Origin of the sequence: Parvibaculum sp. (assembly GCF_039973015.1) — a bacterium.
Taxonomy (GTDB): domain Bacteria; phylum Pseudomonadota; class Alphaproteobacteria; order Parvibaculales; family Parvibaculaceae; genus Parvibaculum.
Genome location: NZ_JBDWLT010000012.1, coordinates 53,883 through 282,820, shown reverse-complemented (window position 1 = coordinate 282,820; position 228,938 = coordinate 53,883). Strand labels below are relative to the sequence as shown.

Here is a 228,938-nt window from a genome sequence, read left to right as displayed (position 1 = left end):
TCGGAAGAGGCCCGATCCGCGAGATCCGGGTGCTGCACCGAGTCATCCTGAAGATGCTGCAGCGTTTCACGGTTCTCGATGAGGATGTCCTCTTTCCATTTCTCGAGCTTGCGGCGGAAATACTCTTTCTGCCGCTTGTTCATGAACGGTTCGTCTTCTGACGGCATATAGCCTTTGGGCAAACGCACGGCCATTTAGGCAATCTCTCTGTGACACCGATGGTCCGTTTCCGGCATTTTTCTCCTCGGCCCCGCATGGTCGCGAACAAATGTCGGCAACGAAAGACCATCGGCAGTTCTATGAAATCAGTGGAGTTTTGAATTTGACATTTCAATGCGGGCTTTGCCGCTGACGAAACTCAAATGCCAAACTCGCTCCACTGGGCCCCGCCGAAGCGCGCGGAGTATAGGGAGGGCATTGACGATTCTCAACAGGCGAACCAGTGCCAGGCAGGTGAAATATCTGTGAAATCCGGCGAGGTAAAATCCGCCGCTCCGCCTGCGAAAACCGCGCCGAAGGGCCCGCTAGCCGTTGGTATAGGTGCCGAACTTCGCGAGCTCAACCTTCGCACGAAGCTCGATCTCGGCCAGAACCTGGCCGAGCCGCGGATCGTTGAAGCTGCTGCCCTGCCGCTCGACCACTGCAAGAAGGCGGGAAAGCTTGGATTTCGGCAGTTGTCCCATGAGAAGCGAGAGCTTGATGTCGTCCAGTATGTCGAGCATCTCCTCCCCCCGCCGGATCGCCTTGCGGCGCGGCGAGTGGAGCGCATCGTCGCTCACGGGTGTTTCCTGAAGGGCTAGTAGCGCGTCGACGGCGCCAAGAGAGGCCAGGCCCGAAAGCCCCGCCGTACCTCGCGCCCCGGATGCACTGCTGGGCGCAAAACCGCTGCCGCCGGAACTTGCCCTGGTGGCGCGCGCCGTTCCCGACTGGGAAGCCGATCTCGTCTGGCCGATCTTCATCTGGGTCGCCCCCGATCCCGATCCTGATGGTCTCTGGCGGGATATCCGCCTTCTTTCTCCAAAATGGACCGGAGGTCTTAAATCCGCGTTAAGCCTAATCACACGGGACACACACCAGCCCGGCAGGATTTGCCGGAAGGCGGCAGGAGCTTCCGCAAAGGCCCCTCCCGGCAGCCTCCGCCGGCCCGCCGCCTGAAAACAAAACCCAACGAAAACAATGACTTGAAAGAAACCCGCTCTCGCCAGCCTGATGGCATGGCTTTCGCTAGATAGCTGCCGTATCGCAAGCGATTGAACGGTCGATTCATGTTCCGGCTTACCGCCTTTCCTCTTCGCACTCTCCTCGCGCTCCTGCTCGGTGCTTGCCTCATGGCGCTTTCCGCGCCCGCTGCAAATGCCAGCTCGCGCATCAAGGATATCGTCGATGTCGAAGGCATCCGCGACAACATGCTGGTCGGCTACGGCCTCGTGGTCGGCCTCAACGGCACGGGCGACACGCTTCGCAACGCCCCCTTCACCCAGCAGAGCCTGACCGGCATGCTGGAACGCCTCGGCGTCAACACGCGCGGCACCAACATGAAGACGGCCAACGTCGCCGCCGTCATGGTTTCCGCCAATCTTCCCGCCTTTTCCACCCAGGGCAGCCGCATCGACGTAACGGTGAGCGCGCTGGGCGACGCGACCAACCTCCAGGGCGGCGTCCTCCTCGTCACCCCGCTCATGGGCGCGGATGGTCAGGTCTATGCCGTGGCGCAGGGCTCGCTCGCCACCGGCGGCTTCTCCGCCAAGGGCGAGGCCGCCTCCGTCGTGCGCGGCGTGCCCACGAATGGCCGCATCGCGAACGGCGCCATCGTCGAGCGCGAGATCGACTTTGCCCTCGGCGATCTTCGCACTCTCCGCCTTTCGCTCCGCAACCCGGACCTCACGACCGCCCAGCGCATCGCCACCGCCATCAACACCTATCTGGGTGCGCCGACAGCCCGCGCGGACAATTCCAGCATTGTCGAGATCGGCGTGCCCTCGTCCTATCGCGGCGGCGTCGTGGCGCTCCTCACCGACATCGAACAGCTCCGTGTGCAGCCCGATCTCATCGCCCGCGTCGTCATCGACGAGGCCTCGGGTGTCATCGTGATGGGCCAGGATGTACGCGTCAGCAAGGTCGCCATCGCGCAGGGCAATCTCACCATCTCCGTCAGCGAAACGCCGCAGGTCAGCCAGCCCTCACCCTTCTCCACCCAGGGCGACACGGTTGTCGTGCCGCGCACCGACGTGAACGTGGACGAGGAAGAAGGCAAACAGCTCGGCATCATCGACGGCAGTATCTCCCTGAAGGAACTCGTCGACGGCCTGAACACGCTGGGCGTCAGCCCCCGCGACATGATCACCATTCTTCAGGCGATCAAGTCCTCCGGCGCCCTCCAGGCAGATATCGAGGTGATGTGATGGACGCTCTCGCCGCCCTCCCCGCCTATATGCACCTCTCCCCGGCTCAGGCCGAAGCCCGCGCCACCGCGAAGGCGGCCGCCGCCGAGGGTGAGCGCGACCCGCGCGCCTGGGAAGCGGCGCAGCAGTTCGAAGCGCAGTTCGTCTCGACGCTCCTCCAGTCCATGTTCAAGGGTCTCGACAATGAGGACAATCCCTTTGGCGGCGGACAGGGCGAGAGCATGTTCCGCTCGCTTCTCGTCGATCAGTACGGCCAGCAGATGGCGAAGTCGGGCGGCGTCGGCCTTGCCGATGACGTCTATCGTGAAATGCTGAAAATGCAGGAGGTATCGCAGTGAGCACGCATCAGGCAGAAACCCGCCGCAGTCCCGCCGAAACCCTGGCCCCCGTCGCCCTCGTGGACCGGCTTCTCGCGCTCACTTCGGATCTGACCTCGGTCATCCGCAAGGAAACCGGACTTCTGCACGACCGGGCCCAGACGGAAATCGCCGCTCTCCAGCCGGAGAAAACCCGCCTCGCCAATGACTACGCAATGGATGTGCTGGCCGTGCGCGGCCACAGGAATCTTCTCGACCGCGCGCCCTCGGAGCGCGTCGCGCGCCTGAAATCGGCCATGTCCGAACTCGACAAGGCGCTTGCCCTCAACGGCGAAGCCCTCACCGCGGCGAAATCCGTCTCCGAAGGGCTCATCCGCATGGTCGCAAACGCCATGAGCGAGCGCACCGCGCCCTCGCTCGGCTATGGCCCCAATGCCGCAGCATCCGCCCGCCGTCCCGGATCTTCGGCAGGCACCGGCTCCCTCACCCTCGACTCCCGCGCCTGATTGCCCGCACGTTAACCGTGCGGTAACCAAGAAAGGCCGATTGATACGAACAACAGTTCGGGAACGGACCAATCCGGTCCGCGGGGGTAAATCGGATATGTCTGGCTTGAGCAAACGGCGCATTGCCGAAGACAGCGAAATCGAAAAGAAATTCGCGCAAGGCCAGCGGCTCCAGTCGCGCGACCGCTTTGCCGATGCCGAAGCACGCTACCGCAAGGTGCTCGCCGCCAATCCGGTCCACATCGGTGCTCTCACCGGCATCTGCCAGTGCCTGATCGCGCAGGAGCGCGCACCGGAAGCCCTCGAACTGCTTGATTGTGCGGCTGAAAACATCTCCGCCGATCCCGCATCCCTCTTCGATCTCGGCACGGCCTGTGCTCTGGTCGGCTATCGCCATCAGGCCCGTACGGTCTACAGGCGCGCCCTGGAACTCAATCCCGACCACACCTCCGTCCTCATCAATCTTGCGAATGTCGAAAACGATCTCGGCGAGACGCAGGAAGCCGTCGATCTGCTTTCGCGCGCCATTGAGGTCAATCCGAACGCTGCGCGCGCCTACAGCAATCTCGGCAAAATCCTGACAGGCACCAGCCTCGTCGAGGAAGCGCTCTCCTGCTACCTGCGCGCCATCGAGATCGACCCGCGCATATCGCAGAGCTGGACGAACCTTGCCGCGCTTTATGAAATCATGGGCCGCTTCGAGGATGCGCTGGAAGCTCTGCGCCGGAGCCTGACCCTCGATCCCGAATGCGATGCCGCGCGCTGGAATCTCGCCCGCACCCTGCTGACGCTCGGTCAGGTGGAAGCGGGCTGGGACATGTATGGCTTCGGCTTTGCCTGCCGCGAACGCAAGCCCTACCGCCCCTTCCCCGGCCTCATCTGGGAGGGCGAAGACCTCAAGGACAAGACCATCATGGTCTGGCGCGAACAGGGGCTGGGCGACGATCTCATCTTCTCGACCTGCTATGCGGACCTGATCGCGCGCGCAGGCCACGTCATCATAGAGACGGATGCCCGCCTCGTCTCGCTCTACCAGCGTACTTGGCCTGAAGCCACGGTGCGGGCCGAAACCCTCGCCTCGACCGGCCTCGGCAATTATGGCGAAGTCGATTTCGACCTCACCGCGCCCGCAGGCCTCGTCGCTGCGCAGCTCCGCCGCAGCCTCGACACCTTCCCCGATCATATTGCGGGTCTTCAGCCGGACCCCGAGCGCCTTGCCGCCTGCCGCGACTGGCTCGCCACCCTTGGCCCCGGCCCGAAGATCGGCATCGCCTGGACCTCCGCCAAGGTCAACGACCTTCGCGCGCCGAACTACACCGCACTGGCCGACTGGATACCGCTCTTCAAGGCGCAGAACGTCTCGGTCGTCAATCTTCAGTACACAAATGTGGATGAGGAGGCCGAAGCGCTTGCCCGCGAGCATGGCCTGACCCTTCACCGCATGCCGGACCTCGACCTGTTCGGCGACCTCGAAGGCGTCGCCGCACTGACCGCCTGCATGGATGCCGTCGTTGGCCCCTCGAGCTTTCCGCTCATGCTGGGTTCGGCGCTTGGCCGCCCCTGTTTCCACTACGGCCAGCCGCGCATCTGGACAAAGCTCGGCACCGGCGGACTGCCCTGGTTCCCCACCATGCGTTGCTACACGATCGACCGCTCGACCGACCGCGCCGCCCTTGCCACGCGCGTCACCGGCGATGTCACGAAGTTTCTCGCCGGCTAGGCCACCCGGCATCTACTCGGGCCCAAAGGGTAAAACCTGCCTTTCTTGCCCGGCAAAACTTTCCCTTGCTATGGAACTTCCTGCCAGCTCGCACCGGCACAAACAACCTAAGTCATTGAATTCAATACATTTTAAAACTGGCCCGGCATTTGCGAATACAGGGCCAGAAGCAATCGACGGATGCAGAGGAAGGCGAAGCCGCTCATGCACCCGGTTCGGCGGCGGAAGGGATGTCGGGTAGCCGGAGAAGGTTCCAGACAACCAAATCGCGAAACAGCCTTGGGTTGTTTACGTCGAATTAATGATTAACGCCGAGTGTAGTGCCCGTGCCGTCACGAGACGGTCGGGCCAAACCCTGGAGGGTAGAGACAATGGCTGATGTAGTCCTTTCCGGTGCAATCCGGTCGAACCTGCTCAGCATGCAGAACACAACGAAGCTCCTGGACGAAACGCAGCTGCGTCTCGCAACGGGCTTGAAGGTTCGCAGCGCGATCGACAGCCCCACCGCCTACTTCACGGCGCAGGGCCTCAATAACCGCGCTTCCGACCTGAACGGCCTGCTCGACTCGATGGGCCAGGGTGTGAAGACGCTTGAAGCCGCCGATCAGGGCATCAAGTCGATCCTCAAGCTCGTGGACAGCATGAAGGCAGTCGCGAACCAGGCGCTCGAAACCAAGATCAACCCCACCACCATCACGGGCAACCGCGCTGGTGATCCGTTGACCGGCGGTGTCACTCTCGCAGGCCTCGGCGCTCTCGCCACCGGCAATACGCTCACCATCACGGTTGGCGAAGTGACAGCCGAAGTCGATATCGGCGCCGCATCGGGTGAGGTCGCAACGGTTCAGGATATGATCGACTGGGTTGCTGCCACCTTCAATGGTGACGAACCGGTTGAAGCGATCATCGACGACGAAGGTCAGCTCGACTTCTCCGCCGCCAATGGTCGCGCGCTCTCCATCGAAGCCGACAATGCCGGTACGCCGGTCAGCCTTGCGGGCCTCCTTGGCAGCCACACCTCCGCGACCAACGGTGTGAACCGCGACAAGTTCGAGAGCGATTTCAATAATCTGCGCGAACAGATCGAACAGCTCGCCAGCGACGCCAGCTACAAGGGCGTGAACCTTCTGAAGGGCGATCTGCTCAGTGTCTTCTTCAACAATGAGCAGACCTCGAAACTCGACATCGAAGGCGTGGACCTCACGCCGGATGGCCTGCTCAACATCGGTGCGGTCGCCAACGAGTCCGGCGACCACGGCTTTGCCGCCGATTCCGATATCCAGATCTTCGTGGACACGCTCAACGCCGCCACCGGCGTGTTGCGCCAGCAGTCCTCGACCTTCGGCGCAAACCTGGGCGTGGTGCAGATCCGTCAGGACTTCACCTCCTCGCTCATCAACACGCTGGAGTCCGGTGCATCCGAACTGACGGTCGCCGATACGAACGAAGAAGGTGCAAAAATGCTCGCCCTGCAGACCCGCCAGCAGCTCGGCACCACTGCCCTGTCGCTCGCGAACCAGGCGGAACAGGGTGTGCTTCGTCTCTTCGGTTAACTCTGAATTCTCAAGCATTTCAAAGGGCGGGCCTTCGGGTCCGCCCTTTTTGCTTAACGGGGCACACGGACTTTTTTTCAAGAAAGTTCCGAAAAAATCGGCGGTTTTTACCACCTCTTAACGAGAGCGCCCTCATGCTCTCGTCATGGCTCAGGAAGAGCCGTGGCTATCGTTCCTAGGAAAGGACACTACAATGGGTGATATCGTCATCAACAGCGCCGTGCGTTCCAACCTGCAGACCCTGCAGGGCACCGCGAAGCTCATGGCTCAGACGCAGGGCCGTCTCGCGTCGGGCCTGAAAGTCTCCTCCGCCCTCGACAATCCGCAGTCCTACTTCACCGCCGCCGGCCTGAACTCCCGTGCGTCGGACCTGAGCGCCATTCAGGACTCGCTCAGCCTCGGCGTTAAGACGCTGAATGCGGCTGACGAAGGCATCAAGGCCATCCAGAAGCTCGTCGACCAGGCCAAGTCGGTCGCCAACCAGGCGCTCCAGGCGAAAGCCACCGCGACCACGCTCGACGCGACGGCTGAAGCAGCCGCGATCGCCGGTTCCGCCGGTGCCCGTACGGTCAGCTTCCAGATCGGCACCGCGACGGCCGTCGATGTTGTTTTCGACACGGCGACCTACGCCACGGCGGCTTCTTCGGCTGCTGCCATCGAAAGCGCGCTTGCTGACTACACGTCTGCGGGCGGCACGCTTGCCGGTCTTTCCGTCACGGTCGACGGCGGCGACATCTCGTTCGAGGTCGAGTCGGGTGAAGATCTCACGATCTCCGGTACGGCTGCTGCCACGGGCGCCGCGGGCTTCGGCATCGACGACGACTCCGACAACGGCGAAACGCTGACGGAAGCGCGTTCGACCTACGCGACCGACTACAACGGCCTGCGCACGCAGATCGACCAGCTCGCGACCGATGCCAGCTTCAACGGCATCAACCTGCTGAACGGCGACAGCCTGACGGTGAAGTTCAACGAGACCGGTTCGTCCAAGCTCGACATCACGGGCGTGACCTACAACGCTGAAGGTCTCGGCATCAACTCCACGGACTTCTCCGACATCGACGCGGACCTTGCCCTGCTCGACACCGCGACGTCGACGCTCCGCAAGCAGTCCTCGACCTTCGGCGCGAACCTCTCGGTCGTGCAGAACCGTCAGGATTTCACTGAAAACCTGATCAACGTTCTCGAAGGCGGTGCGGGCGACCTGACGCTGGCCGACACGAACGAGGAAGCGGCCAACCTGCTCGCTCTGCAGACCCGCCAGTCGCTCGCTCAGAGCTCGCTGTCTCTCGCCAACCAGGCGGAACAGAGCGTCCTCAACCTCATCCGCTAATGAGGTTCCGCCTCCGGGCGGACAGGACGAAGAAAACAGGCGGCGGGAACTTCGGCTCCCGCCGTTTCTTTATTCGCAAACCCCGCGGCGGCTCCCCCAAGGGGCCAAATCGCGCTAGACTGCCGCACCTTCCGCAGAGAATCGCCGTCAGGACGAACAAGCATGGCCCTCAAAGTCGAACTCAAGCCCGGCGAACGCTTCATTCTGGGCGACAGCGTCATCACCAATGACGATCAGCGCACGCGCCTCTTCATTGAAGGGGATTCGCCGATCCTTCGCGAAAAGGACATTCTGCGGACCGCCGATGCCGATACGCCCTGCAAGCGCGTCTATCTCATCGTGCAAATGATGTATCTCGCCGCCGACCCCCGTCCCCATCACGATCTCTACTTCCAGATCGTTAAGGATGTCATGCAGGCGGCGCCCTCCACCGCGCCCTATATCGATGCCATCAACAGTAAAATCTTAACTGGCGAAATATATAAAGCTCTCAAGGAAACTCGAAAATTGATCGAGTACGAACGAGGGCTGTTGGAGAATGTCAAAACCACATGACGCCTATGCCAGCGCATCGCGCATGGCGCCGAAGGATCCGCGCGAGTTCGAAGCGACAATCCTGACGCGGGCGGCAGGCCAGCTGCAGCGCATCCGCGACAACTGGGAAGCGGAAACGGCCTCCGCGCTTTATGACGCTCTTACCTACAACCGTCGCATCTGGACGGTCTTCGCCGCCTCCGCCGCGGAAAAGGAACATCCCCTCCCCCGCGAGATCAAACAGAACATCGCCAACCTCGCCGTCTTCATCTTCAAGCGGACGAGCGAGATCGAGGCGACCCGCGAGCCGGAGCCGAAACTCCTCGACACGCTCATCATGATCAATCGCGAGATCGCCGCCGGCCTCTACACGCGCGCCTGATCAGCGCGGCGGCATACGGATGGCCCCGTCGAGGCGCACCGTCTCCCCGTTGAAATAGCCGTTCCTGAGCATCGTCGTTGCAAGGTCCGCATATTCAGACGGATCGCCGAGCCGCGGCGGGAAAGGCACCGATGCCGCGAGATTGTCGAAGATCTGCGGCGCGCGGTCCTTCACGCCAAGCATGGGCGGTGTCGCCATGATCCCCGGCAGGATCGTGTTGATGCGGATGCCTTCGCGGGCGAGATCGCGCGCGATGGTGAGCGTCATGCCCTTGATCGCCGCTTTCGCCGCCGAATAGGCGACCTGGCCGACCTGCCCGTCTTCCGCCGCGACCGAACCTGTATTCACGATGGCGCCGCGCTCGCCGCCCTCCAGCGGATCGAGCGTCGCCATGCCCGCCGCGCTCTTCACGATGCAGCGAAACGTGCCCACCGTATTGAGCCCCAGCACATATTCGAAATCCGAAATCTTGAACGGCACGATCTCGCCCGTCTTCTTGTCGCGCGCGATCGTCTTGCCGCCGCGTCCCCCGCCCGCGCAATTCACAAGGCAGCGCTCCTGCCCGTTCTCCGCGCGCGCCTTGGCAAAGCCCGCATCGACGGAGGCCTCGTCCATCACATTCACCTCGCAATAAAGCGCGCCGAGCTCCTTCGCCACGCGCTCGCCATTCTCCTTGTTGAGGTCGAAGATCGCGACCTTCACGCCGAGCCCGCGCAGCATTGTCACCGTCGCCTTGCCGAGGCCCGATGCACCGCCGGTCACCACTGCCGATATGGAGCTGTCGAGTTTCATGAATGTGTCCCTCCCTGTTTTTATTGGCCGATAGCCTTTTTCCGGGCGCAGCATGGCCTGATTTTTCTGGCCCGCCAATCATGTCTCCCGCATGAGGGATTTGACGTCGGGGAGAGCTTGCGCGGCCCTCTCCCGCCCACTAGCTTTCCCGCATCGGCAGCGCCCGTTACTGTCATGGGGGAACGAAACATGTTGCAGCAGTTCGGCGATGAAATATGGATCGCTGACGGGCCCGGCATCGAAGCGATCATGGGTTTCCGTTATCCCCTGCGCATGGCCGTCATGCGCCTGGCCGATGGCAGCCTCTTTGTCTGGTCGCCGATCGAACTGACGGGCGCCTTGCATGCGCAGCTGGATGCGCTCGGTCCCGTTCGCCACATCGTCGCGCCGAACACGCTGCATCACCTCTACATTCCCGAATGGAAAAGCGCCTGGCCCGAGGCAAGACTTCACGCCGCACCCGGTCTCTCCGAAAAGCGCAAGGACATCGCCTTCGATGAAATCCTCGGCGATACACCTTCCACCGGCTGGGCGGGCGAAATCGATCAGGTTGTGATGAAAAATGCCATCGCGGATGAAGTCGTCTTCTTCCATGTGAAGAGCGGCACCGTTCTCTTCACCGATCTCATCCAGCATTTCGCCAAAGGCTGGTTCAAGGGCTGGCGCGCCCTCGTCGCGAAACTCGATCTGATGACGGGGCCGGAGCCCGCCGTCCCGCGCAAGTTCCGCCTCGCCTTCAGGGATCGCCTGGCCGCCCGTGCCGCACTTGCGCGTATCCTCGCATGGCCTGCGCAAAATGTGGTGATGGCGCATGGCACGCCCGTCACGGGGGAAGGCCGCGCCTTCCTCGGCCGGGCGTTTCGCTGGCTGAAGCCGTCCTAGATGAAGTTCACCAGCGAGAGCTGCGAAAGCATCGCCGTCACCTGGTAGCTCGCCTGCAACTGCGTCTCCAGCGTGGTCAGCTTCACGCCGACCTCGTAAGGGTCCGCGTTCTGGATATCGCCCAGAATCTCGTTCGCCGTCGCCATCGTGGCGTCGTGCCGGTTCTGCGTATTCTCCAGCGTCGCCGAGGCGAGGCCGAGATTGGTGACGATGCTTTCGACGGACTGCGTACCCTCGAAGTTCAGCACCTGCCCCGCCCGCGCCGTCAGCTCGCGATAGCTGTCACGCTGCTCGGCATCCTCCGCATCGTTATACTCCACCGCCGAGAGAAGCGCCGACATCTTCAGCGTATCGCGTATCGAATCCTGGTCCGCCCGCGCGCCATAGCTGAGTTGACGCCCGTCATCGATCTGCGCTGTGAAATCCTTGCCGGCATTCGGGCCGAGATCGCCGCTGTACCAGAACACGGTATCGTCCGCCGTCGCGTCCCGCAGGCCCGTCGCGCTGTCGAAGGGCGGCCCGTCCACGCGCTGCGGCACACCGCCCGCCTCATAATCGAAGAAGTTGTTAGCCGCTTCCACCGCGGAGGCCGCCTTCAGCGAAACATTCGCCTCGCGCTTGAGCGAGGTGTCGAGCGCCGCCTGGAAATTCGCGCTCGTTGTCGCGGCATCCCCGCCAATCGTGAACTCGCCTTCTTCCGGCGGGCTGTTCGTTGTCGCTGTCAGCGTCACCGTGGTCGAGGTGCCATCCGGCAGATCGAGCTCGAACGAGATCTTGCCGCCCGCTGCGGGCACATCCGTGAACTCGACATCGACGCCCGCGGGAGAGCCCGCCGGTCCCGTCACATTCGCATTGGTGAGCGTGGATTGCACATCCGCGATCTTGAAGCCGAAGACGCTCGGGTCCGCATCTTCCGCCAGCGTCACGGTCGTGCCTGCCGTGCCGAGCGTCAGCCGCCCGAGCCCGTCCGCCCCCAGATCGGCCTGCGCCCGTTCGTCGATGAACTGCTTGAGGCCCGCCTCGTCGCCGCTGCCATTCTGGATTTCGTCGGGCAGCGCCACCGGCCTTGTCTGCGTTTCCGTGCCGCCAAAGAGGTAGCGGTCTTCCACCTGCAGGTTCAGCAGGTTCACCATTTCGTCGAAGCTCATCGCCGCCTGCACCTGCGCGCCCGTCTGCGAGCCGTTCACCAGGTCGAAGCCGGAGGTCACCATGGAGGTCTTGGTCTCGCTCACGATATCGTTCACACGGCTGAGCGACGTCGACATCACCTCGATGCGCATCTGCGACTTTGCGATCGTGTTCGTATAGGTCGAAAGCTGGCCCAGCTGATGCGTCAGCGAGAGAACCGTGTTGCGGTTCGTGCCGAGCTTCGCATAGGAGTCCGTCTTCAGGCCCGTCGAGAGCTGCCGCTGCAGGTCATCGAACTGGGCGCGCATGTCGTTGATCGAGTTGCGCAGCGCAAGAGACTGGGAAAGCGTGGAAATCTGCATGATTTTTACCTGCCGATGCTCATGAGCACGGTGAAGAGTTCCTGAATGGTCGTCATGACCCGCGCATTCGCCGAATAGGCATTCTGCAACAGCAGCAGGTTCGACATTTCGTCATCGATATTGACGCCCGTCTCCGCGTCGAAACGGTCCTGCAACGAGGAGGTCACCACCTGCTGCGCTTCCGCGTCGCGTGCCGCATTCGCCGACTGGCTTGACTGGAACGAAACGATGCGGCGCGCGAATTCGTCGATGGAGCCGTTGAAGGGCGTCGAGCTGCCGCCAATGCCCGTCTCGGGAGCATAGGTCCGCGTATTCGTGGTCAGACGCGCCAGAAGATCGAGCGGCCGCGTCGTGTCGCCCATCGGCACATCCGTATCGTAGGCGACGAGCTTGGTATCGTCCGCGATCAGCTCCGCATTGACCTTGATGCGCGAGGCAAAGCCCGTCTTCTGCCCGGCGCCGTCGAGGCTGTTGGAAAAAACCGTGCCGTTCGAGCCGTCGGTGAAAAGCGGCAGGCCGGTGCCCCCGCCGCTCAGTGCCGAAGGCGTCACCGTCGCGCTCACCGCGTTGATGTCGCTGTTGCCCGCGGCGCCATCGTCAAGGAAACGGATCGTGCTGCCGGACGTGTTCGACACCGCGACGTCGCCCGGCAGCGCCGCCTGCAGGTCTGCAATGATGCCGGCCATGGGCTGATTGAAGTTGATGCCGACCACAGTGTCGCCGGTCGCCGCCGTCGCCGTGTCGGAGAGCGGCAGCACCGAAGGATCGTCCACCCGGACGATGGTGACATTCTGCTGAACCCCGCCCACCGTATAGGAAAGGCTGATCGTGTTGCCCGGCACCATTTCGGCGGTATCGATGTCATAGCCGGTCGCGGCGCCAACGGTGGCATCCGTGCTCTCAACCGTTTCTTCCGACAGGGCGAGCGCAAGCTGCGCCGCCAGTTCGTCGAGCTGCGCCTGCGCTTCAGGCAGGATTTCGTCGCGCATCTCGATATAGCCGGCCAGTGTGCCCGAGCGGATCGCGCCCGCGGCAATCAGGTCGATCGAGGTCGAACCCGACACGAGCCGGATCGTGCCGGCACCGCCATTCTCATAGGTCGAGGTCGGGTCCATCTGCGTGTGTTCGTCGAAGGTCAGTTCGACCGGCGTGCGGTCGAGCAGCAATTGCCCGCCCGACGTGAACACCGTCACCGTCCCGTCGTCGCGGTTCACGACCTTCACGTCCATGAGCGTCGACAATTCGTCGATGGCCATATCGCGCTGGTCCTGCAGGTCGCCAATGGAAAGGTTGCCCGCCTGCCGCGATGCGATCTGGTTGTTGACGTTCGCGATGGTCTTGAGCAGCGCATTCGCCTGCTCGACGCCCGCGGCAATGTTCCGCTCCGCTTCGAGCCGCATCTCCTGGATCGTATCGGAAGTGGTGTTGAGCTGCGTGGCGAGATTGTCCGCTTCGTTCAGGAAGGAGGCGCGCGAAGACTCCGATTCCGGGTTGTCGATCAATTCCTGCAGCATGGAGGAAAGCGACCCGATTGCGCCGGCGATGGAGCTGTTTGAATCCGGTGTGCCGAACCCGGCATCGATCCGGCCCAACATGCTCGACTTCACATTCAGAAAGGCCGAGCTTGCCGAAGACGTGCGAAGCTGCTGCTGCAGAAAGGCATCCACCTGCCGCTGCGCCGCCTCGCGGCGCACGCCGATGCCTTCGCCGCCCGCCAGCATATTCGTCTGCTGCTGTACTTTGCGCGTGTAACCCGGCGTACCGACATTGGCGATATTTCGCGACGTAACGTCCAGCCCGGCCTGGGCGACGTTCAATCCGCTCATTGCGGCGCCGAGTGCGGAGGAAAGGCTCATGTGAAAACCCGGTGACTGACTTGCCTGTTGCGGAGCCGCGGCGGGTAAACCCCGCCGCGGTTTGCACTATTAGCGCTTCATGTTCAGCGTTTCGGACATCAGTTCGTCGGCTGTCGTCACGATGCGTGTACCTGCCGTATAGGCCTGCTGCGTCACGATCAGTTTCGAGAACTCGTCCGCGATATCGACATTGGAGGCTTCCCGCGCCGAACCGATCACGCTGTCGCCCCCCGTCAGCATCGGCTCGCCGGATTCCTGCGTTGCCGCGAATGCCGTACCGTCGAGCTTCTGCAGCTTGTCCGCCGCATTGAACTTCGCCAGCGAGACTTCCGCGAGGTCGACCGTCTTGCCGTTCGAATAGGTACCGGTGATGCGTCCGTTCTCCGAAACCGCGATGCTCACAAGCTCGCCCGAGGGATAACCGTTCTGGTCGAGCGCCGTCGTTTTCACGGTGCCGTTGTCGTCCTCGAACTGCGTGATGTTGGAGGCGCCATGATCGAGAATGACATTGCCGAGAGCGATGCCGTTCACGTTCATGCCGGTGATGGTGGTCGAGTCCACGGCGGGCGAAAGCCGGCCCTGTCCGTCAAAGGCATAGTCCTGACCGACATTGACCCATTTCGCATCGGGGCCCGTCGCGCTGTCATCTGTCTTGTAGAACAGGTTCCAGGTGTCGCCGCCGCCATCGGCATTGTCCACCTTCGCCCAGCGGAACTGGACATTGGCGGGAGCGCCAAGCTCGTCATAGCCCGTCACCGCGCCGCCGGAGAGCGAATTGTCGAGGAAGATGTCCTCGTTATCCGCCGAGATCGTGCTCAGGTCGGCAAGCACCGGCGTGAAGCGGCCCGTCGTCAGGAGTTCGCTGTCCGCGATCTGCGGATCGGCGTTCACCGTCTGCGGCCAGAGCGGCAGGTTCGCCTTGTAGGTAATGGTCGAGGTCGTACGCGCCGCCAGGAAATCGCGGTCGATCTGGATGCGGCTCGGCGTATCGCCCACGGGGTTGCCCGTCGTCGGGTCGATTTCGAGCCCCTGCAGCGTGTAGCCCGCGCCATTCACGAGGTAGCCATACTTGTCCATCGAGAAGTCGCCGCGCCGCGTGTAGTAGTTCACGCCGTCGAAGACCGGGTTGCCGTCCACCGTCGCCACCTGCGACGACACGATGAAGAAGCCTTCACCGTTGATCGCCATATGTGTCGGCGTTTCGGAAGCATCGATGGAGCCCTGCACCGTATTGGTGAAGGCCGGCGCCGCCAGCACCGCGCCCGGCAGGTGATTCCGGCTGGTCGAGGCGGTCACGATGTCCTGAAAGCTCGTATCCGTGCGCTTGAAACCGACGGTCTGCGAGTTGGCGATATTGTCCGAGATGTGACCCAGCGCGCTCGACTGGGCACGAATGCCGGTAATCGCCGTGGTCATCGATCCAAAAAAGCTCATGGGCTCTCTCCATGGGGTCCGTCCGGCCGTGGTCGGCGGGACTTTGTCTGGTCCATTGGGAGCAAGCCTGATGCCAGCAATTTATCCTATGTTTTTCAATAACTTAACCTAATCACCCCCTGCCGTCCCCGGCATCCCCTGCCCCTTCCCCGGCAGAAATTGCCGCAAGGGCGGCCAATATGATCCTTAAGAGCCCGTTTAAATCGCACGGGGGCCCTGCCCGCAGGCGAACAGGCCTTTCCCTTGAACGGGGCGGGGCCAGCCTTTAGGTTCCTTCGCGTTCAGCAATTCGGTAACGGTCGCGAGCGCGTCGCTGGTGGCCGATTCCGGCATTTGCGTCCCGTTGCAACAAACTCTTGCGCAAATGCCGGAATCAAAGGACCACCAGCAAACCATATGAATCTAGTGAAGCGTTGAATTTGACATTTGATACGGCGCTCGCTGCAAACTGAGATCAAATGTCAAATTCGCTTCACTAGGGAAAGCCAGATCCATGAAGTTTGAGGGAACGAAAGATTACGTCGCCACCGAAGACCTGCGCGTCGCCGTGAATGCGGCGATCACGCTGCAGCGTCCCCTTCTCGTGAAGGGCGAGCCGGGCACCGGCAAGACGGTGCTGGCCGAGGAAGTCGCCAAGGCGATCGATGCAGAGCTCATCACCTGGAACATCAAGTCGACCACGAAGGCGCATCAGGGCCTTTATGAATACGACGCCGTGTCCCGCCTGCGCGACAGCCAGCTCGGCGACGAGCGCGTGAAGGACATCGGCAACTACATCTCCAAGGGCAAGCTCTGGGAAGCCTTCGAGCGTCCCAAGCGTCCGATCCTGCTCATCGACGAGATCGACAAGGCCGATATCGAGTTCCCGAACGACCTTCTGCAGGAACTCGACCGGATGGAGTTCTACGTCTACGAGACGAACGAGACCATCAAGGCCGAGCAGCGTCCCATCGTCATCATCACGTCGAACAACGAGAAGGAACTGCCGGACGCTTTTCTGCGCCGCTGTTTCTTCCACTACATCAAGTTCCCTGAAGAAGACACGATGCGCGCCATCATCGACGTCCACTTCCCGGGCCTGAAAGGCAAGCTCGTGCAGGAAGCGCTCTCGATCTTCTACGAGATCCGCGACGTGCCCGGCCTGAAGAAGAAGCCCTCCACCTCGGAACTTCTCGACTGGCTGAAGCTCCTTCTTTCGGAAGATATCTCCGCCGAGACGCTTCGCGAGAAGGATCCGACAAAACTCATCCCGCCGCTCCACGGCGCGCTCCTGAAGAACGAGCAGGACGTTCACCTCTTCGAACGCCTCGCCTTCCTCGCTCGCCGCGAGCGGAACTAGTTTCTATCTCTCCACCCTCCCCTCGGGGAGGGTCAAACGGCTGCAAGCCGTTTGGGGCGGGGGAGTGCCACAAACATCGAAGCCCGCGCCTCACCCGCGCGGGCTTTTTGTTGTCCGCCCCTTGGTGAAATTGACGCTTCACCCGCCCCCCGATTTGCGGCAACCTCTGTTCGGCTATTTCAATTGGGGGACTAAGCATGAGATCGATTGGTGTGGCGATGCTCATCGGCGTCGCGGCAATTCTCGCTGGCTGCGCGGACAGCGTATCCAAACCCGTCCCTGTGATGGCGCTTGCGCCGGAGCAGCAGTCGGCGCTCAGGATCGCGGAGGTGAAAGCCGAAGCGGCACCGGGTGTGGACATATCGCAATACGACCTGGACCGGATCGCACAAAAGCTGAAGAGCGAGCTGGAGTTGCGGGCCGCAGAAATGATGGCGGGGGACGAAGACCTCTCCTCCACGACCATGAAAGTCGTCTTCACGGAATACGATGCCGGCAACGCCTTCGCACGCGCCATGCTCGCGGGGCTCGGTCAGATCGAAATCGATGCCGACGTTTTCCTCATCGACAAGGATGGAAAGACGGTCGCGCAATATGAAGTGTCGAAGGATTTCGCCTTTGGTGGAATCTACGGCGCATCGACAAACATCCAGGACGTCGAAGTCGGCTTCATCAAGTCCGTTGTCGAAATCGTCAAGGAACGGAAGACCTGATATCCCCGTTCAAGTTTTATAAGGGAGCCCGCGCCTCACCCGCGCGGGCTTTTTCATGCCTCCGCAATCCCACAAAAAATCTTCCCACCCTCGCCTTTTTTCTTCACCTCCCCCTTGCGGGGGTGTGGAACATCCCGCGAAACGCGGGCGAAAAGGTCCTGTGGACCTTTTCGAGTTCCGAACGCCGAAGCGAAGCGCAGGCTGCGGATTGCGTTTCGCAATCCGGGTGGGGGTAATCCCCGCCAGGGACAACCTCATTCATTCCGTACACAGATTATACAAAACCGCTTTATGACGTTATGATGACGTTCGTGTGACAGTGGGAGTGCACTTATCCCGCAGACGCCGATTTCCTGAACCGGATCAATGGCTTGGCCGGAGCGAAGAAATCCCCTCCCCCCATCGTCACGATGCTCGTCTCCCCCGCCCCTGCGGCAACCCGCTAAGTCCCGGCATCTACAGGAAAATTCTGGATATCCCCGGTCCAGAAATGAACATCTCCACCCCTTCAAACCGGGCGCCATAGGCCCTAGACTGCGCCCAAACGCCATTCAGAATCCGGGAACGCCCATGTTCGTCCATTTCTTCCATGAACTGAAAAAAGCCAATGTTCCCGTAAGCTTACGTGAATACCTCACGCTGCTGGAAGCCTTGGACGCGGACGTCATCGACCGCAAGGTCGAAGATTTCTACTACCTCTCCCGGGCCTCGCTGGTGAAGGACGAGCGCAACCTCGACAAGTTCGACATCGTTTTTTCTCATGTTTTCAAGGGCTTGGAACAGATGGGCGAAGGCGACATCGCCCAGATCCCTGAAGAATGGCTCCGCGCACTCACCGAGAAGTTCCTGACCGAGGAAGAGAAAGCTGAAATCGAGGCCCTCGGCGGTTGGGAAAAGATCATGGAGGAGCTGCAAAAGCGCCTCGAGGAACAGAAGGAACGCCACGAGGGCGGTAACAAGTGGATCGGCACGGGCGGAACTTCTCCTTTCGGTGCAAATGGTTACAACCCCGAAGGCGTCCGCATCGGCCAGAAGGAAGGCCGCCACGGCAAGGCCGTGAAGGTCTGGGACAAACGCGAATACAAGAACCTCGACGACCAGATCGAGCTCGGCACCCGCAACATCAAGGTCGCGCTTCGCCGCCTGCGCCGTTTCGCGCGCGAAGGCGCACCGACGGAGCTCGATCTCGATGGCACCATCAAGTCGACGGCCCACCAGGGCTATCTCGACATCAAGATGGTCCCGGAGCGCCGGAACAAGATCAACGTATTGATTTTCTTCGATATTGGCGGCTCGATGGATAGCCATATCAAGCTCTGCGAGGAGCTTTTTTCCGCCGCGCGCACCGAGTTCAAGAACCTCGAATATTTCTACTTCCACAACTGCCTTTATGAAGGCGTCTGGAAGGATAACCGCCGCCGCCACACGGAAAAACTCAGCACCTGGGATGTGCTCCACAAGTATCCGTCTGATTACAAAGTGATTTTCGTCGGCGATGCCACCATGTCGCCCTACGAGATCACTTATGCGGGCGGCTCTGTCGAACATTGGAACGAGGAGCCCGGCGGCATCTGGCTCGAACGCGTCCGGCAGATCTATGAGAGCTGCATCTGGATCAACCCGATCCCTGAACGGCACTGGGAATACACCCCCTCTCTTCAGATCATCAAGCAGATCATGGGAGAGAACATGTTCCCGCTGACGCTCGAAGGGCTCGACCACGCGATGCGGGAACTGTCACGCTAGCGCGTTATATCCCGGTCGATCCGGCCGTCCACAAGATGAATGTTGCGTTCCGTCGCTTCGGCAAAGCCCGGTTCGTGGGTCACCGCAATCACGGTCCGTCCCTCATCGCGCACCAGCTTCGCGAAGATCTCCTGCACGATCTGGCTGTTCTTGCTGTCGAGATTCCCCGTTGGCTCATCGGCGAGGATAAGTGCCGGATCGTTGGCCAGTGCCCGGGCAATGGCAACGCGCTGGCGCTGTCCGCCTGAAAGCTGATCCGGCCGTTTCTTCGCCTGGTCCGCGATCTCCAGCTCTTCAAGCAATTGATGGCTGCGTTCCGCTATTTCCTTGTCGCCTGCCCTGTTGAGCCGCTGCATTGGCAACATCACGTTGCGCAGAACGGAGAACTCGGGAAGCAGGAAATGGAACTGGAAAACGAAACCGATCTTGCGAAGCCGGATCGCCGCCAGCCGGTCGGCACTAAATCCAGTCGTGTCTTCCCCGTCGATGAAAACGCGTCCTTCCGTCGGCACATCGAGAAGACCCAGCAAGTAGAGAAGCGAGGATTTCCCTGAACCCGAAGGCCCTGTCACACTGACGAATTCCCCCTTCCCCACCGTGATGTCGACATCCCGGACCAGCGTCACAGGAACGGCTTCCTGCAGAACACGCGTTACGCCGCGTGCTTCGATGAGCGCTTCACCGCCGCTCATGCCGCCCCCCGGATGATGTCCACGGGCCGCACTTGGGACGCCTTTCTCGCGGGATACCACGCCGCGCCGACAGCGGAGAGAACTGCGAAAAGCCCTCCCATACCGTACTGGAAAATACCGCGCTCGAGTGCGATGCCCTGCTTTTCCGTCATGCCGGGAATGGTGATCTGCACCGACGCAAGCATTTCGAGAAGGATGTAGCCAATGCACCATCCCATCGCCATGCCGAGAAGGCCGACCACGATTCCCTGAACCAGGAAGATCACCTGAACGTCGAAAGCGCGAAACCCCATCGACATCAGGATCGCGATATCCCGCCGTTTCTCCATCACGATGGTTGAGATGATGTTGAAGATACCAAAGGATGCGACAACCATGATGGCCCCGACAATCGAATAGGTAATGATGTTCCGGATCACGAAAAGACCCAGAAAATCGCGGTTCACTTCTTGCCAGGATTCCGAGCGATATTCCCACCGGCTTTCGATCCGCGCCGCCACGTCTTCTGCCTCGTCAGGGTCGCCCACCTTGATGCGGATACGGTTTGCAATGAAGGGTTTTTCGAGCAGCACCTGCGCATCCTTGATGAGCATGTAAACCTGCCCCTCGTCGAGCAACAGATTGCCGGTACGAAAGATACCGACAACCTTCATCCGCCTTACCAGCCCGGTCGGAGAGACCACCGTGGCGAGATCGTCCATCCTCAGTCCCAGTCGATCGGACATGCCTTGTCCGATCACGATGCCTTGTGACGAGGTTTTAAGCCTTATCAAGCTGCCCTCACGCATGTCTTCTTCGACGGTCGTGAGCAGCCGCTCCTTTTCAGGGTCGATGCCTGCAATGGAAGCGCCAACGTCTTTACTGGCATAGCGAATGATGGCCTGGCCCGTCAGGGCCGCCTCCGCGACAACTCCCGGTCGCTTGGACAGTTCATCGACAATTGCACCGTAATTCTTGATGCCGCGCAGATATTCACGAGGCTTGGTGTTCTCGAGACTCACCGCCGCATCGGGGTAAGCGATGTAAACGGGTTGCTTGGCGGCAGTTCGGAATTCATCTTTTATCGTGATATGCGGTGCGTTCTCCACAAGCTGTCGCACAAGATCCTTTTCCGAACCGGACATGACGGCAGAGGCGGCGATGAAAAATCCAACACCCAGCGCGACGCCAAGCATCGAGACGACGGTCTGTCGGCGCCGGTAGGTGAGTTGCGCTGCCGCGATGCTGAAGGCGACCCGCCAGAACATGGTTAGTCTCGCAGTTCTGCATTGCGAGGCATGCTCCGCGGGCGAACCTTGTCTCCCGCGATCAGTCCGGAAGGCGGAGAAACGATAACCACCGCATTTTCCGGCAGCCCGGACAAAACCTCAGCATTTTCTTCGCCAATCGAACCCAGTTCTGCGTCCGCTAGGCGCGCTTTTCCATCTTCGACGATCCAGAGCGACGCTCCCGACAACGCGGAAACCGGGATCAGCAAAGCATTGTCTTCCCGGCGAACAACGATGTTGATTTCCGTCGTCATACCGGAAATGAGAGGCGTGTCTTCCGGCAGTGTGAGGTAGACGCGGTACGTTCTGGCGATGGGGTCCCCATAAGGCGTGATCCGCGCCACATGGGCCTTCAGCACTTGCCCTGGAAAAGCATCGGCGCGGATCAGAGCATCCTGCCCTGGTTTGACCTTGACGATGTCCTCTTCATCGACCTCGCCGTCGATCTGCAGCGCCGATGGGTCGCCTACCATGAAGATGATCTGGCCAGGCTGCACCATGTCGCCAACCTTGACCTGGTTCTCCGAGCGCAGAAGCTCCCCGGAGACGGGCGCCGTGATGAAATGATCGTCGAGCCGCGCCTTCGCACCGCGATAGGCCGCGCGCGCTGCCGATTGAGCGCTCTCCGCCTGATCCAGTGCGGCTTGGCTGGCGTTGCCCGTTCGGCGAAGGCGCGCGGCACGGTCGAATTCAGCCTCTGCAAGTTTCAACCGGGCCGCAAGTTCCTGGACACGCGTGATGTCCTCGCTCGCTTCGATGACGGCAAGTATATCGCCCTGTTTTACGCTGTCGCCTTCATGCTTCAGAACCTCGGTAATGGAGCCGGCGATCTTCGTCCCCACACGGGCGTAGCGAACAGGCTCCACCGTTCCCGTAGCATAGACAGCCTCCACCGCCTTGCCCCGATAAGGCATCGTTGTGATGACTTCAGGCGGACGAAAATAGGAAAAATATATAAGGATAAGGGCGCCAATCGTTGCGAGGGCTGCACCACCTGCCCAGATTTTCTGTCTTTGCAAATCAGGTCTCCGCGCATGCCTCGGCTATCCAGGCAATCTTGCTTATAACAGAAGATAGGTGCTCACCGTCACCCGGGGATAAAAAGAGAGGCGGAAATCCACATGACTCAGGGAGGAAGTATGCAAAAGAAAGTGATTCGAGGCGTCGCCTTGCTGGACATGACCGTTACCCTGCCCTTTGCATTGCCCTTCATCGCAGAAATAATGATCTTGATAATTTCTGAGCTCGACCGCTGGTTGGGGTTTTACACCCCCTCCGGACAGTTCGATATCGGTCCTTTGGCCATGATGTTCGTGCACATTATGGGGGTGCTTGGTGTCATCTGGGCGCTCGCGCGCCTGCACATGGTCTCGCTCTATCTCGCTCGCATGGATGCCGTTGCCCGCCTGGCGGTCGCCGCCCTGATCGTCTCTGCCATTGCACAAGGTGCTACACCCGTGCTCTGGCTCTTCGTTTTGACGGAAATCGGGGGCAGCGCGGCACAGTTTTCAGTCCTCCGCAGAAAAGTGATATCCCCGCCTGTGGCGCATCAGTGAAAGTCACGGCTTCGAGGAACAAAACGAGCGGCTCGCAGGCGTCTCTGCTCTTCCTGGTTGTGCGTGGTATCGCGACCCGCGTGTTTCATGTCCTTGGCATACGTACCCACGGTTTCGCTGATATCTTCCGAGGATAGAAGGCCGAGTTCGCTGGTCCAGTCCTCCAGATCATCCGCCACGACATGAATCACGATGCCTTCTTTCTGAACACGGCCGCGCACGAAGAGAAGCCTTGAGGTAAGAACAATCCGGCGGCGCTTCTCATAAAGCTTCGGCCAGATGATGACGTTGGCAATACCAGTTTCATCTTCGAGTGTTGCGAAGATTACACCACTTGCCGTTCCGGGCCTCTGCCGTACCAGGACAAGTCCTGCAAGCGCTACCCGTTTGCCGGCCTCAACTTCCTTTAGTTGCGCATTAGGTACCACACCATTTGCAGCAAAGCGGTTACGAAGAAAAGAAACGGGATGTGCCTTGAGAGACAGCCGAAGCGTTGCATAGTCGAACACGACATGCTCACCGGGCGGCATGGCAGGTAAAGACACTTCTTCCTCCTGTTGCAATCCCTCTTCCCCTATCGCCGCAAAAAGCGGCAGGGCCGCAGGCGCTCTGCCTTTCTGTCCACCTGCATATCCTCCGAGACCACGCACAGCCCAAAGCGCCTCGCGGCGATCGAACCCTATGGAACGAAATGCATCTGCATCGGCAAGTCGTTCAATGATGCGGGGATAAAGTCCCGTTCTTAACCAGAAATGCCGAACGGAATCGAAACCATCCCTGCGCGCGCCCTCGACAATGCGTGCCGTCTCTGCTTGCACACCTTTCACCTGCCTCATACCGAGCCTGACCGCACATGCACCCGTCTCCGTCTTTTCCAGCGTACAGTCCCAATCGCTGTGGTTCACATCGACGGGCCGCACTTCCACGCCATGTTCGCGCGCATCTCGTACAAGCTGCGCCGGCGCGTAGAAGCCCATTGGTTGCGAATTGAGGATCGCTGCGCAGAAGACATCCGGATAATGGCACTTAAGCCAGGCAGACACATAAGCAAGCAGCGCAAAGGCTGCCGCATGACTTTCAGGAAATCCGTAATCGGCGAAGCCCTCGATCTGCTTGAAACAGCGCGCCGCGAAATCGGCCTCATACCCGTTTTCGACCATGCCGCTTATGAATTTCTCGCGATACACACCAATGGTGCCTGACTTGCGAAAAGTAGCCATGGCGCGCCTGAGCTGGTCGGACTCTCCCGGAGTGAACCCGGCCGCAACGATGGCGATTCTCATGGCTTGTTCCTGAAAAAGAGGTACGCCATAAGTTTTCCAGAGAACTTCGCGAAGCTCCTCCTTTGGATATTCGACGTGTTCTTCTCCATTCCGCCGCCGCAGATAGGGATGCACCATATCCCCCTGTATCGGTCCTGGTCGCACAATCGCGACCTCAACCACAAGGTCATAGAAGCTACGTGGTTTAAGACGCGGTAACATGGACATCTGCGCCCGGCTCTCAACTTGAAAGACGCCGACCGCATCCGCTTCGCAAAGCATGTCGTAGACCTTTTCGTCGCCATGCGGGACATCCGCCAACGTCATGTGGTGGCCGTAGTGTTTGTCGAGGAGGTCAAAAGCTCTGCGGATGCAGGTCAGCATGCCGAGAGCCAGCACATCGATTTTCAGAATACCAAGCGTATCCAGATCGTCCTTGTCCCATTCAACGAAGGTCCGCTCGTCCATCGCCGCATTCTGTATCGGCACGACCTCTTCGAGTGCCCCCTGCGTAATAACGAAACCACCGACATGTTGCGACAGGTGGCGGGGAAATCCGATGAGCTCGCTCGCAAGCTTGAGAGCGAGACGGAGCTGCAGATTCTGTGGATCGAGCCCGATTTCTTCTGCATTGTCCGCCGAAATACCCGTGCTGGACCAACCCCACGTCGAACGGGACAGGGCCGCAACGGCGTCCTCCGAGAGACCAAACACCTTACCAACATCCCGAATAGCGCTGCGGGAGCGGTAACTGATCACCGTCGCAGCAATACCCGCACGGTGCCGTCCGTATTTTTCATAGATGTACTGGATGACTTCTTCGCGGCGTTCATGTTCAAAGTCGACGTCGATATCCGGCGGTTCATTCCGATCGCGCGAAACGAACCGTTCGAACAGAAGGTCGATTTCCGAAGGATTGACCGACGTTATTCCAAGACAAAAACAGACCGTGGAGTTGGCCGCAGAGCCCCGACCTTGGCACAAAATTTTCTTCTCCCGCGCAAAACGGACAATGTCATGAACGGTAAGAAAGTAAGGCGCATAGCCCATCTCACCGACAAGCGCGAGTTCATGCTCGATGGTCTGCTGCAGTTTCTCATTCACCCCTGCGGGAAAATGCTTCTCCGCCCCTTCCCGTGTCAGCCGCGTTAACAATTCCTGCGGAGTCTCGTTCTCCGAAAAACTGTCGGATGGATATTCGTAGCGAAGTTCATCTAGGGAAAACGAGCAACGGCGTACGATTTCTTGCGTGGCGGCAAGCGTTTCAGGCCAATCTGCAAAAAGTCGCGACATCTCCGCGCCGCTCTTCACATGCCGTTCCGCATTGGCCGAGAGCCGAAACCCGGCTTCCTTCAGCGTACAGTGTTCGCGAATGCAAGCGACGACATCGTAAAGAGGTTTCCGGCCAGGCACGTGGTAGAAAACATCGTTCGTAGCGACGAGCGGTATTCTCATCTCTCGCGACAAACGTAAAAGCACAGCATGACGACGCCGGTCGTCACTGCGGTATAAGGGCGAGAAACCTATCCATACAGAACCGGGGAAAGATTCTGCGAGAGTTCCGAGAGTGCTTGTAAGGTTTGTATCTGGCACGGCAGGTGGCATGACAATGAAGCAATGCCCGTCACCGTGCGCAAGAACATCGCTCAACCCAAGATGACATTCCCCTTTCCGGGCGCGGCGATTACCCAGCGTGAGAAGCTTCGTCAATCGTCCATAGGCTTCGCGATCTTGCGGATAGGCAATGACCTCGACCCCATCCTGCAAGACGAGCCTTGAGCCAACGAGAAGCCTGATCCCTGCTTTCTTCGCCGCCGCGTGAGCACGCACGACACCAGCCAGCGTGTTGCGGTCGGCCACACCGATAGCGGAGAGACCGAGTGCCTCTGCCGCCATCACCAGCTCTTCTGCATGGGACGCACCGCGCAGAAAGCTGAAATTTGTCGCTATCGCAAGCTCCGCAAAATCGGCATTCATTCGAACACCCCATGCATGAACCAGCGTGGGGCTTCGTTGTCGCGGAAATAAAGGCCATCGCGAAAAAGCCAGAAACGGCGCCCCTCACTATCTTCTACGCGATAATAGTCCCTCGTTTGTTGCTTGTTTCCTCGCCACCACTCAGGCGCAATGCGCTCCGGCCCCTCAGTGCGGACAACCCGATGAGCGATCCGTCGCCAGCGGAAAATACGCGGCGGCCCTTCCGGCACTTCGGCAACGACATCGACCGGCTCAGGCATACGCAAAAGCCGCAAGGGACGTAGCATGGTGCCGCCCATCATGGAGGCGCGATGCTCCTGTGTGTGCATCTGCCAGCCCCGCATGGCTGGCGTAATGCCATTGAGCGCCGGAACATCGGCAACGGCCCCCTCGGGGACATGACTCGATCGCGGTTCCAGTCGCAGAATACGCTCTCGGCCCAGCCTGTTACTCACCCGGTCCAGAAAGCGCTCCAGATCATGAAGGTGCGCTTCATTTTCGTTAAAGCCACCCTGCATGGGGGATAGAGGTTCGACGACGACACAGATAAGCGCGATTGCCTCTATACCGCAGCCTGCGTCGAAATCGTCACCCGCCTGCGCCAGCTTCTCGCGAAAAAGCCGCGCGAGATGAGCAGCCTCATGGGAAGGCCTTCCCGTGCCAGCCTGAAACTGTGTCACCTCGCCATCGACGCGGAAGAGAAGAAGCTCAAGCCGCCTTGCGCCCTGTTGTTCACGCAGCAGCACCTTGCAGAGACCGTCTGCAACCCGAAGCACCGCCTCCTCGATATGAGCAATCTGTGTAAGCTCTTCAGGAAAAGAGAGGCTGGCCCGGTAAAGCACGTCAGGCCGGTCAGGCGAAATCGGTTCGCGTTCGAAACCAAGCGCTTCATCAAGGCGCCGCGAGACATCGGCACCGAACCTGGCAGCAATCGGTGCCCGCGGTTTGCCGTAAAGGTCGCCTGCCTGTTTGAGCCCGAGACGCATAAGCCCGCTTGTCGTGGGCTTGTCGAGCCGAAGCGCCGCTACAGGCAGATCGCGCAATGCATCCGCTTCCCCACCCGGGGCTATGATGGAGAACGCATGAGGGCCATACCTTACGACAGCCCAAGCTGCTCCCGGCGTCGAGGCAATGGCACAACGAATGGTCAGCGCCAATCCTTCAAAGCGGGACCGCACCTCCCGGAGCAGCGCATCTTCTCCGCCGAAAAGATGTGCACAGCCTGTTATGTCGAGAAAAATTCCATCCGGTTCTCCATCCCGGCCCACAGGATCCGCCGCCGTCCAAGGCGTATAACGAATGCACCAGCGAGCAATCCGCTGGAGCGCTTCGCGGTCTCCCTTACTGTCGGCCGGATGCACTTCCAGCGAAGGACAAAGCGCCCTGGCATCGGGCAGCGGCTGCCCCTGCTCAACCCCCGACGCTTTTGCACGGTTGTCGCAGGCCATAATTCGCAACCCGCCCGCCCCCGCCCTTGCAAGCGCACGTGGCCTTTCGAGCAATTCGGGATGGCGCCGCCCGAGATCGCGATAAAGCCGCTCAATGGGCCAGAAAGGCAGCCAAAGCGCAGCGATCCGTTTTTCCCCCTGCATTGGCTCACCACTAGAACAAAACAAGAACATTGTCTATCATGGTCTCAGGCGAGATAGCGAGTCCAATCCAGCCTTACTTTCCGTCCCGTCTTGTTCAAAACGGGAGTAACTATAACTACCTAGTAGTTGAGTGCTTCGCGCAATGAAGAGGGAAAGCATGTCGAAATACTTATCCGCAAAACGGCTGATCATTGGTTTTACGCTGGCCCTTCCGCTCGCCCTTGCGGCCTGTGCTGACCCTGCGGCTGAGCAGGCCAGGCTCGACGCGATTGATCATCAGAATTGCGTGGATCTCGGTTTCAAGCCGGGCACGGAAACCTATGGAAACTGCCGCCTCAAGATGAAGGAAATCCGGGCCAAGGAAGAGAGCAACAGATCTCCCAATGTTGGCTTTGGCGTCGGTATCGGCGTTGGTCTTTGACGTCAGGAGTGTGTGTCATGCGTATCGTGCAAACCTTTCTGGCCATTGCGGTCATCACTACGCTTGCTGCTTGCGTCAACCCGCAGGAACAAGCAGCGCGAACAGCCGCAGAGCGGCAAGCAGATGCAGCCGAATGCAAGGAAATCGGATTCACGGAAGGCACCGAAGCCTTTGCCGATTGCATGTTGAGATTGAAGGAAATCAGAGCTGAGAAAGAAAACACCGAGGCACTGAGACGTGCCCGAACGCCTTCGCCCTGGTGGGGCCCTTATCCCGGTTATCCCTATCGCTATTACCCGCCTTACTATCGGTAAGGCTCAGATCGTCTGCCGGAAAGGCATGATTGAAGGAGAGTGTTCGGTAACATGCTCTTGCTCGGCGAGGCTATTCTTTGAACGCAATACAACGCCAAAGGCACACATCGCCTTGTCCCACTCCACGATCCATGAACCGGGCTTCCCGCCCCGGGAACGAGTAAGTGCAACCTCCCAGCGCGGCGCACCGGGCAACATTTCCTTTTCGTCCACATAGAAAATGGTACCGCTCCGTGCCGAGGCAACACGCCATCGGGTGACGGCAACACTTGCGCCTTCCTTGGCGTGACCGGTGAACAGTAAAACCGGGGTGGCAGACTCTTCCGCCGCAAGCTGCAGGCGTCTCGTTACAGCCAGACTGAGGGCAGAGGATCGTCCATCAATCTCGCCAATTACGGCCGCAAAAGCCTGGCTACGTAAGGCCTCTTCCATTGTCCAGAGACAATCGGCGTCGCTTGGCGGCATTGCAAACACGAGGCTTTCCGGTCCCATTCCGAAAGCGGAAAGACCTGGCCCGTAAAGCCGCCCCATATCGAACGGCGGCCGCACGGTTTCGCACCAGAGAATGGGAAGCGATGAATTTCGGCTGGAACAAAGAGCAAGAGAAACAAGAAACCCTGTCGCGGCTCCTATATCCCGGTAAGCAGCCGCCGCGACTTCATGCAGCGCGCCCTGCCTTATTCCGCCATTCGGTAACAACCGGTCGATTTCAGGCGCCCCGAGCGAGAAGACAGACACACTCCCTCTCTCCCCCGGTTCATAGCCGGCAATACGCGCCTTCAGTCCAGCAATGAGGCGTTCTTTCTCGAGCGGTAACATAACAAATCCATATGTTCATGTTTTGTTCTAATTGCTGCAGGCAAACAGGTCAAGCCCGGCAATCGTTTATGACAGGCGTGCTTGAAATTCCTCACTGAAATTCGTGCGTGGAAAAGGCGTGTCCGGCACAGGTACCCCAAGAAAACGGCAAAGAGGCTCCCAACCTTCCGCCACGTCGAACACCAGCAAGCGGCCAGCAGGGATGCTGCGTTTTACTTCTGCTTCATGGCGAGCAAGCACATCGAGCACATGCGCTTGGTTTGTTACGCCGCTGAAGGTCTTGTCGCTGACAATGTGACGCGCCATCGTCAACACATCCCGCTGAGGCCCCTCCTCCGGCAGACCGCCTGCCATGGCGGGGAAAATCGTACCTGAAATGCTTTTGTACCATCGCTGCGGATCGCGGGTCGAAAGGATGACCTTCGCCTCGGGATAATGGGCCGCAAGCTCACGCCAGAAATGACAGCTCGGCCAATCGACACTCGCCTTGTACCCTGAAAGCAGGCTGTCCCAGTCAACGGCCTCACCCTTCGCCGCGGAAAGCCAGACCGGCGCCTGTCCGGGATTGGCGAATACTTCCATCATGTGATGACAGGGCGACAACCCGAGTTGCTCAAGCGCAAACTTGAGCGAGAGAGTTCCTGTACGCCCGAAGCCCGCACCAATAATCGACAGAGCCATGACGATTTTCGTGCGCGCCCTCAGGCTTGCGCAACGCCCCAATAATTGAAACCGGCAAAGCGAGGCGTGGACGGCAAATACATCGTCTGGAGGTCGGCGATACGAAACCCGCCCTCTTCAATCAATGACGGCATCTTGCGATTGAGATTGCAGCCGCCGAAGAGCACCTTCCATAGGGGGTTTATGCGATCCTGCCAGCGCGCTACATCGCTATCCGGCGCCGCGCCATGCTCACAGAATACAAGCCTTCCACCCGGCTTCAGAACACGCTTCATGCCTTCCAGAGCCTTCACAGGATCAGGGATCGTGCAAAGACTGAAGGTGCAAAGAACTGTGTCGACACTCTTGTCGTCAAGCGGGATCTGCTCACCGGGCAACCCGATAAACTCCACAGGAAAAGAAAGCTCCTGCGCACGCTCGCCCGCGAGCTTCCAGGATTCTTCGGACGGATCGAGACCAATGACGCGACTTACCTTCGTCGGATCGTAATAAGGAAGGTTGAGGCCGGTACCGATGCCAATCTCGAGAACCGTACCTTCCGCCATCGGTACGACCTTCTTGCGTTGATAACGGATTGGTTTGGTACCGCAGGCACAATTGATGATATGCGGAACGACAAGGCGTTCGTAGAAGCCCATAGACCACCCTCCCAGGCAAAGTTGCGCTAGTATGGCGTTCCTCTACCTCTAGCGCCACTCCGAAACGCCAAAACGCAGAAGCCGGTCTCCGTCGACAGGGCCGGTGGTCCGGCCTCGCCCCTTGAAGCCCAGCGCCGCCGCGCGAAGGAACTGCTTGTCCCGGAGGGCGGCCGCCTGCCGAACGGAAACGGAAAGCGCCTGCCAGACAAGCTCGGCATCGACCAGCCCCGCCGGCCCGGCGATGAAGTGGTCCCGCCATGCAAAAGCGAACAGCCTGTCTCTTGGTGACGCACCTTTGGAGACAGAGACAGCATCGGCAGAAGCATCGGCAACAGTCGCCGCCGCAAACCCTGCCATGGCAGCACTTTTCGATTGGACAGCTACGATATCCAGCGGGCCGGACGTCGGAAAGGCCGATTGGCTTCCCGCGATAGCCGCGCCGCCTTGGACACCCTCTCCTAACGCCGACACAAACTCTCCCAACAGCGGCGGCGCAACGCCACCCGCACCGCCCGCCACACCCGGCTCCTGATGGACAGCGATCACATCACCCAGCGAAACCACGATGGAGTCAACGCCGCCGCTTGCCTGCGCTGCATCGTACATGCCCTCAAGAATCACATCGCAAATGGCACCAGGCATAGCTGCAAGCGAAGGCGGAAATTCAATTTGAGGCAGGGCCTCGTGAAACCGGGCCGCCGTCTCCACGGCGATACGGCCCGCCCTTCCACGCGGCAGCACATTCTCCTGTCCGGTAGCGAGAAGCTCCGCATCCGCGAGCACCGGACGCGAAAGATCGCGCGCAACATCCATCGCGACATCGAGCGCCTCGCGCGCGCCACCTCCCGCAGCAGCAAAGGAGAGTTTACCGGGCCAGATTTCAAAACTTTTTTCGACGAGACAGGACGTCGCAAACATCGGAACACTTACTCCACGAGACGCACTTGCGCTTCCGTATGGAACACGGATTTTTGTCCAAAGCTTGTCTTGTAGAGAGACTTTATCTCGCTAATGGCGCGATCTGCATCCACCGCCTCAGTGTGAACGATAATCATCACTCGCGTTGCCTCTCGAAGCACCCCGGCATGTGGATTTTCCGGGTCGCGCCATTGCCCCTGCGCATCAAGAACGGTGAACCCTTCGGGGAACCGCGGCGTCACGATATCCGCCAGAAAGCCCGCCCATTGCTCTTCGCTGACCACCCCGCCATCCGGCAGGTCGAGCCCGAAATAGAGCGTCGTCTCGACAGCTTCCGTGGAGCCGGCGAAGACATTTGCGTTTTGAAGAAACGCAATGAAGATAACGGCAATGAATATGAAATGTCGCAAGACAAAGCCCCCCCTACTCCACCTAGTTGGCAGGTTGAAGGAAGGTTTGTCCAGCGATGAAGAAGATCAAGCGGCTTCGCGGATCGCAATATCGGCAAGGCGGACACGCAGCCCGTCAAGTTCCGGTGTCATGATAAGCTGGCAGGAAAGCCGCGACCACTCACCGCCGTAATTCTCGTCAAGCATGTCCAGTTCATCCTCGCGCGGCGCATGCAACTTCGACGCCCATTGCGGATCGACTTCGACCTGGCACGTCCCGCAGGCGCAGGCGCCACCGCACTCCGCCACGATGGGAAAACCATGGTCGCGGATGATTTCCATTACCCGCCAGCCTTCAACGGCCTCAAGCTCCCGCTCGCAACCCTTGTTATCGACCAGAATGATACGCATGAAACAGCCTCAATACTCTATGCGACGCCGAGCTTCTTCTGAAGGCTCGTCGAGGACGTCGTGTACTGGAAGGTGACCTTTGCATCCGGATAGGCATACCGAACCGCAGCTTGCGCCATCAGCGCCGCCTCGTGGAAGCCCGAAAGAATGAGCTTCAGCTTGCCCGGATAGGTATTGATATCGCCAATGGCGAAGATGCCCGGCTCGCTCGTCTGGAACTTCTCTGTATCGACCGGGACAAGGTTTTCATGAAGATTCAGGCCCCAGTTTGCAATCGGGCCGAGCTTCATGGTCAGACCGAAGAACGGCAGCAACGTATCGCATTCGATCTCGTATTCGTTGCCGTCATTGCCCTTCGCGGTCGCACCGGTAAGCTGACCGTTGTCGCCATGAAGTGCGGTGATCTGCCCCAGATGGAACTGCATCTTCTTCTCTTCGACCAGCGCATGCATCTTGTTGACACTGTCGGGCGCGGCGCGGAAACCGTCGCGGCGATGAATGAGCTGCATCGATTGTGCGATGGGCTGCAGGTTGATCGTCCAGTCGAGTGCGCTGTCGCCGCCGCCCGAGATCAGCACCTTCTTGTTGCGGAAATTTTCCATCCGCTTGACCGAGTAGAAGACGGACTTGCCTTCATAGGCCTCAATGCCGGGGATCGGCGGCTTCTTGGGCTGGAAGCTGCCGCCACCCGCCGCGATGACCACGACCTTCGCTTCGAAGACGAGGCCGCCGTCGGTTTTCAGGCGGAAGCGTCCGTCCTCAAGCCGCTCCAGTTCCTCGACCATTTCGTTGTAGTGATACTGCGGTCCGAAGGGCTCCGCCTGCTCCATCAACCGCTCGGTCAATTCATGTCCGCTGACAACGGGAAGAGCCGGAATGTCATAGATCGGCTTTTCCGGATAAAGCTCGGCGCACTGCCCGCCCGGCTTGTCCAGAATGTCGATGAGGTGGCATTTCATGTCCAGAAGGCCGAGCTCAAATACGGCGAAGAGCCCGCACGGTCCTGCACCGATGATCACTGCATCTGTCGAGATCGCTTCCTGAGTCATTCTCGGCCACCTGTCGTTCTTGCCCGCTCTCGGGGCTAAATTACCAGATAAAAAGTGTGATTATTTCTATTTCACAACCTTTCCGGCTTATATAGGTCCCGGATGCCGCAACGCCAAGCAAAAAATTGAATGTTTGACGGTGACAAAGCTGCGTCCATGCCTATCTTACGCAGCGCATGCGGAGGCGCAGCATGGCGTCGTGCCGCACCCCCTGAAGTCGCCGGAGAGTCCGAATGGTCAAATGCAACACGATGCCGGAAGTCCGGAACGAGATCGACAGGATCGACCGTGAACTCGTGAAGCTGCTGGCGGAACGGCAGAGCTATATCGAGCAGGCTGGCGTAATCAAGGGCAAGCGCTCGGCGGTGCGTGACGATGCGCGGATCGAGGACGTGGTGAGCAAGGTGCTCGCCGAGGCCGACAAGGCAGGCCTCGCGCGCTCGATCGCGGAACCGCTGTGGCGGCTCCTGATCGAAAAGTCGATCGAACATGAATTCGAGGTGTTCGACGAGAAGGAACGAACAGCCGCCAACAGCTGAGAAAGACGGCTCAGAACTGCTTTTCGGGAAGGTTCACAACGAGGCCGTCGAGTTCGTCCGTCACCTTGATCTGGCAGGACAGGCGCGAATTGTCGCGCACGTCGAAGGCGAAATCGAGCATGTCTTCTTCCATGCTTTCCGCCGGGCCAACTTTTTCTTTCCAGGCTTCCGCGACATAGACATGGCAGGTCGCGCAGGCGCAGGCGCCGCCGCAATCCGCATCGATGCCGGGAATGGAGTTCTTGATGGCGCCTTCCATCACCGTCATGCCGCTCTCGACATCGATGGTGTGTTCCGTGCCGTTGTGCTCGATATAAATGATCTTCGCCATCTTGCTTTTCTTGGTCGGAGGTTGGAAGGAGCCGGGCAAGGCCGGGGTCCGAAAAGGACCGGCACATACATGACGCAGGGCTCATTTCTTTTCAACCCCTCAATCGGGGGCCCAGGCAAAGGATGGCTTTTCGACGCAGCGTCAGCCCCGTTGTTCCTTCGTCACGTGCATCGCATAGTCTAAGGCACGACAAGGGACCGGGAGGCGCGAAAATGGCGGACAAGCTCAACATTCTCTTCATCACGGCGGACCAGTGGCGCGGCGAATGCCTCTCCGCGCTCGGCCACGAAATGGTAAAGACGCCGAACCTCGACGCGCTGGCGAAGGAAGGTGTGCTCTTCAAAAGGCACTATGCAAACGCTGTTCCCTGCGGCCCCTCGCGCGCCTCGCTGCACACCGGCATGTACCTCCAGAACCATCGCTCCGGCACCAATGGAACGCCGCTCGACGCGCGTCACACCAACTGGGCGAAGGAAGCAGCGAGGCTTGGCTACGACCCTGTTTTGTTTGGATATACGGACACGAGCCAGGACCCGCGTGAGGAAGATCCCGAGAGCCCCTGGCTCCGAACTTACGAAGGGCCCCTGCCCGGCATCCGCCCCGTCGCCATGATGGGCACCTGGCCGACACCCTGGACGGACTGGCTGAAGCGCGAAGGCTACGAAGTGCCCGACGACATACGCTACGCTTATGGGCATCGCGCGCCGGGCATGGAATATGAGGATGGCGGCGCGGTGCCGCGCCCCCTCGTTTATCCGAAGGAAGTGGACGACACGTCGTTTCTCACGAACCGGCTGATGGACTTCATCGCGGAAAGCGGCAAGCCCTTCATCGCACATCTCTCGCTCCTGCGGCCGCACCCGCCCTTCGTTGCGCCCGAACCCTTCAACGCGATGTATGACCCGGAAGCCGTGCCGGGCTTCAAACGCAAGGCAACACACGAAGCGGAAGGCGAGCAGCACCCCTGGCTCCGCCATCAGCTTTCGCGCAAGCTCTACCGCGCGCCGGAAAACGAAAAGAAGCTCCGCAGGCTGAAGGCCGTCTATTACGGGCTGATGTCGGAAGTGGACGAGGCGCTCGGACGTGTATTCGCCTTCCTGAAGGAAAGCGGCCGCTGGGACAACACGCTGATCGTCTTCACATCGGATCACGGCGAACAGATGGGCGACCATTGGTTGCTTGGAAAATGCGGCTATTTCGATGCGTCCTATCGCATCCCGCTCATCATTCGCGACCCGCGCGAAGAGGCGGACGCCGCACGCGGAACGCAGGTGGACCGCTTCACCGAGAATGTCGACATCATGCCGACCATGCTCGAACTCATCGGCGCGGAGATACCCGTGCAATGCGACGGCGCATCGCTCAGGCCTTTCCTCGAAGGGCACGAACCGGCGAGGTGGCGGCGCGAGGCGCATTGGGAATTCGACTTCCGCGACCCCGCGAATGACAGCGCAGAGAAGCGGCTGAACCTCACCATGCATCAATGCACGATGAACATCATCCGCGACGAGAAGTTCAAATATGTGCACTTCACGAAACTGCCGCCGCTCCTCTTCGACCTTGAAAAAGACCCGGACGAATTCACCAATGTCGCGACGGACCCCGCCTACCTGCCCGTGATGCTCGACTATGCGCAGCGGCTTCTCTCTTGGCGCATGAACCATGACGAGCAGACGCTGACCCATATCTCGATCACGGATGACGGGCCGGTGGTCCGCCCCTCTGCGCGCTATTGATCCGTTGACGGATGGTTTTTGGGGCCACCCTCGGAGACGTACCGGCCGGGGACAAACAGTGCCGTTCCCGGGGATAAGCGCGGGGCCTTGCGGGGATAAACCACCCGCGCACCGGGGATAAAAGCCAGGGCAACCGGGGACAAAGCGGGACTTTTCGCACCCCACTGTCACAATTCGGGGTTTTTCACCGGCTCCCAAACATATGATTTCATTGGAGGATTTCGAGGCCGGGGATAAGCCGGTTTTGACCGTCATCGTAACGTCATCGAACCGTTACAAATGGCGGCGATATCCCCGCTCCGCATTTTGCCGCGGCCTTTCGGGCCGCCTCCCCTTCGCAGCCGCATGACGGGGATATGTTGCGGTGCCATGAGCGCGGTCGAAGTTGTCCCCGGAAACGGGGAAAAGATTCTTTCCGAAAACTTGTCCCCGGATTTGACGCCGCCCCCTCACCCTTCCCACCACCGCTTCGCGGCGGCGGGCCCCTTCCCTCTCCCCTCCGGGGAGAGGGTGATCCGAGCGGCAGCGAGGATCGGGTGAGGGGACGACACTTCTTGTTATGTGGCCCTTGCCTCCCTCCTCTTTCTCCTGCACTGCTTTGACGTGACGTGAGGGAGGTCGCCGGTGGTGGCGGAAAGCGAAATCGATGCAGTCGTAATCGGTGCGGGCGCGGTGGGCCTCGCCTGTGCGCGGGAACTCGCGCGCGCGGGGCATGAGACGGTGGTGCTGGAGCGGCATGGCGCCATCGGCACGGAAATCTCGGCGCGGAACAGCGAGGTGATCCATGCCGGTATCTATTATCCGAAGGACAGCCTCAAGGCACGGCTCTGCATCGAGGGGCGCGAGATGCTCTACGGCTATCTCGAAAGCCACAAGCTGCCCTACCGGAAATGCGGCAAGCTGATCGTCGCGACGGAGGAAGCGCAGCTCGGCGAGCTTCAGGCGATTGCGACGCGCGCGAAGGCGAACGGCGTCGACGATATCCGCCAACTGACCAAGGCGGAAGTATGCGCGATGGAACCGGCGCTGCGCGCGGAGGCTGCAATCCTCTCGCCCTCGACCGGCATTCTGGATGCGCATTCTTATATGCTGAGCCTGCAAGGCGAGTTCGAGGATCGAGGTGGCATGATCGCCTTTCGCTCGACGGTGACGCGGGTGACGCGGGAGGGCGATGACTTCCTCGTTCATGTGGAAGGCGCGGAGCCAATGGCGCTTCGTACACGAACTATCATTAATGCGGGCGGGCTCCGGGCGCCCGCGCTCGCGGCGCGGATCGAGGGGCTCGACGCCGCGCATGTGCCGGTGCCGCATTTCGCCAAGGGTAATTATTTCTCGCTGACGGGCCGTGCGCCCTTCTCGCACCTCATCTATCCCGTGCCGGAAGCAGCGGGGCTCGGCGTTCACCTGACGCTCGACTTAGGGAACCAGGCGCGCTTCGGCCCGGACGTTGAATGGATCGAGGTGGCGGAAGGAAGCGAGCCGGACTATGCGGTGAAACCGGAACGCGGCGAGAGGTTCTATGCCGCCGTGCGCCGCTACTGGCCCGAACTGAAGGACGGTGCGTTGGCACCCGCCTATTCCGGCGTGCGGCCTAAAGTGAACGCGCCGGACGAAGCGGCGGCGGACTTCATGATTTCGGGACCGGGGGAGCACGGGGTGCCGGGCCTCGTCAACCTCTTCGGGATCGAAAGTCCGGGGCTCACCGCGTCGCTTGCGATTGCGGAGATGGTCGCTGGGATGGTGAGGGAGTAGAGGGAGGCGAAGACGCAAGAAAAGCTCACTTCTCCCGTTCGTCATGGCCCGGCTTGTCCGGGCCATCCACGTCTTTTCTGAAAGCGATGCAGTAAAGTCGTGGATGACCCGCATAAAGCGGGTCATGACGGTATTGGTTGGCAGGGCCCATGGGCCCCGGCTTCTCCCGGCCTTCGCCGCGACAGGCGCCGGGGTGACACTTTTATTTCTGGAAGGTCAGAGAGAAAAACCGCTCAAGCTTCGGTGAAGCTGTCGATGAAGGCGTTGACGGCGCAGGTCGCCTCGCGGATACGCGCCATGACGCCATCGCGCGCGGCGAGCGCGGTCTTCTCCGCCTCTTCCGCAAGTTCGGCAAGTGCCCAGGCGCCGAGACCGCGGGCAGAGCCCTTCAGGCTGTGGGCGGCGTTCTTCCACTCGGTTTCGTCGGCGGCGCTATCGAGGCGCGCGAGATAGAGATCGGCCTGCGTGCGGAAAAGACCAAGCAACTCGTTTTCCAGCGAGCGATTGCCAAGCGTGTATTTGGAGAGGTGAACGAGATCGATCGCGCGATTGCCGCCGCAGGGCATGCTGCTTGAGACAGGCTCGCTCTCCATCTGCTTTGCAAGGCCGGTGGGTTTCATACCGCGACTCCGTCACTGAACGATTCGATATGAAAACGTAACCGCGAAGGCCATACCGATTGGTTAAGCCCTCGCCCGTCCGTTTTCCGGGAAGGCGAAACGGACAATTCCCGTGCGGCCCGGCGCATTGAAGTTATGGTTAACAATCTGTAAGGTGAGATCACACGGGGTATGGAAGAACCTCATGAAACAGGCCCCCGCTACCCCGGATGAAGCCCCTTAATTTGCCCCCGGCATGCCCCCCTGTGCACGGGGGCTTTCTTTGCTTGCGCGACGCGCGCGCAAGTATGGTTGACGCCTCCCCGGGCATCCGACAACTTGGAAGACCGGCATTGATGCAGCGGCCGGGAAGGCCCGAGAGATGCCCGTGAAAAACCATGAAAAACCCATGAAAAACAACGATATGTCCCCTTCCGGGACACCAAGTGAAACCACGGACGGAACGGCCGCCGGGAAGCCGGACGCCGGCAGGAACCTGCCCGTGCGCGCGGCGAACGAAGACAGCGAGGCGGGGGGCGCGCTCTACCGGATGATCGCGCGCAAACCGGGCAAGGGCATTCCCGTGGCAGCGGCGCTGGCGAGCCTGACATGGGCGGGCGCGGTGGCGGCTTTTCTGTGGGGCCGCTATGGCGTGGACGGCATCGCGGCGCTTGGCGACTTCGAGACCGGTGTGATTGCGGCAACGGTGGCAGGCCCCCTCCTCCTTATATGGATGCTCGCCTGGACGATCTGGCGCGGACAGGAAATGAAACTCATGTCGGAGGCGCTCGCCCGCACGGCGATCCGCCTGTCCGACCCGGAAGATTTCGCGACCGGCCAGATCGCCACGATCTCCTCCGCCGTACGGCGCGAACTCGCCACGATGCGCGAGGGGCTCGACGCGGCGCTGAAACAGGCAGGCGAATTGCGGGAACTGGTGGAACGCGAGGTCGAGGAAATCGACCGGGGCTCGGGCCGCGCCGAATTCCGCACACGGACGATGGAAGAACTGCTCGCCCGCCACAAGGAGAGCCTTGAGGAAGTAAGCCGGACGCTCGGAACGGAAAGCGACACCATATCGCGCGCGATACGCGAACAGGTGGACGCCGTGCGCGGGATCGCCGGCAAGGCGGAGGGCGACCTTGACGCGGCGGGCAAGCGCATGGCCGAACAGGCCGAAACACTGTCGCGCACCAGCGAGGCCGCGCGCGCGGGCGCGGACCAGACGGCGGCGATGCTCGACCGGCAATCCTCGCGCCTCGAAGTCGTGGCAGAGACGGCACTCTCGAAGGCCGACGAGATCGGCAAGCGCTACGACATCCAGCGCGGGATCATTTCGGAAGCCGCCGGACGGCTGGAAGACGAACACAAGCGGCTCGAAGCCGTTTTCGAGGCGCATCGCGACGGCATGGACGCCGCCGACAAATCGCTCGCCCGCCACACGGCGGAAATCAGCCGTGCCGTCTCAAGCCTGAGCGCGGGCCTCGACACGATCTTCGAGGCGGCCTCAGCCCGCGCGGCGGCGCTGCGCGAAAATATTGCCGAGGAAATCCGGCGCGGCGCGGAAGAAGCCGCCGACGCATCGACCTCCGTCAGCCGCTCGGCAGGCGCGGCGACGCGCGCCATCGGCGCCACTGTGGACGAACTGAAGGCCGCATCGGGCGCGCTGTCGAACGACGTGACGCGGGCCGCGAGCGAAGCGATCTCCGCGACGGCGGCAAAACTCACCGGCGCCACCAGCACACTTTCAAACGACCTGATCCAGGCGACAGAGGCGATGAGCGAGAAAGTCGGCTCGAAGACGGAAGAACTGCGCGCGCTGGTCGAACGCTCGGCCGCCGATGGCGACGCCGCCGCCGACCGCTTCAACGCCGCAATGATCGGCCTTGGCGGCACGGCGCGCGAGGCAGGCCGCGCATTGCACGAAGCGACCGACGACCTTGCCGCGCGCATCTCTGAACTGCCCGAAGAAGCCGCCGAAAGCGCGGGCGCGCTGAAAAGCGTTCTCGAGGAACAGGTCTCGGCGCTGGCGGCGATTGCCGAAATCGTTGTGCGCCACGCCCGAACCCTCGACCGCTCCTCGCCGCAGCAACACCAGATGGCGCCGGAACGCACCTTCCCCGCCCATGTGGCGGCACTGCCGGAAATACAGCGCGCAGGCGGCGAACAGCGCCGCTGGGGCATGTCGGAACTGCTGGCCGCAGCGGAGCGGCGCGGCGAAGGACATGGCGCAGAGAGGCCGCAAGGCGGCGACCGCGACTTCCAGCGCGCCTCGCTTCACGTCATCGAGACCTTGCAGGCGCTGGCCATCGACCTTGACCGGGCGCTGGAACAAAGTCCGCCGCCGGACCTCTGGCAGCGCTATCAGGCCGGCGAGCGCAATGTCTTCACGCGCCGCCTCTACAATCTCGCGGGGCGCGAACTTTATGACCGCATCGCGCAGAAATATCGCAAGGAGAGCGAGTTCCGCTCCCATGTCGACCGCTTCCTCGCCAGCTTCGAGGAACTGCTCGGCGCGGCAACAACGCGCGACCGCGACAATATTCTGGTGGATACCTACCTCACCTCGGATACGGGCAAGGTCTATCTGATGCTCGGCCAGGCGACGGGAAAGCTGAGCTGAGAAGATCGGATCAGTTTCGGGCTCAATCCAATGTGTCATCCCGGCGAAAGCCGGGATGACACCTATATTTTTGTCGAGGCCCTTAACCCTATCTAGCTCCCCGCCCCTAGCTTCCCGCTTCTTGGGGCATGGCGGCGAGCGACTGTTCGAGCGTCCAGGCGGCAAGCGCGGCCAGCACCTCGTCGAGCGCGGCGTCATATCCTTCCACCACCGCATCCATACCGCTGCCCCCGGCGGCTTCCGCCGTGAAGACGCGCGAGGCGACGATGGAACGGTCGCGCATGCGCACGAGACGCACGAAAAGCGACACCTTCACTTTTGTTGCGCCCGCACCGAGCCCGGCCGAGGCATCGCGGTAAGCCCCGAAGGCGCGAATGTCGCCGGAGAGGGAGAAGTCCATGCGGGACGGCGCACCCGGCCCCGTAACGGCGGGAAAACGGCCTGTATTGCTGAGCGTCTCGACCGCGAGCGACGCGATCATGCGCGGGGCGCGATCTGCCCAGCGCGCGCCCGCATAATAGGCGATCTCGTTGGGCGAGGCTTTGTAGACGATGCGCGCGGTGTCGATGGCGGCGGGCGCGGAAAATTCCTCGACAACGAGTTGCGCATCGGCGCTGGCACCCGCCCCCGCCTCGACCTGCGGCGCGGTCAGCACATAAAGCGAGGGCGCAGGCCCGCTCGCCACATCAGCAAGCGCGCAGGCGCCGAGCGGAAGCATGGCAAAAGCGAGCAGCAGAAGACGCTTGTATCGGGTCATCGTTCCATTCCTCATTTCGCCTCGACCTCCGGCACATTCTTGCCGACGAAGAAGCGCGCCGGATCGTCTTCCGCGCGCGACGCGAGACGGTCGAGCGAGGAAACAAGCGAGCGCGTCTCGGCGACGAGCTGCGGCAATTGCGAGAGGCCCGCGCCGATGCCCGGCCCGCTCTGTTGCAGGATGGCGTCGAGTTCCTCCGCGACATCGCGGTAGGAGCGCGCCGCCTCGCGCGCATCGGCGATGAAGGCCTTGACGTCGTTCTTCATCAACCCGTCGGCGCTGCGGCTGATGCTGTTCAGGTGCTGTGAGGCTTCCGCGAGCTGGTCGATCGCGACGGTAACATCGCCGGAACTGTCGGCAAGCGCCTTCGACATGATCGCGAGATTGGATAGCGCCTCATTTATGGACTTCTGATTATCGGTCACGACCTTGTTGAGCTCCACCATCAGCTCATTGGCGCTTTGCAGGGTCTCGGGCCCCGCCTTGAGCAGATCCTGCAACGAGGATGGCGCGGCGCGAATGACCGGATAATCCTGCCCCGGCTTCGGACGAAGCGGACGCGACTCCGGGCTGCCGCCGGTCAACTGGATGAAGGCGACGCCGGTAAGGCCGGAAAGTTCGAGCTGCGCGACGGAATCTTCCTTCACCGGCGTGCGCGCATCGACCTCGATGATGGCGACGACCTTGTTCGGATTGTTTTCCTTCAGATAGAGGTCCGTCACCTTGCCGACCGGCAGGCCGTTATATTGCACCATACCCGACTCCGAGAGGCCCGACACCGAGCCGTCGAAGACGATCTTGTAATAGGCGAACTGCTTGTTGAGCTGCACCCCGCTCACCCAGAGCAGGAACAGGAAGACGCCCACGATCGCGGCAAGCGTGAAAGCGCCGATCAGGACGTTGTTGGATTTGATTTCCATGACCCTTATTTACCCGCAAGGGCCGCGCGTGCGCGGGGCCCGTGAAAATATTCGTGAATCCAGGGATGGCTGCTACGCAACATGTCGTCCATCGTCCCCACAAGGATAACATGCTTCTCGGCGAGAACCGCGATCCGGTCGCAGGTTGCGTGAAGCGTGTCGAGATCGTGCGTGACGAGGAAAACGGTGAGACCCAGCGTCTCCTTGAGATCGTTGATGAGTTCGTCGAAAGCGGCCGCGCCTATGGGATCGAGCCCGGCGGTAGGCTCGTCGAGGAAAAGGATCTCGGGATCGAGCGCCAGCGCGCGGGCAAGCCCGGCCCGCTTGCGCATGCCGCCGGAAAGCTCGGAGGGATAAAGCGAGGCGGCGGTGGCGCGCAGGCCCACCATCGCGATCTTTACCGCCGCAAGCTCGTCCATCAGTTCCGGCGAGAGGTCGAGATGCTCGCGGTAGGGAACCTGGATATTCTCCGCAACGGTGAGCGCGGAGAAAAGCGCACCGTCCTGGAAGAGCACGCCCCAGCGCTGCTCGTTGAGACGGCGCTCCTCTTCCGAGAGTTTCGAAAAATCGATTCCGAAAACGCGCACCCGCCCCGCATCGGGCCGCTTGAGACCGAGGATGGTGCGCAGCAGGACGGACTTGCCCGTGCCCGAACCGCCGACAATGCCGATCACCTCGCCGCGCTTGACCGTGAGATCGAGATTCTCGTGGATCACATTGTCGCCGAAGCGCGTATCGAGCCCCTCGACCTCGATGATCGGCTCGCCTTTCCTGCCCATGCTCATACGCCCACCGCCGTGAAGAACATGGCGAACATGGCATCGAGAATGATGACGAGGAAGATCGAACGCACGACGGAACTCGTTGTCATGGCGCCGACGGATTCCGCGCTGCCGGTGACGGCAAGACCCGCGCGGCACCCGACCAGCGCAATGACGGCAGCCATGAAAGGCGCCTTGATGAGACCGACGCCGAAGGTCCAGAAGTCGACGGCCTCCTGTACGCGGGAGATATAGACGCCGGGCGACATGTCGAGCATGAAGAAGACGACGAAGCCGCCGCCAAGCAGCCCCATGATATCGGCAATGAAGGTGAGCAGCGGCAATGTGACGGTGAGCGCGGCCACGCGCGGCAGCACCAGCATCTCGAGCGGATCGAGGCCGAGCGTACGCATCGCGTCGATCTCCTCGCGCATCTTCATCGAGCCGATCTCGGCAGTGAAGGCGCTGCCCGAACGGCCCGCGACGATGATGGCGGTGAGCAGAAGTCCCACCTCGCGCAGGAAGATGATGGCGATGAGATTGACCGTGAAGACTTCCGCACCGAAGGTCTTCAACTGCACCGCGCCCTGCTGCGCGACGACAGCGCCGATGAGGAAGGTCAGCAGGCAAACGAGCGGCAGCGCATCGAAGCCCGACTTCTCCATGTGATGAACGAAGGGGATCATGCGGAAGCGCCGCGGCCGCACCAGAGTGCGCCCGGCGATGACAATCACCGAACCGATGAAATCGAGCATGGCGCGCCCTTCGGCGGCCATCGCGCGCGTGGTCTCGCCGATCTTGCCGACAATCTGGAGGTAGAGCGGCGACGGCGGCAGATGGACGGGTTCCGGCTTGCCGCAAGCCTCGACCTTGTCGAGGAGAAGATGTTGCGCTTCCGAAACGCCTTCATAGGTAACGCCGAGCCCCTGCTCTTCGAACTCGGAGGCCGTGCGCGAGACGATGGCGGCGGCGGCCGTATCGAAGCGCGAAACGGCGGAGAGGTCGATCACGGCGCGCGCAGCATCGCCGGGCTTCGCCGAAAGACCGCGCAAAGCCCCGTCCACCTTGTTCAGATGGACGATGGACCAGTTTCCCGCCGCGACGAGGCGGAGAACCCGGTTTTCAATGTTTGTGCGGAATGTGGCTGGCTCATCGGCCTCTGCCTCTGCCCCGCGACTGCTCAATTCGGCCAAAATATCCCCGATTTCGGCATGGCACCTGCTTTCGCGCCACTCTGCCCGCCGATTAACGCGGCGGCAAGCGTGACCGCGCCAGTCTGTCGCATGCTATTCTTTTTACAGAGGTTTAGGTTAGGTCTTATCCGCACCCCGATAGAGGCTGTGCGGCATATAATTACCAAGGGAGGTTCCAGTGCGCGGCATTTTCACAGGCCTGGCGGCAACAGTTCTCGTCATGACGGTGGCCGGTGCGGCATTGGCCGACGAAGGCGGAGACGCCGCGAAGGGCAAGAAGGTATTTGCCCGCTGCAAGGCCTGCCACACGATCGACGAAGGCGGCGCGGATCGCATCGGCCCGAATCTCCACGGCGTGGTCGGCCGCACGGCAGGCACCAAGGAAGGCTTCAAGTTTTCCGACGCGATGATCCAGCATGGCAAGGACGGGCTGGTCTGGAACGACGAGACGTTGCACACCTATCTCGAAAAGCCCGCCGCGATGATTCCCGGCACGATGATGTCCTTTCCCGGCCTGAAGAAGGAAGCGGATCGCGATAACGTCATCGCCTATATCGAGAGCGAGTCCGGCGCCGAGTAACCCGGCACCGGCCTCTCCCCCTCTTTCGCGAATGCTCAGAGCATCTCCCCGCGCGCATGTTCCGCGCGAGCGGCGCCGATAGCCGTTTCGACATTCTTGACCTCTTCGGGCGGCGGTACGACGGCGGGGAACCCGAGCGCGCCGATCCACAGCTCCCGTGTCCAGCCGGCCGTGTGATAGAGGTGATGATCCTCGTCCTGCCCGACGGCGTCATAGGCTTCTTTCAGGATTTTGGCCGTATCGCCTGAACCATGTTCGGCGACATGGCCAATCAGCTCCCAGTTCAAGTGATCCTTGGTCTCGGCGAGCACGACGCATTCGCCCGCAACAAGCTGGGCGGCGTCCGCATCGCCCTCCTCGCGCGCCATCTGCATCGCCTTCACCAGCGAGTCCCCGATATGGGCGACGACCTTGCGGCCCGGCGTCCGGGCCTCGGGATCGAGGCCGAGTTTTGCGAACACATCCAGCAGCGTCTTGTGATGGGTCTTCGTCTCGTCGAGATAGCCCTGCCACTCTTCCTTGAGATCGCTGTTCCTCGCGCAGGAAATCGCAGTCTCATAGATTTCGATGCCGCCCGCTTCCGTTTCGAGCGCCTGATAGAGAAGTTCGTGAAGCTGCGCTTCGTCGTATTTGCTCTTCGCCATAATGTTTCACCTGATTGCGGATTTCGGGGTTTTCAGAACTCAGGAAGCAACGGACGCGCGCGCCTCGCGGCCGATATATTCGACGCTCCATCGGGGCGCGGGTTCACCGACGCCCTGCACGTAGATCCGTGACGGGTAACAATCGACATGGCCCTCCCAGACCGGGCCATTGGCCACAATCGGCATTTCGTAATCGGGGCCGACATAAATGAGGACGCCGGCGGTCGGGGGCGCGATCGTCACGCGGAGCAAGGCGGTGACAGCGCCGGCAGGCACAAGAGTTGAAAGGTCGACCTCGGTCGCCCTGGAGAGAAGTCCGGTCGGCATGCTTGTTTCCGTTCTCTTTTGGCCCGCGCACACACCGCGGACATCACGCGCGCCCCCCAGCCTTTTTCTCTCGCTTCCAGTCGAGCCTTAACGGGCAACAGCACCCCGCGGTTCCGGGGACGAAACGGAAATTTTTTGAAAAAGGCGAGGGAATGCGCGCCCTGACGGCGCATGGAACGGAAGCTGCAAGTTACTTCAATGAGTTCCATCTCTTGTTCCGAAACGGGACAAAAGAAGGATAACAGGTCAATATGGAGCAACTCCGCGCACACAAGAGTTCGACGCGGGATGAGTAGCGAAACATGAATCCGACGCCTGCATTCCGCAGACTTTCAGCGATCCTTCCCGGCCTTGTGCTGGTATTGAGTCTCGCGGTGTCGATCTACGACCCGCAGGGCGCCGGCTCTTACCTGCGCAATCAGGTCTTCGATCTCTATCAGCGCATTCTGCCGCGAGAAGCCGGGCCCGACGGCCCGCACGCGGTCTATGTCGATATCGACGCGGAAACCGCCAAGACATATGGCGCCTGGCCCTGGCCGAGAAAACGGCTCGCCGATCTCGTGAGCCGCGTGAGCCAGACGGGCGCAAGCGCCATCCTGATCGACATGCCGCTATCCGATCAGGACCCTACCTCTGCAAGCGAACTGATGCGGCTCTGGGCGCCGCTTCCCGCGGGCGAGACATATGGCGGGCTTGGCCAGTCGCTGGCGCAACTGCCGGATTATGACCGCCAGCTTGCCTCGCTCCTTGCCGCAACACCCTCTGTCGTCTCGCTGGTTCCCGGCAAGACCGCTTTCCGAAACATCCATACGCCGCTTCGCAGCGCCGCCATCGTGCCGCAGGGGGGCGATCCGCGTCACTATATGGGCGCCTATGAAAACTGGAGCGCTTCGCTGACCGGCTTCGAGAAGACGGCAAAAGGCAATGGCGCCACCCTGCCCGACACCAGCGCCGGGGCGACCGTGCGCGGCCTGCCGATGCTTGTGGATCTCGACGGCACACTCTACCCCTCGAACGTGCTCGAAATCCTGCGCGTCGCAGAGGGCGGCACCGGCTATAGCGCAAAGGTCGCCACGCCGGATAACGGCTTTTCCTTCGAAATCGAACCCGGCATCGACAGCATCGCCATCGAGGGCACGGATATCGGCGCGCAGACGCTGAAGGATGGCAGCCTCGTTCTCTATTTCGGCGACGAGACGACCAGAACCCGCGTCTCCGCCGGACGCATTCTTACCGGCAGCGCCGACACCGGCATCCTGGCGGACCGCATCGCCGTCATCGGCGTCTCGGTGAACGGGTCCGAGCGCATGTATGGAACGCCTGCGGGCATCCCCATGGCCTCCGGCGCTATCGCCGCCAACGCTATCGACCAGATCGTCGACGGCCACTTCCTGACGCGGCCGGGCTGGGCCCCTGCCGCAGAACAGCTTTTCGTTCTCATCGCGGGCGTGATCGTGATCCTTGTCGTGCGCCGGTTCCGCTTCCGCTGGGGCATCATACTGACGCTCGCGATCGCGGCGGGCGCGGGTTATGGCTCATGGTGGGCTTTCGAGAACCACCGCTGGCTGATCGATCCGGCACTGGGCGGGCTCACGCTCTTCGCCGCCGCACTCACCTGCGCGGTGATGACGAGACTGCACACGGAAGACGAAATCCGCTTCATCGAAACGCAGTTCGCCCGCCGCCTCTCCTCTTCGGGGCTGGCGAAGGTGAAGGCGAACTCGCGGATCATCCAGGCGGAAGGCTCGCTGCGCGACGTCACCTCCGTCGTCGTCGGGTTGCGCGGCTTCAACATCATTTCCGACCGCTATCTCGAAGACCCGACCGCCTATGCCGACATTCTGAACCGCTTTTTCTCGCCGATGACCAAGATCGTCCAGGACCGGAACGGCATGGTGGACCGCTCGGTGGGCGACGCGCTCTATGCAGTGTGGAATGCGCCCCTCGACGCGGGCGACCACGCCTCCAAAGGTTGCGACGCGGCGCTGCGCATGGTCGAGAACCTGGAAGCGCTGAACGAGTTCCTCGAAGAGGACGCGCGCCGCCAGCATCTGAGCCATGTACCGCTGAGCCTCTCGATCGGCATCGATACGGGCACCGCCATCACGGGCAATATGGGTGCGGTCCAGCGCTTCGACTATGGCGTACTCGGCGAGCCGGTGAGCTTTGCCGCCTATCTGCAGAAGAATGCGCGCCATTACGGCCCCGCCATCATCGTCGGCGAAGGCACGCAGCGCGCTGTCGGCGACCGCTATGCGCTCCTCGAAATCGACCTCGTGTCAACGCCCCGTCACCCGGAAGGCCGCCGCATCTTCGCGCTGCTCGGCGATCCGATCATGCGGGCGAACCCGAAGTTCCGGGCGCTCCAGGAAGCGCATACGCTGATCTTCTCGGCCTATCGCAACCAGCGCTGGGCGGAGGCGCGCGCCGCCATCACCGAATGCCGGAAGCTCAATGGCGCGATCCCCACGCTTTACGACTTCTATGAAGCGCGGATCTCGGCCTATGAGGCAAACCCGCCCGGCGAACACTGGAACGGTGCTTTCTTCGCGGGCCGTATCTGATCCACTATGCTCCAAGTCCCGTTTTGGGGCTTGGAGAGAGCGCACACAAAAGCCATCATCTCGCGCCACCTTTCGCTGTCTCACGCAATATGAGCAGAACTTCGATGCGCGAAATTACCGCCGAAATACAATCATGGCCGATTGCCGGCGCCTTCACCATATCGCGCGGTGCAAAGACCGAAGCCAATGTGGTGGTGGCGAGCGTCAGCGAGAACGGGCTGACAGGCCGGGGCGAATGCGTTCCTTACGCCCGCTACGGCGAAAACGAGAAAGACGTCGTGGCCGCGATCAAGGCGCTGCAACCGGCCATAAGCGAGGGGCTGGGCCGGGACGAACTGCAACGCATCATGCCGCGAGGCGCGGCGCGCAACGCGCTCGACTGCGCGCTCTGGGATCTGGAAACGAAGCTCGCGGGCAAGCCCGCCTGGGAACTCGCCGGGCTTTCCGCGCCCCGCGCGCTCACCACCGCCTATACGCTGAGCCTCGCCTCGCCCGACGACATGCGCGAGGCGGCGCTGGCGGCGGCAAAACGCCCGATCCTGAAACTGAAGCTTGGACATGGCGGCGACGACGATCTCGCGCGTGTCGAAGCCGTGCGAGGCGGCGCGCCCAACTCGGCGCTGATCGTCGATGCGAATGAAGGCTGGAAACCCGAAGACGTGCTGCCGCTGGCGCGGGAATTCGCACGGCTCGGCGTATCGCTGATCGAACAGCCGGTGCCCGCAAGGGAAGACGAGGTGCTGCGCGGGATCGACAGTCCCGTGCCGCTCTGCGCCGATGAAAGCGCGCATGGGCTCGAAGGAATGAAGCGCCTCGTCGGCCTTTACGATTTCATCAATGTGAAACTCGACAAGACCGGCGGGCTCACCGAGGCACTGGCGGTTATCCGTTGCGCGAAACTTCGCAATCTGCGCGTGATGGTGGGCTGCATGGTCGCGACATCGCTTGCCATGGCGCCCGCCATGCTCGTCGCGCAACAGGCCGACTATGTGGACCTTGACGGACCACTGCTGCTCGCAAGGGACCGCGAACCTTCGCTGCGCTACGAGGGCAGCCTTGTCTATCCGCCGGAGCGTGAGTTATGGGGGTGAGGCGATCCCGCCCCACCCCGCAACGAATTCAGATATCCAGCACGATCTTGCCGAAATGCGATGCGCCTTGCATGAGGCGGAACGCTTCCTGCGCATCGTCGAGCGGGAAACGCTTGTCGATGACGGGATGGATGTCGTTCTGCACGATGGCGCGCGACATCTCCTCGAAATGCGTACGGCTGCCGACGGTGATGCCGCTGATCTTGAGGTTCTGCGAGAAGATCGCCGCGACATTCACATCCTTGGTGAGGCCGGAGAGAATGCCGATCACGGCGATGTGGCCGCCGACGCGCGAGGCGATGATGGAACGCGGGAACGTATCCGCGCCGCCGACTTCCACGATGTGATCGACGCCGCGACCGCCGGTGAGACGGCGCGCTTCCATTTCCCAGTCGGGCTTTTCCTTGTAGTTGATCGCATCATCCGCGCCGAGCTTCTTTGCCCGCTCGATCTTCTCATCCGACGACGATGTGACGATGACGCGCGCGCCCATCGCCTTCGCGAATTGCAACGCGAAGATGGAAACGCCGCCCGTGCCCTGCACGAGAACCGTGTCGCCCGCCTTGAGGCCGCCCTCGACCACGAGCGCGCGCCATGCGGTCAGCCCGGCGCAAGGCAGACAGGCGACTTCCTCGTCGGAAAGATTGGACGGTGCCTTCGACATGCCCTCGGCGGAGAGAACCATATATTCCTGCGCGCAACCGTCGATGGGGCTGCCAAGCGCCGTCGGCCCGAGGTTCTCGGCGACCGGACCGCCCGACTGCCAGCCCTGAAAGAAGCTCGGCGCGACGCGGTCACCCTTTTTGAGGCGCTTGACGCCCTCGCCCGCCTCAATGACTTCGCCGCAACCATCGGAAAGCGGCACGAACGGCAGAAGCTGCGGATTACCGCCGTAACTGACGGTCGCGAGATCGCGGAAATTGAGCGAACCGGCTTTCATCTTCAGCACGACCTGACCGGGCCCCGCCTTCGGCACGTCCCGTTCCTTCAGCTTCAGATTGTCGATTCCGAAATCATTCTCAAGCACCAGCGCACGCATGGACTTTCCTCCGTTTGAATATGCTTTTGCAACAGAAGCTGGCGCATCTGCGGGCAAAGTCAAACGGCGGAAAATTGACGCAAGGGCGACGGCGCGTCAGCGCGGCGCGCGGCCCTTGATCTGGGTGCGGTGCATGACACGCCGCTGGCTGCCGTCGAAACCCGCCCGGCGATGAATCGCACAACGATTGTCCCAGATGAGCAGGTCGCCGACCTTCCACTGATGCGTCCATGAAAATTCCGGTTTCGCGCAATGGGCCCAGAGCCGGTCGAGAAGCCTCTCGCTCTCCTCGATGGAATAACCCTCGATATAGCCGTTGAGGCGGCGGCCGAGATAAAGCGACTTGCCGCCGGTTGCCGGATGCGTGCGGATGACGGGATGCTTCGCGCCCGGCGCCGTGCGCACATCGAGAACGGCGTCCGCGCCCGCACGCAACTCGCCGACGCTCGTCGTGCTCGCATCGTGATTGCACATGCGGCCCTCGACGGCAGCGCGAAGATCGTCCGGCAGCTCTTCGAGCGCCTTGTACATATTGGCGAAGCTCGTATCGCCGCCCTTGTCGGGAATCTCCAGCGAGTAGAGCACGCTCGCCATGGGCGGCTCCGCGACATAGGACATGTCGGTGTGCCACTCGGCTTCCTTGTCGCCGAGCGCGCCGATGGGACGGCCATTCTCGACGACATTGGAGATGATCCAGATTTCCGGCCGCGACAGCGCCTGCCCGCCCGCCATGTCGGTGGCGCTGGCGGGCGCGATGTCGAGTTCGCCGAAATGATCCGAGAAGCGGATGAGATCGTCGTCGTTGATCTTCTGACCGCGAAAGAGAAGGACGATATGGTCGTACCAGGCTTGCTGGACGGCTTCGAATTCGGCATCGGTGAGCGGCTTCGAGAGATCGAGGCCGCGAACTTCCGCGCCGAGCGCGGCGCCTGTCGGAATGACTTCAATGGCCATTTTTGCCTTCCTGCATTTCTTCCCGATCTTCTTGTTCTTCCGGCTCTTCTTGTTCTTCCGGCTCTTCTTCGGGGATGAGCAAACCGCCATCCCAGCGAAGGGCGACGAACATGACGCCCGCAAGAGCCAGCGCCCCGCCACCCGCCATGACGAAATAGGCATGGGCCCCGAGCATCTTGTAGACAGGCCCGATGGCGATTGTCACCAGCCCCATCATAACGCCGGATGCCATTGCCGCGTAAAGGCTTTGCGCAGTGGCGGCAAGACGCGGGGGCGCGGCCTGCGCAACAAACTGGACAGCACCGAGATGCGCCGCGCCGAAGGTCAGCCCGTGCAGCGCCTGCATGACGAAAAGAACGGCGAGCGGCGGGCTCAAGGCCGTGACGGTCCAGCGCAGGATTGCGGCGAAGCCCGCCAGCATCAGCAGGCGGACCGCGCCGAACCGCGCCATTAACGGGCCGGAAATGTAGAACAGGACGATCTCGGCGAGAACGCCCGTCGCCCAGAGAAGGCCGATCACGGAATCCGCATAGCCCTGCTTCTGCCAGGCGAGCGAGCCGAAGGCATAATAGACGGCATGGGTCGCCTGGGTGAGGCTGGCCGTCACCACGAACAGAACGAAGACGGGATGGCGGCCGATCTGGAGCACATCGGCGAACTGGCTGCGGCGGCGAACGGGCTGGCGAACCATCCCCGCATCCCGCGGCATCGCCCAGGCCCCCGCGACATTGAGCGCGAGCGCGCCGACAAGGCAGAATCCGATGATCGAGGACGGGTTCCACTCAAGCAGCCAGCCGACGCCCGAGCTGCCCAGGATGAAGGTAATGGAACCCCACATGCGCACGCGGCCGTAATTCATGCCCCGGTCGATCCGCGCGCGCATGGCGATGGTTTCAACGAGCGGCGATATGGATGGAAAGACGGCGTTCAGCACCAGCGCGACAAGGAGGATAAGTCCAAATCCCTCGACCGCGAGAAGAAGACCGGCGGAGGCGAGCGACGCCCAGGCGAGCCCGACCATGACGCGGCGCCTGTCGCCGATCCGGTCCGCGACGGCGGCGAAGAAGGGACTGACGACGATGCGCAGGAACAGCGAAAGCGCCACAACGAGCGAAATCTCGGTGGCATCCAGCCCCTGCGCCTTCAGCCATACCGGAAAAAACGGCAGATAGACGCCCGTGAACAGGAACATCGTGCCGTAAAGGATCGCAAGGCGGATGGCGAGAGACATGGAAAGGGAAACCCCGGACGCTGCGCGACGAGTGATAGCGCGGCGGCAGGTCCGGGGGAAGAGCGCCCTAGCCGAAGGACGGGAGCGGCAGCTTTCGCCTCTCGGTCGCGGCGACGAGATAGTCCCAGATGCGGGCTTCGAGGCTCCGCGCCCAGGGGGCATCCGACTCCTCGACATGAGACTGCAGTTCGATGAGAAGGGAGCACAGGCTCGCATTGCGGGCATTGAGAGCCGTGATCCGCAAAGAGCCCTCCTTCTCGGCACTGGCAGCGGCAAGTTTCGCCTTCAGCGCATTGTCGGTGACCATCGTCGAGGCATGGGAAAAGAGCGAGCGCATTTCCTTGTTTTCTGTCGCACGGATATCGGCGGCGCGGTCATATTCCTCCGCCGTCATGAACATCATCATGCTCATGATGCCGATATTGCCCATCGAGTATTCCGCATTGAGATGCGGCGCGATCTCGCCAAGCATGGTACCGAAAAAACCCTGCATCACGACATTTACATCGGGTTTCATATGCGAGCCTCCTTCGAGAGAGCGGCAAGACGGTTGACCAGCACGCGGTTGTGAACATCCGTGCAATACCAGCTCGGGAAGGCGAGGATCGGATCGCGGTTCGCCCCCGTCTGATATTCCTTGCCGGACGAAATCCAGATGGCGAGCCCCTTCAGCGAATTGAAGATCTCCCACCAGAGAAGACGGACGGGCTCCGCCTTGAGACCGCTCGCCTGTTCCCAGATGCGCAGCGCCTCGTCGCGGGCAATCATGCCGCCCGGCCGTTCGGCCCGCTCGAAAGCCCAGAGCGGATCGAGCGCCCAGGCAACATCTTCCAGCGGATCGCCCAGATGGCACATTTCCCAATCGAGAATGGCGCGGATATCGCCTTCGCCGTCATAGAGAAAATTGCCGGTGCGATAATCGCCGTGAACGACGGAAATCTTTTCGGCAGGCGCCGGAGGATTGCGCCTGAGCCAGCGGATCGCGGCGCGCGCAACGGGCTGAGGCTGAAGCTCGTCCTCGTCGATCACCTTTTCCCACTTGTCGAGTTCGGCCTTCCAGCACGCATCGGGCGCGACCGGCTCCATGCTCGCGGCAAAGCCGATGGCTTCAGGGTCGGCAGCTGCGATATGCCCGAGATGGGTCCAGAACTGCTTTCCGATCTTCTCGGCATGGGCACCGTAAGGGTCGGCATTGAAGGCCGAGCCCGCCTGACAGCCCTCGATCTGCTCCATTATGAAGAAAGGCCTGTCGAGCCACTGGAGATCGGTTTCGAGATAGACGGGCTCCGGCACGGGCAGACCCGTGGGGTGGAACGCGCGATAGGCATTATATTCGGTATCGCGTTCCGTCTCGATCAGGCTGGCGACGGGATCGCGGCGCAGAATGAGGGGGCGCTCGATGCGCTCGCCCCCCTCCTCCCAGCTCGCGCGGAGCCGGAAGGTTTCGCGGCTGGCGCCGCCATGAATGCGCGAGATGCCGCTCACTTCGATATTCGAGGCGGCGGGCATCCTGTGCGCGAGATAGGCCGCGATGCGGGGAGCAAGATCTTCCATTTTCGCAGCCCTACTTCGCCGGATCGAGAATATCTTTGAAGCCCGATGGCGCATGCGGCCCGATAATCATCTGCTCTAGAATACCGGCACCGTCGCGCGTGCTGCCATCCGGCAGGGTCATCTTCGCTTCACTGAATGCCTGAATGTGAAGATGGGGCGGCGCGAAACTCTTGATATCGGCGAGCTTGAACTCTTCATAGCCGATCGCGTTGTCGCCCTTATGCGCGCCATGCGCCCATTCGGGATGGCCGTAGCCGATACCCATCATGTGAAAATGGAATTTCGGCGTAAGGTCGATGCGTGTCTTCTCGCCCTTGCGGGTCTCGAAGAAGATGGAGCACGACTTCGCATGACGCGAGCCGGAGATGTAGTCGATCTCGTAGCTGACGCGATCCATCTCCTGCGACTGCACATCGCGTCCAAGCGGGCATATGACGCCCGAAAGATTCCACGGATCGCCATGCTCGTCGTCATTCACATGAAAGAGCGTGATCCGGTCCTCGAAGTTGAGCGGCGCCCAGAGCCAGAAGAACTGGAACTCCATCGGCGGCACCATCGGCTGCGCGTCGGAAGCGCCGATGGGGCGCACGCCCCATGAGCGGTCGCGCGTGCCAACATAATCGGCAGGCTTTACCTCGATACGCTTGCCCTTCACCTCGATCCAGCCTTCCCAGGTGCCGTTCTGGGTGAGGCGCGTGAGATCCATCAATGTGCGCGGACCATTGCGGCGCGTAAAACGCGGCTCCTTCAACGCAGGCGCGCGGCCCGTGAAAGTCAGGTCGGCCTTGATGCCGTGCTCATTGTCGGCAACGCGAATGCGCAGCGAATGCAGCGGCTCCACCACGTCGAGCGAGAGCGGGCCCACCCTGGTGTCGAGCCGTTCCGAATTCAGAAAGCGCGAGACATGGAGATTGTGCTGCACACCATCGACGATAACGCTGAAGGCACCATCCATGATGTTGATGTGAGGATAGACACCGAGCGCGGCAGCGAAGAAGACATCGCCGCTTCTCGTGTAGCCGTTGAAGAAATAACGGTCGTAGAAATTCCGGTCCGTGCCTGCAAAGGCGATGGGCTCGGGTGTCTGATGAATGGGATAGTCGTCGGCCTTTGTAAGCATGTCGCGTTCCTCCCCGTACTGGTCCGCTCCGGCTTGTTCCGCCGGTTGCGTGTTTTTGTTTTGATGGCGCAACAATGGCCTTGCGGCCCTGACTGGTCAACGACACCTCATTCGCAAAAATGCGGAGTGACGCAGCGGAAAGGTAACGCCGTCAAAATTCAGCCATGCCGAAATCGCTTTCGTCGTGCCGCAATCGGGCTTCCCGAGCCACCAGACGTCACCGGCACGCATCGAAGCGCCCCTTCGTCGCTCAGGTCAGCACAATCGGCCTTGTACCGAGATCGGAATAGAAGCGAAGCAGATACCCATCAGGGTCTTCGGCGACGAACTGGCGATTGCCGAGAAGTTCGCCGTCCCTGCGGTACCATTTCTCCTCAAGCGGCAGGAAAAGAGAAATTCCCGCTGCGGCAATCGAAGCGGCAAGCGCATCGGCATCGTCCACGCGAATCTGGAAATTGATGCCGCGCCCATAAGGGCAGCCCTCTTCGCCCTTGAGCCAGGTTCGTGACGGGTCTTGAGGCTGCTCAATCATCAATTGCGCGCCTTCACGCTCCAGAAAAGCGAAACGTTCTTCCGCGCGCATATAGACAAGTCCGAAGCCGAGCCTGTCGCGATAGAAGGCGAGGCTCCGATCGAAATCGGAAACATAGAGCTCGGGAACAAGGGGATTGATCTTCATCTTTCGATTTCTCATTGCAACGCTATCCATAGCGCCGCGCCAGGGGCTAGTCTGCGCATCACCATAACGGAACGAATTTGGCGAGGCTCTCCATGAAACTCTGGCTCACCATCGGCGCATTGAGCGGCTTTCTCTCGGTGGCGCTCGGCGCCTTCGCAGCGCACGGGCTGCAGGCCCGTGTCGGCCCGGCGGAACTCGCCGTCTTCGAAACCGGCGCGCGTTATCAGATGTATCATGCGCTCGCTCTCCTCGCCGTCGCCTGGGTAGCGGCGCAAGGCGGCGGCACAGCCACGACCATTGCGGGCTGGGCTTTTGTCGCGGGAACCATTCTCTTTTCGGGCTCGCTCTACTATCTGGGTTTAACCGGCAGCCGGGCACTCGTCATGGTGACGCCGATCGGCGGTGTCGCCTTCCTTGCAGGCTGGATCGCGCTTGCCATTGCGGGATGGACGCTGCGCGGCACCCCCGCAGCCTGAGCTGAAAAACCGCAAAAAGGCGGCTCTGGACAGCCGCGGGAACGCTTCCTATTTTTACTAGACCGTAGTCTAGTTTTTCTGTAAGCCGGACAGTGTGCAGATGGAGGAGGCGAGGATGAACGCGAGGCTGAACGAACGTATTCTGGTGGTTGGCGGCGGCATTGCCGGCCTCTGGACAGCCCTTGCCCTGGCCCGGAAAGGCCGCGAACTGACTGTTCTGGAACGCGACCCGCCGCCCCCCGAGGCATCCGCCGACGAGGCTTTTGAAAGCTGGGAACGCAAGGGCGTCGGCCATCTGCGCCACAGCCACGCCTTCCTCGCGCGGCTGCACATCCTGATCCGCGACAATTATCCCGACCTCATGGAAGAGCTGCTGGCAGCGGGCTGTCGCGAACTCAAGTTTGCCGACGGCCTGCCCCTGACGCTCCAGGAAAACTACAAGCCCGTGCCCGGCGACCAGGAGATGACGATCCTGACCAGCCGCCGCACGACGCTCGAATTCATCATGCGGCGCTATGCAGGCCGCCAGCAGAACATCCGCTTCGAAACCGGCGCGCTCGTGCGGGGCATCCTGACAGAGAAGGACGCCGCCGGGCAGCTTCGCGTGACCGGGGTGACGGCCGAGCAGAACGGCGAGACGCGCGACTGGCTCGCCGATATCGTGGTCGACGCCGCAGGCAAGAACAGCCAGATGATCGAATGGCTGAACGAAGCGGGCGCGGACATAACGGAAGAAACCGAACGCGCGGGCATTCTCTATTTCACGCGGCACTACAGGCTGCACGATCCGAAGAACGAACCCGCGCGCACAAAGATTCCAGGTGCGGGCGATCTCGGCTTCATCAAATACGGGCTCTTCCCCGCCGATAATGGCTGCTTCTCGATCACGCTCGCTGTGCCGGAAATCGAGATGGAGCTTCGCCGCGGCATTGTCCGCCCCGAGAACTTCGACAAGATCTGCGCACAGCTTCCGGGCATCGCGGCATGGACCGCACCTGAAACATCGGAACCTCAGAGCCGCGTCTTCGGCATGGGCGAACTCATCAGCCGCTGGCGCCACATGACGAAGAACGGCGAAGCGCGCGTGCTGAACTTCTTTCCCATCGGCGACAGCGTCATCCGCACCAACCCGCTCTATGGACGCGGCTGCTCCTTCGCAGGCGTGGCGGCAGATGCACTGGCCGAAACGCTCGACAAAACGGATGACCCGCGCGAACGCGCGCGCCTCTATCATGGGCAGCTCGCCAAGGAACTCCGCCAGCACTATGACGACATGGTGAAGCAGGACCTCGCGGCAACCAGACGCGCGAAGAATGCGCTCGACCCGAACTACAAGCCGGGTGTGAAAGCGCGGCTATTCAAGAGCTTCGCCGAGGACGCGATCCTGCCGGCCGTTCGCAGCGACGTGGATCTCATGCGCGCCTTCATGCGCTCCTTCCATATGGTCGATGCGCCGAACACATGGGCGCGCGATCCGCGCAACGTGTCGAAGGTGCTGAGAACCTGGGCGCGAGGCAAGAAGCGCAATGCCGGCCTCTATCCGCCAAAGCTCGGGCCCGGCCGCACGGAGATGCTGACCTCGATTGGTCTTTCGCCGACGGCGGACAAGGAACGCATGCAATCCGCCTGACGGCGAAAAAACTAGAATAACGGGAGGAGAACGGCGATGAATTTTCCAGAGCCGCATTATGTCGATACGAACGGCCTCAAGATGGCCGTCTATGAACAGGGCCCCAAGGACGGTGTGCCGGTGGTGATGTGCCACGGCTTCCCGGAACTCGCCTATTCCTGGCGTCACCAGATTCCGGCCATCGCGAAGGCGGGTTTTCGTGCCATCGCGCCCGACCAGCGCGGCTATGGCAATACGGGCGGCCCGAAGGGGCAGGACAACATCCCGCTCTACGACATCGCACATCTGACCGACGATCTCGCGGGCATGCTCGATGCGCTCGGCCTCGACAAGGCGGTCTTCGCCGGCCACGACTGGGGCGGCATGGTCGTCTGGCAGATGGCGCTGCGCCATCCCGACCGCGTTGCCGGCGTCATCGGCGTCAACACGCCTTTCATGCCGCGCGGCCCCATCGACCCCATCGAAGGCATGCGCATGGTCTTCGGCGAAGACATGTATATCGTCTACTTCCAGAACTTCGGCGTGGCGGAGGGCATATTCGACAAGGATGTGGCCCGCTCCATGCGCTTCTGGTACCGCAAGAGCGCAATGAAGCTCGCCGATTTCGACAAGCTGCCCGCCGAACAGAAGAACCTCTCCTTCATCAATAGCTTCGCCGCGGACGAAAGCGAATGGCCGGGCGAGCAGCTCCTGAACGCTGAGGAAATCGACTACTACACGAAGGCTTTCCAGAAGTCGGGCTTCGAGGGCGGCATCAACTGGTACCGGAACTTCACCCGCAACTGGAAAGACAGCGAAAGCCTGGTGGAGAAGGTGAATGCCCCGAGCCTCATGATCTCCGCCGCGGACGACATCGTGCTCCGGCCGGAAATGACCGAGGGCATGGAGCAATATGTTCCCGACCTCGAAAAGCACGTGATCCCCGATTGCGGCCACTGGACCCAATCGGAAAAGCCGGACGAGCTGAACACGCTGATGGTGGACTGGCTGAAGCGCCGCTTCGGCTGATCTCCCCCGCCTTCCGCCCCACATTCTTGTGACTTGCCTTGAGGCCGCCGCAGCGGCCAGACTGACCGAAACGGAATATCCGGTCAGTCCGGCAGGTCGCATGGGGGGCGGTCATGGCTATTCTCGAGACGATTTCGGGCATGCACGATGCGGTGCGCGGCGGCGTCTACTGGCTCATCCTCATCAATTCCCTCTCCGTTGTCTTTATACTGTGGCGCGTGGAAGCGCAGGTCATCCTTGGCCTGTGGGCGATACTCGCCCTCACTGCCATAGCGATGGCGGAACAGAATATGGCGCCGGGTGCGACCGGCGCGGCCGCCGCGCTGCTCTGGGTGCCCCTGCTCTTCTGGCTCATCTGGCGAAACCCGGTCGAGGATGCACGCGAGCCCTGGGGCCTCTATCTCGTGCTGCTTTTCACCTCGAACCTTGTCGCAACCGCCCTCGCTCTCGCTAATTTGCGGGTTCAGGCGGTCTAGCCTGCCCTTTCCCGCCTGCCCTCTACGGATATGCAAAACCGGAATGCCACTGCTAGACTGCACACACATCGCAGCCTCGGCACCACCGGATGAAACGCATGGCCACCGGCACCTCCCCTGCACGCGATCGCGCTACGCTTCTCTTTGCCAACGAGACCTTCTACCGCGCTTTTGCGGAGCGTGACCCCACGCTCATGGGCGCGGTCTGGGCAGAACAGGAACCCGTCACCTGCCTGCACCCCGGCTGGCCGCCCGTCGAGGGCCGCGACAGCGTATTGCAGAGCTGGCACGCGATCCTGACCGGCCCCGCCAGCCCCGATATCGAATGTCTGCACGCGCGGGCCGGTATTCACCGCGACACGGGCATCGTGATTTGCTATGAGCGCATCGGACAGGACTATCTGCTCGCCACCAACATCTTCATACGGAGCGGCGATGGATGGCTGCTCATTCATCACCAGTCCGGCGCGGCGCCGGAGCCCGGCGAAGGCAACGAACCGCCGAGACGCAGCATCAACTGAAGAGGGCTCGCTTACATTCTTGTTAGCGGGTTGTTGCCCCCCGACGAACCCGATATGATCCCCGCCGTTCGGGAACGCCCGCCGTTCGAGGCATATCGGTGTCCGGCCACCCGTTCGCCGCCCATGACAGGCGAAGTTTTAATCCGGTTCGGGTTTGCACCCGCCATTGGGAGCTCCCGGACGCTGCCCCTTGTTGCGGGTCGAGCGGACCAGAAGAGGCTTGGAGAGGACAAGGCATGTCGCAAGTGCTTGAGCGGAATGCGGCCGCTGAAGAGAAACCCGAAGCTCCGGCAGTGGCGCGGCACACGCTCGACACGCCGAAGCTCGCGGCCGTCAATGGCGACCGGCCGCTGCGTATTCTGCTGCCGAGCTACCGCTCCAATCCGACCACCGGCGGCCAGGGCGTCTATATGCGCCACATCGCCAAGGCGCTGGCCGAACTCGGCCACAAGGTCGACGTGATTTCCGGCCCGCCCTATCCCGAAATCGATCCGCGCGTGGGGCTCATCAAGCTGCCCTCGCTCGACCTCTATGCAAACCCGCATCCCATCCGCTCGCTCCGCCCCTGGATGTTCGCGTCTCCCATCGACCTCTTCGAATGGTGGAGCCACGCAACAGGCGGCTTTTCCGAGCCTTACACATTCGGCGAGCGCATGGCGCGCTATGTGCGTGGCACGCTGGACGATTATGACGTCTGCCACGACAACCAGACGCTCTGCTGGGGCCTTCTCAAGATGCGCGACATGGGGCTGCCCGTCGTCGGCACGATCCACCATCCGATCACGATGGACCGGCGCATCGATATCGACCATGCGCATTCCCTGAAGCTGAAACTGCTGAAGCGGCGCTGGTATTCCTTCCTCAACATGCAGATCAAGGTGGCGCGCCAGCTCGACCCGCTGATCGTCGTGTCCGAAAGTACGCGCCGCGATGTCGTGCGCGAGTTCGGCGTCGACGCCTCGAAAACGCGGCTGGTGCTGCACGGCATCGACCATCTCCAGTTCCGCCCCATGCCGCATGTGAAGCGGCGCGACGACCTTATCGTCGCCTGCGCGAGCGCGGATGTACCCTTGAAGGGACTTATCTATCTCATCCGTGCCTATGCGGAACTGCTGAAGACGCGGCCCAACCTGAAGCTGCGCGTGATCGGCAAGCTGCGCGAGGGCAACACCTCCTACGAGCTGCGCCAGCTCGGCATCACCGACAAGGTGGAATTCGTGAGCGGCGTGACCGACGAAGATATCACCACGCTCTATAACGAAGCGACGATGGCGGTTTCGCCTTCCGTCTATGAAGGCTTCGGCTTTCCCTGCGGCGAAGCCATGTCGTGCGGAACGCCGGTGATCTCGACGAATGGCGGCTCGCTGCCGGAAGTCGTGGGCGATGCGGGCATCGTGGTACAGCACTCGAACCCGCCCGCACTTGCGGAAGCCATTGCGAAGATGCTGGACAATCCGGAGATGCGCGAGGCCTATGGCCGCGCCGGACGCGAGCGCATCCTCGCCGAATTCAAATGGGAACGTGCGGCGCGCGAATGCGCCGACATCTACAGGCAGACAATAGAGAATGCAGACAATCGACTTGAACGTGCTCGGGCTTAGGGACGGCCAGCGCGCGCTCGACCTCGGTTGCGGCGCGGGGCGGCATGTCCATGCCATGTACTATCACGCGCAGTGCCATGTGGTCGGGCTTGACCTCGGATATGAGGATGTGCGCCGGACGCGAGACGGCTTCGGCACGTGCCCCGATCTCGACCCGGAAACGCAGCGCAGCTTTTCGCTGACGGTGGGCAATGCGCTTTCGCTGCCCTTCCCCGATGCGAGCTTCGACAAGGTGCTTTGCTCGGAAGTGCTGGAACACATCCCCGACTATGAGCAGGCCGTGGCCGAGATCGACCGTATCCTGAAGCCGGGCGGCACCTTTGCCGTCAGTGTGCCCCGCTTCTGGCCGGAACGGGTTTGCTGGGCGCTGTCCGACGACTATCACAACGAACCGGGCGGCCATGTGCGCATCTTCCGCGAAAGCCAGCTCAAGGGTGCTGTCGAGAACCGTGGCCTCTCCTTCTTCCACAAGCATTTCGCACATGGGCTGCATTCGCCATACTGGTGGCTGAAATGCGCCGTGGGCGTGAAGCGCGAAGACGTGAAGGCCGTCAATCTCTACAAGCGCTTCCTCGAATGGGACATCATGCAGGCCCCCTGGCTCACCCGCACGCTCGAAAAGATCGCGGGGCCGCTCATGGGCAAGAGCGTGGTTCTTTACTTCACCAAGGGAGCCGCGTGAACGCATGACGCATCTCACCTGGGGCGACAGGCCGCCTGAAACTTTCTTCGACGGCTCGCGCGCGCGCATTCTGGAACTCCAGCGCGATAATGGCGCAATCCCCTGGTATGACGGCGGCGTCGTTGACCCGTGGAACCACACGGAAGCGGCCATGGGGCTGACCGTGCTCGGCGAGATCGAACATGCGCGCCTCGCTTTCCAGTATCTTGCCGACACGCAATTGAAAGACGGCTCGTGGTGGGGTCAGCTCGGCAGCGCCGTCCCCTTCGACGAGGAAGAACAGCGCTTCACCGGCGACGAGAAGGACGCGGGCCACCATGTCCGCGATACGAATTTCGCGGCCTATATCGCAACCGGCGCCTGGCACCACTATCTCGTGACGCGCGACCGGAAATGGCTCGCGGAAATATGGCCGAGCGTCGAAGCCGCGATGAGCTTCGTGCTCGCGCATCAGACGAGCCACGGCGATATCCGCTGGGCCGCGGACGATCCGCAGACACCCGAAGACGACGCGCTCATCACCGGCTGCTCCTCGATCTACAAGAGCCTCGAATGCGCCGCGCAGATCGCGCGTGAACTCGGCCAGCCCTCGCGTCACTATATGGAAGCGCGCGTGAAGCTCGGCGAAGCACTGCGCGACAAGCCGCATCGCTTCGACCGGACATGGGAGCCGAAGGACCGCTACTCGATGGACTGGTACTACCCCGTACTTGCAGGCGTCGTCACCGGCGAAGCGGCGCGCAAGCGCCTTGCCTGGAAGTGGGACATCTTTGTTGCGGAGGGCAAGGGCTGCCGCTGCGTGATGGATCAGCCCTGGGTGACGGTTGCCGAAAGCGCGGAACTGACCATGGCGCTCCTCGTCGCTGGTCAGCGGCGGCAGGCGGAAGCCATGCTCTCCTGGCAGCACCAGTGGAAAGCCGATTGCGGCGCCTACTGGATGGGCTTTCAGTTCGAGGATCAGGTTGCCTGGCCAGCCGAGAAGCCCGCATGGACGGCCGCCGCCGTCATTCTCGCGACGGATGCTATCACCGGCATGACCCCTGCCGCACACCTCTTCGCCGAGCGCACGCTCGCCGAAGCGGCGGAATAGCAAGACCCGCGCATTTTTCCTCGCCTGACGGTCTCCTCTCCTGACGGCGCCCGTCATGAATTCGGGCGCAACCGTTCAAGGGGTACGCTGTACCATCGAGCGCCCGTTCTGTATCCTGCTCATCAGCATATACGCCAACGCCGGACAGAAACGCGACGAGACAGCGCGGAGCCTTCCTGCCAAAACCCGTTCCGCGTAACGCGCTTCAGTCGCCGGAGAGTACCCCCATGTCCAGTTCCCGGAGGGCCAGCGCCCCGGAGACCCCGCAGCGCCTGAACCGCGCGGCATGGTTTGCGACGGTCGCAGGCATGTCCGGCAGCCTCGTCGGTGTCGGCCTGGCGCGGTTTGCCTATACACCGCTGATCCCGCCGCTGATCGAGGCGAACTGGTTTAGCGCCGCCGATGCGGTTTCGCTCGGCGCGGCGAATTTCGCGGGCTATCTGGCAGGTGCCCTTCTCGGGCGGCATGTCGCCATGCCGTTCGGCAATACCAATACATTGCGCGCACTCATGCTCGTCGCGACGCTGGCCTTCTTCGCCTGCGCCTGGCCTCTTTCGGTTTCCTGGTTTTTCGTCTGGCGCTTTCTTTCGGGCTTCAGTGGCGGCGCGATCATGGTTCTCGTCGCAACAACGATCCTTCCGCATGTACCGCGCGCACAACGCGGCTTCGTGAGCGGTATGGTGTTTTGCGGGCTCGGTCTCGGCATTGCCGCCTCGGGCACACTGATCCCCCAACTGCTGCAGTTCGGGCTCTGGACAACATGGATGGGGCTCGGTGCGCTGTCGCTCGGGCTCACCGCGCTTGCGTGGTTCGGCTGGCCCAAGGGCGCCCCCGCCATGCCAGAGATTGCGCCGCTCGCCGAACATATCGAACGGGGCCGCATCTCCCTGCGCTTTCTCTATGTGCAATATGCGGCGAACGCTCTCGGCATCGTCGCAATCATCGTCCTGCTCGTGGACTATATCGCGCGCGGGCTCGGCCTCGGCGCGTCTCTCGGCGCAGGCTTCTGGGTGATCTACGGCCTTGCCGCCATCGCCGGGCCCGTGGTCAGCGGCTACGTCTCGGATCGCATCGGTTCCGGCCGCGCTTACGGCATTGCCCTCTTCGCGCAGACAGTAGCCGTCGCCGCCATTGCGCTCAGCGGCAACCTGATCGCGATCGGCATCGCCACCGCCATCCTCGGCATCCTGACCCCCGGCATGGTCGTACTGGTTCTCGGCCGGATACACGAAATCCTGCCCGACAATCATGACGGCCAGCACATTGCATGGGGCAAGGCGACAACGGTCTTCGCGCTGTTCCAGATGCTCGGCGGTTATTTCTATGCATGGATTTTCGCGCGCTCGCAGGAAGACTACACGCTGATCTTCCTCGTCGCGGCGTCGGCCATGGCCTTCGCGCTATGCGTCAACCTGGCGAATGCGGTACGCGAGCACTTCCGGGACAAGCCGCGGAAGCACGCTCACTAGTTCACACGAGCCGTCGCAGGATACGAAGGCTCTTCACCACCTTCTCTTCCGCGAAGAGATTGGACGCGAGTGCCATCTTGTAGATCTCGTAAGGCGGGCGGCCGCCATCCTTCGGGTCCGGGAAGACATCGTGAATGGCAAGGATACCACCCGGCATGACACGCGGCGCCCAGAGCCGATAGTCGGTGAGCGCGGGCTCCAGCCCATGCCCGCCATCGATGAAAACCATCGCAAGCGGCGTTGCCCAGCCCTTCGAGACGACTTCCGACGGCGCAACAAGCGGCACCACCGTGTCTTCGAGACCGGCCATGCGCATGGTACGGCGGAAGAGCGGAAAGGTGTTGAGGCGGTCCGTCTCGGCGTCGTAGAGCGCGTCGTCGTGATGCTCCCAGCCCTTCTGGTTTTCTTCAGAGCCGTAGTGATGGTCGAGCGCGTAAAGCACCGCTCCGTTCCGCTGGCAGGCAACGCCCATGTAAACGGTCGACTTGCCGCAATAGGAGCCGATTTCAAGCACTGGCCCCATGCGAGAGGCTTCGGCGGCGGCCTCATTGAGCGCGCGGCCTTCAGCCGGGTCCATAAAGCCCTTGATGCTTTCAATATCGATCGGAAGATCCACAGCCCGCGCCTTTTCCTGATTTTCAGCCATTTCCCTCGCATGTCCCGCCCCTCACGGCAAGCCGGTTAACGCGCTCTAAACCAATGGGAAACGAATGCTCGCGATAATACCCGCTTCCAGAAGCCCCGGAGCCCCCGATGAGCGACGCCGCCCGCAAGATCGATCAGGACGAATATGACGCCATTGAACAGGCGGTCCTCGCGACCCCGAAGGGCCGCTGGTTCCTGGAGGAATATGCCCGCCGGAACCGCTTCGCCAATACCGAGGACGTGATCGGCGCCATCGAACGGCTCTACGACCTGGCCCGGGAAACATCGGCGAATGCCCGCTTCGGCTTCCTCTATCACGACATGCAGCAGATGCGCCGGGCAATGAACGAGACCCGCAAGGCGTTGGCGGCGGTAAAGCCGGGCGAGAGACACAATCACGCGGAAACCGGACCGGACGAACTTGCCACCGTAGCGGAGGCAGCAAAGCGCGCCGCAGATGACATCGGGCGGGCCGCCGAGAGGCTGCAGGAGATCGGCGAGACGCTGCGCGGCGCGGGCGCCGACACCGACCTTTGCGACGAGATCGAAAACCACGCCACCGGCATCTTCATGGCCTCGGCTTATCACGAGATGACGGGCAAGCGCATTTCGCTGATCGTCGATGCACTGGGCGAAATGGAAAAACACATCGCGCGCGTAATCGCGCATTGGGAAGAAGAAACGGCGAAAGCCTGATCTCTCCCCTCAGCCGCCCATTTCAAGATTGATGCAGCCGACGCTCCATTGATGAACGCCGTCCACAATGCGATGGCCGAGCCTCGTAATCGAAAGCGGCGCAACTTCGATCCGAAGCGCAGTACCGAGGTCGATGTCGAGCGCAAGCGCGATGGCCGCACGAATGACATTCGCATGAGCGACCGAAACGAGCGTGTGCCCCGCATAATGATCCGTCAGACGCTGCACACCCGCATAGACGCGGGTCGCAAGATCGAAAAAGCTCTCCCCCTCCGGCGGCAGGATATCGACCGGGTTCGACCAGTCGAGCGTACGGTTCTGGGCGAAGACATCGTTGAAGCTCCGCCCCTGCCAGAGCCCGTAATTCTGGTCGTTGAAATCGCCGACGGCGACAGGATCGACGCCATGCTTGAGGGCGACCGCGGTCGAGCGTGTGCGTGCAAGCGGCGACGAGAGCCAGACGGCGGAGGATGGCAGGCGGCGCGCGATGGCCGATGCGAGCGACGGCGCGACAGGCTCGGCGGCCACGTCGAGCCGCCCGTAATAGCGGTTCTCTTGCCCCTGCACCGGCGCATGGCGAATCCACACCCATTCCGTACGTATGCCGCTCATAGAAGTATGCCGCTCATAGCCACCCGCGAAACTTGAAGAAGAGATAGGTGGCTGCGGCGGAAAGCACCATCAGCCCCAGCGCGACCGGATAGCCATAGGTCCAGTGAAGTTCCGGCATGATCTCGAAGTTCATGCCATAGCTGCTCGCGATCAAGGTCGGCGGAAGGAACACCGCCGCGACGACCGAAAAAATCTTGATCACGTTGTTCTGTTCATTGCTGATGAGACCCAGTGTCGCATCGAGAACGAAATTGATGTTGTTCGCGAGGAAGCTCGCATGATCGCTGAGCGCGGTCACATCGCGCGTGATCGTCTTGAAGCCGCGCTCCGCCGTCTTGGAAAGCTTCGCATCGGTTGGGCGCGCAACAAAACTGACGAGACGTCCGAAGCTGACGAGACTTTCCCGCGCCTGCGAAGTCAGCGCATAACCGCGCCCGACACGCGCGAGGATGGCATTGTAATCCTTCCGCCCCCGCCTTTCGTGATCGAAGATTTCCCGCGACAGGGTTTCGATATCCCCCTGAACGCGTTCGAGAATATCGGCCACCCGGTCGACAATCGCATCGAGCAATCCCGCCAGCACGTCCTCGCCGGTCGAACAGGGCATGATATGGCGCTGCGCCTGAGTGGCGTAGAGCCGGAATGGCAGGGGTTCCGCATAGCGAAGCGTGATGAGCCTGTGCCCGGCAAGCACGAATGTCACCGGTACGCTGAGCGGGTTTGGCGTATCGGCCTGGGTTATCATCGTGGCCGTCATGTAGGCCGCATTGTCCTCATGATAGAGGCGGCTCGACATCTCGATCTCCAGCATGTCCTCTTCCGTCGGCACATCGAGACCGAGCGCCTTGTCGAGAAAGGTGAGATCGTCGTCGGAGGGAGAAAGCACATCGACCCAGACCGCCCCTTCCGGGATCGGGGCGCCTGCTGCAACCTCGGCGGCTTTCAACATCCCGTTGGCGGGAACATAGGCGGTTATCATCGAATCTGCCGCTTCTCCTGTCGCGATGGAGAGGATGATGCCCGTCCCCGGCGACCGGGACAATCCGTTCCAGCCCGTTCCAGCGATATCCCCGCCCGCTAATTCCTTGACATTCGGATGTAAAAGCCTCATGTCACGGTCAATCGTTCGCGTGTGCGCGCTTTGCGGCTGCCCTTCGGCACCGCCTGACCCCCGGACGATTCGACCCTTCCCGATTCCAAGCGCGTTGGAACGCGGCAAGAAACCGCGTTAAAGCGCCGGCCATTGTGGCCGGGCGCACGACGTTTGACTTGAAAGATCCAGAGTAAATATGACGACTGTAACTTTTGCCGATCTCGGCGTTGCCGAGCCGATTTGCCGCGCCCTCGCGGAGCAGAACTACGTTAACCCCACCCCCATTCAGGCGCAGTCCATTCCGGCCCTTCTTGAAGGCCGCGACCTGCTCGGCCTCGCGCAGACGGGCACCGGCAAGACGGCCGCCTTTGCGCTGCCGATCCTGCAGAAACTGACGGCCGACCGTTCGCGGCCCGGCCCGAAGGAAGCCCGCGCTGTCATTCTCGCGCCGACGCGCGAACTGGCGATGCAGATTTCGAAGAGCTTCGAGAGCTACGGCAAGGGCGCCCGTTTGCGCCAGACCGTGGTTTTCGGCGGCGTGAACCAGTTCCGTCAGGTGCGGGCCATGTCGGGCGGCGTCGATATTCTCGTCGCCACGCCAGGCCGCCTGCTCGACCTGATGAACCAGAAGCATGTCAATCTCGGCCGCACCTCCATCCTGGTGCTGGACGAAGCCGACCGCATGCTCGACATGGGCTTTGTACGCGACGTGCGCAAGATCATCGCCGCCATGCCGAAGCAGCGTCACTCGCTTCTTTTCTCGGCGACCATGCCGAAATCGATCGAGCATCTTGCGGATGAAATCCTCAACGATCCGGTTCGCGTCGAAGTGACGCCCGAAGTCGTGACAGTCGACCGCATCGACCAGCGCGTCATGCATGTTGACGGCAAGCGCAAGCGCGAACTTCTCGGCAAGCTTCTCGACGACTCCGACCTTTCGCGCGTCATCGTCTTCACGCGCACCAAGCATTGCGCGAACCGCGTGAGCGAGCAGCTTGAAAAGTCCGGTGTGCCCTCCGAAGCGATCCACGGCAACAAGTCGCAAGGTGCGCGTCAGCGCGCGCTCGACAACTTCCGCAATGGCAAGGCACGCATTCTCGTCGCGACCGACATTGCCGCGCGCGGCATCGACGTGACGGGTATCACCCATGTCATCAACTACGAACTGCCGAACGAGCCGGAAAGCTATGTTCACCGCATCGGCCGCACGGCCCGTGCAGGCAAGAGCGGCATTGCCCTCTCCTTCTGCGACGCAAGCGAACGCGCACATCTGCGCAGCATCGAGCGGCTGACCAAGCGCCCGCTGACCCCGGTCGACACGACCGAATGGCTCGGCGAGCAGGTTGTCGTGCCGGCAGGCGAACCCATAGCGCCGAAGCGCGGCGGACGCGGCGGCCCGAACAAGAATGGCGGCAATCGCAACCAGCCCGGCAAGCAGCGCCGCTTCGGCGGCAAGCCCGGCGGTGGCGGACAGGCCCGGGGCAATGGCCCGCGCGGTGACCGCAAGCAGGGTGGCGGAAAGCCCGGCAGCCAGAAGCAAAGCCGCCGCCAATCGGCCGGCGCATAACAAGGGCGCTACAGGCGCTTGAATCGGCTACAAATCAAAGCACGGCTCTGGTTCACTCCAGGGCCGTGTTTTCTTTTGGGGAAAGATCGCCGATGGAAACTCTCCGCACCGCGCTCGCCTGCATGATCTTTCTCAGCCTCGCGGCTTGCGCAGGCGCGCCCGAACCCGCCGAACGGCAGGCAAAGGCGGATGGGATCGCCTCAACCGCAGGCTTCACCGGGGAGACGATCCGAACAAAGCGTTTCGACCTGCATACGCGTCGCCGCGGCGGGGCTTCAGGCGGTCTTCTCATCGTTTACATAGAAGGTGACGGCTTTGCCTGGGAACGCCGCGACAGGCGCTCCACCGATCCGACGCCGATCAATCCCGTCGCCATGAAAATGGCGGCAGCGGACCCCGCCCCCGCCATCGCCTATCTCGCTCGCCCCTGTCAGTTCACTGGCGGCGAGATGGCGCGCAACTGCACCAGCGATCTCTGGACCACGGCTCGCTACAGCGAGGAAGCAGTTGCGGGCATGAGCGAAGCGCTCGACGCACTGAAACGGAAGGCAGACGCCTCAGAGCTGGCGCTTGTCGGCTATTCAGGCGGTGGCACGATCGCCGCCCTGCTTGCAGCCCGCCGAACGGACATTGTCTGGATCAAGACAGTCGCCTCACCGCTCGACACAGATGCCTTCACGTCGGTGCACCAGGTAACGTCCCTTTCGGCGTCGCTGAACCCGGCCGACAAGGCAGCCACACTCGCCGCGCTCCCGCAGATCCATTATGCCGGCGAGAAGGACGATATCGTCCCCGTGGCAATCAACCGGCGCTATCTCGCCCGCATGGGCGACACCAGATGCGCCGAACTCGTCGTCATTCCCGGCATGGACCATGTGCATTGGGCGGATGTGTGGGCATCGCTCACGGGCGAAATACCTGCCTGCCGCTGACGTCTATATCGAAGCCGTGTCGACAATGCGCTTGGGCGGCACAGAAACCCACGGCCCCTTCACGCCTAGATATCTCGCGAGGAGCTCATCTATCTGTGCCTGTCGGCTGCTGAGATGGCCCCTGAGACCCGGTAGCGAATAAAGATGCATGCCGGAGACGGGCAGGAATGGATTGCGCCGGAGGCTTCCGTAGATTTCCGAACGGCGGGTCGGGCGCGTACTCGCCTTGCGCGCATGGAAACCATGCGTATTTGCAACGACCAGCGTATTGGCGGGAACGGAGAGCGCTTTTGCCGCCGGATAGCCGAGCTTTGCCAGCATTGCATCGCTGACACGAAAGGACCCTGCTGCAATTTCCGGGTCTTCATTCGACGCCGCGCCAATGCTGAGTTCGCGTTCCCACGCGATACGCTCCGGCGTCAGCCGATGCGAACCGGGCACGTAGCGAAGCGGGCCGTCATCCTCCCCGACATCCTGCAGATAGAGCCAGGCCTTCGCCGTCGAATGGAACGTGTCCATGTGGAGTGTGTTCTGCGGATCGGGCCGGGAATTGTCTCCCTCCGCCAGAATGGTCTGGAGATGGATAAGCGGTTCTCCGCCGCAGCCCGCCACATAGCGCAGGAGGTCCGCGATCCGGCCACCCGCCATTAGACGTTCAAGAGGAGCGCGGGTTTCGATATCGGCCAGGTCGAGGCTGCCGCGCCGCGTGACGGTGGAGCCCTCACGCCGTTCCCAGGAACGCAAAGGGGCCTCCTCCAGATCGCGCTTCAGCGCCGCGAATTCTTCCCCCGGCAGGAAATTCTCGATCACAAGATAGCCCCGGGCTTCGTATTCGGCACGCAGAGCCGCGTCGATTCGTGCGCCAAGCCGCTGGCGGCGCGCGGCCGCCATGTTCTCTGCGAGACGGACACGGGCGATGTGAAGCCCAAGGCGGTTCAGCGCCGGGCTACCGAGAAGCGGATTGGCGCGAAACGACTTCTGCCCGCTTGCAAGTTGAAGCGGCCAGAGCGGCGCAGCGATCCATGAAAGTGCTTTCACCGAGATAATCCCCTTTGGGGACAATCTATCGCCAGAGACCGGGAGAAGGAAAGATTTGGTGGGCGCACAAGGACTCGAACCTTGGACCCGCTGATTAAGAGTCAGCTGCTCTACCAACTGAGCTATGCGCCCGCCGTACCGCCTGAGCGGCCAGTGGAAACCACCATCCCGGCCACCGATTGCGTGGGGGAGCGGTGCTAATAGCAAAGGAATGGGGGCCTGTCCAGCCGCATGGCCCGGTCTTTCGAAAAGACCCTTCCCCGCGCCGATCCGCCCTACCAGAAGGCGCTCGGCCCCCGGGAAATCTCCAGATTCCTGTGGATATGGACACTCATCAGCAACCCGAAGGCAAACATGAGCGAAAGCATGGCTGTACCGCCATAAGAGACCAGCGGAAGCGGTACGCCGACCACCGGCAGGAGCCCCATGACCATCGACGTGTTGATGAAGACATAGAAGAAGAAAGTCATGGAGACGCCGATGGCGACCAGACGGCCGAACTGATTACGGCACTGGAGCGCCACGTTGAGCGAGAACATGAGCACCACAAAATAAAGCGCCAGCAGCACGAGGCCGCCCACAAGGCCAAGCTCCTCTCCCAGCATCGTGAAGATGAAGTCGGTATGCTTTTCGGGCAGGAAGTTGAGCTGGCTCTGTGTGCCTTCCATGAAGCCCTTGCCGAAGATACCGCCGGAGCCCAGCGCAATCTTCGATTGCAGAATATGATAGCCCGCCCCCAGAGGATCGCGCTCGGGATCGAGGAAAGTTAGCACGCGATTACGCTGATAGTCATGGAGACGGCTCCAGACGACCGGGATCGCCGCCAGAACGCCGGCCCCCGCCATGATGAAATAGCGCCAGCGCAGCCCCGCGGAGAAAAGAATGACCGCCCCCGTGGCCGTGAGCAGGATGGCGGTGCCGAGGTCAGGCTGCATGACAACCAGCATGACCGGTGCGCCAACAAGCCCGAGCGGTATGAGCAGATTCCGCAACCGAGACGCCTCGTCGAGCGTCAGCCCGTGGAAATACCGCGCAAGCGCAAGGATGAGCGTAACCTTCATGATTTCGGAAGGCTGCACCGACACGAAACCGAGATTGAGCCAGCGCTGCGCGCCCATACCGACAAAGCCAGTGACTTCCACCGCAATCAGCATGACAAGCGCAAAGCCATATAGCGGGTAAGCAAGCCGCATCCAGAGCCGCAGATCGACCATCGCAACCGATATCATGATCGCAACGCCCACCGCGAAACGCGCCGCCTGCCGCAGGGCCCAGGGCGAGAAGTTGCCTTCCGCCACCGAATAGAGCATGGCAAAACCCATGGAAGCGATCAGCAGCAACAGAAGCAGGAAGCCCCAGTTGAATTCCACGAGCTTTTCGCTCAAGCGCATTTCATGGCCGGTAAACCGGCGAAGATCGAGCATCAGCCTGCCCTCGCGGATTTCTGGCCACCGGGTGACGGGTTACCGGCCTGCGGCCGCGTCGGGTTGCGCTTGAGAACTTCATGCATGATGTCACGCGCCACGGGCGCGGCGGCACCCGAACCGGAGCTGCCATGTTCGATGATGACGGACATGGCATAGCGCGGTGCATCATAAGGCGCGAAACAAACGAAAAGCGCGTGGTCGCGCTGGCGCCACTCCAGGTCTTCATTCTTCAGCACACCACTGAGACGTTCAGCCCTGCTGATGCGCCGAACCTGCGCTGTACCGGTCTTTCCCGCGAGCTCCATGCCCGGCTCCGCGATGCGCGAGCGATAGGCCGTACCGCCAATTTCGTTCGACACTCCGTTCATGCCGCCCTGCACGACACGGATCGCTTCCTCGCTCACGCCGATGAACTCCGGCTCCTTGACGGGAAGCAACGATCCGCCCACCGCACGCGTCAGCCGCGGTTCGATTGCATAGCCGCCATTGGCAATACGCGCAGTCATCACCGCGAGCTGCAGCGGGGTTGCAAGCAGATAACCCTGCCCGATGCCCGCAATAACGGTTTCGCCCTGATGCCAGCCCTCTCCCTTGACCGCGCGTTTCCACCCCGGCGTCGGCACGAGGCCGGATTTCTCGCCGGGAACTTCGAAGCCATAGGTACTGCCAAGACCAAAACGCTTTGCCATGTCGGCGATGGCGTTGATACCGATACGCTTGGCAGTGTCGTAGAAAAAGACGTCGCAGGAATGCTTGAGCGCATCATGCATATTCAGCGTGCCGTGCCCGCCCTTTTTCCAGCAGTGGAAGTCATGGTTGCCGAGCGAATAATGCCCTGGGCAGAAAACACGGGCATTCGGATCGATGCCCGCCTCGATAGCTGCCATGCCGACGATCATCTTGAAGGTTGAACCCGGCGGATACATTCCCGCCAGCGCCTTGTTCATCAGAGGCAGGTAAGGGCTTTCAAGCAGCGCTTTATAATCGGCAGTGCCATAGCCCATATTGAACTGATTGGGATCATAGGCGGGCGTCGAAACGAAAGAAATGACATCGCCCGTATGGATGTCGAGAACAACGGAACTCGCCGACTCTCCCTTCAGACGCTCCCAGGCAAACCGCTGGATATCCATGTCGATCGTCAGAACGACTTCGCTGCCGGGTGTACCCGGATCCTTCGAGAGTTCTCGGATGACACGGCCATAGGCATTCACCTCGACGTGAGAAGAGCCCGGCACGCCGCGCAATTCCTTGTCATAGGTCTTCTCGATACCTTCCTTGCCGATGCGAAAGCCCGGCAGTTTCAGTACAGGCTGGTCCCCTTCTGCCGCAGCGAGATCCTTCTCGGATACGGCAGCGACATAGCCCAGCACATGCGCAAGCTCTTCGCCGTAGGGATAGTCGCGCGTCTCTCCGACGTCCGGCAGGATGCCGGCAAGGTCCGGTTCGTTGATATTGACTTGCGCAAACTGATCCCAGGAGAGGTCTTCCGCGACGGTGACCGGCATGAAACGCGGCGAGCGCGCAATATCGCGCAGAATGCGCTTCTTCGTGAAACTGTCGATTTCAACGATGCGGGAAAGCCGCGCGAGCGTTGCCTCGACATCCGGTGTCTGCTCGGAGATCAGCATGGCGCGGTAGTTTTGACGGTTCGAGGCGAGCGTACGACCGAAACGGTCAACGATGTTGCCGCGCAACGGCGCCAGAAGACGCATGCTTACGCGGTTTTCTTCCGCAAGCATCCGGTACTGGTCGGTCTTCAGCACCTGCAGATAATACATACGGCCCGCAAGGGCGACAAAGGCAATACCCTGCGCGCCTGCAAGAAGCGCGGCGCGCCGCGTGAAGGTCTGGTATCTGTTGCTGTCCCGTCCGCTTATCTGCATACGTCCACCCTCACGCCCCTAACCGCCCTGAAGGACGCGTGTCTGAATGCGTCCGAACAGCATGGCAAAGATGGGAAAGACCGCCACGGTAACCGCCATGTGCCGGGCAACAGAGCCCGGCGGCACGAAGATACCGTGAATGATGGAGACGATAACCCAGGCAAGGGAGCCTGCGAAGACAGCCGTCGCGAGGAACCCGATCCAAAACGCCGAAAATGGCGCGTTCACGAGCAGCATGCGCTGACTGATCACAACCGCATAAGTGACGACATAGACCAACGCCCATAGACCGATAGCACCGCCCGAAATGAGATCGAACATCAGACCAACGGCAAGCACCGCGACAGGCGGGAACATTTCCGGCTTCACAACGGCCCAGTAATAGATCGCCATGAGCGGGAAGGCGGGGGTGAGAGGCGACCCAACGACGCGCCCCAGCGGCACAAAAGCGAGAAGGACACAGGCAAGCCCCATCGCGAAAGGCATCACCGTCATCACGATGCGCCCTGCACGGGCCGCAGGCGTCGGGGAATATGGTTCGAGTTTCGCCATATGCGTCACTCTCTCGCCGCTTGCGCGGCAGGAGCCGCAGGGGCTGCCTCGCCGGTTTCGGCGCCCTCGCCTTCGGCCGGTCCGTCCAGAACTTCCGGAGGATCCTGACGCTTCACCTTCGAGGGAAACTCGTATTGCAGCACCCGCACAAAATCGAGGCGTCCGCGATCTGAAAAAGTTTGCACACGGAGCTCTCCCGAGCTCGTCTGGATGACGAGGCCAACGGGCAGCCCCGGCGGAATAAGTCCGCCGTCGCCCGAGGTAACGACACGATCCCCCGGCGATATCGCGCTCTGTGAGGCAAGGTATTCGAGCTTTGGCCATTTCGTGTTGTCGCCCGCCAGCACCGCCTTGTAGTGCGCGGGTTCGATGACAACGGGAACACGGCTGTTCAGGTCGGTCAGCAGAAGTACACGGCTTGCCTTTGGCCCCGTAGAAACGAGGCGCCCGATAATACCGTCCGTATCGACGACAGCCTGACCGCTCTTCGCACCCTTTTCCGCACCGACATTGACGAGAACAGTATCGACAAAAGGACCGCCGGAGTCGCTGACAACGCGCCCGCTCGCATAGTTGATGGCGGGATCGATCTGTACATTGAGCAAGGCTTCGTAGCGGGCGAGCTTGGCCTGCAGCTTTTGTGCTTCTTCCTTCCACGCGAGAAGCCGCGCGTTCTCGGCGCGCAGCCTCTCGTTTTCGTCAAATACATAGGCATATTCGTCGGTACGCTCGATGACACGACGCGTAGCGGCCACTGGACGAGAGGCAACTTCGAGCAAGGGTGCCGCAAGATCGGTTACGACCTGGCGCGCGCGGTCGAAGACATAGGTCTCGGCGCGACCGAGCAACAGCAACGCCGCCGCCAGCGTAAGCATGAAGACGAGCGAAATCCGGTGAGAAAATTCACGAAAGGGCAGCGTTGAACGATTCGGGTCCATGACGACTACTGCTCTCTACTGCGGCCCGTCCGCTCCTGCCCAATGCTCCCTGTGAGGGAGCCCTTTCTGCCTGCGCCTAGTATACGGACGACAGGACGTGCTTCATCGTCCTGATGTGTTCGAGCGCCTTGCCTGTCCCCAGCGCGACGCAGGAAAGCGCATCATCCGCAATGCTGACGGGCAAGCCCGTCTCGTCACGCAGCACCTGATCGAGATTGGTGAGCAGCGCGCCGCCGCCTGTAAGCACGATGCCCTTGTCGACGATGTCCGCGGCAAGTTCCGGCGGCGTCGCTTCGAGCGCGACCTTCACGGCCTCGACGATAGCGCCTACCGGTTCGGCAAGGCTTTCGGCAATCTGCTTCTGTCCGATCGCGATTTCCTTCGGCACACCATTCATCAGATCGCGCCCCTTGATCTCGATGGTCATGCCATCGCCATCGGCAGGAATGGCAGCTGAGCCGACTTCCTTCTTGATGCGCTCCGCACTCGCTTCACCAACGAGAAGGTTATGATGACGACGGATATAAGCGATGATCGCCTCGTCCATCTTGTCGCCGCCAACACGCACCGAACGCGCATAGACAATGCCGCCAAGCGACAGCACTGCAACTTCTGTTGTGCCGCCGCCAATATCGACAACCATGGAACCTGTCGGCTCGGTGACCGGCAGACCGGCGCCGATTGCGGCGGCCATCGGTTCTTCGATGAGATAGACACGGCGCGCACCGGCCGAGAGCGCCGATTCCTGAATGGCGCGGCGTTCGACAGCCGTCGACCCCGAGGGCACGCAAACGATGATCTGCGGATTCGCAAAGGAACGCCGGTTATGCACCTTGCGGATAAAGTGCTTGATCATCTCTTCGGCGATTTCGAAGTCCGCGATGACGCCATCGCGCATCGGCCGGATCGCCTGGATATTCCCGGGCGTACGTCCGAGCATCATCTTTGCTTCTTCACCGACAGCGAGAACCTGCTTCTTGCCGCCTTTTTCAATGATGGCGACGACCGACGGCTCGTTCAGAACGATTCCCCGTCCCTTCACATAGACCAGGGTGTTCGCCGTGCCGAGATCGATTGCCATATCGGCGGAGAACATGCCGAGCAGACCGGAAAGCATGTTTGTTCTATTCCTTTGACAGAGCGCCGCCAAAAACGACGAGCGTTCCGGCGGCAGTTAAGAATGCGCCACGCGAAGTGGCTTTTTTGTTAAGGCGCGTCAGGAAACCGTCCACAGGCGCATATGAAGGCGGGAAGGCCGCTTGCCCCTCATTGTTTTCCTGACGGCACAACAACCGCTTAATCCCCGCTACCGGTTGCCGGATAAACTCTACTGATTCTCAGCATACGAACGACCTGCGACGAAACTGAGGCAAATCCAGCTCCCGGCCCGCCATATGCGCTGCTCTTGTCTGGACTGCAAATCCCATCGCCTGTCCTGCAAACCACGAAACAGAATAATGCGGGCGTTGCCCCGAAGACCCCGGCAAGGGCTCTCAAGGATAACGCAGCGCTAACCATAGCGGCCGGGGAACTAAAGGCGCGTTAAAGCTGTCCGATCCCGCATCAGCACAAGATTTTTACGCTGAAACCTCGCGCAATGGCAATGGGCTGAACTGAATTTCAACGGGTTTTCAATGGTTTGGGCGAGATTGCGGCATGAGCTCCCGCACCTCGTGATCGCGCCCCTCAAGCCGCGAGCGGTGCCGCTTAACTGCATCCACCACGAATTCCATAACGGCGCGGACATGCGCAAGCTGCGCGAGGTCGTTGCGCGTCAGCAGCCACATCTCAAGCGAGCCGAGCGTGTCCGGTCCGAAGACGCGCTGAAGCCCGGCTTCGAGGTCACCCACCATGCAAGGCAAGGCCGTGAGGCCGAGATCTTGCCGCGCCGCTTCCGCACGCGCCAGAACACTCGACGAGCGAAGCGTGATTCGCGCCGATTTCTCGGCGCGCGAGAACCACCAGACAGGTCCGAGCGGTGTTTCCGCGCGCGGGAAGCCGACCAGGTCGTGCCCTGCGATATCCTGCATCTGAAGGGGTTCCCCACGCTCTTCGAGATAGGCCGGAGAGGCATAGAGCCCGTAGGCCATATCGCCGAGCTTGCGCATCAGCATGTCGCCCTGCGTGGGGCGCGCGAGACGGAGCGCGATATCCACATCTTTCAACGGATTGCCGATCTTCGGCGCCTGCCCGACGGCCGCAAGCCGCGGATCCGTAAGGATTTCCAGCTCCAGACCGGGATGTTCCTTGCGGAAGGCGGGAAATTCAACGGCCAGCAGAAAGGCGGCAATGGTCTCTCCGGCGGCAAGCCGGACCGCCCCCTCCGCCCCCTCGCCAGCAGCCGCAAAATCCCTCGGAAGCGCAGAAAGCCGCCGATCTACGGGCTCCAGCGCCTCCACAAGCTTCTCGCCCGCCGCAGTCAGGCGATAGCCGGTCCGCTCGCGTTCGAAAAGGCGCGCGCCGAGATCGTCCTCAAGGGAGGCCACGCGGCGCAGGACGGTCGTCGTGTTGACGCCAAGCTGCTGGCCCGCCCCTGAAAGACTGCCAGCCCCGGCCACAGCCAGAAAAAAGCGCAAATCGTCCCAGTTCATAGCGTGTCCTGACTCCGGCAGAGATCGACGGCTCGCAGGATAGCGACGGGCCCCGTGCTTTTAAATGCGAAAACGCAACATATGATTTGCGAAATTGGGCGGGGATAAACTCGTGAGCCTGCGGGGATAAATTCAGCCGCTTGCGGGGATAAACCCGTCCGACTGTCACACTAACGTAACAAAACCGTCACATAAGCCCCGTAGGCGATGAGAAGGAGCAGCGCCTCCACCCGCCCGATCCGCGCGCCGGTCCATGCGAAGACCATGAAGAGGATCGAGGCCGCCCCCATGACCCAGATATCGAAGGACGCGATATCCGCAGGTATCGGCACCGGTTTCACGGCAGCGACGACACCGGCAATGCCGAGCACGTTGAAGATGTTGGAGCCGACCACATTGCCGATGGCGATGTCCGCCTTGCGTCGAAAGGCGGCGAGGACGGAGGTCGCAAGCTCCGGCAGCGAGGTGCCGATGGCAACGACGGTGAGCCCGACCACGGAATCGGAAATGCCGAAATTCGTCGCGATCTCGACGGCGGCATCGACGAGCAGCGAAGCGCCGACGACAAGCGCAACAAGACCGCCAATAGCCATTGCGGCCTCGATGACGAGGCTCATGGCCCGGCCCCCCTTGAGGAACTCGGCCTCGGCGGCATGGAGCACCCCCGCCCCGTCCTGCCCCTTCTTGTCGGCGCGATAGGTGTAGACGAGATAAAGCGCGAGAACGGCGAGGAAGACAAAGCCCGCAGCGCGCGACAGCTCGCCCGTCAGGCAGACGGCGATCATCGCGGCGGCGGCAAGAAGCATCATCACACCATCGCGCTTCAAGGCGCTGCGGTCGCAGAGCAGCGGAAAGATGAGGCCGGACGCGCCGAGGATCAGGAGAAGATTGGCGATGTTCGAGCCGACGACATTGCCGACGGCAATGCCCGGATAGCCCTCGAAGGCGCCTTGCAGGCTTGCAACGAGTTCCGGCGAGGATGTGCCGAAACCGACAAGGGTGAGGCCGATCAGAAAGGGAGAAACGCCGATACGGGTGGCGAGTGCCGCCGCACCCTTGACCAGAAATTCCGCACCGCCGAGCAGCAGCAAGAGTCCGACAACGAGAAAAAGATAGGTCAATTCTTGCTTCCTCAACCGGCGCCCCGACACGGGAAAGCCAACATGGCCGAAGAGATGGAGCACGCGCAACAGGGTTGCCAGAGGACGGAAGCCGGAAAGTGAGATTTATTTTGTACCGGAAACAGGTTCGACGCTGTCGGCGGCCCGCTTCGCGACTTTACGCGCCTCGTCGGTGTCCCGGGCGCGGGCCAGCGCGACACCCATGCGGCGGCGCTCGAAGGATTCGGGCTTGCCGAAAAGACGGATATCCGTGCCCGGAAGCGCAAGCGCCTTTTCGACGCCCTCGAAGGCGATGCCCTGCTCTTCCAGCCCGCCATATATGACGGCGGAAGCACCCGGCGAGATCATGTCGACGGTGACGGGCAGGCCGAGAATGGCGCGGGCATGAAGCGCGAACTCGCTCTGATATTGCGTAATGAGCGTGACAAGCCCCGTATCATGCGGACGGGGGCTGACTTCGGAGAACCAGACCTCGTCGCCTTTGACGAAAAGCTCGACGCCGAAAATACCGCATCCGCCAAGCGCGGCGGTGACGCGGCCCGCAATGTCGCGCGACGCGGCCAGCGCCTTCTCGCTCATCGCCTGGGGCTGCCAGCTCTCGACATAGTCGCCCTTGACCTGCCGATGGCCGACAGGCGCGCAGAATTGCGTTTCGATTTCACCGCTTGCGCCCTTTGCCCGAACGGTCAGCTGCGTGATCTCGTAGTCGAAATCGATCAGCCCCTCGACGATGATGCGCGGGTTTTCGACGCGCCCGCCCGCCATCGCATAATCCCAGGCGGGCTGAATGTCGTCCGGTCCTTTCAGAAAGCTCTGCCCCTTGCCGGAAGACGACATGACGGGCTTCACGAAACAGGGGAAACCGATGCCGCCCTCAATGGCCGCCTTCAGTTCCGCCGCCGTGGAGGCAAAGGCATAAGGCGAAGTCCTGAGACCAAGTTCCTCGGCCGCGAGACAGCGAATGCCCTCGCGGTTCATGGTGAGCTGCGTCGCGCGTGCGGTCGGGATGACTTCCGCGAGCCCGTCCGCCTCGATGCGCGCGAGTTCGTCCGTCGCGATGGCCTCGATCTCCGGCACGATGAGATGGGGCCGCTCCTTCTCCACCAGCGCGCGAAGCGCCTTTGCATCCGTCATGGCAATGACGTGCGAACGGTGGGCCACCTGATGCGCGGGCGCGTTCTCGTAGCGGTCGACCGCGATCACCTCGACACCGAGCCGCTGCAGCTCGATCGCGACTTCCTTGCCGAGTTCTCCCGAGCCCAGAAGCATGACGCGGAACGCGGATGGAGAAAGCGGTGTGCCGATGCGCATGGAGCCTCCGAAGGTTGGATGGAGGCGGGTTTAGCACATCGGGTGGGAGACCGGAACGGAGCCCGGCCTGACGTCAGCGATGAAATGTCATGGTTTCGCCGATTGGCGCCTTGTCGAGCGGAAATGTGTTCACCGGATTGTCCGGTTCGGGATAGCCGAAAGAAATGCCGAACAGCATCTTCAAGGAGGGATCGATGCCGAGAGTCTCATGGACAGTGCCGGCAAAGAGGCTGAGCAGCGTCTGCGGTATGCCTGCGAGCCCGTGCGCCGCCAGCGAAAGCAGGAAGGTTTGGCCATACATGCCGACGTCGCCGGCCACGCGCACGGTTTCGTAAACTGGCGCCATAAAAAGCAGGCAGACATGCGGCGCGCCGAAGAACTCCAGGTTGCGCAGGATGGCGAAGCGGCGTTGTTCGGCTGCATCGCGCGAGATACCGGCCGCCTGAAAATAGGCGGCTCCCTGCGCCTGCTGGCGCTCCTTGTAGACACCATAGAGATCGTCATAGCTGAAAGGGACATCGGGCGTCATCCGCTCCTCTGCCGCTGCGTCGAGCATCGCCTTGCTGAGCCTGTCGCGCGTCGCCCCGGAGGCGATATGGACCACCCAAGGCTGGATATTGGAGTTGGAGGGCGCATATCGCGCATCGTCGGCCACAGCCTGAATCAAGGCGTCTGGCACCCGATCCGGAAGGAAGCTGCGCGCCGATCTGCGGCGACGAACGACCTCGTGAAACGGCATTGCATGCTGCATCTTGCTCGCCTCCGCTTTGAGCCTCATCATCGACCGGATCACTGCCTTCCGATGACACGAAAATATATCTAGTGCACTAGATATAAGCGCGCAAGAGAATAAACGATGCCCAAATCCGCCGGCCGGACGCTTCCCGATGTGGACAAGCAGCTTTCCTTCGCCCTTTACGGCGCAGCCAATCGTCTCGTGCGGATGCACAAGCCCTTTCTCGATCCGCTTGGGCTTACCTTCCCTCAGTATCTCGTGATGCTGGAGCTTCTCGGCTCCGGCCCGCGCTCGGTCGGCGAACTGGGAACGAAACTCGGCATGGATACCGGGACGATCACGCCGCTGGTCAAGCGCCTGGAACAGAGCGGCTTCGTCTCCCGGCGCCGTGACACCAAGGACGAGCGGCGGGTCCTCGTGGATCTGACGTCTTCGGGCCAGGCCATGCGCGAGCGAATCCGGGTGGTGCCGGACCGGATCAAGACCGCCTGCCAGATTCCCGACGAGAGAGCCGATGAGCTTCGCGATGTGTTGAACGGCATCGGCCGTTCGGACGACGACTGAGGCACATTGGATGGAGAGCAGGAACGTCGCCGGGATTTCGAACGGTTGTTCGAGACCCACCCTCCCCCCACCTTGTTCGCTTTAGCGGACAAGCCGCCAAAGTGGGGAGGGTCGAAATTTGCGAGCATAAGCGAATTTCGGGGAGGGGTCGCAAGCTCACTACAACCGGCCCGTTCGCTGTTCGCCCACCTTACCCCTCCCCAAACGGGCTACGCCCGTTTGACCCTCCCACAGGGGGAGGGTGGTCCAGATGGCTTGCGCCGTGATGGACATCAGTCTTGCGTTCTTCCTCTCCACCTGATAACAATTGAACAGTTGTTCAATTGAATGGATTGATATGAGCGCCGTTCCGAAAGCCGCCGCCCTCAAAAACCCCGGCAAGGCCCCTGCCCCCGCGCTGCGCGAGGACAAGACCTATGAACTGGCCGACATGTTCAAGATGCTGGGCGACCCGAGCAGACTTCGTATCGTGATCGCAACGCTGGAGGGGCCGGTTTCCGTGAGCGATATCGCGGAGCGGCTTGGTCTCTCCGTCTCGCTGGTAAGCCACCACCTCCGGCTCCTGCGCGCGGCGCGGCTCGTCACCGCCGACCGGCGCGGCAAGCAGATCTTCTACATGATCCACGACCAGCATGTGGCGCATGTCATTTCCGACATGATCGCGCATGTGAACGAGGACGCGGAATGAACCCGGCGGAAGCAGCCCCTGAACATCTCCACCCACCCGCCCTTGGGGGCGGGTCGAAATTTGCAAGCGAAAGCGCAGCAAATTTCGGGGCGGGGGAGTCTGTCTTCGGCGTATTGCCCCCGCCCCAAACCACTTGCAGTGGTTTGACCCTCCCCGAGGGGAGGGTGGGAAGAGAAGACAAACCGGCCGGACATGCCGAGGTCCACTGACATGACTGCAGATCACCATCAGCACAATCATTCGCACGGTTCCCACTCGCATGGTGTGCATTCGCATGGAATGGGCAATGAGCGGCGCGTGATGTTCGCCATGTGGCTGACAGGCGGCTTCATGTTCCTCGAAGCGGCGGGCGGCATCTTTTCCGGTTCGCTCGCGCTCATCGCCGATGCGGGCCACATGCTGACCGATACGGGCGCGCTGATGCTCGCCTTCATCGCGACAAAGCTGGCGCGCCGGCCAGCCGATGAGGCCCGCTCCTACGGCTATGCGCGCGCTGAAATTCTCGCCGCCTTCGCAAACGGTATCGTGATGATCGGCGTCGTCGCCTGGATCGCGGTGGAAGCCGTGGGCCGCATCATGGAGCCATCCCCTGTGATGGGCGCGCCCATGCTCGCGATTGCGGCGGCGGGGCTTCTCGTCAACATCATCGCCTTCAAGCTTCTGCATGGCGGAGAGGACAGCCTCAACATGCGCGGCGCGGCGCTGCACGTCATGGGCGACATGCTGGGCTCCGTCGCTGCGATTGCCGCTGCCCTCATCATCATGACGACGGGTTACACGATCGCCGATCCGATCCTCTCCGTGCTTGTGGCGCTGCTGATCCTGCGCAGCGCCATCGGCATCACGCGTGAAAGCGCCCATATATTGATGGAGGGAACGCCAGAGGGCGCGGACGGCGCAAAAATCGCCGACGACCTTCTCGGCAATGTCGGCGGGGTGTGCAACGTGCATCACGTTCATGCGTGGTCGCTCGGCACGGGACGCGCGGTAGCGACGCTTCACGCGCAGCTCACCCCCGGCACCGATGCGGACAAGGCGCTCGGCGAGATCAAGGCGCGCCTTGCCGAGAAATTCGGCATCGGCCATGCGACCGTGCAGATCGAGCTGGAGGGCTGCCCGGACAGCAGTGATATGCACGCTGCCGGGCACAGGCATTAGCCGTCATCAATCTCTCTTCCCTTGAGGGCGGGACGGTTTTACCCATTTCTCCCCGGCTCCCTTCTTTCCAAAAATTCACCCCCTTTTCATGCTGCAATGCGGTATCATGAACTCAACAGGGCAAGGGCGGCACATGGCTTACACCATCGACAGCTGGGGCGATTTTCGCGACGACGAGACGCAATCGCGCGAGCCGGGCTGGCTTTCACGCCTTGGCGAGCTTCGCGTTTTCGCCGAACTGGGCGCGCTGGCGCCCGCTCTTCCCGCACTCCTCTCCGCGCCGCATGGCGACGGGCATGCCGTTCTCGTGCTGCCCGGCGTACTGACGGGCGATGAATCGACCTTCGTCATCCGCCGCTATCTCGAAGAACTCGGCTATGTCGCCCATCCCTGGAAGCAAGGCCACAACTGGGGCCCGAGCCGGGCGCTGCACGAGAAGCTGCGCGTCCGCCTGGGCGAGCTTCACGAGCGCTACGGGCGGCGTATCAGCATTGTCGGCTGGAGCCTTGGCGGCATTTTCGCGCGCGAGCTGGCCCGGGAAATGCCGCAAGCGGTGCGCCAGGTGGTGACGCTGGGGAGCCCCTTCGGCTCGGACCTGTCGGTGGACGGCAGCCGCAAGCCCGACGCCGCCGCGCGACGCCGCGTCCCCCCGCCCGTTCCCTGCACCTCGATCTATTCAAAGAGCGACGGCATCGTCTCATGGGAGGCCTGCCGCGAAGAGCCCTCGGACCAGACCGAAAATATCGAGGTTCCCGCGACCCATCTCGGCATGATCGTGAACCCGCTCGTGCTCTGGGCGGTGGCCGACCGCCTCGCACAGCCGGAAGGCGAATGGTCGCCTTTCGACCGCGACGGCTGGCACGGGATGCTTTACGGCTGACAGGCGGCCGGTTCTGCCTCGTGCGCCAATATGTCCGAGACCCCCTGCTTCCGCCGGGATGACATCGGTGGTGTAGTCTTCCTTAAAACAAGAAGGCAGGAGGGACGCACCATGAGCCTGACGGCGGAACAAAAACAAATCATCGAAACATCGATCGAACGCGTGGCGGAAGTCGGAGGCGACCCGGCGGACCGCGTTTATGCGCGGCTCTTTGCCGAGGAACCGGACATGGAGCCGCTCTTCATTCTCGACAGGGATGGCAGCGCGAAGGGGCACATGCTGGCCGAAGCGCTCGACTGCGTGTTCGACCTGCTGGGCGCCCGCATCTATGCGCGCACGCTCATCCAGAGCGAACTCACCAACCATTCGGGCTTCGGCGTACCGCCCGCCGTCTTCGCGACATTCTTCCGTACCGTGAAGGAAACATTCAGCGAGATCATGGGCGCGGAGTGGAGCGCGGAAACGGACGCCGCATGGGAAGCCCTGCTCGACGAGATCGATGTCTTCATCGAGGAACAGGCGAAGAAATACGGGATGGAGGTCTAGGCGCGGGACGCCGCTGCCCTGTCTTCGCCCAGGCCCTTGACGCCCGCAATCCTCGCCGCCTCCGTGAAGCCGATGCGGGGCGAGGAAAGCACAGGCGCCGAAAGTTCGCCCGCGAGGCGGGCGGCAGGCGCCATCGACGCCTGCGCGAGTACCAGCAGATCGACCTCGCGCGCGGCTTCGCCCAGCCGCCCGGCAATGCCTTCGTGATAATCGTCAAGGCGGCCTTCGCGAAAGGCGGCCCAGACATCATCGAAAAGGAATTCGCGGATCTCGACATCGCGGCCAGCCCGCGCGGCCGAGTTTTCGATGAGCGCGCGCGTGGGCTGAAGCGTCGGACGAAGCGCGGCGCAAATGCCGATGCGCGTTCCCTCGCGCACCGCACGATCCGCCATCGGCCGGTCGATGCGCATGACCGGGATTTCGGCCTCGCCCGCCGCCTGTTCGGCTTCCGCGCCCAATGTCGAGCAGGTGCAGACGACGACGCGCGCCCCGCCCTCGGCCAGCGCCAGCAGCGCCTCCTGCGTCTTCAGCGAAATCGCAGGCGTGATGCCGCCTGCCTTTTCGGTGGCGGCGAGAAGGTCTTCGCGCACGACATGAGTGAGCCGCAGGCCCGGCGCGATTTCATCACGCAGGCGCTCGAAACTTTCGATATGGAGCGCCGCCGTATGCAGGAAGGCGATGGCGGCGCCGTGACGGGCAAATGATGGAGGCATGAGACCTCTCCCCAAAAGAAAAGGCCCCCCGCGCGATCTGCGCGGGGGGGCCATGGTACGAAGGGCTGTTCGCGAGATCGCGTCAGTTCTTGTCCTTGTCTACGAGTTTGTTCGCCGAAATCCACGGCATCATCTCGCGAAGGCGCGCACCGACTTCTTCAATCGGATGCGCTGCGGCATGGGCGCGTGTCGCCTTGAAGCTCGTCTGGTTGACCTTGTTTTCGAGCATCCAGTCGCGCGTGAACTTGCCGGACTGAATGTCGTTCAGCACGCGCTTCATCTCGGCCTTGGTTTCGGACGTGATGATGCGCGGGCCCGTGACGTATTCGCCATACTCGGCCGTGTTCGAGATCGAGTAGTTCATGTTGGCGATGCCGCCTTCATAGATGAGGTCGACGATCAGCTTCACTTCGTGCAGGCATTCGAAATAGGCCATCTCCGGCGCATAGCCCGCTTCCGTCAGCGTTTCGAAACCGGCGCGGATAAGCTCGACCAGACCGCCGCAAAGCACGACCTGCTCGCCGAAAAGGTCCGTCTCGCATTCCTCGCGGAACGTGGTCTCGATGATGCCGGCGCGGCCGCCGCCATTGGCCGACGCGTAGGAAAGGCCGACGTCATGGGCGTTGCCCGTCGCGTCCTGATGGACGGCGATGAGGGACGGCACGCCGCCGCCGCGCTTGTATTCCGAACGCACCGTGTGGCCGGGGCCCTTCGGCGCGACCATGAGGACGTCGATGTCCTTGCGCGGCTCGATCAGATTGAAATGGATGTTGAGGCCATGCGCGAAGAGAAGCGCAGCGCCCGGCTTCATGTTGTCGTGGAGGTCCGCATAATAGATGTCGGCCTGAAGCTCGTCCGGCGTCAGCATCATGAGGACGTCGGCCCACTTCGCCGCTTCGGCGACGGTCATGACCTTGAGGCCCTCGCCTTCCGCCTTCTTGGCGGTGGCCGAACCGGCACGCAGCGCCACAGCGACTTCCTTCACGCCGCTATCGCGCAGGTTCAGCGCATGGGCATGGCCCTGGCTGCCATAGCCGATGATGGCAACTTTCTTGCCCTTGATCAGGTTCACGTCCGCGTCGCGGTCGTAATAAACGCGCATGGCTTCTATTCCTTCGGTTCGTCTTTAAATCACATCGCCTCGGGACCGCGGGCGATTGCCACCACGCCTGTCCGCGAAACGTCAACCAGTCCGAGCGGGCGCATCAGCCCGATGAAAGCGTCGATCTTGTCCGGCGCACCCGTCACCTCGAAGACGAAGGAGGAATGCGTCGTATCGATCACGCGGGCGCGGAAGGCGTCCGACAGACGCAGCGCCTCGACGCGCTTCTCGCCCGTGCCCGCAACCTTGATGAGCGCCATTTCGCGCTCGACCGCATTGGCCTCGACCGTGAGGTCGATCACCCGGTGAACGGGCACCAGCCGGTCGAGCTGCGCCTTGATCTGCTCGATCACCATCGGCGTACCGGTGGTGACGACCGTGATGCGCGAGGTGTGCTCGCCCTGGTCCACCTCGGCAACGGTGAGGCTCTCGATATTGTAGCCCCGCCCCGAAAAGAGCCCGATCACGCGCGCAAGGACGCCCGCCTCGTTGTCCACGAGCACGGAAATCGTGTGCCGCTCGATTGTGTCGTCCTTTTTCATGCGCGTCTCTGTAGTGGCAATGGGGGCCGGGGGGAAGCTCTTTTTCAGGGGCTCCGGCCCTCAGACCAGCATCTTTCCTTCTTCCGACACACTTGCCCCTTCCGGGTCGTCGCCCAGGATCATCTCGTTATGGGCGGCGCCCGACGGGATCATCGGGTAGCAATTCTCCATCTGGTCGACCCGGCAGTCGAAAATGACGGGGCCCGGCGTCTCGATCATGGTCTTGATGGCCGCATCGAGCTCGGAGGGCTTTTCGGCCCGGATACCCGTGGCGCCATAGGCCTCGGCCAGCTTCACGAAATCGGGCAGCGAGTCCGAATAGGAGTGGGAATAGCGGCCCTCATGGAGGAGCTGCTGCCACTGGCGGACCATGCCCATATATTCATTGTTCAGGATGAAGACCTTGACCGGCAGCATGAACTGAACGGCGGTCGACATTTCCTGCATGTTCATCAGGATCGAGGCTTCGCCCGCAATATCGACGACGAGCGCGTCCGGGTGCGCGATCTGCGCCCCGATGGCGGCGGGCAGCCCGTAGCCCATCGTGCCGAGGCCGCCAGACGTCATCCAGCGGTTCGGATCGTCGAAATGGAAGTGCTGCGCCGCCCACATCTGGTGCTGGCCGACTTCCGTCGTGACATAGACCTCGCGGCCCTTCGTCATCTCATAAAGACGCTGGATCGCCTGCTGCGGCTTGATGACATCGTCATTCGTCTTGTAGGCGAGCGACTTGCGGTCGCGCCACAGGTCGATCTGCTTCCACCAGTCGGCAAGCGCGGCCTTGTCGGGACGGCGCGCCTTCGACTTCCAGATGCGCAGCATGTCTTCGAGCACATGGGCGCAATCGCCGATGATGGGAACATCGACGCGGACATTCTTGTTGATCGAAGAGGCGTCGATATCGACATGGATCTTCTTCGAATTCGGCGCGAAGGCGTCGAGACGGCCTGTCACGCGGTCATCGAAACGCGCACCGATATTGATGAGGACGTCGCAATCATGCATGGCGTTGTTGGCTTCGTATGTGCCATGCATGCCGAGCATACCGAGCCACTGCTTGTCGGAGGCAGGATAAGCGCCGAGGCCCATCAGCGTGGAGGTGATCGGATAACCGGTGAGGCGAACGAGTTCGCGCAGCAGCTGGCTTGCGACCGGACCTGAATTGATGATGCCACCGCCCGTGTAGAACATGGGCTTCTTGGCGTTCGCGATCAGTTCGACCGCCTGCTTGATCTTCTCGATATCGCCCTTCACGACCGGACGGTAGGTGCGGTGCGTGATATGCGGCGAGACGGTGTATTCCGCCGTCTGGAACTGGATGTCCTTCGGAATGTCGATGACGACAGGACCGGGGCGGCCATGCGTGGCGACGTAGAATGCCTCATGCATGACGCGCGCAAGCTCCGGCACGGACTTCACGAGCCAGTTATGCTTGGTGCAATGCCGCGTGATGCCGACCGTATCCGCTTCCTGGAAAGCATCCGAACCGATGAGATGCGTCGCGACCTGCCCCGTCAGGCAGACGATCGGGATCGAATCCATCAAGGCGTCGGTGAGGCCGGTGATCGCATTGGTCGCGCCGGGACCGGAGGTGACGAGAACGACACCGGGCTTGCCCGTCGAGCGCGCATAGCCTTCGGCGGCATGAACGGCGCCCTGCTCGTGGCGGACGAGAATGTGGCGGATCTTGTTCTGCTGGAAAAGCGCGTCATAGATCGGGAGAACGGCACCGCCCGGATAACCGAAAATCGTGTCCACGCCCTGATCGACCAGCGCCTTGATGACGATTTCCGCGCCTGTCAGTTCCTGAGCCGCCATTGTTCCGGTCCTTCTACGCCTCCCGCCTGCGGGAGACAAAAACAACAAAGCGGCCCGCGCGAGCCCCGGATTTCCGGGCATTTTCCGCGCATTGCCGCCGAAAGTGCGCGCAACCTAGCCGCGCATCAGGACCGGGTCAACCCCAAATCGTCAATAAATGACAAGGTTTCAGCAGCAAGACTTTCCGAATCTTGCGCAAAAAAGGCATTCCACGAAATCATTTGCGTCCTGAACCAGGTTTCCTGCCGTTTTGCATAGGCCCGGCTTTCCCTTTTTCCCGCTTCCGAAGCCTCCGCCAGCGAAATCTCTCCCGCGAGATGCCGGATGAGAGGACGCAGTCCCAGTGCCTTCATGGCCGGAAGCGCGGGGTCCAGATCGAGGGCAGCCATACCCCTCGCCTCTTCAAGCGCGCCTTCAGCCAGCATGAGATCGAAGCGGCGGTCGATCCGCTCGCGAAGCCATTGCCGCTCCGGCGTCAGCACGATCCGCGCGAAATCACCGGTGACGAGAGGCACTGGCGGTTCCTTCTGCCAGGCGGAAAGCGGGCGGCCCGTGGCGCGGAAAACCTCGATCCCCCGCGCAATTCGCTGCTTGTCGGAGGGACGGATCGTCTCGGCAAGCACGGGATCGGCCTCGGCCAGCAGCGCATGGGCGTGGGGGCCGGCCTCTGCGACATCGGCCCGCGCCGCTTCGCGAATATCGGCGGGGATTTGCGGGATGGGAGAAAGCCCCTCGACCAGCGCCCGGAAATAGAGACCGGTGCCGCCCACAAGGATTGGCAGGCGGCCGCGCGCGGCAATTTCCTGCATGGCTTGCGCCGCGCGCGCCGCCCAGCGCCCCGCCGAAAGCGGCTGACCGGCAGCGACCACCCCGTAAAGGTGATGGGGCACACGGGCCTCCTCCGCCTCGGACGGCCGCGCCGTCAGCACCCGCATCTCGCGGTAAACCTGCATGGAATCGGCATTCACGACCTCGCCGCCGAGCTTTTCGGCAAGCAAGAGTGCCAGCGCCGACTTGCCGCTGGCGGTTGGCCCTGCAATAAGGACGGCTCTGCCCACAGGCTCACTCAAGAAAAGGCTCCGATCCGGTTTTCGTGATGAAATATGTCCTGACCCTGATAGGCAACAAAGCAACGCCGCTTTCAAGCACGCATCTGGACGCAGGCGCGAGCGCCCTTTCTGCGCTGGGTGCCGCGCCCGGCGCAACCGTCTGGCTCGCCGAGGACCACGCCTGCGATATTCCCTTCGATGGCGACCCGGCCAAGGCCGAAGCCGCGGCGCGCGCCGCGCTTGAAGGCGCGACGATAGATATTTCCGCGCAGCCCGCCGAAGGCCGCCGCAAGAAACTTCTCGTCGCGGACATGGATTCCACCATCATCGAGCAGGAATGCATCGACGAGCTGGCCGCCGAGCTCGGGCTAAAGCCGCAAATCTCCGAGATCACGGAACGCGCCATGCGCGGCGAGATCGGCTTCGAACCCGCCCTGCGCGAGCGCGTCGGGCTGCTGAAAGGGCTTGCCGTTTCCGCGCTCGAAAAAGTCTATCGCGAACGCATTACCGAAATGCCGGGCGGACGCGCACTCACCGCGACCATGCGCGCAAACGGCGCGGCCTGCGCGCTCGTCTCCGGCGGCTTTACCTTCTTCACGGCCCGCGTTGCGCAAGCGGTCGGCTTCGACACCAACCAGGCAAACGAGTTGCTGTTCGAGAATGATGCGCTGACAGGCGTGGTGCAGGAACCGATCCTGGGGCGGCAGGCAAAGCTCGACGCCTTGCTGGCGCTGCGCGAAAAGCACGGCTTGCAGAAACACGAAACGCTGGCTGTGGGCGACGGCGCGAACGACCTTGCCATGATCGGGGAAGCGGGACTGGGCGTTGCCTATCACGCCAAGCCCGTGGTCGCGGAAGCGGCGGGCGCGCGCATCGACCATGGCGACCTGACGGCACTTCTTTATTTGCAGGGATACAGGCGGGACGAAATCAAGGGCGCCTGAGCCGGAACCTACTCGCCGCCCAGCCGCAACGCGATAAAACGAATGTCGCCGCCTGCCGAGATGCGGAGCAGGATGGAGCTTCGACCGCCCTTTTCCTCGGACTTGACGATCCGCTCGACATCTTCCGGTGTCTCGACCGCACGCTGCGCCACTTCCACGATGACATCGCCCGGACGGACGCCTTTTTCCACGGCGGCGCTCAATGGATCGACATCGGTGACGAGCACACCATTCGTCTCTTCGGTAACACCGAAACGGCGGCGAAGATCTTCATTGAGTTCGGAAAGGCTGAGACCGAGAACAACGGTCGCCTTTGGCTGCGGCGTTTCGTCGGGCGCGACCGAGGCCACCTTCTCTTCCTCATCCGCGAGCCGCGCGACTTCTATCTTGCGTGTCAGCGTTTCACCGTCACGGAAGAGCTGGATGCTCGCCGTCGAACCGATGGCCGCTTCGGCGACGACGCGCGGCAGGTCGCGCATGGCGGAGATGGTGCGCCCGTCGAAGGCGAGAACGATGTCGCCCGTTTCGATGCCGGCCGCCGCCGCCGGCCCGCCGGGGCTGACACCGGCGACAAGTGCGCCGCGCGCAACGCCAAGGCCGAGACTTTCCGCAATTTCCGGTGTGACGGACTGAATGCGCACACCGATCCAGCCGCGCCGGGCCTCGCCATATTTCAGTATCTGCTCGACCACGGGGCGGACCGTGCTGGCGGGCACAGCAAAGCCGATGCCGACGGAAGAGCCGGAGGGCGAGATGATCGCCGAATTGACGCCGACGACGCGGCCTTCCATGTCGAAAAGCGGACCGCCGGAATTGCCGCGATTGATGGCGGCGTCCGTCTGGATGAAGTCATCGTAATTGCCGGCGTGAATGTCGCGATTGAGCGCGGAGACGATACCCGCCGTCACCGTGCCGCCAAGGCCGAAAGGATTGCCGATGGCGACGACCCAGTCGCCGACGCGAATACGCTCGCTGTCGCCGAGATCGACATAAGGCAATTCCTTGTCGGTCCTGATTTCGAGGACGGCGAGGTCCGTCTTCGGGTCCACGCCCTTTACGGTGGCGGGAAGCGTCGTGCCATCGGTGAAGGTGACCTCGATCTTGTCCGCACCGTCAATGACGTGATTGTTCGTGACGACGATGCCCTTCGGATCGATGAGAAAGCCCGAGCCGAGAGACTGCACACGCTGCGGGCGCGCATCCTGCTGCTGCTCAAGAAATTCGTCGAAGAATTCGTTCAGGGGCGAATCTTCCGGCACACCGGGAATGGCCATCGCGCCGGGATCAAGCACCTGGGATGTCGAGATATTGACGACGGCGGGCGAAAGCCGTTCCGCCAGATCGGCGAAGCTGTCGGGGGCGCCTCGCGCGGAAGCCGGAGAGGCCCCGAAAAGGAAAGAGGAAAACCCGAGAAAGACCGCGAAAAGCGCCGCCGCGAAGCCTGCAATGAAATCCTGCCGCGTTCTGGCCTCACGTCTCGTCGCGATCATCTATGCGCACTCCCCTTGTCCCGCCCCGGAAGACTTCGCGGGGTCCGGCCCATTTTCAGCCCGATTATGGACGAATTGAGGCACCCGCCGCCCGGCGCGCCTCAGCCGCGGATAAGCCAGACCACGAAAACGCCGACGGCAAGCGCCATCAGGCCACCCATACGGATGGCCTGCTCCGGCATCCCGGATACGGAAATGAGCGCGCGGCGCATCGGCCCCGGAAAGGCGGCATAGAGCACACCTTCGATAACGAGTGCGAGACCGACGGCCGTCAGGAGGTCGCTCACGGCATTCGCGCCGTCAGCGACCGCCGCTCTCGGCGCCGAAGTAGCGGAAGAACTCGCCCTTCGGCTCCACGATCATGGTCGTGTTCTCGCCCTTCATGCTCTTCTTGTAGGCTTCCATCGAACGATAGAAGGCGAAGAAGTCCGCATCTTGCGAATAGGCGGCGGCATAGATCTCGTTGCGCTTCGCATCGCCCTCGCCTCGCGCGATCTGGGCGTCGCGTTCGGCTTCGGCGATGGCGACGGTCACTTCGCGGTCGGCACGGCTTCGGATGCGCTGCGCCTGCTCGTTACCTTGCGCACGGATTTCCGCCGCTTCGCGCTCACGCTCGGTCTGCATGCGCTGGAAGATGGCCTGGCTGTTCTGCTCCGGCAAATCGGCACGGCGAATACGCACATCGACGACCTCGATACCGAACTGCTGAGCGGCCTGGTTGAAAGCCGTCTGGATTTTCTTCATCAGACCGGCGCGGTTGTCGCGCACAAGTTCTTCCAGCGTGTGATCGCCCAGTACGTTACGCAGCGATGACACGAAGTTCGGCTTCAGCCGGTCTTCGGCGTTACGCGGGTTGCCGATCGACTGATAGAAGCGCAGCGAGTCCACGATCTTGTAGCGCGCGAAAGCATCCACCACGAGCCGCTTGCGGTCCTTGGCGATGATTTCTTCGGGCGGCGCGTTGAGATTGAGGATGCGCTTGTCGATATAGATGACGTTCTGAACGACGGGAAGCTTCCAGTGCAGCCCCGGCTCCGTAACGACGGCGCGCGGATCGCCGAACTGCAGCACGATCGCCTGCTGCGTCATGCTGACGGTGAAGGCGGAAAGATAGAGGACGACAGCCACGACAACCGCGACGACGCCCGCTCCGATTGCGACGGATCTGTTCATCAGCGGCCTCCATTCGTGGACTGATTGCCATTCGAGCCGGCGGCGGAAGACGATGTCCCGCTTGCTTTCGGCTTGAGTTCATTGAGCGGCAGATAAGGCAGGACGTTCTGCCCGCCCGCGCCGTTCGTCACCACGATCTTGTTCAGGTCGGCGAACACTTCCTGCATGGTTTCGAGATAGATGCGGCGGCGTGTGACGTCTTCCGCTTTCCTGTATTCGTTGTAGATCGAGAGGAAGCGCTTCGCATCGCCTTCGGCTTCCGCGACGATCTGCTCGCGATAGGCTTCGGCGGCCTGCGTGATCTTCGCCGCTTCGCCTCGGGCGCGCGGGATGACCGTATTCGCATAGGTCTCGGCCTGATTGCGCAACCGCTCCTGGTCGGCGCGCGCAGCCTGCACGTCACGGAAGGCATCGAGCACCTGTCCGGGCGGATCGACCTTCTGAAGTTTCACTTCGGTGATGTCGATACCGGCGCCGTATTCGTCGAGCGTTTTCTGCAGACCGATACGCACCTGCTCCTGCACTTCATTACGACCGGTCGTCTGCAACACTTCGATTTCCGAGGAACCGACCGCCTCACGCATCATGCTTTCGGCAACGGCCTTAACGGCGAGTTCCGGGTTCTCCACGTTAAAGAGGAAATCGGACGCCTGCTCGGCCTTGATGCGCCACTGCACGGAGAAACTGATATCGACGATGTTCTCATCGCCCGTCAGCATCAGGCTTTCTTCGGGCACGCTGATCGGCGAACCGCCGGAAGAGCGCATGCCGATATCGATGCTGGTGATGTTCGTGACCGCCGGCGTCATCACGGTTTCGACCGGATAGGGAAACTTGAAATGCAGACCCGGCTGAACGGTACGCACGAGTTCGCCGAAGCGCAGCACGATGCCCTTCTCGTTCGCGTTGACGCGGAAAAACGAGGTGAAGGCGAGAATGCCGATGATGGCCACGAGAATCAGAAGGATGGGACCGCGCGCACCGCCGGAGCCCTGACCTGCGCCATTACCCGCACCACCGCCGCCGCCACCGAATACCTGACGGAATTTTTCCTGCCCGCGCCGGATCAGCTCGTCGAGATCCGGGGGCTGATTGCCGCCACCGCCCTGAGGGCCCTGCCCCCACGGCCCTCGGCCGCCGCCACCGCCGCCTCCCTGCCAGCCGCCGCCGCCACCGTTCTTGTTCTCCCAGGGCATCAAAAATCCTTTGATTGCGAAGTGATAGACAGGTTGGAAAGGCATATACCCGGGGTTATATGACAGAGATCAGGCAGGCGCAACGCGAACCGGACGTCTCGCAACGCGGCATTGTCATTCAGGGCCCGGCGCTACTCAGGACGATGCCCGCCCTTTTTCGATCTGGCCCTTTTTCGATCTGAAAGAAGAATTCATGGCGAGCGTAACCCGGGACGATATTGCAGCGGCACTTTCCACCGTCCTGGACGAGGACAGCGGAAAGGATGTGGTGAGCGCGGGGCTCATACAAGGGCTGGTGGTGCGCGAGGGCCATATCGGTTTTTCACTCGAAGTCGACCCTGCAAAGGGTGCCGCGAAGGAGCCGTTGCGCAAGGCCTGCGAAGAAGCCGTAAAGCGCGTGGCAGGCGTGCTGAGCGTAACCGCCGTTTTGACCGCACATCGCGGCACCCCTTCTCCCTCCGCGGCGAAGGGACATTCACATGCGCACACGCATGGCCCCGCAGAAGGGAACAAGCCGCAGCGCGCACCGCAAGGCGCGATGCAGATTCCCGGCGTGAAGGCGATCATTGCGGTTGCAAGCGGCAAGGGCGGCGTCGGCAAATCGACGGTGGCGGTGAACCTCGCGCTTGCGCTCTCGAAGCTCGGGCGGCGCGTCGGGCTTCTCGACGCGGATATTTACGGCCCCTCCGTTCCCCGCATGATGGGCCTGACCGGCAAGCCCGAAAGCAAGGACGGCAAGAAACTTCTGCCGAAGGAAAAATACGGGATCAAGACGATGTCCATCGGCTATCTCGTGGATGAGGACACGCCAATGATCTGGCGCGGGCCGATGGTGCAATCCGCCCTGACCCAGATGATGAATGATGTCGAATGGGGCGAACTCGATGTGCTTGTGGTCGACATGCCGCCGGGCACGGGCGATGCGCAGCTCACCATGGCGCAGCGTGTGCCGCTCGCGGGCGCCATCGTCGTCTCGACGCCGCAGGAGATCGCACTGATCGATGCGCGCAAGGGCTTTGCCATGTTCGACAAGACACATGTGCCCGTCTTCGGCATTGTCGAGAACATGGCTTATTTCGTTAGCCCCGGCTCAGGCGAGAAATCCTACATCTTCGGTGAAGGCGGCGCGCGGCGCATGGCGGAGAAGCTCGGCTGCGATTTCCTCGGCGAAGTACCGTTGCATATGACGATCCGCGAGAAGTCGGATAGTGGCGAACCCGTCGTCGCCACAGCGCCCGACAGCGATGAGGCAAAACCCTTCATCGATATTGCGCGGCGCGTCGGCAGGCATCTTGACCGGGCGCTCGGCGGCGGCGCGAGAAAAGCGCCTTCCATTTCCGTCGAGGACTGATCCCCTACCTTTCAACGTGATGTCTCAACACGCGGCTTTGACTCCCTGATTTTAGTTTGATATCAATATTATATTCAGGAAACAGGTAAAGGAGATGCGCGATGGCCTATATTGACGGTTTCCTGCTGGCAGTCCCGACCGCCAGCAAGGAGATTTATCGCAAATATGCGCTGGCGGGCTGGCCGCTCTTTACCGATTTCGGCACCCTGCGCCTTGCCGAATGCTGGGGCGACGATGTGCCGGACGGCAAGGTGACCGATTTCAAACACGCCGTGCAGGCGAAAGCGGACGAGACCGTACTCTTCTCCTGGCTTGAATTCCCCTCGAAGGACGTTCGCGTCGCCTGCCATCAGAGTGTGACCGGCGATCCGCGCTTCGAGGAGATGGGCGAGATGCCCTTTGACGGCAAGCGCATGATCTATGGAGGCTTCACGACATTCGTGGAGAAAGGAACCGGCGGACAGATGGGTCACGCGGACTGCTATGTGCTCGCCGTGCCCCAAGCCAACAAGGAGGCTTATCGCGAAATGGCGACGTCAGCCGCGGACGTCTTTCTCGACCATGGCGCGACACGCGTGATCGAGGCATGGGAAGACGACGTGCCCGACGGCAAGGTGACGGACTTCCGCCGCGCCGTGAAAATCAAGGAAGGCGAAGCTGTGGTCTTCTCATGGGTCGAATGGCCATCGAAGGAGGCCCGCGAAAAGGCATGGCCGAAGCTCATGGAAGACGAGCGCATGAAATACGATCCGCAGAACATGCCCTTCGACGGCCAGCGCATGATCTATGGCACATTCTCGCCAATCGTCGACGAGAGTACCGAAGCGGGCACGTCAAAGCGCGACGTGGCCTGACCCTCCCCCCCCTTAACTCAAACGGCCGGCCCCGAGGGGCCGGCCGTCTTCTTTTCCTGCGAGGAAATCGGTCTTCAGCGGCCGGCGACCAGCGTCGCCGTTTCGGTGGAGCCATCCGGTGCGGCCAGCTCCCAGGTGTCGCCGACCTCACGCGCTTCAGCCGGCACACAATAGGGCTCTTCACCACCGAGGAAGCAGGCGGTGTCGCCGTCGACCTCATATTTGCCCTCGGCCGTGGTGCCATCCGGCAGCTTCTGCGAATAGCTTCCGTCTTCGTCGATAAAGACGAGACGTTCGCCCGCAGTGCCGGAAACCTTCACCGTATTGCCGTAGAAGTTCGAGAAGGGATCGGCCATAGCCGCCCCTGTAAACGCAATCAACGCAACGAGTACACTTACAATGAGACGCATCGTATCCTCCCTGTTGTTCGATGCCGTGTACCCCAAAAGGCCGCGCATGGTTGCACAGCCTCTCTCACAGAAAAAGGCACGTTCCGCATCCGGAACGTGCCCTTCTCTAAGTTCGCTGTTTCGCTTTACTTGTTCAGGAAGTTGAGCGGCAAACCGGCGACCGGCCATTCCATAGAGACGAGACGCCCGCTCGACGACAGCGTGATATAGGCCGTCTTCAGATCCTTGCCGCCGAAACAGATGTTGGTCGTGATGAAATCATCCGTGGGCGTATGGGTGATCCTGGAACCATCCGGGGAGAAAACCGTGATACCCGGATTGAAGATCGTCGCGACACAGATATTGCCTTCCGAGTCGACCGCAAGACTGTCGAAAAAGCAAAGCTGCGGCCCCGAACCGACAAAGCGGCCCGGCAGCGGCCCCGGATTGGGCGCAAGCTCGCCGGGCGCCGTCACGTCGAAAGCCCAGAGACGGCCGGGGATCGTATCCGCGACATAGACTGTCTTTTCGTCGGGCGAGAGGCCAACGCCATTCGGCGAGGTGATCGGGAAAACCACTTCCTTGATCATCGAGCCATCGATCTTCGCATAATAGAGTCCGCCGCGATCCTGCGTACGCCCGCGTCCCTTGCCAAGATCAGTGAACCAGAAACCGCCCTGACTGTCGAAGACGATGTCGTTTGGCCCGTTGAGCGGAATGCCGTTGCACTCCTTGTAGAGCACCTTGAACTCGCCGGTCTTGAGATCGACGCGCTCGATGCGCCCGCCGGAATAATCCGCGGGGGCATCGCCGGGAACGAGCGCACCATCGACTTCATGGAACTCGAAGCCGCCATCGTTGCAGACATAACAGGCACCATCGGGGCCGATAGCAGCACCGTTCGGGCCGCCGCCAAGTTCCGCAATCACCTCGACCTTGCCCTCCGCCGACACGCGCGTCAGCGTACCGCGCGCGATCTCGACGAGAACGATGCTGCCGTCCGGCATCGCGATCGGCCCTTCGGGAAATTTCAACCCGTCGGCAACCAGTTTCATTTCGGCCATTCTTTCCTCCCTGTTTTATTCGTTGTTCTTGTTGGTCTTATCTTGTCAACGCTGGCGCGCCGCCGCAACGGCGCCGGCGAGATAGGCTGCCGCCTTCTCCGCAGCCTCAATGCCCGTGACATGCGCGCCCTGAACAGTCGAGAACCAGTCCGCCGACACGGCCTCGCCCGCAAGGAAGAAACGCTCGCTGACGGGTTCCGCCAGCACGGCGCGGCTTTTCGCATGACCGGGACGCGCGCAGGAATAAGCGCCCAGCATGTGCGGGTCTGTCGTCCATGACGTAGCGGCAGTGCACTCAAGTTCCTTGAATATGTCCGCGCCGAACATGTCGCCCAAGGCCTCGCGCGCAAAGGCGGTCATCTCGGCCTCACCTGCCCTGTCGAGATTCTCCGCAAGGTCGCCTCCGAGATAGGCAATCGCAAGATTTGCCGAGAAGGGGCGCACCTGAAAGGAACAGGCCGGACGCCCCGGATTGCGCTCATCCATGAAGTTCACATAGCTGGTGTCAGGCAGGCCGAAAACATCGCGGCGAAAGTGGAACGCAACCTTGTTTGCGTGCCCCGTCGGCACCCCTTCCAGCGCCGACATGAGCCGCGCGGGAAGTTCCGGTGTGAAACGGATCGCCCCCGATGCGAGCACATTGGTCGAGACGGTGACGATGAGGCTGCGCGCACGAACGGTACCGCGCGGCGTTTCGAGCAGAATATTCGCGCCGCTCGTATCGATCTCGGAAACGGGCGTCGAAAGCTCGGCCGGCAAAGCAGCATAGCGCGCGGCAATGAGCCCGCCATAGCCGCGCTCAAGCGGCCAGTTCGCCTCCGTGTCGCGATAGGCCGCGAGATCTGCGGTTGATATTTCCGACGGCGGCATCCCGGAAATCGCGGCAAAGATATGATGCACCATGCGCGCCCAGCGCGATCCCTTGTCCATCACATCGAGCGCGGCAATATCCTGTCCCGTCGCACCGGCCTCGACGGCATTCTCGACTGCCGCCTCGAACTCGCCGCGATAAGCCTCCCAGTCCGCCGATGAACCCCAGCCGGCGCCGAGATGAAAGTGACCGTCGAAAGGCCGCGGCCGTGCGAGATAAGGGTGACCGAGTTCGTCGGCGATGCGCGTCAGCGGATTGATATCCGCCGAATGAAGCCAATGCGCACCGCGGTCCCATGCAACGCCGAATGTTGCGGTATCGGTATGCGTGCGTCCGCCGATGCGGTCCTTCGCTTCAAGAAGATAGCAGGACAGACCGAGTTCATAGGCCCGCGACGCAGCAGCAAGCCCGGCGGCACCGGCACCCACCACAACCACGTCGACGACACGGCTCATTTCAGGCGCTCGGCATGAAACGCAAGATGATCGCCGATGAAACTCTGAATGAAATAATAGGAGTGATCGTAACCCTCCTGCCGGCGAAGCGTCAGCTTCTGTCGATGCATGGCGCAGGCTTCTTCGAAGAGCTCAGGCTTCAACTGACCTTCGAGAAACTGATCGGCAAGCCCCTGATCGACAAGGATGTCGTCGAAATGACCGACCGCGCCGCCGCTTGCCATCAGCGCGGAAGCATCATGCGCACCCCAGGCCGAGCGGTCATCGCCGAGATAGGCTGTGAACGCCTGTTCGCCCCACGCGCAGCGTGCCGGCGAGACGATGGGGGCGAAGGCAGAGACCGAGCGATAATGGTTCGGGTATTTGAGCGCGAGCGTAAGCGCGCCATGTCCGCCCATCGAATGACCTGTGATGCTCTGGCGCGACGCATCGACATTGAAATTGTCACGCACCACCGCGGGCAGATCGCGCGTCACATAGGTTTCCATGCAGAAATGCGGTGCCCAGGGCTTCTCCGTCGCATCGATATAGAAGCCGGCGCCCTGTCCAAGATCATAGGCCTCGTCATCTGCGACGCCTTCACCGCGCGGGCTTGTATCTGGCGCGACAATGGCAAGGCCGAGCCTGGCGGCATAGCCGTAAGCGCCCGCCTTGGTCGTGAAGTTTTCTTCCGTACAGGTGAGCCCGGCAAGAAAGGTGACGGCCGGAAAAGGCCCCTTCCCTTCCGGGATGAAGACGGAAAAGCGCATCGGCGTAGCCGTCGCGGCCGCCTGATGACGGCAGATGCTGAGCGTGCCGCCGAAACAGCGATGCGAGGAGAGAACTTCTACTGTCATCAGTAAACGACCACCGAGCGGATCGACTTGCCCTCATGCATGAGATCGAAGCCCTTGTTGATGTCTTCGAGCGGCATGGTGTGCGTGATGAGGTCGTCGATGTTGATCTTGCCGTCCATGTACCAGTCGACGATCTTGGGCACATCGGTGCGACCGCGCGCGCCGCCAAAGGCCGTGCCTTTCCAGACGCGCCCCGTGACAAGCTGGAAGGGCCGCGTCGCGATTTCCTGCCCCGCCCCCGCGACACCGATGATGATGCTCTCGCCCCAGCCGCGATGGCAGCATTCGAGCGCCTGCCGCATCGTGTTCACATTGCCGATGCATTCAAAGCTGTAGTCCGCGCCGCCACCCGTGAGTTCGACGATATGACCGACCACATCGCCCTTGATCTCTTTCGGGTTCACGAAATGTGTCATGCCGAACTGGCGGGCGAGCCCTTCGCGCGCGGGATTGAGATCGACACCGACGATCTTGTCCGCGCCCGCGATACGCGCGCCCTGAATCACATTGAGGCCGATACCGCCAAGGCCGAAGACGACGACATTCGCGCCCGGTTCCACGCCCGCCGTGAAGATCACCGCGCCAACGCCCGTCGTCACGCCACAGCCGATGTAGCAGATCTTGTCGAAAGGAGCGTCCTTGCGAACCTTGGCAAGCGCAATTTCCGGCAGCACGGTGTAATTCGCGAAAGTGGAACACCCCATGTAATGCAACACCGGCTTGCCCTTCCAGGAGAAGCGGCTGGTGCCATCCGGCATGACACCCTTGCCCTGCGTTGAACGAATGGAGGTGCACAGATTGGTCTTGTGGCTCGTGCAGCTTTTGCACTCGCGGCATTCCGGTGTGTAGAGCGGGATCACATGGTCGCCGACGGCAAGCGACTTCACGCCCGGACCGACCTCGACCACCACGCCCGCGCCTTCATGGCCGAGGATCGCCGGGAAAGCCCCTTCCGGGTCTTCGCCCGAAAGCGTGAACGCATCGGTGTGGCAGATGCCGGTCGCCTTGACCTCGATCAGCACCTCGCCTTCCTTCGGGCCTTCGAGCTGAACCGTTTCGATTTCGAGAGGTTTGCCCGCCTCGAAGGCTACTGCCGCACGCACATCCATCTGCCGTCTCCATTGCCGCATATTCAAAGCCGAGGCGCGCATTGTGGGGCGGCAGGCCGCGAAACTCAATCGCAGGTATGCGGCAGGCAGAAAATGAGTTCAGCGCCGTTCCAGCAATACGAAGGAGTAAGGTGCGCTGTCCTTCTCGCCTGCTTCATGCCGCTCCCGCGAAACCTCGACCCAGCGTGCGGCGTCGAAGGCCGGAAAGCTCACATCGCCTTCCGGCTCGGCATGAACTTCCGTGATGTAGAGCCGCGTCGCGTGATCGAACGTCTCCGCGAAAAGCTGCGCGCCGCCAATGACCGCAATTTCATCAACATCGCATTGGCCCGCAAGTTCGCGACCCCGCACAAGCGCCGCCTCGGCGGAGGTTACGACTTCGGCACCCTCCGCACGATAGGCTGCGTCGCGCGTCACCACGATGTTGGGCCGCCCGGGCAAAGGTTTGCGCGGCAGCGACTCCCAAGTCTTGCGCCCCATGATGACAGGTTTTCCCATCGTGACGCGCTTGAAAAAGGCCATATCGCCGGAGAGACGCCACGGCAGACCATTATCCCGCCCGATGACGCCGTTATCCGCAATAGCGACGACGAAGGAAACATGGAGCGTCATAGGAAAACCCTGCCGGCTTTAAGTTCGGAGATGATGACGGGCGCGCGCAAGCTTTCAGGATCGAGCGGGCGCAGGCTGACCAGAATGATGAACATGGAGAAGGCCGCGAGAAAGAGCACAACCATCACGAGCGCGAAAAGCAGGAGACGGCGGCGCAGCCTCATCACACGCCCCCGTCAGACCGCAACGGGCGCCGGGATATGCGGATGCGCCTCATAGCCTTCGAGTTTGAAATCGTCGAAGGTGAAGTCGAAAAGGCTCTTCACATCCGGGTTGATGTGCATGACAGGCAAGGGCTTGGGATCGCGCGCGAGCTGCTTGTCGGCTTGTTCCAGATGATTGAGATAGAGATGCGCATCACCAAAGGTATGGATGAACTCGCCTGCTTCGAGCCCGGTCACCTGCGCCACCATCATGGTGAGGAGCGCATAGGAGGCGATGTTGAACGGGACGCCAAGGAAGATATCTGCGGAGCGCTGGTAGAGCTGACAGGAAAGTTTGCCGTCCGCCACATAGAACTGGAACAGGCAGTGGCAGGGCGGCAGCGCCATCTTGTCGACATCGGCAACATTCCACGCCGAAACAATGAGACGGCGCGAATCCGGGTTCGACTTTATCTGATCGAGAAGATTTTTGATCTGGTCGATCTTTTCGCCATCGGGTGTGGGCCAGGAGCGCCACTGATGACCGTAGACGGGACCAAGCTCGCCATTCTCATCCGCCCAGTCATCCCAGATGCTGACGCCGTTTGCTTTCAGGTAACGGGTATTCGTGTCGCCGGAAAGAAACCATAGCAGTTCGTGAACAATGGATTTGAGGTGCAGCTTCTTCGTGGTGACGAGCGGAAAGCCCGCAGCCAGATCGAAGCGCATCTGATGGCCGAAAATGCTGCGTGTGCCCGTCCCCGTGCGGTCGGTCTTCGTCACGCCCGTGTCGCGCACAAGGCGCATGAGGTCGAGATATTGCTGCATTGGCCTATCCTGAGATTCGCTTTGCTCAGTCTAGCGCGATGGCCCCCCGCCCCGCCACCTCGGCGGAACGGGCGAAATGCCTTATCCACACAGCCAGACGGGCTTTAAGCGGCCATACTGGCCAGAGCCCGCCCATCGGGACAGAATACGGTCGAAAATCTGGGAGGAGAGCCATACATGAAACGCGTCATTGCAGGCGTTGCTATCGCCATTCTGCTGCTTGTGGCACTGGGTTTCGTTCTGCTGCCCGGTATTCTGGAGAGCAACATCAACCGCGTGGCGGAGCATGAGCCATACGAAGTGTCCGAAGCCGCGCAAGCGCTGCATGACCGCCTTATGGTGGTGGACCTTCATGCCGACACGCTGCTCTGGGCGCGCGATCCGCTGGAGCGCGGCAGCCGCGGTCACGTCGATGTACCGCGGCTGGCCGAAGGCAACGTGACGCTGCAGGTATTCTCCGCCGTCACCAAGGTGCCCTACGACCAGCAATATACCGGCACGAGCGGCAACAGCGACATCATCACATTGCTCTCGGTGGTTCAGCGCTGGCCGGCCCGCACCCGGGGCAGCCTTCTCGAACGCGCACTCTTTCAGGCGGAGAGATTGAAGGATGCGGAGGCGCGCGCCCCGGAAAAGCTGATGATCGTGCGCAGCGCCACCGATCTCGAGCGGCTGATCGAACGCCGAAATGGCGGCTCTTATCCGGTGGGCGGTCTTCTTGCCATCGAGGGCGCGCATCCCCTGGAAGGAAAGCTCGAAAACATCGAGCGTCTCCGCGATGCAGGCTACAGGATGATGGGCGTCACCCACTTCTTCGACAATGAGCTCAGCGGTTCGCTGCACGGGCTCTCGGGCGAAGGGCTGACGGCATTTGGCCGCGAGGCGATTCGCGAAATGGAGCGCCTCGGTATCGTCATCGACCTCGCACATGCCTCGCCCGCAGCGGTCCGCGATACGCTCGACATTGCCACACGGCCTGTCGTTGTCTCTCATACCGGTATCCACGGTGCCTGCGACAGCCCGCGCAACATCGAAGATGACTTGATGAAGCAGATCGCGGATGCGGGCGGCCTTGTCGGCATTGGCTATTGGAAGGGCGCTGCCTGCGGCACTTCACCCGCCGACATTGTGAAGTCGATCCGCTACGCGATCGACTTTCTCGGCGTCGATCATGTCGCGCTCGGCTCCGACTACGACGGTGCCGTGCCCGTCGCTTTCGACACATCCGAACTCGCCGCGCTGACGGCGGAGATGCAAAGGACGAAATTCACGGAAGAAGAAATCGCGAAGGTGATGGGAGGCAATGCCATCCGCTTCTTTCGCGAAAACCTGAACGAAAGTTAAAGGTCAGGCGGTGCGCGGCAAATAGCGATACCGCCCTGTTATCGGATGGCGCGCCAGCATGTCGGCATATTCAACGCCATTGCCGAAATTATGGATGACGAGCGGACGCCGCGTTCCCGGTGCCGGCCTGTCGGAGACGAGGGAAATGTGAGGTAATTCGCCCGCGATCATCTGCGTAACGAGGTCACCGGGCTTGAGGGCTTCTGCCGCGGCGAGCGCCGCACCACACCGGGTAAAGAAGATCATCAGGTTGAGCACGCGCCGGTGATCGATATTCGCGTCCGGCTCGGCAAGCCCCCATTTAGCAGGATAGGCCGGGAAATCCTTCGCCATGTCCTCATGCACCAGACGCTGAAGGTCCACGTGAAGCGCCTCGCGATAGGCACGAACCACCACATCCGTGCAGACCCCGCGCTCGGGCTCTATGTCCCCGCCCGGATAGCCGATCTTGCGGTAGGCGCCATCATAGATGGTTGTCACGCCTATTTGTGCATGCGCGGCATTGACGAGCAGGGATGCAGGCCTTGAAGGCGCCAGAAGGTGTTCTGGCCGCAAAAGCGGCAAGGCGGCAACCCCAAACAGAACCTGTCTGCGCGATATCACTGCATCATCCCCGGAAGAGCTGATTTTGAGGTTTAAAACCGAAGGATTGCAACTATATTACAAGTGTCGGCGATCTCGTCGACTATGGCGATAAACGGGCTGTGCAATAAGCCATTCGGACCCGGGGGCAGTACCCGGCGCCTCCACCATTTTCCCCTGTCGCGGCAGGGAACCTGGGGGCGAAACAGGATCGACGAGGGTGTAAAGACAGTCTTTTTGCCCGGCATGGTTCCGCCGTCATCGGGCCGTTTTATAGTTGCCAACGACAACTATGCTGAGGCACGTCTCGCTGCGTAAGCAGTGCGACAACCTCGATCTAAGCCCTTGCCCTTAGCCGGGTAAGGCGGGGTTCGGAGGCACCTGGCAACAGAAGCCTCCACTTTTCACCTTTCTTGCCGTTTTGCCCGGACTACGGCCAAAAGACCGGTGTCTCTCGCCACATTGTTGAAAATCTCCCCCTTAAAAAGACACGTTCACGGCTTGCTTGTCTGGATTTCGCAGCCAAACGCTGATTGAATCATTACGGGTGAAGCGACTCGCCACCGACGGAGCAAGAAGTGACCGAAGACCTGATGCGATACGACATGCTGGCGCAGGATGCACTGCGAGGCGTCGTGCGTCGCGCGCTGAGGGTTGCGCGCGACGAAGGTCTGCCCGGCGAACACCATTTCTATATTTCGTTCCGCTCGACCGCGCCCGGTGTCGAACTCTCCGAGAAACTGCGCTCGCAGTATCCCGAAGAAATGACAATCGTGCTTCAGCATCAGTTCTGGAACCTTGAGGTCAGCGAGGAACGCTTTTCGGTCGACCTCACCTTCAACAAGGTGCCCGAACACCTCGTCATTCCCTTCGCCGCCGTACAGGGTTTCTTCGACCCCAGCGTACAGTTCGGCCTTCAGTTCCAGATCGAGGGTATGGGCGACGAGACGGTCGAAACGCCTGCGACGGAGCCCTCGGCCCCCGAAGAACCCGCTGCCGATACGGCAGGCGAGGTCGTGAGCCTCGACGCTTTCCGCCGGAAATAGGCGGCAGGCCCCTGCGCCTTGGCGCGCCAATCTCCACATGCTAAATCAGCGCCCATCGACTTTCTCCGCCGGCCCCACGGCGGCACGCCTTGCTGGAGCGCCTGACCTGACATGACCAAAACAACCAAAACCCGCACCGAAACCGACACATTCGGCCCCATCGAAGTGGCCGCCGACAGGTATTGGGGTGCACAGGCGGAGCGCAGTCTCGGCAACTTCAAGATCGGCTGGGAAAAACAGCCCCTCCCCGTCGTGCGCGCGCTCGGCATTGTGAAACGTGCCGCCGCCGAAGCGAATATGGAACTTGGCCGCCTCGACCCGAAAATCGGCAAAGCCATCATCGACGCCGCTCAGGAAGTCATCGAAGGCAAGCTTGATGACCATTTCCCGCTTGTCGTCTGGCAGACGGGCTCTGGCACCCAGTCGAACATGAACGCGAACGAAGTGATCTCGAACCGCGCCATCGAAATGCTCGGCGGCGAAATGGGCTCGAAGAAGCCGGTCCATCCGAACGATCACTGCAACATGAGCCAGTCGTCGAACGACACCTTTCCCACTGCCATGCATGTCGCTTGCGCGGAGGAAATCCACCACCGCCTGATTCCTGCCCTGCAGAAGCTGCGCAACGCGCTGAACGACAAGGCGCAGGCCTGGAACCACATCATCAAGATCGGCCGTACACATACACAGGACGCAACGCCGCTGACGCTCGGCCAGGAATTCTCCGGCTACACGGCACAGATCGAGAACGGCATTGCCCGCATCGAACAGACGCTGCCGAAGCTGATGGAGCTGGCGCAAGGCGGCACCGCCGTCGGCACAGGGCTCAATGCGCCGGTGGGATTTGCGGAAAAGGTGGCCGAACAGATCGCCGCTATCACGAAGCTCCCCTTCAAGACCGCGCCGAACAAATTCGAGGCGCTTGCCGCGCACGATGCAATGGTCTTCAGTCATGGCGCGATCAACACGGTCGCGGCCTCGCTCTTCAAGATCGCGAACGACATCCGCTTCCTCGGCTCCGGCCCGCGCTCCGGCCTTGGTGAACTTTCCCTGCCGGAAAATGAACCCGGCTCGTCGATCATGCCGGGCAAGGTGAACCCCACGCAGTGCGAAGCGATGACGCAGGTCTGCGCGCAGATTTTCGGCAATCACGCGACACTCACCTTCGCCGACAGCCAGGGCCATTTCGAACTCAACGTCTATAACCCGGTCATGGCCTACAATTTCCTGCAGTCGGTACGACTGATGGCGGATGCAGCGATAAGCTTCACCGATAATTGCGTCACCGGCATCGAGCCGCGCGAAGACAACATCAAGGCGGCGCTCGAACGTTCGCTGATGCTCGTTACCGCGCTTGCCCCGAAGATCGGTTACGATAATGCGGCGAAGATCGCGAAGACGGCGCACAAGAACGGCACCACGCTCCGCGAGGAAGCCGTCGGTGGCGGCTATGTGACGGATGAGGAATTCGACGCGGTTGTCCGGCCCGAAAAGATGATCGCGCCGGAATAACACCGGAGGCAAGAATGGACGGCGAAAAGAGCGCGGGCGAAATCAAACGCTCGGTGACCATCGCCGGTCATCGTACTTCTATCTCGCTGGAACGGCCCTTCTGGGACACGCTCAAGGAGCTTGCCTGTACAGAAGAGACGTCGGTGAACGAACTCGTTCGACGCATCGACATGGGCCGCGGCGGGAATGGCAGCCTCTCATCGGCAATTCGCGTCTATGTGCTGGAAGCTGTAAAAAAGCGCGGGCCTGCGGCTTGCGATACGCAGAACTGATCGCTCAGTTCGCAGCCGAAGGCCGGGGCATGGGGGTGGCAGGCTGACTGGTGCCATTCGACACCGGCAACTCCATCAGGTCGCGCAGCTCGTCCGGCACATCGGCGCCCGTCTCTTCCAGATCACGCGAAAGAATGCGCTTCGCCACGAAGTCTTGAAGCGCGATCATGTTCGTCTCGACTTTCATGCTGCCTGCCTGTCCGCGCGCAACAACGTCGAACGCGGGCGCACCTTCCGGTTGCACGGGCATAACCGTCATTTCGGCTTGCGAGGCGAGACGAGGCAGGTCGTAGGTGGCGGTTACCTTCGCTGCACCACCTTCAAGCCCGATCGCGTCATCCTCGAACCGCAGCACGCCGTCTTTCATTTCAAAATCGCCGCCAACATCGCTCGCCGCCGTCTCGCCCTGCCAAAGCGTGCCGGAGACGAGCGACGGGAAAGCCTCAATGGACGTGATCCCGGAAAGCCTTTCGCCGAACGCCTCAAGATCGAAGGGCCGCATCGTGGCATCCGCGACATCGAATTTGCCGACACCGCTCACCGACGAGACGAGCGCGAGCCAGCTTCGGCCTTGCCCTTGCAGTTGCGCATTGAAAGCGAGCCGTCCGCTCCCCGGCGAAGCGCCGAAAGCCTGCGAAAAAGCCTGACCGAGGCTCGCCTCTTCCACAAGAAGCGTGAGGCCGATGCCCGGCTCGCCGCTGCCGCCCTCTATACGCACACCGGCGGAGAGACGGCCATCCGCGAAATTACCCGAGAAAGGAGACGCGGTGAGAACCCCATGCGAAACGGCGATATGGCTCGTGACGTTGGAGGCGCCCAGCTGCCCAAGCGTCAACCTTTCGGTTTTCAGCTCCGTGTCGGCATCGAAAGCCGCGAGCGGCGACCAATCGAGTCCGCGCGCCGGCCAGCGGCCCTCCCCTTCATCAGGCACCGTGACGAGCGATGTAAGGTCGATGGCATTGCTCTCGAATTTGCCGGTGAGTTGCGGAAGTTTATCGCCATCACCCGCATGCCATTGCGCATCGCCCGAAAGGCGGAAACTTCCCGCCACGCTCTCGAATCCGTCAAGTTTGAGACTGTCCTTGTCCCAGACCACTGCGGAGGAGAAAACAAAGCCGGGTCCGCTCGCCTGATCGCCGATCCAGTTGGCGAGCGCGTCGGGAGCGCCGAATGCGCCCAGCGCATGGATGACGCCGGAGGCCGCAATCTCCGCCCTGCCTTCGAACTTCAAGGCTTCAAAAGGATCGTCGACATTGCCTCGTGCCGTCAGTGTCGTCCCGTTGACGTTCACACGGAAATTCGTCTCGTAGCTTCCTGTCGTGCCGCTGAGCTGCACGGAAACCATGCCGGACCCTTCCAGTCCTTCGCGCGGCGAAAGCCCCAACTGCTCCAACAGCACCCGGCCTTCTTCGTTCACGGCATTGCCGATAATCTCCAGCCGGTCGACACCGTCATTGCCTTCGTGCATACGCTTCACCACGCCGTCGACGCGGCTTCCACGAACAGACCCCTTGAGCGTCAGCGTATCGACACGGGACATGCTGTCATCCGCTTCACCGGACGAGCCCGTCACCACGACATCGACCGGCCCCTCGACATTCGGCACCTCAATGCCGCCCACGCCGAGCAAGCCGCCAAAACGCTGCGCCTTGATAGTGCCTGTGAAGGTGCCCCGCACATCGTCGCGCTTGCCCGTGGTGACGCCGGTCAGTTCGCCGGCAAAGGAAAGCTGCGCACCAGCTGCATCGCCAGCCTCAAGCCGGGAAACGGTAAGCTTGCCTGCTTCAAGCAGAAGATCGGTTTCCACATCGCCATAGATCTGGCCGTAAAGGCCAAACTTCTCAGCCGTCATCTCCAGGGCAATGTCATGCGCATCAAAAAAACCGGGAAGGTCGCTGCCGCCCGGAAAGAGCGCAAGCAACGGGTCGAAACTGAAGTCGGCAACATCGAGGTTTGCGCCGATCCGTGACCTGCTGTCGCTGTCTTGCCAGGTGAGGTTACCCTGCAATTGCGGTTGCTCGAGTACATGCGCATAGGCAGCGCGAATGTCGGAGAAATCATACTCGCCCGGCGCAAGACGAAGCGAGGCCTGCGCAGAAAGAGGAAAGCTGCGCGTCGCCGAGGAGCTTTCCTCCCGCTCGGCTCCTTCCGCATCGGCGATCCAGTTTTTCAGTCCCTGCAAGTTGGCGCTTTCGAGCTTCGCCATGCCGTCGAAGCGAAGCCCGTCTTCTGCGGCCGTGAACTCGCCATTCGCGTTGATCTTCGTCGGACCGCCAAGCGTTGCGCTCGCCGCGGCTACGGTGAGCACACCCCCGGAAAGCGACAAGTCAAGTTTGGCATCTCGAATGATGGCGCCGCGCATGCCAAGCACGGCTGTCTCGATAGCCGCATCCCCTTCAAGGGTCGCAGGCAGGGGCAGCGTCAGAAGACGGTCGAGAAGCGAAACACCCTCTATCTCTTGCGAGGCATCGAGCCGGTCGAGCAACGGGTCGATCGTGAAGCTGTCCGAGGCAAGCGCAGCAGAGAAGACCGGCGTCCTGTCCCATCTTATTTCCGCCGTGCCGCCCAGCGTCGTTCCCGCCATCTCGATTGCGAGATTTCGCAGCGTGGTCTGCCGCGCATCGATCACCATGCCGGCATTGGCCTTGATCGGCGCGCTCCCGCTGTCTTTTTCCTCGTCCCGGCTGAACTCGATACGCGCATTGCCGTCGAGGCGGGCGGCGAGAGAGAACTCGGTGGCAACACCGGAGAAGAGAAATGTGAGCGCCCTGTCCTGCACATCCACTTCAGTGGTGACACGAAAGGCTTTCTGGCCGCCGAAGCTGCCGAGCCCGAGACGGATCGCCACAGGCACCCCCTCGACCTTCGCCTTAAGCTCCGAGCGAAGCGGACCGAGAAGCGATGTTGCGACGACATCACCCGCCACCTCTTCCGCTTTCCAGCTGCGGCCATTCAAACGGTTGCGGTAATTGATCGTGCCATCGACAAAGCTCGCTTTTTCGAGGCTGATCGAAGCAAGCGAGAACATGCCCTCTTCCGGCATGCGCGCGGCAATTTCAAGTCCACGCCAGTTCCCCGAACCGTCCGGCAGCACTTCGAGATTAAACTCCGGCTCGATAATACGGACTCTGGTGATCTCTATGTCGCCGCTCAGAAGCGGGGCGAGCGCAACCTCGCCATCGATTTCGGCAAAAGTCGCAAAGTTGAGATTCGAGGGAAGTGAATCTGCATTCGGATTGTGCCCAATCTTGATCTTGCCGAGCGTGAAATGCGGTTCGGGCAGAATACGAAAACGGATATCGCCATCGATGCTGACCGGGCGCCCTGCAGCTTCGCTGGCCTGCGCCTCGATTTCATCGCGAAACTGATTCCAGTCGACAAGGCTGGGCCCGATCAGGGCCGCAAAAAGCAGAAGGACAAGCAGCCCGGCAATATAGGTCAGTATCGAGTTCAACAGTCTCTCCAACTCGGCAAGGCGGGACGCAGGGACGGCACACCTCCATCCCCGTTTCCTGCGATCCACCTTTGGCCTAATCTCGCACGAAAGCGAGGGCGGCGAGCCACCGACGGCACATGGCAGGCAAGGTATGGATTCGGATCGCGGAAATATAGTGAATTTCACCTCATTCCGGAAAACACGGCGTGAGGAAGAAAAGCGCACGGCGAAAAAGCGGAAAGACGATCTGGCGGCCGCCAACAGGGTTAAATTCGGCCGGACCGGCGCGGAGAAGAAACGCACGAAGCTCGAAGATGATCGCCGGCGCCGCGAGCTCGAAGGCAAGGAGCTGGACGCACGAAAGGACGAACCGTCACGCGACCCGAACCCGGACTGAGCTTTCCGCTCTGCTCACCGGTTTTGCAGCGCAGCTGTCCCGTTTCCGCGTGAAAGGGAGGGCCATGCGCACACTCCCGCTCCTGCCCCGCTCCGGCTTTGACCCTATAACAATTTGATTCATATAGGATTTTTTCCTTATCAAGTGCTCGGTTGACGGCTCTCAAGATCGCCCCTATAAATAACTGACCAGTCAGTTTTTTATTTTCAGAGAGACCGCGAGCGAATGCCAGCCCCCGCCAGCGACCAGAAATTCCAGCGGCGCAAGGAAGAAAGGCCCTCCGAAATCATGGCGGCAGGGCTGAAGATTTTCGCCGAGAAGGGATTTGCGGCAACGAAGCTCGAAGAGGTCGCGGAGGCCGCAGGGGTCAGCAAGGCGACGATCTATCTCTATTTCGACAGCAAGACGGATCTCTTCACCGCGATTGCGCGCGATATCGCAACGCCGCGCCTCGACGACATCGAGAAACTACTCGATGCCTATGAAGGCTCGAGCGCCGATCTGCTCGACTTCGTGATGGCAAAGCTCAAGGACATCACCACAGGAACCGCGCTCCCCTCTCTCGCAAAAATCATTCTCGCTGAATCCGCGAACTTCCCCGAGATCCGTGAATTCTATCGCGACCACATCGTCCTGCGCGGCACCGCCAATCTGTCGCGCGTTATCGAACGAGGCATCGAGCGCGGCGAGTTCCGAAACTGCAACGTAAACGCGGCTGTGCAGGAAATCATCTTCCCCATTCTCATGAACACACTTGCGAGAAATACATTCGGCGAACTTCCGCTTTTCGATCCCGACGGTTTCTTCACCGCCCACGCGGAATTCGTCGCGCGCGGCCTTGCAGCTGACAGGGAGGCCTGAGCGATGCGCCTCCATTCCCTCCTGTTCGTCTGCGGGGCCGCGCTTCTGCTTACCGCCTGTGACGAACGTCCCAAAGACACCTGGCAAGGCTATGCGGAAGGTGACTATGTGCGCGTGGCACCGATCGACGGCGGCATCATCGAAGAAATTGCCGTGAAACGCGGCGACCTTGTGAAGAGCGGCGACCTTCTCTTCAAACTCGAAACGACATCGGAAGAAGCAAATCTCGAAAGCGCCGAGGCAGGCCTGACCGAAGCCAAGGCAACATTGCGCGAAGCGGAACTCGAATATCAGCGCAAGGTCAAACTGCGCGAACAGCGCAACGTCGCACAAGCCGAAGTCGATACGGCCCATGCACGGCGGGACCGTGCGGGCGCCGCCGTTCTCACCGCCGCCTCTGCAATCACGCAGGCGAAATGGCGCCTCGCCCGCCGCGAAGGCCGCGCCCCGGCGGACGCCATTGTCCAGGATGTCATGTTCCGTGAAGGCGAATTCACCAGCCCCAATCAGCCCGTGGTCTCGCTGCTGCCGCCGCAAAACATCAAGGTACGCTTCTTTGTGCCCGAAGCGGAGCTCGGCGACATCGAGGAAGGCGGCAAGGTGCTGCTTACCTGCAGCGGATGCCCGCAAAACCTGTCCGGCACGATTCGTTTCCTGTCCACGGAAGTGGAGTTCACGCCCCCCGTGATCTACAGCGATCAATCGAAGGAAAAGCTCGTCTACATGGCGGAAGCGACGCCGGACGAAACACCCCGGGCCTTGCATCCCGGCCAGCCCGTCACCGTGTCCCTCCGCCTGCAACAAGACGAGTAAAACTCGTATGAGCCAGACCCATCACGCCGAACCGCCAGCCGACGCACCACTCATCATCAATGTCAGTGGCCTGACAAAAAGCTTCGGCTCAACGAAAATCGTGGACGGCATCGACATGCAGGTATCGGAAGGCGAGATCTACGGCTTTCTCGGGCCGAATGGCAGCGGCAAGACGACAACAATCCGCATGCTCTGCGGACTGCTGACACCGGATGCTGGCACCGGCACTTGCCTCGGTCACGACATCATTTCCGAAAGCGCACTTATCAAGCTGAAAGTCGGCTACATGACGCAGCGCTTCAGCCTCTATGAAGACCTTTCCATTCGCGAAAACCTGGCCTTCGTTGCCTCGATTTACGGGCTGAAAAAGCCGAGAGAGGCGGTGCGCGAAACGCTCGAAAAACTGGGGCTCGAAACGCGTGCAAACCAGCTCGCAGGCTCACTTTCCGGCGGCTGGAAACAGCGCCTCGCGCTCGCTGCGGCCATCATGCACGAGCCGAAACTTCTGCTTCTCGATGAGCCGACGGCGGGCGTCGATCCGAAAGCGCGGCGCGAATTCTGGGACGAGATACATCAGCTCGCAGATAACGGCCTTACCGTTCTCGTCAGCACACATTACATGGATGAGGCCGAACGCTGCCACAAGATCTGTTACCTCGCCTATGGCAAGCTGCTCGCACGCGGCACAGTGAATGACGTCATTCGCCAGTCGGGTCTCGTCACCTGGCTTGTCAGCGGCAACTCGCAACGGCAGATCAATCGCCTCGCGCGTGAACTGACAGCCCGCAGCGGTGTCGAAATGGTGGCGCCCTTCGGCGCGACGCTTCATGTGAGTGGCGCGAACGACAATGCCCTGGACGCTGCGGTGGCACCCTGGCGCAACGAAGCGGGCCTTAGCTGGAAGAAGGTGGAGCCGACACTCGAAGACGTCTTCATCCACATGATGCAATCGGCTTCAGACAATTTCGGGTGATGTCATGACAAGCCGTTTCTCGCTCTTCCGGCTGACCGCGATGATCCGCAAGGAATTCATCCAGATGCGGCGTGACCGGCTGACCTTCGCGATGATGCTCGGCATTCCCGTCATGCAGCTCGTTCTTTTCGGCTATGCAATCAACTCCGATCCAAAGCACCTGCCGACTGCCCTTTTTGCGCAGGACAATTCCGTTTTCACTCGCAGCCTCGTCAAGGGAATGGAGAACTCGGATTACTTCGAAATCGTCGCGCACCCGGAAACGGCGAAGGAGGCCGACAACCTCATCCGTACAGGCGAGGTGCAATTCGTTCTTCAGATACCGCCGAACTTCAGTCGCGACTTGCAACGCGGCGAGCGCCCGGAGTTGCTGCTCGATGCAGATGCGACAGACCCCGCAGCCACGGGCAACGCAGTAACAGGTATTCAGCTTCTGGTGGCGACGGTTCTCAATCGCGATTTCGAGGGGCCGCTGGCCATCCTGCGCCCGAGCGCCGATCCGGTTAACCTCATCGTTCACCGCCGCTACAACGCGGAAGGCCGCACCGAACTCAACATCGTACCCGGATTGATTGGCGTCATTCTCACCATGACCATGATCATCTTCACCGCGCTCGCCATGACACGTGAAGTTGAGCGCGGCACGATGGAAAATCTTTTGACGATGCCAGTGCGTCCGCTGGAGGTGATGATGGGAAAGATTCTTCCCTACGTCATCATTGGCTATGTACAGGCGACGTTGGTGTTGACGGCTGCCTACTGGCTTTTCGACGTGCCGATTGCCGGCAGTCTCTGGCTTCTTGCTTTCGTATTGTTTTTCTTCGTCGCCGCAAACCTCGCCGTCGGCTTCACATTCTCGACGCTCGCGCGCAACCAGTTGCAGGCGATGCAGATGACGATGTTCTTTTTCCTGCCGTCCATCCTGCTGTCGGGTTTCATGTTTCCGTTCCGCGGCATGCCGCAATGGGCGCAATGGATTGGCGAGGTTCTTCCGCTCACGCACTTTCTCAGAATCGTGCGCGGCATCCTGCTGAAAGGCAACGGATTGAGCGAAATCACCCCGGACCTTCTCGCCCTTCTTTCCTTCCTGACGGTGGTCTCGATCATCTCCCTCAACCGCTACCGCCAGACACTCGACTGACGGCAAACCGGGCATAAACCGGGCTGACTGTCATCGAAACGTCATCAAACCGTTACATTCGGGATTTTCGGGGATAACCGCCCCTCGCGCGACGCGACGATTTCCCCGCAATTCTCTTATGCCGGGGATAAACCGCCTCAAGCGGAAAATATCTTCCCCGGATTGAAGATATTCTTCGGATCGAGCGCCTGCTTGATCGCGCGCATCACGCCGACGCCAGCGCCATGTTCCGTTTCGAGGAACTTGATCTTGCCCTCCCCGATGCCGTGTTCGCCTGTGCAGGTGCCGCCGAGGGAAAGGGCACGCGCAACCATGAGGTCGTGAAGCCGCGTTGCCTCACCCAGATCCTTCGGGTCGGAAGGGTCCATCAAAAGCAGCATGTGAAAATTGCCGTCGCCGACATGACCGACGATAGGTGCTTGCAGGAACGAGGTTTCGAGATCGGCAAGCGTGCCTGAAATCGCTTCCGCGAGACGTGAGATCGGTACACAGACATCCGTCACCATGCCCTTCTTGCCGGGCGCGAAGGCGAGCGCGGCGTAATAGGCATTGTGACGCGCTTCCCAGAGGCGCGTGCGATCCTCTGCTTTGGAAGCCCACTCCGCACTACCCGCGCCGTGCTCAGAGGCAATGGCGGCGAAACGCTCCGCCTGCTCGGCGACGGAAGCCTCCGTTCCGTGAAACTCGACAAAGAGCGTCGGCACTTCGGCAAGCGTCAGTTTCGAATAGGCGTTGCAGGCGCGGATGGAGAGCGGATCGAGAATCTCGATGCGCGCGATGGGGAGACCCGACTGGATCGTCTCGATGACGACATCGACCGCGCTTTCGATGCTCTCGAAGGGAACGACACCAGAGCGCACGGCTTCGGGGATGCCGTAAAGACGCAGCGTCGCTTCGGTGACGATGCCGAGCGTGCCTTCCGAGCCGACGAGAAGCCGCGTGAGATCGTATCCGGCGGAAGACTTCCGCGCGCGGGTGCCCGTGTGGACGATGGAGCCATCCGCCATGACGGCGGTCAGCGCCAGCACGTTTTCGCGCATCGTTCCGTAGCGGACCGCATTGGTGCCGGAGGCGCGCGTTGCGACCATGCCGCCGAGCGTCGCATTCGCGCCGGGATCGATGGGAAAGAAAAGGCCCGTGTCGCGAAGATGCTCGTTGAGCGCCTTGCGCATCACCCCCGCCTCGACGCGCACATCGAGGTCCTCGGCATTCACTTCGAGGATGCGGTCCATGCGCGTGAGGTCGAGCGAAAGCCCGCCATGCACGGCGGAGACATGGCCTTCGAGCGAGGTGCCCGCACCGAAGGCGATGACAGGCAGATCATGCGCCGCGCAGATGCGGATAATGGCGGCGACTTCCTCCGTCGTCTCCGCAAAGGCAACGGCATCGGGCATGGCAACGGGGTGCCAGCTCTCGTCGCGGCCATGCGCCTCGCGGATCGCCGACGCGGTGGTGAAACGATCGCCGAGCAATGTGGCGAGTTCAGAAAGCGCCGCGTCCCTGCCCTCTATTCGCACTGCCTTGCTCATGGGGTTCCTCCGTTTCATGGAGAGAGTAGCACCGAAGCCCTCCAACGTCATTGCGAGGAGGGCTCGCCCTTCGCTTCATCCTCATGCCATTCCGGCCAAAGCCGGAATCCATGTGCCTGAAAAAGCGCCCGGTCTGGCGAACTACCGATGGACCCCGGCTTCCGCCGGGGTGACATCATGTTTTGAGGACAGGTAAGATCGGAAAAACAAGACACGCCGGGAAGGAACGACATGACCGACACTGCCCTCGCCACCCCGCTCGAAAGCCCCTTGCGCAAGGTCGAGCCGCAATGGGTCGATCTGAACGGCCATATGAACATGGCCTATTACCATCTCGTCTTCGACGAGTCGCTGGACGTGGCCTTTTCGGCACTCGGGATCGGCTGGGACTATACGCAGAAGGGCGAAGGCTCCTGCTTCACCGCGGAGGTGCATGTCTGCTACCTCGACGAAGTGAAGGAAGGCGATCCCTTGCGCGTGACCTATCAACTTCTCGACGCGGACGAGAAGCGCATCCATGTCTTCGGCCATATGTACCACGCCGAGAAAGGCTATCTCGCCGCGACCAGCGAACAGATGTGCATTCACGTGGACATGAAGACGCGCCGCGCGGCACCCTTCCCCGCCGAACAGCAGGCGAAGATCACGGCCATGATGAACGCGCATGAAGGGATGCCCCGTCCGGCACAGGCCGGACGCGTGATCGGGATCAAGCGGAAGTAGAGTCTTTCCGCCTTTACTCCCTCACCACATACATCATTGTCATCCCGGCGAAAGCCGGGATGACACCTTATTTTTATCGCATCTGCGTCTTGAGGATGGCGTCGGCGAGCTGCGGCTTGCCGATGATGCCAAGAACATCGGCGGGGCGCGGCACACCCGGCTTGTCCTTCACGACAAGAGCAAGCTTCGCATTGCGCTGAGCGAGACGGCGCATCACCTCTTCGAGAATATTGTTCTCGCGCACGATGACATAATCGACGATTGCCATGTCGCGGACGGTTTCAGGGTCGCGGCCAAGGAGCTCGGGCGTGCGGATGCGGCTATCGAGAGAGACGACGCCGTGAATGCGGCCTTCCGCCTGTAGCACAAGGAAATTCGGCATGCCCGCTTCCGTGACCCAATGCGCGGCGTCGGCGACGGAAAGATCCGCCGACATGACGGCAATGTTCGAATCCATCACCTCGCGCGCACTGCGCACGAGATAGAGATTGGAATAGCGGTCCTTCGGCACGGGACGGCCGCGCCGGACAAGCTCCGCGCTGAAAATGTTGTCGGCCATGAGCGCACGGCGAAGACCGATGGAAACGGCAACGGCGATGATGAGCGGCACGATGATGTTGTAGTCGCGCGTCATCTCGAAATTCATGGTGATGGCGGTCATGGCTGCGCCCGTGCCCCCGCCCGCGACGGCGGCCATGCCGATGATCGCGTAATCGGGAATGCCGATGCCGTGGCTCTTGTCGACCATGTGCAGAAAGGCGCCAAACGCCCCGCCCAGCGCCGCGCCAATGAACAGCATGGGCGCGAAGACGCCGCCTGACGCGCCCGAGCCGATGGACAGCGACGTCGCCAGCACTTGCGCCAGACAGAGAACGGCAAGAAGCGCGAAGCTCGTCACATGGCCTTCGAGGATGGCGGCGATGGCGTCATAGCCGCCGCCGATGATGTAGTAATGGCCGGTGAAATGCGCGAACAGGAAAAGCGCAATGCCTATGCCCGCAAACCCCGCCGCGGCCCGCATATATTCGTTGGGAAAGCGGCGCGGCATGACCTCGCCTGCAAAAAGGAGCGTACGGATGAAGCCCCATGCAACGAGGCCGGAAAGCAGACCGAGCACGACAAAGGAACCGAGATTGAAGATGTGATCCATCTCGGAGGCCGAGAAATAGATCTCCGGCAGCACGAAGGCCGGATAAGACCCGAAGACGACGCGCCCGACATAGGTCGCCGAGCCCGTGGCAATGACGACGGGCAGGAAAGTGCGCGCGCTGATTTCCGGCAGGATGAGCTCCAGCGCGAACAGCACTGCGCCGAGCGGCGTGTTGAAGGTGGCGGAGATACCGGCGGAGGCCCCCGCCGCCAGCAGCGTGATCCGCTGCCAGGAAGGAAGCCGCGAGAACTGCGCAACGGCCGAACCGATGGCCGAGCCGATCTGCACGATGGGGCCTTCGCGGCCGACCGTCGCGCCCGAGCCGATGGAAAGCGCCGAGGCGATGGTCTTCACCACGGCCACGCGCGGACGGATCTTTCCTTCGCGGTGGTAGACCGCGTCCATGACATCGGTGATGCCGCCGCCCTTGGCCTCGGGCGCGAAGCGGCGCGTGAGCCAGACGACGGCGACACCGCCCGCCACCGGCACGAGAATGATGAGGAAGCCGAGCGGACTGAGAGGCCCCGTTGCGCCCGATGTCGGCGTGAGGGAAAGCTCGCCGAAAAAGAAGAAGTTATGGAGACCAACCAGCATGGAGCGGAAAATCACCGCGCCAACCCCCGTGGCGAGGCCTACGGCAAGCGCCAGCAGGGTAAGGACGATCATGTTGACCTCCCGCGTGCTGTCCTGCGTATCGCCCGCGCCGCTCACGGCTTGCCCCTCTTTTTTCTGGAATTACAAGGACTTAGGAATTAGAACCCTTAGCATGCGCCCAAGCGGTGCTCAAGCAGCATGGGAAGCAGGCTCCGGCCTCCCCATCTTATGCCCCGTGTTATGATTGCGCGGCGGGGATTCGTCCCTGACCCCCCGCCCCTTTCTCAAGCCGGACTAGTCATGACGAGCGACCCATTCGATCTCGGGAGCATCCCCGAGGAAACGACCGCACGATCCTCACGCGAGCTGAGCACCAGCGAACGCGCCACCGCCGCCATGGGCGGCCCCCTGCAAGCGCCCTGGCTCGACGGACTGAACGCGGAGCAGCGCGAGGCGGTGGAAAGTCTCGACGGGCCGGTGCTGGTGCTCGCGGGCGCGGGCACAGGCAAGACGCGCGTACTGACGACGCGCCTCGCCCATCTGCTCGCGACGAAGCGCGCCTGGCCGGGACAGATTCTTGCCGTGACCTTCACCAACAAGGCGGCGCGCGAAATGCGCGAGCGCATCGGGCTGCTGATCGGCGGCGCTGTCGAGGGCATGCAGTGGCTCGGCACCTTTCATGCGCTGGGCGCGAAGATGCTGCGCCGCCACGCCGAACTGGCGGGACTGCGCTCCGACTTCACCATTCTCGATGCCGACGACCAGCAGCGCCTGATGAAACAGATCATCCAGGCCGAAGGCATCGACGAGAAACGCTGGCCCGCACGCCAGCTCGCCTCTCATATCGACGGCTGGAAAAACCGCGGCCTCGCGCCCGACAAGGTGCCCGCCGGCGAGGCACAGGCTTTCGCGAACGGCAAGGGCGGCGAACTCTATGCCGCCTATCAGGCGCGGCTGAAGGTGCTGAACGCGGCCGACTTCGGCGACCTGCTGCTCGAAGTGCTGACGATCTTCCAGAACCACCCGGAAGTGCTCGCCGAATATCAGGAACGCTTCAAATATATGCTGGTGGACGAATATCAGGACACCAATGTCGCGCAATATCTGTGGCTGAGACTGCTGGCGCAAAAGCGCCGGAACATCTGCTGCGTGGGCGACGACGACCAGTCGATCTATGGCTGGCGCGGCGCGGAGGTGGACAACATCCTGCGCTTCGAAAAGGACTTTCCGGGCGCGAAGGTGATCCGCCTCGAACGGAACTACCGCTCAACGGCGAATATTCTGGGCGCGGCCTCGGGCCTTATCGCCGCGAACGAACAGCGCCTTGGCAAGACGCTCTGGACGGAAGCGGAAGGCAATGAAGGCGAGAAGATCAAGATCGCCTCCTATTGGGATGGCGAGGAAGAAGCGCGCGCCGTCGCCGAAGAGGTGGAGCAGTTGCAGCGGCAGGACCACCTGTTGCGCGACATGGCGATCCTTGTCCGCGCCTCCTTCCAGATGCGCGAATTCGAAGACCGCTTCATCAATCTCGGCATCCCCTATCGCGTGGTCGGCGGCCCCCGCTTCTATGAGCGCGCGGAAATCCGCGATGCAAACGCCTATCTGCGCCTCGTCGCACAGCCCGATGATGGGCTTGCCTTCGAGCGCATCGTGAACCGCCCGGCGCGCGGCATCGGCAAGGTTGCGCTGCAAACCGTCATGGAGGCGGCACGCATGCAGGGCGTCTCGCCCTATCGCGCGGCAAAGATGCTGACGGGAACGGAAGAACTGAAGCCCGCTGCGAGACGCTCCGTCGCGAATTTCGTGGAAATGGTGGAGCGCTGGCGCTCTCTGGTGAACGGCCTTCCGCATACGGAGCTTGCGGAGATCATTCTCGACGAATCCGGCTATACCGAGATGTGGCAGAACGACAAATCGGCGGACGCGCCCGGCAAGCTCGACAACCTGAAGGAACTCGTGCGCTCCATGGAGAACCACGACGACCTCGGCAGCTATCTCGAACATATTTCGCTCGTCATGGAATTCGAGCAGAACGACACCGCCGACAAGATCAACATCATGACGCTGCACAGCGCCAAGGGGCTGGAATTCGACACGGTGTTCCTGCCCGGCTGGGAAGAGGGCCTGTTTCCGCATCAGCGCTCGCTGGACGAGAACGGCATTGCCGGCCTGGAAGAGGAACGCCGCCTCGCCTATGTCGGCATCACGCGGGCAAAGCAGCGCGCTTTCATTTCCTTTGCCGCCAACCGCCGCATCCATGCGTTGTGGCAGAGCTCCATTCCCTCGCGCTTCGTGGACGAATTGCCCAAGCACCATGTCGAGGTGACGGAAAGCGCGATGGCGGGATCGAGCTACCAGAATTACGGCCAGAGCCGCTTCGCGCAGGACTTCGCGCGCGGCAGCGACTATACGAGCCCCGGCTGGCGGCGCGCGCAGGCCAATTCCGAGATGCGCACCAAGCCGCCCGCCTATGAGACGCATGCCGAACTGGTCGCGACGAGCGATCCTTCCGCTGCGAGCTATGGCGCAGGCGAGCGCGTCTTCCACCAGAAATTCGGCTATGGCCATGTGGCGGAAATCGACGGCAACAAGCTCACCGTCGATTTCGACAAGGCGGGCCGCAAGAAGGTGATCGACAGTTTTCTGGAACGGGCGTGAGAAGAACCGCATGACTGCTCTCTGGAAACTTTCCTTCATCGTGCCCTATGAAGCGACGGAGACATTCTCCGATACGCTGGAAGCGGCGATCTGGCCCGATGTGCTTGCCGTCTCGATGACGGAAGCCGAGCCCGGCTCGTCGCCGCTCGTGAAGACGGCCTCCGAATGGAACGAGGTCGAGGCGCATGGAGCGTGGCGTATCGAGGCGCTTTATGCCGAGGAGCCGGAGGAAGGCGCGCTGCGCGAGATCGTGGCGCGCGCGGAGAAGGAAAGCGGTGCGAAGGCCGAAGGCTTCCGCATCGAACCGATGCCCGACGAGGACTGGGTGACACGCTCGCTGGAAGGGCTTGAGCCCGTGCGGGCCGGGCGCTTCTTCGTTTATGGTAGCCATGATGCGGACAAGGTGCCCGCTGGCGCGATCCCCCTTCTCGTCGATGCAGGACAGGCCTTCGGCACCGGCCACCACGAGACGACGGCGGGCTGCCTCGAATATATTTCCGAACTTGTGGGCGCTGGCGTGCCCTTGAACGTGCTCGATATCGGCACGGGCACGGGCGTCCTCGCCATCGCGGTCGCCAGGCTCACGCGGGTGAACGTGCTCGCTTCCGACATCGACCCCGTCGCCGTGACGGTAACCAGGGCCAATGCGAAAGCGAACGGCGTCGGTCCCTTCGTCACCGCGCTCCCCGCCAGGGGCTTCGGCAATCCGGGCCTTCGCGCCCGCGCGCCCTATGACCTCATCCTCGCGAATATTCTGGCGCGCCCGCTCGTCTCGCTCGCGCCCGCCTTCCGCGCGCATCTGCGCCCCGGCGGCACGCTGATCCTGTCGGGCACGCTGCGGACGCAGGAGCCGATGGTGACGAGCGCCATGCGCATGCAGGGGCTGAAGCTCGTGTCGCGCAAGCCGAAGGGCGACTGGGTGACGCTCAGGATGGAAGGCTGAAGCGCCCCATTGCCGCCTCCCGCGCGGGCGCCTACATTCAGACCATGTTTCAGACCTATGAAGACAGCGCCAACCCGGCGCTCGGAAAAGCCCGTGCCGCGAAGCTCCGCGAGGAACTTGGCCGCCGGAACCTCGATGGATTCCTCATCCCCCGCTCGGACGAGCATCAGGGCGAATATGTGCCGCCTCATGCCGAACGCCTGCGCTGGCTGACGGGCTTCAACGGCTCGGCGGGCATGGCGGTGGTCATGAAGGACAAGGCGGCGATCTTCGTCGACGGGCGCTACACGCTGCAGGTGCGCGGACAGGTCGACCTCGACACTTTCGAGGCGAAGCACCTGATGGACGAGCCGCCCGCGCGCTGGATCGAGGAGAACCTGCCGAAAGGCGCGAAACTCGCCTACGACCCCTGGCTGCACACGATCGACGCGGTGGCGCGGCTGCGCAAGGCGGCGGAAGCGGCGGGCGGCACGCTGGTGCCGGTCGACACGAACCCGCTCGACGCTGTGTGGGACGACCAGCCGGAACCGCCGGTGGCGAAGATCCGCCCCCACCCTATCGAATATGCGGGCGAACCGGCGGCCGATAAAATCCGTCGCATCGCGAGCGACCTCATGTCCGGCGATGCGGATACCGCCGTGCTGACCATGCCGGACTCGATTGCGTGGCTTTTCAACATTCGTGGGTCCGACGTGCCACACACGCCGCTGCCCTTGTCCTTTGCGCTGCTGCATGAGGACGGCCACGCCGAACTCTTCATCGACGAGCGGAAACTCGACGACGAAGTGCGCGCGCATCTCGGCAATGTGGTGACGCTGCGCCCGCGCGGCGAACTGGGCACGGCGCTCGACGAACTCGGTCAGGCCGGAAAGACCGTGCTGGTCGATCCCGCGACCTGCGCCTCATGGATCGAGGCACGGCTTTCGGCGGCGGGGGCGGAGGTGAAGCGGGGCACGGACCCCTGCGAACTCCCCAAGGCGATCAAGAACGAAGCGGAGGTGGCGGGTACCCGCGCGGCACACTTACGCGACGGGCAGGCACTGACGAAGTTCCTCAAATGGATCGGAACCGAAGCGCCAAAAGGCGGCGTGACGGAAATCGACGCGGCGAAACGCCTCGAAACCTTCCGCGCGGAAACGGGCGAACTGAAAGATGTGAGCTTCGACACAATATCGGGCGCGGGCGCGAACGGCGCCATCGTGCATTACCGCGTGACGAACGCGACCAACATGCCGCTGAAACCGGGTGAGCTTTTTCTGGTCGATTCCGGCGCGCAATATATGGACGGCACGACCGATGTGACGCGCACCGTCGCCATCGGCACGCCCGGCGCGGAAGAGCGCGACCGCTTCACCCGCGTACTCAAAGGCCATATCGGCATCGCGACCGCGCGCTTCCCCGAGGGCACCTCCGGCGCGCAGCTCGACGCCTTTGCGCGCATGGCGCTCTGGAAATCCGGCCTCGACTACGACCACGGCACGGGCCACGGCGTCGGCTCCTACCTCTCGGTGCATGAGGGGCCGCAGCGCATTTCCAGGATGGGGCATCAGCCACTGAAGGCGGGCATGATCGTTTCCAACGAACCCGGTTACTACAAGCCCGGCGGCTATGGCATCCGCATCGAGAACCTCGTCGTGGTGACGCCGCCCGCCCCGGTCGAGGGCGGCGAACGCATGATGATGGGCTTCGAGACGCTGACGCTCGCGCCCATCGACCTTGCACTGGTCGAGAAAAGCCTGCTGACTGAAGAGGAAGTGGACTGGCTCAACGCCTATCACGCCCGCGTGCGCGCGGCGCTTTCGCCGGGGCTCGACGCGGAGACGAAGGCGTGGCTTGAGGAATCGACAAGGGCGATCTGAGGATCACCGTCATTATTTCCGAAGACGGCGCCTGACGGTCAGCGGCAGCTTCTCATAGAGGCTCTTCGCCGCGGGGCGGATGAAGGCCACGGATGCGAGCGCGGCATAGCCGCTCCATGTCAGCACCACGCCATAATCATGCACGGGAACGCGCGCATTGCTCCAGGCGAGCTTGTAGTCGTCCGCGGGCGGCAGCGGATCGTATTCGCAAAGCCCCTGCTCGATGCAATCGCGAATGGTGAGTTCCGTCGCGAGGTTGCCCGGCCCCTGCTTCGCGAAGGCGGACGAGAAAGTGCCCATATAGGCATAGTGCCGCCCGCACCGCCTGAAGCCGATTTCAACCGCCGCCGTTTCGCCGCCAACAGAGAGATGAGAGACGGTCATGCCGGAACTTGCCGACGTATCGCGTGCGAGCGCGGCAAGGCAGTCTTCCGTCCGCCGGTCGATCAGCGCGCGCCCATAAAGCCCGCGTGTGGCCAGCCACTCGCGCTTGAAGGCGAAACCGCGCGCGACAAGCTCCGCCGCGCGGTCGCCGGGCCCCAGCACCTCGAAATGAATGTCGCCCAGCGTCGCGAGCTTCTTCCAACGCCTCTTGTTGTGCTTCAACGCCGGCCAGCGGGCATCCGCAAAGCTCTTCGCGTCGGCGAAGGAGCTGGTATCGCACACTGGCGCCTCCGCGGACGCGCCCAGCGGCCTGCCCTTGTTCGCCGCCCAGCCCGCAATGGCGCCATCCGCCCGTACACCGCGCAGGCATAGAAAGTCGACATCGCCCCAGTTTCCGGTCTCCGCGAAAGCCGTCTCGATCCAGGCGTCGCGAGCACCGCCTTCGGCGGCGACCACATCGCCATATTGCCCGACAGGATCGCCCGCCCAGCAGGCGACGCGGCCAAAGGGCGTCTTCTCCACGGCGAGCGGCCAGACGAGAACCAGCTCGCCCCTTTCCCGCACGGCAACAACCCGAAGCTCGTTGCGCTTGTTCGTGAAATGCCGCGCCCAATGCAGCAGGAGATCACAGGACTGGAAGGCCGTGGCAGCATGCGGCGTACGCAATTCGAGCGCGCGCCACTCGGGCACCAGCCCGTCGATGGAATCGCCGGAAAAGGACGACACGGTGAGACCCGCAGGCGCGAGCGGCTGCCCGCGCGCGACCGCAGCCCCGGCCGCATAGACAAGCTGGTCGAGGACAAACATGTCCTGAAATAACGAGAAGGCTTCCATCGTCTCCACCCGGCGGGCCATTGGCAGCCCGTTCGCCACGAGACGCCAGTTTCACCGGACGATGGTTAATATCGTCTAAGCGGAAAAGAGCTCAATTTGCAGCCATTTCCATCCAGGCATCCTCGTCGATAACTTCGATGCCGAGCTCGCGGGCCTTCGCGATCTTGGAGCCCGCGCCGGGACCGGCCACGACGAGATCGGTCTTGGCGGAGACGGACCCGGCCACCTTCGCACCCATCTGCTCGGCGCGCGCCTTCGCCTCTGAGCGCGTCATCCGTTCGAGCGAGCCGGTGAAGACGACGGTCTTGCCGGCGACCGGCGAATCCGTTTCCTGCGCCTCAAGCGGTATGGCCTTCACGCCAGCTTTCTTCAGACCGTCCAGGACTTCCCGATTGTGTTTTTCGGCGAAGAAATCGGCAAGAGCTTCGGCCAGCACCTCCCCCACCCCGTCAATGGAGAGGAGGTCGGCGTGCGCCACATTTTCGGGATCGGCGGCAGCGCGCATCTGCGTTTCGAAATTTTCCAGCGTCCCGTAGCTTCGTGCGAGGAGGCGCGCATTCGTCTCGCCAACATGGCGGATACCGAGCGCGAAGATGAAACGGTCAAGCTCCACCTCGCGGCGCTGATCGATAGCCTCGAAGAGTTTCTTCGCCGAGGTTGCACCCCAGCCCTCGCGATCCTTCAGTTTCTTGAGCGAGGTCTTGTCGCGCTCTTCCAGCGTGAAGATATCGTCCGGCTTCACGATGAGCTTGTCTTCGTAGAAGGCGGAAATCTGCTTCTCGCCAAGCCCTTCTATGTCGAAGGCATTGCGCGACACGAAATGGCGGAGCCGCTCCACCGCCTGCGCCGGGCAAACGAGACCGCCGGTGCAACGCATGACAGCATCGAGCTTGCCCGTCTTTGGGTTGATCTCGCGAACCGCATGGCTGCCGCATTCGGGGCACTTGTCCGGGAACTTGAACGGCTCTTTCCCGCGTGGGCGATCTTCCACCACACGCACGATCTGCGGGATCACGTCGCCCGCGCGCTGCACGACCACCGTGTCGCCGGGGCGCACACCAAGCCGCTCGATCTCATCGGCATTGTGAAGCGTGGCATTGGAAACGACGACGCCGCCGACCGTGACGGGCGTGAGCCGAGCGACCGGCGTCATGGCGCCGGTGCGGCCAACCTGGATCTCGATCTTTTCCAGCACCGTCGTCGCCTGCTCGGCGGGAAACTTGTGCGCGATGGCCCAGCGGGGCGAACGAGAAACGAAGCCGAGACGGCCCTGCCAGTCGAGCCGGTCCACCTTGTAGACAACGCCGTCAATGTCATAGTCGAGGGTCGCGCGGCGCTCTTCGATGTCGTGATAGAAGGCGAGCAGCTCTTCCACGCTCGTGGACCGCTGGAAGAGCGGATTGATCGTGAACCCCCAACTCGCAAAGACCTCCATCATGCCGCTTTGCGTGTCGGACGGCATGTCCGGCATTTCGCCCCATGTATAGGCAAAGAAGCGCAGCGGCCGTGAGGCGGTCACCTTGGGGTCGAGCTGGCGGAGCGAACCGGCAGCGGCATTGCGCGGATTGGCGAAGACCGGCTTTCCGGCTTCGCGCTGGCGCTCGTTCAATTTCGTGAAGTCTGTATGGGCCATATAGACCTCGCCGCGCACCTCCACGATATCCGGGATATCATCACCCTTCAGCGTCTGCGGAATGCCCGCAATGGTGCGGATATTTTCCGTGATGTTCTCGCCCTCGCGCCCGTCCCCGCGCGTCGCGCCCTGCACGAACTTGCCCTTTTCGTAGCGAAGCGACGCCGACAGCCCGTCGATCTTCGGCTCGGCGGTGACGGCGAGTTCGTCCTCCGGCTTGAGGTTCAGGAACTTGACGATGCGGTTCCAGAAATCGGTCACATCCTCATCGTCAAAGGCATTGCCGAGCGAGAGCATCGGCACGCTATGCACGACCTTGCCGAAACCGGCCGCCGGTTCCGCCCCGACGCGCCGGCTCGGGCTGTCTTCGCGCACAAGCTCAGGGTAGCGCGCCTCGATGGCGTCGTTGCGCTTGCGCAGCGCATCGTAATCCGCATCGGCAATACGCGGCGCATCCTTCTGGTAATAGAGCTTGTCGTGCTTCGCGATTTCTTCGGCAAGACGTTCCAGCTCTTCCGCCGCCTCGTCCATCGTCAGATGATCGGCAGGCTTGCGCGCCAGCGCCTCGCCGCCCTCGCGCGCCTCGCTCCGCTTCGTGCTCTTACCCGCGCCACCTTTACTCAACTCTGTCCTCCGATAAGGCGGTCCGCCGCGGCGCGCGCTTCGTCCGTCACGGTCGCGCCCGCCAGCATCCGCGCGATTTCCTCACGCCGCGCGGCAGCGTCGAGCGTCTCGACCCGCGTCGCAAGCGGCGCATCCTTCTTCGCCTTCGTTTCGCCGGATACGCTTTTCGATATCCGGAAATGATGCTGCGCGCGCGCGGCCACCTGCGGCGAATGCGTTACCACAAGAACCTGCACCTCGCCCGCAAGTTCCGCGAGACGAAGACCGACGGCCTCGGCCACCGCGCCGCCGACGCCTGCATCCACTTCGTCGAAGATGAGCGTGGGCGCGCTCCCCCGCGAAGCAAGCGCGACTTTCAGCGCCAGCACGAAGCGCGACAGCTCGCCGCCCGATGCGATCTTGATGAGGGGTCCGTGCGGCGCGCCGGGATTGGTCGACACAAGGAAGGACACACGGTCGATGCCTTCCGGTCCGCCATTCTGGTCCTCGGGGAGTACATCCACCTGCGTCTTGAAACCCGCCTTGTCGAGCTTCAGCGGCACCAGTTCCTTCATCACCTGCTTGTCGAGCTTCGCCGCCGCCTTGATGCGCGCCTCGGAAAGCGCCTTCGCCGCCGTCAGGTAAGCGTCACCGGCCTCGTGCGCCGCCTTGCGCAAGACCGCAAGCCTTGCTTCACCACCTTCGATTTCCTGAAGCTGCCCGCGCAGCTTATCGGCAAGCGCGGCAAGACTGTCGACCTGCACATTATGCTTGCGTGCGGCAGCCCGCAGCGCGAAGAGCCGCGTCTCCACATGCTCGAGCCGCGCCGGATCGAACTCCATTGCCCTGAGCGCCAGCGCCACCTGATCGCGCGCTTCCGCCGCCTCGACAAGCGTACGGTCCAGCGCAGCGATCGCGGCATCGAGGCGCCCGCCCGCCTGTTCGGCGACGCGCGAAAGACGCCGCAGTGCAAGATTGAGCCGCGCATCGAGCCCGCCATCCCCGGAAAGCGCCTGTTCGGCCTCGGAAAGATCGCCCGCGATCTTCTCCGAATGCATCATCAGCGTACGTTCCTCGGCCAGCGCCGTTTCCTCGCCAGGCTCGGGCGCAAGCTCGTCGAGCTCTCCGACGACATGGGTAAGATAATCCTGCTCGGCCTTCGCCTTCGCGAGCGCAGCCTCATGTTCGGCCAGCGCCTCGCGCGCGGCGGCCGCCGCGGCATGAAGCTTCCTCACCTGCTGGACCTTCGGCTCAAGCCCGCCAAAGGCATCCAGAATGGCGCGATGGCCGGACGCATCGAGCAACCCGCGCTCATCATGCTGGCCGTGAATCTCGACCAGCATGTCGCCAAGCTGGCGCAGCAGACCGACGCTCACCGCCTGATCGTTGACGAAGGCGCGCGAGCGCCCGTCTTTCGTCTGTACACGGCGGAGAATGAGGTCGCCTTCCGTCTCGATGCCATTCTCGTCGAGAAGGGAGCGCGCGGGATGGCCGTCCGTCAGGTCGAAGACGGCGGTGACACTGCCCTGCTCGGCCCCCTGACGCACAAGACCGGCATCGGCGCGCGCGCCGATCGCAAGCCCCAGCGAGTCGAGAAGGATCGATTTGCCTGCCCCGGTTTCACCCGTCAGCGTGCAAAGGCCCTTGTCGAGCGAAAGCTCAAGCCGGTCTATGAGGACGATGTCGCGGATAGACAGCGCGGCGAGCATGAAACACGCCTTCTTTGAATGCCCGACAGATCAGAAAACGGTGTTCCAGGTACGGCTGATCCAGGAATCCTTGTTTTCCTGTGGTTCCAGCCCCTGGTCCGCCAGCAACGCATAGCTGTCTTCATACCAGACGCTGCCGGGGAAATTATATCCGAGGATGGCCGCCGCCGTCTGCGCTTCGGTCTTGATGCCGAGCGAGAGATAGGCCTCTGTCAGCCGCTCCAGCGCTTCGGGCGTGTGCGTCGTCGTCTGGTACTTCTCGATCACGACGCGGAAACGGTTGATCGCGGCGATGTAGTCGTGCCGGTTCAGATAGTAGCGGCCAATCTCCATCTCCTTGCCCGCCAGATGGTCGAGCGTGAGATCGATCTTGAGCTGCGCATCGCGCGCATATTCGCTGGTGGGGAAACGCCGCGTCAGCTCATAAAAGGAGTTGAGCGCATTCTCCGTCATCTTCTGGTCGCGGCCGACGTCGGAAATCTGTTCGTAGTAGCTGAGCCCGATCAGATAGTAGGCGTAAGGCACATCCTTGTTGCTCGGATGGAGCGAGATGAAGCGCTGCGCGCCGAGGATCGCCCCGTCGTACTGATTGACCTTGTAGTTCGCATAGGCGCCCATGAGCATCGCCCGGCGCGCCCACTCCGAATAGGGGTGCTGGCGCTCAACCTCGTCGAACTCCTTGGTCGCGGGGATGTATTCCCGCGCCGCCATATGGTCCATCGCCTTGTTATAGATCTGTTCGACGGGCCGCTCTTCATAGGGCAGCTCGTCGTCCCCCGACGAACAACCCGCAAGCCCGGCAATGGCGAGGGCGAAAAAGCCCGCCAGTACGGCGCGGAAGGAAACGGCGGGATGACGGTGGATGGGCAGCCTGGCCTCACTCATTCGGGCAAAGTCCATTTCGTTCGTTCGATTGCCGGACGCCCCGGCAGCCCGGTGCGCGAATTATGGCCGACTCAGCCCTCAAGCAGGCCGAAGCGGAGCCTTTTTCTATCCCAATAAGGGCGGCTAGACCATAGCGGCGGCATGAAGGACCGCGCCACCCGTAAAGCATTAAAAAAGGGCACAACCCGGGGGTGCGCCCTTCAATAAATCATGAGGCCGGAAATCAGTCCGCCGGGATCGCCAGATCCCGCGGCATCGGCGCCGAACGCCGGGCTTCCGCGAAATCCACCACTTCATAGGCCGAAGGGTCGGTCATGAGCGCCCGGAGCACCCGGTTGTTCATGGCGTGGCCCGCGCGGGAGCCTTCATAGCAGCCGATCAGCGCCATGCCCGAAAGCGCAAGATCGCCTACGGCATCCAGCACCTTGTGGCGCACGAATTCATCTTCGTAGCGCAGGCCGTCCTCGTTCATCACATGGTCATTGTCCACGACCACGGCATTGTCGAGCGAGCCGCCCTTGGCGAGGCCCGCGGCCCACATCGCCTCGATATCCGCGCGCAGGCAGAAGGTGCGGGCGCGAAGAATGTCCTCAGCGAAGAAGGGATCGTGCAGATCCGCCTCGATCGACTGGCGGCCGATCACCGGATTGTCGAAATCGATCTCGAAGGCAAGGCGGAAGCCCTCCCCCGGCAAAAGCGCGGCGCGCTTCGCACCATCCTCGATAATGACAGGCTTGACGATGCGGATCGCCTTGCGCGGCGCATCGAGCTTTTCGATGCCCACCGCTTCGATCTTGTCGATGAAAATTTCGCTGCTGCCGTCGAGCACCGGCACTTCTGCGCCGTCGATCTCGACGAGAACATTGTCGATGCCGAGTGTCGAAAGCGCGGACATCAGATGTTCCACCGTGCTGACCGTCGCACCGGCGGCATTGCCGATCTCGGTCGAGAGCATGGTGTTCACGACATTGTCGTAAGTCGCGCGAATATCCGAGACCTCGCGTCCCTGGCTCACGAGATCCGTACGCCGGAAGACGACCCCCCGGTCGGCCTCCGCCGGATGCAGGACCATGTGGATCGGCGAACCGCTATGCAGGCCCACACCGTCGATCACGACGGGCCGGACCAGCGTCATCTGCGGAAACGCAATGGCCCGGACGCTCCTTTCGCGCCGGACATTTTCCAGCATGATCGTTTCGAACTCTGATTTCGGCACTTGAAACACTTTCGATACCCCGTCGCAGTCCGCCCCCTCTGGTCTGCTGAGGTTGTTTCTAGCAGCGCCGGGAATCGCCCTCAAATAACAGATTTTTACCGAATGTTACGATTGGTGGCAGGCTCTAAACCACTGAATCAAAAGGAAAACCCGGCCGCCGGAAACGGGTTCCAAAACGGCCGGGTTTACCTTGTCACGTCAGCCCCCCGAAAGGGGCCCGCCGGCAGCGGACCGCCGGCAGGACTTTCTCAGTTCGCCTGGCGGCGAAGGAAGGTCGGAATCTCAAGCTGCTCTTCTTCATAGGAAGACTGCACAAGGCGGCTCTCCGTGGAAGGCGAGAGGCTCTCCTGCGGCTGCGGACGCGCGGCCTCGGCGGGCGCGGGACGCGCTGCCGGTTCCGGGCGGGCCTGACGCTGGGCGGCCACCGGCTCGCGGCGCGGGGCAGAAGCCTCTTCTTCCGTTTCCTTGCGGCGGCCGCCGGTCAGGCGCTCGAAGAAGGTCGGGCCCTTCTTCGGAGCGCGGGACGGCGAGACCGGCTGGCTCTTCTGGCCGAGGAAGGAGGGCAGATCGCCCTTCTGCACCCGGTCGAGATCGCCCGGAATATAGGGACGCGCCGGGGTCTTGGGCTCGGCGCGAACCGCGCTTGCCGCAACGACGGGCGCTTCCGGTTCCGGGCGCGCCTGCTGGCGGGCTTCCGGCTTGTGGATGATGACCTCGGCCTCGTAGTCCTTCGGATCGAACTGGCCCGAGGAACGCTGTGCGGGAGCCGCCCGCTCTTCCTCGATGCCGAGTTCGGCCTGCTGCGTCGTTTCGGCGGCGGGAGCCATATGTTCTTCGATCCGCTCGACCTGCGCCTGCACCGGGTTTGCGCTGCGGGCAACCTGCTGGGCGGGGAAGGTCGCCGCCGTGCTGCGGGGCTGGACACGCTGATCGGCCACGGCACGCGCGGGCGTCTGGGTTTCCGGCCGGTTGAGCTGGGCCTCTTCCACCTCGATGCCTGTCGCCACGACCGAAACGCGCATGCGCCCGTCGAGCGAGGTGTCGAAGGTGGAGCCGACGATGATGTTCGCATCCGGGTCGACTTCCGAACGGATACGGTTCGCCGCCTCGTCCACTTCATAGAGAGTGAGGTCCATGCCGCCCGTGATGTTGATGAGAACGCCCTTCGCGCCCTTCATCGACACTTCGTCGAGGAGCGGGTTCGAGATTGCGGCTTCGGCCGCCTCGATCGCCCGGTTCTCGCCGGAGGCTTCACCCGTGCCCATCATGGCCTTGCCCATCTCGTTCATCACGGTACGAACGTCCGCGAAGTCGAGATTGATGAGGCCGGGCTTCATCATCAGATCGGTGATGCCCGCCACGCCAGAATGTAGAACCTGGTCCGCCATGCCGAAGGCATCGGCGAAGGTCGTGTTTTCGTTCGCGACCCGGAAAAGGTTCTGGTTCGGAATGATGATGAGCGTGTCGACATATTGCTGCAGGTCGCGAATGCCCTCTTCCGCGAGACGCATCCGGCGCGAGCCTTCGAACTGGAAAGGCTTCGTGACGACGCCGACGGTGAGCACACCCTGTTCGCGGGCTGCGCGGGCGATGACCGGGCCGGCGCCCGTGCCCGTGCCGCCGCCCATACCGGCGGTGATGAAGATCATGTGAGCACCCTGAATGTGCTCGACGATCTCATGCAGCGCTTCTTCGGCCGCCGCACAGCCGACTTCCGGGCGGGAACCCGCACCGAGACCTTCCGTGATCGACGCACCGAGCTGGATACGTCGTTCGGCGGAAGAAAGGGCCAGCGCCTGCGCGTCCGTGTTCGCGACGACGAATTCGACCCCTTCGAGGCCGGCTTCGATCATGTTGTTGACAGCGTTGCCACCGGCGCCACCGACGCCGAAGACGGTGATCCGGGGCTTGAGTTCGCTTGTATGCGGAACCGAAAGTTTGATGCTCATTGTGAGGCCTCCTGGGAGCAGAGTTTAAAAACCGGGGTCGGGATCGCCGCGCATCGTCGAGGCGGCGGCTCTATGCCCGATCTGCCGGGCGGCGCCGCCAGCCGCCCCAGGGCACGTTCAACGAAGGTCGTTCCCGGTTTTGCGCGTTTCATCAGAAATTCTCCTTCAGCCAGCGGCCGAACCGGCGGATATGCCCGTGCGGCAGGCCATGCTCGGCGTCGTCGTCGGCGCCGGCAGCTTCGAGGGGAGAGATTTGCGAATAGGAGAGAAGGCCTGCACAGGTCGAGAAGGCGGGGCCTCCGGTCGACTCGGCAAGACCCGTGAGCCGAACCGGCTGACCGACACGGACCTGCTTGTCGAGTATGCGGGCCGCAAGTTCCCGCGCACCGTTGAGCTGCGCCGCGCCGCCTGTCAGCACGACGCGCCGGCCGGCGAGACGGCCATAGCCGCTCGCCTCCATCCTGTCGCGCACAAGTTCGAAAGTCTCTTCCAGCCTTGGCTGAATGATGCCGGTCAGCATCGACCTCGGAATGTGGTTGGCCGAATCGGCATCGCTTTCGCCCACTTGCGGCACGTCGATCATCTCTCTCTCGTCCGAAGGACTCGCCAACGCGCTCCCGTACAGAGTCTTCATCCGCTCGGCATGTGCCAGCGGTGTGGAGAGTCCACGCGCGATATCATTAGTAATGTGATTCCCGCCAATTGACACGGAATCGCAGTAGACCATCGCACCTTCGAAGAAGATCGAGAGCGAGGTGGTGCCGCCCCCCATGTCGATCATGGCGACGCCGAGATCCATTTCATCCTCGACGAGGCAGGCAAGGCCGCTCGCATAAGGCGAGACCGCGATCCCCGCGACCGAGAGGTGGCAGCGTTCGATGCAAAGTTCGAGGTTCCGCAGCGGCCCGCGCAGCACACTGACCATATGAACCTCGACGCCGAGCTTCTCGCCGAACATGCCGCGCGGGTCGCGCACGCCCCGGCTGCCGTCCACGGAATAATTGGTCGGGATCGCGTGCATGACATCGCGTCCGTCCGGCTGGAAATTCGCCTGCGCGTGATGGATGAGCCGCGAAAGGTCGCTGTCGCTCACCTCGCCCCCCGAGATCGAGGCCCGCACACCGACTGTCTGGCTCTTGGGGTCCGCGCCGGAGAAGCCGACCACGACCTCGCGAATCGTGACCCCCGCCATCCGCTCCGCCGCATCGACCGCAACCCGGATCGCCTCTTCCGCCGCGTCCATGTCGACGATGGCGCCCGCCCGGATACCGCGAGAAACCTGATGCCCGATGCCGATGACGCGCACCGGTGCATGACCGTTCGAGGTCCGGCCCGGCTCGATCCTGGCGATGAAACAGGAAATCTTGCTGGAGCCCACATCGAGCGCGGCAATCGTCCCCGACCGCCCCGCCGCAACGGGCCGCCCCTGAAAGCTCCTCGAACCCAGAGAAACCATATTCATGTATTGCCTCCACGCGCGGAACTGCCCGTCCGCATCACGCCGTTCTTTATCGCCGCTTCCGTCGCAATCCCCTTGGTCGTCGCCGCGCCTTCCGTCAGCTCCACGGACACACGGTCCGGCAGGCGCAGGTCGACCGAGACGATGTCGCGGGAGAGAACCTTGTATTTCGTGTCATAGGCCGCGAGATCGGAGAGCGCCTTTGCGACGCCCGTCTCCGGCAGCTTCACATCCACGCCATTTTCAAGACGAAGGTTCCAGCGCCGGTCGCTGACACGCACAAAGGCGCGCACGCGCTGGAGAAGCTGCGGCTCTTCCGCCCGCATCATGTTCAGAAGCGCTGGCGCCTCGCGCGGCGCGCCGAAGCCGACGATGAAAGGCAGATGCGCGAAATCCTGCACGCCTTCGTCCGTGATCGGCTGGCCTTCCGCGTCGATGATGGAAAGAGCCCCGCCGCGCTGCCACAGCGCAAAGGGCTGGCGCTCGCTCACATCGATGCGGATCGTGTCCGGCAGCAGGCGCGTTACCGTCGCGGAGCGCACCCAGCCGAGGCGTTCGATGCGCTGGCGCGCCGCCTCCGTGTCGAAACCGAAAACCGGATCGCCACGCCCGACGCCGACCGCTTCCAGAAGGTCGTCCTTGCGCGTTTGCGCACGGCCCGTCACGGTCACGTTCTGGATCGAGAACCCGGACAGCGCGAGCACGCGGTTCACCTGCCGCTCGCCGCCATCCACTGCCGCCTGTACATGGCCGCCGATCACGAGCCCGTAGACAATGACGCCCGCGACAAGCGCAACAGCGCTATAGGCGAAAGGCTGCGTACCGAAATTGCCTTCGCGAAGATTTGCAAACCATGCGGCAACAGGCCCCGCCGGACGCTCCTTGCGGCGGCCAAACGTGCTCATCGAGTTTGCGTTGCGCCGCTTGCCGGGCGCCACCTTGGAACTCTTTTTCTTCGGCGCCGTGCGAACGCCGGTGCGCGACTGCGTACGGGAAGAAGACTTTACCTGTCGCATGATGCGTCCTCCACCATCCAGCTCACCAGCTCCGGGTAGGAATAGCCCGCGAGCCCCGCAAGCTCCGGCACAAGCGATGTCGGCGTCATGCCGGGTTGCGTGTTCACTTCGAGAAGAATGAGCTCGGGCTTGCCCGGCCGCGTATCGTCGAAGCGGAAATCGGCGCGGCTGACGCCCCGGCACCCGAGCGCCTTGTGCGCGGCGAGCGTGAGCTTCTGCACCTCGGCATAGGTACTCTCATCGAGCGGCGCGGGAATGACATGGCGCGATCCGCCGGTCTGGTATTTCGCCTCGTAATCGTAGAAAGCGGTATTCGCGATGATTTCGGTCACACCGAAGACTTCCTCGCCCATCACGGCGCAGGTGAGTTCCCGGCCCGCGATATAGCGCTCGACCATCACCTCGTCGCCGAGATTCCATTCGGCCGAAGTCAGCTCGGCGGGCGGACGGTTATCCCCTTCGCGAACGATGAAGACACCGACGGAGGAGCCCTCGCTCACCGGCTTGATGACATAGGGCGGGTTCATGACATGGCCATGGGCCGCCTGTTCGCGCGCCACCACGACGCTTTCGGCAACCGGCAGGCCCGCCGCGCGGAAGACAGGCTTCGCACGTTCCTTGTTCATCGCGAGCGCGGAAGCCAGCACACCCGAATGCGTATAGGGCACACGCAGGATTTCGAGCAGGCCCTGCACACAGCCATCCTCGCCCCAGCGCCCATGCAGCGCATTGAAGGCAACATCCGGCTTCAGCTTCAGAATCTGGTCGGCGACGTCGCGCCCGACATCGATCTCGCTTACGCGGTAACCTGCCTGCTTCAACGCCTCGGCGCAGCCCTTGCCCGAAACGAGGCTTACCTCGCGCTCCGCGCTCCATCCGCCTTTCAGGACGGCGACATGCTTGTCGTTGCTCATGCCTCGCCCTCCCTTTTGCCGATGCGCCTGATTTCCCATTCAAGCGTGACGCCGCTCGTCTTCTTCACACGGGCGCGCACTTCTTCGCCGAGATCTTCGATGTCGGCGGCGCTTGCATCGCCCGTATTGATGAGGAAGTTGCAGTGAAGCTCGGAGACCTGCGCGCCGCCGCGCACAAAACCACGGCAGCCGGCCGCGTCGATGAGCTGCCACGACTTCTTGCCGTCGGGATTCTTGAAGGTGGAACCGCCCGTACGTGTGCGGATCGGCTGCGTTGCTTCGCGCGAAGCCGTGATCTCGTTCATGCGCGCCTGAATTTCCGCCTTGTCGCCCGGTGTTGCCTGGAACAGCGCCTCGACAAAGATCAGCCCTTCCGGCGCGCCGGAATGGCGATAGCCGTAATCCATGTCCGCGAGCGTCAGCACATGGCGCTCGCCCTTGCGGTCGATGGCGACGGCGGCGACAAGCACGTCCTTCGTCTCGCGGCCATAGGCGCCTGCATTCATGCGCAACGCCCCGCCGATGGACCCCGGTATACCGCGATAGAACTCGAGACCGGCAAGCCCCGCTTCCTGCGCCGCGCGCGAAACAGCCACATCGAGCGCCGCCGTTCCGGCGCGAACGCAATCCTCTTGCGCCTCGATATTCATGAACTCACGGCCAAGCCGTATGACGACACCAGGCACCCCGCCCTCGCGAACGAGAAGGTTCGAACCGACGCCGACCACCGTCACCGGCACATCTTCCGGCGTACCGCGCAGGAAGTCGGCAAGGTCGTCCGCATCGGCCGGACGGAACAGAACTTCCGCGTTTCCGCCGACGCGAAACCAGGTGAGCGGCGCAAGCGGCGCATTGGCGGTGAGCTCACCGCGCACCTTGGGCAGCCGGTCGATCAGCGAAGATGTGCTTGTCTGCACCATCATCACTTCTTCCTCCCCGGCTTCTTCGCAACAGGCTTCTTCGCCGCAGGCTTTTTTGCGGGTTTCCCTTTGCCGAGCTTCTCAAGGTTCGCGGCGAGATCGTTCGCCCAATAGGTGATGTTGCCCGCCCCGAGGCAGATCACGAGGTCGCCGGGCTTCGCCACTTCCGCGATGAGACCCGGCAATGCCTCCGCGCTTTCGAGCGGCATCACATCGCGGTGCCCGCGATCACGAAGCCCCTGCACCAGCGAATCCCGGCTCGCGCCCTCGATGGGCTTTTCGCCGGCTTCATAGACATCGGCCACGATCACGGCATCTGCGTCGTTGAAGCAGGCGCAGAACTCGTCGAAGAGATTATGGAGCCGCGTATAGCGATGCGGCTGGACGACCGCGATGGTCCGGCCCGAGCTTGCCGAGCGCGCGGCCTGCAGCACCGCGGCAATCTCGACCGGGTGATGCCCGTAATCGTCATAAAGACTGACGCCGTTCCATTCGCCGACATAGGTGAAGCGCCGCTTCACACCGCCGAAACCTTCCAGCGCGGCACGGATCTGTTCATCGCCGATGCCCATCTGAAGGGCAACGCCCATCGCGGCCAGGCTGTTCAGCATGTTGTGCGTACCGTGCATCGCGAGACGCACACCCGCCAGCTCGCGTGTCTTTCGCGTCTTGCGGTCGGTGATGATCACGTCGAATACATTGAAGCCGTCCTCGACGCGCACATTGGTCGCGCGGATATCGGCCTGCGGATTCGTGCCATAGGTCACGATGCGGCGGTCGCGCACGCGCCCGATCAGCGCCTGCACTTCCGGGTGGTCGATGCACATGACGGCCGCGCCATAGAAAGGCACGTTTTCAACGAAGGTGAGGAAGGCATCCTTCGCCGCCTCGAACGTCCCGTAATAGTCGAGATGTTCGGGGTCGATATTCGTCACGATGGCAAGCGTCGACGGCAGCTTGATGAAGGTGCCGTCGGATTCATCCGCCTCCACCACCATCCATTCGCCTTCGCCGAGACGCGCATTGGTGCCATAGGCATTGATGATGCCGCCATTGATGACGGTCGGATCGACACCCGCCTTGTCGAGAATTGCCGCGACAAGCGAAGTGGTGGTCGTCTTGCCATGCGTACCGGCAATGGTGACGCAGCTCTTCAGGCGCATCAGCTCGGCGAGCATTTCCGCGCGGCGCACCACGGGCAGGAAGCGCGCCCGCGCCTCCATGAGTTCGGGGTTGCCGGGCTGGATCGCGGAAGAAACGACGACAACCTGCGCGTCTTTCAGGTTTTCCGCCTTCTGGCCGATGAAGACCTTGATGCCGAGCGCCTTCAGGCGCTTCACATTGGCGCTGTCGGCAAGATCGCTCCCCTGCACCTTGTAGCCGAGATTATGCATGACTTCGGCAATGCCGCTCATGCCGATGCCGCCAATGCCGACGAAATGGATGTTGCCGATGTCGAGAGGTGCGGGACGCATCATGCACCTCCCGTCGAAAATTCGAGATTGGCGCCGTCCTGCCCGGCGACCTCTTTATGCTTGCGGTTGCGCAGTGCGCGATATTCGCCGCGCCCCAACGCTTCCACGAGGTCTGCAAGATCGCGCACGGCGTTGGGCTGGCCCTGCCGTTTGGCGGCGGCGGCCGCCGCTTCAAGGTCGGAGGGCGCGGCAAAAAGCTGCTCGATCCGATGCGCGAAGGCGTCCTCGGTGAAGTCTTTCTGTTCGATCATCCAGGCAGCCCCTGCATTGGCGAGCTTCTCGGCATTGGCCTTCTGGTCGTTGTCGAGCGAGTGCGGCAAGGGCACGAGGATCGAGGGACGTCCGATCACGCCCAGCTCGCTCACCGTCGAGGCCCCGGACCGGCCAACGACAAGGTGGCAGGCAGCAATGCGTTCCGGCATGTCGTCGAAAAAGGAATTGAGTTCGACGGCTATGCCCGCTTGCGCATAGACCTTGCCGACGCGCTCCATGTCTTCCGGGCGCGCCTGCTGCACGATGCGCAGACGCTTGCGCACCTCTTCCGGCAGTCGCGCGAGCGCGGCCGGCACGATGTCGCTCATCACGCGCGCACCCTGACTGCCGCCGAAAACGAGAAGACGAACCTCCCCTCCCGCGACAGGCGCATCGTAGGGCGCACCCGCCTGCGCGATCACGGCATCGCGCACGGGATTGCCCGTCAGTACCAGCTTGCCCGCATCGCGCGCTTTCAGAAATTTCGGCTTGTCGAATGTCGAGGCAATCGCTTCCACATGCGGCGCAACAAGGCGGTTCACCCGGCCAAGCACGGCGTTCTGCTCATGCACGCATGCAGGCACACCGCGCAGGATGGCGGCAGCGACCGGCGGCAATGTCGGATAGCCGCCAAAGCCGATCAGCGCCGCAGGCTTTACCCGCTGGAGAATGGCGAAAGAGCGGGCGACACCTGCAAGAATAGCGGGTGCCGCCTTCACGAGGCCGGCGAGGCCTTTGCCTGAAGGTGTCGCCGACGGAATGGCATAAAAATCCGCCTCGGGGAACAAACGGTCGAAGCGTTGCACACGCTCGTCCGTCATCAATACGATCTTGCGCCCGCGGCGGCGCAGCTCCTGCGCCAGCGCCTGGCCGGGAAACAGGTGTCCGCCCGTGCCGCCTGCGGCAATAACGATGGGACCGCGCGGATAATGCGTCATGCGTCGGCCCCCCGTCCGTTCTGGCGCGCGGCATGGGCGCCTGCGCGGCGGCGCGTCAATGCGAGCAGCATGCCCATTGCAAAGGCGAGCGCGAAAAGAGACGAGCCGCCATAGGAGATGAACGGCAGCGTCATGCCTTTGGCGGGCATGAGGTTCACATTCACCGACATGTTGATGAGTGCCTGCAATCCGAACAGCGCAACCAGCCCGCAGGAGGCGAACTGCACGAAGAGGTCCGGCTCGTCCATCGCGCGGCGAAGCGTGTGAAGAACGATGGCAGCGAAGATGCCGATGATGACGAGCCCGGCAATGAGCCCGTATTCCTCCGCCGCCACGGCGAAGATGAAGTCGGTATGGGCATCGGGCAGAATGCGCTTCACTACGCCCTCGCCCGGCCCCCGCCCGATAAGGCCGCCCGCGTTCACCGCGTCGAGCGCGCGATCGATCTGGTAGGTGTCGCCCGATTCCGGGTTGAGGAAACGGTCGATGCGGCTCGCGACATGCGGCATCAGCGTATAGGCGGAGACGGCGCCTACCAGCGCCAGTATGGCGAGCGAGCCGATCCAGGCCCATGAAAGTCCGGCCATGAACAGCATCGCGCCGAAGACCATGGTGAGCAGCATGAGCTGGCCGAAGTCGGGCTGAATCGCGAGAACCGAAATCACCATGCCGAAAAGTGCGATACCGAGCGCCATGCCCGGAACGCCGGGTGTGCGCTGCGCTTCCGCGAAGAGCCACGCGACCAGCACGATAAGGGACGGTTTCACGAACTCAGACGGCTGCACACCGAAGGGACCGATCTGGAGCCAGCGATGAGCGCCGTTTATTTCCGGCCCGATCAGCGGCGTCAGCGCCATCAGGGAAAAAGCGCCAGCAAAGACGATCGCAGCCGCGCGACGCACCTGCCGCACATTGAGAAGCGAGACGCCGATCAGGATCGCAATGGAAGGCACGAGGAAAATGATCTGCCGGTAGACGAAGTGGAATGGCGGCAGATGAATGCGCGTCGCAACCGCCGGGCTCGCCGCAAGCGCCAGCACACCGCCGAGCAGCATGAGACTGAACAGGCCGAGCAACGTCCACTTGTCGACGGTCCACCACCATTCGGCGATGAGACTGCGGTTGGTTCGCGCGAGACGGATCATGCCGCGGCCCCTCCCATGACCTTGAGGCGTTCCTGCACGGCGGCGCGAAATACGTCGCCCCGCTCCTCGAAACTCGAAAACTGGTCGAAGGACGCACAGGCAGGCGAAAGCAATACGACTTTCAGCTCAGCCTTGTCCGTCGCCGCATCGCGCGAAGCCGCTTCAACGGCGCGATCGAGCGTGCCGCAATGAATGGCTTCCACCTTGCCCTTCAGGGTTTCCGCAAAGCCGCGCGCCGCATCGCCGATGAGATAGGCACGCGTGATTTTATCGAACCAGGGCTCAAGCGAGGCGATACCGCCTTCCTTCGCCTTGCCCCCGACAATCCAGTAGATGTTGTCATATGTCGCAAGCGCCTTCGACGCCGCATCGGCATTCGTCGCCTTGCTGTCGTTCACGAAGCGCACGCCGCGCGCCTCGCCCACGATCTCCATGCGATGCGCAAGACCCGGAAAGCTCTCGAAAGCGGCGAGAATGCGCTCACGCGGATAGCCGAGCGCGCGGCCCACGGCATAGGCCGCTGCCGCGTTCTGCCAGTTATGGGCGCCCGCCAGCGTCTTGATCGCCCGCAGGTCGCCCGCTTTCGCGGTCTGCGTGCCCGTATTGTCGCAAATCATGCCATCCAGCACATAGACACCGCGCGACAGCGTCTTGCCGACCGAGATCGGAACGACGGTTTCCGCGCGGCGCGCGGTTTCGCGCGTACAGATTTCGGATGTCATCGCATCGTCGACACCGATCACGCCTGTATCGCCCGCCGACTGCCGCGCGAAAATTCGCGCCTTCACATCCGCGTAGTGCTCGACCGTGCCATGCCGGTCGATATGGTCCGGCGTGATGTTGAGGAGCACGGCGATGTCCGGTGCGAGGCCCGGCGCGAGATCGATCTGATAGGAGGAAACCTCCACCACATAGACAATGCCCTTTTCCGGCGCATCGAGATCGAGCACCGCGCGGCCGATATTGCCGCCGACCTGCGCATCGCCGCCGCAGCGGCGGACCATGTGCCCGATCAGCGCCGTCGTGGTCGACTTGCCATTCGTTCCCGTGATCGCGACGACGCGCGCTTCCGCACCGCTCGCGTTCACCGCACGCTGGAACAGCTCGACATCGCCGATAACTTCCACATTTGCCGCCTGCGCCTTCTTCACCGCGTCATGCGGTTGCGGATGCGTCAGCGGAATGCCGGGGCTCATGACGAGCGCGGAAAAGGTCTTCCAGTCCCAGCCCCTCGGATCGGCAAGCCGCAGCCCTTCCTGCTTTGCTTCCTCGCGTTTCGCCTCGGAATCGTCCCAGGCGAACACGTTCGCGCCACCGGCTTCGAGCGCGCGCACGGTCGCGAGGCCGGACTTGCCAAGGCCCAGCACCCCCACGTTACGCTTGCCGAAACCTGTCGCCGCGATCATTCCCTACCTCAGCTTCAGCGTTGCAAGGCCTGCCATGGCGAGCACGACCGAGATGATCCAGAAGCGCACGACGACGGTTGGCTCCGCCCAGCCCTTCTGTTCGAAATGGTGATGAAGCGGCGCCATCCTGAAGACGCGCTTGCCCGTGAGCTTGAACGAGGCGACCTGCACGATGACCGACACCGCTTCGAGCACGAAAAGCCCGCCGATGATCGCAAGCACGAGCTCATGTTTCGCCGCCACCGAAATCGCGCCGAGCGCCGCGCCAAGCGCGAGCGAACCCGTATCGCCCATGAAGACCATGGCCGGCGGCGCGTTGTACCAGAGGAAGCCGAGCCCGGCCCCGATCAGCGCGCCGCAGAACACGGCAAGCTCGCCTGTCCCCGGCACGAAATGGATCTGCAGGTAATCCGCAAAGACCGAGTTGCCGACGAGATAGACGATCAGACCGAGCGAGGCGGCCGCAATCATCACCGGTACAATGGCAAGTCCGTCGAGCCCGTCGGTGAGGTTCACCGCATTGGACGATCCGACGATCACAAGCGCGCCGAACAGGAAGAAAAACCCGCCAAGCTGAATCAGCAGCGTCTTGAAGAAAGGAACGGTAAGCGCCGTCTGCAAGGGTTCGCTCGAAACCAGCACCAGCGCCCACATGGCCGCAAGCGCGATGGCGAATTCGAACAGCAGCTTCACGCGTCCCGGAACGCCTTGCGGCGAGATCTTCGACACTTTCAGATAATCGTCGGCAAAACCGACAGCGCCGAAGCCGAGCGTCACGAAAAGAACGATCCAGACATAGGGGTTGCTGAGGTCGGACCAGAGCAGCACCGAAGGCACAAGCCCGACAAGAATGAGGAAGCCGCCCATGGTGGGCGTCCCCTGTTTCTGGATCACATGCGTCTGCGGCCCGTCCTCGCGGATCGGCTGACCGCGCCGCTGCCGCGCGCGCAGGAGCGCGATCATCCGCGGACCGAACAGAAAACTGATAAGCAGCGCCGTCACCGTCGCACCGCCTGTGCGGAAAGTAATATAGCGGAACACATTGAGCGCCGTTATCTCGTCCGCCATGCCGCCGAGCCAGTCGTAAAGCATCAGTTGCTCCCCCTGTTACGGCGAATGCTTTCGCCCTCGTCGTCACCGAGCCCCCTCAGCAATTCGACGACCGGCCCCATGCGGGAACCGAGAGATCCCTTCACCATCACGACGTCGCCCGGCTCCACCGCACCGCACAGCACGTCGCCAAGTTCATCCGCCGTTTCGGCATAGGCGCCTTGCACGCTCTGCGGAAGCGCCTTGAAAAGTTCGCGCATATGCGGTCCGCTTGCGAAGACGAGATCGATACCCGCCACCTTGATCGGCTCTGCAAGTTCGCGATGCATCGCGATGGAATCGTCGCCGAGTTCCAGCATGTCGCCAATCACGGCGATACGCCGGGCCTTGCCCTCCGGCTTCGCCTGACCGAGCGCTTCCAGCGCCGCGCGCATCGAGGCCGGGTTCGCATTGTAGCTCTCGTCGATCAGCGTGAAGGCCCCGAGCGGCGTTTCCACCTTGTGCCGTTCCCCGCGGCCCTTTGGCGCCTTGAGGCGCGCCATCGCAAGCGCCGCCATGGCAAGGTCCGCATCGAGCGCATGAACGAGCGCCAGCATGGCAAGCGAGTTCATCACGATGTGATGTCCCGGCACCGAGAGCTTGTAGGTCACGGGCTGGCCGCAAATGGTGGCGGAAACGCAGGAACAGTCTTCCTTCAGCGCCGCTTTTTCCAGATGCGCATCGGCTTGCGGGTGTTCGCCGAAAGAGATGATGCGGCCCGCGCCACTCGCTTTCGCCTTGTGAAGCAGCCGCTCGTAATACGGATTGTCGCGATTGAGGATCGCGACGCCGCCCTTCTGCAATCCGTCGAAGATTTCGCCCTTCGCATCGGCAATCTGCTCGACGCTGTCGAAGAAGGCCATGTGCACCGCTTCGACCGTCGTGACAAGCGCGGCGAAAGGCTCGACCAGCTTCGAGAGCGGCGTGATTTCGCCGGGATGGTTCATGCCCACTTCAAAAATGCCGAAGCGCGTATCCGCCGGCATCCGCGCCAGCGAAAGCGGCACACCCCACATATTATTGTAGGAGGCGGCGGAAGCATGGGTCGCCCCCTGCTCGGAAAGGATGAGCCGCAGCGCCTCCTTCGTGCCCGTCTTGCCGACGCTGCCCGTCACGGCGACAACCTTCGCCTGCGCGCGCTGCCGCGCCGCCCGGCCAAGCGCATTCAGGGCTTCGAGCGTGTCGGCAACCTTGACCAGCGGCCCCGCCGCGCGCATTGCGTCATCCACGCGCGAAACGAGCGCGGCAGAGGCGCCTTTTTCCAGCGCCCGCGCGACATAGGCGTGACCGTCGGAATTCTCGCCGGTGATGGCGACAAAGAGATCGCCTTCTTCGAGCGTCCGGCTGTCGATGGAAACGCCGTTCGCCGTCCATGCCGGCCCGATGGCCTCGCCACCCGTCGCCGCGATCACATCCGCACTGGTCCAGAGAGGAGTGCTCATGCCGCACCTCCGATCCTTGCGGCCGCGGCTTCAATGGCCTCGTGGTCGGAGAAAGGGATCACCTTGTCCCCGATAACCTGACCCGTCTCATGGCCCTTGCCCGCGACCACGAGAACATCGCCCTCGCCGAGCGTGCGCATTGCGGCTTCGATAGCTTCGCCCCGGTCGCCGATTTCCGCCGCCGCCGGGCAACCCTTCATCACTTCGGCGCGGATCTCAGCTGCATCTTCACTACGCGGATTATCATCCGTCACATAGACATCGTCAGCGAGCTTCGCCGCGATCTCGCCCATGATCGGCCGCTTGCCCTTGTCCCGGTCGCCCCCGCAGCCGAAAACAACGAGCAGCCGCTTCGAGGTATGCGGCCGCATCGCCTCAAGCACATTCTGCAACGCATCCGGCGTATGCGCGTAATCGACATAGACCGAAGCGCCAACCGGCAGATGCGCCACTTCTTCCATCCGGCCGCGCGCCCCGTCGAGCTTTTCGAGCGCCGCGAACACCTTTGCCGCGTCCGCGCCGCAGCCGATGGCAAGCCCCGCCGCGACAAGCGCGTTCGATGCCTGGAAACCGCCGACAAGCGGCAGGTTCACTTCATAGTTCTCGCCGTCATGCACGATGCCGAGCACCTGCCCGCGCAGCGTCGGCCGCATCGCGGAGAGGAAGATGTCGCGTCCCTTGCGGCCAACCGAGATCACGCGATGCCCGCGGGCCCATGAAACGGCTTCGAACTCGGCGAATTGCGCACTGTCCGCATTGATGACGGCAACGCCGCCCGGCCCCATCACTTCGCCGAAAAGCCGGAGCTTCGCATAGAGGTAATCGTCGAAGCTCGTGTGATAGTCCATGTGGTCGCGGGTGATATTGGTGAAACCCGCCGCCGCGAGCTTCGCCCCGTCGAGACGATACTGCGCGAGCCCGTGGCTCGATGCCTCCATCGCCAGATGCGTCACCCCCTCCCCGGCCAGCGCGGCGAGTTCCGCCTGCAGCGCTACGGGGTCCGGCGTCGTATAGCCGAGCGCGCGCTCGCCCTTCGGGCTTGTGACACCGAGCGTCCCGAGGCTCGCCGCGGGTTCACCGAGCGCCGCCCAGATCTGGCGCGTGAAAGTCGCAACCGACGTCTTGCCGTTCGTACCCGTCACGGCGGCGATGATGCGCGGCTGCATGCCGAAGAAGCGCGCCGCCATCAGCGCCAGGCGGCGGCGCGGATTGCGGTCGGCGATCACCGGCACACCCGCCTCCACGCGGGCGCCCTGCGGCACGAGCAAGGCGGAAGCACCCTTCTCGAGCGCCTGGGCGATGAACTTCGTACCGTCGAGCTTCGTCCCCGGCAGCGCGGCAAAGAGATAGCCGGGTTGCACCGCGCGGCTGTCCGCCGTCAGGCCGAGAATCTCCGTCGCTCCCCCTTCGGGAAGCGCCGGGGATTCTTTCCCGATCAACGCCGCAAGCTGCATATCACCCAACATTCTGTCTTCGCCGTCACTCAAACTCTGGTCTTCTCGCCCGGCATCTGCACCCGCGGGGCCGGAACCGCCTTATTCGCCTGTCGTCTGGTAGGAGACGAGCTTCGCCTCTCTCAACACATCGTTTTCCTGCGGCTTCGTCGCCGGCTTGATGCCGAGCAGCGGCGCAACGCGCGAGATCACGCGCGATGTCGTCGGTGCTGCGTTCCAGCCCGCCGTCGCATAACCGAATGTATTCTTCGTCGCCTTCGGCTCGTCGAACATCACGATCATCGCGTAGCGCGGATCGTTCGCCGGAAAGGCGCTGATGAAGGACGTGATGAGCTTGTTGCGCGAATAGCCGCCATTGAACGGCTTTTCCGCTGTGCCCGTCTTGCCCATCACCGGATAGCCCGGAACATCGGCGTTGCGGCCCGTGCCTTCCAGCACGACAAGACGCAGAAGCCCGCGCATCGTTGCGCTCGTATCCGCCGAGATGACCCGCTCGCCCAGCCGCGGCGCATTGTGGCGCAGGAAGGTGGGCTGCACCTTGAAGCCGCCATTGACGATGGTCGAAACCGCGCTCGCCACCTGTAGCGGCGTCACCGCGATGCCGTGCCCGTAGGATGTGGTGATCGTCGACAGCTCCGTCCAGCGCGCGGGCGTGAGCGGCGCACCTGCCTCCGGCAGTTCGATTTGCGGCCGCGTCAGCAGCCCGAAACGGCCGAGATATTGACGATGCTCTTCCCCGCCGAGCTGCAATGCGATTTTCGCCGTGCCGATATTCGATGAATGAACGAAGACTTCCGGTACGCTCAGCCAGCGGTTTTCCGCGTGATAGTCGTGAATGGTGAAGCGCGCGACCTTCAGCGGCTTCGTTGCATCGAAGCTCGCATTGACACCCACTTTTCCGCTATCGAGCGCCGCGGCAAGCGTCACCGCCTTGAACACCGAGCCCATCTCGTAAACGCCGAGCGTCGCGCGGTTGAAGCGGTTGTTGTCGGGAGAAGCCATCGGGTCATTCGGGTCGAAATCGGGCAGCGAGGTCATCGCGACGACTTCGCCCGTATGCACATCCATGATGACGCCGACAGCGGCAAGCGCGCTGAATTCCGTCATCGATTTTTCGAGTTCGTCGCGCAGCGCATGCTGCACGTGAAGATCGACGGACAGCATGAGCGTGCTATTGCGGTCGAATTTGGGCCGGCTTGCGTCATCATCGCGGCCAAGCGACTTGTCCATGTAACGCTCGATGCCCGCAATGCCGCGATTGTCGATATCGACCATGCCAAGCACGTTCGATCCGGTCTTGCCGTTCGGATAGACGCGCTTCTGCTCGCTGCGGAAGTCGAGCCCCGGCAGACCGAGATAATGAACGGCATATTGCTGCTTGGGTGTCAGGTCGCGCTTGAGCCAGATGAAGGCGCGGCCGGATTCGAGCTTCTGCGTCACATCGGTAACATCGAGGCCCGGCAAGACGCTCGCAAGCTGACTGGCGGTATCGGCCGGATCGATCACATAGCGCGCATCGGCAAAAAGCGAGGCAGTCGCGATATCGGTCGCCATCACTTCGCCGTTCCGGTCCACGATATCGGGCCGGTGGATCTGCGTCGCCGCGCTTGCGACGGCGACGCGGTCTTCCCCGCCCCCGCCCATGATGGCAAGGCCGGCAAGCCGCGCGCCGACAAGCGTGAAGCAGGCCGCGAAAACCACGAGCGAAAGAAAGATACGCCGCTGCGAGGGTGTACGGCCTTCCGCTCCGCCCAGGCGCCGCATCCGGGGTTTGGCGATGGCATCATAGCCGGGCGGAAGATAACGGCCCTGCAAGTGCGCATCTGCGCGGCGCCCGGTCTTCGAGCCGATCCCCGAACCTGTCATTGGATGGTACTCCCAGGACCGCCGAAATCGCTCGCCGACACGCCGGCATAGCCGCCAAGCGGCTGGCGCTGCGGCACATAAAACTCATCCGCCATATGCGGCATCGGCACATCCTCGAAGGTGCCGATCTGCGCGGCGCTCAGCGGCTGAAGCGCCGTGTAGCGCTTCGCAAGCTCCTGCAACCGTTCAGGCTGGTTGAGATAGCTCCACTCGGCGCGCAACACACGGATCGCTTCCTGTTCCTTCAGGATGCGCCCTTCAATCTGGCGCGCGTGGCGATCTGCTGTCTCGGCGCGATATTTGATGTCATAGAGCCCGACCGAGAGGCCGATCACGGCAAGCACGAGAAGAAGATTGATGATGCGGATCATGCTGTGCCTCCGATGAAGGAGGGCATGTCGCGCATACCGAGGCCGCTCATGTCGAGCGGCAGCGCCGGGGCGGCAGTGCGCTCAGCCGCGCGCAGCTTCGCCGAGCGCGCGCGGGCATTCGTTTCGATTTCGGCATCCGACGCCTTGCGCGCCTTGTGCGCGATCTCGCGGAAAGAGGGTTCGACCTCTTCGCTCGCCGGCATGTAGCGGTTGGCACGGCCCGCGCGGCCGGTGCGCTCCACAAGAAAGCGCTTCACGATCCGGTCTTCGAGCGAATGGAAGGCAACGACGGCAAGCCGCCCGCCCTCGCCGAGCAGCGCTTCGGCGCCCGACAACCCCCGCGCCAGTTCGCCCAGTTCGTCGTTCACGAAGATGCGCAGCGCCTGAAAGGTGCGGGTCGCGGGGTGGATCTTGTCCTGCGGGCGGCGGCCGATGACGCGGGTCACGATTTCCGCGAGTTCGAGCGTGCGGTGAAGCTCCGTCTCTTCGCGTGCCGCCACAATCGCCTTGGCAACGGCGCGGGCGCGCTTTTCTTCGCCATAAACGGCAATGATGCGCGCAAGGTCGCGTTCGTCGAGATGGTTCACCGCGTCGGCGGCGGAGGGGCCCTCCCCGCTCATGCGCATGTCGAGCGGCCCGTCCTGCTGAAACGAGAAGCCTCGCTCCGCCTGGTCGATCTGCATGGACGAAACACCGACGTCGAGCACCACCCCGTCGACCGCTTCGTGGCCGAGCGCGCGCACCAGCCGCTCCATGTCACCGAAACAGCCCTCGATCAGCGTCAGGCGTGCGCCGAATTCGGATGCGAGTTCGCGCCCCCGCAGGATCGCGCTCGGATCGCGGTCGATGGCGAGCACGGCACAGTCGGCAGCGCCCAGAATTGCGCGCGTATAACCGCCCGCACCGAAAGTTCCATCCACATAGATGCCGCCATCGCGCGGTTTCAGCACATCGAGGACATCGGCCAGCATCACCGGCACATGAGGGCTATGGGTCTGGCCGGCTTCGCTCATTGGCCGCCCCCGCCTTGTGCCGCGGGCGCTCGCAGCATGTCGCGATATTTCTGCGCGTCTTCCAGCGCCTTCGCGTAATAGGCGTCATAGGCCTTCGGCTCCCAGATCTGGAAGCGCTGCCCCATGCCGACAAAGGTCGCCTCGTCGGTGATACCGGCAAGGCCACGGAGCGTCTCTGGCAGGATGACGCGTCCATCGGAATCGAAATTGAGTTCGGCGCTCTCGCCGATCAGCACGGCGGAAAGCGCCTGGCGTTCCGGCGCGAAGGGGTCGAGCCGGTCGAGCATCTGGTCGATCACATCGGAAAAGGCAGGACCGCAGCCCTCGACAAAGGAGCCGGGATTAAGCGGCGGAAACAGGATCACGCCGTTCAGGCCCTGGGCGATCGTCACGGCACGAAACTTCGCCGGGACGGAAACACGCCCCTTCGAGTCGATCTTGTTCGTGAAACGCCCCCGGAACGACATCGTCCGACCTACTCCCCTTTATCGGGCCTGCCCTCCTGCCTGAGGGGCCCTTGTCCACGGGACCGGCTGACACCACTCGGGGCAGCCTGGCCTTGTACGGGACATCATGGGATATCATGGGATATCATGGGCGTCAACGGGAAACCCTAGTAATTTCGCGGTTTTACGCGGTATTCGATAGCCTTAACAGGTCATTAAAATTGTCAATATTGTGCGAACATAAGAAGAACAAATGCCTATTCTTGAGGCTGGATATTGTTGCCGGAACGCCCCCGGCTTCCTCGGTGGGGCCCCTCCCCTGGCATGCGACTGAGCTCCCATAACGACCTTCCGGCCCTCCATGGGGCCGATCGGGAGCAAGACGGTTGAGCGGGGATAAGGGGGAAAGAATGGCTACCGGATGTTCTGCGAGCCGGGCTTTCGGGTCGGGAAATTGCCCAAAACCGTCAGCCCGGAACCGCCTCCAGCCTCCGCCGCGCCATGAAACATGACGTTCCTGTGACGTTTCGATGACAGTCGAGGCCCTTTGTCCCCGCCTGGCAAAAAATCGCGGAAAATGACGAAGAGCCCGGACACCCCGCCGGAGATCCGGAAAGCAGGCGATGGAGCGCGACTTGTCCCCGCTTCGCCCTGTTGTGACGGTTTGGTGACGTTTCGATGACGGTCGGGGCTGTTTGTCCCCGGCCTGCTGGATATCTTTGAAAATGTCAGATGGCCTGTAAGCCGGGTTCTGTACCCTTGCGGGCGATGGCCATTCATCTGGGACGTCCGTTACCGGACGCCTCGAGCAACCAACCCGGGCGGCGGCCCGGAAACGGGTTTTCCAGGCTAAACGCCTGAAATGCCGCCCCTATTTGGTTTTGCTCCCGGTGGGGTTTGCCTTGCCGCGTCCGTTACCGTCCGCGCGGTGCGCTCTTACCGCACCCTTTCACCCTTACCGGGCCGGAGCCCGGCGGTTTGCTTTCTGTGGCACTTTCCCTGGGGTCGCCCCCGCCGGACGTTATCCGGCACCGTGTTTCCGTGGAGCCCGGACTTTCCTCTGCCCGTCCTTCCAGAGAAGTAAGGCAGCGGCCATCCGGCCATCTGACGCCTTTCTGATGGGCCGAAACATCTTTCCCGTCAAGGGCTTGCATATCCGCCACCGAGAGCCGACATAGCCCGCAACGACAAAAATCAGCATGAGGAGGAACCATGAAAGCCGCCGTCTACTACGAGAACGGCCCGCCGAGCGTCCTTAAATACGAAGACGTCGAAGACCCGGCCTGCCTGCCCGAAGGCATCCTCATCGATGTGGAGGCCGTCAGCATCGAAGGCGGCGACACGCTGAACCGCGCACGCGGCGAGCTTGCAACCGTGCCTCACATCGTCGGCTATCAGGCGGCAGGCACAATCACTGAAGTCGGCGAGAAGGTGAAGAACTTCAAGCCGGGCCAGCGCGTAACGACGGTCAACATGCACGGCTCTCATGCCGAAAAGCGTTCCGTCTTCGCGCAAACCGCATGGGCCGTGCCCGACGGCATGGACATCAAGACGGCATCGGCGATCCCCGTTCCCTTCGGCACGGCGCATGACTGTCTTTTCGAGTTTGGCCGTCTCCAGAAAGGCGAAACCGTTCTCATACAGGCAGGCGCAAGCGCCGTTGGCCTCGCCGCGATCCAGCTCGCCAAACGCGCGGGCGCAACGGTGATCGCAACTGCGTCGAGCAAGGAGAAGCTCGACAAGCTGCATGAATATGGCATGGATCACGGCATCAACTACCAGACGCAGGATCTCGTCGCAGAAACGATGCGCCTCACCGACAATCGCGGCGTCGATGTCGTCGTCGACCCGGTGGGCGGCCCGACGCTTCAGAAGTCGATCCTTGCGCTCGGCTATCGCGGTCGCGTGTCCACGGTGGGCGATGCGGGACGCGAAGACGCGCTGATGGACCTCTCAACGCTCAAGGCCGGCAACCGTTCGATAACGGGTGTATTCCTCGGCGCGGAGATTTTCACGGATCGCGTCTACAAGAACATTGAGAAGATGATCGGCGAGATCGCGAAGGGCGAACTCAAGGTCGTACTCGACAAGAGCTTCGCACTGAAAGACGCGGCAGCGGCACACGAGTATATCGAAAGCCGCAAGGCCTTCGGTCGTGTGACGCTCATTCCCTAAGCGAGGGTTCTGACGGTCTCGACAAGATGGCGAAGGGTGGCGACAGTCGATATGTCAGCCACCCCGTCAACCCTCTCGGGCCGGAAATGACGCTGGAACGCCGTCACTACGGCTTTGGTGTTCTCGTCATAACGGCCGAGCACCTCAAGCCCGTAGCCGTAATCGGCAAGCATGTATTGAAGCTCGGCCACAGTGTCGCCGCGATCTCCCTGCGCAAGCACCGGCCCTTCGACAATCGGCTCCGGCTCCACCCACAGGCCCACGCCACGGCGCGCAAGCCGTGCCCAGTCGAACCATTCGCCGGGATCGGCCTTCCGCGCAGGTGCGACATCGGAATGTGCAAGCACACGCCGCGCCGGGATCGGATGACGCGACAGGATTTCGAGAGACAGCGTTTCCACAGCCTGCATCTGCGCTTCCGGGTATGGCGGGCAACCGAAATCATGACCGCCATTGACGATCTCGATGCCGATCGAAGCACCGTTGATATCGCTCTCCCCCGCCCAGCTCGCGACGCCTGCATGCCATGCACGCATTTCCTCCGGCACCATGCGCGTAATGGCGCCCGCTTCATCGACGATGTAATGCGCGGAGACTTTCGCCTCTGGATCGCAGAGGCGCGAGGCGGCGGCCTCGCCGCTTTCCATGCCGGTATAATGCAGCAGCAGAATATCGACGGGCCGCCCGTCGGGACGCTCGTTGAAATTGGGCGATGGCCGTTCGATGCAGGTGATTGGCATCAGAACCCCGTATCCACGATCCGCTTCTGGCGTATCGACACGATGAGAACGCCGGTGAGCGCGACAAGCGCCCCGACGATCATACGCGTCGTGAGAACCTCGCCAAGCAGCATCACGGCGAAAAAGACGGTGAAGACAGGAGAGAGAAGCGTCAGCGGCGCGGTCTGCGTGACCTCATAGCGCTGCAGCAGGTAATAGATGCCCGCATGGCCGACAAGGCTCGACGCGAAAGCGACATAGAAGACGCCGGACCATTCGAGAAGGGTCGCCGACATGACCAGACCGACGAGATTGTCTTCGAAGGCGAGCGAAGCACCGAGCATCAGCGGCGCAGCGGCAACTGCCACCCAGGCCTGCAATTCGAACACGCCGACATTCTTGATCTGGCGCTGATAAATCGTACCGACAGAACCGACCAGCGCCGACGCCACGACAAAAAGAAGACCGTCGATATAGGTGAAGACTGCCGGGTCGAAGCTGATGACCATCACGCCGAGGAAAGAAAGCGAGATGCCGAGCCAGCGCCGCCAGTGAACCTCTTCCTTCAGGAAGACAACCGACAGAACAGTGGCGAAGGGCACACCGAGCTGACTTGTCACGGCCACGACGGAAGCATTGGAAAGCGAAAGACCGAGAAAGAAAAAGCCGAAACCGACCGGCCCCGCGCAAAGCGCGATGATGATGACCTCCTTCATCCGTCCCTTGTGAATCTTGAGGAAGGGAAAAAGGACGAGCACGATCAATGTAAAACGCAGCGAGGCGAAGAGCAGCGGCGGAAAATGGTCGAGCGACACCTTTGCCATGATCAGGGCAAAGCCCCAGATCAGGTTGATGAGAACCATGAAGCCCAGATGGAGGGGGGTCATCGCGAATCCATGCTTTCCGGACGCCCTGTTGGGCCGGCGCCTTACGGTCAGTTGTTAGCGCAGCCAGAACCTCAAGCATAGGGCGGAGGGAGAAAAAGAAGCGGCACACGCGGCAGCGTGAACCGGGGATAAATAGCCTGTTTTCCGCCCCACTGTCATCAAAACGTCACCAAACCGTCACACGGTCTCCAGGCCGGAGCCGCGGACGGTGACAGCGATGATTTAGGGTGCGCGTTTCCCGACCCGATTTCCCGGAAATTTATCTCCGGCCCGTCTTCTCAAGCGATTTATCCCCGCTGACATGCGTGAGGAGGGAGAGGCTTCGTCGACGCCCGAGCAGCGGCGCACTATGACGCTGCGCTTTCCCGGATGTAGCGGGAGCGGACGGCCAGCGCGGCCGCCGCTGCGAGTGCAGCCGTTCCAAGGAACATGGGCGTTGCGCCAAATACGTCCGCAACCGACCCCGCCACCACCGGACCGAGCACACTGCCCGTGGCAACGGCAAGCAGAACCGCTGTGAACCCTTGGGATGGAAGGGCCGGAAACAGCCGATCCGACCAGAAAGCCAGAACGGCGCTCGTCATCATGACATTGATGCCCTGCAGTCCCGCTGAAACAACCACACCCGTCCAGGACGTCGGCACCAGTGCATGAGGCTGAAAGACAGAGCGGATGCCAGCAGCAGAAGACGCAAGAGCCAAGGCAGGCCTGTTATTGCCTTCACGCCGCCCGTGACAAGACCGAGAAGGCCGAAAACGCCATAGCAGATGAAGACGAGGCTACCCGAGACGTTTGCCGAAACGCCGGCAACGCCGCCGGCCTGCGCGATCCGGTCGGCTGCGAAGGAGATGTAGACCGTCGATGTGATACCGAAACAGAGGCCGATAGCGAACAGCGGAATAACGGCAGGTTGAAATAGCGCATTCCATGGCAAGCGGGTGCGCGGACGGGGCGTTACAGCGACATCCCGCAGCGCTATCCAGTTGCCGAGAAGAGAGAGTGTGCTGCCAACGGCAAATATGGCCCAGCAGAGCCGCCACGAAATTCCGCCGATACTCATGAGAAGCGCCGCAGTGCCCGCAGCAGCAATTCCAAGCCCTGTACCGGTACTCACAAGAGAAAGGGCAGCGGGCCGCGATCGCTCCGCCACCTTTCGGTTGATCGCGTCGCTGAAGGGTGTCCACGAAAAGCCGGCACTCAGCATCGCGAGAAGAATACCCAGGGAGAGCATCGGAAGGTTTGGCGCTACGGCGACTATCGTCATGCCGGCAGTCGCAGCAGCCAGTCCCAAAACGATGGGAAGCTGCGGCCCTTTCCGGGCTGTCATGTACTGCGACACCAGCAGACCGACGAAAAAACCGAAGAAGCCTAAACTGGAGATGAGGCCCGCTGCCTGAATCGAGATCGAGAACACCGATCTGAACTCCGGCAGAAACAGGACGAACCCCATGCGCGCAGGCCCATAGGTTATGGCGGTTGCGGCAAAGCCCGCGGCGGAAAGCTTCCAGAACGGGGTCATAATCCGACCAACATCAGCGGCAGACCCGCAATTCTTGCTGACCGGGCGCCGCCACGATCATTTTCTGGCCGATAAAAGATTTTTGCCCCTAACCCGCGATCCCGCGAGCCTTCACGATCCGGTCATAGGCGACATTGATCGCCGCGAGTTTCTCGTTCGCGATGGTGACGAGTTCCCTCGGTACGCCACGGGCGATCAGCGTGTCAGGATGGTTTTCCCGGACGAGACGCCGATAGGCCTTCTTGAGGTCTTCATCGGAAATATCGGGCGTGATGCCGAGCACGAGGTAAGGGTCACCCTTCTCCTGGCCGAGATGGCTGGCCCGGATGCGCGCAAACTCGATTTCCGAGAAGCCGAAGATGTCTGCGACGGTACGCAGATATTCGAGCTCCTGCGGATGGACATGGCCATCGGCCTTGGCGATGTGGAAAAGCGCGTCGAGTACGTCCTCCAGCATCGCCGGCCGGTCCTGATAGATGCGGGCGACCTGACGCGCATAGGCTTCGAACCCGGCGACGTCCTGCTGGGCGACCTTGTAGACCCGCGCGACGTTCCGCGCCTCGCCCGGCGGCACCTTGAATATTTCCTCGAAGGCCCGGATCTCGGCGTCGCTCACCTCGCCATCCGCCTTCGCCATCTTCGCGGAAAGCGCAATGAGGGCGATCGTGAACACGACTTCGCTGTCCTGAAGCGCACGGTCGATGACAATATGTCCCGCGACCGCGCCAAGAAGCGCACCCAAGGGCCCACCGACGGCTAGCCCGACGCCGGCACCCGCGATTTTTCCCCAAATCGACATCTGGAGAGCTTAGGACGTTTCGCTTCGTCTCGCACCTGCGAAATCGCCGCTTGCCCTTGCGGAAATGAAAGGTCGCACCCTTCTCCTTCTTCCCGGATTCCAGGGTGTGTGGCAGGTTGCGCTGCATGAGCGAAATCAAATTGCATGAAAGCCGCTGGGACTTCTGGATCGACCGGGGCGGCACCTTCACCGACATCATCGGCCGGGCGCCCGATGGCGGCCTGCATGCGCGGAAATTCCTTTCCGAAAACCCCGAACATTATGAAGACGCGGCCCTCTACGGCATCCGCGACCTCCTGGGCGTTCGCCCCGATGCGCCGCTCCCCGCCGGACGGATCGGCGCGGTGAAGATGGGGACGACGGTTGCGACCAATGCACTGCTGGAGCGCAAGGGCGACGCCACGCTGCTGCTGACGACGCGCGGCTTCCGCGATGCGCTCGCCATCGGCTACCAGGCGCGCCCTCACCTCTTCCGCCTGAAGATCGAAAAGCCGGAACTGCTCTATGAGCGCGTGGCGGAAGTGACCGAGCGCGTGACGGCGGAGGGTGAAATCCTTGCCCCGCTCAACCACGAGGAGACCCGCCGCGCACTCGAAGAAGCCTATGAGGCAGGACTCCGCTCGGTCGCGATTTCCTTCCTGCATGGCTATCGCCATCCCGCGCATGAGGAAGCGGCAGGCGAAATCGCAAGAGAGATCGGTTTTACACAAGTCTCGCTCGGTCATCGCGTGAGCCCGCTCATCAAATTCGTTTCTCGCGGCGATACGACGGTTGTCGATGCCTATCTCTCGCCGCTGTTGCGCCGCTATGTGGACCGCGTGGCGGCAAACATCGGCACGGACGACCCTGAAACCCGCCTCTTCTTCATGCAGTCATCCGGCGGACTGACGGATGCGGCGATGTTTCAGGGCAAGGACGCGATCCTCTCCGGTCCCGCAGGCGGCATTGTCGGCGCGGCGGCAACGGCGAGCGAGGCAGGCTTCGCCCGCGTCATCGGCTTCGACATGGGCGGCACCTCGACCGACGTGTCGCATTACAACGGCGAATACGAGCGCAGCTTCGAAACGGAAGTCGCGGGCGTGCGCATGCGTGTGCCGATGATGCGCATTCACACGGTGGCGGCGGGCGGCGGCTCCATCCTCCATCACAAGGACGGGCGCTTTCAGGTCGGACCGGACAGTGCAGGCGCGAACCCCGGCCCCGCCGCCTACCGGCGCGGCGGACCGCTGACCGTGACGGACGCGAATGTGATGCTCGGGAAATTGCAGCCCGACCTCTTTCCGGCCGTCTTCGGGCCAGAGCAGAAAGAATGCCTCGACGCAAAAACCGTCCGGCAGCGGTTTGCGGAACTCGCCGGAGAGATCGGAGACGGGCGCGGGGCGGAAGACACCGCCGAAGGCTTCCTGCGCGTCGCTGTCGAGAACATGGCCAATGCCATCAAGAAGATTTCCGTCGAACGCGGACATGACGTGACGGGCTACGCGCTTTCCTGCTTCGGCGGCGCGGGCGGCCAGCATGCCTGCCTCGTCGCCGATGCGCTCGGCATGACCACCGTTCACATCCATCCCTTTTCCGGGCTTCTTTCCGCCTATGGCATGGGACTGGCGCGGATCGCCGCCTCGCGCGCCCGCGCGGTGACAAAGCCGCTTGAGGACGGACTGCGCGGCGAACTGGACGAAGCCATTGCGGCGCTTGGCCGCGAGGTGACGGCGGAACTGGAAGCGCAAGGCATCGCGACAGGCGACATCGAGATGACGCCGCTGCTTCACCTGCGCTACGAAGGAAGCGACACGGCGCTTCAGGTTTCATTTGCATCGCGCGGCATGAAAGAGGCAGCGGGTGCATTCGAGGCGGCGCACCGGGCGCAGTTCGGCTTCAGCTTCGAGGGCAAGGCGATTGTCGCCGAGGCCGTGGAAGTGACGGCGGAAGACCGGGTCGCGCGCGAGACGCACTCAAAGGGGCCGCAGGCTGCGACCGCAAGGCCGGAAGCAGCAGATCGCCGCCCCGTCTTTACCGGCGGCAAATGGCACAACGCCGCGATCCATCGCCGCGAAAGCTTGAGCGCGGGCCACGCCATTGCAGGCCCCGCCCTCATCATCGAGCCCAACCAGACCATTGTCGTGGAGCCGGGCTGGCAGGCCGAAGTGACGAAGGCGGACGACATCATACTCCGCCGCACCGTCGCGCTCGCCAAACGCACGACCATCGGCACGGATGCCGACCCGGTGATGCTCGAAATCTTCAACAACCGCTTCATGTCGATTGCCGAACAAATGGGCGGCACGCTGCAAAACACCGCCTCCTCGGTGAACATCAAGGAGCGGCTGGACTTTTCCTGCGCGGTTTTCGATCCTGCAGGCGGGCTCGTCTCGAATGCGCCGCACATGCCGGTCCATCTCGGCTCCATGGGTGCGAGCGTCCGCGCGGTCATCGAACAGAACCCCGGCATGGGCCCCGGCGACGTCTATGTGCTGAACGCGCCTTATAATGGCGGCACGCATCTTCCCGATGTGACGGTGGTGGCGCCCGTCTATGACGAAGACGGAAAGACGCGCCTCTTCTATGTTGCCGCACGCGGCCACCACGCCGATATCGGCGGCATCTCGCCGGGCTCCATGCCCGCGCATTCGCGCAACGTCGAGGAAGAAGGCGTACTGATCGACAATTTCCGGCTCGTCGCGGAAGGGCACTTCCTCGAAACGGAAATGCGCGCGCTCCTGACGGGCGGCAAATATCCTTCTCGCAACCCGGACCAGAACATCGCCGACCTGCGCGCACAGGTGGCCGCCTGCCACAAGGGCGCGGAGGAACTGCGCCGGATGGTGGCGGAATTCGGCCTCGATGTCGTGACCGCCTACATGACTCATGTGCAGGACAATGCGGAAGAGAATGTCCGCCGCGTGATCGGCCGGCTGAAAGACGCGACCTGCGAACGCAAGATGGATGACGGCTCGGTGATCCGTGTCTCCATCCGCATCGATCGCGAAGCGCGCAGCGCGAAGATCGACTTCACGGGCACCAGCGCGGAACTCGCAAGCAATCTCAACGCGCCTTCCGCCGTTGCGCGCGCAGCGGTGCTCTATGTGTTCCGCTGCATGGTGGATGATGACATTCCGCTGAACGAGGGATGCCTCAAGCCCATCGAGATCGAGATCCCGGAAGGCTCGATGCTGAGCCCCCGCTATCCCGCGGCTGTGGTCGGCGGCAATGTGGAGACGAGCCAGGCGGTGACCGACGCGCTCTTCAGCGCCCTGGGCGCGATGGCCTCCGCACAGGGCACGATGAACAATCTCACCTTCGGCAATGAGCGCTACCAGTATTACGAGACGATTGCGGGCGGCGCGGGCGCGGGGCGCGACTTCGACGGCGCGGACGCCGTGCAGACGCATATGACGAATTCGCGGCTGACAGACCCCGAAGTGCTCGAATGGCGCTTTCCTGTGTTGCTGGAGGAATTTTCCATTCGCGAAGGTTCGGGCGGCAAGGGAAAACACGATGGTGGCAACGGCGCGCTGCGCGCAATCCGCTTCCGGGAGAAGATGAGCCTTTCCATTCTCTCCACGCATCGCATCGTCGCGCCTGCCGGTCTTGACGGCGGCGGCGACGGCGCGACCGGGGAAAACGAAGTGCGGCGCGCGGGCGGCGAGGTCGAGAAACTCGCAGGTTCCGCCACGGCAGAACTTGAACCGGGCGATACCGTGATCGTCAGGACGCCGGGCGGCGGCGGATACGGAAAGCCCTGAGGCGCTTGCATGTTTTCTCCGCCCGCGCATGATGCAGGCAACAGGGAACCCGGGAGAAAACAAATGAAAGCGATCCGCTGCGTCAACTACGGCGCACCCTCCTCGCTCGTGCTTGAAGAGACCGATGAACCCGCGCCGAAGCGCGGACAAGTCGTGGTCGAGACGCAAGCGGCCGGGCTCGGCTATGTCGATGCGCTGCTCGTTGCCGGGCTTTATCAGGTGAAGACGCCGCTGCCTTTCGTTCCCGGCAGCGAAGTGGCGGGCAAGGTCGTGGCGCTGGGCGAAGGCGTCGCCGACACGCTGATGGGCAAGCGCGTGATGGCGCTTTCACCGTCCGGGGCGCTGGCGGAAAAGATTGCGCTTCCCGCCGCCGCCTGCATACCCGTGCCCGACACGATGAGCGCGGAAGCCGCCGCCGGTTTCATCGTCTCCTATTGCACGGCGCTTTACGGCTTCGAGACCTGCGGTCATCTGAAGGCGGGCGAGACCGTGCTCGTGCTCGGCGCGGCAGGGGGCGTCGGCATGGCCGCCATCGACGTCGCGAAGGCAATGGGCGCGACAGTCATCGCCGCCGCATCGTCGGAGACAAAACGCAGTGCCGCGAAGGCCGCGGGCGCGGATTTCGCCATCGACTACACGAAAGACGAGTGGCGCAAGGAACTGGAGCCGCTGACAGGGCGGCGCGATGTCGACCTCATCTACGATCCCGTGGGCGGCGATATTTCCGAGACGGCCTTCCGCTGCCTCGCGCCCGGCGGACGCCACCTCGTGATCGGCTTCGCGGCCGGCGCGATCCCGCGTATCCCGCTGAACCTGCCGCTGCTGAAGCGTTCCTCCATCGTCGGCGTCGACTGGGGCGGCTATATCCGCGCCAATCCGGCAGACAATGTTCCGCTGCTGAAGACGCTGACCGCAATGGCAAACGAGGGCCGCATCCACCCCGAGCCCGCAGCAAGTTACCCGCTGGCGGAAGCGCCTGCCGTGCTCCAGCGCCTGCTCGATCGCGAGAGCGTGGGAAAACCCGTCATCACCTTCGACCGCTGATCCACAGCAAGCTCACGCAAAATGCACAAGCACCACTCCGGCAGAGCCCTGACGGCGCCTGTACAACACCCCGACGACACTGACAGAAACTCATCCACAGGCGATTTTTCGGGCTGTTTCAATGCCTTGGCGGACAAATTTCAATCGCCCCAAACCGCATGTTGCGGTGCAGCCATGATTTCGCTTGCGGAACGCTATCCCGAGGCCCGAGAGTCATCCTCCACCACGATGCGGAGGCCGGAATGCTTGCAATGAAAATCGGGTACCTGGCGACCGGACTGGCGTTTGTCTTTGTCGGCGCCGTTACGATGGGCCTGTTCTGAGAACAGGTGAACAGCATCAGGAATTTCAGAGGGCGCGTGCACGGCAGGCGCCCTCTTTGATTTTTGCCCTCACGCAACGGGAAAGCGCGCCGCATAGGCCTCCGGTTCCAGACGCAGCGCATTCACCGTGAACGACACCATGTGATAGAAGCCCGTCAGCATGACAAGTTCGAGCAGTTGCTCGTCGCTGAACTCTGCTTTCAGCTCGCTCCACAAGCCATCATCCACCGCGCTCGTCTCGTGAAGCGTATCGACCAGACGAACGATCAACCGTTCGCGCGCGCTCCAGCAAGCGGCATCCGCACCACCGCCAACCGTCGCCGCTATCTCCTCCGCGCCGAAGCCGGCCTTCCCCGCGAATAGCGCAACATGAACGCCCCACTCATATTCGCCGCCGCACCGCGCACAGGCGCGGTCGATCGCAATCTCGCGTTCGCGCAGCGAGACCGATCCCTTGTCCAGCAATCCGCCTGCCATGAAGCGGCGAAAAAGACGCGGGCTTCGCGCCAGTGTGCGGAACAGAAGAAGCGGCTCGACGCCGGGCGGCATCAGCCTTTCAAGCGTCGCTTCCATATCGGGTTCATAGGGCCGCTGGGCAGGTTCTATGCGATGGGTCATCATCCGCTCCTTGCTACTATTTGCGTAGCGGAAAGATGGCGCTTCTCTTTTCGTAGCGCAAGCCCTATTCTTTCCCCATGACGAAACAGACGAAAACACCGCCACGCCCTGGCCAGCGGGTACGCGGCTCTTCGACCGGACGCCCTGTTATGGCGCTGCTCGACCTGCTCGGGCGGCGTTGGGTCTTGCGGATTCTCTGGGAACTACGGGGCGAGCCGCTCAACTTTCGCGAATTGCAGGCGGCCTGCGGGGGTATATCGCCCAGCGTTCTCAACACGCGGCTTGCGGATATGCGCGATACGCAGCTTGTCGAGCTTCTGCCGGATGAAGGCTATGCGCTGACGAAAATGGGGCGCGAACTGCACACGCAGCTCACGCCCCTTACTGTCTGGTCCGAAAAATGGGCTAAGACGCTAACGTGACGCTCAGGCCGCTTCTTCTTCCGGTTCTTGTCCCGGCGTGTAATTGAGGATCGGGGCGAGCCAACGCTCCATGACACGCAGTTCCATGCCCTTTCGCTCGGCATATTCGACGACCTGATCGCGCTCGATCTTGCCAACGCCGAAATATTCCGACTGCGGATGGCTGAAATACATGCCGCTGACGGAAGCGCCGGGCCACATCGCATAGCTTTCGGTGAGCTTCACGCCAATCGTCCCTTCGGGATCGAGAAGCTTGAAAAGCGTCGCCTTCTCCGTGTGGTCGGGCTGCGCCGGATAGCCGGGCGCCGGGCGGATGCCCTGATATTTTTCCTCGATCAGCTCTTCGCTGCTGAGCTTCTCATCCGCCGCATAGGCCCAGAATTCCGTACGCACACGCTCATGCATATGCTCGGCGAAAGCCTCCGCAAGCCGGTCGGCCAACGCCTGCGAGAGAATGGCGCGATAATCGTCATTCTTCTCCCTGAAGCCCTTGGCGATATCGTCCTCACCAAAGCCGGCACTCACACAGAAGCCGCCGATATAGTCGGCAACGCCGCTATCCTTTGGCGCGACGAAATCGGAGAGCGCGTAATTCGCGCGTTCCGACGAGCGCTTCATCTGCTGACGCAGCGTGTGGAAGACGTCGAGACGCTCCTTGCGCTCGTCATCCGTGTAGATCTCGATGTCGTCCGTGGCAATCTCGTTCGCCGGCCAGAAGCCGATGACGGCGCGCGCCTTCAGCCACTTCTCCTCGACCATCTGCTTCAGCATTTCCTGGGCATCGTCAAAGAGCGACCGCGCCGCCTCGCCCACCTTGTCGTCCTCGAAGATCTGCGGATAGCGGCCATGCAGCTCCCAGGTCTGGAAGAAAGGCGTCCAGTCGATATAGGGCACAAGCTTGTCGATCGGATAGTCGTCGAAAACCCTGGTGCCGAGGAAGGACGGCTTCACCGGTTGGGTGTTCTTCCACTCGGCCTTGAAGCGGTTCTTCCGCGCGCCTTCGATGGTCTGGCGATCCTTCTTTTTCTGGCCGGACGCATGGCGCTCGGCCAGATCCTTGTACTTGCCGCGAATGTCCTCGACATAGGCATCCGCCCGCTCGGAAATGAGGTTGGAAGCCACACCGACAGCACGGCTCGCATCCGTCACATAGATGGCCTGCCCCGCCTTGTAGTTCGGGTGGATCTTCACCGCCGTGTGAATTTGGCTCGTCGTCGCGCCGCCTATCATCAGCGGAATGTCGAATCCCTGACGCTCCATTTCCGCCGCGACGTAGCACATCTCGTCGAGCGACGGCGTGATAAGCCCGGAAAGCCCGATGATATCGACCTTGTGCTTCTTGGCTTCCTCGAGAATCTTCTCGGCAGGCTGCATGACACCGAGGTCGATTACCTCGAAATTGTTGCACTGGAGAACCACACCCACGATGTTCTTGCCGATATCGTGAACGTCGCCCTTCACCGTCGCCATCAGGATGCGCGCCGCAGCGTCATCATCCGTGATGCCCATCTCTTCTTTTTCCTTCTCCATGAAAGGCATGAGATAGGCAACCGCCTGCTTCATCACACGGGCGCTTTTCACGACCTGCGGCAGGAACATCTTGCCCGAACCGAAGAGATCGCCGACGACGTTCATGCCGTCCATCAGCGGACCTTCGATAACGTGGAGCGGGCGCTCGAACTGGTGACGCGCCTCCTCGACATCTTCTTCGATATAGGCGTTGATGCCCTTCACCAGCGAATGGCTTATCCGCTCGTTCACCGGCTTCTCACGCCAGGAAAGATCCTCCTCGCGCTTCTTGCCGCCTTCGCCCTTGTAGCGTTCGGCGGTTTCAAGCAGACGCTCGGTCGCGTCGGGACGGCGGTTCAGGATCACGTCTTCCACCCGTTCGCGCAGTTCCGGCTCGATGTCGTCATAGATCGCAAGCTGGCCGGCATTCACAATGCCCATATCCATGCCCGCCTTGACAGCGTGGTAGAGGAAAACGGAATGCATCGCCTCACGCACGGGTTCGTTGCCGCGGAACGAGAAGGAGATGTTGGAAACACCGCCCGAAATGTGCGCATAGGGCAGGTTCTGTTTGATCCGCTGACATGCCTCGATGAATTCGACGGCATAGTTGTTGTGCTCTTCGATACCGGTCGCCACCGCGAAGATGTTCGGATCGAAAATGATATCTTCCGGCGCAAACCCGACCTTCTCGGTCAGCAGCTTGTAGGCCCGCTCGCAAATTTCGTACTTGCGGTTGGCCGTGTCCGCCTGGCCTACTTCATCGAAGGCCATGACGACGGCCGCCGCGCCATATTTGCGGATCTTGCGCGCCTGTTCGAGGAACTGCTCCTCACCTTCCTTCATGCTGATCGAGTTCACGATCGGCTTGCCCTGCACACGCTTGAGACCGGCCTCGATCACATTCCATTTGGATGAGTCGATCATGATCGGCACGCGCGAAATATCCGGCTCGGAGGCGATCAGGTTCAGGAACCGGATCATGGCCGCCTCGGAGTCGAGCATGCCTTCGTCCATGTTGATGTCGATGATCTGCGCACCGTTTTCAACCTGCTGGCGGGCAACGGCCAGCGCATCGTCGAAGCGATCTTCCATGATCATCTTCTTGAAACGCGCCGAACCCGTCACATTGGTGCGTTCGCCGATATTGATGAAGTTTGCCGTGGTTTGAGTCATCTCATCCCGATCTGCATTTTTACGCGTATGAATTTCAAATTTGTCCGAGAGCCGCCCGCGCATCACGCGCGGTGGCCGTCGTCCTGGACCCGTCAGTCGGCCGCGAAGGGCTCGAGACCGGAAAGGCGCATCCGCCGGTCGATCTCGGGGATGGCACGCGCCTTGCCCGCTTTTGCCGCTCCCGCAATGGCCTTGATGTGGTCCGGCGTCGTGCCGCAGCATCCGCCAAGAATATTGACGATACCGGAGCTTGCGAATTCGCCCACCAGCTTCGCCATCTGTTCGGGGCTTTCGTCATACTCGCCCATCTCGTTCGGCAGGCCCGCATTCGGATGCGCGGAGACATGCGTATCCGCGATGCGCGACAAGGTGTCGATATGCTGGCGCATTTCCTTGGCGCCAAGCGCGCAATTGAGCCCCACGGAAAAGGGCTCGACATGCCGCACCGAATTCCAGAAAGCTTCCGGCGTCTGACCAGAGAGAAGACGGCCGGACATATCGGTGATCGTGCCCGAGATCATGATCGGCAGCTCAAAGCCAAGCTCCTCGAACACATCCTTCACCGCATAAAGCGCCGCCTTGGCGTTGAGCGTGTCAAAGATGGTTTCGACGAGGATCGTGTCGGCACCACCCTCGATCAGCCCCTTGGTCGCTTCCTGATAAGCCACATAAAGCTTGTCGAAATCGACATTGCGGAAGCCGGGATCGTTCACATCCGGCGAAATGGACGCGGTACGATTGGTCGGCCCGAGGACGCCGGCGACATAGCAGACGCGGCCCGGCTCTTCCTGCTCGCAAAGGTCCGCAGCCTCACGGGCGATGCGGGCGCTTGCCACATTCATCTCATAGGCGAGATCTTCCATGTGGTAGTCAGCCTGCGCGATGCGCGTTGCACCGAATGTATTGGTTTCGGCGAAATCCGCGCCCGCACGGTAATATTCAAGATGAATCGCGCGCAGGATATCGGGCTGAACGAGCGAGATGAGTTCGTTGTTGCCCTTCACATCGCTCTCGTGATCCTTGAAGCGCTCGCCGCGGTAATCCGCTTCCTGCAGCTTGTACTGCTGGATCATTGTGCCCATCGCGCCATCGAGAATGAGGACTCGCTCCTGCACTTCCTTCTTGAGATAGGCGAGGCGTTCTTCGCGTGTTTTCGGGTGTGACATGTTCATTTCTCCAGGTGCTGTTCGGTTCGCGGGGGCTCAGACGGCTTCCGGTTCGGCCGGAACGGTCTGCGGGCGAAGGCCCAGCACATGGCAGATCGCAAAGGTGAGATCCGCCTGGTTAAGCGTATAGAAGTGGAAACGGTCGAAGCCGTAGCTCCGCAACCGGTTGACCTGCTCGGCGGCAACATAGGCGCCGATCAGCTTGCGCGTCGGCAGGTCGTCGTCGAGACCGATGTAATAGTCCTCCAGCCATTTGGGGATGCTCGCGCCACAGCGGCCCGACATGCGCTTCGTTCCCTTGAAGTTCGTTGTCGGCATGATGCCCGGTACGATCGGCACCTCAACGCCCGCCGCACGCGCCTTTTCAAGAAAGCGCACATGCTGATCCGTATCGAAAACGAACTGCGTAATGGCCCGCGTGGCGCCTGCATCGACCTTGCGCCTGAGAAGCTCGATGTCGGCTTCAAGCGATTCGGATTCAGGGTGCTTCTCGGGATAGGCCGACACGATCACATTGAAGTCGGCGACCTTGCGGATACCCTCGATAAGCTCAGGCGTCGACTGATAGCCCTCGGGGTGCGCCTGATAAGGCGCGCCGAGTTCCGGCATATCGCCGCGCAAGGCAACGATGTGGCGGATGCCGGCATCCCAATAGGCACGGATAACATCGTCGACTTCGGCCTTCGAGGCGCCGACGCAGGTCAGATGCGCCACGGGTTCGAGAGAGGTTTCGTCATGGATGCGCTTCACCGTCTGATGCGTGCGCTCGCGCGTCGACCCGCCCGCGCCATAGGTGACGGAGACGAATTCCGGCTGAAGCGGCTCAAGCCTGCGAATGGACTTCCACAGCGTCTCTTCCATCTCCGGCGTCTTCGGAGGGAAAAACTCAAACGACACGCGGGTCCGTTCTTCTCGCTCTTTTTTCTGCGTCTTCGTCATTATTCCTACTTAACTCCCTCGAATTCGATTGAGGCTTTCGTTGTCCGGGGCGACGAGCCACGCTTGTCGGCAACCCAGATCAACACCGTGAGCTTCGCGTCCTCTCCGCCTTCCGGCGGGAGCACCCTCGTCTCACCTACATTGAGACCGGCATCTGCCAGCCATTCGTTCACTTCACCTTCCGAGAAGCCAAGCCGCCGATGGGCATGGCCGTCCCGGAGAAAATCGAGCTCATGCGGCGCGAAGTCCGCAATCAGCAGGCGTCCGCCCGGCTTCAGGACGCGGGCCGCTTCCGCAATGGAGGCCGCCGGATCGTCGAGATAATGAAGCACCATGTGCGACGTCACGAGATCGACGGTTCCGTCCTGCATCGGCAGGTCGTAGAGATCGCCCTGCCTGACCGAACAATGCTGCAGCGACTGCTGTGCCAGTTGCGCCCGGGCAAGTGCGAGCATTTCCGGGCTGAGGTCGATACCGAGACCGGCTTTCGACCTGGGGCCGAAAAGTTCCAGCATCCGGCCCGTGCCCGTTCCCAGATCGGCGACAAGTTCCATGTCGCCTGTACCGCCCAGCTCGAGCATCGCCTGCTCGACCTTGTCTTCCGGCACATAGAGCGAGCGAATCCGGCCCCACTCGTCGGCATTGGCGCGGAAATAGGCAGCCGCCTTTTCTGCCCGCGACATGCGCACCGCCTCAAGCCGTTCGAGGTCTCGCGCGATGACCAGATCCTCCTGCGGGATGAGCCCGCTCAGAACCGCAGCCAGCTCCGCCACCGAGCCATTACTCGCCAAGCGGTAAAAGACCCAGCTTCCCTCACGAAACCGCTCCAGAAGGCCCGCCTCGCAGAGCAGCTTGAGGTGGCGGCTGACACGCGGCTGGCTCTGCCGCAGGATTTGCGTCAGTTCCGTGACCGTCAGCTCGCTATGCACCAGCAAAGCCAGAAGGCGAAGCCGGGTAGGCTCACCGGCCGCCCGCAATCCTGCGAGAAGTTGCTCCATATACGATTCTGTCCTTCAGGTTTCGTTGCAGATATAAACATATCTTTATGTCTTCCAAAACCCTTTTTTCCAACTGTGACGTTTTCTCGACGCCTCGCCGGATTCTTCATCTCCGCAGCCGCCTGCGCTGGTTAACCCTGAGCGCCTATGATAGGCAGAGATACCGCTGGGGCGCGGGAATCGGCGAGAAATTGGCACCAAATGACCCGCCGTTCACATGGATTTAAGCCGTTGGCTGAATGCTTGCGGCAATGAGGCGGTGTGATGCCCGCCGGGCATTGAATGGGAGCGGGCTATATGAAGACCACGCATCGGAATGGCGAACGGCCGGCAGGTCTGCGCGCGGGTTTCGCGCTTGCGGCCGCGCTGGCGCTCACACTCGGACTGACGGCGCCGCACATGGCCATGGCTGCCGACGAACCGGCCATGGCAGCGAGCGGCACGGACACAGATAATGGCGTGGACGAAAACGATCCGCTTGAGCCGATGAACCGCTACTTCTTCGAGTTGAACAGGTTTTTCGACACCATCCTGCTGAAGCCGGTCGCCACCTGGTATGACGGCGTTGTGCCGGAACCGGGCCGCAACGGCGTCCGCAACTTCCTCGACAATTTGCGCAGCCCCGTCATTCTCGCCAACGACCTGTTGCAGGGCGAATGGGACCGCGCGGGCACCACCGCAAGCCGCTTCGGCATCAACACGACGGTCGGCGTGCTCGGCTTGTTCGACCCCGCCGCCGGCTGGGGCATGCCGCAGCACAGCGAGGATTTCGGCCAGACGCTCGGCACCTACGACGTCGCGGAAGGCCCCTATCTCTTCCTGCCGGTGCTGGGCCCCGCCCCGCCCCGCGACCTGACGGGTTTCGTGGTCGACCAGTTCTTCGATCCGTTGACCTATATCTACTGGAACGACTCGAGCAACGTGCCGCTGATCCGCTTCGCCGTGAACGGCATCGACCGGCGCGCCCGCAGCCTCGACACGCTGGATCAGATCGAGCGAACCTCCGTCGATCACTACGCCACGGTCCGCAACCTTTACCGGCAGATACGGAAGAACGAAATTGCCAATGGCAACCGGGATTTCGACGATCTGCCCGACATCGACAACCTAAATTTCGACACAAACGAAACTGACAGTCCGTCTGCGAGTTTCTAATGCAGAGCCTGCTTCCAGAAGGGTGGCAGGCAGAGCGTCAGAGGCTCCACACCGGATCTGGAGAGTGAAAATGATCACGACACTGACAGCCCATCGGTCCCGGTGGTTCCTCGCCCCGCTCGCACTTTGCGTGGCCTTTCTGGCTGGCGTTGCCCACGCTTCCGCCTCGACCGGCGACGAGGCCAAGATATTCGTCGACGACGTCTCGAAGCGCGCAATCGGCATCATCAGCGAGAAGGGCGCTTCGAAGGCGGAAATGGAAGCCGAATTCGGCCAGCTTCTGGACGAGACCGCAGACATGAACCGCATTGCGGCCTTCGCGCTCGGCCAGTATCTGCGCACACCGACAGCGGAACAGAAGAGCGAGTATCTGAAGCTCGTCCGCGAGTTCATCGTGAAGGTCTATGTCACGCGGCTCGCCGACTATAACGACGAGAAGCTCGACATTCTCAGCGCCAAGACCAAGGGCGACAAGCAAGCTATTGTGCAGAGCGAGATCAAGTTCACGAATGGACGCGAACCGGTCAGCGTCGACTGGTGGCTCGTGAAAGACGGCGACGGCTACAAGATTTTCGACGTGAACGTCGTCGGCGTCTGGCTCGCGCAGGAACAACGCTCCACCTTCACCAGCGTCATCCGCAACAATGGCGGCGACTTCAACGCCCTCCTCAGCCATCTGCGCAAGCAGATTGGCAAGGCGGAAACTGGAGACATCTCGGACATCAGCGCCGCGAACTGATTTCCCCCGCAACCGGACAAGACAAACGGCGTGCTCCTCACGGAGTGCGCCGTTTTCACATTCACACTTCGCGGAACGCCTCGCAGAGCCGCTTCTCCACAGCGATGACGGAACGCAGGGCCTTCGCTTCGAAACCCGCGGCCGGAACATTCCATCGATATCGGTGCAGGGCTTCCCGCGCAAATAGCTCAGGAGCCGGCGCGGCGCAAATCCGGAAAGGCATTTCTGGGGGCAGGTATCCGGCCATATTTGTCTTCGAGCACACGCCCTATCTCGACGATGAGTTCACGGTGATCGATGGGCTTTCCGACATACCCGTCCGCCCCCATTTCGTCATAGTGCCGCTTGCTGACCCCAAGCGAATCCGCCGTCAGCGCAATAACAGGCACATCGCGAATTGCCGGCACATCATGCGCACGGATATGGGCGAGCGCTTCGGGTCCATCCATCACCGGCATATGCATGTCCAGCAGAACGAGATCGAAGGGCTGCGTTTGCAGCCAGCGAAGCGCCTCCTCGCCATTCACCGCCTCGACGATCGAAATGCCGAGCGGTTCGAGAAAGAGGCGCGCGACCTTGCGATTGAGCGCGTGATCGTCAACCAGCAGCATGGAAAGCCCCTTGGCCCAGCGCACACCGCCTGTCTTGTCCACATCCTCATGGGAAAGCGCCTCCCCGGTACGGCAGCCCGACAAGGCACGAAAGAAGAGCGTGAAGACGGCTCCCTGTCCCTCCTCGCTTTCAACCGTGATGCCCCCATCCATGAGTTCGGCGAGCTTGAGGCTGATCGAAAGCCCGAGGCCCGTGCCCCCGAAGCGGCGCGAGGTGGAGGCATCCGCCTGCGCAAAGGGAGCGAAAAGCTTCCCGGCCGTTTCCGCATTCATGCCGATACCGGTATCGGCGACACGGATTCTCACCTCGAAAGCATCGTCACCAAGCGGCACAACATTCGTGGAGATGGTAACGCTGCCCTTTTCCGTGAACTTGATGGCATTCGAGACAAGGTTCGACACGCATTGGCGTACGCGCACCGGATCGAACCGCAGGAAGGTTTCTGCGTCCGCGTCAATTTCGAGTTTGAGTGCGAGCCCTTTCTCCGTCGCTCGCGGCGCCCAGAGTTTTTCGAGACGGCGCAACAGATGCCCGAGATCGTTGTCGATGGGCGATATGTCGAACTTGCCTGCCTCGATCTTGGAGAGGTCCAGCACATCGTTCAGGATCGCCATCAAGGTCTTGCCGCTATCGAGGATCGTTTCGAGCTGGTCGCGCTGCTCGCCGGAGAGATCGCTGGAGGCAAGAAGCTGCGCCATGCCGAGAATGCCATTCAGCGGCGTACGGATTTCATGACTGATATTGGCAAGGAAGGCGGACTTCGCCTCGTTGGCGGCCTCGGCTTCCTTGCGCGCCTTTCTCAGTTCCCTCTCACGCGCATGGATACCGGTGACATCGGCCCCCACGGCAACAGAGCCGCCAAAGGATAATTTTGTTTCGACAATTTGCATGATCGCGCCATGCGGCGTCTGCACTTCGACGGGTTCACCCTTTTCAAGCATGTCGCTGATATAGGCCGCCGCGGCGCGCGCATCTTCCGGCGCGAGATCCGGCCGTACCGCCATCGTTGCCGCGAGTATGGCCTCGGGATAGGTCTTGCCTTCGCGCAGCGCCTTGTTCGTATGCGCGAAATCGTGCTCGTTTTGACCGTTCGAGAGCAGTATCTCGTGGTCCGGCCCGAAAATGACGAAACCGCCCGGCAGGCGGTCCAGTGCCTCCTGGAGGATGACCGCCATATCCTGATCGGTAAGTTTGAGCTTGCCCATACCCGTACCAGTCGCAAAGCGCAGACAAGCAATCGCCCGCCGCGCCGGTGCGCCCCCTCCTGTTCCCCTCGGAGGATCAAGCTAGGCGGGAGGGTTTAAGGGAGGGTGAAAAAGTCAAAAAAACGTCGCGGAAAGAAGAGTATTCCACCGAAAACACCACGATCCAAGGGACAAAAATCGTACCGGACCGTCAAGGGAGAGAAAGTCGCCCTTCTCTCCCTCTGATAACTAACGGCTGAACCGCTTGTACTTGATCCGGGTCGGGATTTCCGCGGCAGGGCCCATGCGGCGTTTCTTGTCTTCCTCGTATTCCTGGTAGTTGCCCTCGAACCATTCGACATGGCTGTCGCCTTCGAAGGCGAGCATGTGTGTCGCAATGCGGTCGAGAAACCAGCGGTCATGCGAGATGACCACGGCGCAGCCCGCAAAGGCCACGAGCGCATCTTCGAGCGCGCGCAGCGTTTCGACGTCGAGGTCGTTGGTCGGTTCGTCGAGGAGAAGAAGGTTTGCGCCCGACTTCAGCATCTTGGCGAGGTGAACGCGGTTGCGCTCGCCGCCTGAGAGAAGGCCGACCTTTTTCTGCTGGTCCGAATCCTTGAAGTTGAACGAGCCGACATAGGCGCGGCTCGGCATGGTCGTGCGACCGAGTTCGATGATGTCGGTGCCGCCGGAGATTTCTTCCCAGACATTTTTGTTCGCGTCGAGCGAGTCGCGGCTCTGGTCGACATAGCCCATGACGACCGTCTCGCCGATCTTGAGCGTGCCCGAATCCGGCTTCTCCTGACCCGTCAGCATACGGAAGAGCGTCGTCTTGCCCGCCCCGTTCGGACCAATGACGCCGACGATGCCGCCGGGCGGCAACTTGAAGGACAAACCGTCGATCAGAAGCTTGTCGCCGAAGCCCTTGGAAATATTGTCAGCCTCGTAGACATTGCCACCAAGACGCGGGCCCGCCGGAATGACGATCTGGGCCTTGCCATCCTGCTGCTTGCCGGCCTCGGCGAGCAATTCGTCATAAGCGCTGATACGCGCCTTGGACTTCGCCTGACGGGCCTTGGGGCTCTGCCTGATCCATTCGAGTTCGCGCGACAGCGTGCGCTGCTTCGCCTCCTCCTGACGGCCTTCCTGTTCGAGGCGTTTTTCCTTCTGTTCGAGCCATGAGGAATAGTTGCCTTCGTAGGGAATGCCCGAACCGCGGTCGAGTTCGAGAATCCAGCCCGTCACATTGTCGAGGAAGTAGCGGTCATGGGTGACCATGACGACAGTGCCCGTATATTCCTTGAGATAGTTCTGCAACCAGGCGATGGATTCCGCGTCGAGATGGTTGGTCGGTTCGTCGAGGAGCAGAAGGTCAGGCGCTGCGAGCAGCAAGCGGCAGAGCGCAACGCGGCGGCGTTCACCGCCAGAAAGGTTGTTCACATCGGCTTCCGGGTCCGGGCAGCGCAGCGCATCCATCGCCATCTCGACCTGTGAATCGAGATCCCACAGGTTTTGCGCGTCAATGATGTCCTGAAGCTTGGCCATCTCGTCCGCCGTCTCGTCCGAGTAGTTCATGGCGAGCTCGTTGTAACGGTCGACCAGAGCCTTCTTTTCGGCGGCACCTTCCATCACATTGCCGAGCACATTGAGTGCGGGATCGAGCTCCGGCTCCTGCTGGAGATAGCCGACTTTCGCGCTTTCCGCCGCCCAGGCCTCGCCTGTGAACTCCTTGTCCACGCCCGCCATGATGCGCAGCAGGGTCGACTTACCCGCGCCGTTGAGACCGACCACACCGATCTTCACACCGGGCAGGAAGGAAAGTCGGATATCCTTCAGAACCTGCTTGCCGCCCGGATAGGTCTTCGAGAGGCGGTCCATGACATAGACGTACTGATAGGCGGCCATGAGGGGGCTTTTCCTTGAGGCAAAAGGGAGTTGGCGCTTCTTCTAGCGGATCGGCGGGAAACGGGCAATCATACCCGGCAGGCTCCTATTCCACCGCGTCCTGCACGCTTTCGATGAGCTGAGTCGGGACGACCGGCACATCGAGCCAGGCGATGGCGCCGACCAGGGCAGCGAGCAGCACCAGCCACATGGCGAAGTTGAGGCGGAGCGAGGTGGCGGACGCCTTTTGCTCCCACCAGGTGCGAGGGCGAACGCCCTTGACGACGAAAACCGTCTGCGCGGCAAGATTGACGCAAACGACATTGACGCCGAGCAGAACGGCAGCGCCGAGCGCGGCTTCGGGGCTCCCCGCTCCCAGCATGATGCCGATGGCAACCGCGGGCGGCATGAGCGCGACTGCGACCATGACCCCCACAAGCGCACTCGACAGCCCCGCGACCAGCGAAAGAACGGCCGCAGCACCCGAGGCGAGCGCAAGCGCGATGCCGTCATACCCGACCTTGGTACGGCTCACGAGTTCCGGCGCCTCGAAGCCCTGCCGCCAGAAAAGAGCGATGACGACACCAAGCGTGACGGTGAGCGAAATGCCCACCGCATTTGTGCGCATAGACTTGAACATGAGATCCCGGTCGCCAAGCGCGGTGCCCAAGGCGAAAGCGAGATTGGGCCCGAGCAGCGGCGCAATCACCATCGCGCCGATGATGACAGCGACATTGTCGTTGAGAAGGCCGATGGCCGCGACAATGGCGGAGAGAAAGGTGAGGACGAGGAAGGTCGAATCGAGCTCGGCATTGCGCGCGACTTCTTCGCGGATTTCCTCCCGGCTTGCAGCCCCCGCCCTGAAGGCGGCGCGGCGTTCCGCCTTTTCGGGCGCATATGCGGGAACGGTGCCCTCGACGGCAAGCATGACGGCCCGCCAGCTGTCATCCCCGCCCATCGCCTTCTGCGCGGCATCCGTGAATTCCTGCACACGGTTCGTCTCGCAAACGAGGTGGACGATGCAACGCGCCTCGCCCGCATCTGCGCTGCGGGCGGCGAAGACCTCGACAGCGTCATATTGTTCGGCAAGGGCGACGAGTGTGTCGGCATAGCCGGCAGGCGCCGTGATTTCGATAACGCGAAGCGACATGGGGCCTCCTCCTGCGCTCGACTATCGCAGGTGGAGGCGATCTCCGCACCTTCTGTATCGCCCCGGCTACATCGTCTTTGCATATTCGACGAGTTGTTCGAGGGCGGCGCCCCAGCCATCCTGGAAGCCCATTTCCTCGTGGCGCTTCGCACTCGCCTCGTCCGGGTGCTTGGCGATGGCGGTATATTTCGTGCCCTCGCCATGCGGTTCGATCAGAATCCACGCGGTAAAAAAGAGGTCGTGCACCCGCGCCACGCTCGGGCGATATCCCGGTCCGAGCGCCGAGGTCCAGACGAGCTTCCGCTCTTTTTCGACTTCGAGATAACAGCCGGAACCGCCCTCCATGTTCTCGCCTTCGGGCGAGCGCATCTGGGTGAAAAACTCACCTCCCGGCTGGAGGTCAATCCGGCATTCCACCGTCTGCCAGGGCTTCGGGCAGAACCACGGCATGAGATGCTCTGGCTCCGTCCAGGCGCGCCAGACGAGACGTGGCGGCACATCGACCACGCGCTCCAGCACAAGGTCGAGCTTCGGGTCGATTTCAGGGGCGCCGTTCATTTTCATCCTCCATTTCGCTCCCTCATTGGCGGTTATCTGTTAGTCATATGACTAAGTATCTCAATGAATATACTTAGGTCAATCACTAAGTTTTCTTGCCATCGCAAACCGATCGCGAGCGATACTGGCAGCAGGCGAAGCTTGCTGCTATATGGCGGGAGCTGGGGGCCTGTAGCTCAGTTGGTTAGAGCGGACCGCTCATAACGGTTTGGTCGCAGGTTCGAGTCCTGCCGGGCCCACCAGCTTTCGTCCTGCCTTCGCACGGACAGCACTCCCCACGCCCCAATTTTGCCCCTATCCGGCCCGAAGCTCGCGGCAATTCATTCAGGCCGGGTTCAGCCCCAGAGATACATAACAGGGCCCATAAACGAACCAGCAAACCGGCCCACCCGAGAGAAGGAGGCACCAGATGCCGAACCCCACGTCCCGCTCCCCCCTCACCATGCTCCCTCCAGCCCTCGCGCTTGCTTTCGCCTTTGCATTCGCCGGCGCCGCGCAGGCGACCGAACAGGCCGAGCCACGCACCATCACCATCACCGGCGAAGGCGAGGTTTCCGCCGCGCCGGACATCGCCTATGTGGAAACGGGCGTCGTGACTGAAGGCAAGACGGCGGCCGAAGCACTCGCCGCAAATACCACGGCCATGAACGAAGTCTTCAAGGGGCTCGGCGAGGCTGGCATCGAAAAGAAGGACATGCAGACCTCGCAATTCTCCGTCTACCCCGTTTACGAGCAGGTAAAGAGCGAAGACAACCGCCCGCAGACGCCGAAGATCGGCGGCTACCGCGTGCAGAACCAGTTGACCGTTACAGTGCGCGATCTGGACAAGCTCGGTGGCATTCTCGACCGGGTCGTGACGCTCGGCTCGAACCAGCTCTCCGGTATCCGCTTCTCGATCGATAAGCCGCAGCCGCTGCTGAATGAAGCACGCAAGGACGCGGTGAAGAACGCGCTCGAAAAGGCGAAGCTTTATGCGGGCGCTGCGGGCGTGGCCCTCGGCGAGATCATGTCGATCTCGGAGAACGGCTCGAGCATGCCCCAGCCCATGTACATGAAGAGCTATGCCTCAATGGCCCGCGACGAGAGCGTCCCCGTTGCCTCGGGCGAGCAGACGATGACGTCCAGCGTCACCCTCGTCATCAGGATCGACTGATCGGACCCTGCGATAACGAAACGGCCGAAGGGGACTTCGACCGGCAACTGGCCCCTTGCGTGACCCCCTCGCGTCAAGGTCCGGCAATTGGGCAAGGGCGGCGTCATTCATTGGCGCCGCCTTTTTTGTTCGGGAGGTAAGGGATGGGCAGAACAGCTACCCCTTGTTTTCCTGGACAACCACCCCATATAGCTCTTACCGAGGCTTTTCAGCGCGCAACGCGCAGCAGGAGAGCCGCCCGGCGATGCCGGGGCCCTCGATGAGGGCCGGAAATTCATTTTGGCGGCCGACCACGGATGTAATGGCGGCATAGCCGGAATGTTTGGGACAAGGCCGGGGAAGCCCGGCCTTTTTTCATTTCAGGCTCCCTGCGCGAAATTTGGCGTGTGGCGCCGTCCATGCGCCGCCGAAAGGAGCCTGCCCCATGCCCGCACAAAAGAAGCCCCTCTTCAAGGAATCGCCGACGCAGGTCCGCGCCACCAAGGCCGACAAGACGACCGAAATCGCCATGCAGATGGCCGAGAAGGACGCGCGCGACCGTCAGACCAAGACGGAAAAGCTGCGCGCGCTGAGGCTTGAACGGGAAGCCGCCGAGGCTGCCGAAAAGGCTGCCGCGCCGGCACCGAAGAAGAAGACGCCCGCAAAGAAGAAGGTGGTGGTGAAGGAGCCGGCATAGGCCCTCACCTGCCCGCCCACCCGGACGACACTGGCGAAGAGCCCGGCCCTGAAGGTCCGGGCTTTTTGTTTGCTTGGGCACTTCTAATGAGTGACATTAACAATAGTCGTCAGAGCGGCCAGGAGCCGCCAGGGGAGGAGCACCATGACCGACAAGAAGACCGACCAGAAGACCTACACGCACCCGTCCGAACCGGATTTCCGCGGCCGCATCGAAAGGACCGTGCAGGCCTCCTCGCCCGACTGGCCGGACGCCCCCGCAACGGCGGGCAAACCCAACGTCGTGCTGATCGTGCTCGACGATACGGGCTTCGCTCATCTCGGCTGCTATGGCTCGACCATCGAAACACCGAACATCGACCGGCTGGCCGGAAACGGATTGCGCTTCACCGGCTTCCACACGACGGCGCTCTGCTCCTCCTCGCGCGCCTGTCTGCTGACGGGCCGCAACCACCACGCCGTCGGCATGCGCGCCGTCTCGAACATGGATACGGGCTATCCGAACATGCGCGGCGCGGTGACCAAGTCCGCCGCCACGATGGCCGAGGTGCTGCGCGACAAGGGCGTCTCGACTTTCGCGGCCGGCAAGTGGCACCTCGCACCGATGGCCGAATGCACGGCGGCCGGCCCCTTCCACAACTGGCCGCTGCAACGCGGCTTCAACCGCTATTACGGCTTCCTGCAGGGCGAGACCGACCAGTTCCACCCCGAGATCACGCATGACAATCACTTCGTGGACCAGCCGAAGACGGCCGCCGAGGGCTACCACGTCTCGGAAGACATCGTGGACAAGTCCATCGGTTTCATTCGCGACACGGTGTCGATCGTGCCGGAAAAGCCCTTCTTCCTCTATCTCGCCTTCGGCGCCATGCACGCGCCGCATCAGGCGCCGCAGAGCTATCTCGACAAATACCGGGGCAGGTTCGACAGCGGCTGGGACAAGGCGCGCGAGGAATGGTTCCAGCGGCAAAAGGAGATGGGTCTCTTTCCGGACGACACGCAACTCGCGCCGCGCAATCCCGGCGTGAAGGCATGGGACGAGCTCTCGGAGAACGAGCGGAAATTCGCCGCACGGCTGCAGGAAGCCTTCGCCGCCATGCTCGACCATACGGATGCGCAGATCGGCCGGCTCGTCACCTTCCTCGAAGAACTGGGCCTGATGGAGAATACGCTCTTCATGCTCGTCTCCGACAATGGCGCGAGCCAGGAAGGCGGCCCGACCGGCGTCTTCGACGAGATGAAATATTTCAACCTGATGGCGGAAGACGTCGACAAGGCCGTGACGCGGCTCGACGACATCGGCGGACCGCAGAGCCACAGCAACATTCCCTGGGGCTGGGCGCAAGCGGGCAACACGCCGCTCAAATGGTACAAGCAGAACACGCATGGCGGCGGCGTGCGCGATCCGTTCATTGTCCATTGGCCGGAAGGGATCGGCCGGCCCGGCGAACTGCGCGGACAGTTCTGCCACGCCGTCGACATCGCGCCGACGATCTATGAGGTCATGGGGATCGAGGCACCCGAGGTCGTGGCCGGTGTGCCGCAAATGCCGATGCATGGCGCGAGCATTCTCGATGCCTTCAAGGACGGAAAGGCGCCGCCCGCCCGCCCCGCGCAATATTTCGAGATGGGCGGCGACCGGGGCTTGTGGCTCGATGGCTGGAAGGCGGTGACGCATCACGCGCGCGGAACGCCTTTCGAGGAAGACAAGTGGGAGCTTTATCACCTCGACAGGGATTTCTCCGAATATCACGACATGGCGGAGAAGGAGCCCGAACGTTTGAAACAGATGGTCGCGCGCTGGTGGGAGGAAGCGGAGCGGCACGGCGTGCTCCCGCTCGACGACCGCGGCGCCTTCGACCTCTTCCGCGCCTCGCGCAGGCCCGGCATGCCGACATCGCGCTCGCGCTTCATCTATTACCCGCCCGTCTCGCATATCGTGTCCGATGCCTGTCCGCCCGTCTTCCGGGGCTGGAACATGGTGGCGGAAATCGAACATGACGGCGGGGACGGCGCACTCATCGCGCGCGGCAGCATCAACAGCGGCTACGCGCTGTTCATCAGGCAAGGCCGCCTGCACTTCGACTACAACTGCTTCCACGACCACACGAGCGTCAGCGCGAGCGAGAAACTCTCAAGCGGCAAACATGAAGTGGGCGCGCTGATCGAGCGGCAGGAGGACGGTTCCGGCAAGGTGACGCTGACGGTGGACGGGAAGGATGTGGGCGAGACGCGCATCCCGCAGCTCCTGCTGCTGATATCGAGCCTCGGCATGGACCTCGGCCGCAGCCTCTCGCCCGTCTGCGAGGACTACGCCCCGCCCTTCGTCTATACGGGGCGCATTACGCGCGTGATCTTCGAGATGCCGAACGCGAAACACGAAGCGGCGGCGGGCAATGCCGACCGCGCGGCGGTCAGAGCGGCGATGGCGCGGCAGTAGCCATTCACATCAAAGCAAAAGCCCGGATCGAACAATCCGGGCTCTTCTATTGAGAACGGCGCGCCGCTTTATCAGGTGTGTCGAATAGAACTAAAGACACTGCCCAGCGAATAGGCAAGCCAGCACAACAACGGCCATAAATGCGAAGATCGGTACAACAAGGCTTGTCATCATAAGCGAGAGCATCAATAGCCAATCGGTGCGCGCACGTCCCACGAGAACAAGGATACCAACAAAAAGCAACGCCGACTGAATACCTAGGTTATACAGCGTACCGCTGCCATCGGGACGACCAGAAAATGGCAGGAGCCCAAACCACAGGGCCACCCCCCAGTAAAGAAAGGGGACCGTCAACAGCCACAGTGCTATCAGATAGCTACGACGCCGACCCATTCTTCTGTCCGGTGGGATTGATACGAAGATGAGCTTCTTCTGAACGCGTCTCGTGAAAGCGGAGACCACTCGTCAATTGTCGAGGAAGAAACGTACCCCGGCCTTCGCCGGGGCATGGCTTCCGGCTCTTTAGTTGTCCAGAAAGCTCCTGAGCTTTCGCGACCGGCTCGGATGCTTGAGCTTGCGGAGCGCCTTCGCCTCGATCTGGCGGATGCGTTCGCGCGTGACCGAGAACTGCTGGCCGACTTCTTCCAGCGTGTGGTCCGTATTCATGCCGATGCCGAAGCGCATGCGCAGCACGCGCTCCTCGCGCGGCGTGAGCGAGGCGAGGACACGCGTCGTCGTCTCGCGCAGGTTCGACTGGATCGCCGCGTCGATGGGCAGGATCGCGTTCTTGTCCTCGATGAAATCGCCAAGATGGCTGTCTTCCTCGTCGCCGATGGGCGTTTCGAGGGAGATCGGCTCCTTCGCGATCTTCAGGACCTTGCGGACCTTTTCGAGCGGCATGCCGAGCTTCTCGGCCAGCTCTTCCGGCGTCGGCTCGCGGCCGATCTCGTGGAGCATCTGGCGCGAGGTCCGCACCAGCTTGTTGATCGTCTCGATCATGTGGACCGGAATGCGGATCGTGCGCGCCTGGTCGGCGATCGAGCGCGTGATCGCCTGACGGATCCACCATGTCGCATAGGTCGAGAACTTGTAGCCGCGGCGATATTCGAACTTATCCACCGCCTTCATCAGGCCGATATTGCCTTCCTGAATGAGGTCGAGGAACTGGAGGCCGCGGTTCGTGTATTTCTTCGCGATGGAAATCACGAGACGAAGGTTCGCCTCGACCATTTCCTTCTTCGCGATGCGCGCCTCGCGCTCACCCTTCTGCACGGTGGCGACGATGCGGCGGTATTCCTGAATGTCGAGGCCCGTCTCGGCGGCGAGCGTCTGGATTTCCTGACGCAGATCCTTCACCTGGTCGCGCTCGTCCTTGGTGAAGTTCACCCAGCCCTTGCCCTTGAGGCGGCTGACGCGGCGAATCCAGTTCGGGTCGAGTTCATTGCCGAAATATTGCTTGAGGAATTCGTCGCGCGGAACGCCGTGGCTTTCGGCGAGACGCAGCAGACGCCCCTCAAGGCCCATCAGGCGCTTGTTGATCGCGTAGAGCTGCTCGACGAGCGACTCGATACGGTTGTTGTTGAGCGAAAGGCTCTTCACTTCCTCAATAAGGTCGGAAGTGAGCTTCTGGTACTTCTTTTCCTGCCCAGCCGGCATCTCCTCGCCCTTGAGGGCAAGTTCGACCTTCTGGTCCTGCAGCTTGCGGAGCTTCTTGTAGTCGCCCGCAATCGTGTCGAAGGTTTCGAGTACCTTCGGCTTCAGTTCGGCTTCCATCGCGGCGAGCGACATGGAGTTGTCGTCCTCGCCGTCCTCGTCGACCTCTTCTTCTTCCGGTTCGACGCGCGGCGGTGCCTCGCCCGCAAGCGCGGCCTGGGAATGGTCGACCTTCTTCGCGTCGGGTCCGGCGAAGGTGGCATCGAGATCGATGATGTCGCGAAGGAGAATCTTTCCCTCGTTCAGCTCGTCGCGCCAGATGATGATGGCCTGAAAGGTCAGCGGGCTTTCGCAGAGGCCCGCGATCATGGTCTCGCGGCCGGCCTCGATGCGCTTGGCGATGGCGATTTCGCCTTCGCGCGAAAGCAGTTCGACGGAACCCATTTCGCGCAGATACATGCGCACGGGATCGTCGGTACGGTCGAGCGTGGTGGATGTTGTGGTCGTGGTCGCGACGGCCTTGCCCGTGGGCGCTTCCTCGTCGCCGTCCTCGTCGTCATTATCGGCGGCTTCGGCGTTGCCGTCCTGATTGTCCTCGGCTTCGTCGTTCTCGACGACATTGATGCCCATCTCGGAGAGCATCGAAAGCGTATCCTCGATCTGCTCGGAGGAGAACTCCTCGGACGGCAGAACCTTGTTCAGCTCGTCATAGGTCACGAAGCCGCGTGTTTTCGCGGCCTTGATCATCTTCTTGACCGCCGCATCCGACATATCGAGGAGCGGACCGTCCTGCGACACCTCGGCGCCGCTATCCGGAGCTTCCTGTTCCGCTGCCTTGCTCGCCATTCACACTTTCTCCGCCAATCGATGGACCCGCCGGCGCTCCGTGAGAGCCATGCCGAAAGGGCCGATACCCAGACAATCAGATAGGTCACGCAGTCAGAAGAACCAGAGCGGCATGTTGTCCAGACGTATAAAGGACGAAGGGGCGGAAGCGCCGCTGCCGGCTGCCCGCCTTTCCTCGCCCATCCTTTTCGTCTGGATGCTCCGGTCGTCCCCTGCCCCGGCTTATCGCCAGGACCGATCCGAAGTAACGCTGCCCTCAAGTCCCGCTGGTTGACCGATCCCCGTTCGAACCCGGCCGGAAATTCCGTACCGGTATCCTATCACACCCCGTCCGCTGCATCCGAGCGCTCTAGCTGCTCCTGGATGGCCCGGAACCGGGCGTAATTCTCTTCCGTCATCTCGTCTGCGAGCGCGCGTTCGGCAGCTTTCAATTCCGCCTCCAGCACGTTCGCCCGCCTGTGCCGAGCCAGCGTGTGCAGGAAACCTGCCTCCGCCTCGTCGGGCGCTGCATCTGGCCAAGCAAAAGGATCGCTCCTGAAGGCCGGACCGGCCTCCAGACGCCGGGCGATTTCCGCCAAATCCCTGCTCAGCAAGTGGCCCTTGAGCGCTTCCCTTTCAAGAGGCGCATGGAGGGCGGCTATATCTATGATTTCATTGCGTAATCTGTCAAGCGCCGGGGTCCGCAGCTCGATTCGCGAGATATCCTCTGCGTAATTCTCCAAGAGTTCCGGGTGGTTAAGCAGCGTGAGGAGCAAAAGTCCCTCCCGTCCCTGCTCGCCCCCGGCACCGCTGGCAATGGCCGAACGGCGCAGTTCGGGCGTCACCGGCGGCATATAGGTCTCGCCCCGGGGGAAACCGCCGCGTCCCTTGAAAGGCCTGTTGCCAAAGCCCCGGCTCTGAAATCCGCCCCGCCCATAGCCGCCGCCGGGGCGCGCGCCCTGCCGCGAGCCGCCGAAAAACTTCGAAATCCGCTCACGCAGCGCCTCGGCATAATGTCCGCGCACCTTCGTGTCGCCAATGGCGGCGATGGCGGCTTCGAGATCGGCTTCAAGCTTCGCGCGGCGCTCCGGCGTATCCCATGCCCCCGTCGAGGTCTCCTTCTCCCACAGCATTTCGGAAAGGGGGCGCGCCTTGGCGAGAATTTCGCGCATGGCCTCGCTGCCCTCCTCACGCACAAGATCGTCCGGGTCTTTTCCTTCCGGCAGCAGCGCGAAGCGAAGCGAATGACCGGGTTTCAAAAGCGGCAACACGCGCTCAACCGCGCGATAGGCGGCGCGCAGCCCCGCCTTGTCGCCATCGAAACAGAGAATGGGTTCGGGCGCCATGCGCCAGAGAAGCTGGATCTGATCCTCGGTGAGCGCGGTGCCGAGCGGCGCCACGGCATTATATATGCCGCCCTGCGCGAGCCCGACCACATCCATATAGCCTTCGACCGCGATCACGGTGCCGTCGTCATGCGCGGGCTTGCGCGCCCGGAAAAGATTGTAGAGCACGCGGCCCTTGTGAAAGAGCGGTGTCTCGGGCGAGTTGAGGTACTTCGCCTTGGCATCCGCCGAAAGCGCACGCCCCCCGAAAGCGATAACGCGGCCGCGTGCATCCGAGATCGGAAACATCACGCGATTGCGGAAACGATCATAAGGCTCGGCGATATCCGGCCCGGAAATGACGAGCCCGGCTTCCGTCATCTGCTCCAGCGTCACGTTCTTCGACTTCAGATATTTCAACAGCGCCGTGCGGTCGCGCCGGTCATCGCCCGGGGCATAGCCGATGCCGAAATCGTCGATGGTCTTGCCCTTGAGCCCCCGCCGGTCGAGATAGGCGCGCGCTTCGGCTCCCGCCCCTTCCGTCAGTTTCTGGCGGAAGAACTGCGCCGTCATTTCCATCACATCGATGAGGGTGGCGGCTTCCTTGTCGCGCTGCGCGGATTGCGCATCGCGCTCCGGCATCTCCATGCCGGCTTCCGCCGCAAGCCGTTCCACCGCCTCGATGAAGGAGAGGTTCTCGGTCTTTTCGAGGAACTTGATGACGTCGCCATGCTCGCCCGACGAGAAGCAATGGTAGAACTGCTTGTCGTCATTGACGGTGAAGCTCGGGCTTTTTTCGTTGGAGAAGGGCGAGAGCCCCACAAATTCCCGCCCCCGCCGCGTCAGCTTCACCTTGCGGCCAACGACTTCGGAGACGCGGATGCGTCCCTTCAATTCGTCGAGAAAGCCTTTGGGGAAGGACATGGAAACGGGACGCCTGATCTGTGGAGCACTTGTACACTGTACAACCCTTTCGTAATGCCGCGACGGGAGGCTTGCAAAGAATTACGTTTGTATATACAGTGTTCTTGGTTTTAACGGACGAGCGCATGACGTGCCAGCCGACATTTGCAGCGATGCAGAAGGGGCACCATGCGCTCAGCTGGCAGCGATGACTTTCAGCATTTCGATCCCCCATTTTTGTCGTTCACTTGGGACGAAAACAAACGGCGGATCAATATCGAGAGGCATGGCATCGATTTCGTCGACGTTCTGCCTGCCTTTGGCAAGCCCATGATCCGAAAACGGTCGGATCGGAATGGCGAGCTTCGCTATCTCGTAATAGGTGACACATATGGCCGCGAAGTCGCAGTCGCGTACAAGGAAGAAGAAGGTGACACCTGCCGGATCATCTCGGCACGACAAGCCAGCCGGGATGAGCGAGCCGCGTATCGTGCGCTACTCCTACGAGGAGGCAATGAGTCTCAGCCCCGGCGAGACTGACTGGGAACGCGTGCGCAATATAACGGATGAAGAAATCGCGGCCGCCGTCGCCGACGATCCCGATGCCGTGCCCGTTGGGCTTGACTGGTCGGATGCCGAACTCGTCATCCCCAAAAAACAGCCGGTCAGCATTCGCCTCGATGAAGACGTGCTCACCTATTTCAAGGAAACAGGCCCGCGCTACCAGACGCGGATCAACGAGGTGCTGCGGCGGTTCATGAAAGCGCAAAAGGCGAAGGCGAAAAAGAAGGCCTGAGCCCTCAGGCGAGCTTCTCTTTCACGATGGCGCCCGCCTTGGCGAAATCCATCTCTCCGGCATGGCGCTTTTTGAGTTCGCCCATGACCCGGCCCATATCCTTGATGCTGGCCGCGCCGGTCTCGGAAATCACAGCTCCAACGGCCGCCGCCGTCTCCTCGTCGGAGAGCTGCTTGGGCATGAAGCTCTCGATGATCTCGATTTCTTCCTTTTCCTGCTGGGCAAGCTCCATGCGACCGGCGGACTCGTAAATGACCACCGACTCGCGGCGCTGCTTCACCATCCTGGAGAGGACTTCGAGGATTTCGGCATCGCTCACGCCCGCATCCCGGCCGTCGGTGCGGCCCGCAATGTCGCGATCCTTGAGCGCCGCCTGAATGAGGCGGAGCGTCGCCATCCGGCGCTTGTCCTGCGCCTTGGTGGCGTCGATGAGGCCTTGCTTGATGAGGTCCCGCAGGCTTTGGCTCATGGCCATCCTCCAATGAAAAGGGAGCGCCGCAGCATGCCGCTCACGCGCCCCCGGAATCGGCGCACACGCTAAACCAAAGCCCCGGCACGTGCAATCGGAGACCGCACTGCAACACGCCAAGCAAGCCATTGAAATCATTGAATTTTTAAGAAAATTCAGATGCTTGACGGAAATCGGGCGATCCCTTAGTGTCCGCCAAATTCAACGGGAAACCGAGTCTGTCCGGGCGGAAGCGCCAAAAGCTTCGCGCCCGTTCTCCGCAGACGAGTTCCTCCCCTGGAGTTGCTTCGATGAAGGTGTCGACGAAAGCCGCCACGGAACGGCGCGTGTCCAAGGTCACGCAAGGTTCCGGGGAGGAGTCGGCATGAGCGCATCTTCGTCCGATACTGCCAGCCCGAGCCCGCAAACGAGAGCCACGCCCATGACCGCCCCGACCGAGAAGCCGACTGCCCTCCTTGTCCTGAAGGATGGCACGGTCCTTCCCGGACGCGGCGTTGGCGCGGTGGGCGAAGCGGTGGGCGAGGTCTGCTTCAACACGGCAATCACGGGCTATCAGGAAATCCTGACCGACCCCTCCTATGCCGGCCAGATCATCACCTTCACCTTCCCTCATATCGGCAATGTGGGCGCGAATGACGAGGACATCGAAACCTCGAACCTCGCCTCCCTTTCCGGCGTACGCGGCATGGTCATCCGGGCCGACATCACCGACCCGTCGAACTATCGCGCGGCGCAGCATCTCGACGGATGGCTGAAGACGCGCGGCATCATCGGCCTGTCGGGTCTCGACACGCGCGCGCTGACGCGGCGCATCCGCGAGAAAGGCTCGGTCGACGGGCTCATCGCGCATGATCCCTCCGGCAACTTCGATATTCCCGCCCTGCTTGAAAAGGCACGTGGCTGGCCGGGCATGGTCGGCCTCGACCTCGTGAAGGACGTGACCTGCGGCCAGAGCTACACCTGGAAGGAAGCGCGCTGGAAATGGGGCTGCGGCTATGAGCCGGGCCACGAGTTGAAGCACCGCGTCGTCGCCATCGACTACGGCATCAAGCGCAACATTCTGCGCTGCCTGACAAGCGCCGGCTGCGAGGTGACGGTCGTTCCCGCCGACACGAAGGCCGAAGACATCCTCGCCATGAACCCGGACGGCGTCTTCCTGTCGAACGGACCGGGCGACCCGGCCGCGACCGGCACCTACGCCGTGCCGGAAATCAGGAAGCTCGTCGAGAGTGGCAAGCCCGTCTTCGGCATCTGCCTCGGCCACCAGATGCTCGCCCTCGCGCTCGGCGCGACGACGGAAAAGATGCATCAGGGCCATCACGGCGCAAACCATCCCGTGAAGGACCACACCACCGGCAAGGTCGAGATCACCTCGATGAACCACGGCTTCGCCGTCTCGCGCGAAAGCCTTGGGCCCGATCTCGAAGAGACGCATGTCTCGCTTTTCGATAACTCGAACTGCGGCATCCGGTTGAAGGATCGCCCGGTCTTCTCCGTCCAGTATCACCCCGAGGCCTCTCCAGGCCCGATGGATTCACACTACCTCTTCGAACGCTTCGTGAAGCTGATCGAGGAGGCACGCGGTTAAGTCATGCCCAAACGTACAGACATAAAGAGCATCATGATCATCGGCGCGGGGCCGATCATTATCGGTCAGGCTTGCGAGTTCGACTACTCCGGCACGCAGGCCTGCAAGGCGCTGAGGGATGAGGGCTACCGCATCATCCTCGTGAACTCGAACCCGGCCACGATCATGACGGACCCGGAACTCGCGGACGCGACCTATATCGAGCCGATCACGCCGGAAATCGTGGCGAAGATCATCGAGAAGGAACGCCCCGACGCGCTGCTGCCGACGATGGGCGGTCAGACCGCGCTCAACACGGCGCTGGCGCTCGCCGACATGGGCGTGCTCGAAAAATTCAATGTCGAGATGATCGGCGCGAAGCGCGAGGCCATCGAGATGGCGGAAGACCGCCAGCTCTTCCGCGATGCGATGGACCGCATCGGCCTTGAAAGCCCGCGCTCGAAAGTGGCGCACAACATGGACGATGCGCTGGCGGCGCTGGAGATGGTGGGCCTGCCCGCGATCATCCGCCCCTCCTTCACCATGGGCGGCACGGGCGGCGGCATCGCCTATAACAAACAGGAATTCAACGACATCGTCGAAAGCGGCCTCGATGCGAGCCCGGTCAATGAAGTGCTGATCGAGGAAAGCGTACTTGGCTGGAAGGAATACGAGATGGAGGTCGTCCGCGACAAGGCGGATAACTGCATCATCATCTGCTCCATCGAAAATGTGGACCCGATGGGCGTTCACACCGGCGACTCGATCACCGTCGCGCCCGCGCTGACCCTCACCGACAAGGAATATCAGGTGATGCGGAACGCGAGCCTCGCCGTGCTGCGCGAGATCGGCGTCGAAACCGGCGGCTCCAACGTGCAGTTCGCGGTCAACCCGAAGGATGGCCGCCTCGTCGTCATCGAGATGAACCCGCGTGTGTCGCGTTCCTCCGCGCTCGCCTCCAAGGCGACGGGCTTCCCGATTGCGAAGGTCGCGGCGAAGCTCGCCGTCGGCTACACGCTAGATGAACTTCAGAACGACATCACGAAAGTCACGCCCGCGAGCTTCGAGCCCACCATCGACTATGTGGTAACGAAGATCCCGCGCTTCGCCTTCGAGAAGTTTGCAGGCGCCGAAAAACTGCTCGGCACCGCGATGAAATCGGTCGGCGAAGCAATGGCCATCGGCCGCACCTTCCAGGAGTCGCTCCAGAAGGCGCTGCGCTCGATGGAAACGGGCCTCACCGGCCTCAACGAAGTCACCGTGCCCGGCATGGGCGAAGGCGACGACAAGAATGCGATCCGCGCCGCACTCGGCCGCCCGACGCCCGACCGCCTGCTCGTCATCGCGCAGGCGCTGCGCCACGGCATGAGCCATGACCAGATCCGCGCGGCCTGCTCCTATGATCCCTGGTTCATCGAACAGCTTCAGGGCCTCGTCGACGCGGAAGAAAGCGTGAAGGCGAACGGCCTGCCGCAGACAAAAGCCGATATGCGCCGCCTGAAGGCGATGGGCTTTTCCGATGCGCGGCTGGCGGAGCTTGCCGGAAGCGAGGAAGAGGCCGTCCGCAAGGCGCGACGCGAAATGGGCGTGCGTCCCGTCTACAAGCGCATCGACACCTGCGCGGCGGAATTCGAAAGCCTTACGCCCTACATGTATTCGACCTACGAGACGGATTTCGACGGGCGCGCCGATTGCGAATCCGATCCGACCGACCGCAAGAAGGCGATCATCCTCGGCGGCGGTCCGAACCGTATCGGCCAGGGCATCGAGTTTGACTATTGCTGCTGCCATGCCGCTTTCGCACTTGATGAAGTCGGTATCGAAAGCATCATGGTGAACTGCAACCCGGAAACGGTCTCCACCGACTACGACACCTCCGACCGCCTCTATTTCGAGCCGCTCACCGCCGAGGATGTGCTTGAGCTGATCGATCTCGAACGCTCCAACGGCACGCTCGCCGGCGTCATCGTGCAGTTCGGCGGGCAGACCCCGCTGAAACTCGCAAACGATCTGGAACGCGCGCATGTGCCGATCCTCGGCACCTCGCCCGACGCGATCGACCTTGCCGAAGACCGCGACCGCTTCAAGGCGCTGCTCGAAAAGCTCGACCTGAAACAGCCGCCGAACGGCATTGCCCGCTCCGCCGCGGAAGCAAAGGCGATTGCCGAAAAGATCGGCTATCCCGTCGTCATCCGCCCCTCCTATGTTCTCGGCGGACGCGGCATGGAGATCGTGCGCGATACGGCGCATCTCGAACGCTACATCAACGAGGCCGTAATCGTGTCGGGCAAGAGCCCGGTTCTGATCGACGGCTATTTGCGCGATGCCATCGAGGTGGACGTCGATGCACTCTGCGACGGCACCGATGTCGTCATCTGCGGCATCATGGAACATATCGAGGAAGCGGGCGTCCATTCCGGCGACAGCGCCTGTTCGCTGCCGCCCTACTCGCTGAAGCGCGAAACCATCGACGAAATCGAACGCCAGACCCGCGACATGGCGCTGGGGCTCAATGTCATCGGCCTGATGAACGTGCAATACGCCATCCAGGACGGCACGATCTACGTGCTCGAAGTGAACCCGCGCGCGTCACGCACCGTGCCCTTCGTCGCCAAGGTGATTGGCGAGCCCGTCGCGAAGATCGCCGCGAAGGTCATGGCAGGTGCGAAGCTCGCCAGCTTCGACCTGAAGCCGGATGCGCATGGCCGCGTCGCGGTGAAGGAAGCGGTCTTCCCCTTCGCGCGTTTCCCCGGCGTCGATACGGTGCTCGGGCCGGAGATGCGTTCGACCGGCGAGGTCATGGGTCTCGACAAGAGCTTCGCCGTTGCCTTCGCAAAGAGCCAGCTCGGCGGCGGCACCAAGGTGCCGACCTCGGGCACCGTCTTCGTCTCCGTGAAGGATAGCGACAAGGAAAAGATCGTCGCGCCCGCGAAAAAGCTCCTCGACATGGGCTTCAAGCTGATCGCGACCGGTGGCACCCAGCGTTTCCTTGCTGAGCAGGGCCTCGATGTCGGCACCATCAACAAGGTGCTAGAAGGCCGTCCGCATATCGTGGACGCGATCAAGAACGGTGAGGTTGCTCTCGTCTTCAACACCACCGAAGGCGCACAGGCCCTCACCGATTCGATGTCGCTCCGGCGCTCGGCGCTGATGATGAAGGTACCCTATTATACGACCGTTGCAGGCGCCCGCGCCGCCGTGGAAGGGATCGACGCCATCCGCCGCGGCCAGCTAGAAGTGACCTCGCTCCAGTCCTATTGACTGCCAGCCCCTCCTGGGGCGAGGCAGGCGGCATAAATCGCATTTGACGTGCGCCAAGGCCCTGACCCACAATCGGGGCCAACGTCCCGCCAATCACGGCTCCCAGAGGGAGCCCGGCGGGATTTTCATCAGGTACAACAGACAACCGCCCCGCCTCTTCGTTGCGGGGCATCGCAGACAAGAGAGATCGTCGAGAGAAATGGAAAAGATTCCAATGACTTCCGAGGGCTACAGGTCCCTGGAAGAGGAGATCAGGTTTCTGAAATCCGTGGAGCGGCCGCGCATCATCAAGGCGATCGCAGAGGCCCGCGCGCATGGCGATCTGAGCGAAAATGCCGAGTATCATGCCGCCAAGGAACAACAGGGCCTCAATGAGAGCCGTGTGGCCGAGCTTGAAGACAAGATTTCCCGTGCCGATGTCATCGACGTGACGAAACTTTCCGGCGACACGGTGATGTTCGGCGCGACCATCGACCTCGTGGACGAGGATACGGAAGAAGAAGTGAGCTACCAGATCGTCGGCGAAGTCGAAGCCGACGTTAAGAAGGGCCGCGTCTCCGTCACCTCCCCCATCGCCCGCGCGCTGATCGGAAAATCCGTCGGCGACAGCGTCGAGGTCGTGACGCCGGGTGGCGGCAAGAGCTACGAAATCCTGAAAATCCGCTTCGGCTAGGCCTCGCCTACTCCTCTTCCAGCATTTCCACCGGCACACCCGGCTCGTGCTTCGAGCGGCGGATGGTGAGGGAGGTGCGCACGCTCGCGACATTGGGCGCGGGCGTGAGCTTTTCCGTCAGGAAACTCTGGAAGGTGGAGAGGTCCGGCGCGACGCACTTCAATATGAAGTCGATCTCGCCGTTCAGCATGTGGCACTCGCGTACCAGCGGCCAGGTCGCGACCTCCGCCTCGAAGGCCTTGAGGTCGGCTTCGGCCTGACTGTGCAGACCCACCATCGCGAAAACCGTCACCTCGAAGCCGAGCGCACGGCCGTCGAGATCGGCATGATACCCCTTGATGAAGCCGGCATTCTCCAGCGCCCGCACACGGCGCAGGCAAGGCGGCGCAGAAATGCCGGCCTTCGAGGCGAGATCGACATTGGTAATTCGCCCGTCGGCCTGTAGCTCGGCGAGGATTCGCATGTCGATATGGTCGAGCTTCGCCCGCTTCATGGGCACTCCTTGAACCGGCGCCCGCAGGGGCTTTCCGGCGTGACTTGTGGTTTGCGGCGCTTTACTTACTCTGAATACCAGCCCGATTCAGTAATAAAATTACCCGACAGCGCACGATTATGACCGAAAAAGAGGCGAGATTGCCGAAAAACCTCCTCGCCGAGCCTCAGAGGCTCACCTGCTGGGTGCTGACCAACGGCATGGCAGGTTTCGAGACGCAAGGGATCGGCATTGCCGAGGCGCTCGGCCTCACGCCTGAAATGAAGCGCGTCGCGCCTTCTGCGCCGTGGAAATGGATGGCGCCCTGGGGACCGGCGCAGCCGGACGAACACATCGCCCCGCCCTGGCCGGACATTCTGATCGCATCGGGCCGCCAGTCGATCCCCTATGCGCGGATGATCCGCCGGAAATCAGGGGGGCGAACATTCACCATTGTGCTCCAGGATCCGCGCATAGCGCCCGTGAATTTCGATTTCGTCTGGGCACCCGCCCATGACCGTCTCGAAGGACCGAATGTGCTTTCCACCGCCGTCTCTCCTCACCGGCTGACGCGCGCGCGTCTTGCGGAGGAGGCTGCGCTTTTCGAACCGCAGGTCGCCCGCCTGCCCCGCCCCCGTGTCGCCGTCCTCATCGGCGGTACAAATTCCGTGTACCGCCTGACCGCGGAAACGGCGGCAGACATTGCCGGAAAGCTCGCCGCCGTGGCGGACAAGGGCGCCAGCCTCATGGTCACGCCCTCCCGCCGCACCGGCGAGCGCCAGACACAAATCCTGAAGGACGCGCTGAAGGACAGCCCTGCTGTCGTATGGGATGGAACCGGCTCCAATCCCTATTTCGGGTTCCTCGGGCTTGCCGACGCTGTCATCGTCACCTGCGATTCCGTCAACATGGTCGGCGAGGCCGCCTTCACCGGAAAACCCGTTCATGTCATCGAACTGGAAGGCGGCCAATCGCGCAAGGAGACGAAGTTCCGCCGCTTTCTCGATGCTATTTATGAAAGCGGCGCGGCGCGCCCCTTCACCGGCCAGCTTGAAAGGTGGGAGTACGACCCATTAAATGCTACCGATGAGATCGCCGAAGCGATTGCCATTCGCTTCGCGGCGCACCGCAAGAGGCGGCACGTGCAATAAAAGACGCAAGCCGAAAAGGGTTAATCGGGTGCGGCAATTGGATGCCGCGACATTTGGGATCGTTGCGCGGGCTGGCCCGTCATTCGCAAGATCACCACATGGAAGTTCCCGGAAAGGCAACGGACCGGCAAACCGGTCCGGCGGGCCGGACGAGAAGCCGAACGACAAAAAGGTAAACGGCATCATGAGCCTGATCGACATCGAAGCATTGCGCGCCACCCCGCGAAAGACGGACCCTTACGAATATCTCGTGGTCCCCGCCTTCGTGACGGGCAAGGCGCTCGACAGCGTGATCGCCGACTTTCCCAACATCGAGACGACGGGCTCCATTCCGCCCAGCGAACTCGACATCTATGGCAGCTTCGAACAACTGCTTCAGGAAATGAACGGCTCCGACTTCCGCGAGGCAATCGAGGAAAAATTCGAGGTCGACCTCACGGGCCGCCCGACCATGTTCACCATCCGCGGCCATTGCGCGCGCAACAACGGCAAGATCCACACCGACACGGAATCGAAGATCATTACCGTTCTGCTCTATCTCAATCAGGAGTGGGAAGCAGGCGGCGGGCGGTTGCGCGTCCTGCGCTCGGGCACCGATCTCAACGACGTGGCGGAAGAAGTCTCGCCCAACGGCGGCACCCTTCTCATCTTCAAGCGCTCGGATAATTCATGGCATGGCCACGAACCCTTCGAAGGCCAGCGCCGCGCCATCCAGATGAACTGGGTGCGCGACGTCGACGTCGTCGCCCATGAGCAGCGCCGCCATCGCATCACCTCGACGCTGAAGCGTCTCAACCCGTTCGCTTCGCGCACGCGCGAAACGTCCGGCGCCTATTGATACGCAGATCGAGGAAATTCAATGACCCTGCAGATCGAAACCTTCAAGAACGCCGACCTCTCGCATGGCTGGCGCCCCGGCAACAACGCGGGCGGCGCAACACTGTTCAAGGCGCTCGGCCATCCGCTGAGCGCACCGAAAGGACAGGCCCTGATCGCCGGTCTCGTCAAGGCCGGCCCCGTCGCGATCTACGATCCGTCCGGCACCATCGGCAACTTCCACGCCTATTACGATCTCGGCCGTCTCGATGTTGCGGGCTATTACGTACAGCGCATCGAGGATCTGGGATCGGCCTTCCTCGGTCATGAGGCGAAGCCCGTCAGCGAAATGTGCAAGTCGAACGCAAAGGCCGTTCTCGTCCTCGCATTCGATGCACAGAAGACGCTGCCCTCCATCCAGCATGTCTTTCCCGAAGGCGCCCATGTCGCGACGCTGGACGACATGCGCCTGCCCGACGACATGCTCACCAACAAGTCGAACTATCTCGACCCGATGAACTTCGCGACCAACTTCGCGCTCATGCGCGAGAAGAAGGGCGCGAACGGACATGACGGCATCCACACCCGCGTCGCCAGCGCGAACTACTGGGGTCTTCATGGGGCGGAGAACCCGGAACTCTGGCTCTGCCTCTTCGACGAGAAGGGAAACCAGCTCGCCGAATGGCGCGAGACGCTGCCCGCCGCTGGCGCGCCCTTCACGCTCGACAGCGCGGAAGTGCGTGAGCGTTTCGGCCTCGACGATTTCACCGGCTCGCTCTTCATCCATGCCGTGCGCATCAAGGGCCATGATGTCGTGAAATACGCACTCGACATGTATGGCGAAAACGGGCTCGCGCTTTCATGCAGCCATGACGCGAATGCATGGCCCGCCGACTATTATGCGGGCATGCCGTCGGCCGAAGACGATGAGCGCGTGACGCTCTTCGTGCAGAATTCGCATCCCATGCCCATTCCGCCGCGCACCGTTGGCCTGAATGTCATGGGCGGCCAGGATGTCTCCTGGTACGAGGACGAAATTCCGCCCTTCGGTACGCGCGGCATTCCCGTGGAAAGCCTGCTGCCGGACGCGAAATGGCCGGACCAGATCGAAATCGTCGCGGGCCGCTATTTCGTGCGTCCGCGTTACGAGGTGACGCGTGGTTCAGGCCAGCGCCGCCTCGCACATGCCAATGTCGAGCGCACGGACCTGAAGCCGAACCCGGAGATCGAAAACCTCGGCAAGCATATGGGCAAGGGCTACATCATGCCGCTGCCCATCCTGCCGCGCGACAAGTTCGAAACTGTGATGCTGCCGACGCCGATGGCGCGCGACGAACACGAAATGCCGCTCCGTGCCGAGATGATCGATGCAAACGGTACCACCATCGCCACGAAATATCTCGGCCGCATACCGCGCCGCGAAAGCATTGCGGTGGATATCGAGGCATGGATGACGGAAGAGGCGCTGAAGCTTCCCTCCGGCTATGGCCATGTCGAGTTTCTCTATGACTTCCGCGATGGCGGCGAGGCAAATGGCTGGCTGCACGCGCTCGGCCGCTTCGAGCAGAAGTCGAGCGGACACCGCGCGGAAACGATCTTCGGCGCGCATATCTACAACACCGCCGTGATCTACAAGGACGAGCCGCAGAGCTACACCAACAAGCCGCCGGGGCTCACCACGCGCCTCTTCCTGCGCGTTGCGGGACCGGCGCTCGAAGACGGCGCGCTCGATACGCTTTGCCACCTGATCTACCCTGCCTCGACCGACTGGCATCCGAAGAGCACAACACTCCTCATCCTGCATGACGCGGACGGCAAACCCATTGCCGAGCAGAAGATCGAGATCGCCTGTGGCGGCTCGTTCCACTGGCGCCTGTCGGAAGTCTTCTCCCGCGAGGACCGCGAGAAAATGGGCGGCTCTGGCTATGTCATCATCCGCGACACGACCTGCCGCCTCTTCGGCTTCCACGGTCTCGTGAACGGCGACAAGAGCTTCTGCCTCGATCACATGTTCGGGTTCTGACGCTCACCGGCAATTTTCTGTCCGTCTCGCGCCGTCATGAATGCGCGCCTTTCTGTCTCCGCCCCGAACCGCGAAACAGCGCCCGTGCTGTCATGGCGCGGCGCGCAAAATCGCGGTTTACCCTCGCGGCCTAAGCGAATAGAAGCCGGGAGAAAGCGATTGCGGTGATTCCCCTCTCACGCCTTGCCGCCATGCATTGGCCGCACCATCTTGAGGGGTGCGGAAGAGCCGGTTTCCCTTGGAAAAATCCCTCTGACATCATGTCGCACCGCAGCAAAATCCCTTGAAATATTTTTAGAATGCGTCTAAATAACGGGAAAGCCCGGTTCCGTCCCGGGCTCCCCGTTCAAAGTTTCAAAGGAGTTTCCATATGGCCGTTCTCGTAGGCAAACAGGCCCCCGATTTCACCGCCGCCGCCGTGATGCCGGATGGCGACATCGTCGAGGATTTCAATCTCCGCTCGTACCTCAACGGTTCCTACGGGCTGGTGTTCTTCTATCCGCTGGACTTCACCTTCGTGTGCCCTTCGGAGATCCTCGCCTATTCCAACCGCGTGCCGAAATTCGAAGGCATGAACGTGAAGGTCGTCGCCGTCTCGGTCGACAGCCAGTTCACCCATGCCGCATGGCGCAACACCGCGCCGAACGATGGCGGCCTCGGCCCGGTCAAGTTCCCGATGGTTGCCGACATGACGAAGCAGATTGCACGCGACTATGACGTGCTGATCGAGAAGGACGGCGTGGCCCTTCGCGGCACCTTCCTCATCGACCGCGACGGCGTCGTCCGCCACCAGCTCGTGAACGACCTGCCGCTCGGCCGCAACGCCGACGAGGCGCTGCGCATGGTCGATGCGCTCCAGTTCCACGAGGAAAATGGCGAAGTCTGCCCCGCCGGCTGGAACAAGGGCGATGAAGGCATGAAGGCTGACGCCGAAGGCGTTGCCAAGTATCTCGGCAGCCACGCCGAGGCGCTCTAAGCCTCTCTTTTGGCGGGGCCTGCCCGACCCTATATAGTCCCTATGTAGATCGGCGGGCCCCGCCCCTCGCTCCTCCGCCCCTCACCCGGCCGGCCTCACGGCTCAAGCGCACGGAAACATCATGTCCGATACAAAACACGCGAAAGTCCTCATCATTGGCGCCGGCGCCGCTGGCTACACCGCCGCGATCTATGCCGCGCGCGCCATGCTGGAGCCGGTGCTCATTCAGGGTATCCAGCCGGGCGGCCAGCTCACCATCACCACCGAGGTCGAGAACTATCCGGGCTTCGCCGAAGCCATCCAGGGCCCCTGGCTCATGGAGCAGATGGGCGAACAGGCCCGTGCGATGGGTACGGAAATGGTCGCCGATACGATCGTCTCCGCCGACCTGAAGAAGCACCCCTTCGAGCTGAAGGGCGACAGCGGCACGCTCTACACCTGCGACGCCCTGATCATCGCGACCGGCGCACAGGCGAAGTGGCTCGGCATTCCCTCGGAAGAAAAATTCCAGGGCTTCGGCGTCTCCGCCTGCGCGACTTGCGACGGCTTCTTCTATCGCGGCAAGGAAGTGCTCGTCGTCGGCGGCGGCAACTCCGCTGTCGAGGAAGCCCTCTTCCTCACGAACTTCGCAAGCAAGGTGACGGTGATCCATCGCCGCGATACGTTCCGCGCCGAAAAGGTCATGCAGGAGCGCCTCTTCAAGCACCCGAAGATCGAGGTGGTCTGGGATTCGGCCATTGAGGAAATTGTCGGCACCGAAAACCCGCCCGGCGTCACCGGCGCACGCGTAAAGAACGTGAAGACCGGCGAAGTGAGCGAGTTGAAGGCCGATGGCGTCTTCATGGCGATCGGCCACTCCCCCGCCACTGAGCTCTTCAGGGATCAGCTCAAGACGAAGGCAGGCGGCTATCTCGTCACCGCGCCGGACTCGACCGCAACCAGCATCCCCGGCGTCTTCGCGGCCGGCGACGTGACCGACGACATCTACCGTCAGGCCGTCACGGCGGCGGGCATGGGCTGCATGGCCGCCCTCGAAACCGAACGCTGGCTTGCCGGTCAGGATGCCGAGAAGGCGGGGCAAGGCCCCGGCCCGCTGGAACGCTCGCGCGAAGCCGAAACCGCCTGAGTTATCTGAAAGAAATAAGATCGAGCAAGGCGCTCACGTCGGAAATGACATGGGCGCCTTCTCTTTTGAGCGCCGCCGCATCGGTCATCGGATCGCCCGCATAACCAATGACGGACATGCCGGCGGCAACGCCCGCCTGCACACCGGGCAAGCTGTCCTCGATCACGAGGCAGCTCTCCGGTGCATGGCCCATGCGCGCAGCCGCATGAAGAAAGAGGTCCGGCGCAGGCTTGCCATGCGCCACTTCCTCCGCACTGAAGAGAACATCCTCCACCAGCGGTAACAGCCCCGTCGCGCCCAGCGTGAAGCGCATCTTCTCGAACCTGCCGGAGGATGCCACGCAGCAGGGCTTCTCCCGCGCGGCCAGTGCCTCCAGCACCTCGCGCGCCCCCGCAACCGGCTCTATGCCTTGCGCAAACGCCTTCAGCGTTTCGTCGCGAATGCGCGCTGGCCAGTCGCTGCCAAGCGGGCGGCCAAGCGCGTCCTCCACATGTTCCTGCACGGCTTGCATGGTGCGGCCGACGAAGAGGCGGCGGCATTCCTCATAGGAAATCTCGTAGCCGCACTCGCCCAGAAACCGCGCAAGCGCACGGTTCGCCACCGGCTCGGTGTCGACCAGCACGCCGTCGCAATCGAAAATCACCAGAGAGGGAGAAAAGGAAAACGCCATGACCGGGTTATATCCGCGATCATGGCGCTTTCGATATCACATTTGATGACCGGCGGTTACGCCGGCCGCCGCTCACTCAACGGTGCTGCGAAGCATCCAGGCGGTCTTTTCGCTGGCCTGCATACGCTGGACCATGAGGTCGGCGGTCACTTCGTCGCCCGCATCGCTCGCGGAAGAGAAGAGATCGCGCGCGGTCTTGACGACCTGCTCATGACCCTTCACCAGGTTCTTCACCATCTGGTCGGAGCTCGGAACGCTGTTGTCCTCCTGGATCGAGGAAAGCTTGCTGAACTCCGCATAGGTGCCCGGCGCGTACTCGCCCAGCGCACGGATGCGCTCCGCGATTTCGTCGGTCGCGCCCCAGAGTTCCTGATACTGCTCCTCGAACATGAGATGCAGCGAGCGGAACTGCGGACCCGTCACATTCCAGTGGTAATGATGCGTCTTCAGGTAGAGCGTGTAGGTGTCCGCCAGTACACGCGCGAGCCCTTCGGCAATTTCATTCCTGTCATTCGCAGCGATGCCTGTATCGACTTTCACTTCACACCTCCTTGGTTTTGGCTTGGTTCCGATTGCAAATTAAACGTAGTTGTTTATCAGCGAAATACAAGGAATATTAGAATAATTCTAAATCAATTTCACGATCGTCCGAATGCCCGCTTATCGTGGGCGCCCGCCTGTCCTAAACTGGGATCATGCCCATCGACTGTGGAGACACTCATGGATTCGCCGATCAGGTTTCTCGACCGTAAACCCATCGAACTCAATCGGCGCCAACTCGTGAAGGGGCTGGCGGCCGGATACATTGTTGCGGTCGGGGGCTGCGTTCAGAACCCCGCCCTGGGGCGGCAGCAATTGCTGCTTGTCTCGGATGCACAGATTACCCAGCTCTCCGCCTCCACGTGGGATCAACTCCGCAAGGAGCAAAAGGTTTCAAAGAACACCAGCCTGACGAGGCGGCTGCAGAAGGCCGGCCCGCCCCTGGTTCGGGCCGCCGGCCTCCAGGGTCAGTCATGGGAATACACCGTCTTCCAGGGCGATGAAGCCAACGCCTTCGTGCTGCCGGGCGGCAAGGTCGGTTTCTACGAAGGCATCTTCAAGCGGATGGAAAACGACGACCAGCTCGCGACCGTGCTCGGCCACGAAATCGGCCATGTCGCCGCGCACCATTCCGCCGAGCGCTACAGCCAGCAGATGGCCGCCGGTTTCGGCATGCAGGCCGCGCAGGTGGCCCTGCAGGCGGGCGATGTCAGCGGCGCCGGCACGATTGCCGCCGTCCTCGGCGCGGGCGTGCAGTTCGGTGTCCTCCTCCCCTATTCCCGAACGCATGAGCTGGAGGCAGACCGGCTCGGTGTCACCTATATGCAGAAGGCGGGTTACGATCCGCGTCAGTCGCTCCGCTTCTGGCAGAACATGACGTCGCAGCGCGGCAGCAAGGCGCCGCCGCCGGAGTTCGCCTCGACGCACCCCTCCGACAGCACGCGCATCGCCGCCCTCACGCAGCAGCTACGGAAAATGGGCTATCAGGTCTGACGCCGTGCAGGCACAATGAACCGGCACAACGAAAAAGGGCCCCGCTTGCGGGGCCCTTTTCACATCCGGTCGGGTTTCGTTCAGCGCAGGCTCGCGCAGAAACGCTGGATGCGCTCGCAGGCATCCGTCAGTTCTTCCGTGGACGTCGCATAGGAAATCCGGAAGAAGGGCGAAAGCCCGAACGCCGCGCCATGCACGACGGAAATACCTTCCGCCTCGATCAACGCCATCGCGAAATCCTCGTCCGTCTCGATCACCTTGCCGTCCGTCGTCTGCTTGCCGATGCAGCCCGCGCAGGACGGATAGACATAGAAGGCGCCTTCCGGCGTCGGGCATTTCAGGCCGCTCGCCTGGTTCAGCATCGACACCACAAGGTCGCGGCGCTCCTTGAACACCTCTGCCCGCTCGGGAATGAAGTCCTGCGGCCCGTTCAGCGCCTCGACGGCAGCATATTGGCTGATTGAGGTCGGGTTCGACGTCGACTGGCTCTGCACCTTCGTCATTGCCTTGATGAGCGGCTCCGGCCCGGCGCAATAGCCGATGCGCCAGCCCGTCATCGCATAGGCCTTCGACACGCCGTTCATCGTCAGCGTGCGCTCATAGAGCCCCGGCTCGACCTCCGCAGGCGTCGCGAACTTGAAGCCGTCATAGGTCAGGTGCTCATACATGTCGTCGGTCAGAATCCACACATGCGGATGCTTCATCAGCACATCGGTGAGTTTCTTCAACTCGTCATGGCTGTAGGCCGCACCCGACGGGTTCGACGGCGAGTTGAAGATGAGCCATTTGGTCTTCTCCGTAATCGCCTTCTCGAGCGCTTCGGGCTGCAGCTTGAAGCCGTCCTCGAGCGTCGTCTCCACCGGCACCGGCTTGCCGCCCGCAAGCAGCACGATGTCGGGATAGGACACCCAGTAGGGCGCGGGAATGATCACCTCGTCGCCGGGGTTCAGCGTCGCCACCATCGCGTTGAAGATGATCGGCTTGCCGCCCGGCGCGACGAAGGCCTGCTGCGGCCCGTAGTCGAGATTGTTCTCGCGCTTGAACTTGGCGCAGATCGCCGCCTTGAGCTCGGGAATGCCGTCCACCGCCGTATACTTCGTCTTGCCCTCGCGGATCGCCTTGATCGCGGCTTCCTTGATGTTGTCGGGCGTGTCGAAGTCGGGCTCGCCGGCCGCCAGCGAAATCACGTCGCGGCCGAGGGCTTTCAGGTCGCGCGCTTTCTGCGTGGCGGCAATGGTTGCCGACGGCTGAATGCGGTTGAGCGCGTCCGAGATAAAGCCCATGTGACATCTCCCATGAAGGCAGAGGGTAAAGGAACGGGCGCAACGTAAGCCTGCCCGTTCGCACGTGCAACAGGCTATTCGGCGCCAACGGGCGCAATATCGCGCACCGGCTCGCCGAAGGTCATCTGCATCGGAATCACGCCCGCCCAGACCGGCAGATCCATGTCTTCCGCGTCGTCAAGCGGGCCGCCCGTTCGCACCTTCGCCACCACCTCGGCAAGCGCCAGCCGCAGCACGGCGGTCGCCTTCGTCTCCTGCGCATTGGCCGGCCTCGCCTCCAGCGAGCGCCCTTCCCGGACGCGCCGCGTGAAAAGGTCAAGCGCCCGCGCCTTCTCTTCCTCCGGCACGATCTCCGGGACACCATGCGCCATGACCGAACGATAGTTCATCGAATGATGAAAGGCCGAACGCGCCAGCACCAGCCCGTCCACATGCGTGACCGTCAGGCAGACGGGCAGTCCCGCCCCCAGCATCCGCATGAAGCGGCTTTTCCGCGAGCCATGAACGAGCACGCTCTCGCCGTCGCGCACATAGAACATCGGCAGCGCCACGGGCCCCGCCTCCGTCACGAAGGCAACATGCGCCGCATAGCCTGCGTCGAGAATGGCGTGAACCGTCTCGCGGTCATAGGCGGCCCGCTTCGGTGCCTGCCTCACCCGGAATGGCTCTGACGTCTGGTAATCGCTCATTTTGAATGGTCCTTCTCCGGTATTGCGGCCCGGACTATTTGCCCAAAATGGCTCTGTCAAAAGGTCCAATAATTGAAACATAATGGAGCCAGTTGATCGGGAGACAATCCATGCCCGCGAGTCCCCTGCCCCTCGGCGCCATTGCACTCGACGGCAGCGCCGAAGTGCCGCTCTACCGCCAGCTCTATGAGGCGCTGCGTGAGGCGATCCTTGCCGGCCGCCTGCGTCCGGGCGGCCGTCTCCCCTCCTCGCGCATGTTGGCGGGCGAACTCGGCGTCGGCCGCAATACCGTGCTGGCCGCCTATGAGCAGCTTGCCGCCGAAGGCTATCTCGAAGGCCAGGTCGGCGCCGGCACGCGAGTTGCCGCCATCCTGCCGGACAGCCTGTTGCAGCTCGACCGGCAGGCAAAGCCGTGCTCCCCGCAAGACAGGCCGGGAGCAAACATACGAAGCCTTTCGAAGCGCGGCACAAGCCTCTCCGCCATTCGCCGTCTCACTCCCTTCTATGAGCGTGGCCGGGGCCGCGCCTTCCAGCATGGGCTTCCCGCCATCGAACAATTTCCCGCCCTGCTCTGGAGCCGCCTTCTCGCACGCCATTCACGCGACACACGCAGCAATCTCTTCGGCTACGAGGTCGGCATCGGCCTCCCCGCACTGCGCGAAGCCATTGCCGCCTATGCGGGCGCGGCGCGCGGCGTCACCTGTTCGCCGGAGCAGGTCATCGTCACGGTCGGCGCACAAGGAGCGCTCGACCTTGCGGCCCGCATGTTGCTCGATCCGGGCGACCCCGTATGGGTGGAAGATCCCGGCTATCTCGGCGCACGGGGCGCGCTCTCTGGCGCTGGCGCCTCGCTCGTGCCCGTGCCGGTGGATGAGGAAGGGCTCGACGTTGCCGCAGGGATCGGGCGTCATGCCTCGCCCCGCCTCATCTATGTCACGCCCTCGCACCAGTTCCCGCTTGGCGCCACGCTTTCCCTGCAACGCCGCCTCGCCCTGCTCGACCATGCGGCCTGCTGCGGCGCATGGATCGTCGAAGACGATTACGACAGTGAATATCGCTATCAGGGCCGGCCCATCGCCTCTTTGCAGGGGCTCGATCGCGGCGGTGCTGTCATCTACATGGGCACCTACATGGGCACCTTCGCAAAGACGCTCTTCCCCGCCCTCAAGATCGGCTACCTGATCGTGCCCGAGCATCTGGTCGACGCCTTCGGCACGGCCATCCGCATCAGCGGCCATGTGCCCCCTGCCGCCATGCAGGCCGCGCTGGCGGATTTCATCGGCGAAGGCCATTACGGCGGTCATGTCCGCCGGATGCGCGCGCTCTATGCGGAGCGGCGCTCGGTCGTGCTTTCCGCGCTCGAAGATGAGCTCTCGCCCTTTCTGCGCGCCGCGCCCGGCGAAGGCGGCCTCCAGCTCTCCGCCTTCCTCCCCGAAAGCGCGGATGACCGGGCGCTCGCTGAAGCCGCGATGAAGGCAGGGCTCCATGTGAGCCCCCTATCGCTTTACCGGCTGGAAGAAGGCCGTCCCGGCCTTTATATGGGCTACGCCTCGGTGCCCGAGGCGGAACTCAAACATGCGGCGGCAAGTCTGGCGGACGTCCTTCGCGCTGCCGGTGCGCCCCGTTATCCGTGAGATTTCCGTAGGCGGACGAAGGCTTGCGCCTGTGTGAACAGGCTTGAACACAAAATGGCCTCAAAATCGGTCCGCTCTCGTCCCCTTTCCTGACCCCTTCTGCCCCATTTCCCCGCGACACTTTGTCCGTCTGAGGAGGGCTTGCCTCGGACCGTCTCAAAAACGCGGGGAATACCATGTCCACCATCTCACGAAACACAGCCGGTGCGGGTCCGCGCGGCTGGTCCCATCGACTTGCATTCGTTCTGACATTTATCTGTCTTGTTCTTCTTTTACTCGCCGGCCTGGTCCGCCATGCCTGGGCGGAAACCTCCGCCGCACCGGTGCCCGCCGGTCTCGTGACACTGAACGACATCGAGAGCGGCGCCCTTCTCTTCAACACGAAGGAGCCCGGCAAATATGTGCCCGCGCCCCTTCTCGCGACCGATGTGAAGATCGACGTCTCGGGCCCCATCGCCCGTGCCCGCGTCACACAGCGCTTCATCAACCCCGGCGATAGTTGGGTCGAGGGCAAATACATCTTTCCGCTGCCGGAGGATTCCGCCGTCGACACCCTGAAAATGGTGATCGGTGACCGCGTGATCGAAGGCAGGATCAAGGAAAAGCAGGAAGCCCGGCAGATCTACGAAGAAGCCAAGGCCGCAGGCAAGAAGGCCAGTCTCGTCGAACAGCAGCGCCCAAATGTCTTCACCAACTCCGTCGCCAATATCGGACCGGGCGAGACCATTGTCGTCCAGATCGAATATCAGCAGACGGCGCATCGCGAGGGCGACACCTTCTCCCTCCGCTTCCCCATGGTCGTTGCACCGCGCTACACGCCGAAAGAAGCCGATCCGCGGTTTGTCGACTTCACGCCCGGCGAAAGCGGTTGGGGCGAAGTGCTGCCCCCCGAGGAAAAAGACACGCTGGAACAGCCGCCGGTCCTGCATCCCGAAGCAGGCAAGGTGAACCCTGTGAGCCTCAAGGTCTCGCTCGATGCGGGCTTCCCGCTCGGCGAGGTGAAGAGCCCGCATCATGATGTGACCATCGAGCGCGGCGGCAAAAATGCCGCCACCATCGCCCTCAAGAAAGAACTCGTTCCGGCAGACAAGGATTTCGAACTTACCTGGAAGCCCGCTGCCGCAAAGGCCCCCACCGCCGCCCTCTTCCGCGAACGGGTCGGCAATGAGGACTATCTCCTCGTCATGCTCACGCCGCCCTCCGGCGACGTTCAGCCGGAAACGAAGCCGCGCGAGGCGGTCTTCGTTATCGACAATTCAGGCTCCATGTCCGGCCCCTCGATGGATCAGGCAAAGGAAAGCCTGCTCTGGGCGCTCGACCGCCTGAAGCCCGGCGACACGTTCAACGTCATCCGTTTCGACGACACCCTGACGGTGCTCTTCCCGGACGCCGTTCCCGCTCACGGCGAAAACCTCGCTGTGGCGAAGAAATTCGTGAAGAGCCTCGAAGCAAATGGCGGCACCGAGATGCTGCCCGCTCTTCGCGCCGCACTGACTGACCGTCAGTCACATGGCACGGACAGGGTTCGCCAGGTCGTTTTCCTGACGGACGGCGCCATCACCAACGAACGTGAGCTCTTCAGCGAGATCACCACGAATCTCGGCCGCTCGCGCCTCTTCACCGTCGGCATCGGCTCTGCGCCGAACAGCTACTTCATGACCCGCGCGTCGGAAGCAGGGCGCGGCACCTTCACCCATATCGGCAACGAGCAACAGGTCGTCGAGCGGATGAGCGAGCTTTTTGAAAAGCTCGGCAGCCCGGTGATGACCAACATCACCGCCACCTGGCCCGATGGCCACACCACCGAGAGCTGGCCGAATCCCGTGCCCGATCTCTACAAGGGCGAACCCGTGGTCCTCTCTGCCCGCATGCCGCAGGCGAAAGGCACGCTGATACTGCGCGGCGACGTTGCGGGCGAACCCTGGGAAGTCCGCATGGCGGTCGGCAAGGGTGAGGCCCGCGCCGGAATTGGCAAGCTTTGGGCCCGCCGCAAGATCGAACAGCTCGAAGCCGATGCCCGCATTGCAGGCAACTGGGAAGAGAACGACTCCTCGATTCTGAAAGTCGCGCTCGAACATCACCTTGTCAGCCGCCTGACGAGTCTCGTCGCGGTGGATGTGACCCCGTCGCGCCCGGACGGTGAAAAACTCACCGCGAAGGATATGCCGGTGAACCTTCCCGAAGGCTGGGACTACGACAAGGTCTTCGGAGAACAGGCTGTATCGCCGATGCAGCGTGCGGCCTTGCAAAAGGGGTCTGCGCAATATGCCGCGGTTCTCGCGGCTCCCGCTCCCGCCGCGGACCGCGGACCGGGCATGGCGCTGCCGCAAACGGCCACCGATGCGCCTGCGCTGATCCATTCCGGCATCATCGCGCTGCTTCTCGCCATCGCACTCGGCGCGCTCTGGTGGCTCCAGCGTCACTGGGCGGCGACCGCCTGGGCGAGGCGCAGCCGGTGAGCGCGCGCTTCAAGGGAAAGGCGGTGGCCCTTTGCTGGGCCGCCGCCATTTTTGCCTGCCTCGGCTTCGGTTTCTGGCAGCTCGGCCAGGGCGTCTACATCAAGGCAAAGGCGGAAGTGGCGCAGCTTCTGCTCGACCGCGCATGGCAACGGACCATCGCGGACGGGAAGCCGCACAAGGCGTGGCCCTGGGCGGACACATGGCCCGTCGCCAAACTTGAGATTCCTTCGCAGGGCATGAGCCAGATCGTCCTTGCAGGGACGAGCGGCGAAGCGCTCGCCTTTGGGCCCGGTCATCTTTTCGGTTCGCCCGAACCCGGGCAGCCCGGCACTTCGGTAATTGCCGGTCATCGCGACACGCACTTCACTTTTTTGCGATCAGTGAAGAGTGACGATGCAGTCATTGTGACGACGCGCGACGGCATATCGCATCGCTTTACCGTGCGTCATGCACGTGTCGTTGAGCAAGATAACTCACACATCGATCCGCATGCGGGCTTCGGAATTGCCCTTGTTACATGCTTCCCTTTCGATGCGCGCGAAAACGGGACGTTGCGTTATGTGGTGGTTGCGGATGCATCTCCAGATGCGAGCTGAAATCAGAAAAGAAATGATCCGCAGTTAGTTCGCATGCGTAGTTATTGAAAACCACATTTCTACACCGCAAACCAAGACGGCGGTTTTCCGAATTGTCCTTGACCGTCTGCATGTATTTCGACGTATTGGGTAATATTGGGTAAAATAAGGACTCTTAGCGGTCGATGGGGAGGCAGCCTGAACTTGGGATTGGCAACATACAGAAAATCGGTCAGCGAAACGAAACGCGCGGCCATACTGAAAGCCGCCCGTACAAATTTCCTCCGGGACGGATACAGCCGCGCTGCAATGGCGGAAATCGCCAGGGAAGCGGATGTTTCGACAGCAACTCTCTACAAGCATTTCGCATCCAAGGAGATGCTTTTCGCGGCAGTGGTTCACGAGGCATATGCGGGCACCGAGGCCACGATTTTTGTAGACGCCCCGGGTAAACCGGCGCGCACAGTTCTGCACAATATCGCCCTTGTCTATACGCGCCTGCAATTTGACGAGCAGATGAACGATCTGCTCCGTGTCGTGATTGCCGAAGTACCGTCCGCACCGCATCTCGCCCGCGAAGTCTATGAGAACGGCGTTCTCGAACGCTATCGGCAGCTTCAGGCAGTTGTGGATTCGCTCGTCGCGCGAGGGGAGCTGAAACCCCACGACACACAGTCCAGCGCTCTCCACCTCGCAGGCATGGTGAAGGAGTTTGTCGTCTGGCCGTCACTCTTCGCGCTCGATTTCAAGCGGTCCGAAGACATGGACAGAAAACTTGAGGCCTGCATCGACGCCTACCTCGACCTCTATGCGGCCCGGCCGCTCGAACGCGATCGGATACAGGAAAACACGCGTGGGACTTGAGACACATCGCCGAAGAATCAGCGCCCAGAAACGCAGCTCCATACTGGGGGCTGCGCGCAAGAATTTTCTGACCAACGGCTATAGCGGCGCTGGCATGGCCGAGATCGCGCGCGATGCGGATGTATCGACGGCGACGCTCTACAAGCATTTTTCGTCGAAGGAAGCTCTTTTCACGGCGGTGGTGAAGGAGTCCGCGCAAGGCGCGGGCGATTATAGTGGCGTCCACGATCCGAAGGATTCCGCGCGCGAAGCCCTCCACAAGCTTTGCCGCGCCTACCTCGCCTTGCAGTTCGAGGAAGACGGCAACGCCCTCATGCGTATCGTCATTGCGGAAGTGCCGGGCGCGCCCGGCCTTGCAAACGAGATGTACGAGATCCTCGGCAACAGGCGTAACGCTTCCCTCCGCGCGCAGATCGATACGCTCATCGAGCAGGGCAAACTCCGTCCCCATGACAGCGCCTTTAGCGTCCGCATCTGCGCAGGTATGCTGAAGGAAGTATTCGTCTGGTCCGCCTTGTTCGACGCGAGCGTGACGCTCCCACCCGATACGGACGAGAAGATCCACGCCATCATCGACGCCTGGCTCAAGCTTTACGGCGCCGAAACCGCCGCCTGACGAACGCCCAGAAACGCATAGCGGTTGACGCTGAAAAAGAATTCGCCGCGCTCGGCGAGCCTCAGCTGGTCGTCATACCAGGCCTGCACTTCCTCGCCCGAAAGCCCGTGCCGCTCGCCGTTTGCCATCGCATATCCGCGAATACTCTTCATGATGCCCGCCGCATAGGAAACGGGCTGCCACTGCGGCGACAGCATCGGCACGATCTCGACGCGCAGCACCCGGAAACCGGCTTTGCGCATCCGCGCGCCAAGCGTCGCCGGGAGATGCGGATCGGCAAGATGGTCGTCCCAGCACAGAAGCACCCGGTCCATGCGCGCCTGATCCGATGAATGCCAGACGACGCTGCGCCAGTCCGTATCGAGAATGAGCGTCCGCCCGCCCGGCTTCACCACGCGATGAAGCTCCTTCAGCGCCTTGCCCATATCCGCGACATATTCATGCACCTGCGTCGACACCGCGATGTCGAAACTTTCGTCGGGAAAGCGCAGCTCTGCCGCATCGCCCTGAATGCACTCCGCCTGCGGCAGCGCCGCCAGCCGCGTGCGCGCCACCTTCAGCATCGCCGCCGACGCATCGAGGCCCGCCAGCCGTCCGCCCTCGCCCACCATGCGCGCCATGTCGTAAGCCAGCAGCCCCGGCCCGACGCCGATATCGAGCACATGCTCCCCCGGCACGGGCGCCAGCATGTCGATCACCTTCGCGCGCTGCCCCACCACGTCGGGCGTCAGATACATCGCCTCCATCGCACGGGCGGCATTGTCATCGAAGTCCAGCATCTGGCTCATGCGGCGTCTCTTCTTCTGTTGGTTTCGTTGATCGCGGCCGCAAGTGCTTCGGGCTCTGCGAGATCGGCGATGAGATGGCGCTTGCCGTTCCGTTCGATCAGCGCCAGCGCCCCGCCGCCGAACCGGCGCTGCGCAAAAGAGCGCCGCACTTGCGCCAGGGCAAGCTCCCCCGCATCGAGCCGCAGCGCGCGGCGGAACGGAAAGCCCTGCTCGACCCGCAATTCACCCCCCGCCATCACCGCCCGGAGCACACGCGCGCGCAGCAGCGCATGACCGAGAAGCAGCGGAACCACCACGGATTCGACCGCCAGCGCGATGCCCCCGATGGCAAGCAGCGGCGGCTCGCGCCATTCCGCCCAGAAATAGACAATGGCCCATGTCACCGCCACGACCATCGTCGGCAGATAGATCGTCCAGTGCGCGCCGGAAGAAACGGGGTTCTCCGGCACAGGCGGAATCATGTCGGCTTCGCTCATGGGGCCGAGAATTGCAGATGCCACACGCTATGGAAAGCCGCGAGAGCGCAGGCCTTGCCGCTGCCCGAATCCGCGCTAACTCCCTCTTTCGAAGCGAAACGAACGAAAGGCAGGAACATGGCAGGCCCGGAAAAGCAGACCGACGATGCCCGGCAAGGCGTAACCGGAACAGGCACCCGCTATGTGCTCTTCATCTCTTTTGCGGCGGCCCTGATCCTGCTCTTCGCCATTGCCTGGGCCTTCTTCGGCCCGCCCACGCTCGATGCGGAAACCGGGCGAGCGGATGGCGATGGCAACCCGCCCTACACCGCCACCGAAAACCCCTCGGAAGGCTGGAACGACGAGCCCCCGGCCGCGGCCGAAACCCCCTGAGCCCGGCCGCACCGGCCAGTTCCAAACCAGACAGGTCCAAAACTGTCAGCAGCGCCCCGCCCGCCCCTTTGATCCGGGGCAGAGTCGCGCCATATTGTGCGCATGGCACACAATAACGGCCCCAAAAGCTTTGGGCGCGGCTCGGAACGGCCGCTGCCCCGGAAACCGTCCGGTCTGTCGGAAGCGCCCGGCGCGAATTTCGTGCCGGAGGGCGGCCTCGCGCCCGATCGCGATACATGGGCGGGCGCGCTGCAGGGCGACCCCGCCAACTGGCCCCTTTTCGCGCCCCATCGCCCCGAGCGCCCGGAAAAATCCGAAGGCGGCCACCGCTTCAACCTCGTCTCCGAATACCAGCCCGCCGGCGACCAGCCGACCGCCATCGAGGATCTCGTCAAGGGCATCGGCGAGGGCGACCGCGAGCAGGTCCTTCTCGGCGTCACCGGCTCGGGCAAGACCTACACAATGGCGCAGGTGATCGAGCGCACGCAGCGCCCGGCCTTGATCCTCGCGCCGAACAAGACGCTCGCCGCCCAGCTCTATGGCGAGTTCAAGAGCTTCTTCCCGGAAAACGCGGTCGAATATTTCGTCTCCTACTACGACTACTACCAGCCCGAGGCCTATGTGCCCCGCACGGACACCTATATCGAGAAGGAAAGCTCGATCAACGAGCAGATCGACCGCATGCGCCACGCCGCCACGCGCGCGCTGCTGGAGCGCGACGACGTCATCATCGTCGCCTCGGTCTCCTGCATCTACGGTATCGGCTCGGTCGAAACCTATTCGGCCATGACCTTCGGCGTGAAGCTCGGCGAGCGGCTCGACCGCAAGCAGCTCATCGCCGATCTGGTCGCCCTCCAGTACAAGCGCAACGATCAGGCCTTCGGCCGCGGCACCTTCCGTGTGCGCGGCGACACGGTCGAGGTCTTCCCCGCGCATTACGAGGATCGCGCCTGGCGTATCTCGCTGTTCGGCGACGAGGTCGAGGAAATCGCGGAGTTCGATCCGCTGACCGGCCACAAGACCGACAACTTCAAGGAAGTGAAGCTCTACGCGAACTCGCATTACGTCACGCCGCGCCCGACCCTCAATCAGGCGATGGAGGAGATCAAGCACGACCTTCAGGTCCGCCTTCAGGAGCTGAAAGGCCAGGGCAAGCTGCTCGAAGCCCAGCGCCTCGAACAGCGCACCCAGTTCGACATCGAGATGATGGAGGCGACGGGGAGCTGCGCGGGCATCGAGAACTATTCGCGCTACCTCACGGGCCGCAAGCCCGGCGAGCCGCCGCCCACCCTCTTTGAATATCTCCCCGACAATGCGCTCGTCTTCGCCGATGAAAGCCACGTCACGATCCCCCAGATCGGCGGCATGTTCCGGGGCGACTACAAGCGCAAATCGACGCTCGCGGAATTCGGCTTCCGCCTGCCCTCCTGCGTGGACAACCGTCCGATGCGCTTCGAGGAGTGGAACGCGATGCGCCCGCAATCGGTCTTCGTGTCGGCGACGCCCGGCCCCTGGGAAATGGACCAGACCGGCGGCGTCTTCACCGAACAGGTCATCCGCCCCACCGGCCTCATCGACCCGCCGACGATCATTCGCCCCGTCGCCACGCAGGTCGACGACCTGATCGCCGAGTGCCACGAGGTCGCGGCGAAGGGCCAGCGCGTCCTCGTCACCACGCTGACCAAGCGCATGGCCGAGGACCTCACCGAATACATGCATGAGCAGGGCATCCGCGTCCGCTACATGCATTCCGACATCGACACGCTGGAGCGCATCGAGATCCTTCGCGATCTCCGCCTCGGCGCCTTCGACGTGCTGATCGGCATCAACCTGCTGCGCGAGGGCCTCGACATTCCCGAATGCGCGCTCGTCGCCATCCTCGACGCCGACAAGGAAGGCTTCCTGCGTTCCGAGACCTCATTGATCCAGACCATCGGCCGCGCCGCGCGCAACGTCGATGGCCGCGTCATCCTCTATGCCGACAAGATCACGGGCTCGATGGAGCGCGCCATCGCGGAGACGAACCGCCGCCGCGAGAAGCAGAAGGCCTATAACGAGGAACACGGCATCACGCCGGAGTCGATCCGCCGCAACATCGGCGACATCCTCGAAAGCGTCTATGAGCGCGATCACGTCCGCGTCGATACGGGTAACGCCGATCAGGCCTTCATCGGCCACAACCTGCGCGCCCATATCGCCGACCTTGAGCACAAGATGAAGGAGGCCGCCGCCGACCTCGAATTCGAAACGGCCGCCCGCCTCCGCGACGAGATCAAGCGGCTGGAAGCGACCGAACTCGCCATCGCCGACGACCCGATGGCCCGCCAGTCCGCCGTCGAGGAAAGCGTCGCCCGCACGGCCACCAAGGGCCGTTCCACGTCAGGCAAACCGGGAACGCGCGCAAGGAAATACAAGAAGCGGTAGGGGTGAGGGCTCATCATCATCAAACAAGTTCTAGCGAGAGCCTGGGCAGGAACGAGGCATTTCCTCGCCATTGCCAGCCAGATTAAATCTCATATCTAGAGACATAAAAATAAACCGGCAGAAGCAACCCGTATATTCTGTTCGAGGTTGCAGATACACGCTGATGCACTCAAACTGTCTGAACTATACTTTCGATCACATTCAGCATCTTTTTTGAGCAAGAAAATCAAATGGAATTCGATCCTCTTTCATTCAAGCAAAGCCTGAATGACGAAGTCGCGATCTCGGCAATCAAACGAGAAATAAGAAATATTTTGGATTCTTATGTCGGCTGGTACGACCCATTCTGCGAATTAATTCAGAACGGCCTGGATGCCATTGAAGAGCGCAAACTGTCGGACCCTGCGGCACCGGCTCAATTGTTTATAACGATAAACTTGCAGAAAAATTCTTTAATCGTCACAGACACCGGCACTGGCCTCACCAAGGATAAGTTCGAGCGTTTTCTTGCTCCGAATTTCTCGTTCAAAAGTGGAGATACGCGAGGTCACAAGGGGGTCGGAGCAACTTACCTGGGGTATGGCTTTAACCATATCCAAATCTCTACGCGCAGCGTTGATTTCGAAAGCTGCGGGAAAATGATCGAAGCCCGAAGATGGCTCTCTGACCCCAATCCTGCGGCGAATCCGAAAGTGACCACTGACACCAGTGGCCCCCTTGACCCTCACTTTGCGTCAGTTGATAGAGGCACCTCAATCGCTATTGAGTTCGATGAAACGACGAGACCAGGCAAACTTAGCTGGCTAGGCGCAACCACGGCTGATCAGTGGGACAAGATTCTTCGCACAAAGACTGGGCTTGGAGCCGTCCTGAACGGCGTTCCACTGGATTACTCAATAACAGTGGTTGACCAAAACGGCGTACAATCTGTCGTATCAAACACTACGGCGGAGTATCTGTGGCCGCATCAACAAGTGCGGAAGTCTAGGCGCGTCACGGAAGTCAACGAAATACAGAGAAAGGTGTTCGAGAAACACGGAGCGGGAGCGCGCTTGCCAGACGCAATTCGGAATCTGGACGCGCTCTACGACACAATAGAAGCTGATGAGATCGTAGCTTACGTAGATCTGGACAAAACATATGCGCAATTGGTCCAGGACTACCGACCCTCAGTTTATTTTTGCTACGCGTTTTCCACAAAGGTCTGGTCAGAGTTCAATGAGAGGCTGAACATCCGCGGGGGACAGGCAGTGTTGAGTCCAGGGATTCAGCTTGCTGCCAATAAAATGCCTCAAGGCGAAATGGTTCAGATACCTCTCAACAGACACACTGGCCGTCAAAATCAAATTCACGTCCTTATTCACTTCGAACATGCGCGTCCGGACATGGGACGCAAAGGTTTTCAAAAGGAAGTTGTAGAGCTAGCTCAACACATCGCTCGACGGCTCATCGAACGACCAATTGAGCGAAATCGTAGTTTGTTGCGCCCTGTAACCGGCGGGATAGATGATCTGGGACGGGAAGCAAAAGTAGACAGCTGGAAGGAACAGTTTCTCGATCACGAGCGCGACAGCCCCTTAAACCTTCAGGACGAGAAATTTTTTAAGCCGATGAACAGGCTCGGCATCACTTCTACGCCTACCCGAGAACAAGATGTAATTGCTCTATTCAACCAGTTGATCGCTGGCGGGGTTATTCGCGGCGTCAAAATCATGTCTACAAATGAACGATTTGTGTATGACTCCATGTTTAAAATCTACTTCGACGGGGAAGCAGAAAACCATCAATTCGACGCAAATACCAATCCCCTCGGAGTAGCGGAAGAGAGATATAAAGAAGGGTTTTTCTCAAAGCCAAAGATTCTTGAGTACAAGTTCTCCATGAACGCCCTCATAGAAGACCTTGAGAGCGGCGACAAAAACACCAATGACATTGACTTGGTTGTGGTGTGGGAAATAGGTGAAGATTACAAACAAAGCCACATGATATCGTCTCTTTTGATACCAGACAATTTGACGGAGCGGCAGTATCACGGCGCCACGCACATAGCGACAAACCTCAACACCCACCAGTTGGAGTTCACGATTATTTGCTTAAAGGACCTTATTGGTTTCCTGGTCGACCCATCAGCCGAAATCGAAAATCAAAAGAAACTCTACGACGAAGAGTATCTTTCTTAAATTCGGTAGCCTCAACTAGCGCTGCCTACCAACCTCTTTGAGAATCCCCTCACACCCCCATCAGATACTCCACGAAATCCTTCGCATCGAACACCAGCGACACGGCCAGCGTCGCCGTCGCCGCGACGAACCAGACGCCGAAGACGCTGCGCTTCTCCACCACCGGCCAGCGCCGGATGTAATAGACAAGCACCGGCGTCCACAACACGAGATGCGTGACGCCCCAGAGCTTGTTCCAGCCCACCGTCATGCCGAGCGCCATCGTCGCAATGATCGTCACCACGAAGGAGAGCAGCAGCCAGCGCGCCTCCGCCCGGAAAAACGAAAAGACGAGACTGCCGAGCCCGAGCACGGCCAGCATCCAGTACATCCAGTAATGCACCCAGACGGGCAGCGTCGCCACATAGGCGTCCTGCGCCGCGCTCGCCGCCTGCAGTGCTTCCATGAAACCGGACATTTGTTCCTCCCTGAGACCCTTGACCGCCATCAAGCTGGGCAGCCCCCGCCCGCGCCGCAACTCACATTTGCGTCAACCCCCCGCACGCAAGGCAAAACCGGCGAAAAGCCCTCGCGAAAAGCCCTCGCGAAAAGCCCAAGCTTTCGCCATATTCCGCATCCATATTACACTTGGGGAAACAGCCACAGACTTGACGCTGACAAAGGAAAAACATGACGGGTACGGCGCTTTTCCTCGGCACCACAGGCATGCTCTCCGCCGCCGCGCGCCATGCCGCCGGACTGGCGGAAAAATCCGTCCTCGTCTCGCGCAACGCGGGCAGCTTCTCCTTCGGCGACGAGGCGCTCGATGCGAAATGCGAGCGCCTGCCCCTCTCCTATGAAGACGAGCCCGCGCTTCTCGCCGCGCTTGAGGAACACGCGCCCTTCTCCCTCGCCCTCACATGGATACGTCCCCGTGCGGAGCTTCTGCGCGCCGCGCTCGATGCGCTGGTCGCGCCCGGCGGCACTCTCATCGAGGTGATGGGCAGCCGCTCGATCCTCGCGGGAAAAGACGGCGAGCCCTCCATCGCCTCTATCCGCGCCGAGGCCCTCGCCCATCAGCCGGATATTTCATATGCGCAGGTCGTGCTCGGCTTCGTGCGCGAGAACGGCGCCTCGCGCTGGCTCAATCATGAAGAGATTTCGGCGGCCGCCATCGCCCAGATGGAAATGCCGCTGCCGCGCCGCATCGCCGGCACGCTGGAGCCCTGGGACGAACGCCCGCGCTGACCTTCGCGCTCCTACCGCCGATACCACCCGAACGGCCTGAGCGCAAAATGCAGCGCCAGCCCGAGCGCAACGAGAAGCGCGGCGGCGATGAACCTCATCCAGATGAAGCTGAACGCCATATGCGCCGGAAAGACATGCGTCTTCGCGACCGAGCCTTCCTTGAGATCGCGAAGCCGCTCCGCTTCCGGCCCGGTGATGACCTCCAGCAGGTCGCGCAGGCTCCGGTAGCGCATCACCGCCACCACATCCCATGTGTGATGCCCTTCCGGTTCGATGAAGCTCGCGAAGGGCCGCACCATGAAGACGGGAAACGAAGCGCGGCGCAGAAGCGGCGGCAGGATGGCGCGGTTGTACTCTTCCTCCGCCGCGAGGTCCGCCGGCTCGTCGATCAGGTTCACCATCAGGAATTCATTGCCGTCATCCTGCTTCATCCACGTCTCGAACTGTCCGCGGACGTGAAGCGTGCCGTCGCCCGGCCCGATCTCGTCGAAGCGCGTGAGATAGTGCTGGATTTCCGTCTCCGAAAGCGGCCGCCCGGCGCCGCCATACCAGAACCAGAACACGGCATAGAGAGCCGCGAGAACGGCAACGAGAATATGGAGACCGGTGATGCGCTTCATGTCTTTCCTCCTGAAACGGAGGAAGTCTATGGCCCGTCCATTATATTGGCAATATGAATGTCAATAGATGGTTCAGGCGAGCTTCGCTCTAGCCTTCTGCACCAGCCCCATGAGGCGCGGATCGGCCTTGATCCACCGCTTCGCCGCAAGCCCCGCGCGGATTGCCGCCGCCGCGCCATGTCCCGCAAGGCTCGCCCCCGCGATCATGTTGCGCATTTCCATCGGCGCGTCGCAGAAGCTTTCCTTGTAGGCCGCATAACCCACCGAAAGATCGTAGGTCGCGATGCCGCGGTCGATGCTCGATTGCAGCAGCTTCAGCAGATGCAGCCGCCCCGGCGAGAGCTTCGGCAGCAAATCATGGTCATAGGTATGCACCATCAGCGTGTTGCGGCCGTGCCAGACATGGGAAACGCTCCCCGACAGGAATTGACCGTCGAGCCTGAGTTCCGCCGCTTCGATCAGGCGCCGCTCCTCCGGCAGCGCGGCAAGATCGTGCCAGGCCGCGAGATAATTCTCCTCCTCGAAGATCGACGAGATGCCCTGCGCGGAAAGCTGCGCCGCCTTGCGCGCGAGAATGCTCTGTGTCATCGCCACGCGCTCTTCCGCCGTCTCCGCAATGCGGAACGACACATCGCCCGCCGCCTCCAGCTTGCGGAATTTCGAGCGGTCGATGCGCCGCGTCTCCGGGCGGTAGCGCTGCGAAAATTCCTCGAATGTCGATGGCAGGCCGAAGACATAGGCCGCGTCCGGCGCGGGCGATGCCGCAAGCCCCGCAAATGGATTGGCGAGCGGCGCGCCCGGCGTGCCGAGCGACACCGGCTGGCTGTCCAGCATCACGAGGTCGTGGCGCGGCAGCGCCCGGCGGACCTGCCGCCACAGCATCGCAAAGCCGTCCCCGGATGCATCGTTGAGCCGCGCTTCATAGTCATGCGCGAGAAGCGGCCCCTTGTAGTCGGCGAGCCGCCCGCCCAGCCAGACGAGACGCCGAAGGCCGAAGCGGCGCTCGATGCCGAGCGGCGCCAGCATCAGCGGCGCTCCCTGCCGCGCAACCACGGCGATGGCGGGCTGAACGCCCAGCCCCTCGCCCACATGCCTGTGCCAGGTGGAAAGCCAGTCGAATGTCTGGAAGGCCGTGCCCGCCGCGCGCGCCTCGAAATCGCGCCAGACAGGCTCCGCCGCCTCGAAACTCTCGTAAAGCGTGACCCCCGCCGCATGGGCAAGGCGGGCGTCGTATCCCGCGCGGAACCGGGCCGTCGTCCCTTGAGGCCGCGCCCGTACAAAACGGGACGGATTTTCCAGGGACTTTTCGCTCGAAATACTCATCGTTCGCTCCTGAGACAGTCCCGGATGTGACGGGCACGATCCGTCCCCTTTCGGGACAGCCGGGTATGTTCAGGAACAAACCACGCAAGCTTCCGGCCAGAAAACTGGCAAGAAAACCGGCCAGAAAACCAGCAAGAAAAACCGCCAATTCACGCGGCTTTCGGCGGTCTTACCCCGCCTTGTCCGTCTCGACGGCCTGCCGCTCATAGACCTCCACGCGCACACGCTCGATCAGCGTCGCCGTCGCCTCGCTCGATGCGCCGATGGCGCGCAGCACATGGCCGGAAAGCTGCAACGAGGCTTCGAGCGCCTCATGCACGACTGCCGTCGCACCCGCCTCTTCGAGTTCGAGCATGTGTTCGCGGTCGCGCGCCCGCGCATAGACCGGGATCGTCGGCCACTTCGCGCGCAGCGCCTTCACGAGCCGGCTTGCCGCCGCGCTGTCATCCAGCGTCACCACGATGGCGGAGGCCTGCGCCGCGCCCACGCGCTCCAGCATCTCGGGCCGCGCCGCATCGCCGTAATAGACGAGTTCGCCGCGAAGCCGCGCCATGCGCGAGCGCATCGGATCGAGGTCGAGCGCGACGAAAGGCAATTGCTGCTCGCGCAGAAGCCGCCCGATGGTCCGCCCGACGCGCCCGTAGCCTGCAATGATGACATGCGACTCGAGCCCCTCCACCGATCCGTCGGCATCGCGCTCCCGGTCGCCTTCCAGGCCGTCGAGCCGCGTCTGCAACCACGCCCCGAGCACCGCCAGCAGCGGCGTCAGCGCCATCGACACGGCGGCCGAAAGCTGCACCACATGCGCAACGGTGAGCGGCACCACGCCGCCCTCCACCGCCCCCGATATCACCACGAAGGCGAACTCGCCGCCCGATGCGAGCAGCAGCCCCGTGCGCGCCGAACAGATACGCGATTGCCCGAACGACATGGTCAGTGCCGCGATGATCAGCACCTTGAGCAGGATGAAAACCGCAATCAGCCCCAGCACCGCATCGAAATTGCTGCGCAGCACGGAGAAGTCCATGCCGATGCCGACGCTGATGAAGAAGAGCCCCAGCAGCAGCGCCTTGAAGGGCTGGATATCCGTTTCGATCTGCGGCCGGAATTCCGTATCGGAAAGCAGCAGCCCCGCCAGAAACGCCCCCAGCGCCATCGAAAGCCCCGCCGCCCCCGTCGCGGTTGCGGTAAGCAGCGCGGCAAGCAGCGACAGCGCGAGAAAGAGTTCCGGGTTCTTCGTGCGCGCGACCACGCCATAGATCCAGCGCAGGAAATAGCGCCCCACCGTCAGAATGAGCGTGACCGCCACCGCCGCCTTCAGCACCGCCATTCCCGCGAGGCTGAAAATATTCACATCTTCGCCGCCCTGCGCATAGGCGCTGAAGATCGACACCATGACGAGAATGGGAACGACAGCAAGGTCCTGCATCAGCAGGATCGAAAAGGCGATGCGCCCCGGCTGCGCGGCAAACTCGCCCCGCTCGATCAGCAATTGCGTCACGATGGCGGTCGAGGAAAGCGCCAGCGCAAAACCGAGAATGGTCGACGCCGGTCCCGAGAGCCCCGCCAACATGAACAGCCCCGCCAGCGCCGCGCCGCAAACGACGACCTGCGCTCCGCCAAGTCCCAGCACCAGCGTGCGCATGGAGCGCAGCCGCTGCCATGAGAGTTCGAGCCCGATGGTGAAAAGCAGGAATACGACGCCAAGCTCGCCGATCTGCGAAACGCCCGGCGCATCCTCGATCAGCGCGATGCCATGCGGCCCGATCAGCGCCCCGATGAAGAGATAGCCGAGAACCGTACTCGCGCGAAACCAGTGGAACAGAGGCATCACGGCAACGGCAGCGATCAGGAAGACGATGACCTCCTTGAGGTAGGGAACATGGATGCCCCCCGCCACCGCCTCCACGGCCGCCCCCGCACTCAGAACCTCGTTTTCCACTGTCACCTCGCCGCTCGCCTGTCCGTCGGCAGCGTAACCCAAAAATTTGCTGCGATGCGGGGAATCCCGCGGGATTCTTGCCATATACCGCGGTCCACCCTATATGCCTTTGACGAGGGACCGGGGGCGGACCCAGCAGAACAGGAAGGCCTGCATCGATATGCGGACAGGAAGCCGTGTAACCCGCAGCGATAAATCGTGCTCCCTCGCCGGCGGCGAGGCCCACGGAAACGCCGCCGGTGATGCAAATGCCTGACATGTCCTGGTTCTATCTCGCGGGCGGGCTCGTCCTGCTCATCGTCAGTGGCGACTTCCTCGTTCGCGGCGCCACCGCCCTTGCCGCGCGCTACGGCCTCTCCCCTCTTCTCATCGCGCTCACCATCGTTGCCTTCGGCACCTCCGCGCCGGAACTTCTCGTCTCCGTGCGCGCGGCTCTTTCCGGCGCTCCCGGCATCGCGCTTGGCAATGTCGTCGGCAGCAATATCGCGAACATCCTGCTGATCCTCGGCCTTCCCGCCCTGATCATGCCCATTGCCTGTGTGGGCCGCACCGTGCCGCACAACATGCTCATCATGATGGCGGCAAGCGTCCTGCTCATCGTGCTCTGCTTTATCGGCCCTCTCGGCTTCTGGCAGGGCATTCTCCTTCTGTCCCTGCTCGCCGCCTATCTCGTCTATTCGGGCTGGGATGCGCGCATGAACCCGCACTCTCCCTCGCCCCTTGCCGCCGGAGACGACACGCTCCCCGTCCCCGGCACGCCTTGCGATGCCTTCGCGCAGCCCGATATCGATACCCATGACCTCCCGCATGGCGACCTGCCCACGGAAAACCTCTCGCGCCGCGCCATTGCGCTGAGACTCCTGATCGGCCTCATCGGCCTGCCTATCGGCGCGCGCTTCGTCGTCGATGGCGGCACGGAAATCGCGCAGGTCTTTGGCGTCTCCGATGCCGTGATCGGCCTCTCCCTGATTGCCGTCGGCACCTCGCTGCCCGAGCTCGCGACATCGCTCATGGCCGTCTTCCGCCGCAATGACGATGTGGTGGTGGGAAACATCATCGGCAGCAACATCATGAACATCCTCGCCATTCTCGGCGTGACCTCGCTGATCGCCCCGCTGCCCGTCTCGCCGGACTTCCTGACCTTCCATCTCTGGGTGATGCTCGGCTCCGTTGTCATGCTGCTGCCCTTCACCATGACGGGCGGGAAAGTCGGGCGCGGAGCAGGCATCTTTTTCCTTCTGGCCTATGGCGCCTATCTCTATGCCATGTTCTCCCTCGGCCACGCGCCCGGCGTTCTTTGAGCGTTCTTTGAGCGTCCTTTGAGCATCATCTGAGAGATACGGATTTGAGCGACAGCAAAACCGCACTTGTCACGGGAGCCGCGCGCCGCATCGGGCGCTCGATCGCGCTTGCGCTCGCCGAAGAGGGCTGGTCCATCGTCCTCCATCATCACAGCTCGATGGATGATGCCGCCGCCGTCGTGAAGGAAATCGAGGCACTGGGCAGCAAGGCCCTCGCCCTCAATGCCGATCTCGCAAAGCCCGCCGCCGCGGGCGATCTCATCTCCCGTGCGCGCGAAGCGTTCGGTCCCGTCTCGCTTCTCGTCAACAACGCCTCGCTTTTCGAGCGTGACGATGTGCGAGGTATGACGGCGGAAAGCTGGACCGCGCATATGGATACCAACCTGCGCGCACCCGCCTTTCTCTCACAGGCTTTCGCCGCGCAGCTGCCGGAAGGCACACCCGGCAATATCGTGAACATTATCGACCAGCGCGTCTGGGCCCCGACACCGCATTTCTTTTCCTATACGATCAGCAAGATGGCGCTCTGGGACATGACGCAGGTCATGGCGCGGTCCCTCGCACCCCATATCCGTGTAAACGCCATCGGCCCCGGTCCGGCGCTGGCCAATCCGCGCCAGTCGGCGGCAGATTTCGAGAAACAGACAAGAGCCACGATTCTCGGGCGCGGCACCACGCCGGACGAGATTTGCGCCGCGGTTCGGTTTATTCTCGCCTCGCCTTCCATGACCGGGCAGATGATTGCACTCGATGGCGGCCAGCACCTCGCCTGGGAAACCCCGGACGTCACCATTCCCGAGTAGAGTGCGAACAGGGACAGTTGAATGAGTCAGCCGGATAATATTGCACCTCTGAAGATCGCGAATGCCGAGCGGGCGATCCGCCATGTCTTCATCCGCGACCTGCTGCTCGATGCGCATATCGGCGTCTACAAGCACGAAAAGGGCGGCACACAGCCGGTTCGCGTCAATATCGACCTCACGGTCGCCGAAGCCGCGCATGGCGACAGCCTCGACAATGTCGTCTGCTACAAGACCGTGGTCGACCAGATCAAGGCGATCGTCGCCGAAGGCCACCTGAACCTCGTCGAGACGCTGGCCGAACGTATCGCCGGATCATGCCTGGAAGATGCAAGGGTCCGGGTGGCACGGGTCCGGGTAGAGAAGCTTGCCGCCATCGCGGAAGCCGTCAGTGTCGGTGTCGAGATCGAGCGTGTGCGTCATCATTCCTGAAGCTGCAAGGTCACGAAAAACCGGCAATGGAATCAACAGTTTGGGGATTCCAAATGCCGCACACGGAAGGTTTGTGCACAGCAATGCCGGGGCTCGGATTTGCCTCAGCTCGGGGCCTGAGTCCCGGCCGAATCGGCTCTGGCCGGGTTCCATAGGTCAGAAAAACCCATATGTTTCAACGCCTTAAAACGAGACAGGTTTTAACCCGGCGTCACAAATCCTAATTATTACAAGACGTTGACAGTTGGAGGCCGGATCGGACCCCAACTCTTTCAACAAACTTATCCACAGGCTGAGCAACATGTTCCTGCCCCAGCCCGGCAGGGTGTCCGCGGAAACCCGCGAAACCTGTAGCGGTGTTATACAAACCAGATGAACGAGACCGACGAGACATCCGGCGATGCGCCCGGTTCCGGCCCCCCATCCAGCTCCGAGGCCCCCGCCTCCGGCCCGTCCGGTGCTGCCCTGATCGCCGAAAAGGTCAAGCTCCTGCCCGACAGCCCGGGCGTCTATCGCATGTATGACGAGAAAGGCGAGCTTCTCTATGTGGGCAAGGCCCGCAGCCTGAAGAAGCGGGTCGCGAGCTACACCAAGCTTGCCGGTCATTCCAACCGCATTGCCCGCATGATCGCCACCACGGCGCAGATGGAGTTCATCTCCACCGCCACCGAAACCGATGCGCTCCTCCTCGAAGCCAACCTCATCAAGCGCCTGAAACCGCGCTACAACGTGCTGATGCGGGACGACAAGTCGTTCCCCTACATCCTGCTGACCGGCGACCATGCCTTTCCGCAGGCCGTGAAGCATCGTGGCTCCCGCTCGCGGCAGGGTGACTATTTCGGCCCCTTCGCCAGCGCGGGCGCGGTCACCGCCACATTGAACGCCCTTCAGAAGGCCTTTCTGCTGCGCTCATGTTCCGACAGCGTCTTTGAGAGCCGCACCCGGCCCTGCCTCCTCTTCCAGATCAAGCGCTGTAGCGCGCCCTGCACGGGAGAAATCGGCGAGGCGGGATATGCCGAACTCCTGAGCGAGGCGCGCGCTTTCCTGAAAGGGCGCAGCCGCAAGACCCAGCAGCAGCTCGCCGCCCTGATGGACGGCGCTGCGGCCGATCTCGATTTCGAGCGCGCGGCGATCTATCGCGACCGCATTCGCGCCCTCACCCAGATCCAGCAGCATCAGGGCATCAACCCGCAGACCGTCGCCGAAGCGGATGTCTTCGCGGCCTGGTCGGAAGGCGGCCAGACCTGTGTGCAGGTCTTCTTTTTCCGCGCCGGTCAGAACTGGGGCAACCGCGCCTATTTTCCGCGCCACGACAAGGAACTCTCCGTTGAGGAAGTACTCGACGCCTTCCTCGCACAGTTCTACGAGGACCGTCCGCCACCGCGCATGGTGCTCCTGAGCCATGAAGTACCGGGAAGTAGCCTCCTTGCCGAGGCGCTCACCATTCGCGGCGGGCGAAAGGTCGCCGTCGGCGTCCCCCGGCGCGGTGAAAAGCGCGAGCTTATCGATCATGCGCTCACCAATGCACGTGAGGCGCTGGGCCGCCGCCTCGCCGAAAGCTCGACCCAGCGCAAGCTTCTTGAAGGCGTTGCCGAAGCCTTCGGCCTCGAACAGCCGCCATCCCGCATCGAGGTTTACGACAACAGCCACATTTCGGGCACGAAGCCGGTTGGCGGCATGATCGTCGCGGGCCCCGAAGGCTTCATGAAAAACCAGTACCGGAAGTTCAACATCAAGGGCGAGGACGTCGAGCCCGGCGACGACTACGCCATGATGCGCGAGGTGCTGACCCGCCGTTTCACCCGCCTCCTCAAGGAAAGCGGAGCCACGCCGGATAGCGAATCCCAGTGGCCGGACCTCATCCTGATCGACGGCGGCGCCGGGCAATTAAAGGTCGCGCTCGATGTGCTGAACGAACTCGGTATTGCCAATGTAACGGCGGTGGGCGTCGCCAAGGGGCCTGAACGCGATGCCGGCCGTGAGCGCTTCTTCATGGCGGGCCGCGCGGACTTCATGATGGAACCGCGTAATCCCGTCCTCTACTACCTCCAGCGCCTTCGCGACGAAGCTCACCGTTATGCCATCGGCAGCCATCGTGCGCGCCGTTCGAAAGCCATTGGCGTCAATCCGCTGGATGAGGTTCCCGGTATCGGCCCTGGCCGCAAGCGGGCCCTGTTGCAGCATTTCGGTTCCGCGCGCGCCGTCGCACGTGCGGGCCTTTCCGATCTCGAGGCGGTGGATGGCATCAGCGCCAAGGTAGCGCGTGCCATTTACGATCACTTTCACGGAAATCCGGACGGATGACCGCCGGATGATCGTTAAAGTGCAACCAATGACTGCACCCACGGATTTTAGTGAATTGCACTGCCTCGAATGTGCTTCCCCCCCCTCGCTACATCGTCGTGAGGAAAACGGTCCGGTCTATAAAGCGACGAGCAGATTTTCATGACCGGATGGAAGCGCCCGGCGATTCCATCCGGTCACGATCTGCTCTAAGCTGGCGCGATCAAACCGGAGCTGACTGCGAATGGCGACCAATCTGCCGAATTTGTTGACTTATTTCCGTATCGCATTGGTGCCCGCCATTGTCGTGTGTTTCTACATGCCGGGCGACGCCGCACACTGGACGGCGCTTGCGCTTTTCATCATCGCGGCCATCACCGATTTCTTCGATGGCTATCTCGCCCGCGCATGGGAGCAGCAATCCAATCTCGGGCGCATGCTGGACCCGATCGCGGACAAGCTGCTCGTAGCGGTCGTCCTGATCGCGCTCACCTGGCAGGATGTCATCGCGGGCTTCTCGCTCTGGGCCGCGATCATCATTCTCTGCCGCGAAATTCTCGTATCCGGTCTTCGCGAGTTCCTTGCAGAGCTGCGCGTCAGCGTTCCCGTGACGCAGCTCGCAAAATGGAAGACGACGATCCAGATGGTCGCCCTCGGCTTTCTGCTCGCCGGTCCCGCCGCCGACAAGATCATGCCGGGCACGATCGAAGCAGGCATCACGCTCCTCTGGGCTGCTGCCATCCTGACGCTCTACACTGGCATCGACTATTTCCGCGCGGGCGTTAAGCACCTCGGCGACGACAAGCCGGAGAAGACGCCGCCAGCCCCGCCCACGGCGGCTGCCGCAGAACGGGACGGCCGGATGTGAGACTGCTCTATTTCGCCTGGGTGAAACAAAAAGCCGGCGTCTCGGAAGAAGACGTGACGCTGCCCGGCGAAGTGCGCGACGTCTCCGGCGTCATCTCATGGCTGAAAACGCGCGGTGAAGGCTACGAGGCAGCCTTCGCGGACCTCTCAGTCATCCGCTGCGCCGTCGATCAGGAACATGGCGATTTCGGCACCTCCGTTCTGGGCGCCACCGAGATCGCCTTCTTTCCTCCCGTTACCGGCGGCTGATCCGATGATCCGTGTCCAGGCCGAAGATTTCGACATCGGCGCGGAGGTCGCAGCCCTTGTAAAAGGGCGTACCGATATCGGCGCGGTTGTCACCTTCTCCGGCCTCGTGCGCGATGCGAATGGCGGCACCGTCGCCTCGATGGAGCTGGAACACTATCCCGGCATGACCGAGAAGGAACTCGCCCGCATCGAGCAGGAGGCCCGCAAGCGATGGCCGCTTCAGGCAAGCCTCGTCATCCACCGCGTCGGCAAGCTTATGCCCGGGGATAACATCGTCCTCGTCGTCACCGCCTCCCCTCACCGTCAGGCCGCCTTCGAGTCAGCCTCGTTTTTGATGGATTACTTGAAGACCCGCGCCCCCTTCTGGAAACGTGAGGATAAAGAGGGCGAAGCGCATTGGGTCGATGCCCGTGAGAGCGATGGCGCCGCAGCAGCCAAATGGGGTTTGTGACGGTTTTGTTACGTTTTGATGACAGTCGGGCCCGTTTGTCCCCGCTTTTCTGTCCCGGTCCATCCGCCGGCCAGCAAAAAGGGCGGCCCGAAGGCCGCCCCTGATTGCTCTCGCCCTGGCGAAAAACCTAGCCGTTCACAGCCTTGGCGCGTGTCTGATGCGCATGAACCGCGGCGATATAATCTTCATGCAGATTGTGCGAAATCTCGCCCGGCGTGAATTTGTGCGGCCCGATCTCGCCAACCGGCGTCACTTCCGCAGCAGTACCTGTAATGAAGCATTCCGAAAAATCGGAAAGCTCTTCCGGCTTGATGTGCCGTTCGATCACTTCATAGCCGCGCGCCTTCGCAAGTCCGATCACGGTCTGGCGTGTGATGCCGTCGAGGAAACAATCGGGTGTCGGCGTATGAATGACGCCATCCTTGATGAAAAAGATGTTTGCGCCCGTAGCTTCCGCGACGTAGCCGCGATAGTCGTACATCAGCGCGTCGGCGTACCCTTTGTTCTCTGCCGCATGCTTCGAGATCGTGCAGATCATGTAAAGGCCTGCCG

Annotated in this window: 206 protein-coding genes, 2 tRNA genes, 2 other RNA genes and 2 pseudogenes (2 of these 212 cut by a window edge); 93 read left to right on the top strand and 119 right to left on the bottom strand. The window is 62.0% G+C overall.

Features of this window, described 5'->3' with window-relative positions; all coding sequences use genetic code 11:
• Positions 1–194: the 5' portion of an RNA polymerase-binding protein DksA gene (gene dksA, locus ABJO61_RS15805; RefSeq protein ID WP_348329578.1), read on the bottom strand. It extends 223 nt beyond the left edge of the window; only the first 194 of its 417 coding nucleotides appear in the window; its start codon is at positions 192–194; the stop codon falls past the left edge of the window.
• A gap of 330 nt (positions 195–524) precedes the next feature.
• Positions 525–959, bottom strand: a complete 435-nt coding sequence (locus tag ABJO61_RS15800; protein ID WP_348329580.1) for a flagellar assembly protein FliX — start codon at positions 957–959, stop codon at positions 525–527.
• A gap of 306 nt (positions 960–1,265) precedes the next feature.
• Here ABJO61_RS15800 and ABJO61_RS15795 point away from each other — a divergent pair, with 306 nt between their 5' ends.
• The 8 genes from ABJO61_RS15795 (at position 1,266) to flaF (ending at position 8,747) form a co-directional block, all read left to right on the top strand.
• A complete protein-coding gene (locus ABJO61_RS15795; protein ID WP_348329582.1) occupies positions 1,266–2,402 on the top strand; it encodes a flagellar basal body P-ring protein FlgI in 1,137 nt (378 codons plus the stop codon).
• Positions 2,402–2,740: a rod-binding protein gene (locus tag ABJO61_RS15790; protein WP_348329584.1), complete on the top strand. Its 339-nt coding sequence runs from the start codon at positions 2,402–2,404 to the stop codon at positions 2,738–2,740. Before ABJO61_RS15795 ends, ABJO61_RS15790 begins: the two co-directional genes overlap by 1 nt.
• Entirely contained in the window at positions 2,737–3,225 is a 489-nt protein-coding gene (locus tag ABJO61_RS15785; protein ID WP_348329586.1) for a hypothetical protein, read from the top strand. The genes ABJO61_RS15790 and ABJO61_RS15785 overlap by 4 nt, the downstream gene beginning before the upstream one ends.
• A 106-nt stretch (positions 3,226–3,331) precedes the next feature.
• Positions 3,332–4,945, top strand: a complete 1,614-nt coding sequence (locus tag ABJO61_RS15780) for a tetratricopeptide repeat protein (protein WP_348330764.1) — start codon at positions 3,332–3,334, stop codon at positions 4,943–4,945.
• Between the two features lie 371 nt (positions 4,946–5,316).
• Complete coding sequence (locus ABJO61_RS15775) at positions 5,317–6,498, top strand: flagellin (protein ID WP_348326562.1); 1,182 nt, start codon at positions 5,317–5,319, stop codon at positions 6,496–6,498.
• A 193-nt stretch (positions 6,499–6,691) separates the two neighbouring features.
• Positions 6,692–7,831 carry a flagellin gene (locus ABJO61_RS15770; protein ID WP_348326560.1) on the top strand — a complete coding sequence of 380 codons (1,140 nt, stop codon included), beginning with the start codon at positions 6,692–6,694 and terminating at the stop codon, positions 7,829–7,831.
• Positions 7,832–7,993: 162 nt separating this feature from the next.
• Entirely contained in the window at positions 7,994–8,386 is a 393-nt protein-coding gene (gene flbT / locus ABJO61_RS15765) for a flagellar biosynthesis repressor FlbT (RefSeq protein ID WP_348326558.1), read from the top strand.
• Positions 8,370–8,747: a flagellar biosynthesis regulator FlaF gene (flaF, locus tag ABJO61_RS15760; protein ID WP_348326556.1), complete on the top strand. Its 378-nt coding sequence runs from the start codon at positions 8,370–8,372 to the stop codon at positions 8,745–8,747. The genes flbT and flaF overlap by 17 nt, the downstream gene beginning before the upstream one ends.
• Here flaF and ABJO61_RS15755 read toward each other — a convergent pair whose 3' ends face one another.
• Positions 8,748–9,539 carry an SDR family NAD(P)-dependent oxidoreductase gene (locus ABJO61_RS15755; protein ID WP_348326554.1) on the bottom strand — a complete coding sequence of 264 codons (792 nt, stop codon included), beginning with the start codon at positions 9,537–9,539 and terminating at the stop codon, positions 8,748–8,750.
• A gap of 189 nt (positions 9,540–9,728) precedes the next feature.
• On the opposite strand from ABJO61_RS15755, the gene ABJO61_RS15750 reads away from it, so the two are divergent.
• The gene (locus ABJO61_RS15750; RefSeq protein WP_348326552.1) at positions 9,729–10,421 is read left to right on the top strand and encodes a DUF4336 domain-containing protein; all 693 of its coding nucleotides are present in this window, start codon (positions 9,729–9,731) and stop codon (positions 10,419–10,421) included.
• Here the strand turns inward: ABJO61_RS15750 and ABJO61_RS15745 are convergent.
• The 3 genes from ABJO61_RS15745 to ABJO61_RS15735 all read right to left on the bottom strand — a co-directional run bounded on the left by ABJO61_RS15745 (position 10,418) and on the right by ABJO61_RS15735 (position 15,201).
• Complete coding sequence (locus ABJO61_RS15745; protein ID WP_348326550.1) at positions 10,418–11,911, bottom strand: flagellin; 1,494 nt, start codon at positions 11,909–11,911, stop codon at positions 10,418–10,420. The two genes, ABJO61_RS15750 and ABJO61_RS15745, sit on opposite strands and share 4 nt — an antisense overlap.
• 5 nt (positions 11,912–11,916) lie before the next feature.
• A complete protein-coding gene (gene flgK, locus ABJO61_RS15740; protein WP_348326548.1) occupies positions 11,917–13,767 on the bottom strand; it encodes a flagellar hook-associated protein FlgK in 1,851 nt (616 codons plus the stop codon).
• Positions 13,768–13,836: 69 nt separating this feature from the next.
• The gene (locus ABJO61_RS15735; RefSeq protein WP_348326546.1) at positions 13,837–15,201 is read right to left on the bottom strand and encodes a flagellar hook-basal body complex protein; all 1,365 of its coding nucleotides are present in this window, start codon (positions 15,199–15,201) and stop codon (positions 13,837–13,839) included.
• 493 nt (positions 15,202–15,694) lie between these two features.
• On the opposite strand from ABJO61_RS15735, the gene ABJO61_RS15730 reads away from it, so the two are divergent.
• From ABJO61_RS15730 to ABJO61_RS15720, 3 genes are all read left to right on the top strand, one after another.
• Positions 15,695–16,540 (top strand): MoxR family ATPase, encoded by an 846-nt coding sequence (locus ABJO61_RS15730; RefSeq protein ID WP_348326545.1) that lies wholly within the window; start codon positions 15,695–15,697, stop codon positions 16,538–16,540.
• A gap of 197 nt (positions 16,541–16,737) precedes the next feature.
• Positions 16,738–17,253 (top strand): DUF4410 domain-containing protein, encoded by a 516-nt coding sequence (locus tag ABJO61_RS15725; protein ID WP_348326543.1) that lies wholly within the window; start codon positions 16,738–16,740, stop codon positions 17,251–17,253.
• A 570-nt stretch (positions 17,254–17,823) separates the two neighbouring features.
• Positions 17,824–18,999, top strand: coding sequence for a VWA domain-containing protein (locus ABJO61_RS15720; protein WP_348326541.1), 1,176 nt, complete (start codon positions 17,824–17,826; stop codon positions 18,997–18,999).
• Here ABJO61_RS15720 and ABJO61_RS15715 read toward each other — a convergent pair.
• Genes ABJO61_RS15715 through ABJO61_RS15705 form a run of 3 tightly spaced genes read right to left on the bottom strand, consistent with a single transcriptional unit; the run spans position 18,996 to position 21,978 of the window.
• The gene (locus ABJO61_RS15715) at positions 18,996–19,691 is read right to left on the bottom strand and encodes an ABC transporter ATP-binding protein (RefSeq protein ID WP_348326539.1); all 696 of its coding nucleotides are present in this window, start codon (positions 19,689–19,691) and stop codon (positions 18,996–18,998) included. The genes ABJO61_RS15720 and ABJO61_RS15715 overlap by 4 nt on opposite strands.
• Positions 19,688–20,938 carry an ABC transporter permease gene (locus ABJO61_RS15710; protein WP_348326537.1) on the bottom strand — a complete coding sequence of 417 codons (1,251 nt, stop codon included), beginning with the start codon at positions 20,936–20,938 and terminating at the stop codon, positions 19,688–19,690. Before ABJO61_RS15710 ends, ABJO61_RS15715 begins: the two co-directional genes overlap by 4 nt.
• 2 nt (positions 20,939–20,940) lie before the next feature.
• Positions 20,941–21,978, bottom strand: coding sequence for an efflux RND transporter periplasmic adaptor subunit (locus ABJO61_RS15705; RefSeq protein WP_348326535.1), 1,038 nt, complete (start codon positions 21,976–21,978; stop codon positions 20,941–20,943).
• Positions 21,979–22,098: 120 nt separating this feature from the next.
• Here ABJO61_RS15705 and ABJO61_RS15700 point away from each other — a divergent pair, with 120 nt between their 5' ends.
• Positions 22,099–22,515 (top strand): hypothetical protein, encoded by a 417-nt coding sequence (locus ABJO61_RS15700; protein ID WP_348326533.1) that lies wholly within the window; start codon positions 22,099–22,101, stop codon positions 22,513–22,515.
• On the opposite strand, the gene ABJO61_RS15695 is transcribed toward ABJO61_RS15700, so the two are convergent.
• The gene (locus tag ABJO61_RS15695; RefSeq protein WP_348326531.1) at positions 22,509–25,754 is read right to left on the bottom strand and encodes an error-prone DNA polymerase; all 3,246 of its coding nucleotides are present in this window, start codon (positions 25,752–25,754) and stop codon (positions 22,509–22,511) included. The genes ABJO61_RS15700 and ABJO61_RS15695 overlap by 7 nt on opposite strands.
• A complete protein-coding gene (locus ABJO61_RS15690) occupies positions 25,751–27,346 on the bottom strand; it encodes a DNA polymerase Y family protein (protein WP_348326529.1) in 1,596 nt (531 codons plus the stop codon). The genes ABJO61_RS15695 and ABJO61_RS15690 overlap by 4 nt, the downstream gene beginning before the upstream one ends.
• Positions 27,347–27,503: 157 nt before the next feature.
• On the opposite strand from ABJO61_RS15690, the gene ABJO61_RS15685 reads away from it, so the two are divergent.
• On the top strand, positions 27,504–27,767 hold the full coding sequence (locus tag ABJO61_RS15685; RefSeq protein ID WP_348326527.1) for a hypothetical protein: 264 nt from the start codon (positions 27,504–27,506) through the stop codon (positions 27,765–27,767).
• Between the two features lie 17 nt (positions 27,768–27,784).
• Positions 27,785–28,081 (top strand): hypothetical protein, encoded by a 297-nt coding sequence (locus ABJO61_RS15680; RefSeq protein ID WP_348326525.1) that lies wholly within the window; start codon positions 27,785–27,787, stop codon positions 28,079–28,081.
• Between the two features lie 3 nt (positions 28,082–28,084).
• Here the strand turns inward: ABJO61_RS15680 and ABJO61_RS15675 are convergent, their stop codons facing one another.
• The 7 genes from ABJO61_RS15675 to ABJO61_RS15645 all read right to left on the bottom strand — a co-directional run bounded on the left by ABJO61_RS15675 (position 28,085) and on the right by ABJO61_RS15645 (position 32,986).
• The gene (locus ABJO61_RS15675) at positions 28,085–28,819 is read right to left on the bottom strand and encodes a hypothetical protein (RefSeq protein ID WP_348326523.1); all 735 of its coding nucleotides are present in this window, start codon (positions 28,817–28,819) and stop codon (positions 28,085–28,087) included.
• 147 nt (positions 28,820–28,966) lie between these two features.
• Entirely contained in the window at positions 28,967–29,581 is a 615-nt protein-coding gene (locus tag ABJO61_RS15670; RefSeq protein ID WP_348326521.1) for a sulfotransferase family protein, read from the bottom strand.
• Between the two features lie 20 nt (positions 29,582–29,601).
• A complete protein-coding gene (locus ABJO61_RS15665) occupies positions 29,602–30,219 on the bottom strand; it encodes a class I SAM-dependent methyltransferase (protein WP_348326519.1) in 618 nt (205 codons plus the stop codon).
• A 48-nt stretch (positions 30,220–30,267) separates the two neighbouring features.
• Positions 30,268–31,137, bottom strand: coding sequence for a hypothetical protein (locus tag ABJO61_RS15660; RefSeq protein WP_348326517.1), 870 nt, complete (start codon positions 31,135–31,137; stop codon positions 30,268–30,270).
• Between the two features lie 8 nt (positions 31,138–31,145).
• Positions 31,146–31,547: a DUF3574 domain-containing protein gene (locus tag ABJO61_RS15655; RefSeq protein ID WP_348326515.1), complete on the bottom strand. Its 402-nt coding sequence runs from the start codon at positions 31,545–31,547 to the stop codon at positions 31,146–31,148.
• Positions 31,548–31,613: 66 nt separating this feature from the next.
• Entirely contained in the window at positions 31,614–31,937 is a 324-nt protein-coding gene (locus ABJO61_RS15650; RefSeq protein WP_348326513.1) for a 2Fe-2S iron-sulfur cluster-binding protein, read from the bottom strand.
• A 17-nt stretch (positions 31,938–31,954) separates the two neighbouring features.
• Positions 31,955–32,986: an NAD(P)/FAD-dependent oxidoreductase gene (locus tag ABJO61_RS15645; RefSeq protein ID WP_348326511.1), complete on the bottom strand. Its 1,032-nt coding sequence runs from the start codon at positions 32,984–32,986 to the stop codon at positions 31,955–31,957.
• Positions 32,987–33,219: 233 nt separating this feature from the next.
• Between ABJO61_RS15645 and ABJO61_RS15640 the strand changes: the two genes are divergently transcribed.
• Positions 33,220–33,525: a chorismate mutase gene (locus tag ABJO61_RS15640; protein WP_348326509.1), complete on the top strand. Its 306-nt coding sequence runs from the start codon at positions 33,220–33,222 to the stop codon at positions 33,523–33,525.
• Between the two features lie 10 nt (positions 33,526–33,535).
• Here ABJO61_RS15640 and ABJO61_RS15635 read toward each other — a convergent pair whose 3' ends face one another.
• Positions 33,536–33,856, bottom strand: coding sequence for a 2Fe-2S iron-sulfur cluster-binding protein (locus tag ABJO61_RS15635; RefSeq protein WP_348326507.1), 321 nt, complete (start codon positions 33,854–33,856; stop codon positions 33,536–33,538).
• Positions 33,857–34,068: 212 nt separating this feature from the next.
• On the opposite strand from ABJO61_RS15635, the gene ABJO61_RS15630 reads away from it, so the two are divergent.
• Both ABJO61_RS15630 and ABJO61_RS15625 read left to right on the top strand, forming a co-directional pair.
• Entirely contained in the window at positions 34,069–35,592 is a 1,524-nt protein-coding gene (locus tag ABJO61_RS15630; RefSeq protein WP_348326505.1) for an alkaline phosphatase family protein, read from the top strand.
• A gap of 624 nt (positions 35,593–36,216) precedes the next feature.
• Positions 36,217–37,344 (top strand): NAD(P)/FAD-dependent oxidoreductase, encoded by a 1,128-nt coding sequence (locus ABJO61_RS15625; RefSeq protein WP_348326503.1) that lies wholly within the window; start codon positions 36,217–36,219, stop codon positions 37,342–37,344.
• Positions 37,345–37,577: 233 nt separating this feature from the next.
• Here ABJO61_RS15625 and ABJO61_RS15620 read toward each other — a convergent pair whose 3' ends face one another.
• Positions 37,578–37,964, bottom strand: coding sequence for an Hpt domain-containing protein (locus tag ABJO61_RS15620; protein ID WP_348326502.1), 387 nt, complete (start codon positions 37,962–37,964; stop codon positions 37,578–37,580).
• Positions 37,965–38,352: 388 nt separating this feature from the next.
• On the opposite strand from ABJO61_RS15620, the gene ABJO61_RS15615 reads away from it, so the two are divergent.
• Positions 38,353–40,566, top strand: a complete 2,214-nt coding sequence (locus ABJO61_RS15615; RefSeq protein ID WP_348330761.1) for a hypothetical protein — start codon at positions 38,353–38,355, stop codon at positions 40,564–40,566.
• A 106-nt stretch (positions 40,567–40,672) separates the two neighbouring features.
• Here the strand turns inward: ABJO61_RS15615 and ABJO61_RS15610 are convergent, their stop codons facing one another.
• The 4 genes from ABJO61_RS15610 to ABJO61_RS15595 are packed head-to-tail and all read right to left on the bottom strand — an operon-like array spanning position 40,673 to position 44,188.
• On the bottom strand, positions 40,673–41,323 hold the full coding sequence (locus tag ABJO61_RS15610; protein WP_348322993.1) for an ABC-type transport auxiliary lipoprotein family protein: 651 nt from the start codon (positions 41,321–41,323) through the stop codon (positions 40,673–40,675).
• Between the two features lie 11 nt (positions 41,324–41,334).
• Positions 41,335–42,243: an MlaD family protein gene (locus ABJO61_RS15605; protein ID WP_348322992.1), complete on the bottom strand. Its 909-nt coding sequence runs from the start codon at positions 42,241–42,243 to the stop codon at positions 41,335–41,337.
• A 5-nt stretch (positions 42,244–42,248) separates the two neighbouring features.
• Positions 42,249–43,028 carry an ABC transporter ATP-binding protein gene (locus ABJO61_RS15600; protein ID WP_348322991.1) on the bottom strand — a complete coding sequence of 260 codons (780 nt, stop codon included), beginning with the start codon at positions 43,026–43,028 and terminating at the stop codon, positions 42,249–42,251.
• Complete coding sequence (locus tag ABJO61_RS15595; RefSeq protein WP_348322990.1) at positions 43,025–44,188, bottom strand: ABC transporter permease; 1,164 nt, start codon at positions 44,186–44,188, stop codon at positions 43,025–43,027. The genes ABJO61_RS15600 and ABJO61_RS15595 overlap by 4 nt, the downstream gene beginning before the upstream one ends.
• 187 nt (positions 44,189–44,375) lie before the next feature.
• On the opposite strand from ABJO61_RS15595, the gene ABJO61_RS15590 reads away from it, so the two are divergent.
• Positions 44,376–44,777, top strand: coding sequence for a cytochrome c family protein (locus tag ABJO61_RS15590; protein WP_348322989.1), 402 nt, complete (start codon positions 44,376–44,378; stop codon positions 44,775–44,777).
• A gap of 35 nt (positions 44,778–44,812) precedes the next feature.
• Here ABJO61_RS15590 and ABJO61_RS15585 read toward each other — a convergent pair whose 3' ends face one another.
• Both ABJO61_RS15585 and ABJO61_RS15580 read right to left on the bottom strand, forming a co-directional pair.
• Complete coding sequence (locus ABJO61_RS15585; protein ID WP_348322988.1) at positions 44,813–45,421, bottom strand: hypothetical protein; 609 nt, start codon at positions 45,419–45,421, stop codon at positions 44,813–44,815.
• Between the two features lie 39 nt (positions 45,422–45,460).
• On the bottom strand, positions 45,461–45,748 hold the full coding sequence (locus ABJO61_RS15580) for a hypothetical protein (protein ID WP_348322986.1): 288 nt from the start codon (positions 45,746–45,748) through the stop codon (positions 45,461–45,463).
• Between the two features lie 302 nt (positions 45,749–46,050).
• Between ABJO61_RS15580 and ABJO61_RS15575 the strand changes: the two genes are divergently transcribed.
• Both ABJO61_RS15575 and dgcA read left to right on the top strand, forming a co-directional pair.
• Positions 46,051–48,312 (top strand): adenylate/guanylate cyclase domain-containing protein, encoded by a 2,262-nt coding sequence (locus tag ABJO61_RS15575; protein WP_348322985.1) that lies wholly within the window; start codon positions 46,051–46,053, stop codon positions 48,310–48,312.
• A gap of 104 nt (positions 48,313–48,416) precedes the next feature.
• A complete protein-coding gene (gene dgcA, locus ABJO61_RS15570) occupies positions 48,417–49,403 on the top strand; it encodes an N-acetyl-D-Glu racemase DgcA (RefSeq protein WP_348322983.1) in 987 nt (328 codons plus the stop codon).
• 28 nt (positions 49,404–49,431) lie between these two features.
• On the opposite strand, the gene ABJO61_RS15565 is transcribed toward dgcA, so the two are convergent.
• From ABJO61_RS15565 to ABJO61_RS15535, 7 genes are all read right to left on the bottom strand, one after another.
• Positions 49,432–50,442 (bottom strand): NAD(P)-dependent alcohol dehydrogenase, encoded by a 1,011-nt coding sequence (locus ABJO61_RS15565; RefSeq protein WP_348322982.1) that lies wholly within the window; start codon positions 50,440–50,442, stop codon positions 49,432–49,434.
• A 96-nt stretch (positions 50,443–50,538) separates the two neighbouring features.
• On the bottom strand, positions 50,539–51,396 hold the full coding sequence (locus ABJO61_RS15560) for a TauD/TfdA family dioxygenase (RefSeq protein WP_348322981.1): 858 nt from the start codon (positions 51,394–51,396) through the stop codon (positions 50,539–50,541).
• Positions 51,386–52,627 carry an MFS transporter gene (locus tag ABJO61_RS15555; protein WP_348322980.1) on the bottom strand — a complete coding sequence of 414 codons (1,242 nt, stop codon included), beginning with the start codon at positions 52,625–52,627 and terminating at the stop codon, positions 51,386–51,388. Before ABJO61_RS15555 ends, ABJO61_RS15560 begins: the two co-directional genes overlap by 11 nt.
• Before the next feature lie 67 nt (positions 52,628–52,694).
• Positions 52,695–53,144: a hypothetical protein gene (locus ABJO61_RS15550; RefSeq protein WP_348322979.1), complete on the bottom strand. Its 450-nt coding sequence runs from the start codon at positions 53,142–53,144 to the stop codon at positions 52,695–52,697.
• On the bottom strand, positions 53,141–54,181 hold the full coding sequence (locus ABJO61_RS15545) for a phosphotransferase family protein (RefSeq protein WP_348322978.1): 1,041 nt from the start codon (positions 54,179–54,181) through the stop codon (positions 53,141–53,143). The genes ABJO61_RS15550 and ABJO61_RS15545 overlap by 4 nt, the downstream gene beginning before the upstream one ends.
• A 10-nt stretch (positions 54,182–54,191) precedes the next feature.
• The gene (locus ABJO61_RS15540; RefSeq protein WP_348322977.1) at positions 54,192–55,301 is read right to left on the bottom strand and encodes a hypothetical protein; all 1,110 of its coding nucleotides are present in this window, start codon (positions 55,299–55,301) and stop codon (positions 54,192–54,194) included.
• Between the two features lie 250 nt (positions 55,302–55,551).
• Positions 55,552–55,980: a VOC family protein gene (locus ABJO61_RS15535; protein ID WP_348322976.1), complete on the bottom strand. Its 429-nt coding sequence runs from the start codon at positions 55,978–55,980 to the stop codon at positions 55,552–55,554.
• Between the two features lie 92 nt (positions 55,981–56,072).
• Between ABJO61_RS15535 and ABJO61_RS15530 the strand changes: the two genes are divergently transcribed.
• From ABJO61_RS15530 to ABJO61_RS15490, 9 genes are all read left to right on the top strand, one after another.
• Complete coding sequence (locus ABJO61_RS15530; protein ID WP_348322975.1) at positions 56,073–56,456, top strand: DUF423 domain-containing protein; 384 nt, start codon at positions 56,073–56,075, stop codon at positions 56,454–56,456.
• Between the two features lie 115 nt (positions 56,457–56,571).
• Positions 56,572–58,086: an FAD-dependent oxidoreductase gene (locus ABJO61_RS15525; RefSeq protein WP_348322974.1), complete on the top strand. Its 1,515-nt coding sequence runs from the start codon at positions 56,572–56,574 to the stop codon at positions 58,084–58,086.
• 36 nt (positions 58,087–58,122) lie between these two features.
• Positions 58,123–59,094, top strand: coding sequence for an alpha/beta hydrolase (locus ABJO61_RS15520; protein ID WP_348322972.1), 972 nt, complete (start codon positions 58,123–58,125; stop codon positions 59,092–59,094).
• A gap of 113 nt (positions 59,095–59,207) precedes the next feature.
• Positions 59,208–59,570, top strand: coding sequence for a hypothetical protein (locus tag ABJO61_RS15515; RefSeq protein WP_348322971.1), 363 nt, complete (start codon positions 59,208–59,210; stop codon positions 59,568–59,570).
• A gap of 98 nt (positions 59,571–59,668) precedes the next feature.
• A complete protein-coding gene (locus ABJO61_RS15510) occupies positions 59,669–60,091 on the top strand; it encodes a nuclear transport factor 2 family protein (RefSeq protein WP_348322970.1) in 423 nt (140 codons plus the stop codon).
• Positions 60,092–60,327: 236 nt separating this feature from the next.
• Positions 60,328–61,692 carry a glycosyltransferase family 4 protein gene (locus ABJO61_RS15505; RefSeq protein WP_348322969.1) on the top strand — a complete coding sequence of 455 codons (1,365 nt, stop codon included), beginning with the start codon at positions 60,328–60,330 and terminating at the stop codon, positions 61,690–61,692.
• Positions 61,658–62,374, top strand: coding sequence for a class I SAM-dependent methyltransferase (locus ABJO61_RS15500; RefSeq protein WP_348322968.1), 717 nt, complete (start codon positions 61,658–61,660; stop codon positions 62,372–62,374). The genes ABJO61_RS15505 and ABJO61_RS15500 overlap by 35 nt, the downstream gene beginning before the upstream one ends.
• Positions 62,375–62,378: 4 nt before the next feature.
• Complete coding sequence (locus ABJO61_RS15495) at positions 62,379–63,464, top strand: prenyltransferase (RefSeq protein ID WP_348322967.1); 1,086 nt, start codon at positions 62,379–62,381, stop codon at positions 63,462–63,464.
• A gap of 227 nt (positions 63,465–63,691) precedes the next feature.
• Positions 63,692–64,933 carry a YbfB/YjiJ family MFS transporter gene (locus ABJO61_RS15490; RefSeq protein ID WP_348322965.1) on the top strand — a complete coding sequence of 414 codons (1,242 nt, stop codon included), beginning with the start codon at positions 63,692–63,694 and terminating at the stop codon, positions 64,931–64,933.
• A gap of 1 nt (position 64,934) precedes the next feature.
• Here ABJO61_RS15490 and ABJO61_RS15485 read toward each other — a convergent pair whose 3' ends face one another.
• On the bottom strand, positions 64,935–65,579 hold the full coding sequence (locus ABJO61_RS15485) for a class I SAM-dependent methyltransferase (protein WP_348322964.1): 645 nt from the start codon (positions 65,577–65,579) through the stop codon (positions 64,935–64,937).
• Between the two features lie 107 nt (positions 65,580–65,686).
• On the opposite strand from ABJO61_RS15485, the gene ABJO61_RS15480 reads away from it, so the two are divergent.
• Entirely contained in the window at positions 65,687–66,274 is a 588-nt protein-coding gene (locus tag ABJO61_RS15480) for a hypothetical protein (protein ID WP_348322963.1), read from the top strand.
• A gap of 9 nt (positions 66,275–66,283) precedes the next feature.
• Here ABJO61_RS15480 and ABJO61_RS15475 read toward each other — a convergent pair whose 3' ends face one another.
• Positions 66,284–66,886 (bottom strand): histidine phosphatase family protein, encoded by a 603-nt coding sequence (locus tag ABJO61_RS15475; RefSeq protein WP_348322962.1) that lies wholly within the window; start codon positions 66,884–66,886, stop codon positions 66,284–66,286.
• A gap of 13 nt (positions 66,887–66,899) precedes the next feature.
• Positions 66,900–67,865 (bottom strand): magnesium transporter CorA family protein, encoded by a 966-nt coding sequence (locus tag ABJO61_RS15470; RefSeq protein WP_348322995.1) that lies wholly within the window; start codon positions 67,863–67,865, stop codon positions 66,900–66,902.
• 310 nt (positions 67,866–68,175) lie between these two features.
• Here ABJO61_RS15470 and ABJO61_RS15465 point away from each other — a divergent pair, with 310 nt between their 5' ends.
• Entirely contained in the window at positions 68,176–69,546 is a 1,371-nt protein-coding gene (locus ABJO61_RS15465; RefSeq protein WP_348322961.1) for a DEAD/DEAH box helicase, read from the top strand.
• 92 nt (positions 69,547–69,638) lie between these two features.
• Positions 69,639–70,478 carry a hypothetical protein gene (locus ABJO61_RS15460; protein ID WP_348322960.1) on the top strand — a complete coding sequence of 280 codons (840 nt, stop codon included), beginning with the start codon at positions 69,639–69,641 and terminating at the stop codon, positions 70,476–70,478.
• Positions 70,479–70,481: 3 nt separating this feature from the next.
• On the opposite strand, the gene ABJO61_RS15455 is transcribed toward ABJO61_RS15460, so the two are convergent.
• The 11 genes from ABJO61_RS15455 to ABJO61_RS15405 all read right to left on the bottom strand — a co-directional run bounded on the left by ABJO61_RS15455 (position 70,482) and on the right by ABJO61_RS15405 (position 82,093).
• On the bottom strand, positions 70,482–71,516 hold the full coding sequence (locus tag ABJO61_RS15455) for a phytanoyl-CoA dioxygenase family protein (protein ID WP_348322959.1): 1,035 nt from the start codon (positions 71,514–71,516) through the stop codon (positions 70,482–70,484).
• 56 nt (positions 71,517–71,572) lie between these two features.
• Positions 71,573–71,648, bottom strand: a tRNA-Lys gene (locus tag ABJO61_RS15450).
• Positions 71,649–71,791: 143 nt separating this feature from the next.
• A complete protein-coding gene (gene rodA, locus ABJO61_RS15445; protein WP_348322958.1) occupies positions 71,792–72,940 on the bottom strand; it encodes a rod shape-determining protein RodA in 1,149 nt (382 codons plus the stop codon).
• Positions 72,940–74,829 (bottom strand): penicillin-binding protein 2, encoded by a 1,890-nt coding sequence (gene mrdA / locus ABJO61_RS15440; protein ID WP_348322957.1) that lies wholly within the window; start codon positions 74,827–74,829, stop codon positions 72,940–72,942. The genes rodA and mrdA overlap by 1 nt, the downstream gene beginning before the upstream one ends.
• An 18-nt stretch (positions 74,830–74,847) precedes the next feature.
• On the bottom strand, positions 74,848–75,381 hold the full coding sequence (gene mreD, locus ABJO61_RS15435) for a rod shape-determining protein MreD (protein WP_348322956.1): 534 nt from the start codon (positions 75,379–75,381) through the stop codon (positions 74,848–74,850).
• A gap of 5 nt (positions 75,382–75,386) precedes the next feature.
• Positions 75,387–76,319: a rod shape-determining protein MreC gene (gene mreC, locus ABJO61_RS15430; RefSeq protein WP_348322955.1), complete on the bottom strand. Its 933-nt coding sequence runs from the start codon at positions 76,317–76,319 to the stop codon at positions 75,387–75,389.
• A 76-nt stretch (positions 76,320–76,395) separates the two neighbouring features.
• Entirely contained in the window at positions 76,396–77,436 is a 1,041-nt protein-coding gene (locus ABJO61_RS15425; protein ID WP_293209534.1) for a rod shape-determining protein, read from the bottom strand.
• Between the two features lie 514 nt (positions 77,437–77,950).
• On the bottom strand, positions 77,951–78,910 hold the full coding sequence (locus ABJO61_RS15420; protein ID WP_348322954.1) for a LysR family transcriptional regulator: 960 nt from the start codon (positions 78,908–78,910) through the stop codon (positions 77,951–77,953).
• A gap of 170 nt (positions 78,911–79,080) precedes the next feature.
• On the bottom strand, positions 79,081–80,031 hold the full coding sequence (locus ABJO61_RS15415; protein ID WP_348322953.1) for a calcium/sodium antiporter: 951 nt from the start codon (positions 80,029–80,031) through the stop codon (positions 79,081–79,083).
• Positions 80,032–80,136: 105 nt separating this feature from the next.
• Entirely contained in the window at positions 80,137–81,342 is a 1,206-nt protein-coding gene (purT, locus tag ABJO61_RS15410; RefSeq protein ID WP_348322952.1) for a formate-dependent phosphoribosylglycinamide formyltransferase, read from the bottom strand.
• Positions 81,343–81,415: 73 nt separating this feature from the next.
• Complete coding sequence (locus ABJO61_RS15405; protein ID WP_348322951.1) at positions 81,416–82,093, bottom strand: nitroreductase; 678 nt, start codon at positions 82,091–82,093, stop codon at positions 81,416–81,418.
• Positions 82,094–82,198: 105 nt separating this feature from the next.
• Here ABJO61_RS15405 and ABJO61_RS15400 point away from each other — a divergent pair, with 105 nt between their 5' ends.
• The 5 genes from ABJO61_RS15400 to ABJO61_RS15380 all read left to right on the top strand — a co-directional run bounded on the left by ABJO61_RS15400 (position 82,199) and on the right by ABJO61_RS15380 (position 85,914).
• Positions 82,199–82,642, top strand: coding sequence for a MarR family transcriptional regulator (locus ABJO61_RS15400; RefSeq protein ID WP_348322950.1), 444 nt, complete (start codon positions 82,199–82,201; stop codon positions 82,640–82,642).
• A 337-nt stretch (positions 82,643–82,979) separates the two neighbouring features.
• Positions 82,980–83,330, top strand: a complete 351-nt coding sequence (locus ABJO61_RS15395; protein WP_348322949.1) for a metalloregulator ArsR/SmtB family transcription factor — start codon at positions 82,980–82,982, stop codon at positions 83,328–83,330.
• 210 nt (positions 83,331–83,540) lie between these two features.
• A complete protein-coding gene (locus ABJO61_RS15390; RefSeq protein WP_348322948.1) occupies positions 83,541–84,488 on the top strand; it encodes a cation diffusion facilitator family transporter in 948 nt (315 codons plus the stop codon).
• 133 nt (positions 84,489–84,621) lie between these two features.
• Positions 84,622–85,368: an alpha/beta hydrolase gene (locus ABJO61_RS15385; protein ID WP_348322947.1), complete on the top strand. Its 747-nt coding sequence runs from the start codon at positions 84,622–84,624 to the stop codon at positions 85,366–85,368.
• Between the two features lie 111 nt (positions 85,369–85,479).
• Entirely contained in the window at positions 85,480–85,914 is a 435-nt protein-coding gene (locus tag ABJO61_RS15380) for a globin (protein ID WP_348322946.1), read from the top strand.
• Here ABJO61_RS15380 and ABJO61_RS15375 read toward each other — a convergent pair.
• The 5 genes from ABJO61_RS15375 to miaA all read right to left on the bottom strand — a co-directional run bounded on the left by ABJO61_RS15375 (position 85,911) and on the right by miaA (position 91,159).
• A complete protein-coding gene (locus ABJO61_RS15375) occupies positions 85,911–86,627 on the bottom strand; it encodes an aspartate/glutamate racemase family protein (RefSeq protein ID WP_348322944.1) in 717 nt (238 codons plus the stop codon). The two genes, ABJO61_RS15380 and ABJO61_RS15375, sit on opposite strands and share 4 nt — an antisense overlap.
• A gap of 82 nt (positions 86,628–86,709) precedes the next feature.
• Positions 86,710–87,729 carry a ketol-acid reductoisomerase gene (ilvC, locus tag ABJO61_RS15370; protein WP_348322943.1) on the bottom strand — a complete coding sequence of 340 codons (1,020 nt, stop codon included), beginning with the start codon at positions 87,727–87,729 and terminating at the stop codon, positions 86,710–86,712.
• A 29-nt stretch (positions 87,730–87,758) separates the two neighbouring features.
• The gene (ilvN, locus tag ABJO61_RS15365) at positions 87,759–88,271 is read right to left on the bottom strand and encodes an acetolactate synthase small subunit (RefSeq protein WP_348322941.1); all 513 of its coding nucleotides are present in this window, start codon (positions 88,269–88,271) and stop codon (positions 87,759–87,761) included.
• 60 nt (positions 88,272–88,331) lie between these two features.
• The gene (locus ABJO61_RS15360) at positions 88,332–90,089 is read right to left on the bottom strand and encodes an acetolactate synthase 3 large subunit (protein ID WP_348322940.1); all 1,758 of its coding nucleotides are present in this window, start codon (positions 90,087–90,089) and stop codon (positions 88,332–88,334) included.
• Between the two features lie 125 nt (positions 90,090–90,214).
• Positions 90,215–91,159, bottom strand: a complete 945-nt coding sequence (gene miaA, locus ABJO61_RS15355) for a tRNA (adenosine(37)-N6)-dimethylallyltransferase MiaA (RefSeq protein ID WP_348322939.1) — start codon at positions 91,157–91,159, stop codon at positions 90,215–90,217.
• Between the two features lie 26 nt (positions 91,160–91,185).
• On the opposite strand from miaA, the gene serB reads away from it, so the two are divergent.
• Positions 91,186–92,082: a phosphoserine phosphatase SerB gene (serB, locus tag ABJO61_RS15350; protein WP_348322994.1), complete on the top strand. Its 897-nt coding sequence runs from the start codon at positions 91,186–91,188 to the stop codon at positions 92,080–92,082.
• Positions 92,083–92,090: 8 nt separating this feature from the next.
• On the opposite strand, the gene ABJO61_RS15345 is transcribed toward serB, so the two are convergent.
• From ABJO61_RS15345 to hflK, 4 genes are all read right to left on the bottom strand, one after another.
• Positions 92,091–93,572 (bottom strand): DegQ family serine endoprotease, encoded by a 1,482-nt coding sequence (locus ABJO61_RS15345; RefSeq protein ID WP_348322937.1) that lies wholly within the window; start codon positions 93,570–93,572, stop codon positions 92,091–92,093.
• Between the two features lie 101 nt (positions 93,573–93,673).
• Positions 93,674–93,859 carry a DUF2065 domain-containing protein gene (locus ABJO61_RS15340; RefSeq protein WP_348322936.1) on the bottom strand — a complete coding sequence of 62 codons (186 nt, stop codon included), beginning with the start codon at positions 93,857–93,859 and terminating at the stop codon, positions 93,674–93,676.
• Positions 93,860–93,872: 13 nt separating this feature from the next.
• On the bottom strand, positions 93,873–94,745 hold the full coding sequence (hflC, locus tag ABJO61_RS15335) for a protease modulator HflC (protein ID WP_348322935.1): 873 nt from the start codon (positions 94,743–94,745) through the stop codon (positions 93,873–93,875).
• Entirely contained in the window at positions 94,745–95,941 is a 1,197-nt protein-coding gene (gene hflK / locus ABJO61_RS15330) for an FtsH protease activity modulator HflK (RefSeq protein ID WP_348322934.1), read from the bottom strand. The genes hflC and hflK overlap by 1 nt, the downstream gene beginning before the upstream one ends.
• A 193-nt stretch (positions 95,942–96,134) precedes the next feature.
• On the opposite strand from hflK, the gene apbC reads away from it, so the two are divergent.
• The gene (apbC, locus tag ABJO61_RS15325) at positions 96,135–97,292 is read left to right on the top strand and encodes an iron-sulfur cluster carrier protein ApbC (protein ID WP_348322932.1); all 1,158 of its coding nucleotides are present in this window, start codon (positions 96,135–96,137) and stop codon (positions 97,290–97,292) included.
• A gap of 101 nt (positions 97,293–97,393) precedes the next feature.
• Positions 97,394–98,146, top strand: a complete 753-nt coding sequence (locus ABJO61_RS15320; RefSeq protein WP_348322931.1) for a DUF1428 domain-containing protein — start codon at positions 97,394–97,396, stop codon at positions 98,144–98,146.
• A gap of 74 nt (positions 98,147–98,220) precedes the next feature.
• On the opposite strand, the gene ABJO61_RS15315 is transcribed toward ABJO61_RS15320, so the two are convergent.
• The 8 genes from ABJO61_RS15315 to ABJO61_RS15280 form a co-directional block, all read right to left on the bottom strand.
• Positions 98,221–98,556 (bottom strand): hypothetical protein, encoded by a 336-nt coding sequence (locus ABJO61_RS15315; RefSeq protein WP_348330758.1) that lies wholly within the window; start codon positions 98,554–98,556, stop codon positions 98,221–98,223.
• A gap of 125 nt (positions 98,557–98,681) precedes the next feature.
• Entirely contained in the window at positions 98,682–99,599 is a 918-nt protein-coding gene (locus ABJO61_RS15310) for an SMP-30/gluconolactonase/LRE family protein (RefSeq protein ID WP_348326104.1), read from the bottom strand.
• A gap of 45 nt (positions 99,600–99,644) precedes the next feature.
• On the bottom strand, positions 99,645–100,925 hold the full coding sequence (locus ABJO61_RS15305) for an NAD(P)/FAD-dependent oxidoreductase (protein ID WP_348326106.1): 1,281 nt from the start codon (positions 100,923–100,925) through the stop codon (positions 99,645–99,647).
• Positions 100,922–101,761, bottom strand: coding sequence for an S-formylglutathione hydrolase (gene fghA, locus ABJO61_RS15300; RefSeq protein ID WP_348326108.1), 840 nt, complete (start codon positions 101,759–101,761; stop codon positions 100,922–100,924). The genes ABJO61_RS15305 and fghA overlap by 4 nt, the downstream gene beginning before the upstream one ends.
• Entirely contained in the window at positions 101,761–102,870 is a 1,110-nt protein-coding gene (locus ABJO61_RS15295) for an S-(hydroxymethyl)glutathione dehydrogenase/class III alcohol dehydrogenase (RefSeq protein WP_348326110.1), read from the bottom strand. The genes fghA and ABJO61_RS15295 overlap by 1 nt, the downstream gene beginning before the upstream one ends.
• Positions 102,871–102,969: 99 nt before the next feature.
• Entirely contained in the window at positions 102,970–103,482 is a 513-nt protein-coding gene (locus ABJO61_RS15290) for a dihydrofolate reductase (RefSeq protein ID WP_348326112.1), read from the bottom strand.
• On the bottom strand, positions 103,479–103,646 hold the full coding sequence (locus tag ABJO61_RS15285; protein ID WP_348326114.1) for a hypothetical protein: 168 nt from the start codon (positions 103,644–103,646) through the stop codon (positions 103,479–103,481). Before ABJO61_RS15285 ends, ABJO61_RS15290 begins: the two co-directional genes overlap by 4 nt.
• Positions 103,647–103,658: 12 nt before the next feature.
• Positions 103,659–104,453 (bottom strand): thymidylate synthase, encoded by a 795-nt coding sequence (locus tag ABJO61_RS15280; protein ID WP_348326116.1) that lies wholly within the window; start codon positions 104,451–104,453, stop codon positions 103,659–103,661.
• Positions 104,454–104,630: 177 nt separating this feature from the next.
• On the opposite strand from ABJO61_RS15280, the gene ABJO61_RS15275 reads away from it, so the two are divergent.
• Entirely contained in the window at positions 104,631–105,797 is a 1,167-nt protein-coding gene (locus ABJO61_RS15275) for a dipeptidase (RefSeq protein ID WP_348326117.1), read from the top strand.
• 3 nt (positions 105,798–105,800) lie between these two features.
• Here the strand turns inward: ABJO61_RS15275 and ABJO61_RS15270 are convergent, their stop codons facing one another.
• The gene (locus ABJO61_RS15270) at positions 105,801–106,400 is read right to left on the bottom strand and encodes a DUF1287 domain-containing protein (protein WP_348326119.1); all 600 of its coding nucleotides are present in this window, start codon (positions 106,398–106,400) and stop codon (positions 105,801–105,803) included.
• 27 nt (positions 106,401–106,427) lie between these two features.
• Here ABJO61_RS15270 and ssrA point away from each other — a divergent pair.
• The 4 genes from ssrA (at position 106,428) to ABJO61_RS15250 (ending at position 109,209) form a co-directional block, all read left to right on the top strand.
• Positions 106,428–106,781: a transfer-messenger RNA gene (gene ssrA / locus ABJO61_RS15265) on the top strand.
• A 176-nt stretch (positions 106,782–106,957) separates the two neighbouring features.
• Positions 106,958–107,425 (top strand): ClpXP protease specificity-enhancing factor SspB, encoded by a 468-nt coding sequence (locus tag ABJO61_RS15260; protein ID WP_348326121.1) that lies wholly within the window; start codon positions 106,958–106,960, stop codon positions 107,423–107,425.
• Positions 107,426–107,536: 111 nt separating this feature from the next.
• On the top strand, positions 107,537–108,937 hold the full coding sequence (gene fumC, locus ABJO61_RS15255) for a class II fumarate hydratase (RefSeq protein ID WP_348326123.1): 1,401 nt from the start codon (positions 107,537–107,539) through the stop codon (positions 108,935–108,937).
• A gap of 14 nt (positions 108,938–108,951) precedes the next feature.
• Entirely contained in the window at positions 108,952–109,209 is a 258-nt protein-coding gene (locus ABJO61_RS15250; RefSeq protein ID WP_348326125.1) for a ribbon-helix-helix domain-containing protein, read from the top strand.
• 4 nt (positions 109,210–109,213) lie between these two features.
• Here ABJO61_RS15250 and ABJO61_RS15245 read toward each other — a convergent pair whose 3' ends face one another.
• Positions 109,214–112,663: an AsmA family protein gene (locus ABJO61_RS15245; protein ID WP_348326127.1), complete on the bottom strand. Its 3,450-nt coding sequence runs from the start codon at positions 112,661–112,663 to the stop codon at positions 109,214–109,216.
• Positions 112,664–112,820: 157 nt separating this feature from the next.
• Here ABJO61_RS15245 and ABJO61_RS15240 point away from each other — a divergent pair, with 157 nt between their 5' ends.
• The 5 genes from ABJO61_RS15240 (at position 112,821) to ABJO61_RS15220 (ending at position 116,830) form a co-directional block, all read left to right on the top strand.
• Positions 112,821–113,042 carry a DUF4169 family protein gene (locus tag ABJO61_RS15240; protein WP_348326129.1) on the top strand — a complete coding sequence of 74 codons (222 nt, stop codon included), beginning with the start codon at positions 112,821–112,823 and terminating at the stop codon, positions 113,040–113,042.
• Positions 113,043–113,267: 225 nt separating this feature from the next.
• Positions 113,268–113,903, top strand: coding sequence for a TetR/AcrR family transcriptional regulator (locus tag ABJO61_RS15235; RefSeq protein ID WP_348326131.1), 636 nt, complete (start codon positions 113,268–113,270; stop codon positions 113,901–113,903).
• A gap of 3 nt (positions 113,904–113,906) precedes the next feature.
• A complete protein-coding gene (locus tag ABJO61_RS15230) occupies positions 113,907–114,716 on the top strand; it encodes an efflux RND transporter periplasmic adaptor subunit (protein WP_348326132.1) in 810 nt (269 codons plus the stop codon).
• 7 nt (positions 114,717–114,723) lie between these two features.
• The gene (locus ABJO61_RS15225; protein ID WP_348326134.1) at positions 114,724–115,689 is read left to right on the top strand and encodes an ABC transporter ATP-binding protein; all 966 of its coding nucleotides are present in this window, start codon (positions 114,724–114,726) and stop codon (positions 115,687–115,689) included.
• Positions 115,690–115,693: 4 nt separating this feature from the next.
• Positions 115,694–116,830, top strand: a complete 1,137-nt coding sequence (locus ABJO61_RS15220) for an ABC transporter permease (protein ID WP_348326136.1) — start codon at positions 115,694–115,696, stop codon at positions 116,828–116,830.
• Positions 116,831–116,967: 137 nt separating this feature from the next.
• On the opposite strand, the gene ABJO61_RS15215 is transcribed toward ABJO61_RS15220, so the two are convergent.
• The gene (locus ABJO61_RS15215; protein WP_348326138.1) at positions 116,968–118,359 is read right to left on the bottom strand and encodes an FAD-linked oxidase C-terminal domain-containing protein; all 1,392 of its coding nucleotides are present in this window, start codon (positions 118,357–118,359) and stop codon (positions 116,968–116,970) included.
• A gap of 231 nt (positions 118,360–118,590) precedes the next feature.
• Between ABJO61_RS15215 and ABJO61_RS15210 the strand changes: the two genes are divergently transcribed.
• A complete protein-coding gene (locus ABJO61_RS15210; RefSeq protein WP_348326140.1) occupies positions 118,591–119,082 on the top strand; it encodes a thioesterase family protein in 492 nt (163 codons plus the stop codon).
• A 73-nt stretch (positions 119,083–119,155) separates the two neighbouring features.
• On the opposite strand, the gene ABJO61_RS15205 is transcribed toward ABJO61_RS15210, so the two are convergent.
• The gene (locus ABJO61_RS15205; RefSeq protein WP_348326142.1) at positions 119,156–120,943 is read right to left on the bottom strand and encodes a chloride channel protein; all 1,788 of its coding nucleotides are present in this window, start codon (positions 120,941–120,943) and stop codon (positions 119,156–119,158) included.
• Positions 120,944–121,126: 183 nt separating this feature from the next.
• On the opposite strand from ABJO61_RS15205, the gene ABJO61_RS15200 reads away from it, so the two are divergent.
• The 3 genes from ABJO61_RS15200 to ABJO61_RS15190 are packed head-to-tail and all read left to right on the top strand — an operon-like array spanning position 121,127 to position 126,286.
• Positions 121,127–123,484, top strand: a complete 2,358-nt coding sequence (locus tag ABJO61_RS15200) for a UvrD-helicase domain-containing protein (RefSeq protein ID WP_348326144.1) — start codon at positions 121,127–121,129, stop codon at positions 123,482–123,484.
• Between the two features lie 10 nt (positions 123,485–123,494).
• Positions 123,495–124,427, top strand: a complete 933-nt coding sequence (locus ABJO61_RS15195; RefSeq protein ID WP_348326146.1) for a 50S ribosomal protein L11 methyltransferase — start codon at positions 123,495–123,497, stop codon at positions 124,425–124,427.
• A gap of 44 nt (positions 124,428–124,471) precedes the next feature.
• Complete coding sequence (locus ABJO61_RS15190; protein WP_348326148.1) at positions 124,472–126,286, top strand: aminopeptidase P family protein; 1,815 nt, start codon at positions 124,472–124,474, stop codon at positions 126,284–126,286.
• Between the two features lie 12 nt (positions 126,287–126,298).
• Here the strand turns inward: ABJO61_RS15190 and ABJO61_RS15185 are convergent, their stop codons facing one another.
• The 22 genes from ABJO61_RS15185 to rnpB all read right to left on the bottom strand — a co-directional run bounded on the left by ABJO61_RS15185 (position 126,299) and on the right by rnpB (position 153,813).
• Entirely contained in the window at positions 126,299–127,525 is a 1,227-nt protein-coding gene (locus ABJO61_RS15185) for a GNAT family N-acetyltransferase (RefSeq protein ID WP_348326150.1), read from the bottom strand.
• A 70-nt stretch (positions 127,526–127,595) separates the two neighbouring features.
• Positions 127,596–129,668, bottom strand: coding sequence for an NAD-dependent DNA ligase LigA (gene ligA / locus ABJO61_RS15180; RefSeq protein WP_348326151.1), 2,073 nt, complete (start codon positions 129,666–129,668; stop codon positions 127,596–127,598).
• An 89-nt stretch (positions 129,669–129,757) separates the two neighbouring features.
• A complete protein-coding gene (gene recN / locus ABJO61_RS15175; RefSeq protein ID WP_348330755.1) occupies positions 129,758–131,449 on the bottom strand; it encodes a DNA repair protein RecN in 1,692 nt (563 codons plus the stop codon).
• 30 nt (positions 131,450–131,479) lie between these two features.
• The gene (locus tag ABJO61_RS15170) at positions 131,480–132,334 is read right to left on the bottom strand and encodes an outer membrane protein assembly factor BamD (RefSeq protein ID WP_348326870.1); all 855 of its coding nucleotides are present in this window, start codon (positions 132,332–132,334) and stop codon (positions 131,480–131,482) included.
• A gap of 223 nt (positions 132,335–132,557) precedes the next feature.
• Positions 132,558–133,550, bottom strand: a complete 993-nt coding sequence (lpxC, locus tag ABJO61_RS15165) for a UDP-3-O-acyl-N-acetylglucosamine deacetylase (RefSeq protein WP_348326867.1) — start codon at positions 133,548–133,550, stop codon at positions 132,558–132,560.
• A gap of 248 nt (positions 133,551–133,798) precedes the next feature.
• Positions 133,799–135,499, bottom strand: coding sequence for a cell division protein FtsZ (gene ftsZ, locus ABJO61_RS15160; protein WP_348326864.1), 1,701 nt, complete (start codon positions 135,497–135,499; stop codon positions 133,799–133,801).
• Between the two features lie 151 nt (positions 135,500–135,650).
• Positions 135,651–136,961: a cell division protein FtsA gene (ftsA, locus tag ABJO61_RS15155; RefSeq protein ID WP_348326861.1), complete on the bottom strand. Its 1,311-nt coding sequence runs from the start codon at positions 136,959–136,961 to the stop codon at positions 135,651–135,653.
• Positions 136,958–137,974 (bottom strand): cell division protein FtsQ/DivIB, encoded by a 1,017-nt coding sequence (locus tag ABJO61_RS15150; RefSeq protein WP_348330752.1) that lies wholly within the window; start codon positions 137,972–137,974, stop codon positions 136,958–136,960. Before ABJO61_RS15150 ends, ftsA begins: the two co-directional genes overlap by 4 nt.
• Positions 137,962–138,888 (bottom strand): D-alanine--D-alanine ligase, encoded by a 927-nt coding sequence (locus ABJO61_RS15145; RefSeq protein ID WP_348326855.1) that lies wholly within the window; start codon positions 138,886–138,888, stop codon positions 137,962–137,964. The genes ABJO61_RS15150 and ABJO61_RS15145 overlap by 13 nt, the downstream gene beginning before the upstream one ends.
• Complete coding sequence (gene murB / locus ABJO61_RS15140) at positions 138,885–139,811, bottom strand: UDP-N-acetylmuramate dehydrogenase (RefSeq protein WP_348326852.1); 927 nt, start codon at positions 139,809–139,811, stop codon at positions 138,885–138,887. Before murB ends, ABJO61_RS15145 begins: the two co-directional genes overlap by 4 nt.
• Entirely contained in the window at positions 139,811–141,283 is a 1,473-nt protein-coding gene (murC, locus tag ABJO61_RS15135) for a UDP-N-acetylmuramate--L-alanine ligase (RefSeq protein WP_348326878.1), read from the bottom strand. The genes murB and murC overlap by 1 nt, the downstream gene beginning before the upstream one ends.
• The gene (murG, locus tag ABJO61_RS15130) at positions 141,283–142,473 is read right to left on the bottom strand and encodes an undecaprenyldiphospho-muramoylpentapeptide beta-N-acetylglucosaminyltransferase (protein WP_348326849.1); all 1,191 of its coding nucleotides are present in this window, start codon (positions 142,471–142,473) and stop codon (positions 141,283–141,285) included. Before murG ends, murC begins: the two co-directional genes overlap by 1 nt.
• Complete coding sequence (gene ftsW / locus ABJO61_RS15125; protein ID WP_348326846.1) at positions 142,470–143,618, bottom strand: putative lipid II flippase FtsW; 1,149 nt, start codon at positions 143,616–143,618, stop codon at positions 142,470–142,472. Before ftsW ends, murG begins: the two co-directional genes overlap by 4 nt.
• Positions 143,615–145,024 carry a UDP-N-acetylmuramoyl-L-alanine--D-glutamate ligase gene (gene murD / locus ABJO61_RS15120; protein ID WP_348326843.1) on the bottom strand — a complete coding sequence of 470 codons (1,410 nt, stop codon included), beginning with the start codon at positions 145,022–145,024 and terminating at the stop codon, positions 143,615–143,617. The genes ftsW and murD overlap by 4 nt, the downstream gene beginning before the upstream one ends.
• A gap of 3 nt (positions 145,025–145,027) precedes the next feature.
• On the bottom strand, positions 145,028–146,116 hold the full coding sequence (gene mraY / locus ABJO61_RS15115) for a phospho-N-acetylmuramoyl-pentapeptide-transferase (RefSeq protein ID WP_348326840.1): 1,089 nt from the start codon (positions 146,114–146,116) through the stop codon (positions 145,028–145,030).
• Entirely contained in the window at positions 146,116–147,555 is a 1,440-nt protein-coding gene (locus tag ABJO61_RS15110; RefSeq protein ID WP_348326837.1) for a UDP-N-acetylmuramoylalanyl-D-glutamyl-2,6-diaminopimelate--D-alanyl-D-alanine ligase, read from the bottom strand. The genes mraY and ABJO61_RS15110 overlap by 1 nt, the downstream gene beginning before the upstream one ends.
• On the bottom strand, positions 147,552–149,021 hold the full coding sequence (locus ABJO61_RS15105; protein WP_348326834.1) for a UDP-N-acetylmuramoyl-L-alanyl-D-glutamate--2,6-diaminopimelate ligase: 1,470 nt from the start codon (positions 149,019–149,021) through the stop codon (positions 147,552–147,554). Before ABJO61_RS15105 ends, ABJO61_RS15110 begins: the two co-directional genes overlap by 4 nt.
• A gap of 69 nt (positions 149,022–149,090) precedes the next feature.
• A complete protein-coding gene (locus ABJO61_RS15100) occupies positions 149,091–150,875 on the bottom strand; it encodes a penicillin-binding protein 2 (RefSeq protein ID WP_348326831.1) in 1,785 nt (594 codons plus the stop codon).
• The gene (locus ABJO61_RS15095) at positions 150,872–151,246 is read right to left on the bottom strand and encodes a hypothetical protein (protein WP_348326828.1); all 375 of its coding nucleotides are present in this window, start codon (positions 151,244–151,246) and stop codon (positions 150,872–150,874) included. Before ABJO61_RS15095 ends, ABJO61_RS15100 begins: the two co-directional genes overlap by 4 nt.
• Positions 151,243–152,259 (bottom strand): 16S rRNA (cytosine(1402)-N(4))-methyltransferase RsmH, encoded by a 1,017-nt coding sequence (gene rsmH / locus ABJO61_RS15090; RefSeq protein WP_348330749.1) that lies wholly within the window; start codon positions 152,257–152,259, stop codon positions 151,243–151,245. Before rsmH ends, ABJO61_RS15095 begins: the two co-directional genes overlap by 4 nt.
• On the bottom strand, positions 152,256–152,726 hold the full coding sequence (locus ABJO61_RS15085; RefSeq protein WP_348326822.1) for a division/cell wall cluster transcriptional repressor MraZ: 471 nt from the start codon (positions 152,724–152,726) through the stop codon (positions 152,256–152,258). The genes rsmH and ABJO61_RS15085 overlap by 4 nt, the downstream gene beginning before the upstream one ends.
• A gap of 703 nt (positions 152,727–153,429) precedes the next feature.
• An RNA gene (gene rnpB / locus ABJO61_RS15080) (RNase P RNA component class A) lies at positions 153,430–153,813 on the bottom strand.
• 104 nt (positions 153,814–153,917) lie between these two features.
• Here rnpB and ABJO61_RS15075 point away from each other — a divergent pair.
• A complete protein-coding gene (locus tag ABJO61_RS15075; protein ID WP_348326819.1) occupies positions 153,918–154,880 on the top strand; it encodes a zinc-binding alcohol dehydrogenase family protein in 963 nt (320 codons plus the stop codon).
• Here the strand turns inward: ABJO61_RS15075 and ABJO61_RS15070 are convergent.
• The 5 genes from ABJO61_RS15070 to ABJO61_RS15050 form a co-directional block, all read right to left on the bottom strand.
• A complete protein-coding gene (locus ABJO61_RS15070; RefSeq protein ID WP_348326816.1) occupies positions 154,877–155,620 on the bottom strand; it encodes an N-acetylmuramoyl-L-alanine amidase in 744 nt (247 codons plus the stop codon). The genes ABJO61_RS15075 and ABJO61_RS15070 overlap by 4 nt on opposite strands.
• Positions 155,620–156,486, bottom strand: a complete 867-nt coding sequence (locus ABJO61_RS15065) for a DMT family transporter (protein WP_348326813.1) — start codon at positions 156,484–156,486, stop codon at positions 155,620–155,622. The genes ABJO61_RS15070 and ABJO61_RS15065 overlap by 1 nt, the downstream gene beginning before the upstream one ends.
• 347 nt (positions 156,487–156,833) lie before the next feature.
• Positions 156,834–157,073, bottom strand: a complete 240-nt coding sequence (locus ABJO61_RS15060; protein WP_348326810.1) for a hypothetical protein — start codon at positions 157,071–157,073, stop codon at positions 156,834–156,836.
• Positions 157,070–157,936: an MFS transporter gene (locus ABJO61_RS15055; protein ID WP_348326807.1), complete on the bottom strand. Its 867-nt coding sequence runs from the start codon at positions 157,934–157,936 to the stop codon at positions 157,070–157,072. The genes ABJO61_RS15060 and ABJO61_RS15055 overlap by 4 nt, the downstream gene beginning before the upstream one ends.
• Positions 157,937–158,093: 157 nt before the next feature.
• Complete coding sequence (locus tag ABJO61_RS15050) at positions 158,094–158,804, bottom strand: TerB family tellurite resistance protein (protein WP_348326804.1); 711 nt, start codon at positions 158,802–158,804, stop codon at positions 158,094–158,096.
• A 125-nt stretch (positions 158,805–158,929) separates the two neighbouring features.
• Here ABJO61_RS15050 and ABJO61_RS15045 point away from each other — a divergent pair, with 125 nt between their 5' ends.
• A complete protein-coding gene (locus tag ABJO61_RS15045; RefSeq protein WP_348326801.1) occupies positions 158,930–162,547 on the top strand; it encodes a hydantoinase B/oxoprolinase family protein in 3,618 nt (1,205 codons plus the stop codon).
• Between the two features lie 63 nt (positions 162,548–162,610).
• Positions 162,611–163,591, top strand: a complete 981-nt coding sequence (locus ABJO61_RS15040) for an NADPH:quinone oxidoreductase family protein (protein WP_348326799.1) — start codon at positions 162,611–162,613, stop codon at positions 163,589–163,591.
• A gap of 392 nt (positions 163,592–163,983) precedes the next feature.
• On the opposite strand, the gene ABJO61_RS15035 is transcribed toward ABJO61_RS15040, so the two are convergent.
• On the bottom strand, positions 163,984–164,532 hold the full coding sequence (locus ABJO61_RS15035) for a carboxymuconolactone decarboxylase family protein (RefSeq protein WP_348326796.1): 549 nt from the start codon (positions 164,530–164,532) through the stop codon (positions 163,984–163,986).
• A 149-nt stretch (positions 164,533–164,681) separates the two neighbouring features.
• Here ABJO61_RS15035 and ABJO61_RS15030 point away from each other — a divergent pair, with 149 nt between their 5' ends.
• Positions 164,682–164,954 (top strand): helix-turn-helix domain-containing protein, encoded by a 273-nt coding sequence (locus tag ABJO61_RS15030; RefSeq protein ID WP_348326793.1) that lies wholly within the window; start codon positions 164,682–164,684, stop codon positions 164,952–164,954.
• Between the two features lie 3 nt (positions 164,955–164,957).
• Here the strand turns inward: ABJO61_RS15030 and metH are convergent.
• From metH to ABJO61_RS15010, 4 genes and pseudogenes are all read right to left on the bottom strand, one after another.
• A pseudogene (gene metH, locus ABJO61_RS15025) lies at positions 164,958–167,621 on the bottom strand (methionine synthase); the annotation flags it as partial.
• 122 nt (positions 167,622–167,743) lie between these two features.
• Positions 167,744–168,805, bottom strand: a pseudogene (locus ABJO61_RS15020) (homocysteine S-methyltransferase family protein); the annotation flags it as partial.
• Positions 168,806–168,841: 36 nt separating this feature from the next.
• Entirely contained in the window at positions 168,842–169,744 is a 903-nt protein-coding gene (gene metF / locus ABJO61_RS15015; protein ID WP_348326790.1) for a methylenetetrahydrofolate reductase [NAD(P)H], read from the bottom strand.
• 5 nt (positions 169,745–169,749) lie between these two features.
• A complete protein-coding gene (locus ABJO61_RS15010; protein WP_348326787.1) occupies positions 169,750–170,742 on the bottom strand; it encodes a metalloregulator ArsR/SmtB family transcription factor in 993 nt (330 codons plus the stop codon).
• Between the two features lie 297 nt (positions 170,743–171,039).
• Between ABJO61_RS15010 and ABJO61_RS15005 the strand changes: the two genes are divergently transcribed.
• Entirely contained in the window at positions 171,040–171,897 is an 858-nt protein-coding gene (locus ABJO61_RS15005) for a VacJ family lipoprotein (RefSeq protein ID WP_348326784.1), read from the top strand.
• Positions 171,898–171,967: 70 nt separating this feature from the next.
• Complete coding sequence (locus ABJO61_RS15000; protein ID WP_348326781.1) at positions 171,968–172,636, top strand: ABC transporter substrate-binding protein; 669 nt, start codon at positions 171,968–171,970, stop codon at positions 172,634–172,636.
• A gap of 188 nt (positions 172,637–172,824) precedes the next feature.
• On the opposite strand, the gene ABJO61_RS14995 is transcribed toward ABJO61_RS15000, so the two are convergent.
• The 4 genes from ABJO61_RS14995 to ABJO61_RS14980 form a co-directional block, all read right to left on the bottom strand.
• The gene (locus ABJO61_RS14995; protein ID WP_348326778.1) at positions 172,825–174,453 is read right to left on the bottom strand and encodes an ATP-binding protein; all 1,629 of its coding nucleotides are present in this window, start codon (positions 174,451–174,453) and stop codon (positions 172,825–172,827) included.
• Between the two features lie 228 nt (positions 174,454–174,681).
• Positions 174,682–176,337 carry an energy-dependent translational throttle protein EttA gene (gene ettA, locus ABJO61_RS14990; protein ID WP_348326775.1) on the bottom strand — a complete coding sequence of 552 codons (1,656 nt, stop codon included), beginning with the start codon at positions 176,335–176,337 and terminating at the stop codon, positions 174,682–174,684.
• Positions 176,338–176,422: 85 nt separating this feature from the next.
• Positions 176,423–177,466: a TIGR00341 family protein gene (locus ABJO61_RS14985; protein ID WP_348326772.1), complete on the bottom strand. Its 1,044-nt coding sequence runs from the start codon at positions 177,464–177,466 to the stop codon at positions 176,423–176,425.
• 66 nt (positions 177,467–177,532) lie between these two features.
• Positions 177,533–178,024: an SRPBCC family protein gene (locus ABJO61_RS14980; RefSeq protein WP_348326769.1), complete on the bottom strand. Its 492-nt coding sequence runs from the start codon at positions 178,022–178,024 to the stop codon at positions 177,533–177,535.
• Between the two features lie 165 nt (positions 178,025–178,189).
• Here ABJO61_RS14980 and ABJO61_RS14975 point away from each other — a divergent pair.
• From ABJO61_RS14975 to ABJO61_RS14960, 4 genes are all read left to right on the top strand, one after another.
• Positions 178,190–178,266, top strand: a tRNA-Ile gene (locus tag ABJO61_RS14975).
• A gap of 167 nt (positions 178,267–178,433) precedes the next feature.
• The gene (locus ABJO61_RS14970) at positions 178,434–179,177 is read left to right on the top strand and encodes an SIMPL domain-containing protein (RefSeq protein WP_348326766.1); all 744 of its coding nucleotides are present in this window, start codon (positions 178,434–178,436) and stop codon (positions 179,175–179,177) included.
• 424 nt (positions 179,178–179,601) lie between these two features.
• Complete coding sequence (locus tag ABJO61_RS14965) at positions 179,602–179,853, top strand: hypothetical protein (RefSeq protein WP_348326763.1); 252 nt, start codon at positions 179,602–179,604, stop codon at positions 179,851–179,853.
• 144 nt (positions 179,854–179,997) lie between these two features.
• Entirely contained in the window at positions 179,998–182,292 is a 2,295-nt protein-coding gene (locus tag ABJO61_RS14960) for a sulfatase-like hydrolase/transferase (protein WP_348326760.1), read from the top strand.
• Positions 182,293–182,814: 522 nt separating this feature from the next.
• On the opposite strand, the gene rpoD is transcribed toward ABJO61_RS14960, so the two are convergent.
• Both rpoD and dnaG read right to left on the bottom strand, forming a co-directional pair.
• Positions 182,815–184,791, bottom strand: a complete 1,977-nt coding sequence (gene rpoD, locus ABJO61_RS14955; protein WP_348326757.1) for an RNA polymerase sigma factor RpoD — start codon at positions 184,789–184,791, stop codon at positions 182,815–182,817.
• 320 nt (positions 184,792–185,111) lie between these two features.
• Complete coding sequence (gene dnaG, locus ABJO61_RS14950) at positions 185,112–187,019, bottom strand: DNA primase (RefSeq protein WP_348326755.1); 1,908 nt, start codon at positions 187,017–187,019, stop codon at positions 185,112–185,114.
• A 168-nt stretch (positions 187,020–187,187) separates the two neighbouring features.
• Between dnaG and ABJO61_RS14945 the strand changes: the two genes are divergently transcribed.
• A complete protein-coding gene (locus ABJO61_RS14945; protein ID WP_348326752.1) occupies positions 187,188–187,538 on the top strand; it encodes a BrnT family toxin in 351 nt (116 codons plus the stop codon).
• Positions 187,471–187,794, top strand: coding sequence for a BrnA antitoxin family protein (locus ABJO61_RS14940; protein WP_348326750.1), 324 nt, complete (start codon positions 187,471–187,473; stop codon positions 187,792–187,794). The genes ABJO61_RS14945 and ABJO61_RS14940 overlap by 68 nt, the downstream gene beginning before the upstream one ends.
• Before the next feature lie 4 nt (positions 187,795–187,798).
• Here the strand turns inward: ABJO61_RS14940 and ABJO61_RS14935 are convergent, their stop codons facing one another.
• A complete protein-coding gene (locus tag ABJO61_RS14935) occupies positions 187,799–188,263 on the bottom strand; it encodes a GatB/YqeY domain-containing protein (RefSeq protein ID WP_348326747.1) in 465 nt (154 codons plus the stop codon).
• 421 nt (positions 188,264–188,684) lie between these two features.
• Between ABJO61_RS14935 and carA the strand changes: the two genes are divergently transcribed.
• The 3 genes from carA to greA all read left to right on the top strand — a co-directional run bounded on the left by carA (position 188,685) and on the right by greA (position 193,764).
• Positions 188,685–189,851 carry a glutamine-hydrolyzing carbamoyl-phosphate synthase small subunit gene (gene carA, locus ABJO61_RS14930; RefSeq protein ID WP_348326876.1) on the top strand — a complete coding sequence of 389 codons (1,167 nt, stop codon included), beginning with the start codon at positions 188,685–188,687 and terminating at the stop codon, positions 189,849–189,851.
• Positions 189,852–189,854: 3 nt separating this feature from the next.
• Positions 189,855–193,091, top strand: coding sequence for a carbamoyl-phosphate synthase large subunit (gene carB, locus ABJO61_RS14925; protein ID WP_348326744.1), 3,237 nt, complete (start codon positions 189,855–189,857; stop codon positions 193,089–193,091).
• 199 nt (positions 193,092–193,290) lie between these two features.
• Positions 193,291–193,764, top strand: coding sequence for a transcription elongation factor GreA (gene greA / locus ABJO61_RS14920; protein ID WP_348326740.1), 474 nt, complete (start codon positions 193,291–193,293; stop codon positions 193,762–193,764).
• Positions 193,765–193,771: 7 nt separating this feature from the next.
• Here greA and ABJO61_RS14915 read toward each other — a convergent pair whose 3' ends face one another.
• The gene (locus ABJO61_RS14915; RefSeq protein ID WP_348326737.1) at positions 193,772–194,257 is read right to left on the bottom strand and encodes an Lrp/AsnC family transcriptional regulator; all 486 of its coding nucleotides are present in this window, start codon (positions 194,255–194,257) and stop codon (positions 193,772–193,774) included.
• Between the two features lie 140 nt (positions 194,258–194,397).
• Here ABJO61_RS14915 and ABJO61_RS14910 point away from each other — a divergent pair, with 140 nt between their 5' ends.
• The 5 genes from ABJO61_RS14910 (at position 194,398) to trxB (ending at position 200,328) form a co-directional block, all read left to right on the top strand.
• Positions 194,398–195,387, top strand: a complete 990-nt coding sequence (locus ABJO61_RS14910) for a mitochondrial fission ELM1 family protein (protein WP_348326734.1) — start codon at positions 194,398–194,400, stop codon at positions 195,385–195,387.
• 184 nt (positions 195,388–195,571) lie between these two features.
• Entirely contained in the window at positions 195,572–196,225 is a 654-nt protein-coding gene (locus tag ABJO61_RS14905) for a 2OG-Fe(II) oxygenase (protein ID WP_348326731.1), read from the top strand.
• Positions 196,226–196,246: 21 nt separating this feature from the next.
• The gene (locus ABJO61_RS14900) at positions 196,247–198,226 is read left to right on the top strand and encodes a hypothetical protein (protein ID WP_348326728.1); all 1,980 of its coding nucleotides are present in this window, start codon (positions 196,247–196,249) and stop codon (positions 198,224–198,226) included.
• Positions 198,227–198,596: 370 nt separating this feature from the next.
• Positions 198,597–199,202 carry a peroxiredoxin gene (locus tag ABJO61_RS14895; RefSeq protein WP_348326725.1) on the top strand — a complete coding sequence of 202 codons (606 nt, stop codon included), beginning with the start codon at positions 198,597–198,599 and terminating at the stop codon, positions 199,200–199,202.
• Positions 199,203–199,323: 121 nt separating this feature from the next.
• Entirely contained in the window at positions 199,324–200,328 is a 1,005-nt protein-coding gene (gene trxB / locus ABJO61_RS14890) for a thioredoxin-disulfide reductase (RefSeq protein WP_348326722.1), read from the top strand.
• A 1-nt stretch (position 200,329) separates the two neighbouring features.
• On the opposite strand, the gene ABJO61_RS14885 is transcribed toward trxB, so the two are convergent.
• Positions 200,330–200,998: an HAD family phosphatase gene (locus ABJO61_RS14885; RefSeq protein ID WP_348326719.1), complete on the bottom strand. Its 669-nt coding sequence runs from the start codon at positions 200,996–200,998 to the stop codon at positions 200,330–200,332.
• Positions 200,999–201,070: 72 nt separating this feature from the next.
• Positions 201,071–201,538 (bottom strand): Dps family protein, encoded by a 468-nt coding sequence (locus tag ABJO61_RS14880; RefSeq protein ID WP_348326716.1) that lies wholly within the window; start codon positions 201,536–201,538, stop codon positions 201,071–201,073.
• Positions 201,539–201,718: 180 nt separating this feature from the next.
• Between ABJO61_RS14880 and ABJO61_RS14875 the strand changes: the two genes are divergently transcribed.
• The gene (locus ABJO61_RS14875; RefSeq protein ID WP_348326713.1) at positions 201,719–202,531 is read left to right on the top strand and encodes a M48 family metallopeptidase; all 813 of its coding nucleotides are present in this window, start codon (positions 201,719–201,721) and stop codon (positions 202,529–202,531) included.
• An 80-nt stretch (positions 202,532–202,611) separates the two neighbouring features.
• Here the strand turns inward: ABJO61_RS14875 and ABJO61_RS14870 are convergent, their stop codons facing one another.
• Both ABJO61_RS14870 and ABJO61_RS14865 read right to left on the bottom strand, forming a co-directional pair.
• Positions 202,612–203,814, bottom strand: a complete 1,203-nt coding sequence (locus tag ABJO61_RS14870; RefSeq protein WP_348326710.1) for a pyridoxal phosphate-dependent aminotransferase — start codon at positions 203,812–203,814, stop codon at positions 202,612–202,614.
• Positions 203,815–203,888: 74 nt separating this feature from the next.
• On the bottom strand, positions 203,889–204,503 hold the full coding sequence (locus tag ABJO61_RS14865; RefSeq protein WP_348326707.1) for a pyridoxamine 5'-phosphate oxidase family protein: 615 nt from the start codon (positions 204,501–204,503) through the stop codon (positions 203,889–203,891).
• 110 nt (positions 204,504–204,613) lie between these two features.
• Here ABJO61_RS14865 and ABJO61_RS14860 point away from each other — a divergent pair, with 110 nt between their 5' ends.
• The 5 genes from ABJO61_RS14860 (at position 204,614) to ABJO61_RS14840 (ending at position 210,651) form a co-directional block, all read left to right on the top strand.
• Positions 204,614–206,137 carry a PLP-dependent aminotransferase family protein gene (locus tag ABJO61_RS14860; RefSeq protein ID WP_348326704.1) on the top strand — a complete coding sequence of 508 codons (1,524 nt, stop codon included), beginning with the start codon at positions 204,614–204,616 and terminating at the stop codon, positions 206,135–206,137.
• Positions 206,138–206,313: 176 nt separating this feature from the next.
• The gene (locus ABJO61_RS14855) at positions 206,314–208,596 is read left to right on the top strand and encodes a marine proteobacterial sortase target protein (RefSeq protein WP_348326701.1); all 2,283 of its coding nucleotides are present in this window, start codon (positions 206,314–206,316) and stop codon (positions 208,594–208,596) included.
• The gene (locus ABJO61_RS14850; RefSeq protein ID WP_348326698.1) at positions 208,545–209,192 is read left to right on the top strand and encodes a class GN sortase; all 648 of its coding nucleotides are present in this window, start codon (positions 208,545–208,547) and stop codon (positions 209,190–209,192) included. The genes ABJO61_RS14855 and ABJO61_RS14850 overlap by 52 nt, the downstream gene beginning before the upstream one ends.
• Positions 209,193–209,375: 183 nt before the next feature.
• Positions 209,376–210,035 carry a TetR/AcrR family transcriptional regulator gene (locus tag ABJO61_RS14845; protein ID WP_348326695.1) on the top strand — a complete coding sequence of 220 codons (660 nt, stop codon included), beginning with the start codon at positions 209,376–209,378 and terminating at the stop codon, positions 210,033–210,035.
• Complete coding sequence (locus tag ABJO61_RS14840; RefSeq protein WP_348326692.1) at positions 210,025–210,651, top strand: TetR/AcrR family transcriptional regulator; 627 nt, start codon at positions 210,025–210,027, stop codon at positions 210,649–210,651. Before ABJO61_RS14845 ends, ABJO61_RS14840 begins: the two co-directional genes overlap by 11 nt.
• On the opposite strand, the gene ABJO61_RS14835 is transcribed toward ABJO61_RS14840, so the two are convergent.
• Both ABJO61_RS14835 and ABJO61_RS14830 read right to left on the bottom strand, forming a co-directional pair.
• Positions 210,627–211,439 carry a class I SAM-dependent methyltransferase gene (locus ABJO61_RS14835; protein ID WP_348326689.1) on the bottom strand — a complete coding sequence of 271 codons (813 nt, stop codon included), beginning with the start codon at positions 211,437–211,439 and terminating at the stop codon, positions 210,627–210,629. The two genes, ABJO61_RS14840 and ABJO61_RS14835, sit on opposite strands and share 25 nt — an antisense overlap.
• On the bottom strand, positions 211,436–211,915 hold the full coding sequence (locus ABJO61_RS14830; protein ID WP_348326686.1) for a hypothetical protein: 480 nt from the start codon (positions 211,913–211,915) through the stop codon (positions 211,436–211,438). Before ABJO61_RS14830 ends, ABJO61_RS14835 begins: the two co-directional genes overlap by 4 nt.
• Before the next feature lie 117 nt (positions 211,916–212,032).
• Here ABJO61_RS14830 and ABJO61_RS14825 point away from each other — a divergent pair, with 117 nt between their 5' ends.
• The 3 genes from ABJO61_RS14825 (at position 212,033) to ABJO61_RS14815 (ending at position 216,891) form a co-directional block, all read left to right on the top strand.
• A complete protein-coding gene (locus ABJO61_RS14825; RefSeq protein WP_348326683.1) occupies positions 212,033–212,287 on the top strand; it encodes a hypothetical protein in 255 nt (84 codons plus the stop codon).
• Positions 212,288–212,389: 102 nt separating this feature from the next.
• A complete protein-coding gene (gene uvrB / locus ABJO61_RS14820) occupies positions 212,390–214,711 on the top strand; it encodes an excinuclease ABC subunit UvrB (protein ID WP_348326681.1) in 2,322 nt (773 codons plus the stop codon).
• A 230-nt stretch (positions 214,712–214,941) separates the two neighbouring features.
• A complete protein-coding gene (locus ABJO61_RS14815) occupies positions 214,942–216,891 on the top strand; it encodes a hypothetical protein (protein WP_348326678.1) in 1,950 nt (649 codons plus the stop codon).
• A 49-nt stretch (positions 216,892–216,940) separates the two neighbouring features.
• Here the strand turns inward: ABJO61_RS14815 and ABJO61_RS14810 are convergent, their stop codons facing one another.
• A complete protein-coding gene (locus tag ABJO61_RS14810; protein ID WP_348326675.1) occupies positions 216,941–217,348 on the bottom strand; it encodes a hypothetical protein in 408 nt (135 codons plus the stop codon).
• 212 nt (positions 217,349–217,560) lie between these two features.
• On the opposite strand from ABJO61_RS14810, the gene ABJO61_RS14805 reads away from it, so the two are divergent.
• Entirely contained in the window at positions 217,561–218,118 is a 558-nt protein-coding gene (locus tag ABJO61_RS14805; RefSeq protein ID WP_348326672.1) for a hypothetical protein, read from the top strand.
• 11 nt (positions 218,119–218,129) lie between these two features.
• On the opposite strand, the gene ABJO61_RS14800 is transcribed toward ABJO61_RS14805, so the two are convergent.
• The 3 genes from ABJO61_RS14800 to ABJO61_RS14790 all read right to left on the bottom strand — a co-directional run bounded on the left by ABJO61_RS14800 (position 218,130) and on the right by ABJO61_RS14790 (position 222,045).
• The gene (locus ABJO61_RS14800) at positions 218,130–218,738 is read right to left on the bottom strand and encodes a hypothetical protein (RefSeq protein ID WP_348326669.1); all 609 of its coding nucleotides are present in this window, start codon (positions 218,736–218,738) and stop codon (positions 218,130–218,132) included.
• A 72-nt stretch (positions 218,739–218,810) separates the two neighbouring features.
• Complete coding sequence (locus tag ABJO61_RS14795; RefSeq protein ID WP_348326666.1) at positions 218,811–220,061, bottom strand: GNAT family N-acetyltransferase; 1,251 nt, start codon at positions 220,059–220,061, stop codon at positions 218,811–218,813.
• Between the two features lie 169 nt (positions 220,062–220,230).
• Positions 220,231–222,045 carry a cation:proton antiporter gene (locus ABJO61_RS14790; protein WP_348326663.1) on the bottom strand — a complete coding sequence of 605 codons (1,815 nt, stop codon included), beginning with the start codon at positions 222,043–222,045 and terminating at the stop codon, positions 220,231–220,233.
• Positions 222,046–222,251: 206 nt separating this feature from the next.
• Here ABJO61_RS14790 and ABJO61_RS14785 point away from each other — a divergent pair, with 206 nt between their 5' ends.
• The 7 genes from ABJO61_RS14785 (at position 222,252) to moaE (ending at position 228,386) form a co-directional block, all read left to right on the top strand.
• Complete coding sequence (locus ABJO61_RS14785) at positions 222,252–223,304, top strand: calcium/sodium antiporter (protein WP_348326660.1); 1,053 nt, start codon at positions 222,252–222,254, stop codon at positions 223,302–223,304.
• A gap of 44 nt (positions 223,305–223,348) precedes the next feature.
• Positions 223,349–224,107, top strand: coding sequence for an SDR family oxidoreductase (locus tag ABJO61_RS14780; RefSeq protein ID WP_348326657.1), 759 nt, complete (start codon positions 223,349–223,351; stop codon positions 224,105–224,107).
• A 21-nt stretch (positions 224,108–224,128) separates the two neighbouring features.
• Entirely contained in the window at positions 224,129–224,536 is a 408-nt protein-coding gene (gene folB / locus ABJO61_RS14775; RefSeq protein ID WP_348326654.1) for a dihydroneopterin aldolase, read from the top strand.
• 372 nt (positions 224,537–224,908) lie between these two features.
• Complete coding sequence (gene uvrC / locus ABJO61_RS14770; protein ID WP_348326651.1) at positions 224,909–226,840, top strand: excinuclease ABC subunit UvrC; 1,932 nt, start codon at positions 224,909–224,911, stop codon at positions 226,838–226,840.
• Between the two features lie 223 nt (positions 226,841–227,063).
• Positions 227,064–227,687, top strand: a complete 624-nt coding sequence (gene pgsA, locus ABJO61_RS14765) for a CDP-diacylglycerol--glycerol-3-phosphate 3-phosphatidyltransferase (protein WP_348326648.1) — start codon at positions 227,064–227,066, stop codon at positions 227,685–227,687.
• The gene (moaD, locus tag ABJO61_RS14760; protein WP_348326645.1) at positions 227,684–227,935 is read left to right on the top strand and encodes a molybdopterin converting factor subunit 1; all 252 of its coding nucleotides are present in this window, start codon (positions 227,684–227,686) and stop codon (positions 227,933–227,935) included. Before pgsA ends, moaD begins: the two co-directional genes overlap by 4 nt.
• A 4-nt stretch (positions 227,936–227,939) precedes the next feature.
• Complete coding sequence (moaE, locus tag ABJO61_RS14755) at positions 227,940–228,386, top strand: molybdopterin synthase catalytic subunit MoaE (protein WP_348326642.1); 447 nt, start codon at positions 227,940–227,942, stop codon at positions 228,384–228,386.
• Between the two features lie 127 nt (positions 228,387–228,513).
• Here moaE and ABJO61_RS14750 read toward each other — a convergent pair whose 3' ends face one another.
• Positions 228,514–228,938: the end of a branched-chain amino acid aminotransferase gene (locus ABJO61_RS14750; protein WP_348326640.1), read on the bottom strand. 478 nt of this gene lie beyond the right edge of the window; only the last 425 of its 903 coding nucleotides appear in the window; its start codon lies off the right edge, out of view; its stop codon occupies positions 228,514–228,516.

What these genes read in the sequence shown, in the direction of transcription:
- ABJO61_RS15800 (WP_348329580.1), bottom strand. Translation starts at nt 959, where the DNA reads ATGAAGATCGGCCAGACGAGATCGGCTTCCCAGTCGGGAACGGCGCGC.
- ABJO61_RS15795 (WP_348329582.1), top strand. Translation starts at nt 1,266, where the DNA reads ATGTTCCGGCTTACCGCCTTTCCTCTTCGCACTCTCCTCGCGCTCCTG.
- ABJO61_RS15790 (WP_348329584.1), top strand. Translation starts at nt 2,402, where the DNA reads ATGGACGCTCTCGCCGCCCTCCCCGCCTATATGCACCTCTCCCCGGCT.
- ABJO61_RS15775 (WP_348326562.1), top strand. Translation starts at nt 5,317, where the DNA reads ATGGCTGATGTAGTCCTTTCCGGTGCAATCCGGTCGAACCTGCTCAGC.
- ABJO61_RS15770 (WP_348326560.1), top strand. Translation starts at nt 6,692, where the DNA reads ATGGGTGATATCGTCATCAACAGCGCCGTGCGTTCCAACCTGCAGACC.
- flbT (WP_348326558.1), top strand. Translation starts at nt 7,994, where the DNA reads ATGGCCCTCAAAGTCGAACTCAAGCCCGGCGAACGCTTCATTCTGGGC.
- flaF (WP_348326556.1), top strand. Translation starts at nt 8,370, where the DNA reads ATGTCAAAACCACATGACGCCTATGCCAGCGCATCGCGCATGGCGCCG.
- ABJO61_RS15755 (WP_348326554.1), bottom strand. Translation starts at nt 9,539, where the DNA reads ATGAAACTCGACAGCTCCATATCGGCAGTGGTGACCGGCGGTGCATCG.
- ABJO61_RS15750 (WP_348326552.1), top strand. Translation starts at nt 9,729, where the DNA reads ATGTTGCAGCAGTTCGGCGATGAAATATGGATCGCTGACGGGCCCGGC.
- ABJO61_RS15745 (WP_348326550.1), bottom strand. Translation starts at nt 11,911, where the DNA reads ATGCAGATTTCCACGCTTTCCCAGTCTCTTGCGCTGCGCAACTCGATC.
- flgK (WP_348326548.1), bottom strand. Translation starts at nt 13,767, where the DNA reads ATGAGCCTTTCCTCCGCACTCGGCGCCGCAATGAGCGGATTGAACGTC.
- ABJO61_RS15735 (WP_348326546.1), bottom strand. Translation starts at nt 15,201, where the DNA reads ATGAGCTTTTTTGGATCGATGACCACGGCGATTACCGGCATTCGTGCC.
- ABJO61_RS15730 (WP_348326545.1), top strand. Translation starts at nt 15,695, where the DNA reads ATGAAGTTTGAGGGAACGAAAGATTACGTCGCCACCGAAGACCTGCGC.
- ABJO61_RS15725 (WP_348326543.1), top strand. Translation starts at nt 16,738, where the DNA reads ATGAGATCGATTGGTGTGGCGATGCTCATCGGCGTCGCGGCAATTCTC.
- ABJO61_RS15720 (WP_348326541.1), top strand. Translation starts at nt 17,824, where the DNA reads ATGTTCGTCCATTTCTTCCATGAACTGAAAAAAGCCAATGTTCCCGTA.
- ABJO61_RS15715 (WP_348326539.1), bottom strand. Translation starts at nt 19,691, where the DNA reads ATGAGCGGCGGTGAAGCGCTCATCGAAGCACGCGGCGTAACGCGTGTT.
- ABJO61_RS15710 (WP_348326537.1), bottom strand. Translation starts at nt 20,938, where the DNA reads ATGTTCTGGCGGGTCGCCTTCAGCATCGCGGCAGCGCAACTCACCTAC.
- ABJO61_RS15700 (WP_348326533.1), top strand. Translation starts at nt 22,099, where the DNA reads ATGCAAAAGAAAGTGATTCGAGGCGTCGCCTTGCTGGACATGACCGTT.
- ABJO61_RS15695 (WP_348326531.1), bottom strand. Translation starts at nt 25,754, where the DNA reads ATGAATGCCGATTTTGCGGAGCTTGCGATAGCGACAAATTTCAGCTTT.
- ABJO61_RS15690 (WP_348326529.1), bottom strand. Translation starts at nt 27,346, where the DNA reads ATGCAGGGGGAAAAACGGATCGCTGCGCTTTGGCTGCCTTTCTGGCCC.
- ABJO61_RS15685 (WP_348326527.1), top strand. Translation starts at nt 27,504, where the DNA reads ATGTCGAAATACTTATCCGCAAAACGGCTGATCATTGGTTTTACGCTG.
- ABJO61_RS15680 (WP_348326525.1), top strand. Translation starts at nt 27,785, where the DNA reads ATGCGTATCGTGCAAACCTTTCTGGCCATTGCGGTCATCACTACGCTT.
- ABJO61_RS15670 (WP_348326521.1), bottom strand. Translation starts at nt 29,581, where the DNA reads ATGGCTCTGTCGATTATTGGTGCGGGCTTCGGGCGTACAGGAACTCTC.
- ABJO61_RS15665 (WP_348326519.1), bottom strand. Translation starts at nt 30,219, where the DNA reads ATGGGCTTCTACGAACGCCTTGTCGTTCCGCATATCATCAATTGTGCC.
- ABJO61_RS15660 (WP_348326517.1), bottom strand. Translation starts at nt 31,137, where the DNA reads ATGTTTGCGACGTCCTGTCTCGTCGAAAAAAGTTTTGAAATCTGGCCC.
- ABJO61_RS15650 (WP_348326513.1), bottom strand. Translation starts at nt 31,937, where the DNA reads ATGCGTATCATTCTGGTCGATAACAAGGGTTGCGAGCGGGAGCTTGAG.
- ABJO61_RS15645 (WP_348326511.1), bottom strand. Translation starts at nt 32,986, where the DNA reads ATGACTCAGGAAGCGATCTCGACAGATGCAGTGATCATCGGTGCAGGA.
- ABJO61_RS15640 (WP_348326509.1), top strand. Translation starts at nt 33,220, where the DNA reads ATGGTCAAATGCAACACGATGCCGGAAGTCCGGAACGAGATCGACAGG.
- ABJO61_RS15635 (WP_348326507.1), bottom strand. Translation starts at nt 33,856, where the DNA reads ATGGCGAAGATCATTTATATCGAGCACAACGGCACGGAACACACCATC.
- ABJO61_RS15630 (WP_348326505.1), top strand. Translation starts at nt 34,069, where the DNA reads ATGGCGGACAAGCTCAACATTCTCTTCATCACGGCGGACCAGTGGCGC.
- ABJO61_RS15620 (WP_348326502.1), bottom strand. Translation starts at nt 37,964, where the DNA reads ATGAAACCCACCGGCCTTGCAAAGCAGATGGAGAGCGAGCCTGTCTCA.
- ABJO61_RS15615 (WP_348330761.1), top strand. Translation starts at nt 38,353, where the DNA reads ATGAAAAACAACGATATGTCCCCTTCCGGGACACCAAGTGAAACCACG.
- ABJO61_RS15610 (WP_348322993.1), bottom strand. Translation starts at nt 41,323, where the DNA reads ATGACCCGATACAAGCGTCTTCTGCTGCTCGCTTTTGCCATGCTTCCG.
- ABJO61_RS15605 (WP_348322992.1), bottom strand. Translation starts at nt 42,243, where the DNA reads ATGGAAATCAAATCCAACAACGTCCTGATCGGCGCTTTCACGCTTGCC.
- ABJO61_RS15600 (WP_348322991.1), bottom strand. Translation starts at nt 43,028, where the DNA reads ATGAGCATGGGCAGGAAAGGCGAGCCGATCATCGAGGTCGAGGGGCTC.
- ABJO61_RS15585 (WP_348322988.1), bottom strand. Translation starts at nt 45,421, where the DNA reads ATGGCGAAGAGCAAATACGACGAAGCGCAGCTTCACGAACTTCTCTAT.
- ABJO61_RS15580 (WP_348322986.1), bottom strand. Translation starts at nt 45,748, where the DNA reads ATGCCGACCGGACTTCTCTCCAGGGCGACCGAGGTCGACCTTTCAACT.
- ABJO61_RS15575 (WP_348322985.1), top strand. Translation starts at nt 46,051, where the DNA reads ATGAATCCGACGCCTGCATTCCGCAGACTTTCAGCGATCCTTCCCGGC.
- dgcA (WP_348322983.1), top strand. Translation starts at nt 48,417, where the DNA reads ATGCGCGAAATTACCGCCGAAATACAATCATGGCCGATTGCCGGCGCC.
- ABJO61_RS15565 (WP_348322982.1), bottom strand. Translation starts at nt 50,442, where the DNA reads ATGCGTGCGCTGGTGCTTGAGAATGATTTCGGAATCGACAATCTGAAG.
- ABJO61_RS15560 (WP_348322981.1), bottom strand. Translation starts at nt 51,396, where the DNA reads ATGGCCATTGAAGTCATTCCGACAGGCGCCGCGCTCGGCGCGGAAGTT.
- ABJO61_RS15555 (WP_348322980.1), bottom strand. Translation starts at nt 52,627, where the DNA reads ATGTCTCTCGCCATCCGCCTTGCGATCCTTTACGGCACGATGTTCCTG.
- ABJO61_RS15550 (WP_348322979.1), bottom strand. Translation starts at nt 53,144, where the DNA reads ATGAAACCCGATGTAAATGTCGTGATGCAGGGTTTTTTCGGTACCATG.
- ABJO61_RS15545 (WP_348322978.1), bottom strand. Translation starts at nt 54,181, where the DNA reads ATGGAAGATCTTGCTCCCCGCATCGCGGCCTATCTCGCGCACAGGATG.
- ABJO61_RS15540 (WP_348322977.1), bottom strand. Translation starts at nt 55,301, where the DNA reads ATGCTTACAAAGGCCGACGACTATCCCATTCATCAGACACCCGAGCCC.
- ABJO61_RS15535 (WP_348322976.1), bottom strand. Translation starts at nt 55,980, where the DNA reads ATGAAGATCAATCCCCTTGTTCCCGAGCTCTATGTTTCCGATTTCGAT.
- ABJO61_RS15530 (WP_348322975.1), top strand. Translation starts at nt 56,073, where the DNA reads ATGAAACTCTGGCTCACCATCGGCGCATTGAGCGGCTTTCTCTCGGTG.
- ABJO61_RS15525 (WP_348322974.1), top strand. Translation starts at nt 56,572, where the DNA reads ATGAACGCGAGGCTGAACGAACGTATTCTGGTGGTTGGCGGCGGCATT.
- ABJO61_RS15520 (WP_348322972.1), top strand. Translation starts at nt 58,123, where the DNA reads ATGAATTTTCCAGAGCCGCATTATGTCGATACGAACGGCCTCAAGATG.
- ABJO61_RS15515 (WP_348322971.1), top strand. Translation starts at nt 59,208, where the DNA reads ATGGCTATTCTCGAGACGATTTCGGGCATGCACGATGCGGTGCGCGGC.
- ABJO61_RS15510 (WP_348322970.1), top strand. Translation starts at nt 59,669, where the DNA reads ATGGCCACCGGCACCTCCCCTGCACGCGATCGCGCTACGCTTCTCTTT.
- ABJO61_RS15505 (WP_348322969.1), top strand. Translation starts at nt 60,328, where the DNA reads ATGTCGCAAGTGCTTGAGCGGAATGCGGCCGCTGAAGAGAAACCCGAA.
- ABJO61_RS15500 (WP_348322968.1), top strand. Translation starts at nt 61,658, where the DNA reads ATGCAGACAATCGACTTGAACGTGCTCGGGCTTAGGGACGGCCAGCGC.
- ABJO61_RS15495 (WP_348322967.1), top strand. Translation starts at nt 62,379, where the DNA reads ATGACGCATCTCACCTGGGGCGACAGGCCGCCTGAAACTTTCTTCGAC.
- ABJO61_RS15490 (WP_348322965.1), top strand. Translation starts at nt 63,692, where the DNA reads ATGTCCAGTTCCCGGAGGGCCAGCGCCCCGGAGACCCCGCAGCGCCTG.
- ABJO61_RS15485 (WP_348322964.1), bottom strand. Translation starts at nt 65,579, where the DNA reads ATGGCTGAAAATCAGGAAAAGGCGCGGGCTGTGGATCTTCCGATCGAT.
- ABJO61_RS15480 (WP_348322963.1), top strand. Translation starts at nt 65,687, where the DNA reads ATGAGCGACGCCGCCCGCAAGATCGATCAGGACGAATATGACGCCATT.
- ABJO61_RS15475 (WP_348322962.1), bottom strand. Translation starts at nt 66,886, where the DNA reads ATGAGCGGCATACGTACGGAATGGGTGTGGATTCGCCATGCGCCGGTG.
- ABJO61_RS15470 (WP_348322995.1), bottom strand. Translation starts at nt 67,865, where the DNA reads ATGATAACCGCCTATGTTCCCGCCAACGGGATGTTGAAAGCCGCCGAG.
- ABJO61_RS15465 (WP_348322961.1), top strand. Translation starts at nt 68,176, where the DNA reads ATGACGACTGTAACTTTTGCCGATCTCGGCGTTGCCGAGCCGATTTGC.
- ABJO61_RS15460 (WP_348322960.1), top strand. Translation starts at nt 69,639, where the DNA reads ATGGAAACTCTCCGCACCGCGCTCGCCTGCATGATCTTTCTCAGCCTC.
- rodA (WP_348322958.1), bottom strand. Translation starts at nt 72,940, where the DNA reads ATGCTCGATCTTCGCCGGTTTACCGGCCATGAAATGCGCTTGAGCGAA.
- mrdA (WP_348322957.1), bottom strand. Translation starts at nt 74,829, where the DNA reads ATGCAGATAAGCGGACGGGACAGCAACAGATACCAGACCTTCACGCGG.
- mreD (WP_348322956.1), bottom strand. Translation starts at nt 75,381, where the DNA reads ATGGCGAAACTCGAACCATATTCCCCGACGCCTGCGGCCCGTGCAGGG.
- mreC (WP_348322955.1), bottom strand. Translation starts at nt 76,319, where the DNA reads ATGGACCCGAATCGTTCAACGCTGCCCTTTCGTGAATTTTCTCACCGG.
- ABJO61_RS15425 (WP_293209534.1), bottom strand. Translation starts at nt 77,436, where the DNA reads ATGCTTTCCGGTCTGCTCGGCATGTTCTCCGCCGATATGGCAATCGAT.
- ABJO61_RS15420 (WP_348322954.1), bottom strand. Translation starts at nt 78,910, where the DNA reads ATGAACTGGGACGATTTGCGCTTTTTTCTGGCTGTGGCCGGGGCTGGC.
- purT (WP_348322952.1), bottom strand. Translation starts at nt 81,342, where the DNA reads ATGCGCATCGGCACACCGCTTTCTCCATCCGCGTTCCGCGTCATGCTT.
- ABJO61_RS15405 (WP_348322951.1), bottom strand. Translation starts at nt 82,093, where the DNA reads ATGCAGCATGCAATGCCGTTTCACGAGGTCGTTCGTCGCCGCAGATCG.
- ABJO61_RS15400 (WP_348322950.1), top strand. Translation starts at nt 82,199, where the DNA reads ATGCCCAAATCCGCCGGCCGGACGCTTCCCGATGTGGACAAGCAGCTT.
- ABJO61_RS15395 (WP_348322949.1), top strand. Translation starts at nt 82,980, where the DNA reads ATGAGCGCCGTTCCGAAAGCCGCCGCCCTCAAAAACCCCGGCAAGGCC.
- ABJO61_RS15390 (WP_348322948.1), top strand. Translation starts at nt 83,541, where the DNA reads ATGACTGCAGATCACCATCAGCACAATCATTCGCACGGTTCCCACTCG.
- ABJO61_RS15385 (WP_348322947.1), top strand. Translation starts at nt 84,622, where the DNA reads ATGGCTTACACCATCGACAGCTGGGGCGATTTTCGCGACGACGAGACG.
- ABJO61_RS15380 (WP_348322946.1), top strand. Translation starts at nt 85,480, where the DNA reads ATGAGCCTGACGGCGGAACAAAAACAAATCATCGAAACATCGATCGAA.
- ABJO61_RS15375 (WP_348322944.1), bottom strand. Translation starts at nt 86,627, where the DNA reads ATGCCTCCATCATTTGCCCGTCACGGCGCCGCCATCGCCTTCCTGCAT.
- ilvC (WP_348322943.1), bottom strand. Translation starts at nt 87,729, where the DNA reads ATGCGCGTTTATTACGACCGCGACGCGGACGTGAACCTGATCAAGGGC.
- ilvN (WP_348322941.1), bottom strand. Translation starts at nt 88,271, where the DNA reads ATGAAAAAGGACGACACAATCGAGCGGCACACGATTTCCGTGCTCGTG.
- ABJO61_RS15360 (WP_348322940.1), bottom strand. Translation starts at nt 90,089, where the DNA reads ATGGCGGCTCAGGAACTGACAGGCGCGGAAATCGTCATCAAGGCGCTG.
- serB (WP_348322994.1), top strand. Translation starts at nt 91,186, where the DNA reads ATGAAATATGTCCTGACCCTGATAGGCAACAAAGCAACGCCGCTTTCA.
- ABJO61_RS15345 (WP_348322937.1), bottom strand. Translation starts at nt 93,572, where the DNA reads ATGATCGCGACGAGACGTGAGGCCAGAACGCGGCAGGATTTCATTGCA.
- hflC (WP_348322935.1), bottom strand. Translation starts at nt 94,745, where the DNA reads ATGAACAGATCCGTCGCAATCGGAGCGGGCGTCGTCGCGGTTGTCGTG.
- hflK (WP_348322934.1), bottom strand. Translation starts at nt 95,941, where the DNA reads ATGCCCTGGGAGAACAAGAACGGTGGCGGCGGCGGCTGGCAGGGAGGC.
- apbC (WP_348322932.1), top strand. Translation starts at nt 96,135, where the DNA reads ATGGCGAGCGTAACCCGGGACGATATTGCAGCGGCACTTTCCACCGTC.
- ABJO61_RS15320 (WP_348322931.1), top strand. Translation starts at nt 97,394, where the DNA reads ATGGCCTATATTGACGGTTTCCTGCTGGCAGTCCCGACCGCCAGCAAG.
- ABJO61_RS15315 (WP_348330758.1), bottom strand. Translation starts at nt 98,556, where the DNA reads ATGCGTCTCATTGTAAGTGTACTCGTTGCGTTGATTGCGTTTACAGGG.
- ABJO61_RS15310 (WP_348326104.1), bottom strand. Translation starts at nt 99,599, where the DNA reads ATGGCCGAAATGAAACTGGTTGCCGACGGGTTGAAATTTCCCGAAGGG.
- ABJO61_RS15305 (WP_348326106.1), bottom strand. Translation starts at nt 100,925, where the DNA reads ATGAGCCGTGTCGTCGACGTGGTTGTGGTGGGTGCCGGTGCCGCCGGG.
- fghA (WP_348326108.1), bottom strand. Translation starts at nt 101,761, where the DNA reads ATGACAGTAGAAGTTCTCTCCTCGCATCGCTGTTTCGGCGGCACGCTC.
- ABJO61_RS15295 (WP_348326110.1), bottom strand. Translation starts at nt 102,870, where the DNA reads ATGGATGTGCGTGCGGCAGTAGCCTTCGAGGCGGGCAAACCTCTCGAA.
- ABJO61_RS15290 (WP_348326112.1), bottom strand. Translation starts at nt 103,482, where the DNA reads ATGACGCTCCATGTTTCCTTCGTCGTCGCTATTGCGGATAACGGCGTC.
- ABJO61_RS15285 (WP_348326114.1), bottom strand. Translation starts at nt 103,646, where the DNA reads ATGAGGCTGCGCCGCCGTCTCCTGCTTTTCGCGCTCGTGATGGTTGTG.
- ABJO61_RS15280 (WP_348326116.1), bottom strand. Translation starts at nt 104,453, where the DNA reads ATGCAGCAATATCTCGACCTCATGCGCCTTGTGCGCGACACGGGCGTG.
- ABJO61_RS15275 (WP_348326117.1), top strand. Translation starts at nt 104,631, where the DNA reads ATGAAACGCGTCATTGCAGGCGTTGCTATCGCCATTCTGCTGCTTGTG.
- fumC (WP_348326123.1), top strand. Translation starts at nt 107,537, where the DNA reads ATGACCAAAACAACCAAAACCCGCACCGAAACCGACACATTCGGCCCC.
- ABJO61_RS15250 (WP_348326125.1), top strand. Translation starts at nt 108,952, where the DNA reads ATGGACGGCGAAAAGAGCGCGGGCGAAATCAAACGCTCGGTGACCATC.
- ABJO61_RS15235 (WP_348326131.1), top strand. Translation starts at nt 113,268, where the DNA reads ATGCCAGCCCCCGCCAGCGACCAGAAATTCCAGCGGCGCAAGGAAGAA.
- ABJO61_RS15230 (WP_348326132.1), top strand. Translation starts at nt 113,907, where the DNA reads ATGCGCCTCCATTCCCTCCTGTTCGTCTGCGGGGCCGCGCTTCTGCTT.
- ABJO61_RS15225 (WP_348326134.1), top strand. Translation starts at nt 114,724, where the DNA reads ATGAGCCAGACCCATCACGCCGAACCGCCAGCCGACGCACCACTCATC.
- ABJO61_RS15220 (WP_348326136.1), top strand. Translation starts at nt 115,694, where the DNA reads ATGACAAGCCGTTTCTCGCTCTTCCGGCTGACCGCGATGATCCGCAAG.
- ABJO61_RS15215 (WP_348326138.1), bottom strand. Translation starts at nt 118,359, where the DNA reads ATGAGCAAGGCAGTGCGAATAGAGGGCAGGGACGCGGCGCTTTCTGAA.
- ABJO61_RS15210 (WP_348326140.1), top strand. Translation starts at nt 118,591, where the DNA reads ATGACCGACACTGCCCTCGCCACCCCGCTCGAAAGCCCCTTGCGCAAG.
- ABJO61_RS15200 (WP_348326144.1), top strand. Translation starts at nt 121,127, where the DNA reads ATGACGAGCGACCCATTCGATCTCGGGAGCATCCCCGAGGAAACGACC.
- ABJO61_RS15195 (WP_348326146.1), top strand. Translation starts at nt 123,495, where the DNA reads ATGACTGCTCTCTGGAAACTTTCCTTCATCGTGCCCTATGAAGCGACG.
- ABJO61_RS15190 (WP_348326148.1), top strand. Translation starts at nt 124,472, where the DNA reads ATGTTTCAGACCTATGAAGACAGCGCCAACCCGGCGCTCGGAAAAGCC.
- ABJO61_RS15185 (WP_348326150.1), bottom strand. Translation starts at nt 127,525, where the DNA reads ATGGCCCGCCGGGTGGAGACGATGGAAGCCTTCTCGTTATTTCAGGAC.
- ligA (WP_348326151.1), bottom strand. Translation starts at nt 129,668, where the DNA reads ATGGACGAGGCGGCGGAAGAGCTGGAACGTCTTGCCGAAGAAATCGCG.
- recN (WP_348330755.1), bottom strand. Translation starts at nt 131,449, where the DNA reads ATGCTCGCCGCGCTGTCTATCCGCGACATCGTCCTCATAGACCGGCTT.
- ABJO61_RS15170 (WP_348326870.1), bottom strand. Translation starts at nt 132,334, where the DNA reads ATGAGTGAGGCCAGGCTGCCCATCCACCGTCATCCCGCCGTTTCCTTC.
- ftsZ (WP_348326864.1), bottom strand. Translation starts at nt 135,499, where the DNA reads ATGAGCATCAAACTTTCGGTTCCGCATACAAGCGAACTCAAGCCCCGG.
- ftsA (WP_348326861.1), bottom strand. Translation starts at nt 136,961, where the DNA reads ATGAATATGGTTTCTCTGGGTTCGAGGAGCTTTCAGGGGCGGCCCGTT.
- ABJO61_RS15150 (WP_348330752.1), bottom strand. Translation starts at nt 137,974, where the DNA reads ATGCGACAGGTAAAGTCTTCTTCCCGTACGCAGTCGCGCACCGGCGTT.
- ABJO61_RS15145 (WP_348326855.1), bottom strand. Translation starts at nt 138,888, where the DNA reads ATGAGCAACGACAAGCATGTCGCCGTCCTGAAAGGCGGATGGAGCGCG.
- murB (WP_348326852.1), bottom strand. Translation starts at nt 139,811, where the DNA reads ATGATGGTGCAGACAAGCACATCTTCGCTGATCGACCGGCTGCCCAAG.
- murC (WP_348326878.1), bottom strand. Translation starts at nt 141,283, where the DNA reads ATGCGTCCCGCACCTCTCGACATCGGCAACATCCATTTCGTCGGCATT.
- murG (WP_348326849.1), bottom strand. Translation starts at nt 142,473, where the DNA reads ATGACGCATTATCCGCGCGGTCCCATCGTTATTGCCGCAGGCGGCACG.
- ftsW (WP_348326846.1), bottom strand. Translation starts at nt 143,618, where the DNA reads ATGATCCGTCTCGCGCGAACCAACCGCAGTCTCATCGCCGAATGGTGG.
- murD (WP_348326843.1), bottom strand. Translation starts at nt 145,024, where the DNA reads ATGATCGCGGCGACAGGTTTCGGCAAGCGTAACGTGGGGGTGCTGGGC.
- mraY (WP_348326840.1), bottom strand. Translation starts at nt 146,116, where the DNA reads ATGCTTTACGACTGGCTCGGCGGCATGGCGGACGAGATAACGGCGCTC.
- ABJO61_RS15110 (WP_348326837.1), bottom strand. Translation starts at nt 147,555, where the DNA reads ATGAGCACTCCTCTCTGGACCAGTGCGGATGTGATCGCGGCGACGGGT.
- ABJO61_RS15105 (WP_348326834.1), bottom strand. Translation starts at nt 149,021, where the DNA reads ATGTTGGGTGATATGCAGCTTGCGGCGTTGATCGGGAAAGAATCCCCG.
- ABJO61_RS15100 (WP_348326831.1), bottom strand. Translation starts at nt 150,875, where the DNA reads ATGACAGGTTCGGGGATCGGCTCGAAGACCGGGCGCCGCGCAGATGCG.
- ABJO61_RS15095 (WP_348326828.1), bottom strand. Translation starts at nt 151,246, where the DNA reads ATGATCCGCATCATCAATCTTCTTCTCGTGCTTGCCGTGATCGGCCTC.
- rsmH (WP_348330749.1), bottom strand. Translation starts at nt 152,259, where the DNA reads ATGAGCGAAGCCGGCCAGACCCATAGCCCTCATGTGCCGGTGATGCTG.
- ABJO61_RS15085 (WP_348326822.1), bottom strand. Translation starts at nt 152,726, where the DNA reads ATGTCGTTCCGGGGGCGTTTCACGAACAAGATCGACTCGAAGGGGCGT.
- ABJO61_RS15075 (WP_348326819.1), top strand. Translation starts at nt 153,918, where the DNA reads ATGAAAGCCGCCGTCTACTACGAGAACGGCCCGCCGAGCGTCCTTAAA.
- ABJO61_RS15070 (WP_348326816.1), bottom strand. Translation starts at nt 155,620, where the DNA reads ATGCCAATCACCTGCATCGAACGGCCATCGCCCAATTTCAACGAGCGT.
- ABJO61_RS15065 (WP_348326813.1), bottom strand. Translation starts at nt 156,486, where the DNA reads ATGACCCCCCTCCATCTGGGCTTCATGGTTCTCATCAACCTGATCTGG.
- ABJO61_RS15060 (WP_348326810.1), bottom strand. Translation starts at nt 157,073, where the DNA reads ATGATGACGAGCGCCGTTCTGGCTTTCTGGTCGGATCGGCTGTTTCCG.
- ABJO61_RS15055 (WP_348326807.1), bottom strand. Translation starts at nt 157,936, where the DNA reads ATGGGGTTCGTCCTGTTTCTGCCGGAGTTCAGATCGGTGTTCTCGATC.
- ABJO61_RS15050 (WP_348326804.1), bottom strand. Translation starts at nt 158,804, where the DNA reads ATGTCGATTTGGGGAAAAATCGCGGGTGCCGGCGTCGGGCTAGCCGTC.
- ABJO61_RS15045 (WP_348326801.1), top strand. Translation starts at nt 158,930, where the DNA reads ATGAGCGAAATCAAATTGCATGAAAGCCGCTGGGACTTCTGGATCGAC.
- ABJO61_RS15040 (WP_348326799.1), top strand. Translation starts at nt 162,611, where the DNA reads ATGAAAGCGATCCGCTGCGTCAACTACGGCGCACCCTCCTCGCTCGTG.
- ABJO61_RS15035 (WP_348326796.1), bottom strand. Translation starts at nt 164,532, where the DNA reads ATGACCCATCGCATAGAACCTGCCCAGCGGCCCTATGAACCCGATATG.
- ABJO61_RS15030 (WP_348326793.1), top strand. Translation starts at nt 164,682, where the DNA reads ATGGCGCTGCTCGACCTGCTCGGGCGGCGTTGGGTCTTGCGGATTCTC.
- metF (WP_348326790.1), bottom strand. Translation starts at nt 169,744, where the DNA reads ATGACGAAGACGCAGAAAAAAGAGCGAGAAGAACGGACCCGCGTGTCG.
- ABJO61_RS15010 (WP_348326787.1), bottom strand. Translation starts at nt 170,742, where the DNA reads ATGGAGCAACTTCTCGCAGGATTGCGGGCGGCCGGTGAGCCTACCCGG.
- ABJO61_RS15005 (WP_348326784.1), top strand. Translation starts at nt 171,040, where the DNA reads ATGAAGACCACGCATCGGAATGGCGAACGGCCGGCAGGTCTGCGCGCG.
- ABJO61_RS15000 (WP_348326781.1), top strand. Translation starts at nt 171,968, where the DNA reads ATGATCACGACACTGACAGCCCATCGGTCCCGGTGGTTCCTCGCCCCG.
- ABJO61_RS14995 (WP_348326778.1), bottom strand. Translation starts at nt 174,453, where the DNA reads ATGGGCAAGCTCAAACTTACCGATCAGGATATGGCGGTCATCCTCCAG.
- ettA (WP_348326775.1), bottom strand. Translation starts at nt 176,337, where the DNA reads ATGGCCGCCTATCAGTACGTCTATGTCATGGACCGCCTCTCGAAGACC.
- ABJO61_RS14985 (WP_348326772.1), bottom strand. Translation starts at nt 177,466, where the DNA reads ATGTCGCTTCGCGTTATCGAAATCACGGCGCCTGCCGGCTATGCCGAC.
- ABJO61_RS14980 (WP_348326769.1), bottom strand. Translation starts at nt 178,024, where the DNA reads ATGAACGGCGCCCCTGAAATCGACCCGAAGCTCGACCTTGTGCTGGAG.
- ABJO61_RS14970 (WP_348326766.1), top strand. Translation starts at nt 178,434, where the DNA reads ATGCCGAACCCCACGTCCCGCTCCCCCCTCACCATGCTCCCTCCAGCC.
- ABJO61_RS14965 (WP_348326763.1), top strand. Translation starts at nt 179,602, where the DNA reads ATGCCCGCACAAAAGAAGCCCCTCTTCAAGGAATCGCCGACGCAGGTC.
- ABJO61_RS14960 (WP_348326760.1), top strand. Translation starts at nt 179,998, where the DNA reads ATGACCGACAAGAAGACCGACCAGAAGACCTACACGCACCCGTCCGAA.
- rpoD (WP_348326757.1), bottom strand. Translation starts at nt 184,791, where the DNA reads ATGGCGAGCAAGGCAGCGGAACAGGAAGCTCCGGATAGCGGCGCCGAG.
- dnaG (WP_348326755.1), bottom strand. Translation starts at nt 187,019, where the DNA reads ATGTCCTTCCCCAAAGGCTTTCTCGACGAATTGAAGGGACGCATCCGC.
- ABJO61_RS14945 (WP_348326752.1), top strand. Translation starts at nt 187,188, where the DNA reads ATGCGCTCAGCTGGCAGCGATGACTTTCAGCATTTCGATCCCCCATTT.
- ABJO61_RS14940 (WP_348326750.1), top strand. Translation starts at nt 187,471, where the DNA reads ATGAGCGAGCCGCGTATCGTGCGCTACTCCTACGAGGAGGCAATGAGT.
- ABJO61_RS14935 (WP_348326747.1), bottom strand. Translation starts at nt 188,263, where the DNA reads ATGAGCCAAAGCCTGCGGGACCTCATCAAGCAAGGCCTCATCGACGCC.
- carA (WP_348326876.1), top strand. Translation starts at nt 188,685, where the DNA reads ATGACCGCCCCGACCGAGAAGCCGACTGCCCTCCTTGTCCTGAAGGAT.
- carB (WP_348326744.1), top strand. Translation starts at nt 189,855, where the DNA reads ATGCCCAAACGTACAGACATAAAGAGCATCATGATCATCGGCGCGGGG.
- greA (WP_348326740.1), top strand. Translation starts at nt 193,291, where the DNA reads ATGGAAAAGATTCCAATGACTTCCGAGGGCTACAGGTCCCTGGAAGAG.
- ABJO61_RS14915 (WP_348326737.1), bottom strand. Translation starts at nt 194,257, where the DNA reads ATGAAGCGGGCGAAGCTCGACCATATCGACATGCGAATCCTCGCCGAG.
- ABJO61_RS14905 (WP_348326731.1), top strand. Translation starts at nt 195,572, where the DNA reads ATGAGCCTGATCGACATCGAAGCATTGCGCGCCACCCCGCGAAAGACG.
- ABJO61_RS14900 (WP_348326728.1), top strand. Translation starts at nt 196,247, where the DNA reads ATGACCCTGCAGATCGAAACCTTCAAGAACGCCGACCTCTCGCATGGC.
- ABJO61_RS14895 (WP_348326725.1), top strand. Translation starts at nt 198,597, where the DNA reads ATGGCCGTTCTCGTAGGCAAACAGGCCCCCGATTTCACCGCCGCCGCC.
- trxB (WP_348326722.1), top strand. Translation starts at nt 199,324, where the DNA reads ATGTCCGATACAAAACACGCGAAAGTCCTCATCATTGGCGCCGGCGCC.
- ABJO61_RS14885 (WP_348326719.1), bottom strand. Translation starts at nt 200,998, where the DNA reads ATGGCGTTTTCCTTTTCTCCCTCTCTGGTGATTTTCGATTGCGACGGC.
- ABJO61_RS14875 (WP_348326713.1), top strand. Translation starts at nt 201,719, where the DNA reads ATGGATTCGCCGATCAGGTTTCTCGACCGTAAACCCATCGAACTCAAT.
- ABJO61_RS14870 (WP_348326710.1), bottom strand. Translation starts at nt 203,814, where the DNA reads ATGGGCTTTATCTCGGACGCGCTCAACCGCATTCAGCCGTCGGCAACC.
- ABJO61_RS14865 (WP_348326707.1), bottom strand. Translation starts at nt 204,503, where the DNA reads ATGAGCGATTACCAGACGTCAGAGCCATTCCGGGTGAGGCAGGCACCG.
- ABJO61_RS14860 (WP_348326704.1), top strand. Translation starts at nt 204,614, where the DNA reads ATGCCCGCGAGTCCCCTGCCCCTCGGCGCCATTGCACTCGACGGCAGC.
- ABJO61_RS14855 (WP_348326701.1), top strand. Translation starts at nt 206,314, where the DNA reads ATGTCCACCATCTCACGAAACACAGCCGGTGCGGGTCCGCGCGGCTGG.
- ABJO61_RS14835 (WP_348326689.1), bottom strand. Translation starts at nt 211,439, where the DNA reads ATGAGCCAGATGCTGGACTTCGATGACAATGCCGCCCGTGCGATGGAG.
- ABJO61_RS14830 (WP_348326686.1), bottom strand. Translation starts at nt 211,915, where the DNA reads ATGAGCGAAGCCGACATGATTCCGCCTGTGCCGGAGAACCCCGTTTCT.
- ABJO61_RS14825 (WP_348326683.1), top strand. Translation starts at nt 212,033, where the DNA reads ATGGCAGGCCCGGAAAAGCAGACCGACGATGCCCGGCAAGGCGTAACC.
- uvrB (WP_348326681.1), top strand. Translation starts at nt 212,390, where the DNA reads ATGGCACACAATAACGGCCCCAAAAGCTTTGGGCGCGGCTCGGAACGG.
- ABJO61_RS14815 (WP_348326678.1), top strand. Translation starts at nt 214,942, where the DNA reads ATGGAATTCGATCCTCTTTCATTCAAGCAAAGCCTGAATGACGAAGTC.
- ABJO61_RS14810 (WP_348326675.1), bottom strand. Translation starts at nt 217,348, where the DNA reads ATGTCCGGTTTCATGGAAGCACTGCAGGCGGCGAGCGCGGCGCAGGAC.
- ABJO61_RS14805 (WP_348326672.1), top strand. Translation starts at nt 217,561, where the DNA reads ATGACGGGTACGGCGCTTTTCCTCGGCACCACAGGCATGCTCTCCGCC.
- ABJO61_RS14800 (WP_348326669.1), bottom strand. Translation starts at nt 218,738, where the DNA reads ATGAAGCGCATCACCGGTCTCCATATTCTCGTTGCCGTTCTCGCGGCT.
- ABJO61_RS14795 (WP_348326666.1), bottom strand. Translation starts at nt 220,061, where the DNA reads ATGAGTATTTCGAGCGAAAAGTCCCTGGAAAATCCGTCCCGTTTTGTA.
- ABJO61_RS14785 (WP_348326660.1), top strand. Translation starts at nt 222,252, where the DNA reads ATGCCTGACATGTCCTGGTTCTATCTCGCGGGCGGGCTCGTCCTGCTC.
- folB (WP_348326654.1), top strand. Translation starts at nt 224,129, where the DNA reads ATGAGTCAGCCGGATAATATTGCACCTCTGAAGATCGCGAATGCCGAG.
- uvrC (WP_348326651.1), top strand. Translation starts at nt 224,909, where the DNA reads ATGAACGAGACCGACGAGACATCCGGCGATGCGCCCGGTTCCGGCCCC.
- pgsA (WP_348326648.1), top strand. Translation starts at nt 227,064, where the DNA reads ATGGCGACCAATCTGCCGAATTTGTTGACTTATTTCCGTATCGCATTG.
- moaE (WP_348326642.1), top strand. Translation starts at nt 227,940, where the DNA reads ATGATCCGTGTCCAGGCCGAAGATTTCGACATCGGCGCGGAGGTCGCA.